Source organism: Streptomyces sp. NBC_01520, assembly GCF_045040375.1.
Taxonomy (GTDB): Bacteria; Actinomycetota; Actinomycetes; order Streptomycetales; family Streptomycetaceae; genus Streptomyces.
This window is the reverse complement of record NZ_CP109404.1, coordinates 3,153,174-3,383,859: the sequence shown is the minus strand read 5'-3', so window position 1 is coordinate 3,383,859 and position 230,686 is coordinate 3,153,174. Positions and strand designations below refer to the sequence as shown.

Here is a 230,686-nt window from a genome sequence, read left to right as displayed (position 1 = left end):
GTAGGTGACGGCCTGGTTGCGCGGCATGCGGGTACGCCGGTCGTGGCGGGCCGGGTCGAGAAGTGTGGTGATGCGCGACCAGGCATCGTAGAAGCGCTTCGCCGACGCACGCGTCGCTTCGATGTCCGTACGGTCGACTGCCGGAAGTCCGAAGTATTTGAGCCACGGTGTGCGTACGCGGAATTGCACGCACTCCCAGGCGTCGTCCACGTTGGTGCTGCGCAGTTCCCGGGCCGCCAGCACCATGCCGACAAGCACTGTTTCCGACGGCAGGCCGCGAGGTCCGGGGCGACGGGCCTCCAGGACCGCGAGTTCGTCCAGGACTCCGCTGGCCCGGACGAGATCGATGACCTGCCGCACCAGGCGGTCGTTCAACAGGGAGGGGTGCGGTGAGGGCGCGGGGCGGTGCTGCCCGCCGCGGCGCTTCATGCCCAGCCCCGCAGCATGCGCACGGCAGCGTCTCGCGAGATTGCCGGTACCCAGGCCATGTAGGGGGCGAGCGCGGCAGTGGTCTTCATTCCTGCTGCGCGGGCCACGAGGTCAGCTGGCACATGGTCGCGCAGCAGGGAAACGATCCAGGTGGCGCGCAGACGCCGAGTGTCCAGAGGCGGGACTTTCGGGTCACCGGGTCTGGTGCGTCTGACCCAGTTGCTGATGGCGTTCTTCGGGTAGGGGACATGGCGGTCGGGTGCGTACAGGTAGTTCTCCCCGGCGGCCCGGGCGAGTGCGGCGAGCGTTTCCTCCCACAGCGAGCGGCACACGATGAGTCGGTCAGTGTCCGGGACGTGCACGACGACGGCGTCGCTGGGCAGGACGTGAATGTCCGTGCCGCGCACGGTGAGGATCTCCTTGGGCTGCAGGCCGCATCCGGCGCCGAGGGCGAGGAGTGCCTTGGCGTTGCTCGAGCCGGTCGGGACCGGCGGCAGGCTGTCGGACCAGGCATCCAGTCGGGTCAGGTCGCTGGTGCTGTAGGGCGTGGCACGGGAGCGATCCCCACTGAGGTGAGGGCGGGGCGCTTCACCGCGCTCGACCCATACGAGGGTCTCCCGCACGCGGGCCAGGATCGAGGCGTAGGTCTGCGTGCTGTTCGGAGCGATGTCGGTGTTCAGCAGCAGCGAGCGGGTGATGGTGCCCTGCTCCAGCCAGACAGCCGGATCGCGTGCCAGCCCGGCGCGCTCGGCCCTGATGGCGAGTGTCGCCATCACTCCCAGCACGGTGGTGAGCCGGTAGGGGACATGGTCGGCGACGGTGGCCACCACCATGCGCACAGCGTCGGCAACCACCTCCCACTCGGGAGGAGCCTCCTTGGGCCGGTACCGAAGAATTGCCTGACTCATCTCGGTCTCCAGGGCTACGCACCACGAATACCGGCTGAACAAATAGCCGCATTGCTCGACATAGTGCACATCAACCTGGAGGAGCGCATCTCGATGCCCGGTGGCACCCAGCGCAGTACGACGCCGAGGGACCTTGCCGAGGACCCGGACGCGTGGCCCCACGCGATCATGACCAGTCACCCTCAAGCCCAGGTCGTCCAGGCGCTCGCGCGCGCCCTCGGGGAGAGGCTGAAGGAGCGAGGGCTGAGCCTGCGGCAGGCCGCCACCCTTACCGGGGTTAACCGGCAGGCGATCGTCAATCTGCTCAACGGGATCAGCTGGCCCGACGTGGTCACCGTGAGCCTGCTGGAGGACGGTCTCGACGTCGCATTGTGGCCGGGGGCTGCGAGCCCTGCCTCGGAGAAATGCGGATGAGTCCGGTGGATAAACCGGCACGAAAGCCTACTTTCCATGCCATCGATGAGCGGAATGGCATACAGAACTAGGCCACGCGCCTCCCAGCGGACGTGCCGTCGACTAGGCTGGGATGCACGTGAACCATGATCAGGGGCACGTATCGGTGCCGCCGGATTGCCCTCCGGCGGCACCACCCCTCTCACACAACTGATCAGAGGCGCATATCTAGGTCAGGCAGCCTCAGCTTTCTGCGCTGTCGGTAGGTCCCGGGCCACGGCGTAGGTGGCGGCGGCGACCTTCTCCACACGCCCCTTGCCGACCAGCCGGTTGAGCGCGGTGCGCACGTCTTCGCTGGGGCGTTTGGAGTTCCCGAGCTTCTCCGTGCGCCCCCTGGCCCGCAGAATGACGATGGCTTCGACCACCTCATCGACATGCATGGCGCGATCGGAGGTGGCGAGAATCGTCATGACGAAGTCCTGCAGGCTGTTGGACTCGTCGTCCTGGAGCTCGTCCAGAGAAGCCGTGGCAGAACTCTGCGGCGGCATGGGCGGCTCTTCCTCTGAGCTCTCCGGCGCGTCCGCCCCGGGCGCAGGAATGCGGTCCTCGACGAACTGGTACATCGTCTCCGCCTGCTCCAAGCCTTGTTCCTCGCCCGCGAGCCGGTCCTGAAGTTCGCTGACGCGGCTGAGGGCCTGGGAGAGCTCGTCGCGCAGTGCCGCACAGTCAGCACGCCGTTCGTCCCGGTCCTGGCGGATCAGAGCCAGTGCGTCAAGGAGCAGGTCGGAGCGCCTACTCGCTCCGTGCGCCATGTGGCCTCCCGTGTCTGACGATGCCTACAGGCACACCCTACGGGTCTGACAAGCAGAGCGTAATGTGGTCTTTCAATCTTGTGGGTAACGAGGGTCCGTTGGCGGGGGCGTGCTCTCGTGCGGCTTGCAGACCAAGACAGCTGAACCTACTTCGTTGCAGCAAGCGCATCATCAGGCTCTGTCCGTATGTGGCCAGTTGGCGTAGAGGGCGCTGCTTGAAGTCATCGATGCGGCATGACCCACCGGGACTGCTGGCGCGGACTGCGTGCTGGCTACGTTGCAGACGCCCGTCGAGGCGCTGCGCGAGCGCTCAGCAATCGCTTTCCGGCAGGAAGAATCACGACGCAGCGAGTTCACCGACGACCTGCTGTACGGACGTGGCGACTTGGGACGTCTGGTGGAGCGGGCAGAGCAGTTCGGGCTGAAGCTTTCCCACACAGTCGCCGTCGCCGAAGGCCCGCCCCCTACATCGAGGGCGAAGTTGTGCCCCGCCTCGTGGAGCGGGCCGTGAACGTGCGCTTCGGCGATCGCAACACCATGCTCACCAGCGAGGAGCCTTCTCCAACCTCACGCTGATGCGTGGTGAAGGGCGAGGACTGCCTTCACCAGGTCGGTGATGCGCTCGGTGCTGCAGTGGAGCTTCTGCAGGAGTCGCCACCCTTTGAAGGTGGCCATGGCCTGCTCGCCGAGGCAGGAGATCTGGGCGTGGGTGCTGTTGTGCCTGCGCGGCCACCGCTTGAGGCGACGGCCTCAGGAGGGCACCCGGATGGAACCGCTGGCGCCCTGATAGGCCTTGCCGGCCCAGCACTTCAGTCCGGCCTCGGCGAGTGCGGCGACGATGTCGTGGGTACGGGCGGCGGTCAGGTCGCGAGTGGAGCCGGGGAGCGCGGGTGAAGCCCACAGCAGCCGTCCACATAGGTCGGTGAGGACTTGGACGTTCATGCCGTGCGCTTGTGCTTGCCGGGAGTGGGACGGGGTCTCAGCGGCGATTCGGTCGAGGATGACGAAGGCCAGCTGACGTGCGGTCCGGATCGCCTAGGCCAGGCTTGGAGCGAGTGTGGCCAGGACCTTTATCGCTTCGCTGACGTAACGGTAGACGGTCCCGATCCCGATCCCGATCCCGATGCCGAACGCGGCGGCTGGCTGAGCGTAGGTGTCGCCGCGGCGCAGGTGAGCCAGGACCACAAGCGCCTGCCTGTTAGGCGTGATGCGGCGCGGGTGCCGATCATGCGGCGATGAGCGGCCAGGCACCGGGAGAGGTGACGAAGGCGCGCGCTGGACAGATCGATCGCCGATGGGTAAACAAGCACGCGGAGCTCCCCCGCGACATGGGTGACCTTGGTCGTGAACCCTGCTAGTGCCGCATCAAGCAACGTTCGCCCCGTTCTGGATACGGTGAGTCCATGAGCGGTGGTGATCAGCCGGACCTGGACGAGATTGAGTCGTGCTTTGCTGCTGTGGTCGAAGGGCGAGTGAGCCGGGACGCGGCAGATCGGTGGGCCGCACGCTGGGTCATCGACGACACCCTTGAATGGGACGAACTGTCCTGGTGGGCGTTGCGGCTCCTTCACGGGATCGATCTGCGGCCGGGGCCCGAGGAGCCGTACCTGCACGATGACGAGCAGGTACGGGGGTGGCTGGAGGAGCTGCGGCTGCGCCGCGCCGGGTAATCCGCCGCGAAGGTCCTTTTGTTGTACGCACGGTGCCGCCAGAGTGTTGTCCTATGGCGGAGCGGGTGCGGGTTCGTGAGATTGATGATGACGAGGGTCGGCGGCTGCTGCGGATCATCCGTCGGGGCACCGGGTCGGTGGTGACCTGGCGGCGGGCCCAGATGGTGCTGCTGTCCGCGCAGGGCATGCCGGTGGCGCGGATCGCCGAGGTGTCGTTCACCAGCGACGACCGCGTCAGAGACGTGATCCACAACTTCAACACGGACGGCTTCGACTCGCTGTATCCGAAGTACAAGGGCGGCCGGCCGAAGACGTTCACGCTGCCGGAACGCCGCGAGGTCAAGAAGATCGCCAAGTCCAAGCCGACCGAGCATGACCTGCCGTTCTCGACCTGGAGCCTGGCCAAGCTGGCCGACTTCCTGGTCGCCGAGGGGGTGGTCGACGACATCAGCCACGAGGGCCTGCGCATCCTGCTCCGCGAGGAAGGCGTCTCCTTTCAACGCCTGAAGACCTGGAAGACCTCCCGCGATCCGGACTACGCGGCCAAGAAGGCCCGCGTCGAGCACCTCTACGCGATCGCCGACGGCGATGTCATACCCGAGGACGGCGAACCCGAAGTCATCTTCTGCATGGATGAGTTCGGACCCCTCAATCTGATGCCGCACCCGGGCCGGCAGTGGGCCGAACGCGGAGGCAAGCACACGGATCCCGACCGTGAGCCCCGCCGACGGCGCCGGGCGACCTACAACCGCTACGGCGGAGTGCGGCATCTGTTCGCCGCCCTGGACCTGGCCAAGGACAAGCTCTACGGCCACATCAAGCCGATCAAGCGGCGGACGCAGTTCCTGGAGTTCTGCCGCTACCTGCGCACGCTCTACCCTCCGACGGTGCGGATCGCGATCGTCAGTGACAACTTCTCCCCGCACCTGACCACGAAGAGATGCCAGCGGGTCGGCACATGGGCGGCAGCGAACAACGTCGAAATGGCCTACACCCCGACCAACAGTTCCTGGCTCAACCGCATCGAGGCCCAGTTCACGGCCCTGCGCTACTTCACGCTCGACGGCACGGACCACGCCGACCACAAAGAACAGGGCAGCATGATCCGCCGCTACATCATCTGGCGAAACCGCCACGCCGACGACCGGCGCCTACGCGCCGTCGTGGACAGGGCAAACGTTGCCTGATCCGGCACTAGGAGCTTCGTCATTCACCTCACGCAGCAGGCCCCAACCTGCCAGCTACGCCCGAAGGTTGGAAACAACCCAGTATCCTGCCCGCCCCACACCAGGCCCATGACCTACGAGCTTCATGATGTACAGGTCTCAATCGACCGACCGTCAATGAGCGTTTCAGAGAGGGGGATCTGTGGTGCGTAAGTGATGGGTTACAGTCTGGCATCTAGGGCCGACGCTCCGTACGGAAGACGCGAAGACCCGCCTGCCCTGTGCTTGTGAGCACAGGGCAGGCGGGTCCGGGTGGGAGTCGGATCAGAGGTGGCAGACCGCGCAAGCCGCCGAGTCGTCATCCTCGTCGAGCGCATCGGAGAGGATCTCCAACAGCGGCCGGTTCGGCTTCACACGCTTGGCTGCGCGCTCAAGGGCAGCCTCGTGCTTGGCCTCGATCTCGTCGCGGCGTTCTATCAGTTCACCCAAGGACTCGCCTTGAGACCAGGTGTACTTGCGACCCTGCATGGCCGTGTCCTGGTGCTTGAGCTTGTCTTCGTAGGCGACGGCCTTCTCGTATAGCTCTGGGTGTCGGTCCTTGAGGCCCACCCACTCGTGCTTCCGCTGGAAGAAGCAGAAGTAGCAGCCGGAGCGGGTACGCCACTCGTAGTAGCCAGGCAGGCCAATGCCGGCCTCTTCGAGGATGCGGTCGACGCCCGCGCGGTCGATCCCGTCTTCACGGAAGGGGAAGACCGCCGTGATGTTTGGCTTGGTGCTGACGTAGCCCAGCCGATTCTCGTCGGCACGGATTGCGACGTATGAGATGGCTTCGTCGTCGCCGATCCACTCTTCGAGCGGCCGGATCTTCAGGTTCTTCGTGCACCAGCGCATCTGAGGGCTGGGCAGCGTCCCCTGGTAGACCTCCAGCCAGTGATCGAAGTCGCGGGAGGAATTGAGCCGCTCAATGGGCTTGCCGAGCGCGCCTTCGAGGCGATTCAGGTACTCGTAGGTCTCGGGCAGCTCGGCCCCGGTGTCGCAGAAGAAGTACTCCATCTCCGGCACCCGGTCGCGCATGTAGATCGCGAGGGATGAGGAGTCCTTACCCCCTGAGATCCCGAGTACGTGGCGCTTCTTGCTGCTCGTGCCGTCGGCGTCTGTCACGGCTGCTCCTTCCTTTCGGATGTGGCGCTGTCCTGCTGAGACAGGCGCTCGGCCAGCGCGGCGAGGAGGATGCGTGCGCCGTCCGGGCCCAGTGCTTCCTCAGCTTGCCTGATGACACTGACAACGAGCTTGTCCGCGGCATTCCGCGACTTCTTGGGTACGTGGATGAGCGTGCGCTCTTCAGCACCCTGGGGGGTGGTGAGTGTCAGGAGGTGAGTGTCGATCTGCCGCGGCTTCGGCTTGGCCCGCTTTGTGGCTGCGGAGCGAACCGTGACAGGGGAATCCTTGGCCTCGGCCTCCTCTAGGTCCTCGACTTCCTCGGCCTCCGTGACACTGTAGAGGTGGCTGACCCGGTCGAGGGCGCGGGCCCTGTCCTGTACGACACGAGGGAAACGATCCATATCGCGGTCGGTCCAGTCCCCGAGGGCCTGATTGACCAGCTGGACCACGACCGTGCCGAGCCAGTCGTCATCGGGGAGCATCTCGTTTGTCACGCGGGACACGAAGCCGTGAAGGCTGACCTCAAGAGAAGCGTCCGCGAAGCCCTGGAGCCGCTCAGCGAGACCTGCACGGAGTTCCGTGATGTTGGCGGCACGAAGCCTGAACTCCCTGGCCAGGGTGTCCACAACGTACCGTTGGAGGCTCTCACTAGCGCCTGTGAGTTCGTTGAGCGCGGAGGTGACCCGCTCGATGAACGACTCGGCCGCTTCCGGGTCCTTCGTGGCTCCAGGAGTGATCTCCTCGAAGCCAAGAGCTTCCGGCAGTTCCTCGAAGACGAGATTGTCCGGGTCGGTGGCCCTGGACAGCACGGCGCGAACTGTGAGGGTGTCCTCACTGAGCCGCTGAGTCTTGCGGGAGTACTGATCCAGGACCAGGATGCGGTCCAGCATCCCGCGGGTGACAGCCAGCAGCGCCGGGTTGCGGTTTGCGCGGCTGCGAGGAATGTCGACATCGAGCGACTTCACCAGGCCATCGAGCACGAGCCTGCGCTGTCCCCGGTCCACAGGGGTCGACTTCACGGTGAAGCGTTCCGGGTAGGGAACGTTGAGGCGCTCCACAATGGCTGCGGTGAGGCGCGGGCAGTAGTTGCCCTCCTCGAACAGCGCTACATCGTTGCCCCGCAGGATGAGTCCCGCGACTACCAGGATCGGGACCACACCGGCCTTCACGCCGTACGGCGCGGCCATGAGGCGCTCGTAGATGTCAACGATGGGGGTCGGCTCGGTGGCCTCGCTCAGGGCCTCCTCGAGGGCTTCCCAGACGGGCATGATGCTGGCGTTCTTTTCAGCGTTGGGGCGAGCCATGCCATGGGTGTGGAGGGTGCCGCCAGAGCTCGCGCCGCCGCTGACCTCGCCGGTGGCGCGGTGTAGACCGAGGTGCTCGACGACGCCGTCGTAAAGGGCGCGTTCCGCGGGGAACTTGTCCTCGGGCCAGCCGAGCCGTGCCAGGCCGGTCTTCTCGATCATCGCCGTGAGGACCTCACGGCGAGTGCGAGCCGCATTGCTGGTGAGCTGGTGGCGGCCCACCATTTCGTTCCTGACCTGCGGGGTCTGGTGGTAGACCACGTTGCACGCCTCGGAGACGAGCCCTGCGTAACTGCGGGCGCTGAGCTCCTGGGCGGGATCCCCGTCGGTGTCCTCGCCGCTGGCCCAGAGGTACCAGCTCGACTCTTCGCTGCCAGGGCGGAACGCCTCCGCGAGCAACGCCGTGATCTTCTGGGAGAACTCCCCGGCTCGTTCGCTGATCTCTCGCCGGGCGACATGGTCGAGTTTCTCGTCGCCCATGAGGTCCTGAAGAGCTACGAGAGTGGTGCCCGCGGCCAGCACTGCCTGCGGGTTCCGGGTGAGCCCGACCACGACGGGAAGGGGAGAGTCCACCCGCGGGCTGTTCTTCAGTTCACCGAGGTGGAAGACCAGCATGCCGTCTGCCGCGTCCTGCACGATCTTCGGGCCGCGCAGCTTCTCGGTCTTGTGGCTGACAGCGGTGACGAAGTGGCGCTGCATGCCGGTGAGCTGGCTGTGGGCGCCGGCAGCGACCGCGTTCGGGAGAACGTTGGTGCCGAGGTGCTTGTTGAAATAGCGGATGACGTCATCAGGCTGGAGCTGTGAGGCGATCTCGTTGACCCGAGCGTCGATATCGACGTCGGTGCCCTGCCAGATCCGGTACTCGTTGCTGTACTCGCGGTGGACGACAAGCCCGTCCTTCACCAGCTTGTCCAGCCGCTTCTTCAGCTGCTCGAAACGGTTGACGTCGGTAGCGTCGATAGGGTCGTTCAGCGCGAACTGAATCATCGCCGGCGTCGCGCGGAGCATGCCGTCCGCGTCGATGAGGTTCAGGACGCCGATGGCCTTGAGGAGCGCCTGGTCTTCTTCCGGGAGGCCGTGAGCCTCTTCGAGTCGGGTGTTGATCTCCAGCCAGCGGCTCGCCTTGGAGGAGGCGAGAATCGTGGTCCGCCCGGCAGAGAAGAAGAAGTCGTACAGCTGCGGAATGCGCAGCGTTGAGGCTCGTTCCGGAGAGCTGGCCGCAAAGGTGTCCAAGCTGCGCCGCACGGTGAACGGTTCGTCGTTGACGAGGAAACCGCTGAGGCTGCGGTCGTTCTGGCCGATCTGAGATGCCATGAGCGGCGCGGCAACTGCAGTGAGCGGGTGCAGCGGGTACAGGTTGGCGAATGACCCTACGGAGACGTCGACCACCGAGTGCAGCGACTGCTGACGCCAGATTCCGTGGGCGGCCTGAGCCTGGGCCTCGATCAACTTGTGGCTCTGCTGCGGCAGGTCGGAGTGGTCCAACTTCCGCTGAAGAAGGTAGACCGCGTCACCGAGGTTCGGGGCGAAGGTGACGTCCTCGAAACGGCCTTGGATCTTGGCCCATTCCTGGGTCTGGACCGAGTTCGACCGAGAGGTGTAGTCGCTAAACGCTAGGTGCTGCAGGGTGAAGATGTAGAGGGGGAGGCCCTTGGCTCCGGCACCCTTCTCCGCGAGGAGCTGGAGCAGGAATACGTCGCTGCCGGCGTTCCTGTTCTCTTCGGCGGACACCAGGTGCTCAAGCGTCTTGCCGAACTCATCGATGATCAGCAGCAGCGGTGCCTTGCCGCACAGTGCGGTGACGGCATCCAGCAGGCTGTCCGTCGTCGGGACGTCCGTCTCAGCGCAGACAGCCATGACGGACGCGATGTCCTTCGGAACACGCTTCTTCCACTTACGTTCTACCGCAGTCTGGAGTGCCCGGTGGACGGTAGCCGCCAGCGGCTCACGACGAGCCGTGGTGACTGCGCCCAGGAAGCCGTCGCCAGGGTGGGTATCCCGGTTCTCGGCGATCTCCTGCGCGAGCGCCGGGTGCGTTGCCGAAACGGCCTCGTGAGCAGCGGCTCTGCGCTTCGTGTCGTGACCGAGCAGAGCGTCGATCAAGTTGGAGAGCGTCGACTTGCCGGACCCATACGGCCCGGTGAAGGACCAGGCGCGGGAGCGTTTGAGGTCGCCCAGAGCGTTTCCCACACGGTCGAGAACGTCGAACGCGCGTACACCGACGTACGGGGAATGCAGGTCCGCGTCGTGTACGTCGCGTTCGAGGTTGGTGGAGCGGAACTCCGTGCCAACGAAGCTGATCCCGGCGGGGATCTGGGCACCAATGTGCTTCGCCCTAGTGCGAGCGGAAGGCTGGGTGGCCGTGGTCACGCGAGCTCCTCGTTCGTGTCAGCCTGCAGGGGGAACAGCTCCTGCGCGGTCTCAGCGTCATCCGTGACCTTCTTCAGTCCCGGCTTCTCCCGCATCCACTCCTCCGGGGTTGGGAAGCCGTCGCGGTCACGTACGCGGCCGTACTGCTCGTCGAGAATGTCCCAGGCGAGAGTCTCGGGGTTGTCCGCAAAACGCAGACTCCGCTGGCCGAGAGATTCGACGATCTCCAGCTGCGGATGCTTCTCGACGAGCGCTTCGATCGACCGCACGAGCTCCGGTTCACGCATTCGGAAGGCGAGCCCGGGTGCTCCAGGCTCGTTGGCGAGCCGGGCCAGCGAGATGGAAGCTGGCCTGCGCGAGAAGCGCGCGGCATAGTCAAGGCAGGCGTACAAGAGGACGCGAGGCGGGAGGCTGGGGCGGATGCCGCTGGTGAAGCGGTAGGTGCGCTCCTTGCCGCGTCCTCCTTGGTACTCCAGCAAGCCGAGCTCGCGGAAGGGGCAGAGGAGCGAGTCCTCGAAGCTGCCCGGGGACAGGGGGTTCGCGTCAGGGTCGGGCGCGTACATCTTGATGAAGCACTCGGCGTCGCGGGTGACGGACTCAGCCGCCGGCCACTGCTCGCGCTCGAAGCTGTTGTGCACCTCGCGCGTAATGAGCGCGGTCATCTCGTCGATCGTGACGCGGGCAAGCGGAGCGAGGTGGAACATCGTGTACCAGCTCGGGACGAGGCAGGGAGCTTCCTTGCTGCCCGAGACGAGCCACCAGTGCAGCAGCCACAGGCTGCCGGTGTCCTCGAGGTAGGGATCGGCCCCGTCCTCGTCCAGAAGCCACCGGGCACGCCAGGTTGGTGCGGCTGCGAGGGAACGTGACTGATTCTCGGCACTGCGGTATTCATGGGTCAGCTTGAAAGCCTGTGACCAGTAACGCATCGAATAGACCATGTTCTTACCCACGCCGAGACGCACAAGAGCATCTGGAGCATGGAAGAGCATCTCGTCCTGCTTGACCTGAAGGTATGCCTTGTGCAGCCAGCCGAAGCGCGGGGGGAAGCTCTCGTGGCGGTTGAATTTGAGTCCGACGACGTCGGAGAGGCGACCTTCTGGCATTACAGTCGAGCCCTTCATTGCAAAATGTGGATAAGAAGATTTGGAAAGTCCGGTCAAGGGCCGACGGTGGCCCTCATGAGCGCTTGGACATGTGTGACGGCCTGCACTGTGGAGGCAACGGCCCGACGGACCTCTTGTTCCGTTGTGGAATAGCCCAGCGAAAAGCGGATCGTGGCATCGGCGTCTTCGCGGCTGAGGCCCATGGCGATAAGAACGTGACTTGGGCTTGGAGCGCCCGCAGCGCAGGCGCTCCCGTCAGAGGCGGCCACATCCGGCATGGAAGAAAGTACCGCGTCGGCAGGAGCGCCGGGGAAAGTGATGCTTGTTACGCCGGGTAGCCGGGGCGCTCCGGCGCCGTTGACGTAGCTACCAGGAAGCCGGGCAAGTAGTTCGCCTTCCAGGAGGTCCCGCAGCTTGGTGCTGCGGGAGGCATCCTCAAGGAGATTTCGGTTGGCGGCCTCGGCGGCAGCCCCCAGGCCGGCGATGCCGGGAACGTTGAGAGTGCCGGCACGCCAGCCACGCTCGTGTCCGCCGCCGAAGGTCAGAGGGCGCTGTGGCAACCGGATACCACGCCGGATGAACAGTGCGCCGACGCCTTGCGGGCCCCCGAATTTGTGTGCGGAGAGCGACATCAGGTCGACGTCGAGTTCCCCCAGGTCGAGGGGGAGCTTGCCGACGTACTGTGTCGCGTCCGTGTGAACCAGGGCTCCAGCCGAGTGGGCGGCCTCGATCATCGGGTTGAGGTCGGTGATCACGCCGGTCTCGTTGTTCGCGAGCATCAGTGAGACTAGGGATACGTCTCGCCCCAGGAAAGAGGCTTTGAGCGCCTCTGTGTCGGGTTGGCCATACCGATCTACAGGCAAGATGGTGAGGGAGTCCGGGGTGCCGCAAGTGAGAGCTCGTGCGGTCTCCAGTACGGCCGGGTGTTCGACGGCGGAGGTGACGATTAGCTGCTGCCCGGCGTAAGCGGCGTGCAAGGCAAGGTTGTTGGCCTCGGTGGCGCCAGAGGTGAAGATGATCTCGCCAGGGGAGCAACCCAGTAGCTCTGCGAGGCTTCGGCGTGCTCGGTCGACCCTGCCTGCGGCACTGCGGCCGTGGTGGTGGACGCTAGAGGCATTGCCTACGGCGCTGAGCGCTTCATGCATCGCTGTGAGTGCTGCCGGGCGCATGGGGGCTGTGGCGTTGTAGTCGAGATACGCCGACTGCGACTCGATCGCATCAAGTTCCATGAAATGCCCCCACTCGTCGTGATTCGCTCCTTATGTCGCTCGTCCTGGTGGGCGTTCTCGACCGGTAGCTCAGGTTCCACCAGGAGCGTTCTGCGATCCTAACGAACCTTCGGGGCTAGTGGGACCGGCACGCCGCAGGTAGTGCAGGCGCTAGCGCTGCGTGAGTACCTCGCATCGAAGAGTGTTCTCTTTTGTTCGTGAGCTTCTGATCAGGGCGGATGTGCGCCCGATGAAGCCTGAACCGGCGATCTTCGGCCCGTTGTCAGTGGTGGCCTCTACTGTGGATCGCACGTCGTGACCCGAGTCACGGCGGCAACAAGGATCGGACAGCACGGCGTGGTGGAGAGTCGGCAAGTGCAAGGTGGGGACGCGAGAGGCGTGGAAGTGCCTCGGTTGAGGCGCGAGGGGGCTGAAGCGGGATGAGTTCACCCGGCATCGCATTCGCGCGCGTCCTAGATGCGGCCTCCCTTGATTACGTACGCGGCCTCCTCGGGGAAGAGGCGTGCACGCTCCTTGACCTCCTGAGCGGGGGGGATGCCGACGAAGCCATGCTTCGGTCTGTAGCGGCGGCTGCTGTACCCCCTGAGCGAATTTTGTCCGATGTCGATAAGCGACAAGAATTTCTGGAAATTTTGCCGGGTGGCAAAACGGATGAGCTTGCAGAAAGGCTGGGGTGGAAGAAGTCTGATCGAGCTGCGACATTCCTGCGGAAGTGTGATTGGACGGCGGAACAGCGGAGAACCCTTTTGGGTTTTCTGGGCTTGATTGTCGAACGAGCGCCGAAGGGCCCTCCTGCAGTGCGGGGTACGGCAGAGGCGGGCTACGCGCTCTTCTCGCATCAGCGTCGCGCGGCGGCACGAGCTAGCGAGCGATTGTACGCGGATGAGCGACGGGTCGTCCTTCACCTACCGACTGGGGTAGGGAAGACCCGGACGGCGATGAACATGATCAGTGATCATTTGCGATCACACGAACCGACACTCGTTGTGTGGCTGGCGCGCGGGAACGAGCTTCTAGAGCAAGCCGCTTCGGAATTCGAGCGAGCGTGGGCAACCCTCGGGAACAGGGATGTGGACGTGGCCCGGATGTGGGGGAACGCGGCAGCCGATCTGACGGGGGTCACCGACGGCATCGTGGTCCTGGGGCTCGACAAGGCAGTCGCGGCAATCAAGAGGGATAGAGACTTCCTCGACCGCTTGGCGCTGAAGACGACCTTGACGGTCTTCGATGAGGCGCATCAAGCCATCGCGCCAACGTACAGCAGGGTGACGGATGCTCTGACGCTTCGCCGGGACTCAAGCCTACTGGGTCTGACCGCGACTCCTGGGCGGACCTGGGCGAACATCGAGGAGGACAAGCGACTGTCGGAGTTCTTTGCTCAACACAAGGTCATGCTGGAGGTCGAAGGGTACGACAACCCGGTCAGCGCCTTGATTGAGGACGGCTACCTTGCCCGCCCAATCTTCCGGACTGTCGCTGCCGACTCTGGCATGAAGCTGAGCAGGAGTGACTGGCACGCGCTAGTGGATGCGTTCGACATCCCTGAAAAGTTGATGGCTCAGCTGTCGACGAGCGCGCAGTGGAACCTGCAAGTGGTGCGCACGGTGCTCGAACTGTCGAAGGAGCACTCGAGGATCTTGCTCTTCGCGGCCTCGGTGGAGCACAGTCGGCTACTGGTGTCCACACTGTCTGCGCTCGGCGTCGATGCGGAGCAAGTGACCGCCGATTCCTCAAAGCAGCACAGGGCGAAGGTAATCGCTCGTTTCAAGGGGAAGTCGAACCGCCCCATGGTGCTATCGAACTTTGGTGTACTGACGACCGGATTTGATGCTCCGGCAGCCAGTGCCGCCGTAATCGCACGGCCTACAACCTCCCTGGTGTTGTATAGCCAGATGGTGGGGAGGGTGATCCGCGGGCCGAAGGCTGGCGGCACCTCGACGTGCGAAGTTGTGACCGTAATTGACCCCGAGCTTCCGGGGTTTGGTGATGTGGCAGATGCGTTTACCAACTGGGAGGACGTGTGGAGCAGCAGATGAGCGATGTCGATAGCTACCCGATTGTCAGCGCGGACATGACGGTCAAGGCGATGCGTGACAGTGGGTACAAGTCCACCGCGCACGCCATCGCCGAGCTCATCGACAACGGCATCGAGGCGCAGGCGGACGTCGTTGAGCTCTTCGCCGTCGAGGCGACGGAGAGGCGCACCGAGCGGTCGCGTTACCCGATCGTCAAGATCGCGGTGATGGATAACGGCACCGGGATGGACCGGGAGACGCTCCGCAAGTCCCTCCGGTTCGGGGTGGGGAGCCGCCAGGATCGTAAGGGCATAGGGCGCTTTGGGGTCGGCCTGCCCAACTCCAGCATGTCCCAGTGCACCCGTGTGGACGTTTGGTCGTGGCAGAACGGCCCCGAAAACGCCCTCCACACGTACCTCGATCTGAACCGGATCGACGGCACTGACGCGCAGGTTCCGGAGCCGGAGTTGAAGGCGGTCCCGCAGGAGTGGCAGAACCTGAGTCAAGGGCTCGGAACGTCCGGAACCTTGGTTCTGTGGACTGATCTCGATCGTGTGCAGTGGATCAGCACTGCCACCACCCTTAAGCACACTGAGTGGATCATCGGCCGTATCTATCGCAGGTACATCGCGGATGGGCGATGCAGGATTCGCCTCGTTCCGGTCCACGGCTGGGAGGAGCTCTCCGGGGCCGCCGACGCTCTTCCTAACGATCCGCTGTACCTGACGCCAAAATCGTCTACCCCTGCACCGTTCGATACGAAGCCGATGTTCAGGCCCATCGGAGCGGGTTCGACGGGGGAGATCGGTGTCGAAGAGTTCATGGTTCGAGGAATGGACGGGAAGATGTATCCGGTCCAGGTCCGCGCGTCAGTCGCCGTAGATGCCGCACGACGCTCGGACGTTGAGGGCGAGCCCTGGCCGAACGACGTTACTCCGACTCTGGATCCCGGCAGGACTCCTTGGGGTAAGCACGCGAAGGGCAATCTCGGGATCTCGCTCATGCGGGCGGATCGCGAACTGGACCTAGATCTCGGCTGGACCAGCATGTACGACCCGATCGAGCGGTTCTGGGGGATCGAGATCGACTTCCCGCCTCAGCTCGATGAGGTCTTCGGTGTGACGAACAATAAGCAGTCAGCCACGAAGTTCACGGCCCTTGCACACTTCGACTGGAAGGAAGAAGCTGAAGGGCTAACTCAGCTGGAGTTTAAGGAGCTGATGAAGGAGGAGGGTGACGGGCGTGCACCGCTGATGGAGATTGTCTCCCACGTACGAGACAAGCTCCTGAAGCTCCTGCGGGATGAGCTGAAGCAGCAGACTCGCGGCACGCGCAAGGCCCGCAGTCGACATGAGCTGGCTGAGCAGCAGGCAGAGCAGGCGGTGAGGCGTCGACGCGAGGAGGCGAGCCCCAGCGAGACGGACTTGCTGGAGACGCAGAAGACGGCTGAGGAGAGCCGGCAGGAGCAGATCGCCGACTTGGTCAAAGAGCATGAGTACACGCCGCGTGACGCAGAGCGCATGGTCGCCGAGACCATGGCTCAGAATCGGCATGTTCGTCTGATCACCAGCCGTTCCCCCGACTCGCCAGCGTTCTTCAACATCAAGTATTACGGTGGTGTGCTCCAAGTCTCGTTGAACATGGATCACCCGGTCTACGACGACCTAGTGGCAGTCCTGGACGACGAGAATCAAGACGCCAGTCCAAGCGAGCTCAAGGAGCGGCTGGACCGCGCGTCGAGTGCCTTCAAACTGCTGCTTTTCTCCTGGGCGCGCTTTGAGGACGAGACAACGCAGCCGCGCACGAAGGACCGCATCAAGGGCTTCCGGCAGGACTGGGGTCGTATGGCCAGGGAGTTCTTCACGGTCGATGAAGAGGACGATGAGTGAGACCGGATCACGTCTGGGGGCAGCTTCACGAGCTGTTGAGCTCGGCGAGCGAACGTGTCGTGCTGGTGGCGCCCTTCATCAAGAAGGAAGTGTTCGCTGCGGCAGTCGCTGCCCTCGGTAATCGAGATGTCGAGCTGCTCTGTGTGACCCGCTGGGCAGTCATGGAGATTGCGGCCGGTGTCTCCGATCCGGAAATCGCGGAGATCGCAGAGCGGGACTCTCGTGTCTCCATCGTGCTCTGCCATGACCTCCACGCGAAGGTGTACGTGGCGGATGATCGCTGCCTCGTGGGGTCGGCCAACCTGACGGGGCGGGCGACCGGGCGGAGGATTCCGAAGAACCTCGAAGTGCTCGTCGAGGTACCCGCCGATCATCCGGAGGTGAGGTTGGTCCTTGACCAGGTTCAGCGGACAGCCGTGCCGGCAGATGCAGAGATGGGGCGGCGCCTTCGAGAGCAGGCGAACCTCCTCGCTAACGATGAGGACCGGCCGGATCTTGTGATCGTCGTGGACGAGGTGGATTCGCCCCCCACACGGTGGCGTCCGGAAACGCGCATGCCGGCTCGCCTCTCCCGGGTCTATCGCGGGCTGAAGTGCGATTTCCCGCATGAGATTCTTGCTGGCGTTGTACGGGACCTGGCTTATCTGGACATCTCGCCAGGCCTGGACGAGACAGCCTTTTCCTCGGCTGTACGGACCCGTCTCTACGAGCTCGCCGAAGTCGCCGCGCTCGCGAGGACGGGGAGCCTCAACCAGGTGGACCTTCAGCGGTCGATCATGGAGGCGGATGGCTGCGAGGAGGAGGTCGCGCAGCGCGCGGCTGAGAACATTGCTGAGTGGCTCAAGTACTTCGACGAGGTCAGGATCGTCCAGACTGGGCCCTGGGAGCTGATGCAGGGGCGGGAGATTCGATGATCTTGAAAGGGTGTTCCTGATGAGGGCGGGCGGGAAGCTTGTGCGGGACCGGATCCCGGAGATCATCCGCAGGAACGGCGAAGAGCCGGTTTCGTACGTCGCGGATGCGTCGGAGTATCGGCAACGGCTGCGTGACAAGCTGAGCGAGGAGACTGACGAGTTCCTTCAGGCAGACGGCGAGGTTGCCAAGGAAGAGCTCGCCGATGTACTTGAAGTAGTTCAAGCGCTTGCGCGCAATCTAGGCATGACTCTGGACGATCTGGAACGCCTTCGCGCGAGCAAGGCCGCCGAGCGTGGTGGTTTCGAGAACCGCATCATCTGGATGAACAAGATGGGCGGTGAGGGTCGCGAGTAGCTGAGCTTGGCTTCTCTACCACGGGGTTGGGGGTGCCTGTGAGGCGGATGAGCCACCGACGGGAAGCGCGGCGACCACGCAAGTAGACGATCTCCACCTCTGGGGGCGAGGCGTGAGATCGCCGCTTCGTGGCGTGCCGCGGCCGAGTCGTGGCGGAGGCGCCGGATGAGTGCGCGGAGCGGATGAAGGGCGCGGTGCGGCTTCAGGATGACGACTATGTCGCAGGCTGACAGGTGACTGTCGGTAGGTGGCGGTGATCGGTTTCGCGTACCTAGGGTGCCACGGGCGGGACCTGGCTTGTGCGCTCGGTGCGGCGGCGGAGGCGGCGCGGACCGAGCAGATCCGCAGTATTTACACCGAGACCAAGGGCGCCTACGGCGTTCGTCGGATTACGCGTGAGCTGTGGGAATCCAGTCTGGTGGTGAACCACAAGCGGTTGGCGAGGCTGATGCGGGCCGCCGGGATCACCGGCCGCCACCTGCGGAAAGGCAAGCGCACCACCGTCCAGTACGCACGGGCGCTGAAGGCCCCGGACCTGGTGGGCCGGGACTTCACCGCGCCGAGGACGGATGTCCGCTGGTTCGGAGACATCACGTACTTGCCGGCCGGGAACGACTGGTTGTGCCTGTCCACGGTCATCGATATGCATTCAAGGCGCGTGGTCGGCTGGTCGATGGCCGAACACATGCGGGGCAAGTTACTTTCACCTGAAGGTGCAGCAGACCCGATGACATGTTAGTCCAAAGTGATCGGTCCGTCTGGAAGCCAGCCGTCAAGGTAGCCGTCGGTGAGGACCTTCACGGTCTCGACCTCGGGCTGGTCCAGCCAGAGGCCGAGGGCGGCTCGGGGAGTCCAGAAGATGTTCCTGCCCAAGATTTCATCAGCTGACCCCGCAGCAACTCGGACGATGTGAAAGCGCTCCTCCCTCCGCAAGGTGGCGCGTTCGGGGGCGGAAGCCCAGCGGTGGCCAGTGACTGTGCCGATTCTCATCGGACGCACGGGGAAGAGGTCGCGACAGAGTCGGGATGCGGTGTCTGTGTAGTTGTCGCCCAGCAGGGCCGGGCGCTGAGGGAGAGTCCACTTCGGGTGACCGGCCTCTGGGGGCAGCAGGGCGATGCGGTGAGTGAGGTCGATCGCGATGACCTTCGCGATGCGGCGCAATCGTGGAGCTGGTAGGCATCCCATGTTCGAAGGCTTCCTTGTGGCTAATCAAATAGCCAATTTGGTGCGGCGTGCGGGTGATGTGTTTGTTGTGGACATGGCGATTCGGGAAGTGGTCATTCGGTTCGCGGGAAAGAGAGTGTGCAGACCTGGCATCGCCGCAGGTCAGGCCTACTCGTGAACGCCCCACCGCACAGTGAGATCCCGTCCGATCGAAAGATCGGGCGGGATCTTCGCGTTTCCCGGCTGCTGCCCGGCCGGCCGTTCGAGGTGTGCTCCGGCCGTCCCCTGATCGTTGCCCAGCACACGGAACGGGGCGGCGAGGCTAGGCTGGTGCCGCTCACCTGGCCTTCGGGTGGCCGCTGTTGGGGCCGCGCGTGGGTGGGAGGAGCGCTTTCTGCCCGTGGTTCCGTCTGGAGGAGTGTCCTGTGACGGCCGGTGTACCCAGCTCCCGCATCGACACCAGCAAGCCCCATCCGGCGCGCGTCTACGACTGGCTCCTGGGAGGCAAGGACAACTACCCGGTCGATCAGGAGGTCGGGGAGAAGCTGCCTGCCGAGGCGCGGGCCAACGCGGCCCGGAACCGGGCCTTCATGCACCGGGCGTCGGCCTGGCTGGCGCGGGAGGGGGTCGACCAGTTCCTGGACATCGGCACCGGGATCCCCACCGCGCCGAATCTCCATCAGATCGTCCAGGCCGTCACGCCCCGCGCCCGGGTCGTCTACGCGGACAACGACCCCGTCGTCCTGCGTCACGCGGAAGCGTTGCTGATCAGCAGCCCCGAGGGTGCGACCGACTACATCCACGCGGATGTACGGCAGCCGGAGGCGATCCTCGGACGTGCCGCGGAGTTCCTGGACCTCGGCCGGCCGGTGGCGCTGTCGCTCATCGCGCTGATGCACTTCCTGCCCGACGACCAGGACCCGTACGGCATCACCCGCCGGCTGGTCGGGGCGCTGCCGTCGGGCAGTTTCCTGGTCTTCTCGCACGGGACGGCGGACCAGCACCCGGAGCTCCGGCAGGAGACCGAGTCCGCGTACAGGAAGGGAGCCATAGCGCTCCGGATGCGTACGCGCGGCGAGGTCGAGCCGTTCTTCGAGGGGCTGGAACTCGTCGCACCCGGGCTGGTGTCGGCGACCGAGTGGCATCAGGACGAGCCCGCGCCCGTGTACGAGCGGAGCGGGTTCTACGTGGGTGTGGCGCGGGTTCCCTAGGCGGGGACCTGCGAGGGCTGCCCCAGCGGCTTGGCCATGCAGATGCTGCTCTCGTACAGCCGGTAGTGGCCGAACTTCGTGCAGGGCGTGTAGCCGCTGGAGGTGTACAGCGCGATCGCCTCGGGCTGCTTGTTGCCGGTCTCCAGGACCATGCGGGTGCGGCCCGCGGCCCGGGCGTCGGCCTCCAGGGCGGCGAGGATGCGGCGTGCCAGGCCCAGGCCGCGGCCCGCGGGTATCACGAACATCCGCTTGATCTCGGCGTCGCCGTCGGAATAGCCCTCGGCGTTCCGGTCCTGGGTGCGCCAGCCGCCGGTGGCCACGGGCTGGTTCCGGTCGTCGTAGGCGAGCAGGTACAGTCCGCGCGGCGGATCGAACATGGCGGGGTCGAGCGGCGTCATGTCGCCCCCCTCGCCGTAGCGCTCGGCGTATACGAGCTGCACCAGGTCGTTGAGTTTGACGGCATCGGGGTGGTCGAAAGGCCGAGGCTGGATATTCATGCGAGTCATGGTACAGCTATGCACTAGCGTGTCTCGGTACTGTACGGGGATGCTGACTGTTACCACAGTAAATGTGAACGGGCTCCGTGCCGCCGCGAAGAAGGGTTTCGTCGAGTGGCTGGGGCAGACCGAGGCCGACGCGGTCTGCCTCCAGGAAGTCCGTGCCGAAGCGCAGCAGCTCCCCGAAGAGCTGCGCGAGCTCGACGGATGGCACACCACGTACGCCCCGGCCGCGGCCAAGGGGCGCGCGGGGGTCGCCGTCTACACACGGCACGCGCCGGAGCGCGTCCAGGTCGGGTTCGGCGGATTCGAGGTTCCGGGGAGTGAGGAATTCGACACCTCCGGCCGCTACGTCGAGGTGGACCTGCCGGGCGTGACGGTCGCCAGCCTGTATCTGCCCTCCGGCGAGGTCGGCACCGAGAAGCAGGAGGAGAAGGAACGCTTCATGGCGGCCTTCCTCCCCTATCTCCAGGGGCTGAAGAAGCGGGCAGCCGCCGAGGGGCGCGAGGTCGTCGTCTGCGGCGACTGGAACATCGCTCACCGGGAGGCCGACATCAAGAACTGGAAGGCCAACAGGAAGAGCTCCGGCTTCCTTCCCGAGGAGCGGGAGTGGCTGACCCGGGTGTTCGACGAGGCGGCTTACGTGGACGTCGTCCGCGCGCAGCACCCGGACGAGGAGGGGCCGTACTCCTGGTGGTCCTACCGTGGGCGGGCCTTCGACAACGACGCGGGCTGGCGCATCGACTACCAGATCGCGACGCCCGGACTGGCCGGCCGGGCCGTGAAGGCGTGGGTGGAGCGCGCTGCCACGCACGGCGAGCGGTGGAGCGACCACGCGCCCGTGACGGTCACGTACGAGCGCTGAGACAGGCGGGGCGGGGTCCTTCCCTGCGCGGTGGGGCGCGGGGCGGGGCCCGTGCCCTGGGCGTGCGTGTCCAGGGCTACGGTGCGGGGCGGGGTGTGTCCTCGGCGCGTAGCTCCCGGTCCATGGCCATGGACAGCTCCGCGTCCACCACCGCGTGGGCCAGCGTGCGCAGTTGGTCCGGATCGGTGTCCGTGGCATGGGCGCGCAGGACACGTACGAAGAGCCCGGCGAGGGCGTCGGCGTGCTCGCGGACCAGGCGGCCGGAGGAGAGCACCGCGGAGAGCGGCACCCCTTCCCGCACCAGCTCCGCCGACACGTCCAGCAGGCGGCGGCTGATGTGCACGATCTCGTCACCGTCGACGGCGAGATAGCCCAGTTCCAGGGCAGCGGCGAGATTCTCCGCCGTGGCCTGGTCCCCGAAGTAGTCGGCGAGCTGCTCGGGGGAGAGCCGGACCGGGGTCTCCTCGGTCGGCTCGCCCAGGCCCAGCACCTCGGCGACATCGCGGCCGCTGTCGAAGGTGGCGGCGAGGTCGGCGATGCCGTTGAGCGTGTGGCCGCGGTCCAGCAGGCCCGTGATGGTGCGCAGCCGCGCCAGATGGTGGTCGTTGTACCAGGCGATGCGGCCCTCGCGGCGCGGTGGCTGGATCAGCCCGCGCTCCCGGTAGAAGCGCAGGGTGCGCACGGTGATGCCGGCCTCCCCGGCCAGCTCCTCCATGCGGTATTCGCGGTGCTCGCGTCCTTCGGCCACACCCGCACCCTATGTTGTACCGTCGGTAACTTTCCTTGCCCCGGCCCCTACCCATCAGTACGGAGCTGCTCTACCCTCCCAACAACGCCAGTGATTGCTGGCAGAGTCGCGTACGTACCGCGGGGAGGCGGCAGCATGGCCCAGCACGAGCACGTACGAGTGGCGGTGATCGGATCCGGATTCGGGGGCCTCGGGGCCGCGGTCCGGTTGCGCCGCGAAGGCATCACCGACTTCCTGATCCTCGAACGGGCCGGATCCGTCGGTGGCACCTGGCGCGACAACAGCTATCCGGGCTGTGCCTGCGACGTACCGTCCCACCTCTACTCCTTCTCGTTCGCGCCCAATCCCGACTGGCCCCGCACCTTCTCCGGGCAGGAGCACATCCGCGCCTACCTGGAACACGTGGCCGACACCTTCGGGCTGCGCCCGCACCTCCGGCTCGGCCATGAGGTCACGCTCATGAGCTGGGACAATGACCGGCTGTACTGGGTGATCGAGTCGGCGAACGGCACCACGATCACGGCCGACGTCGTCGTCTCCGCGACCGGACCCCTCTCCGACCCGAAGCTGCCGGACATACCCGGGCTCGCCGACTTCCCCGGCAAGGTCTTCCACTCGGCGCAGTGGGACCGGGACCACGATCTGACGGGCAAGCGCGTCGCCGTGATCGGGACCGGTGCCTCCGCCATCCAGATCGTGCCGGAGATCCAGCCCCGGGTGGCCGCGCTCACGCTGTTCCAGCGGACACCGCCCTGGGTGATGCCACGCATGGACCGTGCCATCAGCGGCGCCGAGAAGTGGCTGCACCGCGCGTTCCCCTTCACCGGCACCGCACGCCGCGGACTGCTCTGGGGCATCCGGGAGCTGCAGGTCGGGGCCTTCACCAAGCACCCCGACCAGCTCGGCCTCGTCGAGCGGATAGCCAAGGCCAACATGGCCCGGGCGGTCAAGGACCCGCAGCTGCGGGCCAAGCTGACTCCCTCGTACCGCATCGGGTGCAAGCGCATCCTGCTCTCCAACACGTACTACCCGACGCTGGCCCGGCCGAATGTGGACGTCGTCGCCTCCGGCCTGGCGGAGGTGAGGGGCTCGACCCTGGTCGCCTCGGACGGTACGGAGACCGAGGCCGACGTGATCATCCTCGGCACCGGCTTCCACGTCACGGACATGCCGATCGCGAACCGGGTCGTCGGCGCGGAGGGCATCACGCTCGCGGAGTCATGGAAGGACGGCATGCAGGCGCTGCGCGGCGCGACGGCGGCGGGCTTCCCCAACTGGATGACGATCATCGGCCCCAACACGGGGCTCGGCAACTCCTCCATGATCCTGATGATCGAGTCGCAGCTGAACTACATGGCCGACTTCATGCGCCGGCTGAACGTCCTGGGCGGACGCGCGGCACTCGGTGCCCGGCCCTCCGCCGTCGGCGCGTGGAACCGGCGCGTCCAGGAGCGGATGAAGCGGACCGTGTGGAACACCGGCGGCTGCACCAGCTGGTACCTGGACGCCGAGGGCCGCAACACCACGGTCTGGCCGGGGACCACGGGCGAATTCCGGCGGGCCACGCGCACCGTCGACCTCGGGGAGTACGAGGTCGTCCGGGCGCCCGCCGTCAGCACACAGGAGAAGTCCGTCACCGAGGAGATCGCCCGATGAGCCGACTGCCGCACCGCGCGGACACCCCGCCCGTGCCCGTACGTGAACTGACCGCCCTGTCCGCCGACGGTGCGTCCGTCCATGTCGAGCTGCACGGGCCGGACGGCGCCCCCGCCGTGGTCCTGGCGCACGGCTGGACCTGCAACACCCACTTCTGGGCCGCCCAGATACGCGACCTGGCGGTCGACCACCGGGTCGTCGTCTACGACCAGCGGGGACACGGCCTCTCCCCGGCGGCAGCGGGACCGGACGGATACAGCACGCGGGCTCTGGCCGACGACCTCGAAGCGGTGCTGAGGGCCACCCTCGCGCCGGGGCAGAAGGCGGTGCTCGGCGGGCACTCCATGGGCGGGATGACGCTGATGGCCGCGGCCGGCCGGGCAGCCGTGCGCGAGCACGGGGCGGCCGTCCTGCTGTGCAGCACGGGCAGTTCGCGGCTGACCGCCGAATCGCGGGTGCTGCCCATGCGGGCCGGCGCCCTCCGTACACGGCTGACCGGGAAGATCCTCGGCGCTCCGGCACCGCTCGGGCCGGTCAACGGGATATCGAAGGCGATACTCAAGTACGCGACGATGGGACGCGGTTCTTCCCCGGAGCGGGTGGACGCCTGTGCCAGGATCGTGCACGCGTGTCCCCGCAAGGCACGCGTCGCCTGGGGTCATGTGCTCGCGGAGCTGGACCTGGAGGCGCGGCTGCGGGAGCTGCGGCTGCCGACCGCCGTCATCGCGGGCACGGAGGACCGGCTGACGCCGTCCGTGCACGCACGGGCCATCGAGGCGGCGCTGCCCCAGAGCCTCGGACTCACGGAACTGACCGGAATGGGTCACATGACGCCGGTCGAGGCGCCCGAGGTGGTCACCGCGAAACTCCGGGAACTGGTGGCCGCGTACGTCACTGTGGACAGTGCGGCGCAGGCCGTGAGCGAGGAGGAGGAGGTCGCATGAGCGCCAGGCGGAGTCTCGAAGGACAGGTCGTCGTCGTCACGGGCGCGGCACGCGGTGTGGGTGAGCTGCTGGCCCGCAAGCTGTCGGCGCGCGGGGCCAAGCTCGCACTGGTCGGTCTGGAACCCGACGAGCTGAAGAAGGTCTCGGAGCGGCTCCACGCGGAGAGCCACCACTGGCACGCGGACGTCACCGACCACGAGGCCATGGCCCGGGTCGCCCGTGAGGTCAAGGAACGTTTCGGGAAGGTCGACATCGTCGTCGCCAACGCCGGGGTCGCCTCCGGCGGGCCGTTCGTGGACTCCGATCCCGTCGCCTGGCGGCGGGTCATCGAGGTGAACCTGATCGGTGGCGCGGTGACGGGGCGGGCGTTCCTGCCGGTGCTCATGGAGAGCCGCGGATACTTCCTCCAGATAGCGTCGCTGGCCGCGATCACCCCGGCGCCGATGATGAGCGCGTACTGCGCGTCGAAGTCGGGTGTGGAGGCCTTCGCGCACAGCCTGCGCGCGGAGGTCGGCTACCGGGGGGTGAAGGTCGGGGTCGGCTATCTGTCCTGGACCGACACCGACATGGTGCGCGGCGCCGACGAGGACGCCGTCATGCGGGAGTTGCGGCAGCGGCTGCCGTGGCCGACGAACCGTACGTATCCGCTGGGTCCGGCGGTGGACCGGATCGTGGCCGGGATCGAGCGGCGGTCCGCGCATGTGTACGCCCAGTGGTGGCTGCGTGGCATGCAGTCGGTCCGGGGCTGCCTGCCGATGCTGATCGGGGCCGTCGGGCAGCGCGAGATGGAGCGGTTCGGGCCGCGGCTCGAAGGTGTGAGCAAGGGGCTCGTGGGGGCCGGTGGTGCGGCGGACCAGGAGGAGCGGACGCGGCACGAATGATCGAAATGCGGTGAATGTCCGGGTGTGTAAGTCTGAGCGAGGCCCTTACGGGCCGCCCCCCCACGCACCCACACAGGAGTGAACAGCATGGGAATCGCAGACCAGTTCAAGGACAAGGCGCAGGAGCTCGCCGACCAGGCCAAGCAGAAGAAGCCGGGTGACAGGCGAGACGAGGCGCAGGAGCGTTCGTCCAGCGCCTCGGACGAGCGTTCGGAGCGCCGCGGCTCGGAGCGTCCGCAGCGCTCGGAGCAGTCCGGGGTGCGGGAACGGGCGCAGGACGCGGCGAACCGTGCGCGTGAGCGGTTCGATCGCTGACGCGTCCGCGTTGTGAGGGGCGCATCCGGGGGACCGGGTGCGCCCCTTCTTTGCGTGGGTCCGGGTTCCGCCGGGCCTGTCCTCAAGCGCCGGACGGGCTGAGGACTGCCCTCAAACGCCGGGCGGGCCGGGTGGGTTGCGGCTGGGTCGTGAGGAGCGCACCTCCTCAAGCGCCGGGCGGGCCTGAGGGGGTGCGGCTGGGGGTTGGCTTGAGGTGACGGGTGGCTGGGTGGGTGCGGACCGTGCTGCAGGGTGCCCTCAACGCGCCGGGCGGGCTTGTGGAACGACGGTTGGCCAGTTGGATGTGGTCCGAACCTTGAGGGGGCGGGCTGGGCTTGGGACTTCGGGCGATGGTTGGCCGGTTGGGTGTGGCCCGAGCCTCAGGGTGCCCTCAATCGCCGGGCGGGCCGGGGCGTGCCGGGTGGGGGAGGGGCACGCCCCGGGGTTACCTCGGAGGTAGTGGGGGGCGGCGGAGGATCGGGGCTGTGGAGTAGGTGGGGGGTGTGGCCGCCGGGTGGTCCCTCAGGAGGTCCAGGGCCACCCGGACCGCGTCGTCCAGGACCGCGTGGCGGCCCTCCGCCCAGTCCAGGGGGGTGCGCAGCGCCTCGACGTCGGGCTCGACGCCGTGGTTCTCGACGGACCAGCCGTACGTGTCGAACCAGGCCGCGTTCATCGGCACCGTGATCACCGTCCCGTCGCCGAGCCTGTGGCGTCCGGTCATGCCGACCACGCCGCCCCAGGTGCGCTGGCCCACCACCGGCCCCAGTTTCAGCAGCCGGAAGGCGGCCGTGATCATGTCGCCGTCGGAGGACGTGGCCTCGTCCGCCAGGGCGACCACCGGGCCCCGGGGGGCGTTGGAGGCGTAACTGACAGCTTGCGCGTTGCGGGTCAGGTCCCAGCCGAGGATCGTGCGGGTGAGCTTCTCGACGACCAGCTCGCTGATGTGGCCGCCCGCGTTGCCCCGTACGTCCACGATCAGGGCCGGACGCGACACCTCCAGCCGCAGGTCGCGGTTGAACTGGGCCCAGCCCGAGCCGCCCATGTCCGGGATGTGCAGATACCCGCACTTGCCGCCGCTCAGGTCCCGTACGACCTCGCGGCGCTTGGCCACCCAGTCCTGGTAGCGCAGCGGCCTTTCGTCGACCAGGGGGACGATCGCGATGCGGCGGGACCGGCCGCCGCCCTCGCCCCCGGCCGGGCGGAACGTCAGCTCGACCGTCGTGCCGCCCGCCGCCGTCAGCAGCGGGTACGGCCCCGCCACCGGGTCGACCGGCCGGCCGTCGACATGCGTGAGGACCGCGCCCTCCCGGATACCCGTACCGGCGAGCGGCGAACGGGCCTTGGAGTCCGAGGAGTCGCCGGGCAGGATCCGCAGCACCGTCCAGTCGCCGTCCCGGCACACCAGGTTCGCGCCCAGCAGCCCGATCGCCCGCTGGTAGTGCGGCGGTCCCTCGTTGCGGCGGGCGGGCGAGACGTACGCGTGGGAGGTGCCCAGCTCGCCCACCACCTCGCGCAGCAGATCCGCGAACTCGTCGGGTGAGGCGACCCGTTCGACCAGGGGCCGGTACTGGGCGAGCACGCCGTCCCAGTCGATGCCGCACATGTCCGGCTCCCAGAAGTAGGACCGGATGATGCGCCCCGCCTCCCCGTAGGCCTGGCGCCATTCGGCCGCCGGGTCCACGTCGTGCAGGATGCGGCGCAGGTCGAGATAGACCGTCGAGTCGTTGTCACCGGCCTCGTTGGACGGCACGGCGCGCAGTTCGCCGTCGTCCATGACGACCAGCCGGGTCCTGTCCCCGCTGACCGCGAACCAGTCCAGGTGGTCGACCAGCTCGGTCTTCCGGGCCTTGGCGATGTTGAAGTGCTCCAGCGTGGGCCGGCCCGACATGTCCGCCGGGTTCGCGAACGTCTCGCCCAGCGCACCGGAGATCGGCCAGCGCAGCCAGACGAGACCGCCGCCGCTGACGGGCTGCAGCGCCGAGTACTTCGACGCGGAGACGGGGAACGGCGTCACCCGGCTCTCCAGGCCCTCGAACTCCACCGTGACCGTCGGTCCCTCGACGGTGCCTTCGGGGATGTCCACCGGGTCCAGCCCGCCCGCCGCGGGCCGGCCGTCGGGGAGCAGGGCGAACGGTGAAGGGGTGGCCGAGGAGAGCGGGACCAGGTACGGGCGGCAGCCCAGGGGGAAGGAGAGGTCGCCGGTGTGGACGTCGTACACCGGGTCGAAGCCGCGCCAGGACAGGAAGGCGAGATAGCGGCCGTCCCCGGTGAAGACGGGGTTCTCGTCCTCGAAGCGGCCGTTGGTGACATCCACTATCACCGGGGCGCCGGGGCCGGTGATCCTGGCCAGCTTGATCTGCCGCAGCGACCGGCCGATGCCCGGATGCGACCAGGTCAGCCAGGCGCCGTCCGGCGAGAACGCCAGATCGCGGACCGGGCCGTTGAGTGAGCGGATCAGCTCGGTGACCACGTCGTCCGGCTCGGAGGCGGACACGTCGTCCGGCTCGGAGGCGGACGCAGGGGCGGGGGCTGGGGCGGCCGGTGGTGCGGGCGGGGCCTGCGTCGGGTCTGAGGTGTCGGAGGTGTCGGAGGTGTCGGAGGCGTCCGCCGGATCCGGGAGGCCGGCCAGGTCCGGGGCCTGCCCCCGCGTGGTGTCCAGCAGGAGCAGGCGGCCGTCGTTCGACGCGACGGCCAGCCGTTCGCCCTCCGGGTCCGAGGTGATCTCCTGGACCCTGCCCAGCCGGCCGGAGGCCAGCCTGCGCGGCTCGCGGTCGCCGCTGGCCCGGGGGAGGTAGGCGATCTCGATCGCGTCGTCGCCGTCCGCGTCCGTGACGTACGCGACCTGGCCGCTGCTGCCGAGCATCTCCGGCAGCCGGACCCGCACCCCCGGGGTGTCGGTGATCGTGCGGGCGGGCCCGTCGCGGTGCGTGAGCCAGTACAGGCTGCCGCGTACGGAGACGGCGCTCGCCCGGCCCGTCTCGTCCACGGACAGCGAGTCGACATGGCTCGACGCCGGTACCTGGTAGGTGCGCCGGCCCGTGCGCGGTCCGCCGAGCCGTACCTCCAGCTTCCGTGGCACCGCGTCCGGCGACTCCAGGTCGTCGACCAGCCACAGATCGCCCGCGCACTGGTAGACGACCCTGCTGCCGTCGCTGGACGCGTTCCGGGCGTAGAACGCGTCGTGGTCGGTGTGGCGGCGCAGATCGCTGCCGTCCATCAGGCACGAGTACAGGTTGCCGACGCCCTGGTGGTCGGAGAGGAAGGCGATGCGCCGGCCGACGAACATCGGCGCGTTCAGATGCCCGCCGATGTCCGGGAGCAGCCGCTCGCCGTGCAGCCACAGCCGCCCGGTCGCCCCGCCCCGGTAGCGCTTCCACGCCGACGGCTCGTGCGGCGGCGTGCCCGTGAGCAGCAGGGTGCGCCGCTCCCCGTCGATGTCCGCGACAGCGATGTCGGAGACCGGCCCCCAGGGCAGCTTGCCGCCGGGGCTGCCGTCGGTGGGGACGCTGTAGGCCCACGAGAAGTACGAGAACGGCTGGTTGTGCGAGGACACGGCGAGGATCTGGGAGCTGTCGCCGGGGTCGGGGCTCCACCCGCAGACCCTGGTGTCGGTCGAGCCCCAGTACGTGAGTCTGCGGGCGGGGCCCCCGTCCACGGGGGCCAGATGGATCTCTGGATCGAGCGTGCGCCAGGTCGTGTAGGCGATACGGCTGCCGTCGGGCGAGAAGCGCGGATGACTGACCCGGGTCCGGTCGACAGTCACCCGCCAGGCACGGCCGGGCCGCTGCCCCGCCGCGGCGAGAGGAGCGACCCAGAGGTCGTCCTCGGCGGCGAAGCAGAGCAAGTCCTTGTGGAGGTGCGGGAAACGGAGATACGCGACGTCGTCACTCACCCTCCAATGCTTTCCGCGCGAAGGGCCTCCGGCAACTTGTGTCGCACGACACAAGCGAAACAGTTTCGTTTCGCTGAGGGAGGGGGGTGACTTCGAAGTGTACGAAACGGTTTCGTTCGCTTGGTGGATCATCGGCTCGCCCGTCGGGCCGGCCGATCACTGACGTACGATCCAGCAGGCGCAAGGGAACAGGAGGTCGACACATGGCACGCAGCCGGCTCACGCCAGAACGTGAGAACGAGCTGTACGCCGCTGTGCTCGACCTGCTCGGCGAGGTCGGCTACGAAGCCCTGACCATGGACGCCGTTGCCGCCCGCACCCGTTCCAGCAAGGCCACCCTCTACCGCCAGTGGGGGAGCAAGCCCGAGCTGGTCGTCAAGGCACTCCGGAACAACAAGCCGGTCCACCTTGCCGAGATCGACACCGGTTCGCTGCGCGGCGACGTCCGGGCCGTGCTCACGCGTACCGACGACTGCCAGATGGAGAAGAACTCCGCGCTGTCGCGGGGTCTGAGCCATGCCGCCCACGACAACCCCGATCTGTTCCAGGCGCTGCGCGAGCTGCTGATCGAGCCGGAGACGACCGGTCTCGGGGCGTTGCTCCAGCGGGCCGTGGACCGGGGTGAGGTGCGCCCGGACAATCCGGCGCTCCCCTATGTACCGCACATGATGATCGGCGCCCTCGCCGCTCGGGAGCTGGTCGAGGACCGACCGGTCGACCAGGCGTTCCTCATCGACTACGTGGAAGCCGTGGTGTTCCCCGCCCTCGGCGTCTGACGTCCCCGTTTTCGCACCGCCTCTCCCCGACGCACCACCGTCTCCCCGACACTCCAGCGCCGGTTACCTGTGGGGACGGGGGGCCGGAGCGGCAGAGAGCCCCCGTGCACGCGGCACGGGGGCTCTCGTCATGCGCGGGTGGCGGACGCGGCCGGGGCGGGCTCCGCCCTGGCCGCGGTCCGGGTCTCCTCCTGCACGCGGCGCAGGAAACGGATCAGCGGCGCGATGTCGAACTGGAACACGGCCACCCCGTCCGGTGAGTGCAGCTCCACGACCAGCTGGGCCCGGCCGCAGGGCCAGACCCGTATGTCGCCGCGGCTGACGGGGGAGCGCAGTCCCTTCTCCAGAAGGTCACGGCCGAAGGCCCAGTCGGCACCGCCGGGCAGTCCGAGGTGGACGGTCTGCGGTTCGCCGGGGTCGTGGCGCAGCTCCACGGGGATCAGTCGCGGGTCGGGTCCGTCCGTGATGAGCCGGGCTCGGGCGTGTTCTTGGATCACGAGGGACATGGGCCGGCTCCTCCTGTGTGAACTTCTCTCTGCATCCAATGTCGCATATGTTCCCATTTGAGCGCGTTGAGAGAGGGAAGTAGTTGGGTTGGCTACGCTCTTGCGAAGGCTTCGCAACAAGGCACTATCATTGAGCGGTTGCCGACCCCGCCCGCAGAAACGCCCCGAAGCGGAGCCACTCCATGCATGTACCCGACGGATTCATCAACGCACCCGTCTCCGCCGTCGCCGGAGTCGTCGCCGCGGGCGCGGTCGCCGTCTCCCTCCGGGGCGCCCGGCGGGAGCTGGACGAGCGCACGGCGCCGCTCGCAGGTCTCGTCGCCGCGTTCGTCTTCGCCGTGCAGATGCTGAACTTCCCGGTCGCCGCCGGCACCAGCGGCCACCTCCTGGGCGGTGCGTTGGCGGCGATCCTGGTCGGGCCCTGCACGGGGGTGCTCTGCATAGCCGTCGTCCTGCTGATGCAGGGGATCCTCTTCGCCGACGGCGGTCTCACCGCGCTCGGCGTGAACATCTCCGTCATGGGCGTCGTGACCGTCGTCGTCGCGTACACCCTCTTCCGCGGGCTCGTCCGTGTGCTGCCCCGCGGCCGCCGCTCGACGACCGCGGCGGCCTTCGTGGCCGCGCTGGTCTCCGTACCGGCCGCCGCCGTCGCCTTCACCCTGCTCTACGCCGTCGGCGGGACCACCGACGTACCCACCGGCAAGGTCCTCACCGCGATGGTCGGCGTCCACGTCCTGATCGGCATCGGCGAGGCGGCGATCACCGCGCTGACCGTCGGCGCCGTCATCGCGGTGCGCCCCGACCTCGTCCACGGTGCCCGTGGGCTCGCCGCCCCGCTCAAGCTGCGCGTCGACGGCGAGCTCGTCGACGCCCCGGCCGCCGCTCCCGCCCCCGCCGCCCCGCGTTCCACGCGCAAGGTCTGGGCGACCGGGCTGGTCGCCGCACTCGTCCTGGCGGGCTTCGTCTCCTTCTACGCGTCCGCGAACCCCGACGGCCTGGAGAAGGTCGCCGCCGACAAGGGCATCGACGAGAAGGTCGAAGAGCACGGCGCGGCCGACTCCCCGCTCGCCGACTACGGCGTCAAGGACGTCGAGAACGCCCGGATCTCCGGCGGTCTCGCCGGAGTGACCGGTGTCGGCGTCACCGTGGCCGTCGGCAGCGGCGTCTTCTGGGCCGTGCGCAGGCGCCGTACGCCTGAGGAGCCCGTCACCACCGGAACCAGGTCCCACTGACATGGGCGCCGGCCATGCGCACAAGCTCTACCGGCACGGTCACTCCCCGGTCCACGACCTGCCGCCGCACTGCAAGCTCGTCGCGGTCCTCTGCTTCGTCGTGGTCGTCGTCTCCACACCGCGCGAGGCCGTCTGGGCCTTCGCGCTGTACGCGGCCCTGCTCGCCGCAGCCGCCGCCGCCGCCCGGATCCCCGCCGGATTCCTGCTGAAGCGGCTGGTCATCGAGGTGCCGTTCGTGGCGTTCGCGGTGCTCATGCCGTTCGTCGTGCCCGGTGAACAGACCGAGATCCTCGGTGTCTCCGTCAGCGTCCCCGGCCTCTGGGGCGCCTGGAACGTCCTCGCCAAGGGCACCCTCGGCGTGGCAGCCTCGGTCGTCCTGGCCTCCACCACCGAGCTGCGTTCCCTGCTGCTCGGCCTCCAGCGGATCGGGCTCCCGCCGCTCCTCGTGCAGATCGCCTCGTTCATGATCCGCTACGGCGACGTGATCACCGACGAGCTGCGGCGGATGTCGATCGCCCGCCGCTCCCGCGGATTCGAGGCGCGCGGTATACGGCACTGGGGCGTCCTCGCGAAGACGATGGGCGCCCTGTTCATCCGCTCCTACGAGCGCGGCGAACGCGTCCACCTCGCGATGGTCAGCCGCGGCTACACCGGCACCATGCCGGTGATCGACGAGGTGACCGCCTCCCGCACCCAGTGGGCGTACGCGTCCGTGCTCCCCGTGCTCGCCCTCGTCGTATGTCTGCTGGGATGGACCGTATGAGCATGCCCACCGCCCCCGCGCCGTCCCTAGAGGTCAGCGGCCTCGCCTACGCCTATCCGGACGGCCACCAGGCCCTGTTCGGCGTCGACCTGACCGTGGCCCGCGGCGAACGGGTCGCCGTCCTCGGCCCCAACGGGGCGGGCAAGACCACCCTCGTCCTGCACCTCAACGGCATCCTCGACGCGGGCGCCGGCACCGTCCGGGTAGCCGGGCTGCCGGTGGAGAGGCGCCACCTGGCCGAGATCCGGCGCCGGGTCGGCATCGTCTTCCAGGACCCCGACGACCAGCTCTTCATGCCGACCGTCCGCGAGGACGTCGCCTTCGGGCCCGCCGCGGCCGGTCTGCGCGGCCCCGAGCTGGAGGAACGGGTCATGACCGCGCTCAAGCAGGTCGGTATGGAGGCGTACGCGACACGGCCCCCGCACCACCTCTCCTTCGGCCAGCGCCGCCGGGTCGCCGTCGCGACCGTCCTCGCCATGGAGCCGGAGATCCTCGTGCTGGACGAGCCCTCCTCCAACCTGGACCCCGCGTCCCGCCGCGAACTGGCCGACATCCTGCGCTCCCTGGACGTCACCGTGCTGATGGTCACCCACGACCTGCCGTACGCCCTCGAACTCTGCCCGCGCGCCGTCATCCTCAGCGACGGGGTGATCGCCGCCGACGACCGTACCCAGGACCTCCTCTGCAACGGCGAACTGATGCGCGAACACCGGCTGGAGCTGCCCTTCGGCTTCGACCCGCGTTCCGTCGTCGTGCCGCTCACGTGAACAGACCCGACCCGCCCTCCGTCCGACCTGCGGTCCGATGCACCATGGGGGGATGAGCGGGAGCGCGGGAGCAGGCGTGGACGTACGGGGCACGGTGACACCGGGGTTCGAGGCGGTACGGGACGCCTTCGTCCGGAATTTCGAACAGCGGGGCGAGCGGGGGGCGGCCGTGACGGTCTACCGCCACGGCCGCAAGGTCGTCGACCTGTGGGCCGGTACGAGGGATGTCGACGGCACCGAGCCGTGGGCCGTCGACACCGTCCAGATCGTCCGGTCGGCGGGCAAGGGCATCGCCGCCGCCGTACCGCTGCTGCTGCACCAGCGCGGGCAGGTGGACCTGGACGCCCCCGTCGGCACGTACTGGCCGGAGTTCAAGGCGAACGGCAAGGAACGCGTCCTCGTACGCCACCTCCTGGCCCACCGCGCCGGCCTGGCGGCCCTCGACGGGACGCTGACGCCTGAGGAGGCGGTCGACGGGACGTCCGGACCGCGGGCGGTCGCCGCCCAACGACCGCTGTGGGAGCCCGGCACCGACCACGGCTACCACGCCCAGACCTACAGCTGGCTCGTCGCCGAACTGGTCCGCAGGACCACCGGACGCACCATCGGCCGCTGGATCGCCGAGGAGATCGCCCGCCCGCTCGGCCTGGACTTCTGGTTCGGGCTCCCGGCGGACGAGGCGCACCGGATCGGGCGGATCGGGCCCGTCGAACCCCCGGTGACCGAAGGCAACGGCGGCGCCCTGCGCATACGTCCCAAGCGCTCCGTCACCGAGGCCTACCGTGACCCCGCCTCGCTCACCCGCCGCGCGTTCGGCGCGATCGACCCGTTCCCCGACGAGAACGACCCCGCCTACCGGGCGGCCGAACTCCCCGGCTCCAACGGCGTCGCCACCGCGCGCGGCCTCGCCCGCTGTTACGCCGCGATGATCGGCGAGGTCGACGGCCACCGGCTGTTCGCACCCGCCACGCTGACCCTGGCACGCACCGAGGAGTCCGCGGGCCCGGACCGGGTCCTGATCGTCAACACCCGTTTCGGCCTCGGCTACATGCTGCACGGCCCGGCCGCCCCGCTGCTGGCCCCCGGCTCCTTCGGCCACCCGGGCCGCGGCGGATCGCTGGGCTTCGCCGACCCCGAATCGGGCACCGCGCTCGGCTATGTGACGAACGGTCTGCAGAAGGGCGTCACCGCCGACCCCCGTGCCCAGGCATTGGTCAGGGCACTACGTTCGGTCCTGTGACTCCTTCCTCCGCAGCACGCTTCGACGGACACTCCGCACTCCTCACCGGCGCGGGCCAGGGCATCGGCGCAGCCACGGCCCGCAGGCTGGCCGCCGAGGGCGCTGCCGTCCTCGTCACGGACCTGGACGCCGCTCGGGCCCGGAAGACGGCGGCGGAGATACGCGAGAGAGGCGGCACGGCCGAGTCGCTGCCCTGCGACGTGGGCGACCGGGCGGCCGTCGAGGCGGCCGTCGCCCACGCGGTGGCGTCCTTCGGCCGGCTCGACGTCCTGGTCAACAACGCCTACGCCAACCACGAGGACGCGCCCCTCTTCGAGGACGAGGCGGACGAATCCTGGGACCACACCCTCGACATCACCCTCACCGGCCCCTACCGCTGCTCCCGCGCCGCGCTGCCGCACCTGGTGGCCTCCGGCCGGGGCGCGATCGTCAACATCGGCTCGGTCAACGGCGAACAGGACTTCGGCGGGCATGCCTACAGCGCCGCGAAGGCGGGCCTGGCGAGCCTCACCCGCACACTGGCCGGCCACGCGGGCCCGCGCGGTGTCCGGGTCAACCTGATCGCCCCCGGCACGATCCGCACCGACGCCTGGGCGGGCCGTGACGCCGACCTGGCACGGGCGAGCGCCCTGTACCCGCTGGGCCGGCTCGGCGCCCCGGACGACATCGCGTCCGCCGTCGCCTTCCTCGCCTCGCGGGACGCGTCCTGGATCACGGGGACGACGCTGCGGGTGGACGGGGGCCTCCTGGGGGTCAACACGGGCTTCCGCAGAGCGATGTCGGGCGACGAGTAGTCCGGGGGCCACATCGCCGGCGGCGACGAGCGTTCCGTCCGGGCTGTGAGCCACGGCCTGGACGGGCTCGGCCGCGGGCAGTCGATTCTGATTCCCGAGTCCGTACAGGCGAGGAGTCCGACTCCCCGACATCACGGAGGAGCAGATGTCCTCCGGTGGAGGCCGCCGCGAGCACCCTTCCATCCGCACGGAAGCTGACCGAGGGCACCCCGTCGCTGACTCCCCAGGTGCGTTCACTCCCGGTCGCTCAAGGCCGGCACCCCAAGTCCTCTGCCAGAGAGGATATTGGCCAACCAGGCGGAAGTTCCGGGACGCCGCCGGGCCGGTGGCGCCGCGTCCGCCGGGAGACGGCGTACGCGGAAAACCGGTACCTGGGGCGTGGCCCCGCTCAGTACCCTCGCCCGATGATTGATCATGGAGTTTCCGACCGCACCGGCCGACGGGTGGCCCTGCGCGACATCGACGCCGACAACTGGCGCGCGGTCGCGGACGTCGCCCCGCTCGACGACCAGCGTGACCACGTTCCCGCGCTGGCCGCGCGCTACCTGCTTCTGACGACGCGCGAGGACACCTGGCACTCGCTGGCCGTGTGCGCGGGCGACGACGTCATCGGGCACGTCATGTGGGCCCGGGACGAGGACGGTTCGTACTGGATCGGCGGCATGCTGATCGACGGCGCCGAGCAGGGCCGGGGCGTCGGACGCGCCGTCATGCGCACGCTGACCGCGTGGCTGGCGGAGCGGGAGGGCTGCGAGGTGGTCCGGCTGTCGTACGCACCCGGCAACACCGCCGCCGGGCGGCTCTACACCTCCCTCGGCTTCCGCCCGACGGGCGACGCCGAGGACGACGAGGTGGTCGTGGAACTGGCGGCGTCCGCTGTCGTACCGCTGTGACACAGTGAAGTGACGGGACCAGGACATGCGGAGCCGACAAGGACACGGGAGACGCCGATGGGTGACTTCTTCGAGCGGATCGTCGATCTGGACGTGACCGGCGAGGAGGCCGGGCCGCTCGCCCGGCGGATGGTCGACTGGATGGTCGCCGAAGGGCTGATCACGCGCGAGACGACCAAGGACGCCATGTACAGCCTGTCCGTCGACGTCGGGTACGTACCCGGCCCCGACTGGGCACGGGCGGTGGCCGATTCCTCCGATCCTTCGTGGATCCCCGGTCCCGTCGCGGTCGTTGTCGGCCGCGATTACCACATCGGTGGCCAGGGCGAGAGCGAGGCGGACTCCGCGACCTGCCCACGGTGTGCGACGACGACCGTGATCATCGACTACCCGGAGTCGTTCGAAGCGGACCCGGAGGTCTGGCAGCCGTTCCTGGACGGCATCGGGGCCTGGAAGGAGACGGGCACCGGCACGGCGCCCTGCTCCGCCTGCGGAGTCTCCTCCCCGGTCACCGACTGGGAGTTCGGGGCCGGGTTCGACCTCGGCGCGCTCGCCTTCGACTTCTGGGGCTGGCCGCCGCTCGGCACCCGCTTCCTCGCGGACTTCCGCAGGCAGCTGGGGCACCGGACCGAGGAGCAGTCGGGGAAGTTCTGACCGGTCCGGCCGGCTCAGCCGGTGTGCAGCATCAGTCCGATGCCCAGCACCATCAGTCCGGCGGCGGCGATCCTCGGACCGCCGAACCGCTCCTTGAAGAACAGTGCCCCGATCCCCGCGCCGACGATGACGGAGGACTCCCGCACCGCGGCGGCGGCCTCCGCCGCGGTGCGGGTCGCGTCGGGGAAGCGGCGTACCTCGACGTCGAGGCCCAGCTCACGCAGGGCCTCGGCGAACCGGGGGTGGGCGTCGGAGGATGTGGTGACGGGGGTGATGTCGGATGTGCTCATCCCCGCACGCTAGTGAACCGGGCCGTGGCCGCACCAGGTGGCCCGCCCGTGGCGGCGGCCGGCCCGGCCCCGGGGGCGGGTGTTCCGCCCCCGGGTGCGCGGCGGGTTCAGGAACCGGCCCGGAGCACGGACGCCACGACCGGTCCGGCCGCGTCGCCGCCGTGGCCGCCGGACTGGACGACCGCCGCGGCCGCGAGGTCGCCGCTGAAGCCGGTGAACCAGCTGTTGGACGTGCCCTGTCCGTCGACCTCGGCCGAGCCCGTCTTGGCACCCTTGTCGCCGCCGACCGAGGCCATGGCCGTCTTGCCGGTGCCCCAGGAGGCGGTGGCCCGCATCATGTCGTTCAGCTGCCGGGTGACGTTCTGGGACAGCGAGCGCGACGCCACGGCGATCTGACGGTCGCCCAGCTCGCGCGGCACGATGACGGGCTGGCGGAAGGTGCCGGTGCGGGCGGTCGCCGTGATGGACGCGACGTTGAGCGCGTTCATCTGGACCGTGCCCTGTCCGATGTACTGGGCGGCCGCCTCACCGCCGACCTCCTCGGGCACGCTGCCGTCGAAGGAGACGATGCCGGTCTTCCAGACGAGGCCGATCCCGAAGACGTCGCGGGCCTCCTTGGCGAGCGCGGAGTCGTCGTCCACGTCGTCGATCCTCTTGATGAAGGCGGTGTTGCAGGAGCGCGCGAAGCTGGTGGTGAACGTGTCGGTGGCGGGCAGCTCGAAGTACTTGAGGTTGTGGAAGGAACGGCCCTCGTACATCACGTCCTTCGGGCACTCGATCGGGCTGTTCGCCGAGGCGTTCCCCGTCTCGAGCAGCAGCGCGGCCGTCACGATCTTGAGCGTGGAGCCGGGCGCCTGCTTGCCCTCCATCGCCGCGTTGAAGCCGGTCGCAGGGTTGTTGGCCACCGCGCGGATCGCGCCCGTGGACGGCTTCACCGCGACCACCGACGCCCCGCCGTACTGCTTGACGGCGGCCTCCGCCGCAGCCTGGACGCCCGCGTCGAGCGTGGTCTGCAGCCTGCCGGGCCTGCCCTTGACGAGCGTCAGCAGGGTGGTGTCGGGAAGCACCTCGTCCGCGGGCTCGATCCAGGTCTCGATGCCGGGCGATCCGCCCGCCTCGGCGCCGTACCTCTTCCGCAGGGTGTCCAGGATCGGCCCGAGCGACGGGTAGGTCTCCTTGTCGAGGACCTTGCCGTTGCGGTCGACGGCCTCGATCGCCGCCGTCGACGACTCGCCGGTCCGCAGCGTCGCGCCCTCGGTCAGCTCCGGGTGGATCACCGTCGGCTGCCAGTCGACGAGGGCCTTGCCGGTGGTGAGGCCCCGCACCACGGTCAGTTCCGAGGCGTACGACCAGGGCTTGGTCCTCCCCTCGTACGACACCGTCGCCTTGACCGTGTACGGCACCTTCGCGCCGACGGCGGCACCCGGCGTGATCACCGCCTTCGTGACGTGGGCGTCCGCGGCGAAGCCGGCCAGCAGCGGCTGGGCGACGTCTTCGTTGTTGGTGAGCAGCGAGGCGGCCGCCGCGTCGCCGGACGCCCACGCCCTGAGGAAGTCCTTCGACGTCTCAGCTATCTCGGACTCGCTCGGTGGCCCCGTCCTCACCTCCGCGGAAGCGGCCTCCGTACCGCCGTGACCACCGCCCCCGACCACGCTGTACGCGCCGTAGCCGATCCCGCCCGCCACGAGCACGAACACACCGCCGACCACGGCTACCTTCACTCCACTGCGCATGTCTGCAGTCCCCTCCCCAGGAGTCCCCCTTGAACGTGTTCAGGGGGATTTCCTCGGCACTGTACGGGACAGGAGCGGCGGGTGAGGGGTTGTTGTCGGACCGCGACGCGTCGGACGAGAGCGCTCTCCCGAAGGGTCGCGCCGTTCGGGCCCGGCCGTCCGGTCACACCCAGCTGTCCAGCCACATCCGGTCCCGCCAGGAGTTCTCCGGCAGGGACGTGCCCGTGTAGAGGGGCCAGAAGTACACGAAGTTCCAGACGATCAGCAGCACCAGGACACCCGCCGCGATCGCACCCAGGGTCCGTCTCCGCTCGCCCGTCGGATCGCCGGTGCCCGGACCCACCTCCTGCCCGGGCCCCGTCCCGGGCGCCGGGCCCAGCAGGGCGCCGATCATCATCGTCACCGCGAGACAGAGGAACGGTACGAACACGACCGCGTAGAACAGGAAGATCGTCCGCTCCTGGTAGAAGAACCAGGGCACCCAGCCCGCCGCCACACCGCACGCGATCGCGCCCGCCCGCCAGTCGCGGCGGAAGAACCAGCGCCACAACACGTACAGCAGCGCCACGCAGCCCGCCCACCACAGCAGCGGGGTGCCGATCGCCAGCACCTCGCGGGCGCACTTGCCGGTCTCCGACGCGGTGCAGCCCGCCTTCTCCTCGTAGAAGTACGAGACCGGGCGGCCCAGCACGATCCAGCTCCACGGGTTGGACTCGTACGTGTGGCCCGAGGTCAGGCCGACGTGGAACTCGTACACCTGGTGCTCGTAGTGCCACAGGCTGCGCAGCCAGTCCGGCAGCCAGGTCCAGCTGCCGCCCTTGCCCTCGGTCGCCGCCCAGTTGCGGTAGTAGCCCTTGTCCGTGACGATCCAGCCGGTCCATGACACGAGGTACGTGCCGATCGCGACCGGCACCGTCGAGACGAACGCGGGCAGCAGGTCCCGCAGCACGACGGCGCGGTACGGCTGCTGCGCACCGGCGGTGCGTCGCGCGCCCACGTCCCAGAGCACCGCCATCACACCGAACGCGGCCAGGATGTAGAGCCCGTTCCACTTCGTGGCGAAGGCCAGTCCCAGCATCACACCGGCGGCGATCCGCCAGGGGCGCAGGCCGAGGCGGAGGGTCTCGGCGACATGGACGTCCGGGCGCAGCACCCCCTCCTCGTCGACCGGCAGCGCGGCGGCCAGTCTGCGGCGGGACCAGTCACGGTCGAGGAGCAGGCAGCCGAAGGAGGCGAGGACGAAGAACATCAGCACCAGGTCGAGCAGCGCGGTGCGGCTCATCACGAAGTGCAGCCCGTCCACGGCCAGCAGCGTGCCCGCGAGGCAGCCCAGGAACGTGGAGCGGAAGAGCCGGCGGCCGATGCGGCACAGCATCAGCACCGAGACGGTGCCGAGCAGCGCCACCATGAAGCGCCAGCCGAACGGGGTGAAGCCGAAGATCTGCTCGCCGATGCCGATGACCCACTTGCCGACCGGCGGATGCACGACGTAGCCGGGATCCACCGGGATGTCCACGGAGGACGGGTCCTTGAGGATCAGCTTGTCGACGTCCTTGGGCCAGGAACCCTCGTACCCCTGGTTGATCAGGGCCCAGGCGTCCTTGGCGTAGTACGTCTCGTCGAATATCACCGCCTTCGGGCTGCCCAGGTTCCAGAACCGCAGCACCCCGGCCACCAGGGCGACCAGGAGCGGACCGCCCCAGGCCGACCAGCGGACCAGGTGGTTCGCCAGGGTCGGAGGCACGGCGAGCACCTCCCAGAACTGCCGTCCCGGGCGGGTGTACGGGGGCACCAGGCGCTCACGCAGCCCGGTTTCCGGCCGTGGGGAATGGCCGAAGCGGCGCAGCCGCTGCTGCCAGGAAGGCGGCTGGTCGCCGGTGTGATCCCCGGCGTCGTGGCCCTGCTGGGCTTCGGGCGCAGTACTCGTCACCGCGCCATCGTAGGGAACGCATCTGTGCGAGTGGTGCCGCCCGTGCTGGGAGGATGGCCGATGTGACTGGAACGACTGGAACGCTCGTGCTCGCAGGGACCCCCATCGGCGACGTGGCGGACGCCCCGCCACGGCTCGCCGCCGAACTGGAGACGGCCGACGTGGTGGCCGCCGAGGACACCCGGCGGCTGCGCCGGCTCACCCAGGCGCTCGGCATCCACACGACGGGGCGTGTCGTCTCCTACTTCGAGGGCAACGAGTCCGCACGTACGCCGGAACTCGTCGAGGCGCTGGTCAACGGGGCGCGCGTCCTGCTGGTCACCGACGCCGGGATGCCGTCCGTCTCCGACCCCGGCTACCGGCTCGTGGCCGCGGCCGTCGAGAAGGACATCAAGGTCACCGCCGTCCCGGGCCCGTCGGCCGTGCTGACGGCGCTCGCCCTGTCCGGGCTGCCGGTGGACCGGTTCTGCTTCGAGGGCTTCCTGCCGCGCAAGGCGGGCGAGCGGCTCGGGAAACTGCGCGAGGTCGCGGACGAGCGCCGCACGATGGTCTTCTTCGAGGCACCCCACCGGCTGGACGACACCCTGGCCGCGATGGCCGAGGTGTTCGGCACGGACCGCAGGGCCGCCGTGTGCCGGGAGCTGACCAAGACGTACGAGGAGGTCAGGCGCGGCCCGCTCGGCGAGCTGGCCAGCTGGGCGGCCGAGGGCGTGCGCGGCGAGATCACCGTCGTCGTCGAGGGCGCCACGGCTTCCGGGAACGAGGGGCTGGACGCCGACGAGCTGGTGCGCAGGGTGCAGGTCCGCGAGGAGGCGGGGGAGCGGCGCAAGGAGGCCATCGCCGCGGTCGCCGCCGAGGCCGGACTGCCCAAGCGCGAGGTGTTCGATGCGGTGGTCGCGGCAAAGAACGCTGCCAGGACGGGTCCTGCGGAGGGCAAAGGACTAGCCTGACGGTAAAGCGCGAGCCGCGTACCCGGCCCCTTTGGCCATGGATGGGCCAAGAGCGTTCCAACACTCGGCAGGCCTGGTGCGTCGCCGCCTGGAAAGGCGTCCACTGGAAGGTGGAACGCACCACCGGGAGTGCTTGTCCGGAGTGCTTGTCCGGCGGACAAGAGGAGCAGGCATGAGTGAGATCGCAGCAAGCACCGTGCACGAGGCGTACGCGTTCGCCTGTATGCGGTGCGGATACGGCTGGGAACAGGCCTACGAGATAGAACACCACGTGGACGGCGCGGGCCACGCGTTCGTGGTGTACACGGCGGACGGTGAGCGTGTGCCCTCGCCCCTGTCCACCCCGACCTGCGTGAACTGTGACGGGCACGTGGTCCGGATCATGCGGTCCGGCCGGGTCTCCACCGTTCAGCAGCTGCTCCGGCAGAAGCAGGCCGACCGTCACGAGGAGGCCGTGGACGAAGCGGCCGTACCCGCCGCCGTCCTGGCATCGGGAGCCGCCCCCCACCACTGGCAGCTCTCCGACCTGCTGCATCCCTTCCACCGGCGGTGACGGCCACCGCGGACGGGAGCCCCCTTCCCACCCGCGGTGAGGCGGGGCCCGTGCCCTCGTAGAGTCGGGGCATGAGCCGTACCGACGCGCCGCCGCTGCCCGAACCCCTCCGGGTCCCGGTCGCCGATTCGCACACCCATCTGGACATGCAGGACGGAACCGTCGAAGAGGGCCTGGCCCGGGCGGCGGCGGTCAACGTGACCGCCGTCGTCCAGGTGGGCTGCGACGTGGCCGGCTCGCGCTGGGCCGCCGCGACCGCGGCGGCGCACCCCTCCGTCCACGCGTCCGTCGCCCTCCACCCCAACGAGGCGCCGCGCATCGTGCACGGCGACCCGGAGGGCTCGGCGCGGCAGGGGGTCCGCGAGCCGGGCGGGAAGGCGGCGCTGGACGAGGCGCTCGCCGAGATCGACGCGCTGGCCGCCCTCGACCACGTACGCGGTGTCGGGGAGACCGGGCTCGACCACTTCCGTACGGGCCCCGAGGGCATCGCCGCCCAGGAGGAGTCCTTCCGGGCGCACATCGAGATCGCCAAGCGGCACGGCAAGGCGCTGGTCATCCACGACCGCGACGCGCACGCGGACGTGCTGCGCATCCTGGCCGACGCGGGCGCGCCCGAGCGGACGGTCTTCCACTGCTACTCCGGTGACGCCGACATGGCCCGGATCTGCGCGGCGGCCGGGTACTTCATGTCGTTCGCCGGCAACGTCACCTTCAAGAACGCCCAGCCACTGCGCGACGCACTGGCCGTGGCGCCGGCCGAGCTCGTGCTCGTCGAGACGGACGCGCCCTTCCTCACCCCCGCCCCGTACCGCGGACGGCCCAACGCGCCCTACCTCATTCCGGTGACGCTTCGTGCGATGGCCGCAGTGCGGGGGACGGACGAGGACAGCCTGGCCTCCGCCGTCTACGACAACACCGCGCGCGCGTTCGATTTCTGACCCCGGTTACGCCACGCTGGGTAGTCACTCGGCTCGGGAGGGTGACGAGGGCTCGGCTGTCATGCCCGCGCAATGGGGTCGGCAGGCCGGATCTTCTGGAGCGTCGTGGGCCATTCGCAGGGCAGTCACCGGGCAGCGCGCGGCAGCCGACGGGCCGGCGGGGTGCCGGCTCCCCCGGCGCCGCGCTCCCTCCACGAGGAGGCCACGATCGTCGCCGGGGAGTGGCCGGGCGCCCTGCCGGTGCACGACCCGACCGTGCTCGACGTCCCGCCGGTGCCCCGGCAGGCGGCTGTACGGGCCGCCCCGGCCGGGTACCGGGCCACGCCCCGCCGGGCCGGTGCCCGACGGCACCGGGGCGCCCCGGAACGTCTGTGGCGGCTCGTCCCGCAGGCGCTGGTCGTCGCGGTCCTGGCCGGCGGCACCACCGCGTTCCTGGCGCACGACCAGGCCGTCCGGGTCAGTGTCGACGGGACGTCGGCCACCCTGCACACCTTCGCCGACGACGTCGGGGAACTCCTCGACGCCGAGGGTGTCACCGTCGGGAGCCGTGACACCGTCGCCCCGGCCCCCGGTGCCGGCTCGACGACGGCGACGAGGTCGTCGTCCGCCGGGAGGTACGCGGCGGCCGGGCCGTGCGGCAGGACCGGGAGGCGGGGGGCGACCGGGAAGCGGCGGAGCCCTGGGAGGCCCGGGGCGGGGCGGGCGGCGGGTCTCGGACCCCGCGGCGGCCGTAGGCTTAACGGGTGAGCACCACTGAGCCCGACGCCCTCCTGGGCCCCGCAGACATCCGCGAGCTGGCCGCAGCGCTGGGCGTACGCCCCACGAAGCAGCGCGGTCAGAACTTCGTCATCGACGCCAACACGGTCCGCCGGATCGTACGGACCGCCGAGGTGCGGCCCGACGACGTGGTGGTCGAGGTCGGGCCCGGTCTGGGCTCGCTGACCCTGGCCCTGCTGGAGGCGGCCGGCCGGGTCGTCGCCGTCGAGATCGACGACGTGCTCGCGGGCGCCCTGCCGGCCACGGTCGCCGCCCGGCTGCCCGGACGCGCCGACCGCTTCGCCCTGGTCCACTCGGACGCGATGCTGGTCACGGAGCTGCCCGGCCCGGCGCCCACCGCACTGGTCGCCAACCTCCCGTACAACGTCGCCGTGCCGGTCCTGCTCACCATGCTGGAGCGCTTCCCCACCATCGAGCGGACCCTCGTGATGGTGCAGGCCGAGGTCGCCGACCGGCTGGCCGCCAAGCCGGGCAACAAGGTCTACGGGGTGCCGTCGGTCAAGGCCAACTGGTACGCCGACGTCAAGCGCGCCGGGTCCATCGGCCGCACGGTGTTCTGGCCCGCGCCGAACGTCGACTCGGGGCTGGTGTCCCTGGTGCGGCGTACCGAGCCGATCCGGACCACCGCGAGCCGGACCGAGGTCTTCGCCGTCGTCGACGCCGCCTTCGCCCAGCGCCGCAAGACGCTGCGCGCCGCCCTGGCCGGCTGGGCGGGCTCCGCGCCGGCGGCCGAGGCGGCCCTGGTCGCGGCGGGCATCTCGCCGCAGGCGCGCGGCGAGATGCTGACCGTCGAGGAGTTCGCCGCCGTCGCCGAGAACAAGCCGGAGCCCTCCGCATGACCCGCAGCGTCACCGTCCGCGTGCCCGCCAAGGTCAACGCGCAGCTCGCGGTCGGCGCCCCGCGCCCCGACGGCTTCCACGACCTGGCCAACGTCTTCCTCGCCGTCGGGCTGTACGACGAGGTCACCGTCACCCCCGCCGACGAGCTCCGCGTCACCTGCTCCGGCCCGGACGCCGCCCAGGTCCCGCAGGACGCCACCAACCTCGCGGCCCGCGCCGCGATCGCGCTGGCCGGGCGGCACGGCATCGCACCCGACGTGCACATCCACATCTCCAAGGACATCCCCGTCGCGGGCGGCATGGCGGGCGGCAGCGCCGACGGCGCCGCCGCACTGCTGGCCTGCGACACCCTGTGGTCCACCGGCGCCACCCGCGACGAACTGCTCGCCATCTGCGCCGAGCTGGGCAGCGACGTGCCGTTCAGCCTGGTCGGCGGGGCCGCCCTCGGCGTCGGCCGCGGCGAGCAACTGACCACGGCCGACGTCGGCGGCACCTTCCACTGGGTCTTCGCGGTCGCCGACGGCGGACTCTCCACCCCGGCGGTCTACGGCGAGTTCGACCGGCTCACCGCCGGTACGGACGTGCCCGAACCCGCCGCGTCCGCCGCGCTCCTGGCCGCGTTGCGCTCCGGGGACACCACGGCGCTCGCGGGCGCCCTGAGCAACGACCTGCAGCCCGCGGCGCTCTCGCTGCGCCCCGCGCTGGCCGACACCCTCGCGGCGGGCACCGCCGCGGGCGCCCTGGCCGCGCTGGTCTCGGGTTCCGGGCCGACCACGGCGTTCCTGGTGGCCGACGCGGAGTCGGCGCGGAAGGTGGCCGACGCGCTGCTCACCTCGGGGACGTGCCGCACCGCCCGGGTGGCCGTGTCCCCGGCGCCGGGCGCCACGGTCGTCTGACCGCCGGTACTCAGACGGGAATTGAGTACGGTCGCGCTGCCGCCCCCGGGCGTGCGGCGCGACCGTATCCCTATGGGATCAAGTGTTCGTGAACTGGCCGGGGCGATGCCCGTCACCCGGGACCGCTACATCGATCTGCTGCGGGTCGCCTCGCTCGGGACGGTCGTCCTCGGCCACTGGCTGATGGCCGCCGTCACCACCGACGGGGTAGGCAACCTCCTCGCCGTCGTTCCCGGACTGCAACTGCTGACCTGGGTGCTCCAGATCATGCCGGTGTTCTTCTTCGTCGGCGGCTTCTCCCATGCCCTGTCCTACCGTTCACTGCTCCGCAAGCGCCCCGAGGGCTCCACGGACTCCGTGTACTCGGCGTTCCTGCGGGCCCGGCTCCAGCGGCTGCTACGGCCCACCATGGTCTTCGTCCTCGTGTGGGGCGCCGCCGCACTGATCGTCCAACTGCTCGGCGGGGGCGGCGGACTGACCGGTGTCACACTCCGGCTGGTGACCCAGCCGCTCTGGTTCATCGGGATCTACCTGGCGATGGTGGCGTTCACCCCGCCGCTGCTGAAGCTCCACGACCGCTACGGCTGGGGCGCGTTCGCCGCGCTCGCGGGGGCCGCCGCCACGGTGGACGTACTGAGGTTCGCCGCCGGGGTGCCGTACCTCGAATTCCTCAACTTCGCGTTCGTCTGGCTCGCCGTGCACCAGCTCGGCTTCCTGCGCGCCGACGGCCGGATCCGCCGCCCCGCGCTCCTCGCCGGGTCCGGACTGGGCGCGGCCGCCGCACTGGTGGCCCTCGGCCCGTATCCGCTGTCCATGGTCGGCATGCCCGGCGAGAAGATCAGCAACATGGCACCGCCCACCCTCGCACTGCTCTGCCACGGCCTCTGGCTCGTCGGCGCGGTGGAGCTGCTGCGTGCCCCCGGGGCCCGGCTGGTGGCCCGGCCCCGGGTCTGGCGCACGGTCGTGGCCGCCAACGGCGTCGCCATGACCGCGTTCCTCTGGCACCTCACCGCGATGCTCGGCGTGTACGGGGCGATGCTCGCCCTCGACATCCCGCTGCCCGAGCCGGCCACCGGCGCCTGGTGGGCGCAGGTGCCGCTGCGGATCGCGGTGGCCGCCGGGGTCACCGCGGCCCTGGTCGCCGTCTTCCGCACCTTCGAACGGCCGGTCTCCGCCGTCCCCGGCCGGGGCACCCGCTCGGGACCCCTCTCGGCCCTCGGCGTGACGCTCACCCTGCTGGGGGTGCTCGGCCTGTCCATGGTCGGCTACGGGGGGCTGCTGGAAGGTCACACGGCACTGCTGATCGCCGTACGGGTCAGCGCCCCGGCGGCCGTGGCGATGGCACTCGGCGGCTGGCTGCTCGTGGAGCGCGCGGGGCGGTGAGCCCCGCGCTCACGGGACGGCGAGCCCCGCGCGCGGGGCCGCCGGGCACGACCCGTCAGCCGAGCTTCAGGGACTGCTTCGCCAGCTCGTACGCGGGGAGCATCTCCCGGTGCTCCTCGGAGTCCAGCCCGCCCAGGTGCACCACGACCGGACCGTCCGGTGTCGCGACCGCGAAGGCGCTCTCCGTCCTCCGCTCGTCCAGCACCTTCACCGTGTAGGTGACCTCCGCGGCTTCCACCGACCCCGCCTCGGTCGCCTCGTACGACGCCTCGGAGGCCTCCGGATCGCCGGCCACGAAGTCCTCCAGCGCCGCTCGCGGCGCGGTGCCGGAACCCTTGCCCTGCCAGACCCGGAGATAGCCGATGTTGCCGGCCGGCTTGGCGTCGATCTCGCAGACCATCGTGGCCGAGCCCTGCTGCCCCAGTGCCACCGCGAGTTCGGAGCCGGGGTCCACGTCGACGGCCTGCGGCTTCCAGTCCGCCGCCAGGTCGAAGGTCACCGGCAGCTCGCAGGCCGAGCCCGCGCCGCCGAGCGTGCCGCCCTTCGCCACGGCCTCCGCGCTCTTCGCGGTCCCCGCCGCCTTCGAGGGGTCGCCGTCCCCGTTCTTCCCCGGGGCCGCGTCCGTACCGCCGGCGGAGCAGCCCGCCAGCGCCGTGGCCGCCAGGACCACCGGTATCAAGGTCCGCATCGTGACACGCATCATGAAGTCCCCACCCCAGAGATGTTCCGTACCGCTCCGACCTGGGGTTACTCCCCATGATCGATCGCCGCACGCTATCGCACCTCCCGCGGCGACTACTCTGGGACGTCGAGTGGTCCCCACCGCAGGGATCCCCGACGCAGGAGTGAAATGGCCGTCAATCTGGTCAATGTCGAGCAGGTCAGCAAGGTGTACGGCACCCGTGCCCTGCTCGACGGTGTATCCCTCGGGGTGTCCGAGGGCGACCGGATCGGCGTCGTCGGCCGCAACGGCGACGGCAAGACGACGCTCATCCGGATGCTCGCCAAACTGGAGGACGCGGACACCGGCCGGGTCACCCACAACGGCGGGCTGCGCCTGGGCGTCCTCACCCAGCACGACTCGCTCGACCCGAAGGCCACCATCCGGCACGAGGTCATCGGCGATCTCGCCGACCACGAGTGGGCGGGCAGCGCGAAGATCCGTGACGTGCTGACGGGACTGTTCGGCGGGCTCGCCCTGCCGGGCTTCGAGCACGGCCTGGACACCGTCATCGCCCCGCTCTCCGGTGGTGAGCGGCGCCGCATCGCGCTGGCCAAGCTGCTCATCGGCGAACCGGACCTGATCGTCCTCGACGAGCCCACCAACCACCTCGACGTCGAAGGCATCTCCTGGCTCGCCGGGCACCTGCGCACCCGCCGCTCCGCACTCGTCTGCGTCACCCACGACCGGTGGTTCCTCGACCAGGTCTGCACCCGCATGTGGGACGTCCAGCGCGGCTCCGTCCACGAGTACGAGGGCGGCTACAGCGACTACGTGTTCGCCCGGGCCGAGCGGGAGCGGATCGCCGCGACCGAGGAGTCCAAGCGACAGAACCTGATGCGCAAGGAGCTGGCCTGGCTGCGGCGCGGAGCCCCCGCCCGTACGTCCAAGCCGCGCTACCGCATCGAGGCGGCCAACGAGCTGATCGCCGACGTGCCGCCTCCGCGCGACACCAGTGAGCTGATGAAGTTCGCCAACGCGCGGCTCGGCAAGACCGTCTTCGACCTGGAGGACGTGACCGTCCAGGCCGGCCCCAAGACCCTGCTCACCCACCTCACCTGGCAGCTCGGCCCCGGTGACCGCATCGGCCTGGTCGGTGTGAACGGCGCGGGCAAGACCTCGCTGCTGCGGGCGCTCGCCGAGGCCTGCCGTACCCAGGGCGACGTCCAGCCCGCGGCCGGCAAGGTCGTCGTCGGCAAGACGGTCAAGCTGGCCTACCTCTCGCAGGAGGTCGCGGAGCTCAACCCGAACCTGCGCGTGCTCGAAGCCGTCCAGCAGGTACGCGACCGGGTCGACCTCGGCAAGGGCCGCGAGATGACCGCAGGTCAGCTCTGTGAGCAGTTCGGCTTCACCAAGGAGAAGCAGTGGACCCCGGTCGGCGACCTGTCCGGTGGTGAGCGGCGGCGGCTGCAGATCCTGCGGCTCCTGATGGACGAGCCCAACGTCCTCTTCCTCGACGAGCCCACCAACGACCTGGACATCGAGACCCTGACCCAGCTGGAGGACCTCCTCGACAGCTGGCCCGGGTCGATGATCGTGATCTCCCACGACCGGTTCTTCATCGAGCGGACCACCGACAAGGTGATGGCCCTCCTCGGCGACAGGGCACTGCGGATGCTGCCGCGCGGGATCGACGAGTACCTGGAGCGCAGGCAGCGGATGGAGGAGACGGCCACGCCCGCCTCCGCCGCGGCGGCTTCGGCTCCGCGGACGGCACCGGCGGAGGCCGTGTCGCCGCAGGCGGCGCGTGCCGCGAAGAAGGAACTGCAGAAGGTCGAGCGGCAGCTCGACAAGATGTCCACCAGGGAGACGGCCCTGCACGCGCAGATCGCCGACAACGCCACGGACTTCGGCAAGGTGGCCGAGCTCGACGCGGAACTGCGGGAACTGGTCGCGGAGCGGGACGTGTTGGAGATGCGCTGGCTCGAACTGGCCGAGGACGCCTGATCGTCGGCGCATGACGAGCGGTCCGGTGCAGGTGGGGCCGCAGGGCCGGGCGGGGCGGGTGGTAGAAAGTAGGCTGCCCGAATCGCGGTGACCTTGCGGTGGCCGTGCCGCTCGAAGGGGGACGCGCAGATGACCCAGCCACCCGGCCAGCAACCGCCGCAGGGAGGCTTCGGGGCACCGTACGACCCCCCGCAGGGCCCACCGCCCGCAGGCCCGGCCTACGGTTACCCTCCGGCGTCCCCGTCGTACGGCTACCCGCCGGCACAGGGCGCACCGCAGGGGCCGTACACCCCGCAGCCAGGTCCCTACGGGCAGCAGCAGCCCGGACCCTACGCCCAGCAGCCGGGTCCTTACGGGCAGCAGCAGCCGGGACCGTACGCCCAGCAGCCGGGGCCGCAGGGCTATCCGCAGCAGGCGCCGTACGGGGCAGGCTCCCCGCCGCCGGCGCCCGGCGGGTCCGGGTCCGGGGCCGGGCGCGGGCAGTTCAGGGGCAGATCCGGGCTGGTCATCGGTGCCGTCCTCGCCGTGCTGCTCGTCGCCGTGGGCGGCGTCCGGCTCGCCATGAGCGGCGACGGGAGCGATGCGAAGCCCGTCGCCGGAAAGGGCAGCGCGGACCCGAGCGGCTCGGGCTCCGGCAAGGACGACGGCAAGGACGAGAAGATCGCCGGGCCGACCGCCGCCGAGCTCAACGCCGCCCGCAAGCCCGGTGAGGCGAAAGTGCTCTGGCTGCGGGAGAACGGCGTCGACCTGCCGCAGTACGGGGAGGAGGCGTACGGCCCCTGGTTCGCCGGGGACACCGTCGTCAAGGCCATGTACCGCACGGTCTCCGGCTATGCGCAGTCCGACGGCGCGCAGAAGTGGACGCTCGCCCTGCCCACCGACCTCTGCGCGGCGCCCACACTGCCCACCGACGACGGAAAGATCGTCGTCGGCATCGAGGACAACGTCTCGGAGCAGGAGGCGGACTGCTCGGTCCTGCAGATGATCGATCTGCGCACCGGCAAGGCGGGCTGGAAGAAGACGGTCGACCGCACGGACATCCAGGACGGGCTGTCGCATGTCGCGATGTCGGTGAGCGGGGACACGGTGACCTTCGGGCGCACCGGCAACACCGACGCCTTCCGGATCAGTGACGGGACGAAGCTGTTCGGCAAGCGGAAGGACGTCTGCCAGCCGTTCGCCTTCACCAGCGGCCCCCGGACGATCGCCGCCGTCAGCTGCCAGGTCGAGCCGGCCGACCCCGTCCGGCAGCAGGTCCAGGAGGTCGACCCGGTCACCGGCAAGCCGCTCTGGACCTACCGGGCGAAGGACGGCTGGAAGGTCGCGCACGTGTACTCGGCACGGCCGGTGGTCATCTCGCTCAAGAAGGACGAGGAGTGGGCCGTCGTCATCCTGAACGACGACGGCACCTACCGCTCCCAACTGGTCGGCGGCACCGAGGACTACGCGGTGAGGTGCGGCGAGGACTCCGTGGAGAGCGGCAGCAATCTGGACGGCTGCGCCGGGGTCACGGCCGACGCGGACAAGCTGTACCTGGCGACCCTGCCCAAGGTGACCAAGAAGTCCAGCATCAACAAGGTCGTGGCCTTCGACCTGGCGACCGGCCGGTCCGTATGGGACGTGACCGGGCCGGAGGACCACCTCCTCCTGCCGCTGCGCATGGAGGGCGACGACGTACTGGTGCGCGTGGAGCCCTCGTACCGCGAGGCCGGATCGTTCGCCACGCTCGCCCCGTCCGGGGGCGCGCTCAAGACGCTGCTCCAGCATCCGGCGGCGGCCGCCCCGACGGAGGCGACGCTCTTCCAGGCGAAGGCCGCCTATGTCGACGGGCGTTCCTTCATCCTGGCCAGCCGCATCAGCGCGGACGACGACGCGGAGGAGATGGCGGCCACGGCCCTGATGGTCTTCGGCAGGTGAGGGTTCCGTGCGATCCGCCGATTACGGTACAAAAGCGGGTGATACGTCACGAAGTGCCTGCGGCATTTCGCGAAAGACGCCTACGCCGGGGCAAGTTGACGGGGCGTCGGCCGCAGGGCTCCGGGCCGGGCCCCGTGCATGCGTAACGACGGCATCACGGGCCGGTTCTCCCTTGGGAACAGGGGGTGGACCGATCCGGTGTCCGGCGTCGGGCGGGTGGTACAAAGAAGCCCCGCTCGACTGTCGTAACACCGCGGACTCCATGTCCCAATCGCTCCTTTCCGGGGGAATTCAGTCCTACCGGAATCGCGGGGGAGAACGAACAGGACACCGGACCGCACCGCACGAAGGGGGACGTGCTGATGACCCAGCCGCCCAGCCAGCAACCGCCGCAGGGAGGCTTCGGGTCTCCGCAGGAGCCGCCGCAGGGAACTCCTCAGCCGCCGCCCCAGGCCCCGCAGGGCGCACCGCAGCCGCCGCCTCCGGCCCCGCAGGGCGCACCGCAGCCGCCGCCTCCCGGCCCGCCGCAGGCCCAGCCCGGCTACGGCTACCCGCAGGCCCCGGGCGAACAGCCCGGCTACGGCTATCCGCAGGCCCCCGGCCCGTACAGCCAGCAGCCCGGCCCGTACGGCGCCCAGCCCGGCCCCTACGGACAGCCGGCCCAGCCCGGCCCTTACATACAGCCCGGCCCCTACACGCAGCCCGGTGCCTACGGTCAGCCCACGCAGCCCGGCGGTTACGGCTACCCGCAGCAGCAGTACCCCGGCGCGCCCGTCCCCGGTGGCTCCGGCACGGGCGGCCCCTTCAAGGGCAAGCCCGCGGTCGTCATCGGTGCGGCGCTCGCCGCGCTGCTGGTCGTCGGCGGTGGCATCTTCTTCGCCACGAGCGGCGACGACGAGGAGAAGCCCGTCGCCAAGCCCAGCACCGGGCCGGCGGATCCGAGCGCCTCGCCCACCGTCGACGAGGGCGACGGCAACGGCGACGGCCGTGAGGTGGACGACGACCTCAACGCAGGGCGCAAGGCGGGCGAGGCCAAGGTCCTCTGGCTCACGACGAACGACATCGACCTCCCGCGCAACGGTGCGGACGTGCACGGCCCCTGGATCGTCGGGGACACGATCGTCAAGGGCATGTACCGCTCGCTCACGGGCTATTCGGTGGCCGACGGCAAGCAGAAGTGGACCCTCGCGCTGCCCGCCGACCTCTGCGCGGCGCCCGGCAACCCCACGACCGACGGCAAGATCGTCATCGGCGTGGAGAACGGCACCACGGACAAGGCCGACTGCTCCGATCTGCAGATGGTCGACCTCAACACCGGCAAGGCCGGCTGGAAGAAGTCGATCACGAAGAACGGCACCTGGGACCTGATGTCCGACATCGGCCTGGCGATCAGCGGCGACACCGTGACCGTCGGCCGTACCGGCAACTCCAACGCCTACCGGGTCAGCGACGGCAAGGAGCTGTTCGGCAAGCCCGCGGGCACCTGCCAGCCGTTCGCCTTCGCCGGCGGCCCCAAGCTGATCGCCGCGACCAGCTGCCGCACCGACGACGTGAACAACCCCCAGCACCAGGTCCAGGAGATCGACCCGGCCACCGGGAAGCCCAAGTGGACGTACAAGCCCCAGCGCGGCTGGGAGATCGACAAGGTCTACTCGGTGAGCCCCCTCGTCGTCTCGCTGACCCAGCGCGAGGAGAAGAAGTGGACCATCCTCGCCATCAAGGAGAACGGCACGCTCCGTTCCCAGCTGGTGGGTGACAAGGAGGACAAGTTCGCCGTGGACTGCGGCAACGACTTCTCGATCTTCGGCGAGAACCTCGAAGGCTGCACCGGCATCGCCGCGGACGCCAACAGCTTCTACATGGCGACCGAGGACGACACCAGCGGCTCCAGCCGTACCAACAAGGTCGTCGCGTTCGACCTGAACACCGGCAAGCCGAAGTGGAAGTCCAAGGCCCCCGCCGGACGCGTCGTGAAGCCGCTGCGCATGGAGGGCGGCAACGTGCTGCTCTACGTGGAGGCCACGTACGACAAGGGCGGGGCGATCGCGACGCTCGCGCCGACCGGCGGCGCGCCCGCCGTGGTGCTGCAGCACCCTGCCTCCACGACCCGGATCGAGAGCTCCTTCTTCACGTCGAAGATCGCTTACGCGGGCGGCCGTTCCTTCATCGTGAGCGGGCGCGTCAGCGCCTCGAACGACAAGGAAGAGAAGTCGCAGAAGACCATGATGGCCTTCGGCAAGTGACGGATCACGACGGTACCCGCAGCCCCCTCTTCTCAGACTCCTCAGAGGTACGCACGCCATGACTCAGCCGCCCCAGTCGCCCAACGATCCGCCCCAGGGCGGATTCGGAGCCCCGCAGGACCCGCCGCCGGGCGGATTCGGCGCGCCCACCCCGCCGCCCGCCGACCCGTTCGGCAAGCAGCCGTCCGCCGAACCGCCGACCCAGCCCGCGGGTGGCTACGGCAGCCCGCCGCCCCCGCCCGGCGGATTCGGAGCCCCGCAGACGCCTGTGCCCGGCCAGCCGCAGAACCCGTCGTACGGCTACCCGCAGACGCCTGTGCCCGGCCAGCCGCAGAACCCGTCGTACGGCTACCCGCAGGGGCAGCCCGGCTACGGATTCCCGCAGCAGGTGCCGCCCGGCGTGCCCCCGCAGCAGGGGTACGGCTATCCGACCGCTCCGATGCAGCAGCAGTACGGGGCACCGCAGCCGGACAACGGCGGCAAGAAGTTCACCACCCAGATGCAGATCATCGTCGCCGCGGTCGTCGCCGTGGTGCTGATCGTCGGCGGCGGAGTCATCTACGCCTCCAGCGGCGGTGAGGACGAGGGCGGCAAGAAGACCGAGGCGTCCTCGGCCGGCACGACCGGCGAGGGCAAGGGCGGCTCGGGCAGCGGACTGGGCGGCGGCACCGAGGAGGCCCCGGCCGACCCCAAGTCCTCCGTCGGCTTCCAGCTGCCCCACCCGAAGGTCACCGACACCACCACGGTCAGCGGTTCCTGGCTCACCGACAAGGCGTACGTGAAGACCGGCGTCTACGAGATCGTCGGCTACGACATCGCCAAGGGCACCAAGCTCTGGTCGATCCCGCTGGAGGGCCAGCTCTGCGCCGCCTCCCGGCACATGAGCAAGGACTACAAGACCGCGATCGTCTTCGAGGACGGCAAGCCGACCAAGGAGAACAAGTACCCCTCCTGCACCCAGGTCGGCGCGCTCGACCTGGCCACCGGCAAGCTCCTCTGGAACAAGTCGGTCACGTCCGCGTCGAGCGGTGACCAGGCCGTCAGGTTCAACGAGGTGACGCTCAGCGGCACCACGGTCGCCGCGGGCGGAACCAGCGGGGGCGCCGCCTTCAACCTCACCACCGGCGCCGAGCTGTGGAAGCCGAAGGCCGACACGGACAACTGCTACGACAAGGGCTACGGCGGCGGCGAGGCCCTCGCCGCGGTCCGCAAGTGCGGCTCCTACGACGAACCGCAGCTCACCATCCAGGCGCTGGACCCGGCCACGGGCGCCCCGCTGTCCTCGTACGAGATGCCGGCCGGCGTCGAGTACGCGGCCATCGTCTCCACGAAGCCGCTCGTCGTAGCGGCCGACGTCGGCGACACCGCCGGTGACGGCAGCGGCATCTCGGACTTCTTCTCCATCGACGCGGCGACCGGCAAGCTGATCGTCCGGATCTCCGCCGACGCCGACCAGTACGCGGCACGCTGCGGCTCCACCGAGGTCGAGACCTGCGGCTCGGTGACCGTCGGCAACAACCGGATCTACGTACCGACCGAGGAGCACGAGGGCGGCGGGGAGTACGGCGACACCAACGAGATCGTCGCCTTCGACCTGACCACCGGGAAGCTCGTCGGCGGCAAGGCGGACGCGGGCGACCGCTACACGCTGACCCCGCTGCGCATGGACGGCACCAACGTCATCGCGTACAAGGAGCCCCCGTACGACAAGGGCGGCCAGATCGTCTCCATCGACGGCTCCACCTTCAAGGAGACCGTGCTGATGCAGAATCCGGACGACGAGGCGGTCAGGGACGCGGAGACCAGCTTCTCCTTCGACTACGCCGAGTTCATCTACGAGAAGGGCCGGCTGTTCATCTCCGAGACGATGGTCAGCGAGCCCCGCAAGAGCGCGTTCGACGACAAGGAGTACCTCGTCGTCTCCTTCACCACCAGCTGACCCGTCCGCGGGTGTGCGGTGACGGCCCTGCCGGTTGATCAATCGACCGGCAGGGCCGATCGTTTTCTGTCCGTCAAGTAGCCCTGAATGACTCAGGATTCGGCATTCCGGGGGGCTCCTGCCCGGTAGAGGGCGCGCCATCTCGAACAAGCGTGTAACTTGCCGGGGCATAGGCCGGGGGGCCTGTTTCCGGAGTTGCACAGCAGTACATGGGGGGTTGCTCGATGGGCGTGCGGCTCATGGTGGTCGATGACCACCGTCTGCTCGCCGAGGCGCTCGCCTCGGCATTGAAACTGCGCGGCCACCGGGTGCTCGCGGCAGCCGCGCCGACGTCCGGTGCCGCCGAGCTGGTGATCAGCAGGGCGCCGGAGGTCTGCCTGTTCGGCACGGCGGCGCCCGCCGAACCGGGTGCGTTCGACCCGATCGTGCGGATCGGGCGGGAGCGCCCGCAGGTGGCCGTCGTGGTGCTCGGCCCGGTGCCGAGCCCGCGCGGGATCGCCGCGGCCTTCGCCGCGGGGGCGGCCGGATACGTCCGTCACGACGAGCGCATAGAGGGCGTCGAACGCGCCATGGCCAAGGCCCGCGCGGGAGAGGCCGCGGTCGCCCCGCAGCTGCTGCGGGGCGCGTTCACCGAACTGCTGCATCCGGCGGTCCAGCCGGACGACGAGGGGCAGCGGCTGCTGCGGATGCTCACCCCGCGCGAGGTCGAGGTGCTGGTGCGGGTGGCCGAGGGCGAGGACACCCGGCTGATCGCGGCCGGGATGGGCATCGCGCCGAGCACCGCGCGTACGCATGTGCAGCGCGTCCTGATGAAGCTGGGCGTCGGCTCCCGGCTGGAGGCCGCGGCCCTCGCGGCCCGTACGGGACTTCTGGACCGGGCGACGGGAACGCGACAGGGGCCCGACGGCCTCGCGTGAACGGGTGACGGTCCGGCGCCCCGGGTGCGGCGGGCCTGTGTGCCGAGGGTGCCCCGCATGTGAACCGTGGAGCTGCCGGTCGTCGTGGCGCCCGTGCCCGCACCGCCGTCCGCCGGGGTGCCCCTGGCGTGTCGAGGGCCATGCCTTCACGTTCGGAATCCGCACGACAGTCGTGCCTGTCTCTGTTTGATCCTGATCACGCCGGGTCGCCCACGCAGGTGGGACGGCCTCGGCGGCATTGACGTGCGTGTTTGCTTGTGGTTTGTTGTGTGCGGTTATGTTTGACGGGGTTGCATGGAGGAGCCTGGTGAAGAAGACGGTCACGACCCTCGCCGACGGCCGGGAGCTGATCTACTACGACTCCGCGGACGACGTCGTCCGCGATGCCGTCGACCGGCGGCCGCTGGACGCCGTCTCGACGTCCTCGGAGATCCGCCGCGATCCGCTGCTCGGCGACGCGGTCGCCATCGCCTCGCACCGGCAGGGACGCACGTACCACCCGCCCGCCGACGAGTGCCCGCTCTGTCCCTCGCGGGAGGGCAGGCTGAGCGAGATCCCCGACAGCCACTACGACGTCGCCGTCTTCGAGAACCGCTTCCCGTCGCTGGCCGGTGACTCGGGCCGCTGCGAGGTCGTCTGCTTCACCTCCGACCACGACGTGTCCTTCGCCGGACTCACCGAGGACCAGGCCGCCCTGGTCCTGGAGGCCTGGACCGACCGTACGGCCGAGCTCGCCGAACTCCCGCAGGTCGCCCAGGTGTTCTGCTTCGAGAACCGGGGCGCCGAGATCGGTGTCACCCTCGGCCACCCGCACGGGCAGATCTACGGTTACCCCTTCGTCACCCCACGCACCGAGCTGATGATGCGCTCGGCGGCGAACCACCGGGCGGAGACCGGCCGCAACCTCTTCGACGACGTCGTCGCCCGGGAGCTGGCCGACGGCGACCGTGTCGTCCTGGAGGGCGAGCACTGGGTCGCCTTCGTGCCGTACGCGGCGCACTGGCCCTACGAGGTCCACCTCCACCCGCGCCACCGCGTCCCCGACCTGCGGGAGCTCGACGACGCCGCCCGCACGGAGTTCCCACAGATATATCTGGAACTCTTGAGGCGATTCGACCGGATCTTCGGCCCCGGAGAGCCGCCGACCCCGTACATCTCCGCCTGGCACCAGGCGCCGTTCGGGGTCCCCGGGCGGGAGGGGTTCGGGCTGCACCTGGAGCTTTTCACCATCCGGCGCACCTCCGGCAAGCTGAAGTTCCTCGCGGGCTCCGAGTCCGGCATGAGCGTGTTCATCAACGACGTGCCGCCGGAGGCCGCGGCCCAGCGACTGCGAGAGGTAGCGAGCGAGTGAGCAACCCCGGTAAGAAGTACCTGGTGACAGGCGGCGCGGGATACGTCGGCAGTGTCGTCGCCGCGCATCTGCTGGAGGCCGGTCACACCGTGACCGTCCTCGACGACCTGTCGACCGGCTTCCGCGAGGGAGTCCCCGACGGGGCCGAATTCATCGAGGGCCGCATCCAGGACGCCGTCAAGTGGCTGGACTCCTCGTACGACGGGGTGCTGCACTTCGCCGCGTACTCCCAGGTCGGGGAGTCCGTCGTCAACCCCGAGAAGTACTGGGTGAACAACGTCGGCGGCACCACCGCCCTGCTCGCCGCCATGCGCGACGCCGGGGTGCGGACCCTGGTCTTCTCCTCCACCGCCGCCACCTACGGCGAGCCGGTCTCCAGCCCCATCACGGAGTCCGACCCGACCGCCCCCACCAGCCCGTACGGCGCCTCCAAGCTGGCCGTCGACCACATGATCACCGGTGAGGCCACCGCACACGGCCTGGCCGCCGTCTCGCTGCGCTACTTCAACGTCGCGGGGGCCTACGGCAGCTGCGGCGAGCGCCACAGCCCCGAGTCGCACCTGATCCCGCTGGTCCTCCAGGTCGCACTCGGACAGCGTGAGGCGATCTCCGTGTACGGGGACGACTACCCGACCCCGGACGGCACCTGCGTACGCGACTACATCCACGTCGCCGACCTCGCCGACGCCCATCTGCTGGCCCTGGAAGCGGCCACCGCGGGCGAACACCTGATCTGCAACCTCGGCAACGGCAACGGCTTCTCCGTGCGGGAGGTCATCGAGACCGTCCGGCAGGTCACCGGCCACCCCGTACCCGAGATCGCCGCCCCGCGACGGGGAGGCGACCCGGCCGTCCTCGTCGCCTCCGCCGCCACCGCCAGGGAACGGCTCGGCTGGCAGCCGTCCCGTGCCGACCTGGCCGGAATCGTCGCCGACGCCTGGACGTTCGCCCGCCGAGAGGAACCCACCACGCCATGACCGAGAACGCTGAGCTGACCGCCACCTTCACCGAGCTCTACGGGACCGCGCCCGAGGGGATCTGGGCGGCACCCGGACGAGTGAACCTGATCGGTGAGTACACCGACTTCAACGACGGCTTCGTCATGCCGCTCGCCCTCCCGCACACCGCCCGCGCGGCCGTCGCCCGCCGCACGGACGGCGTGCTGCGGCTGCACTCCACCGACGTACCCGGCGGCGTCGTGTCCCTGCGCGTCGACGAGCTGACCCCGCACTCCGGCCACGGCTGGGCGGCCTACCCGGCCGGTGTCGTCTGGGCCCTGCTGGAGGCCGGCCACCCCGTCACCGGCGCGGACATCCAGCTCACCTCCACCGTCCCGGTGGGTGCGGGGCTCTCCTCGTCCGCCGCCCTGGAGGTCGTCACCGGCCTCGCGCTGAACGACCTCTTCGCGCTCGGTCTGAGCGCCCCGGAGCTCGCGGTGCTCGGCCAGCGCGCCGAGAACGCGTTCGTCGGGGTGCCCTGCGGCGTCATGGACCAGATGGCCTCGGCCTGCTGCACCGAGGGACACGCCCTGTACCTCGACACCCGTGACCTCACCCAGCGCCAGGTCCCCTTCGACCTGGCCGCGCAGGGGCTGCAACTGCTGGTCGTCGACACCCGCGTCAAGCACGCCCTCGGTGACGGCGCCTACGCGGAACGCCGCGCGGGCTGCGAGGCGGGGGCCCGGGCCCTGGGCATCGGCACCCTGCGGGACCTTCCGTACGAGGGCCTGGACGCGGCGCTCGGCACCCTGGCGGCGGCGGGCGAGGACGAGTCCGTCGTGCGCTACGTCCGCCATGTGGTGAGTGACAACCACCGGGTGGAGCAGGTCATCGCGCTGCTCGACGCGGGCGAGGTACGCGCGGCGGGCCCGGTGCTCAACGCGGGACACGTCTCGCTCCGCGACGATCTGCGGGTCTCCTGCCCGGAGCTGGACCTGGTGGTCTCCTCGGCGAGCGCGGCCGGGGCACTCGGGGCCAGGATGACCGGCGGCGGCTTCGGCGGTTCGGCGATCGTCCTGGTGGAGGAGGCGGCGGCCGACACGGTCGCCAAGTCCGTGAGCGAGGCGTTCACTTCGGCCGGTTACGCCGCCCCAGGAGTCTTCCCCGCGGTTCCCTCGGCGGGGGCCCGACGGGTGTCAGCCGCTTGACCAGGATGAATTCGGCGACGCCGGGCGGATAGTCCTCGATCTCGCCGACCACCTCGTACCCCTGCTTCCGGTAGAAACCGGGGGCCTGGAAGTCCCAGGTCTCCAGCCGGGATCGGGTGCAGGACCGGTCGTCGTGGGCGAGGCGTTCCGCCTCGGCGAGCAGCCGTGCGCCGAGGCCCAGGCCACGGTGGCGGGCGTCCACCCAGAGCAGGTCCACATGGAGCCAGTAGGCCCAGGTCCGCCCGGACAGCCCGCCGGCGAGGCCTCCCTGCCCGTCCAGGAGCCATACCTCCAGGGGGACTTCGTGCTCGGCGGAGGTGGACCGCAGGGCGCGCAGGCCGGGTGATCCGTTCCAGTTGTCCTCGTGCAGCCGGCGGCCCAGCAGAATTCGACGTTCCTTGTCCACTTCTGTCTCAAGACGGAACATGGAGCACACCCTAAACACCTTCGGCAATCAGTTCCGTGAATTGCCTTCCGCAGTTCACCGCCCGCCGTACGCTGATGCACAGCACCGGTGGGGGCCGGTGCTGATTCAGGGGACGAGACAGTCGGATACGACGCCCGGGACGGGTGGCGGTCGGACACGGCGGCGGCCGTGGACGGCGGTTCACCACAGATGTCGCGGGCGTCGTATCCGCAGTGATCCGTCCTGTCGGGGCAGGCCGATCAGGGGCGCCCCGGGAAAGCACGCAGCATGGGGGGTGTCTGTGGCTCGTATCCGGGTTCTCGTGGTCGACGACCACCGCATCTTTGCCGAGTCCCTCGCGGCGGCCCTCGCGGCCGAGCCGGACATCGACGTGTCGGCGGCGGGCAGCGGTCCCGCCGCCCTGCGGTGTCTGGAGCGCGCGGCGTCCGAGGGGCGCCGCTACGACGTGATGCTGGTCGACGCCGAGCTGGGCATCCTGCCCACGGGCGCCCGCGCGGTGCCCGTCGCCGTACCGGACGGGAAAGGCCAGGTGGACGGCATCTCGCTGGTGGCCGGGGTGCGTTCGGGGCAGCCGTCGATCCGTACGGTGGTGCTCGCCGAGAAGGACGACCCGCGCAGGGCCGCGCTGGCACTGCAGGCGGGGGCGTCGGGATGGGTCGCCAAGGACTGCTCGCTGCAACGGCTGTTGACGGTCGTACGGGGCGTGCTGCGGGACGAGACGCACCTGCCGGCCGCGCTGCTGACCGGTGTCCTGCGGGAGCTGACCGCGGCGCGCAAGCACCGCACCGAGAGCGAGCAGCTCGTGGAGTCGCTGACACCGCGCGAGCGCGAGGTGCTGCGCTGCATGGTGGCGGGTCTGGGCCGCAAGGCGGTGGCGGAGCGGCTGTTCCTGTCCCCGCACACGGTGCGTACACACATGCAGAACGTGCTGGGCAAGCTGGGTGTGCACTCGACGCTGGCCGCGGTGGCGCTGGCCCGGAGGGCCGGGGTGGGTCCGGCCGCGCTAACCGGGGACGTTGTCGAACGGGGCGGTCAACTGGCGTAGCAGTCCGGCCAGTTCGGATCGCTGGTGGTGGGAGAGCTCGCCCAGGATGGCCCGCTCCTGGTCCAGCAGTCCGGCCAGCGACTGGTCGGCCTTGTCGCGGCCCTCCGCGGTCAGCCGTACGAGTACGCCGCGGCGGTCGTTCGGGTCGGGCAGCCGCTCGACGAGGTTCTTCTTGGTCAGCCGGTCGATGCGGTTGGTCATCGTGCCCGAGGTGACCAGGGTCTGGGTGAGGAGCTGGCCGGGGGACAGCTGGTACGGGGCGCCGGCGCGGCGCAGTGACGTCAGGACGTCGAATTCCCAGGGCTCCAGATGATGCTCGGCGAAGGCGATCCTGCGGGCCCGGTCGAGGTGGCGGGCCAGGCGGGAGACGCGGCTCAGCACCTCGAGTGGTTCCACGTCGAGGTCGGGGCGCTCTCGGCGCCATGCAGCGACCAGCCGGTCGACCTCGTCCTCCATGTCGATCAGTGTAGAGGGTCCCTCGACATGAAGTCTCTTGAATTCGAGTGTCTTGACATCAAGATATTTCCGGGATGATCCTGGACCCATGACCGCACCCACCTGGGATCCGCAGCAGTACCTGCGTCACGCGGACCACCGCACCCGGCCCTTCCACGACCTCCTGGCCCGGATCGGCCCGCTTCGCCACGACCGCACCCCCCGCATCGCCGACCTCGGCTGCGGCGCCGGCAACGTCACCACCCTGCTGGCCGCGCGTTGGCCGCAGGCCCGCATCACCGGCTACGACAACTCCCCGGAGATGCTGGAGCGGGCCCGCGCCCACGCCGGACCCCGGCTGGACTTCGCCGAGGCCGACGCCGCGACCTGGACACCCGGTGAGACGTGCGACCTGATCGTCTCCAACGCCCTGCTCCAGTGGGTCCCCGACCACGCGAGCCGCTTCCCCCGCTGGCTGGACGCCCTCACCCCCGGCGGCACCCTCGCCTTCCAGGTCCCCGGCAACTTCGACGCCCCCAGCCACACCCTCATGCGCGAACTGGCCGGCTCCCCGGCCTGGCGCGACCGCCTCGGCGGCCTGCTGCGGCACGGGGACGCGGTGCTCGACCCCGAGCGGTATCTGGAACGCCTGACAGCACCGGGCCGCACCGTGGACGTCTGGGAGACCACCTACCTGCACCTGCTGCCTGGCGAGGACCCCGTCCTGGACTGGGTCAAGGGCACCGGTCTGCGCCCCGTCCTCACCGCCCTGGCAGACGACCCGGAAGCGCGCGACGTCTTCCTGGCCGACTACCGCACCCTGCTGCGCGACGCCTATCCGGCGGGCCCGCACGGCACGGTCTTCCCGTTCCGCCGGATCTTCGCCGTGGCCCGTACCGCAGGATGAGCGCCCCGGCCGGCCGTCACAGCGCGGCCAGGGCCTCCGCGGAGATGTCGATGTCCACGGGGAAGGGAACACCCGTCTTCAGCCGGTCGTGATGGATCCCGGTCAGCGCGTACGCCTTCGTCACCGGATCCAGCTCGTAGACCCGCACGACGGGGTGCTGGTCGGTGCCGGTCATCTCGACCAGCCAGAAGTTCGGAATGCCGGCCGCCGCGTACTTCTGCGGCTTGGTGTCACGGTCCCGGGCCTCGGAGTCGGGCGAGACCACCTCGACGGCGAGGAATACGTCCGCGGCCTGGAAACGGGTCAGCTCCCGTCCGGTGACCGCTTCCGCCCGGATCACGCAGACATCCGGTTCGGGAGCATTGCGCCGGTCGAGGACCACGGTCATCTCGCGGCGTGCTTTCAGCTCCGGCGGCGCGCAGTGACGAAGCCCGCTCATCAGCAGGTCGATCATCGTGCTGTGGAAATCTCGCTGCGGACTCACAAAAACCAGGCTCCCGTCGAGCAGTTCCGTGTGCGGCGGGAGATCGGGCAAGGTGAACAGATCGTCCACCGTGTATCCGTCCTGCGGCGGCACCGGCCAGCGGCTGCTGTGCCCGGCGATCGGCTCGGCGGTCATGATTCCTCCCATGGACGGGATTCCGGTCCTGCACGACCACAGTAAGGGCCGCTTCGACGTCGCGTCATCACAACGGGTGATCACGCGACGGCGGCGGTCAGCTCTTACGATGGCCGATCAGCCGCGGCTTCGACTCCAGGTTCTCCAGCCCGTGCCAGGCCAGATTCACCAGATGCGCCGCGACCTCCGCCTTCTTCGGCTTGCGGACGTCCAGCCACCACTGGCCGGTCAGCGCCACCATGCCGACCAGGGCCTGCGCGTACAGCGGGGCCAGCTTCGGGTCGAAGCCCCGGGCCTTGAACTCCATGCCCAGGATGTCCTCGACCTGCGTCGCGATATCGCTGATCAGCGAGGCGAACGTACCCGTGGACTGCGCGACCGGGGAGTCGCGGACCAGGATCCGGAAGCCGTCCGTGTACGTCTCGATGTAGTCGAGCAGCGCGAACGCCGCCTGCTCCAGCAGCTCCCGCGGGTGACCCGCCGTGAGCGCGCCGGTCACCAGATCCAGCAACTGGCGCATCTCACGGTCGACCACGACGGCGTACAGGCCCTCCTTGCCCCCGAAGTGCTCGTAGACCACCGGCTTGGAGACCCCGGCGCGTGCCGCGATCTCCTCCACCGATGTGCCCTCGAACCCCTTGTCGGCGAAAAGGGTGCGGCCGATGTCGAGCAGCTGTTCGCGGCGCTCCTTGCCGGTCATCCGGACCCGCCGGGTCCGGCGGGTGGGGGCAGGTCTGCTCGTCTCGCCGCTGGTGCTTCCGTCGGTCGCCACGTCGTCAATCATGCCGGGTCGGCAGCCACGGACTTGCGCCGGGAGTCGATACGGGACTCGTCGGGCCAGCGCACGTCGTGCGCCCAGCCCAGTTGCTCGAACCAGCGGATCAGCCGGGCGCTCGAATCGATCTGGCCCCTCATCACCCCGTGCCGTGCGCTCGTCGGTTCCGCGTGGTGCAGGTTGTGCCAGGACTCGCCGCACGACAGGACCGCCAGCCACCACACGTTCCCGGACCGGTCACGGGACTTGAAGGGCCGCTTGCCGACCGCGTGGCAGATCGAGTTGATCGACCAGGTCACATGGTGCAGGAGCGCGACCCGGACCAGCGAACCCCAGAGGAACGCCGTGAACGCCCCCCACCACGACATCGTGACCAGGCCCCCGACCAGCGGCGGGATCGCCAGCGAGATGATCGTGAAGGTGAGGAAGTGACGCGAGATCGCGCGGAGCGCGGGGTCCCTGACCAGGTCGGGCGCGTACTTCTGCTGAGGCGTCTGCTCCTCGTTGAACATCCAGGCGATGTGGGCCCACCACAGGCCCTTCAGCAGCGCCGGCAGGTTCTCGCCGAACCGCCACGGCGAGTGCGGGTCGCCCTCGGCGTCGGAGAACCGGTGGTGCTTGCGGTGGTCGGCCACCCAGCGCACCAGCGGACCCTCCACCGCCATGGAACCCGCGACGGCCAGGGCGATGCGGAGCGGACGCTTCGCCTTGAACGAACCGTGGGTGAAGTAGCGGTGGAAGCCGATCGTCACGCCGTGGCATCCGAGGTAGTACATGCCGACCAGCAGACCCAGATCGAGCCAGCTGACACCACGGCCCCAGGCCAGCGGCACCGCCGCGACCAGGGCCGCGAACGGCACCACGATGAAGAGCAGCAGCGCGATCTGCTCGATCGAACGCTTCTTGTCGCCGCCGAGCGTTCCGGCGGGGGGTGGGGGGTCGCCTGCCGCCGTGGGCAGGCCGTCGTCGATCACATCGGGGCTGGTGGGCATTGGGGAGTCCCCCGTGGGGTGAGGAAATGTGACGGAATGAGCGGGCTACGCATCCGTAACCTACGGCAACGTAAGTATGCCAGCGAAGAGGCCCGCAGTACGAGAGCGCGGCCGTCACAACCCTTGCGGCGCCGGGACCGTGCCGTCGGGGCGAACCGCCCCCAAGGGCAACGAGCACGCCGGTCCCGTGGACACCTATCCTGGGTGGGTCGGACAGCGCGGTCCGCACTCTGCTTTCCCGGGGGTGACGTCAGCACCGCGACAGCCCCGGACCCCCTGTGACAGAAGTGCTCAACCACTGCAAGGAGCCGCACACTGTGAGCAGTGCCGACCAGACCCCTGCCGCCGGAGCCGAACTGCGGGCCGACATCCGCCGCCTCGGTGACCTGCTGGGCGAGACCCTCGTACGCCAGGAGGGCCAGGACCTCCTCGATCTCGTCGAGCGTGTCCGCGCCCTGACCCGTACCGACGGCGAGGCAGCAGCCGAGCTTCTCGGCGACACGGACCTGGAGACCGCCGCGCAGCTCGTGCGCGCCTTCTCCACGTACTTCCACCTCGCCAACGTCACCGAGCAGGTCCACCGCGCCCACGAGATGCGCGACCGCCGGGCCGCCGAGGGCGGTCTCCTCGCCCGGACCGCCGACCGGCTCAAGGACGCGGACCCCGAGCACCTGCGCGAGACCGTCAAGAACCTCAACGTCCGGCCGGTCTTCACCGCGCACCCGACGGAGGCCGCGCGCCGCTCCGTACTGAACAAGCTGCGCCGCATCGCCGCACTCCTGGAGACCCCGGTCATCGAGGCCGACCGTCGCCGCCAGGACATCCGGCTCGCCGAGAACATCGACCTCATCTGGCAGACCGACGAGCTGCGCGTGGTCCGCCCGGAGCCCGCCGACGAGGCCCGCAACGCCATCTACTACCTCGACGAGCTCCACGCCAACGCCGTGGGCGACGTCCTGGAGGACCTGGCCGCCGAGCTGGAGCGCGTCGGCGTCGAACTGCCCGCCGGCACCCGCCCGCTGACCTTCGGCACCTGGATCGGCGGAGACCGCGACGGCAACCCCAATGTGACGCCCGCCGTCACCTGGGAGGTGCTGATCCTCCAGCACGAGCACGGCATCACCGACGCCCTCGAACTCGTCGACCAGCTGCGCGGACTGCTCTCCAACTCCATCCGCTACACCGGAGCCACCGACGAGCTCCTCGCCTCCCTCCAGGCCGACCTGGAGGCGCTCCCCGAGATCAGTCCCCGCTACAAGCGGCTGAACGCCGAGGAGCCCTACCGGCTCAAGGCCACCTGCATCCGGCAGAAGCTCGTCAACACCCGCGAGCGCCTCGCCTCCGGCACCCCGCACCGCCCCGGCTGCGACTACCTCGGCACCGCCGAGCTCATCGCCGACCTGGCCCTCATCCAGACCTCGCTGCGCGAGCACAAGGGCGGCATCGTCGCCGACGGCCGGATGGACCGCACCATCCGCACGCTCTCCGCGTTCGGCCTCCAGCTCGCCACCATGGACGTACGCGAGCACGCCGACGCCCACCACCACGCGCTCGGCCAGCTCTTCGACCGCCTCGGCGAGGAATCCTGGCGCTACGCCGACATGCCGCGCGACTACCGGCAGAAGCTCCTCGCCAAGGAGCTCCGCTCCCGCCGCCCGCTCGCCCCGACCCCGGCCCCGCTGGACGCCGCGGGCGAGAAGACCCTCGGTGTCTTCCACACCATCAAGGAAGCCTTCGAGCGCTTCGGCCCCGAAGTCATCGAGTCCTACATCATCTCGATGTGCCAGGGCGCCGACGACGTGTTCGCCGCGGCCGTCCTCGCCCGCGAGGCCGGACTCGTCGACCTGCACGGAGGCTGGGCCAAGATCGGCATCGTGCCGCTCCTGGAGACCACCGACGAGCTCAAGGCCGCCGACGTCATCCTCGACGAGATGCTCGCCGACCCCTCCTACCGCCGCCTCGTCTCGCTCCGCGGCGACGTCCAGGAGGTCATGCTCGGCTACTCCGACTCATCCAAGTTCGGCGGCATCACCACCTCCCAGTGGGAGATCCACCGCGCCCAGCGCCGGCTCCGCGACGTCGCCCACCGCTACGGCGTCCGGCTGCGGCTCTTCCACGGCCGCGGCGGCACCGTGGGCCGCGGCGGCGGCCCCTCGCACGACGCGATCCTCGCGCAGCCCTGGGGCACGCTGGAGGGCGAGATCAAGGTGACCGAGCAGGGCGAGGTCATCTCCGACAAGTACCTCATCCCGGCACTCGCCCGGGAGAACCTGGAGCTGACCGTCGCGGCCACCCTCCAGGCCTCCGCGCTGCACACCGCGCCGCGTCAGTCCGACGAGGCCCTGGCCCGCTGGGACGCGGCGATGGACACCGTCTCGGACGCCGCCCACGCCGCGTACCGCAAGCTGGTCGAGGACCCCGACCTGCCGACGTACTTCCTCGCCTCCACCCCGGTGGACCAGCTCGCCGACCTGCACCTGGGCTCGCGGCCCTCCCGCCGCCCCGGCTCGGGCGTCTCGCTCGACGGCCTGCGCGCCATCCCCTGGGTCTTCGGCTGGACCCAGTCACGGCAGATCGTGCCCGGCTGGTACGGCGTCGGCTCCGGCCTCAAGGCACTGCGCGAGGCCGGTCTGGACACCGTCCTGGAAGAGATGCACGAACACTGGCACTTCTTCCAGAACTTCCTCTCCAACGTCGAGATGACCCTCGCCAAGACTGATCTGCGCATCGCCCGGCACTACGTCGACACCCTCGTCCCCGACGAGCTCAAGCACGTCTTCGACGACATCGAGGCCGAGCACGCGCTGACCGTCCAGGAAGTCCTCAAGGTCACCGGCAACACCGAACTGCTCGGCACCAGCCCGGTGCTCCAGCAGACCTTCGCCATCCGCGACGCCTACCTGGACCCGATCTCCTACCTCCAGGTGTCGCTGCTGGCCCGCCAGCGCCAGGCGGCCGAGCGGGGCGAGGAGGCCGACCCGCTGCTCGCCCGGGCCCTGCTGCTCACCGTGAACGGTGTCGCCGCGGGCCTGCGCAACACCGGCTGACCGTACGGAACCGAGCGGGTGCGGCCCTGTCAGAGGGCGATGAACGTCGCCGTCAGCAGGGCCGCGCCCGCGATGCCCGTACCCCAGGCGGTCCGCGTCAGCCGCAGACCGCCGCCGATCACCAGGGCGGCCAGCACCAGCGCACCGCCCAGCGGCACCCAGGCATGCAGGAAGCCCGGCGTCCCGGTGCGTACGACGTCACCGGTGCCGGGCTTCACGACGACGGGGAAGCGGTCACCCTTCTTCGCCGCGACGGACCGCGGGACCGTCACGGCGGCCCGGTCCCGTGACTCCGCGTCGGGTGCGAACGACCCCGTGCACACGTCCTCGCCGCACCCCGTGACCGCCATGGTGCCGTGCTCACGGCCCTTGGCCAGGACGATGTGGTGCGCGGTGTTCCACGACGACCACGCCCCAGCGACGAGCAGCAGCAGGACGATGCAGCCCGCGAGGAACGTACGGCCGTGGGCCAGCAGCCGGGGGGAGGTACTCCGCTTCATGGGGGCCGATCTTTGGGCAGAGCCGCGCGTTCGGTCAACCTGTGGCCGAAAATGGCCCAAGAAGCAGCAGGAATGTCAGGAGTTGTACGTCGTCTGGGTCCGATCCAGCCCGTCCGCCAGCAGGCACTCCACCGAGTCCGCCGCCCGGTCGACCAGGTAGGCCAGCTCCTTGCGCTCCGTACCCGAGAAGTCCTTCAGCACGAAGTCGGCGACCTGCATCCGCCCCGGCGGACGGCCGATCCCGAACCGCACCCGGTGGTAGTCCGGACCCATCGCCTTCGTCATCGACTTCAGCCCGTTGTGCCCGTTGTCGCCGCCGCCCAGCTTCAGCCGCAGCATGCCGAAGTCGATGTCCAGCTCGTCATGGACCGCCACGATGTGGTCCGTGGGCACCTTGTAGAAGTCACGCAACGCCGTGACGGGCCCGCCGGACAGATTCATGTACGACATCGGTTTGGCCAGCACCACCCGCCGGCTCGCGGGTCCGGGCGGACCGATCCGGCCCTCCAGCACCTGCGCCTGCGCCTTCTGCGCCCGCTTGAACTTCCCGCCGATCCGCTCGGCCAGGAGGTCGGCGACCATGAATCCGACGTTGTGCCGGTTCGCCGCGTACTCGGGGCCGGGGTTGCCGAGGCCCACGATCAGCCAGGGGTCGGTGACGTCGGACATCTGCGCTCGGTCTCCTCGCGTACGGACCAGTGATGACAGGGAAACGGGGCAGCGGATCCCCGGAAGGGAACCGCCACCCCGTCAGTGAAGCAGGTGGGGCGAGGATCAGGCCTCGGCGGGAGCCTCCTCGGCGGGGGCCTCCTCGACCTGCGCGGCGACGACGGAGAGCACGACGTTCTCCGGCTCCTCGGCCAGCACCGAACCGGTGGGCAGCGGGATGTCCTTGGCCAGGATCGAGTCACCGGCGTCCAGGCCCGCGATGGAGACCGTGACGGACTCGGGGATGTGGGTGGCCTCGGCCTCGACGCGCAGGGTGTTCTGCACGTACTCGAGCAGGTTGCCGCCCGGGGCCAGCTCGCCCTCGACGTGCACCGCGATCTCGACCTCGACCTTCTCGCCGCGCTTCACGGTGAGGAGGTCGACGTGCTCGATGTTGCCCTTGATGGCGTTGCGCTGGACGGCCTTCGGGATGACCAGGGCGTCCTTGCCGTCGATCTCGAGACCGATGAGGACGTTGGCGGTGCGGAGCGCCAGCTGCAGCTGGTGGCCCGGCAGGTTGATGTGGACGGGCTCGGCACCGTGGCCGTAGACGACCGCGGGGACCAGGTTGGCACGACGCGTACGGCGGGCGGCGCCCTTGCCGAACTCGGTACGGACCTCTGCGGCGAGCTTGATCTCGGCCATGATGCACTCCTCGTAAGGTGACGAAACTGCGGTGGTCACCCGGCCCACGACAGGCCTGCTACGAAGAGCGCGTCGATAACGGACCGCCGGTCCCCATGAGAACTCATGAGAACGGCCTCCCTCGCCGAGCAACTCGCTGAGTCTACCCGGCGGGGAGGCCGCACCCAAAGTGGATCACCCGTGGGTGATCATCCGCTGTGTTACGCCTGCTCCTCGAAGAGGCTCGTGACCGAACCGTCCTCGAAGACCTCGCGCACCGCGCGCGCGATCGTCGGCGCGATCGAGAGCACCGTGATCTTGTCGATCTCCAGCTCGCCCGGGGTCGGCAGGGAGTCCGTGAAGACGAACTCGCTGACCTTCGAGTTCTTCAGACGGTCCGCGGCCGGCCCGGACAGCACCCCGTGGGTGGCCGTCACTATGACGTCCTCGGCGCCGTGCGCGAACAGGGCGTCGGCGGCGGCGCAGATCGTGCCGCCCGTGTCGATCATGTCGTCGACCAGGACACAGACCCGGCCCTGGACGTTGCCGACGACCTCGTGGACGCTGACCTGGTTCGGCACGTCCTTGTCGCGGCGCTTGTGGACGATCGCCAGCGGCGCGTCCAGCCGGTCGCACCAGCGGTCGGCCACACGCACGCGGCCGGCGTCCGGGGAGACGATCGTCAGCTTCGAACGGTCGACCTTGGCGCCCACGTAGTCCGCCAGGATCGGCAGCGCGAACAGGTGGTCGACCGGACCGTCGAAGAAGCCCTGGATCTGGTCGGTGTGCAGGTCGACGGTGAGGATGCGGTCCGCACCCGCCGTCTTCATCAGGTCCGCGATCAGACGCGCCGAGATCGGCTCGCGACCTCGGTGCTTCTTGTCCTGGCGGGCGTAGCCGTAGAACGGCACGATCACCGTGATGGACCGGGCGGACGCGCGCTTCAGCGCGTCCAGCATGATGAGCTGCTCCATGATCCACTTGTTGATCGGAGCCGTGTGGCTCTGGATCAGGAAGCAGTCGGCGCCGCGGGCGGACTCCTGGAAACGTACGTAGATCTCACCGTTGGCGAAATCGAAGGCCTTCGTCGGCACGAGGCCGACACCCAGTTGATGTGCGACCTCCTCGGCCAGCTCGGGGTGGGCGCGGCCGGAGAAGAGCATCAGTTTCTTCTCGCCGGTCGTCTTGATCCCGGTCACAGCACAGTCTCCTCAGACGTGTATCTGGCACCGCACGCATGTGTCCCGATGTGCGACGAGCCAGCCGAAATGGGTGAGCATCTATCACGGTACGCCGCCTTCGGCGCACCTGTTTCCGGTCAGCTTTCGGCGTCGGCCTCCCCGGCCGCGGCCTGGGCCGCCTGCGCGGCCGCGCTGCCGGGACGCTTCCGGGCCACCCAGCCCTCGATATTCCGCTGCTGGCCCCGTGCGACGGCCAGCGAACCGGACGGCACATCCTTGGTGATGACCGAACCCGCCGCCGTGTAAACCCCGTCCCCCACCGTGACAGGCGCCACAAACATATTGTCCGCACCGGTCCGGCAGTGGGACCCGATCGTCGAGTGGTGCTTGGCCACACCGTCGTAGTTCACGAAGACGCTCGCCGCACCGATGTTCGTGTGGTCGCCGATCGTCGCGTCACCGACGTAACTCAGGTGCGGCACCTTGGTGCCCTCGCCGATCGTGGTGTTCTTCAGCTCCACGTATGCCCCGGCCTTGGACTTCGCGCCCATCCTCGTGCCCGGCCGCAGATAGGCGAACGGGCCGACCGTCGCACCGGGGCCCACCTCGGCGCCGATCGCGACCGTGTTGTCCACCCGCGCGCCCGGGTGCACGACGGTGTCCGTCAGCCGGGAGTTGGGGCCGACCTCGGCGTCCTCGGCGAGGTGCGTCGTGCCCAGCAGCTGTGTACCCGGGTGCACCACCGCGTCCCGCTCGTACGTCACCGTCGCGTCGATCAGCGTCGACGCCGGGTCCACGACCGTCACGCCGGCCAGCATGGCGCGCTCCAGCAGGCGCTCGTTGAGCAGCCGCCGGGCCTCGGCCAGCTGCAGCCGGTTGTTGATGCCCAGGATCTCCCGGTGGTCGGGCGCGACCGACGCGCCCACCCGGTGGCCCGCCTCGCGCAGGATCGACAGCACGTCGGTGAGGTACTCCTCGCCCTGGCTGTTGTCCGTACGCACCTTGCCGAGCGCGTCGCCGAGCAGCCGGCCGTCGAAGGCGAAGACGCCGGAGTTGATCTCCCGGATCGCCCGCTGCGCGTCGGTGGCGTCCTTGTGCTCGACGATCGCGGTGACCGCGCCGGTGGCCGCGTCGCGGACGATCCGGCCGTAGCCGGTGGAGTCCGGGACCTCGGCGGTCAGCACGGTGACGGCGTTCGCGTCGGCGGAGTGGGTGGCGGCGAGTGCGGACAGGGTCTCGCCGGAGAGCAGCGGGGTGTCGCCGCAGACGACGATCACGGTGCCCGCGACGGTGCCGCCGAGCTCTTCGAGCCCCATGCGTACGGCGTGCCCGGTGCCGTTCTGCTCGGCCTGGTAGGCGGTGCGTACGGGGGTGTCCCCGGCGGTGAGATGTGCGGTGACCTGCTCGCTCGCATGGCCGACGACCACGACGAGGTGCTGGGGGCCGAGCTCACGGGAGGCGGCGACGACATGTCCGACGAGCGAGCGCCCGGAGATCTCGTGCAGGACCTTGGGGGTCTTCGACTTCATGCGGGTGCCCTCGCCCGCTGCGAGGACGACGACGGCTGCCGGGGGGTTGGCGCTCACGGATGTGCCCTTCGGCTTCGGGTGGTGGACATCCGCAGGATACCGGGGGTGTTTCCGCACGAAACGAGCGCGGGCCCCGATTGGTGAGGTCGGGGCCCGCGTACAAAGCTCCCCCACCAGGACTCGAACCCGGACAAATAGCACCAAAAGCTACTGTGCTGCCAATTACACCATGGGGGAACTAAGCGGAAGATTCTTCAGTCCGCTCGATCGGCACCCAACACTATGCCGTACCGAGCGCCCTCCGCGCGACGGTGAAACCGGGTGCCCCGGCCGCACGGCCGCCCGGACAATCCCGTTGGCCTCCACCGGTGTTCTCCCGCACGGATGCCGGAACGCGCTTACCCGGCGTCCGCCCGGACGCGGAACCCGGGGCCCCGTCTCCCTGGCACGCCCGGTCGCCTCCCGCGCTGACGGAGTCTCCGGAAATTGGGATGCGCCCGCCCGTAGTCTGGATGCCATGACCGCAACGGGGGCAGACCGGGAAGCGGCGGGACCGACCACCCGCGGCTACTGGTGGTGGGAGCGGCGGCGCGGTGTCGCCCTGGACGTGGGACTGGCGCTGGTTTCGGCGCTGGAGTGTGCGCTGGAGGGGGTGCAGTTCGCCGGGGACACCGGGCTGCCGGTGCCGGTGGCGGTGATCTTCGGGCTGCTGGCCGGATCGGTGCTGGTGGTGCGCCGGCGCTGGCCGATCGCCGTGGTGCTGGTGTCGATCGCGATGACGCCCGCCGAGATGGGCTTCCTGATGGCCCTCGTCGGCCTGTACACGCTGGCCGCCTCTGACGTGCCGCGCAGGATCACCGTCGTGCTGACGGGGATGACACTCGTCGGCACGTTCATCGTCACCTACGTACGGCTGCGGCAGAGTGTCACCGCCCAGGCCGACTTCGGGCCGGGCGACTGGTACGTACCGCTGATGTCGCTCTTCATGGCACTGGGGCTGACGGCGCCGTCCGTGCTCCTCGGCCTGTACATCGGGGCGCGGCGACGGCTCATGGAGAGCCTGCGGGAGCGGGCCGACTCGCTGGAGCGGGAGCTGTCGCTCCTGGCGGACCGGGCCGAGGAGCGGGCCGAGTGGGCGCGTACGGAGGAGCGGGGCAGGATCGCCCGCGAGATGCACGACGTGGTCGCCCACCGGGTCAGCCTGATGGTGGTGCACGCGGCGGCGCTCCAGGCGGTGGCGCCCAAGGACCCGGCGAAGGCGGTGCGCAACGCGGCGCTGGTCGGCGACATGGGCCGGCAGGCGCTGACGGAGCTGCGGGAGATGCTCGGCGTCCTGCGCAGCGGGGACGCGCTCGTCGCCCCGCCGGCCGGCCGGGTCCCGCTGGCCTCGGTGGGCCGGGCGGCGGCTGCCGCCGCGGCGGCGGCCACGGAGGACGGGCCGCGGCTGCGCGAGGTGGAGGCGCTCGTCGCGCAGTCCCGGGATGCGGGGATGACGGTCGAGCTCTCGGTGGACGGCGAGCTGCGCCCGTACGCCCCGGAGGTCGAGCAGACGGCGTACCGGGTGGTGCAGGAAGCCCTGACGAACGTGCACAAGCACGCGGCGGGTGCGAAGACGTGGGTGCGGCTGGCGCACCGGGGTTCCGAGGTCGCGATGCAGGTGGAGAACGGCCCGACGGACGGGGCCACGGCGGACGCCGGGCTGCCGAGCGGCGGCAACGGCCTGGTGGGCATGCGCGAACGGGTACTGGCCCTGGGCGGCGTCTTCGTATCAGGCCCGACGGACGCAGGCGGCTACCGGGTCTCCGCCGTCCTCCCCACCGCCTAGGCGCGGTCGGCGGGAGGTTGCGGACGCCCGTAGTGGTGCATACGGGGCAACTGTCCGTCCGTAACCCCCCACCGACCCTTCAGGGGGAGGTGAGGCGGTCGGGTTGGGTGCCGGTGATCAGGGTGGCGAGGGCTCGGTCGATGTCTGATCCGAGGTACCAGTCGCCGGTGTGGTCGATGGAGTAGACCCGGCCCTCGCTGTCCATCGCGAGCACCGCCTGGCCGTCGCCTTCCTCGCCCAGGGGTGCCACCTCGGTCTCCAGCGCGCGCCCCAGGTCACCGAGCGTCCGGGCGAGGTGCAGCCCGCTCAGCGGGTCGATGCGCACCGCGGCCGGTGCGATCTGCCGGCCCGGCGCGGACGCGGTGATGCGCAGCCCGCCGAACTCGGCCCACGCCTCGACCGCCGCCGGGAAGACCGCGTGCTGGTGCCCGGCGGGCGAGGCGTGGGAGCGCAGGGCGTCGGCCCACTCCTCGGCCTGCCGGATGTCCCAGCGTCCCGGCTCCCAGCCGGCCTGCCGCAGGGCGGCGTCCACGGCGACGGGGAAGCGGGTGGACGAGACGCGGTCCAGCTGGGCGGGTACGTCGGTTCGGTCGCGCATCTGTGTGCTCAGCCCTTCTCGGCGGTGGTCGCCGCCCCGGCGGTGGTGAGGTCGACGGGGCGTACGCCGAAGTGGGCGAGCATCTCCGTACAGGAGCGGCAGGGGCGCGCGTAGCTGCCGTGCAGCGGGTCGCCGTCCTCGCGGATGTGCCGGGCCGTGAGCCGGGCGTGCTTGAGCGCCCGGCGGGCCTCCCCGTTCGTGAGGGGCTTGCGCTGGGCGCGCTTGGAGCGGCCGCCGTCGGCCGCGGTGAGCTGACGGGAGAGCAGTATCGCCTCGGGGCAGCGCCCCGTGAAGCGCTCGCGCTGATTGCTGGTGAGGGTGTCGAGGAAGTCCTGGACGAGTGGGTGGAGCACCGGCGGCTGGTCCCCCTTGCCGGCGGTGCAGGTCAGCGTTTCGCCGCGTACGGAAAGCGCTGCGGCCACGGCCGGCAGGATGCCGTCGCGGCGGTGGTGGAGTTGTGGCGCGCGGCTGGGTTCGGTGCTGCTCCAGCTGAGTCGCGGATCTCCGGATGTGACTGTTTGTGCAGAGTGCATGGTCTGGACATCCCTCCCGCAATCCCCCGACTTGCGGGGGACAGCCTGCCAAATGTGCAGGGTGGTGGGGAAGCTGGGGCACTGAAACGTGTCTGCGTGTCGCGGCTCGGTGGCCCGATCGTCGCACCACCGTCACGCGGTGGTGACGTTCGGTGAAGGGATGCGGAGGAGGCGGGGGCCCTTGTTGCGCCACCGCATAGGCTGTGCGGAACACCAGACGCAGCAGGGGGCAACCGCCATGACGACAGGTCGGCTCGGTCAGCAAACCGCGCCACCGAACGCGGCCTACGCCGGGCAGGTCGTGCACTTCCCGGACCCGGTCCGGGCGTCCCGCCATCCCAGGGGTGTGCGCGTGGACGAGAACGGCCACCCGGTGCTTTCGCCGTACGCCCGTGCCGCCGCGGAGATCGCTGATCCGCCGCCGGGATTCGGTATCGACGAGCTGCGGCTCACGGACTACGTGTCGGCGAACGCGGCCATGGCGGCGAGCGGGCACGAGCTGTGGGACACGATTCCGGCGGTGGCCACTCCGCACGGCTGGACGTGGCACCACGTGGCGGGCGGCCGGCGGATGGAGCTCGTCCCGGTCGAGGTGAAGGCGCTGCTGCGTCACCACGGCGGCCTGGCGACCACCTCGGTGGACCAGGACCGGCGGGGCACCCGGCCGCTGCAGGAGACCAGGCCCGCCCACTTCCGGCTGCCGAAGGGCGCGGTGGCGGTGAGCGAGCAGCAGGTCCTGGGTGTCGAGGAGGACCTCGGCTACCGGCTCCCCGGCGCGTACCGCTCGTTCCTGAAGGCGGCCGGCGGTTCGGCCCCGGTCGGCGCGGCGCTGGACGCGGAGCTCGGCCTGCTGGTCGACCAGCCGTTCTTCACGGTGCGCGAGGAGGCTGCCGTGAACGACCTGGTGTACGTCAACAAGTGCCTGCGGGACCACTTCACCAAGGACTACCTGGGCGTCGCCTTCGTCCAGGGCGGCATCATCGCCGTGAAGGTGCGGGGTGGTGACGTGGGCTCGGTGTGGTTCTGCGCGTACGACGACGCCAGGGACCAGGACGGCTGGAGCGTGCAGGAGCGCGTGGACCGGCTCCTGCTGCCCTGTGGCACGGACTTCGACGCCTTCCTCCAGCGCCTCGCGGGCAACCCCCCGGAACTGGAGACCGTGGCGAACCTGATGGTGGACGGCGGCTTCGCGCAGGCCGTCCCGGTGGAGGGGTGAGCGCGGTGGTGACCTTCGCGCAGGCACAGGAGCGGGCGGACGAGTGGGTCAACGGTGACGTGCCCGCCTACCAGCACCGTGAGGTGCGGGTCCGCGAATTCGAGCTCGGCTTCGTGGTGTGGGCCGAGGACCGGGCGGAGGGCCCGATCTCGGACGGCGGCCGTCAGCGGCTGGTGATCGCCCGCGACAGCGGTGAGGCCACCCTGTGGCCCGGGCTGCCGGTCGGCGAGGTGATCCGGCGGTACGAGGAGGAGTACGGGGCGCCCGACGTGGCACCGGCGACTCCGGAGCCGCCGCAGCGCATCGATCTGAATCAGACGTCGTTCCTGCTGAGCCCGCCGGAGTGGCTCCAGGAGGCGGCGGACAAGCTGGGCATCCCGGACCGGCGGACGGAGCCGGACACGCCTCCTCCCGCACCCGTCCCGGCTCCCGCCCCTATCCCTTCTCCTTCTCCTGCCGGGCCGGCCGACGCGGGGGCGACCCCGTGGCCGGCCGCGGGCGGGCAGCGTGACTACGAGCCCACCGCGTCCGACGGCGTGCCCGCCGGTGCGACCCCGTGGGCGGGGACGGACACCAACGCGGATTCGGAGGACGGCGCGGTGGGGCTGCCGGCGACGGTGTTCGCGCCGCCGCTCTCCGGTTCGGACGACGACGGGACCCCGCCGCCGGTCGTGTCGGCCGAGGCGCCCACGGCCCTGATGTCGGGAGGCAGCCGGCTGCCCCGGACCGCGGTGGTCCCAGGGCTGAGCCCCCAGGCGGGCCCTCCCGCGCGATCCGCCTCTCCGGGGGCCGACGCGGGCGACATCGCGGACGCGGCGACGAGCAAGGCCGTCGTGCCGCCGCGCGGCGCGCGCGGCACCGGCTCGACGCCTCCGCCGCCGCCGGGCGCGCCCGGTACCCCGGGTGCACGGCCCGGTGCGACCCCGCCGCCGTCGGGACCCGGTACGGCCGGCGGGTACGTCCCGACGCAGCTCGTCTCGCAGCTCGGCCCTCCCGGTGCGCCGGGTGCTCCGCGGCCCCCGGGGCCTCCCGGAGCCCCGGCTGCTCCGCAGCCTCCCGGTCCTCCCGGTCCGCCCGGTGCGACGCCGCCCCCCGGTGGCGGTGTGCACCACGCCGCGACGATGTTCGCCGACGCGAGCATCGGCGGCCCCAACATGCCGCCGCCCCCGGGTCCTCCCGGAGCCCCGGGTGCTCCACAGCCTCCCGGTCCGCCCGGTGCCCTGGGTGCTCCGCAGCCGCCCGCACCTCCCGCTCCGCCCGGCCCACCTGGGGCGACACCGCCCCCGGGTGGCGGGGCGCATAACGCCGAGACCATGTTCGCGGGTCCGGGGCCGGGCGGCCCCGGTGCTCCGCAGCCGCCCGGTCCGCCCGGGCCTCCTCCCGGCGCGCCGGGCCCGCACACCCCGCCGCCCCCGGCCTACGGCTACCCGCAGCAGCCCTCCGGTCAGCCCACGGTCGGTCCGGGCTACCAGGCGGTGCTGCGCTTCCGCGCGCCCGACGGCAGCGAGCAGCAGCTGATCCGGCGCTCGGCGCCGGGGACGCCGCACCCCGAGTGGCAGATGCTGCACGAGCTGCGCGGGATGAACGTGCCGCCGCAGCAGGTCATCGAGCTGCACACGGAGCTGGCGTCCTGCGAGCTGCCCGGTGGTTACTGCGCGCGGATGATCCGGGAGACCTGGCCGCAGGTCAGGATCACGAGCGTCGCCCCGTACGGCACGGATCACGCGAGCCGCCAGCAGGGCATGCAGCATCTGCTGACGCATCAGGGTGAGCTGCACCAGGTCGCCGACGGTCCGGCGCGGCCGGCTCCCGTGCGGGCGCCGCTGCCGCAGATGCCGCCCGCCATGGCCGTACCGCCGGAGGCGCTGGCCGAGGAACTGCTCGGGGCCTTCGGTCCGCAGGGTGTGCTCCGCTTCGACCAGCGGGCGGTGTCCCGTCAGGGTGTGCCCGAGGTCGTGGCGCAGACCTTGGTGTGGGCGGGTCTGCCCGCCGACTTCGGTCCGTTCTTCTGGGCGCAGCCGGGGCATCCCGTGGTGCCGACGCTGGCGGAGCTGGCGGCGCAGCGCCAGCTGCAGCCGGCCTCGGACGCGGGTTCGTACCTGGTGATGGGGTCCGACTTCGGCCGGGCGATCTGTGTGCAGTACGGCACGGCGAACATCGTGGCCGTGCCGGTCGAGGCGGGTCCCGGCGGGCAGCCCGTGCCGCCGCAGTTCGTGAACACGGGACTGCCGGAGTTCGTGCGGTCGATGGCGCTGCTGGGCCGCATGTGGCGGCTGCGGTTCGGGCTGAATCCCGAGCAGGCGGGCCGCTGGACGGTCGATTTCCAGGCGCAGTTGGTGGCCCTTGACCCGGCGGCGCTGGCGTCGCCGGAGAGCTGGTGGTCGGTTCTGCTGGAGCAGATGTGGGACGGCCTGCTCTGACCTGACCCGTTGTGTGCAGGACGCCCGGCCCTCTCGGGGGACCGGGCGTCCTGTGCGTGCGGGGGGCTGTGATGCCTGTCCCTTCCGTCTTGAAAGGGACTGATCGATTCCGACTTCCGGCACCAATTGCCGCATCCTTGACGTATTGCTTGGTGGTCGGGGATTCGGAGAGCGGGAAAGAGGGCTTCAGGGATGAGTGGTGGACCGGTGTCCGCGTACGACTTCGTCGGCGTACGGGGGCGTGGTTACCGTCCGGAGCAGGTGGACCGCACCGTGGCCGTGCTGTCGGCCGAGCGGGACGGGGCCCTGGACCGGCTCTCCCGGCTGACGGCCCTGGCCGAGGAGCTGACGGCCGAGTCGGCGCGGCTCGGTGAGGAGGTCGCCTCCCTCGCGCCGCAGACGTACGTCTCGCTGGGGGAGCGGGTCCAGGAGATCCTCGCCCTCGCGGAGGCCGAGTCGGAGGCGTCCCGCGGGGCGGCTCTGCAAGCGGCGCAGGAGGTGCGGGACGCGGCGGACGCGGTGGGCCGCACCCTCCGTGAGGCGGCGCGGGAGGACGCCGGGGGTGTGCGGTCGGCCGCCGACGCCCGTGCGGAGGAGGTGCTGGCCGCGGCGCGGGGCACGGCCGGGGCTCTCGTCGAGGAGGCGCGTGCGGAGGCCGACGGGACGCGCGGGAGCGCCGAGGCCGAAATGGTGGAGACCCGTCGCCGTACGGCCGGGGTGCTGGCCCATCAGGAGCAGGAGCATGCCGGGCGGGGCAAGGCCGCGGAGGCGGAGCTCGCCGCGGCGGAGGCCGACGCGGCGGCGCGTGAGGCGGAGCTGACGGCGCGGGCCGAGGTACTGCTGGAGCGGGCGCGGCGGGAGCTCTCGGAGACCGAGGAGGCCGCCCGGCACGGTCAGGAGGACGCCGAGGCGCGGGCCGCGGAGCTGCTCTCCGGGGCGCGGGTCGCCGAGGAGCGGGTGGTCCGGGAGACCGAGAGGGTGCTGCGGGAGCACGAGGAGGGCCGCGAGGAGGCACGGGCGCACATGGCGCACGTACGCAGCTCGCTGGCGGCGCTCACGGGGCGTATGTCCCCGGCCGAGGACTGACGGGGGCAGGGCGAGGGCCGAAAGGTGTCGCGTCCGGGAGGGCGGGAGGCTGCCGTCCCGGGTCCCCTGACGGCAGCGCGGCGGTCCGTCAGGGGCGCGGCCAGGGGCGTCGGGAGAGGTCCTCGATGCCGTTGTTGAAGCGCTTGAGGTAGCCGGCGAAGGCGGCGATGTCCTCGTCCGGCCAGTCGTTCATGACCCGGTCCAGGGCGCTGACCACGCGCTCGCGTTCCGCCGTGAGCAGGCGCAGGCCCTCGTCGGTCATCCGGAACTTGCGGGCCATCCCGCCCGCCGGGTCCGCGATGCGCTCGATGAGGCCGGCGTGCATCGCGGCGGCGGTCTGCCGGTTGAGGGTGGACGCGTCGAGGCCGAACGCGTCGCTCAGCTCGCCTATGGACATCGGCCCCTGGACGCGGATGCGGCTCAGGAGGATGTAGGCGCTCCGGTCCAGGAGCGCGGTTCTGTGGCGTCCGCCCTTGTGGGCGAGCTCGTGGCGCCCGAGCAGCATCTGCTCGTACTCGACCTCGTAGGTGGGCCTTGCCATGTCCTCTCGCCTCCTGCTCCGGGGCCGTTCGCGCGGGTTGATTCCGTGGCCCGCCCCATGATCCCACAGGACATGCATGGAACACATAACATGCATGACACACTAGACGTGTACGATGCACATCGCCGCATCCGGTGGCCTATGAGCAGACAAGCGTCAAGGAGTTCCCCCTTTATGGATGCCCCCCAGCCGACAGCCAGGTCAGGCGGTGTGATCGCCACGCTCGCCTTCGCCGGCATCGTGGCGGCGATCATGCAGACCCTGGTCACCCCGCTGATCGCGGAACTGCCGCAGCTCCTCGACACGTCCTCCTCCAACGCCGCCTGGGTGATCACCGCCACCCTGCTGGTCTCGGCCGTCTGTGTGCCGGTCTCCGGACGGCTGGGCGACCTGCTGGGCAAGCGCCGGATGCTGCTCGCGTGCGCCGTACCGCTGATCATCGGTTCGGTGGTGTGCGCGCTCGCGTCCTCCGTCGTACCCATGATCGTCGGACGCGGCCTGCAGGGCATGGGCATGGGCATGGTGCCGCTCGGCATCGCCCTGCTGCGTGACGTGGTGCCGAAGGAGAAGCTGAGCTCCTCCATCGCCCTGGTCAGCGCCTCCATGGGCATCGGCGGTGCCCTCGGCCTGCCGATCGCCTCGGCGGTCGCCCAGTACGCGAACTGGCGGGTGCTCTTCTGGGGCTCCGCCGTGCTGGCCCTCATCATCTTCGTCCTGATCTGGTTCCTGATCCCGGACGTCCCGGCCGGCGCCAAGGGGCAGCGTTTCGACGCACCGGGCGCCATCGGCCTGGCCGTCGGACTGGTCTGCCTGCTCCTCGCCGTGTCCAAGGGCGCCGAGTGGGGCTGGGGTTCCGTGACGACCCTCGGCCTGTTCGTGGCCTCCGTCGTGGTGCTCCTCGCCTGGGGATTCTGGGAGATGCGGACCAGGGACCCGCTGGTCGACCTGCGGACCACGGCCCGCCCCCGCGTGCTCATCACCAACATCGCGTCGCTCTTCGTCGGCTTCGGCATGTACGCCGGCATGCTGATCGCGCCGCAGCTGCTGCAGTTCCCCGAGGCCACCGGCTACGGCCTGGGTCAGTCGATGCTCCAGGCGGGCCTGTGGATGGCCCCCGGCGGCCTCATGATGATGCTGGTCTCCCCGCTCGGCGGGAAGCTCACCGACGCCCGCGGGCCGAAGTTCACGCTGATCTCCGGTGTCGCGGTCATCGCCGCCGCCTACGGGCTGGGCATCCTCCTGATGGGCTCCGCCTGGGGCCTGATGCTGTTCCTCATGGTCAGCAGCAGCGGCGTCGGCCTCGCCTACGGCGCGATGCCCGCTCTCATCATGAGCGCGGTCCCGGCTTCCGAGACGGCCGCCGCGAACGGGTTCAACACCCTCATGCGCGCCCTCGGCACCTCGATCGGTGCCGCGGTCATCGGCGCGGTCCTCTCGCAGATGACCATGGAGGCGGGTGGCTTCACCCTCACCTCCGAGGACGGGTTCCGCACCGGCCTGATGTTCGGCTGCGGTGTCGCCCTGGTCGCCGTGGCGATCGCGGCGTTCATCCCGGCCGTCCGCGGGTCCGCCACCACCACCGGCGAGAAGACCGACGCGCCCGCCTCGCCGGAGGTCGCCGCGGTCAAGAACTGACCCGGCACGCGTTCCCGTACGCAGAACTGCCCGGCTCCGAACCCCACGAGGGTTCCGGAGCCGGGCAGTTCTGCGTACGGACTCGGGCCGACGGCCGCCGGGGCGGCGTCCCGGATGGTGTGTCCGTGCCCCGGGAGCCCGCCTCGGCGGTGCTCGGCGTGCTACTTGATACCGAGGATCTGCTCCAGCGGGTCGATCGCGAAGTAGACGAGGAAGAGCGTCGCGGTGCCCCAGAGCAGCCAGTGGACCTCACGGGCCTTGCCCAGGCACGCCTTGATGATGACGTAGGAGACGAAGCCCGCGCCGATGCCGTTGGTGATGGAGTACGTGAACGGCATGACGGCGATGGTGAGGAACGCCGGGACGGCGAGTTCGTAGCGGTCCCAGTCGATGTGCTTGACCTGGGTCATCATCAGGAACCCGACCGCGACGAGTGCGGGCGAGGCGGCCTGCATGGGCACGATGGTCAGCAGGGGGGCGAAGAAGAGCGCCAGGGCGAACATGCCGCCCGTGATGAGGTTGGCGAAGCCTGTGCGCGCGCCTTCCCCGACACCCGCGGCGGACTCGACGTAGGTGGTGGCCGACGAGGAGGACGCGGCACCACCGGCGACCGCGGCCGCGCCGTCGATCAGCAGGACCCGGCCCAGGCCGGGGACCTGGCCGCGTTCGTCGAGGAGTCCGGCCTCGGCGGTGACGCCGACGACGGTGCCCATCGTGTCGAAGAAGTCCGACAGGATGAGGGTGAAGATGAGCAGGACGACCGTCAGGACGCTGATCTGGCCGAACGAGCCGAGCAGGTCGAACTGGCCGAGCAGCCCGAAGTCGGGTGCGGCGACAGGCTTGTCGGGCATGGCGGGGACGGTCAGACCCCAGGACTTCACGTCGGCCAGCGAGTTGATGACGATGGAGAGGACGGTCATCACGACGATGCTGATGAGGATGGCGCCCTTGACCTTGCGGGCGAGGAGCACGACCGTCATGATCACGCCGAGGCAGAAGATGAACATGGGCCAGCCGGTGAGGGTGCCGGTGCCGAGCTGGACGGGAACGGTCGAGTTCGCGGCGTCCGGGATGCGGGTGACGAACCCGGCGTCGACGAAGCCGATGAAGGCGATGAACAGACCGATGCCGACGCTGATGGCTTGTTTGAGAGCCTGTGGGATGGCGTGCATGATCGCTTCACGCAGGCCCGTCGCGACGAGTGCGCAGATCAGCAGGCCCTCGAGCACGATGAGGCCCATCGCGTCGTCCCAGGCCATGAGGGGGGCGACCTGGTACGCGACGACGGCGTTGATGCCCAGGCCCGCGGCCAGGGCGAGCGGCAGGTTGCCGCCCACGCCCATGATCAGGGTCATCACCGCGGCCACGAGGGCGGTGGCGGTCACCAACTGAACGGTGTCCAGTTGCTCGCCGAACTTGTCCTTCGCGCTGCCGAGGATGATCGGGTTGAGCACGAGGATGTACGCCATGGTGAAGAAGGTGGCGAAACCACCGCGAACTTCCCGGGCGTAGGTCGATCCACGTTCGGTGATGCGGAAGAACCGGTCGATGGCGCCGCCCTCGGATCTGGTCGGCGGTATCTCGGCCGGGCTGGTCTTGCTGGGGTGCATGGGAGGGTCTCCTGGGCCTGCAACGGACAAGGGGAAGGGGAAACCGCTGCTGCCCGGCATGGTGACAGGCAGTTGTGCGAACACACATGCGGCGCCTTGCGAGCGGATCATACGTGCCATGCCCTCACCGGCAAGGCCCTTGCAGGAGGTTGTATTAGATGGCCCGAAATCCCCTGTAGTTTCCTACGAAATCGCCGGTGATCTAATGAGTCAAACCGTGATTCAGGAGACAGCAGGCATGGATTTTCCCGTGATGATGCGCTTACGTCCTGTGCGTGCACCCTCCGCTCCCTTTCAATGCGCGCGCTGCCCGAGCCCTGCGTGAGAAGCTCGGGATGGCCCACGGTCACGTTGCTTACGGAATGAGGGCCTCCTTCGGGACGGCTCATGTCACGCCCGATCACATCGCGGCGTGGGAACGCGGCACCGCTCTGCCCGATGCGAATGAACTCGCAGCGCTGGCAGGGGCGTTGTGGTGTCATCCGCGCGAAATCATGGGGCACCCACGGACGTTGCGCGAGCACCGCACCGCCTGCGGGATACCGGCCGAGGACGTCGCCCGCGGAACGGGTCTGCCCCTGGCCGAATACCTCCGTATGGAGGAGGAGGGCCGGTGGACCGGTGACAAGAGACAGTCCGCGAAACTCGGCACCCTGCTCCGCCTGCCGCCACGCGACTACATCGCCATCACCGGGCTTGAGGACGAGCTGGCCCGCCTGCTCACCGAAGCTGTCAGCACCCGGTGGCAGGCGCATGTTCGAGCCATCGCCAAGCTCATCTCCATCGACCGCAAGCAGCTGAGCGAGCCGCTGGACTCCATGTACCAGGAGTACCAGGCACTCATGGCGGCCACGCTCAGCCGGGCCAGCGGCAGCACCGCGTCGGGCGAGGACGGGCGGCGCTACGTCGAGGAGATCGTCGACCACTTCTGGGCCAGGCTGTCGGAATACTCGTAGCCGGTCCCGGTCCGGGCCGTCCGGGACGGTTCCCGCCGCTCAGTCCCTGGGGGCCGGGGTGCTGTCCTCGTGCTCGGCCAGGAGCGGGAAGCGGCGCGGGGTGACGAACACCAGGACCAGCAGGGCCAGTCCGGCTGCCATGGCCGCACCGGTGAAGACGTGGTCCGTGGCGGTGTCGACGGCACGGCGCAGGTAGTCGGTCACGGCCGCGGTCGGGGCGTCCGGATCCGCCAGGGCGCGTGAGACGCCGTCCAGGTCGCCGGGGAGTCCCTCGACGGGGGCGTCCGCCAGCCGTGAGGCGAGTGCGGAGTTGGCCACCGCCCCGAAGAGCGCGGCACCGACGCTCTGGCCGACCTGACGGCTGAACAGGACGGACGCCGTCGTCGTACCCCGCTCCGACCAGCCGACGGTGGACTGGACCCCGACGATCAGCGGCAGCTGGAAGAGCCCGAGGGCCCCGCCGAGCAGCAGCATGAGCAGGGCGGGCTGCCAGGCGGCCCCGGGGAAGGGGATCAGCGGGAAGGCGGCCAGGGCCAGCAGGGCACCGGTCATGCCCGTGATCGCGGTGCGCCGGAAGCCGATGCGGTTGTAGACCCGGTCGGCGAGTGCCGCGGACAACGGCCAGCTCAGCGTCATGACGGAGAGGACGAAGCCGGCGGCTGTCGGGCTCAGTCCGAGGACCGACTGGGCGTACGTCGGAACGAAGACGGTCGGCGCGACCATCAGCAGACCCATCGCGCCGAGGGCCAGATTGACCGAGGCGATGGTGCGGCGCCGCCAGACCCAGCCGGGGATGACCGGTTCGGCGGCGCGCCGTTCGATCACGACGGTCAGGCAGGCGAGTAGCGCGGTGGCACCCAGCAGTCCGAGGGAGGGGGCGGACAGCCAGGGCCAGGCGACCCCGCCCCGGACGAGAGCCGTCAGCAGGAGGGCGCCGGTGGCGAAGACGGCGAGGGCGCCCGCCCAGTCGATCCGGGGACGGATGGCGGGGCGCGGCCGGGCGGGCTCGTGGAGGTGACGGACCACCAGCCAGAGGGCGACCCCGCCGATCGGCAGGTTGATCAGGAAGATCCAGCGCCAGTCGGCGTACGCGGCGAGCAGCCCGCCGACCGCCGGGCCGGCGACGGCGGAGGTGGCCCAGACTGTCGACAACTTGGCCTGGATCTTCGGACGTTCCTTGAGGGGGTAGAGGTCGGCGGCGATGGTCTGCACGGTCCCCTGGAGCGCGCCGCCGCCCAGGCCCTGGACTACGCGGAAGGCGATGAGCGCGGCCATGTTCCAGGCGGTCGCACAGAGCAGGGAGCCGACCAGGAAGAGGATGACGCCGCCGACGAGGACCGGCTTGCGGCCGAAGGTGTCGGAGAGCTTTCCGTACACCGGCAGCGTGACCGTCACGGCGAGCAGATAGCCGGAGAAGAGCCAGGAGAAGAGGGCGAAGCCGCCGAGGTCGCCGACGATCTGCGGGACGGCGGTCGCGACGATGGTGCTGTCGATGGCGACGAGGCCCGTCCCGAGCATGAGCGCGACGGCCACGGGACGGCGACTGCGGGCGGTGGCGGCCTCTGCGGCCCCTCTGCCCCTTCCCGCCCCCTCGGCCTCTACCGCCCCTTCCGCTTCTCGGGTCCCTCCGGCCCCTGTCCCAGGGCCGGTTGACTCCACCGGGCCGACGGCCTGCGCCGGACCGCCGCCGGTCCCGCCCACGCTGCTCGTCCCGCCCACGCTGCCGGTCCCGCCCACGCTGCCGGTCCCGCCCACGCCGCTCGTGCCGCTCGTGCCGCCGGTCCCGCCCACGCCGCTCGTGCCGCCCACGCTGCTCGTGCCGCCCACGCCGCCGGTACCGCCCACGCCGCTCGTGCCGCCGGTACCGCCCACGGGGTTTCCTTCCCTGTACACGTAATTTCTCGGGGTCACTGTCCCACCGCCGACGACGGGACGACAGCGGGCGGTCGAAGGGTGAGACTCCCGCGCGATCCCCTACCCCGGTCTCCTCCCGGAGGCCGTGACCCCTAGGGGGAGCTCCGTACTTCCGCCCAGGGGCCGTTCCTCCCGCCGGAGGACGTGCCGGGAAGGCCCCGCTCCTTACGGTGTTCCTACGCCGCGCTACACCGCGCATTGCGGCTGACCGCAGAGGGCGGGGTGGGGAAAACCCCACCCGAAGACTGCGCTGGGCACCAGCGCGCCGGACCCCCCTCGCACCCGAGACTCGGAACGTACACAGAGGCGTCCGGGCATCGACCGACATAGGAGAAAAACCGTGACAACGGCTGTAACCATTCCCAGGCACGGGGGCACTGGAGGGCGTACGGCCGTCGCCGCGCGAGCGCGACAGGTCGTCAAGGCATACGGCGTGGGGGAGACCCGGGTCGTCGCGCTCGACCATGTCGATGTGGACATCGAGCGCGGGCAGTTCACCGCGATCATGGGCCCGTCCGGCTCCGGCAAGTCGACGCTCATGCACTGCCTGGCCGGTCTGGACACCGTGACCTCGGGCGAGATCCACCTCGCGGACACCGAGATCACCAAGCTCAAGGACAAGAAGCTCACCCAGCTGCGCCGGGACCGCATCGGCTTCATCTTCCAGGCGTTCAACCTGCTTCCGACGCTCAACGCGCTGGAGAACATCACGCTGCCGATGGACATCGCGGGCCGCAAGCCCGACACGGCCTGGCTGCGGCAGGTCGTCGAGACCGTCGGTCTCGCCGAGCGGCTGAAGCACCGTCCGACGGAGCTCTCCGGCGGCCAGCAGCAGCGTGTCGCGGTGGCCCGCGCCCTGGCCGCCCGGCCGGAGATCATCTTCGGTGACGAGCCGACCGGGAACCTGGACTCGCGGGCGGGCGCCGAGGTGCTGTCCTTCCTGCGCAGGTCGGTCGACGAGCTCGGCCAGACCATCGTCATGGTGACCCACGACCCGGTGGCCGCCTCCTACGCGGACCGGGTGCTGTACCTCGCGGACGGGGTCATCGTCGACGAGATGCGGAACCCGACGGCCGATCAGGTCCTGGACCGGATGAAGGACTTCGACGCGCGCGGGCGGACGTCATGACCGTCTGGAAGACCTCGATGCGCAACTTCCTCGCGCACAAGGGCCGGATGGCTCTCTCCGCCGTGGCCGTCCTGCTGTCGGTGGCGTTCGTGTGCGGCACGCTCGTCCTCACCGACACCATGAACACCACGTTCGACAAGCTCTTCGCCGCGTCGTCGGCCGATGTCACCGTCACGCCCAAGGCTGCCGAGGGCGCGGACGATCTGCCGGAGAACGGCCGGCCCGAAGCGCTGCCCGCCTCCGTCCTCGCCCAGGTCGGGAAGGCCGACGGGGTGAAGGCGGCCGAAGGCGGAGTCATGAGCATGTCCGTCACGGTCGTCGACAGCCACAACAAGAACATGGGCTCCGAGACCGGCGCCCCGACGATCGCCGGCAACTGGACGCGCAACGACCTGCGTTCCATGGAGATCACCTCCGGTCACGCACCGCGCGGCCCGACCGAGGTCATGGTCGACGCCGACACCGCCGAGAAGCACGGCCTTAAGATCGGTGACGAGCTGCGGACCGTCGCCGTCACCGGTGACATCGAGGCGAGGATCAGCGGCATCACCGCCTTCACCGTGACCAACCCGGGTGCGGCCGTCGTCCACTTCGACACGGCCACCGCCCAGCAGAAGCTGCTCGGCAGGCCCGGTGTCTTCACCCACATCTCCGTCCAGGCCGAACCCGGTGTCGACGACAAGCAGCTGAAGAAGAACGTGGCCTCCGCCCTGGGCGCGGGTATGTACAAGCTGCAGACCCAGGACGAGTCCGCCGCCGCCAACAAGGACTCCATGGGTTCCTTCCTGGACGTCATGAAGTACGCGATGCTCGGCTTCGCCGGGATCGCCTTCCTCGTCGGCATCTTCCTGATCGTCAACACCTTCTCGATGCTGGTCGCCCAGCGCACCCGCGAGATCGGCCTGATGCGGGCCATCGGTTCCAGCCGCAAGCAGGTCAACCGGTCCGTGCTGGTGGAAGCGGTACTCCTCGGCATCGTCGGCTCGGTCCTCGGCGTGGGCGCAGGGGTCGGCCTGGCCGTCGGGCTGATGAAGCTCATGGGCGCCATAGGCATGGAACTGTCCACCAAGGACCTCACCATCGCCTGGACCACTCCGGCCATCGGCCTCGCGCTCGGCGTTGTCGTGACCGTCCTCGCCGCCTACATCCCGGCCCGCCGGGCCGGCAAGGTCTCCCCGATGGCCGCCCTGCGTGACGCGGGGACCCCGGCGGACGCGAAGTCCGGCTGGATCAGGGCCGGAATCGGCCTGGTCCTCACCGGTGCGGGTGCGGCGGCCCTGTGGGCGACGACGCAGGCGGACAAGGCGGGCGAGGGCTCGCTCTTCCTCGGCCTGGGCGTGGTCCTCACCCTCATCGGCTTCATCGTGATCGGCCCGCTGCTGGCCGGCGTGGTGGTGCGGGCGCTCAGCGTCGTCGTACTGCGGCTCTTCGGCCCGGTCGGCCGGCTGGCGGAGCGCAACGCACTGCGCAACCCGCGGCGCACGGGAGCGACCGGTGCGGCACTGATGATCGGCCTGGCCCTGGTGGCCTGCCTCTCGGTCGTGGGCTCCTCCATGGTCGCCTCGGCCACCGAGGAGCTGGACAAGTCGGTCGGCACGGACTTCATCGTCCAGTCGAGCACCGGCCAGCTGATCGTGCCGCAGGCGGCACAGGCCATCAAGAAGGTGCCCGCCATCGAGCACGTCACCGACTACAGGTCCGTCGGCGCGAAGCTCACCTCCCCCGACGGGAAGACGGAGGACGAGGGTGTCGTCGCCGCCGACCCGACGTACCAGGAGGACCTGCGGCGCACGACGGTCGCCGGTGACCTCGGCGACGCGTACGGCAAGAACGCGATGTCGGTCGGCGACGACTACGCCGTCCGGCACGGGATCGAGATCGGGGACGAGATCACGGTCGCGTTCAGGGCCGGCGAGACGGCGAAGCTGAAGGTCGCCGCGATCACCTCGGACGAGACGAACGTGGACAAGGGCGCGATGTACACGAACATCACGACCGTCGAGCAGTACCTTCCCGCCGACCGGATGCCCGAGAACATGATCATGTTCGCCAAGGCGAAGGACGGCAAGGAGAAGGAGGCGTACACGGCCCTCAAGAGTGCCCTCGCCGAGTACCCGCAGTACAAGGTGCAGAACCAGGCCGACTTCAAGCAGGACCTGAAGGACCAGATCGGCCAGCTGCTGAACATCGTGTACGGCCTGCTCGCCCTGGCGATCATCGTCGCGGTGCTCGGTGTGGTGAACACCCTGGCCCTGTCGGTGGTCGAGCGGACCCGGGAGATCGGCCTGATGCGGGCGATCGGCCTCTCCCGCCGCCAGCTGCGGCGCATGATCCGGCTGGAGTCCGTGGTCATCGCCCTGTTCGGCGCCCTGCTCGGCCTCGGACTGGGCATGGGCTGGGGCACCTCGGCCCAGAAACTGCTGGCCCTGGAGGGCCTCGGCGTCCTGGAGATCCCGTGGCCGACGATCCTCACGGTGTTCGTCGCCTCGGCCTTCGTCGGACTGTTCGCCGCGCTGGTCCCGGCCTTCCGGGCCGGCCGGATGAACGTCCTGAACGCGATCGCCACCGACGGGTGAATCCGGCGGACGTAGGATGACCCTGATCCGGCCCCGGTGCGTTCCTCCAAACGCCCCGGGGCCGGATTCCTGCGTGTGAGGTGCGTCCGGGACTCCCGTTGCGGGAGCGGCACCCACCCCGGAGTCGTACGCTGGAAACCCCCGGCCCGTCCTACGTGTCGGGCCCTTCGCGTTGCCCACCTCGCCCCACCGGACGGAATGCCTTCATGAGCCTGCACGGTCTGCTGGACGTCGTCGTCACCGACCCGGCGCTCTCCGAAGCGGTGAAGGCCGCCGCCGACGGCCACCGGACCCATGTCGACCTGGTCGGCCCGCCCGCCGCCCGTCCCTTCGCCGTGGCCGCCCTGGCCCGCGAGGCCGGGCGGACCGTGCTCGCCGTCACCGCGACCGGCCGGGAGGCCGAGGACCTGGCGGCCGCGCTGCGGACGCTGCTGCCGCCGGACACCGTCGCGGAGTTCCCGTCCTGGGAGACCCTGCCCCACGAGCGTCTCTCGCCGCGCTCCGACACCGTGGGCCGCCGCCTCGCCGTCCTCCGCCGTCTCGCGCACCCCCGGCAGGACGACCCGGAGACCGGCCCCGTCAGCGTGGTCGTCGCACCGATCCGCTCCGTACTCCAGCCGCAGGTCAAGGGGCTCGGCGACCTGGAGCCGGTGGCGTTGAGCAGCGGGCAGACCGCCGATCTGGGCGAGGTCGTGGACGCGCTCGCCGCCGCCGCGTACGCCCGGGTCGAGCTCGTCGAGAAGCGCGGCGAGTTCGCCGTACGCGGCGGCATCCTGGACGTCTTCCCGCCGACCGAGGAGCACCCCCTCCGGGTGGAGTTCTGGGGCGACGACGTCGAGGAGATCCGATACTTCAAGATCGCCGACCAGCGTTCCCTGGAGGTCGCCGAGCACGGGCTGTGGGCGCCGCCCTGCCGGGAGCTGCTGCTCACCGCGGACGTGCGCGAGAGGGCCGCGGCGCTCGCCGAGGCCCACCCGGAGCTGGGCGAGCTGCTGAACAAGATCGCCGAGGGGATCGCCGTCGAGGGCATGGAGTCCCTCGCGCCGGTCCTGGTCGACGAGATGGAACTGCTGCTCGACGTGCTGCCGAAGGGCTCCATGGCACTGGTCTGCGACCCGGAACGGGTACGGACCCGGGCGGCCGACCTCGTCGCCACCAGCCAGGAGTTCCTCCAGGCGTCGTGGGCGGCCACCGCGGGCGGCGGCGAGGCCCCGATCGATGTCGGCGCGGCCTCCCTGCGGGGCATCGCCGACGTCCGTGACCACGCCCGCGAGCTGGGCATGATGTGGTGGTCCACGTCCCCGTTCGCCGCGGACGACGAGCTGGACGACGACACCCTGAAGCTGGGGATGCGCGCCCCGGAGACGTACCGCGGCGACACCGCCCGGGCGCTCGCCGACACCAAGGGCTGGCTGGCCGACGGCTGGCGCACGGTGTACGTCACCGAGGGGCACGGGACGGCCTCCCGCATCGCCGGGGTCCTCGGCGGCGAGGGCATCGCCGCCCGCATCGACCAGGACCTCGCCGAGATCGCCCCGTCCCTCGTGCACGTCGCGTGCGGCGCCCTCGACCACGGCTTCGTCGACCACGGCCTGCGGCTGGCCGTGCTGACCGAGACGGACCTGACCGGCCAGCGCACCGCGAGCAAGGACCTGGGCCGGATGCCGGCCCGCCGCCGCAAGTCCGTCGACCCGCTGACCCTCCAGTCCGGCGACTACATCGTCCACGAGCAGCACGGTGTCGGCCGCTACATCGAGATGGTGCAGCGCACCGTGCAGGGCGCGACCCGCGAGTACCTCCTCGTCGAGTACGCCCCCGCCAAGCGCGGCCAGCCCGGCGACCGTCTCTACATCCCCACCGACCAGCTGGAGCAGGTCACCAAGTACGTCGGCGGCGAGGCACCCACCCTGCACCGGCTCGGCGGCGCCGACTGGACCAAGACCAAGCAGCGGGCGAAGAAGGCGGTCAAGGAGATCGCCGCCGACCTGATCAAGCTGTACTCCGCGCGGATGGCGGCCCCCGGCCACGCCTTCGCCCCGGACACCCCGTGGCAGCGCGAACTGGAGGACGCCTTCCCGTACGCGGAGACGCCCGACCAGCTGTCCACGATCGCCGAGGTCAAGGAGGACATGGAGAAGTCCGTCCCGATGGACCGGCTGATCTGCGGCGACGTCGGTTACGGCAAGACGGAGATCGCGGTCCGCGCGGCCTTCAAGGCGGTCCAGGACGGCAAGCAGGTCGCCGTCCTCGTCCCGACGACGCTCCTGGTCCAGCAGCACTTCGGCACGTTCACCGAGCGGTACGCCCAGTTCCCCGTCAACGTACGGGCGCTGAGCCGCTTCCAGTCGGACACCGAGTCGAAGGCGACACTGGAGGGGCTGAAGGACGGGTCCGTGGACCTGGTCATCGGCACGCACCGGCTGTTCTCGTCGGAGACGAAGTTCAAGGACCTGGGCCTGGTCATCGTCGACGAGGAGCAGCGCTTCGGCGTCGAGCACAAGGAGCAGCTGAAGAAGCTCCGCGCCAACGTCGACGTGCTCACCATGTCCGCGACGCCCATCCCCCGTACGCTCGAAATGGCCGTCACCGGCATCCGTGAGATGTCGACGATCACGACGCCCCCGGAGGAGCGGCACCCCGTCCTCACCTTCGTCGGGCCGTACGAGGAGAAGCAGATCGGTGCGGCCGTCCGGCGTGAACTCCTGCGTGAGGGTCAGGTGTTCTACATCCACAACCGGGTCGAGTCCATCGACCGGGCCGCGGCACGGCTGCGCGAGATCGTGCCCGAGGCGCGGATCGCCACGGCGCACGGGCAGATGGGCGAGAGCGTGCTGGAGCAGGTCGTCGTCGACTTCTGGGAGAAGAAGTTCGACGTGCTCGTCTCCACGACGATCGTCGAGTCCGGCATCGACATCTCCAACGCCAACACGCTGATCGTGGAGCGCGGCGACAACTTCGGCCTCTCCCAGCTGCACCAGCTGCGCGGCCGGGTCGGCCGTGGCCGGGACCGGGGCTACTCCTACTTCCTGTACCCGCCGGAGAAGCCCCTCACCGAGACCGCGCACGAGCGCCTGGCGACGATCGCCCAGCACACCGAGATGGGTGCGGGCATGTACGTGGCGATGAAGGACCTGGAGATCCGAGGCGCCGGAAACATGCTCGGCGGGGAACAGTCCGGCCACATCGCCGGTGTCGGCTTCGACCTGTACATCCGGATGGTGGGCGAGGCGGTGGCCGACTACCGGGCCGCGGTGGACGGCGGGGTCGAGGAGGAGCCGCCGCTGGAGGTCAGGATCGAGCTCCCCGTCGACGCGCACGTCCCGCACGACTACGCCCCGGGGGAGCGGCTGCGCCTCCAGGCGTACCGGTCCATCGCCTCCGCGAACACGGAGGACGACATCAGGTCCGTCCGCGAGGAGCTCACCGACCGCTACGGCAAGCTGCCCGAGCCGGTGGAGAACCTCCTGCTGGTCGCCGGTCTGCGCATGCTGGCCCGGGCCTGCGGGGTCGGCGAGATCGTGCTGCAGGGCCCGAACATCCGGTTCGCGCCGGTGGAGCTGCGGGAGTCGCAGGAGCTGCGGCTGAAGCGGCTGTACCCGAAGACGGTCATCAAGCCGGCAGCCCACCAGATCCTGGTGCCCCGCCCGACGGCGGGCCGGATCGGCGGCAAGCCGGTGGTGGGCCGCGAACTCCTCTCGTGGACCGGAGAGTTCCTCACGACGATTCTGGGGTCCTGACTCCCGGGGCCGGGACGCCGGACGGGCCGTGCGGGCGGGGCTCGGGCTCCGCCCCCGACCCGGCCCCGGTCAACGGGTTCCGGCCTCCGTGGGGTTGCCGCCGCCGGGCAGCTTCCGGTCCGGGCAGGACTTCAGCACCTTCGTCATCGCGTCCTTCTCGGCCTGGGTCACCCACAGTTCGTACTTCCTCTTGACGGCGACCTGCCCCGCCACATAGGTGCAGCGGTACGCCTTGTTGGGCGGCAGCCAGGTCGCGGTGTCCCCGTCGCCCTTGCGGCGGTTGGCGGAGGAGTCGGCCGCCACGAGGTTGAGCGGATCGTTCGCGAAGGCCCGCCGCTTCTCGTCGCTCCACTTCTGCGCGCCCTTCTGCCAGGCGTCGGACAGGGCGACGAGATGGTCTATGTCGACCTTGCTGCGCCCGCGTACGAAGGTGACGCGGCCTCCCGTGTAGGGGTCGGGGTCGAGGACCCCGCCCAGCACCTTGCACCCGTCGGAGTCCCGGGAGACGTCGTCGAGCTGCGCGGCGAGTATGTCGTCACGGGTCCCGCAGCCGTTGTGGTCGGTGTCGAGCCAGCCGGATCCGAAGGCGTCGCGCTCGTAACCCGTCCTGGGTGCCCGGCCCTTCACCGTCAGGCCGTCGGCGGCCTTCAGCGCCGAACCCGCGGAGACGGGGCCTGGCGCCGTGTCCGTCGGCTCGTCCGTGATCTCGCAGCCGGGCAGGGCGAGCGCACCCGCCAGTGTCAGGACGGCGATCGGAAGCAGGCGGCGGGCGCGGGGCGAGGAGCGGAAGGAGGTCACGACGCATCAGCGTAGGCGGCGGTGCCGTGGGCGAGGCAGGGGGCCCGCACCCTCGGTTCCGGACGGCTGTCCAGGCCGCCTGCCGGAAACCGGCCGGGGGCGCGTCCGGGGGTGTGAATACCGGGCGCATGCGGAAATGGTTGTCGGCGGCCGTGGGCGTGAACGTACTGCTGGGCGTTCCCGGTGTCGTTCCCGCGTGTCTGCTCCGGTACTACGTGTCGAACGGGCCGCTCGCGGACCTGGGACGGACCCGGCGTGAGCCGACGGAGAACGACGGGATGCTGCTGTGGCTCCTGATCGTCGTGCCGGTGAACGTGGTCCTCCTCCTCGTCCGGTGGCCGACCGCCCGGTGCGGCGCAGGACGGGGCTGGATCCGCGGGTGTACTGGCCGGCGGGTGCCCTGACGGCCCTGGTGCCGACGTTCGTCCTCGTGTTCGTGCTGTGAGGACCTGCCGGGACGGCAAATGAGTTGGCGGCCTGCGGCCGGATATCTAGCGTGGGCCGCATGGACCTCATGATCACCACTCTCGCCGCGCGACCCGAGCTCGCCCGGGCGATGGACGAGATGCCCGACACCTGGCCCGAGTTCATACTGGAGGACCTGGTCGGCTGGGCGAACTTCTCCCGGATCACGGTGGAGTTCCCCGAGTACGTGCTCGTCGCCACGGATGCGGACGGTGTCGTCGTCGCACGGGCGTACTCCGTCCCCTTCGCCCTGGAAGTCGCGGGACGGGGACGGCTGCCCGAGGGCGGCTGGGACCAGGTCCTGCTGTGGGCGTTCTCCGACCTGCGGCACGGGCGCAGGCCGGACACGGTGAGCGCGATCGAGATCACCGTCGCCGTGGGGCGGCTCGGGCAGGGGGTCTCCGGCCGGATGCTGGCGGCGATGCGCGAGAACGCGGTGCGGCTGGGCTTCGGTGAGGTGGTCGCCCCGGTCCGGCCGAGCGCCAAGCACACGGACGCGACGGCGCCGATGGAGGAGTACGCCCGGCGGACCAGGCCGGAGGACGGGCTGCCCGTCGACCCGTGGCTGCGGGTTCACGTGCGGGCCGGCGGGGTGATCGAGGCGGTGGCGCCGGCGTCGATGACGGTGAGCGCGTCCCTGGAGCGCTGGCGGGCCTGGACCGGGCTGCCGTTCGACGTCGAGGGCCCGGTGGAGGTGCCCGGTGCCCTGGTGCCCGTGCACTGCTCGACCACGCACGGGTACGCGGCGTACGTCGAGCCCAACGTATGGGTCAGGCACCGGGTATGAGCGGGCGTACGGCCCGTCTCCGTGTACGTGGACGGGCCGTACGGGTCAGCCGGCGGCCGGCTTCTTCACGGTGAGCGGTGCGCCGAACCCGGAGAACTCCACCGTGAGGGCCTTTCCCGTGCCGTCGGTGACACGCATCCTCAGGAGGTGTGAGGGGCCCTTCGTGGCGACGTTCGCCGTCCATCTCTCCTCGCCCGTCCCGCCGGTGAGGGTGAGGCAGGGCGTACCGGCGACCTCCGACGGCCCGCCCTCGCGGGCCGTCGGGCTCGTCGCCGCGATCCGGTCGAGGAGACCGCGCGGGTCGCAGTAGCGCAGGCTCTCGGCCGTACGCCGGTCGTCGGCGCGCGCTGTCACCCAGCGGCCGGTGAGCCTCCCGATGCCGTCCCCGTCGCGCTCGCCGTCGCTGCCGTCGCCGCTGTTCCCGCCGCTCTCTGCCGGCCGGTCCGCCGCGGCGGCGCGGAGCATCGCCTCGTCGGACTTCGTGTAGACCCTGCCGTCGGCCCGGACCAGCTCCATCGTCCCCGCCGCCCCCAGGGAGAACGTGCCGGTGCACGCACCCCTGGCCCCCGCCGCGACGAACGCCTGGACGGGACCGTCCGCCGACTCCGTGGTGACGGCCAGACGCACGGTCGTGGCCGCCCGGGTGGTGGCGACCGCCTTGTCGGTGATCTCCGGAGCGCTCAGACCGGCGAAGGGCGCCCGTGCCTGCGGGGCGCCGGCGAACGCGTCGCAGGCGGCGAGGCCGAAGACCAGTGCGGTGCAGAGAGCGGCTGCTGTGATGCGGGCTGAAGGGCGTCGCACGGTACCGGGACTCCGGGGGTGTCAGGGGCGGGCAGGGGCGGACGGCACCGTCAGAGCTTCAGGTCCCACTGGCTGGCGTCCCAGTCGAAGCCGGGGCTGACCTCGACGGTCAGCTTCTTGGCGTCCGCAGGGGCGTCGAAGGCGAACTGCACCGTGATCTTCTTGCCCGGCAGGACCGTGCCGGTGAAGCCGGTGCCGACCTTGCCGTCGAAGACCTGCTCGGCGTCGACACCGTCCTCACCCGCACGGGCGTCGACGCTGACGAGTGCGGAGTCGAACTTCTCCTTCGTCTTGTTCTCGATGACGACGGAGACCTTGTAGGCGTCATTGCCCTTGGTGTGCCCGGCGGCGTACGCGTCGGGTGTGTACGCGGCGGCGGCGCTGACCGTGACCTCCAGGCCGTCGTCGTACACGGCGGTGTCACGGCCCTCCAGGGTCTCGGCGGCCGGCTCGTCCTCGCTCGCGGGGGCGTCCTTCGCCGCGTCGCCCTTCTTGTCGTCCTCGGTGCTGCCCGGCTTCGCCGACGCCGAACTGCCCTGCGTCTCCTTGGAGATGTCGTTCACCACGTCGTCCACGGCCTTGAAGGTGAGGACCGCGCCGACCACCGACAGGATCAGCGACACCAGACCGAGCACGGCGCCGAACGTGGCCACGCCCTTGTTGCTCGCCTCGCCGCGCTTGGCACGGCCCCGGCCCGCCAGGCCCAGGATCAGGGCGATGACACCGAGGATGCCCGCCAGCCAGAAGAGGAGCGGGATCAGCCCGGAGACGGTCCCGATGATGCCGAGGACGAGGGCGGAGATGCCGAGGCCGTTGCGGGCGGGGCGCAGGCCGGGGACCTGACCGGGGGCGTGGGGCTGCTGGGGCTGCGGCGGCGACGTGAACTGGGACATGGGTGTGCCCTCCGGCGAAGAACGGGGATGTGTGAGCGGTTCCGTGCACCACATGTTGTGGCGACGAGTTAATGAGACCAGAGCCTGTGAATTGAGTCAACACGGTTCATGCGTCCGGAGTCTGACGGTGATGTGAACCGATGTCCGTCCGCCGGGTCGGTATGCTCGCCGACACGACGATCTATCGGGGGGACAGTCAGTGCCGGAGAACTCGACAGAGGTGACCGCCGCAGGGATCGCACGGCTCGCAGGTGTGGGACGCGCGGCCGTCAGTAACTGGCGCCGTCGCCATGCCGACTTCCCCCGGCCGGTCGGCGGCACCGACACCAGCCCGTCCTTCTCGCTGCCCGAGATCGAACGATGGCTGCGCGACCAGGGCAAACTCGCCGAGGTCCCGCTCCGGGAGCGGGTCTGGCAGCAGCTGTCCGGCCACCCGGCCGGCACCGTCACCGCGCTGATCCACGCGGGCTGCGCCCTGCTGCTCGTCCGGGACAGGCCCACCGCCTGGCTGGAGATCACCGCTGTCTCGGACGCGCGGATGGCCGGTGTCCTGCCGGTCGCGCTGGACGAGGTGCTGACCACCCGCTTCGGACCCGAGCGCGTGGTCCACACGCCTTCCGACGCCGACCTGCTGCCCTCCGTGCCACTCCTGCGCGCCGTGGCCGAACTGGCCGCCGAGGCCGGTGCCCGGAAGGCGTTCGAATTCCTCTTCGTCCGTCAGCTCGACGCCAATCCCCGCCAGTACACCCTCACACCGCCCGATCTGGCCGAGCTGATGACGGCCCTGGCCGAGCAGAACGGGGCGGCCGGCCGCCGGGCCGGGAAGCGGCCCGCCCGTGCCGTCCTCGACCCCGCCGCCGGAACGGGCGCCCTTCTGCTGGCGGTCGACGGGTCCGCGACGCTGTACGCACAGGAGGCCGACCCCGACCTCGCCGCGCTCACCGCACTCCGGCTCGCACTCCACTCCGAGAACGCCGCCGGCTCGGACGGGGGCGCGCTCGTCGTCCGCTCCGGCGACACCCTGCGCACCGACGCCTTCCCCCAGGTCACGGTGGACGCCGTGCTCTGCCACCCGCCCTTCAACGAGCGCAACTGGGGTCACGACGAACTCGCCTACGACCCCCGCTGGGAATACGGCTTCCCCGCCCGCACCGAATCCGAACTCGCCTGGGTCCAGCACGCCCTCGCCCACCTCCAGGAGGGCGGCACCGCCGTCCTCCTGATGCCACCGGCCGCCGCCTCCCGCCGCTCGGGCCGCCGGATCCGCGCCGATCTGCTGCGCCGCGGCGCGCTGCGCGCAGTCGTCGCGCTCCCCGCCGGGGCCGCGCCCCCGTACGGCATCCCGCTCCACCTGTGGGTGCTGCGCAAGCCCGGGGCGGGCCACCCCGCCGCACCCGAACTGCTGCTCGTCGACACCGCGGACCCCACGGACCCGGGTACGGGCCCCGCGGCGTCCGGCGGCCGTGACCGCATCGACTGGACCGCCGTCCGGAAGACCGCACTCGACGCCTGGCACGCCTTCGCCGACGAGGACGGGAAGGACCGTACGGACCGTGTCGACCGGCCCGGGACCAGCCGCGCCGTCCCCGTCATCGAACTCCTCGACGACGACGTGGACCTGGCCCCCGCCCGCCACCTGCCGCCCCCGGCCGGCGGCGGCGCGGCCGAGCTCGCCCGCGTACGGGACCGGCTGGACGACACCCTGAAGCTGACTGCCCGCCTCACCCCGCCACCCGCCGCACCCGCCGAATCGTCCCGGCGCACCCTCACCACCGTCGGAGAACTGGCCCGCGCCGGCGCACTGCAACTGCGCACCGGCTCCGGCGGCGGCACGGCACCCGTCCTCACCGAGCACGACGTCCTCGCGGGAACAGCACCCAGCGGTACGCCGTCCGGCGGTGCGCCCACCGCCGGGGCACCGGCCCAGGACGAAGAACCCCTCCTCCTGGAGGAGGGCGACGTCATCGTCCCCGTACTGGGCGGCGGATCCGTCACCCGGGTCGTGGACGAGGCCACGGCGGGTGCCGCGCTCGGCCGCAACCTCCAGCTCCTGCGCCCCGATCCGGCCGCCCTCGACCCCTGGTTCCTCGCCGGGTTCCTGCGCGGCACCGCCAACAACCGGCAGGCCAGCAGCTACGCCTCCACCGCGGCCCGGCTCGACGCCCGGCGCCTCCAGCTGCCCAGACTGCCCCTCGCCGAACAGCGGCAGTACGGTGCGCAGTTCCGGGCACTCGCCGCCTTCGAGGACGCGCTGCGCACGGCGGGCCGGCTCGGCGGACAGCTGGTCCAGGGGATGTACGACGGACTCACGGACGGCAGCGTCGCTCCGAAGTGACGTGAAGCACAACGGTTGTGCGTATCCCGGGACCCGTTGTCGTCGTCGGTGTATACGCTCACAGCAACGTCCCACACCGTCCTTCCCTGGAGCAGCACATGCACGGCTACGGCTATCCGCCGCAGCAGCGACCGAAGCCGCGACCGTCCTCGGCGACGCTGACCGCGCTGCGCGTGCTCTTCGTGGCGCTGACGCTGATGAGCTGCGGGTTCCTGTCCTGGGCCTCCTTGCTGCGGCTGGCCACCGTCACCCGCAAGGGTCTGGACTGGACCCTGATGGTGGTGGTGATCGCACTCAACGCCGGCATGTTCGCCTTCATCATGTCCACGCCGGAGGACCAGGAGGAACTGACGGACGCGCAGGCGCTCGTCTTCCTGGGCTGGCTGATCTGCACGGTGGTAGGCACGATCACCTACTACCTGTACGCGGAGATCCGGCACTACGGCGGCCCGCAGTACGCCTATTCCGGCCCGTCGCCGTACGGGGGCCCCGTGCCGCCGCAGGCTCCCGCGGTCACCCCCGCGACGCCCACCCCCGGCTACGGCTACCCGTCCGTCCCCGCCGCTCCCCCGAGCACGCCCACCCCGACACCTGCGCCCGCCCCGGCACCCCCGGTCCGGCCGACGCCCCCGCCCGGCCCGACGCCGCCGCCCCAGCGCCTCGACCAGGTGCGTGCCGAGCTCGACGAGCTGAGCGACTACCTCCGCAAGGAGGGCGGCAGCCGGTGACCGGCCGAGTCATCGCCGGGCGGTACGAACTGGCCGCGATCCTCGGCCAGGGCGGCATGGGCCAGGTCTGGACGGCGTACGACCAGCGCCTGGACCGCCGCGTCGCGGTGAAGCTCCTGCGCCCGGACCGCGTCGCAGGCCCCTCCGGGAGCGGCGCCGCCGAAGAGCTGCGCCGCCGCTTCGTCCGCGAGTGCAGGGTCACCGCGCAGGTCGACCACCCGGGCCTGGTCACCGTGCACGACGCGGGGAGTGACGACGACGACCTCTACCTCGTCATGCAGTACGTCGAGGGCGCCGACCTCGCCGACCACCTCGCCGAGCACGACCCCTACCCGTGGCCCTGGGCCGTCGCGATCGCCGCCCAGCTCTGCGCCGTGCTCTCCGCCGTCCACGCCGTGCCGATCGTGCACCGCGACCTCAAACCGCGCAACGCGATGGTCAGGCCCGACGGCACCGTCGTCGTGCTCGACCTGGGCGTGGCCTCGGTCCTGGACACCGACACCACCCGGCTGACGCACACCGGCTCACCCATCGGCTCCCCGGCCTACATGGCACCCGAGCAGGCCATGGGCGGCGCCGTCGGCCCGTACACCGACCTGTACGCCCTCGGCGTCCTCCTCCACGAACTGCTCAGCGGGGACGTGCCGTTCGCCGGCTCCACCGCCCTCGGCGTGCTCCACCGCCACCTCTACGAGCCGCCGCTCCCGGTCCGCCACCTCCGGCCGGAAGTCCCCGAGGCACTCGAAGCACTCGTCCTGAGGCTGCTCGCCAAGGACCCCCAGCACCGCCCGGACTCGGCCCAGGAGGTGTACGAGTCGCTGCGCCCGCTGCTGCCCGTCGGCGGCACCCCCGCCGGGCCCCTCGACCCGACCCGCCCCTTCCTCCGGCCGCACGCCCCGTGGCCCGACCGCGCCGCGACCCCGGCCTCCGTGCCGGCCCCGGCGGCTGTCCCCTTCCCCGTGCAGCAGACCCACGCGACGGGCACGCCCGCGCCCCGTCCGGACGTCGCGAAGGCGGTCGACGAGGTGAAACAGCTGCTGAGCGAGGGCCGCATCACCCAGGCCGTCGACATCCTCGGGGGCATCCTCCCGGCCGCCGCCGCCGAGCACGGGGAACACTCCCCGGTCGTCCGGATCCTGCGCAAGCAGTACGCGGCCACGCTGATGGACGACGGGCAGTTCCGCCGCGCCCTGCCCGAGTTGCGCCGGCTCGCCGACGACCGCGCGGCGGAGGCCGGCCCGGCCGACACCCAGACCCTGCAGTTCCGTTACGACGCGGCGCAGTGCCTGGAGCAGCTGGGCGAGGCGGCCGCCGCGCTCGCCGAGTACCGCGCGGTCCTCCCCTACTACGAGAACACGTACGGGACACCGCCCCAGGACCGTGGCCGTGCCTTCGACATCCGGCACCGCATCGGCCACCTGCTGCTCGCCGTCGGCGACCACGCGGCCGGACGCGGACAGCTGCAGGCCCTGCTGTACGACGCGGAGCGGGCGTACGGGCCGCACCACCCGCTCCCCCTGGAGCTGCGCAGGCAGCTCATCCACCAGCAGGACGTACGCGGCGGCTGAAATCGGCCCCGCCGCCGCACCGCATCCCCAACTCCTTCCGAATCGTTGGTCGAATCAGTGGCCCCAACCCTCTCCACTGCCTAACATCGATCACCGCAAGGCTTTGTGCGCTGATGCACAAACTCTCCCCGGGAGGCTCCTTTGCACCGCCGACGTCGCACCGCGCTCGCCGTATCCGTCGCAACGCTCGTCGCGGCACCGCTCCTGACCGCCTGCGGCGGCGACGCCCACCCCGGTGCGGCGGCCGTGGTCGGCGGGGACCGGATCGAGGTCGCCACGGTCCAGGATCAGGCGGCGGACGTCCGCAGCGCGCAGCGGGCCTCGGAGCAGTCCGCACAGCTCGTGAAGAAGTCCGGGCAGCTCAACCGGGCCAAGCTGCACAGCCTGATCTTCGGACGGGTCCTGGACCGCGCCGCGAAGGACGCCGGAGTCGGCGTCAGCCGCAAGGAGGTCCAGCAGGTCCGCAGTGCCGCCGCGGCACAGTCCGGCGGCGACAAGGGCCTGCGGACCGTGATGCTGGAGCAGCGCTGGGTCGCCCCCGGCCAGATCGAGGACGACCTGCGCAAGGAGGTCCAGCTCCCGAAGCTGGCACAGGCGCTCGGCGCCGACCTGCAGACCCCGGCCGGCCAGCAGGCCGTCGGCGAGGCGCTCACCAAGGCCTCGAAGGCGCTGAACATCGACGTCAACCCGCGCTACGGCACCTGGGACGACCAGAAGGTCCAGCTCAGCACCTTCAAGGCCCCGTGGATCACACAGGTCACCACCTTCCCGGCGCAGGAGCCCGAAGCGGGCGCCTGACCGGGGCCGGGCACACCGGGATCCGGTCGCGGTAGGTTCGGGGCGTGAACGCTGAAGCCCCCGGCCGTATCGTCCTGCTCACCGCCAGCCACCGGGTCGCGCCCGGCCTGCTGTCCTGGCCCGCCTGGCAGACGCTGCGCGCCGCCGACCGGGTGGTGTGCGCGGAGCCGGACCACCCGCAACTGCCGTACCTGCGCGAGGCGGACGTCACCGTGGAGCACACCGTGCCCTCGGCGGAGCAGCTCGTGGACGACTGCGCGGGCGGCCGGACCGTCGTGGTCCTGGTGGGCGGCGAGGGCAACCAGCCGCTCACCGACGGACTGGCCAGGCTCGGTGGTTCGGGCCGGGTGCAGATGCCGGACCTTGAACTGCTGCCCGGTTCCTACGACCTGCCGGGCGCCCGGCTGCTGGACCTGGTCCAGGTCATGGACCGCCTCAGGCTGGAATGCCCGTGGACCTCGCAGAAGACGCACGAGGGCCTCGCGAAGTACGCCATCGAGGAGGCGTACGAGCTGGTGGAGGCGATTGAGGACGGCGAACGCGAGGAACTGCGCGAGGAGCTCGGGGACGTCCTGCTCCAGGTCGTCTTCCACGCCCGGATCGCGCAGGAGGACCCGGACGAGCCGTTCTCCGTCGACGACGTCGCGGCCACGATCGTGGAGAAGCTGATCCACCGCCACCCGCACGTGTTCGGCGACGAGACAGCCGAGACCCCGGAGGACGTCCACGCGCACTGGCTCCGTACGAAGGCGATCGAGAAGCAGCGCGATTCGGTCACCGACGGGGTGCCGCTGGGCCAGCCCGGTCTCGCCCTCGCGGCGAAGCTCGGCAGCCGGGCCCGTCACGCCGGACTCGACGTCCCGCTTCCCGCGGGCGACTCCATCGGATACCGGCTGCTCGCCCTGGCCGTACGTGCCGACCAGGACGGCACGGACCCGGAGGCCGCCCTGCGGGCCGCCGCCCGCACCTACCGGGACGCGATCCGGGCGGCGGAGGGCCACCCTCCCGCTGCGGATAACGTCGAGGGGTGAACGACAGCCCCGCCGACACCCCCGCCGGAACCCCCGCGCCCGACTCACCCCCGCCCACGCCGGACACGCCGGGGCCCGACGCGCCCACGCCCGGCGCCCCCGGCACCCCGGCGTCCGGCACCCCCGGGCCGGAACTCTTCACCTGGGAGTTCGCCACCGACCCGTATCCCGCGTACGCCTGGCTCCGCGAGCACAGCCCGGTCCACCGCACCGCGCTGCCCAGCGGCGTCGAGGCCTGGCTCGTGACCAGGTACGCGGACGCCAGGCAGGCCCTCGCCGACACCCGGCTCTCCAAGAACCCGGCACACCACGCCGGGTCGGCGAACGCCAAGGGCAAGACGGGCATCCCGGGGGAGCGCAAGGCGGAGCTGATGACGCATCTGCTGAACATCGACCCGCCGGACCACACCAGGCTGCGCCGGCTCGTGTCCAAGGCGTTCACCCCGCGCCGGGTCGCGGAGTTCGCGCCCCGCGTGCAGGAGCTGACGGACCGCCTCATCGACACCTTCATCGAGGAGGGGAAGGCGGACCTCATCCACGACTTCGCCTTCCCGCTCCCCATCTACGCGATCTGCGACCTGCTGGGGGTGCCCCCGGAGGACCAGGACGACTTCCGGGACTGGGCCGGGATGATGATCCGGCACGGCGGCGGGCCGCGCGGCGGCGTGGCCAGGTCGGTCAAGAAGATGCGCGGCTACCTCGCCGAACTCATCCACCGCAAGAGGGAGAATCCCGGCGACGACCTGATCTCGGGTCTCATCCGGGCGAGCGACCACGGCGAACACCTCACCGAGAACGAGGCCGCCGCGATGGCGTTCATCCTTCTCTTCGCCGGCTTCGAGACCACGGTCAACCTCATCGGCAACGGAACCTACGCCCTGCTGCGCAACCCGGAACAGCGGATGCGGCTGGAGCGCTCACTGGCGGCGGGCGAGACGGGCCTGCTGGCCACGGGCATCGAGGAACTGCTGCGCTACGACGGCCCGGTGGAGCTGGCGACCTGGCGCTACGCCACCGAACCCGTCACGCTGGGCGGACAGCGCATCGCGGCCGGGGACCCCGTCCTCGTGGTGCTGGCCGCCGCCGACCGCGATCCGGAACGGTTCCGCGATGCGGACACACTGGACCTCGCGCGGAGTGACAATCAGCACCTCGGATACGGACACGGCATCCATTACTGCCTGGGGGCACCGCTGGCCCGGCTGGAGGGGCAGGCGGCGTTGGCCACACTGCTGCGCCGGCTCCCCGACCTGCGGCTCGCTGCGGAACCTACCGATTTGCGCTGGCGGGGCGGGCTCATCATGCGCGGACTGCGCACACTTCCCGTGGAGTTCGAACCCGGACATCCGGTCGAATGAAGTGACACTCTGTCAACTCTGTGACTTTCACGTGATCTCCGCTGCATCGACTTGTGACACACGTTCGAGTACGGCTAGGTTCACCGTTCGACTCACCCGTCACACGTCAGTCACACGGAAGGCAATCCCATGGGCTCCGCGAACGGCAGACACCGCCGCCCTCGTCAGGCACCCGCCATCGTCGTCGCCGCAGGCGTGACGGGATCGGCCATCGCCATCCCGCTGCTCGGCGCGACCGGCGCGCACGCCGCCGACGCCTCGACCTGGGACCGGGTCGCCGAGTGCGAGAGCGGTGGCATGTGGAGCGCCGACCTCGGTAACGGCTACTACGGCGGCCTGCAGTTCTCGCAGGACGACTGGTCGGCCTACGGCGGCACGGCGTACGCGACCCGCGCTGACCTCGCGAGCCGTTCGCAGCAGATATTGGTCGCGGAGAAGGTGCTGGACGACAAGGGTCCGCAGGCGTGGCCCAGCTGCGCGGTGATCTCCGGACTCGCGCTGGACGGCACGCTGCCGGGCGTCGACCCGGGCGGTGAGCCGTCCGCCGAACCCACGGAATCGGCCACCCCGTCGGACAGGTCCTCGGCCGGAACGCCGGACGGGACGGACAGCAAGAACAAGAGCGACAAGACGGACAAGGCTGACGAAGAAGGCAAGTCCGACGCATCCGAGCCGTCGTCGCCTTCCGCCGCCCCGTCCGCCGAGTCCTCCGAGGCGTCCACCGGCTCGAAGGGCAGTGGTGAGACGGGCGGGAAGCACCGCGGTACGCCGGCCCCCGAGGCGGGCGCCGGGACGGACCTGGAGGACGGGCGCGAGTCCGGCCGGCATGCCTCGCGCGGTGACTCCGAGGCCCGGGAGGGCGCGGAGGCGGGTGCGGACGGGACGTACACCGTCCGTGAGGGCGACAACCTCTGGGCGATCGCCGACGCGCAGGAGCTGCCCGGCGGATGGCCCGCGCTCTACGCGGCCAACAAGGCCGAGCTGGGCTCCGACCCGGATCTGATCCTGCCCGGCCAGAGTCTCGACCTGGGCCTCCAAGCGGACGCGGAGGATGCCGGGACGGACGCGCCGACCGGCGCCGAGGTCACGGTCGGCAACTGATCAAAAACGGGAAAACACCCCAAAATCAGGGGTAGTTCAGAGGCCTATGTCCACTTATGCGTAAGTGAGACATGGGTCTCTTTGCTTGAACTGGCGCACATGGCCCGTCCGCTCGGCCCGCGTTGCCTCCGACCTGCGGAAACGGCCTCACTCTACGAGGCGATAAACGCTGATTGCCAGTTATGTCCATCTTTGAATGTAGGCGTTGCGTGTGTTTACGGTCTGAACCGCTCGCACCGCGGGCACCTTCGACCGTCACGCCGAATCCTGCCGTCGGCCGAAGGGGACAGACGCGTAAAGCGCCGTAGGCAGGAGCGGGGGACCCAGGTAAGTGCCGGACCCGGCCGTCGGAAGACGGGCGAGGGCCGGCTCGGGGTGAAGTCGCCTTCCAGTACGGGCGACCGGGCAACTCACAGGCCCGAACCCGACAGCTCACCTCGTAGGCGTCGGTGAGGAGAACCATGCTGCTTTCGAGCAAGGGCAAGCACCGTCGCCCGTCCAAGGCCGTCCGTATCGCCACCCTGGCCGGCGTCACCGGCGCGGCCGTGGCCGTTCCGCTGATGGGTGCCACCGGCGCCTCCGCCGCCTCCGTCGCCACGTGGGACGCCGTCGCGCAGTGCGAGTCCGGTGGCAACTGGTCCATCAACACCGGCAACGGCTACTACGGCGGCCTGCAGTTCTCGCAGTCCAGCTGGGCGGCCGCCGGCGGCACCCAGTACGCCTCCCGCGCCGACCTGGCCACCAAGGGCCAGCAGATAGCCACCGCCGAGAAGCTCCTCGACCTGCAGGGCCCGGGTGCCTGGGCCTGCGCCGGTGCCGGCGGCCTGACGAACGACGGCGTGGACCCGGGCGTCGACACCGGCTCCGCGCAGACCGAGGCCGAGCCGAAGGCGGCGGCCCAGCCGGAGCGCAAGGCCGAGCAGCCCACCACCCGCAGTGAGACGCGCACGGCCCCCAAGGCCGGGAAGACCGTCACCACCCCGACCGGCGACAAGGTCAAGAAGGGTGACGGCGAGTACAAGGTGAAGGCCGGCGACACCCTCGGCACGATCGCCGAGGCGAAGGACGTCAAGGGCGGCTGGCAGAAGCTGTTCAAGCTGAACGACGACATCGTCGAGGACGCCGACCTGATCTTCCCGGGTCAGCAGCTCCACCTGAAGTAGCAGCCGGATCCCTCCTCCCGGCGGTGCTCCCCGGCCCGGCGCGCTCACCCCCGTGCGCGCCGGGCCGGGGCGTTTCCGGGGGTGCCCGTGAAGGTGACCGTTCAACTGTTGTAGTTACCGGCCAGTAAATTTCTGGACCTTTGCCCGTAATGCGGGCCCTTGGGTCCTTTTTCGTCCCAGGGGACGGGCGGTCGGCCGACGCGGCGGGCCGGGCCGGTTAGGCTCGTGTCGCAAGGCCACAGTGACCCTGCACAACCAGTGTCATATCCCAGAAGGAGATGCCTCGTGCCGTCCATCGACGTCGTCGTAGCCAGGGAAATCCTCGACTCCCGGGGCAACCCCACGGTCGAGGTCGAGGTTGGCCTCGACGACGGCAGCACGGGACGTGCTGCTGTTCCGTCCGGTGCCTCCACCGGTGCGTTCGAGGCCATCGAGCTTCGCGACGGTGACCCCAACCGCTACCAGGGCAAGGGCGTCGAGAAGGCCGTCCTCGCCGTGATCGAGCAGATCGGCCCGGAGCTCGTCGGTTACGACGCCACCGAGCAGCGCCTCATCGACCAGGCGATGTTCGACCTCGACGCGACCGAGAACAAGGGCTCGCTCGGCGCCAACGCCATCCTCGGTGTCTCGCTGGCCGTGGCCCACGCCGCGTCCGAGGCCTCGGACCTCCCGCTCTTCCGCTACCTCGGCGGCCCGAACGCGCACCTGCTGCCCGTTCCGATGATGAACATCCTGAACGGCGGCTCGCACGCCGACTCCAACGTGGACATCCAGGAGTTCATGATCGCGCCGATCGGCGCCGAGTCCTTCTCCGAGGCCCTGCGCTGGGGTGCGGAGATCTACCACACGCTGAAGAAGGTCCTGAAGACCAAGGGCCTGTCCACCGGTCTCGGCGACGAGGGCGGCTTCGCCCCGAACCTCGAGTCCAACCGCGCCGCCCTGGACCTCATCATCGAGGCCATCAAGGAGGCCGGTTACGTCCCGGGCCGTGACATCGGTCTCGCGCTCGACGTCGCCGCGTCCGAGTTCTACAAGGACGGCGTCTACGAGTTCGAGGGCAAGTCCCGCTCGGCCGCCGAGATGACCGAGTACTACGAGGAGCTCGTCTCCGCGTACCCGCTGGTCTCCATCGAGGACCCGCTGTACGAGGACGACTGGGCCGGCTGGAAGGTCATCACCGACAAGCTCGGCGCCAAGGTGCAGATCGTCGGCGACGACCTCTTCGTCACCAACCCCGAGCGCCTCGCCCGCGGCATCGAGGAGGGCTCGGCCAACGCCCTGCTCGTCAAGGTCAACCAGATCGGTTCGCTGACCGAGACCCTCGACGCCGTCGAGCTCGCCCAGCGCAACGGCTTCAAGTGCATGATGTCCCACCGTTCCGGTGAGACCGAGGACGTCACCATCGCCGACCTCGCCGTCGCCGTGAACTGCGGTCAGATCAAGACCGGCGCCCCGGCCCGCTCGGACCGTGTCGCCAAGTACAACCAGCTGCTGCGCATCGAGGAGATCCTCGACGACGCCGCGGTGTACGCGGGCCGTTCGGCGTTCCCGCGGTTCCGCTTCGAGGGCTGACGGCCCGGCAGCAGGAGCTGAGCCCCTCTTCGGGCACCAGCCTCCGTCCGTCCCCGCACTCGGTCCCGTACCGTGTGCGGGGACGGACGTGCGTAACGGGGAGGCGTGAGAGATGGCCGGGAAGGATCGTGACCGGTTCTCCACCACGACCAGGCTGCGGCTGCTCGGTGAGCAGACGGCGGCCCGCGTCTACCGGTCCCAGAACCGCCGTCAGGCCCGGCGCTCCCGGCTCACCGGCCGGGCCGCGTTCCTGGCGCTGATCGTCTGCTCCCTGGTGGTCGCCCTCGCGTACCCGATGCGGCAGTACATCTCCCAGCGCGACCAGATCGCGGATCAGGAGAGGCTCTCGCGGGAGGCGCACGAGCGGACGGAGGAGCTGCGCGACGAGAAGGCGCGGCTCCAGGACGACGCGTACATCCGGCGGCTCGCCCGTCAGCACCTGCACTACGTCATGCCCGGGGAGACCGGTTACACGGTGATCGACCCGGACGCGGCGGAGGTCCGCCGCGGGGAACCGGGTGCGACCGGCAGGCCCTGGCACTCGAACCTCTGGGACGGCGTCGACAGTGCGGACCGGGAATGACTCCGGCGCCGCCCCCGTACGCGCACCGATACATACAGACCGACCGATGACATTCAAGGCAGGCATGGACACGCCCCCTCCGCAGACCGAATCCACCACGCCCACCGCAGCGGACATCGCCGCGTTCGAGCAGCAGCTCGGCCGGCCGCCGCGCGGACTGCGTGCCATCGCGCACCGCTGCCCCTGCGGCAATCCGGACGTGGTCGAGACGCAGCCCCGCCTGGAGGACGGTACGCCGTTCCCGACGACGTACTACCTGACGTGCCCGCGTGCCGCGTCCGCGATCGGCACGCTGGAGGCCAACGGGGTCATGAAGGAGATGACCGAGCGCCTCACGACGGACCCGGAGCTGGCCGCCGCCTACCGCGCGGCCCACGAGGACTACCTCGCGCGCCGTGACGCCATCGAGGTCCTGGAGGGCTTCCCGAGCGCGGGCGGCATGCCGGACCGGGTGAAGTGCCTGCACGTCCTGGTCGGCCACTCGCTGGCCGCCGGTCCCGGGGTGAACCCGCTGGGGGACGAGGCGATCGCGATGCTGCCCGAGTGGTGGGCGAAGGGGCCCTGCGTCTCGCCGTGCGGCGCCGAAGAGGCCTGACCTCCCGCCGCCGCCCGGTAACCACGAACACAGGAGCATCATGACCCGCGTTGCCGCCATCGACTGCGGTACCAACTCCATCCGTCTGCTCGTCGCCGAAGTGGACCCCGCCACCGGGCACTTCGCCGAGCTGGACCGCCGGATGCGGATCGTCCGGCTCGGCCAGGGCGTCGACCGCACCGGACGGCTGGCCCCCGAGGCGCTGGAGCGCACCTTCGACGCCTGCCGGGAGTACGCGGCCGCGATCAAGGAGCTCGGTGCGGAGAAGGTGCGGTTCGTCGCCACCTCCGCCTCCCGTGACGCCGAGAACAGCGACACGTTCGTCCGGGGCGTCCTGGACATCGTGGGCGTCGAGCCCGAGGTCGTCAGCGGCGACCAGGAGGCGCAGCTCTCCTTCGACGGGGCGACCAAGGAGCTGGTCGGCAGCGACCACCTGGACAAGCCCTACCTGGTCGTGGACATCGGGGGCGGCTCCACCGAGTTCGTCGTCGGCGACGACGAGGTCCGCGCGGCCCGGTCCGTGGACATCGGATGCGTCCGGATGACCGAGCGTCATCTCGTCCGGGACGGGGTCGTCGTGGACCCGCCGACGCCCGGGAGGATCGCCGCGATCCGTGCGGACATCGGCGCCGCGCTGGACCTGGCGGAGGAGACCGTGCCGATCGCCGAAGCGGCCACGCTCGTCGGGCTGGCGGGCACGGTGACCACGGTCGCCGCGATGGCGCTCGGGCTGGAGGAGTACGACTCCGAGGCGATCCACCACTCCCGGGTCTCCCTGGAGCAGGTCCGGGAGATCACCGGGCGGCTGCTCGCCTCGACGCACGAGCAGCGCGCGAGGATCCCGGCGATGCACCCGGGCCGGGTCGATGTGATCACCTCCGGGGCGCTCGTCCTGCTCGCGGTGATGGAACGGACCGGGGCCGCGGAGGTCGTCGTCAGCGAGCACGACATCCTCGACGGGATCGCCTGGTCGGCAGCCTGATCACAGCGCGGTCGAAGTGGTCGTGAGATCACGCTCAAACGCACTCCGGCCTGCACTTTTGAGCCGTTCATGACCGTCGGGGGCCTCCGTGGAGGGGGCTTTCGCGACCACCTGCGACGAACTTCGTGAACTTCTTCACAAGGAATTCGGTCCCGCTGGGTGAAGTTCCGCCCCCGAGGGGCCCCGGGGCCCGCCGGGTGGGCCGTGCGGCGGGGGTGCGGGGGCGTTTCGGGAGCGTGGCTGCGAGGTGTCGCGGACCGGTGGTTCGCCCGCTCCGGCGGCACAAGGGCCAGCTCACAAGCGGTGAACAACGTTCGCCGGTATGCCGTGGTTCCCCTCCGGCGTCATGACCTCGGTCACGCGGGCGGCGAAGTGTAGCAGAGGGGGGCGCATACCTTGTGAAGGGGCTCACGAGCATGCCCCCCGAGGGGGGTGGATACTCGATGGCATGAGCACCACGGAGCGTCCCAGGATCCTCGTTGTAGGCGGTGGGTACGTAGGCCTGTACGCAGCTCGTCGCATTCTGAAGAAGATGCGGTACGGGGAGGCGACCGTCACGGTCGTCGACCCACGCTCGTACATGACGTACCAGCCCTTCCTTCCCGAAGCTGCTGCCGGCAGCATCTCGCCTCGGCATGTCGTCGTCCCGCTGCGACGCGTGCTGCCCAAGGCTGAGGTTCTCACCGGCCGTGTCACGACCATCGATCAGGACCGCAAGGTCGCCACGGTCGCGCCGCTCGTCGGCGAGGCCTACGAGCTGCCCTTCGACTACCTGGTCATCGCGATGGGCGCGGTCTCCCGTACCTTCCCGATCCCCGGCCTCGCCGAGCAGGGCATCGGCATGAAGGGCATCGAGGAGTCCATCGGCCTGCGCAACCACGTCCTCGAGCAGCTGGACAAGGCCGACTCGACGACCGATGAGGACGTCCGCCGCAAGGCGCTGACGTTCGTCTTCGTGGGCGGCGGCTTCGCCGGCGCGGAGACCATCGGCGAGGTCGAGGACATGGCGCGCGACGCGGCCAAGTACTACACCAGCGTGAAGCGCGAGGACATGCGTTTCATCCTGGTCGACGCCGCCGACAAGATCCTTCCCGAGGTCGGCCCGAAGCTGGGCGCGTACGGCAAGGAGCACCTGGAGAGCCGCGGTGTGGAGATCTACCTCTCCACCTCGATGGACTCCTGCGTCGACGGTCACGTCGTGCTGAAGAACGGCCTCGAGGTCGACTCCAGCACGATCGTGTGGACGGCCGGCGTGAAGCCGAACCCGGCCCTGGCCCGCTTCGGTCTGCCGCTCGGCCCGCGTGGTCACGTCGACACGTCCGAGAAGCTCCAGGTGCAGGGCACCGACTACATCTGGGCCGCGGGCGACAACGCCCAGGTCCCGGACCTGGTCGGCCGCAAGGCCGGCAACCCGAACGCCTGGTGCCCGCCGAACGCCCAGCACGCGCTGCGTCAGGCCAAGGTCCTCGGCGACAACGTCATCTCCGGCATGCGGGGCTTCCCGCAGAAGGAGTACAGCCACGCCAACAAGGGTGCGGTCGCCGGGCTGGGGCTGCACAAGGGCGTCGCGATGATCGTCCTGGGCAAGGTGAAGATCAAGCTCAAGGGCCGTCTCGCCTGGTACATGCACCGTGGCTACCACGGCATGGCGATGCCGACCTGGAACCGCAAGATCCGGATCTTCGCCGACTGGACGCTGGCGATGTTCCTCAAGCGCGAGGTCGTCTCGCTCGGCGCCATGGAGACTCCGCGCGAGGAGTTCTACGAGGCCGCCAAGCCGAACCCGGCTCCGGTCGCGGCCAAGTCCGAGGGTGAGAAGGCCAAGGCCTCCTAGCTCCACCCGTACGTCACCGAAGGGGTCGTCCGCCATCCGTGGTGCGGACGGCCTCTTCGGCGTGCTCCGGCACGGAGGGCGGCGCGGGCCATGAAGTGCGTGGGCAGTGCAGGTATTTTGCCGTTCCGTTGCGAGCGAGCGGGATGGCCCGCGGGCCGGGCGGCGTTGACGCAGGTGTACCTCGCCGCGACCCCGAGGTGTCGCGGCCCGGTTTGAGCATGTGTATGCGAATTTGGGCATGTTTGGGAAACACCACCACGGAGGTGTGCGCCATGGCAGACGCCGCATCGCGGCTGACCGCTCTCGCCGAAGAGTTGCTGGGAGAACCCCTACCGGTCCGGATCCGGGCCTGGGACGGCAGCGAATCCGGGCCCCCGGGTGCCCCCGTCCTCGTCCTGCGTCACCGCCGCGCCCTGCGCCGCCTGCTGTGGAAGCCGGGCGAACTGGGCCTGGCCCGCGCCTGGGTGGCCGGTGAGATCGACGTCGACGGCGACCTCTACGACGCCCTGAACCACCTGGCCGCCCTGCTCTGGGAGCGCGGCGCCGACGCGAAGGACTCCGTGCACCCGGTCCGCGACCCGAAGGTACGCGCCTTCGCCCGCGGCCTCGTCCAGCTGGCGGGCCCCTGGCCCCCGCCGCCCCCGCCCGCCGAGGAGGTCCGCCGCCGCTCCGGCGCGCTGCACACCAAGCGCAGCGACAAGGAGGCCATCAGCCATCACTACGACGTGGGCAACGACTTCTACGAACTGGTCCTCGGCCCGTCCATGGTCTACTCCTGCGCCTACTGGCAGGACGGCGGGACCCTGGAGGACGCCCAGCGGGACAAGCTGGACCTCGTCTGCCGCAAGCTCGCCCTCAAGGAGGGGGACCGGCTGCTCGACGTCGGCTGCGGCTGGGGCTCCATGGCCATCCACGCCGCCCGTGAGTACGGCGCCCGCGTCACCGGGGTGACCCTCTCCACCGAACAGGCGGCTTTCGCCCGCAAGCGCATCGCCGAGGAGGGCCTCACCGACCGGATCGAGATCCGGGTCCAGGACTACCGGGACGTCCGTGACGGCCCGTACGACGCCATTTCCTCGATCGGCATGGCCGAGCACGTCGGCTCGGTCCGCTTCCGCGAGTACGCCGACGACCTCTACGCACTCCTCAGGCCCGGCGGCCGACTGCTCAACCACCAGATCGCCCGCCGTCCCGAGAAGGACGAGTCGGCCTACCGCATCGACGAGTTCATCGACGCGTACGTCTTCCCCGACGGCGAACTCGCCCCGGTGGGCCGCACCGTCGCCACCCTGGAGGAGGCCGGCTTCGAGGCCCGCGACGTCGAGGCGATCCGGGAGCACTACGCCCTGACCCTGCGTCGGTGGGTGGCCAATCTGGAGAAGCACTGGACGCAGGCGGTCCGGGCCACCTCGCCCGGACGCGCCAGGGTCTGGCGGCTCTACATGGCCGCGTCGGCGCTCTCCTTCGAGCACAACAGGATCGGGGTCAACCAGATCATGGCGGTACGTCCGCGGGAGGGCGGCCCCGCCGGGCTGCCGCTGCGCTCCCGGGCGTGGACGGAATCGGGCTGACCCACGCGAAGGGTCCGGTGTCCGCGTCGCGGACACCGGACCCTTCGGCAACTGCCGCCGCTATTCGGTCTTGATGGCTGTCAGCATGTTCAGCTTCGCGCCGCTGCGGGCCGGCCAGAGCGCGGCCAGCACACCCACGAGCCCCGCGAGCACCAGGAAGAGTGCGAGCCGGTCCCACGGGATGACCAGGGCGTACTGCGGGATCGAGGAGGCGAGGCTCTGGCCGATCGCCCAGCCCAGGAACATCCCCAGGCCGATGCCGACCACCGCTCCGAAGAGCGAGATGACCACGGCCTCCAGACGGATCATGCGCTTCACCTTCGCCCGGTCCAGCCCGATCGCCCGCAGCATGCCGATCTCCTGCTGGCGCTCGAAGACCGACATGGCCAGGGTGTTGACGACCCCGAGCACGGCGATGATCAGAGCCATCGCGAGCAGTCCGTACATGAGGTTCATGGCCAGGTTGACCGTGCCGCCGAACATGTCGCGGATGCCCTGGCGGTCCATGACGCTCACCGCGGGGTTGTCACCCAGCGCGTCCACCACGGCCTGCTCGTTGGCCGCAGTCTGGCCGCCTTCCATGGTCAGCCAGACCTCGTTGATGTTCGCGAGACCCACGTGCGGGTCGACGACGTCGGTCGCGATCAGGACCGGCTGGACGAACTCGTTGCCCTCGTAGAGCGCGCCGACCTTCAGGGTCTCCTTCTTCTCGTCCTCGAACGTCACCGGCAGACTGTCGCCGGTCTTCCAGCCGTTCGACTTCGCGGTCTTCACGTCGACGGCGATCTCGCCGTCGGCCAGCGAGCCCAGCGAGCCGGAGACCGTCTTCAGCGCGAAGACCTTCTCGATGTCGCCCGGGGTGACTCCGGAGGCCGAGAGGTCCGCGTCCCCGACCTGGAGCCAGGCGTACTGCTGGGGCGAGACAGCCGCGACGCCGTAGGCCTTCTCCAGGGCCGTGAGCGCCGACGCGTCGAGCGGTTCACCGCTCGCCATGGTCACCATGTAGTCGGCCTTGATGTGGTCGGTCGTCATCCGGTCGACCGACTGGCCGAGGGTGACACCGAGCACCGAGATGCCCGTGACCAGGGTGAGCCCGATCGCCAGTGCGGAGGCGGTCGCCCCGGTGCGGCGCGGGTTGCGTACGGCGTTCTGCGCGGCCAGCTTGCCGGATACGCCGAACAGCTTGGCCAGCAGCGGGCGGACGAGTGCGATCACGGGGCGCGACAGCAGGGGGATGAGCACGATGACGCCGATCAGTGCCAGGAAGGCACCGGCCGCGATGAGCGTCCTGTTGCCCGAACCGGCCACCGCTCCCGCGATGATCGCCCCGGACCCGAGCAGGGTGATGACCCCGCCGATCGAATTGCGCACCACCAGGGACCTGGTCGTGGCCACCGCGTGGACACTGCTCATGGCCGCCACCGGCGGAATCTTCGCGGCCCGTCGGGCAGGCAGCCAGGCGGCCAGCACGGTGACCAGCACACCGACGCCGAACGCGGCGGCGACCGCGGTCGGGGTGATGATCATCGGGCCTGCCGGGATCTTCCCGCCGAACATGCCGACCGCGGAGCGCAGGCCGACGGCCAGGCCGAGTCCGAGCACGAAGCCGATCAACGAGGCGATGGCACCGACCACACCCGCTTCGAGCAGCACGGCCCGCTTGACCTGGCGGCGTGAGGCGCCGACGGCACGCATCAGGGCCAGTTCCCTGGTCCGCTGGGCGACGAGCATCGTGAACGTGTTGGCGATCAGGAAGATGCCCACGAAGAGGGCGATGCCGGCGAAGCTGAGCAGCAGCTGGTTGATGTTCTTCAGGCCGGCCTCGGTCTGCTCGGCCTCCTCGTCCGCGAGTACGGCACCGGTCTGTGCCTCGGCGTTCTCCGGCAACAGGGGCTTCACGGCGTCCAGCAGCTGTCGGTCGGAGGTGCCGGCCGCGGCGGTCACTGTGACGTCCTTGAACTCGCCGGGCCGCAGGTAGAGCTGCTGGGCGACCTCGGTGTCGAAGAGGACCAGGCTGCCGCCCGCGTTCACCGCGCCGTCCTCGGTGGTGAAGACACCGGAGAGGGTGTACTCCTTCACCGGTCCGTTCGTGGCGACCCGCACCGGGTCGCCCACGCGGTACCTGCCCTTGCTCGCGGTCTCCTTGTCGAGGGCGACCTGGCCGGCCTCGGCCGGTCCGGCACCGTCGGTGAACGTGTACTGCTCGTCCTTGCCGTTCGTGCCGGGGGAGAAGCTGGCACCGGTGTTGGACCAGCCGTTACCGATGAGCTTGCCGTCCGGGTCGGCCACACCGGCGAAGCCGGAGACCCGCCCGGTCGCCTCCGCCACGCCGTCCAGGCCCTGGATCTTCTTCAGGGTGGCGGCGTCGACGGCGGCCGTCTCGTCGTCCCCGCGCTCGGCGTAGGTGGTGACGGCGACGGCGATCTTGTCGTAGCTCTTGGCGGACTGGTTGCGGAAGGCGTTGCCGAGGGTGTCGGTGAAGACCAGGGTGCCGGAGACGAAGGCGACGCCGAGCATCACGGCGAGTACGGTCATCAGCAGTCTGGCCTTGTGCGCAAGGATGTTGCGCACGGCGGTACGGAACATGTCGTCAATTCCTGGGGAGTTCGGAGGGCGGGAGGAGGGCGGCAGCCGGTGTGTCAGCTGGTGCGGCCCTTCGCCTCGAACGCCTTCATCCGGTCGAGGACCCCGTCCGCGGTGGGGTGCATCATCTGGTCGACGACCGCGCCGTCGGCGAGGAAGATCACGCGGTCCGCATAGGAGGCGGCCATCGGGTCGTGGGTCACCATCACCACGGTCTGGCCGAGCTCACGCACCGAGTTGCGCAGGAAGCCGAGGACCTCCGTGCCGGAGCGGGAGTCGAGGTTCCCGGTCGGCTCGTCGCCGAAGATGATCTCCGGCTGGGACGCCAGGGCGCGGGCCACCGCGACGCGCTGCTGCTGGCCACCGGAGAGCTCCGTCGGGCGGTGCTTCAGCCGGTCCGAGAGGCCCACCATGCCGATGACCTTCTGCAGCCACGCGGCGTCCGGCTTACGGCCGGCGATGTCCATCGGCAGGGTGATGTTCTCCAGCGCCGTCAGGGTCGGCAGCAGGTTGAAGGCCTGGAAGATGAAGCCGATCTTGTCCCGGCGCAGCTGTGTGAGCTGCTTGTCCTTCAGCGTCCCGAGCTCCGTGTCACCGATGCGCACGGAACCGCTGCTGAAGCTGTCGAGGCCGGCCACGCAGTGCATCAGGGTGGACTTCCCGGAGCCCGACGGCCCCATGATCGCGGTGAACTCGCCCTGGGGGAAGTCCACGGTCACCCGGTCCAGGGCGACGACCTGGGTCTCACCCTGGCCGTAGACCTTCGACAGCTCCGTGGCGCGGGCGGCGACCGCGGTGGTGCGGTGAACGGTGGTGGTCACAGGGGGACTCCTGGTTCGGAAGGCGGTGCGGACGGTTCGGGCTCCGTTCGGGAACCTCCCCATCGTCTCGGCCGTTTCCCACGGAGGCGTCAGCCCCCGTGACCGTTCCGGGGCACTCTTGAGTCGCACCGGCCGGGCAGCCGCGTACTCCTCGGGTATGACACCGACCCTGAGGGTGTCCTTCCTCAGCGGGGCGGCGCGGTGGATCCGCGGGGGACCAGACGGGCCGCGGCGTCCTCGAATCCCGGGGCCGAGCCGTCGGCCACCATCGCCAGCAGGGTGCGGGCCGCGTGGGTTCCGTACGCCGGGATGTCGCGGCTCAGCGCGGTCAGCGGCGGGCGGACGACCCGGGACAGCTGGGAGTCGTCCCAGGCCACGAGCGACAGGTCGGCGGGCACGTCCAGGCCCATCTCCTGGGCGACCGAGAGCCCGGCGACGGCCATGATGTCGTTGTCGTAGATGACGGCGGTGGGCCGTGCCGCCGAGCTGATCAGCCGTCGCGTCGCGTGCGCGCCCTCGTCCCCGGAGTAGTCCGTGTGCACCACCACGGGTTCGTCCAGGCCCAGTTCCGCGCTGATCTCACGCTGGGCTCGGTCCCGCAGCCGCGTGTGCGTCAGCTCGGGCAGCCCGGCGACCCGGGCCACGGAACGGTGTCCGAGCGCGGCCAGATACGTCAGGGTGTCCCGCAGGGCCGCGGAGTCGTCCGACCACACCGGGGTGAGGGTGCCGGCCGCCGAGGGGTGGCCGATCACCACGGCCGGCATCTCCAGCTCGGCGACGCCCTCGATGCGCGGGTCCGGGGAGCGCACATCGGCGACGAAGACCCCGTCCACCCGGCCCTCGCCCCACCACCGGCGGTAGATCTCCAGCTCCTGCGCGGGGTCGGTGACGACCTGGAGGAGCAGAGCACAGCCGCGCGCGGACAGCTCGGTCTCGATGCCGCTGATCAGCTCCATGAAGAACGGCTCCACCCCGAGCATCCGGGCCGGCCGGGACAGCGCGAGGCCCACGGTGTCGGCGCGGGCGCGGGTCAGGGCGCGGGCCGCGCTGTTGGGCCGCCAGCCGATCTCCTGGGCGATGGCCTTGATGGAGGCACGGGTCGCGGGGGAGACGCCGGGCCGGTCGTTCAGCGCGTACGACACCGCGACCTTGGAGACCCCGGCCCGGCGCGCGATGTCGGCGATCGTGGGGCGGTGCTTGGACATACGACCTCGCTTAACCGGTTCGCTGTAAGGGCGCATCCTAGCCGCAGGTCGCTGACCTCCGTCTTCCCCGGTGCGGTCCAGAGCTCTCCATAAGGGCCCGGAAAAACTCGAATGGGAGCGCTCCCGCTCTCTTGACACCACTTCGGAGCCCTCATACCTTCACGGCACTTACCCGGTTCAGTGACTCCGCTCGGCAGGGACGGCGCGGGGGAAAAGGAGGGGCTATGGGTACGCGTACCCGGCTGCGGGTCATCACCGCACTCGCCGTGTTCACGCTCGCGGCGACCGGATGCACGGGAGGCGGCTCGGGGGCGGGCGGCACCGGCGGCCCGGTCGGCAAGGGCGGCTCGCTGCCGCGCAACGAGACGCTCTACACGACCGGCACCCAGTGGGGGCCTCCGGCCAACTACAACCCGCTGCGCAACTGGGACCACGCGACCGGCACCAAGGGCCTGGTCTACGAGACGCTGTTCCACTTCGACCCCAACGAGGGCAAGTTGACGCCCTGGCTCGCGGAGTCGGGCAGCTGGACCGGTGACAAGACGTACGACGTGAAGCTGCGCCCGGGCATCACCTGGGCCGACGGCAAGCCGCTGACCGCCAAGGACGTGGCGTACTCCTACGGCCTCGGCAAGATCGAGGCCTCCGCCTTCCACTCGCTGTGGAGCTGGCTCTCCGACGCGAAGGCGGTGGACGCGACGACCGTCCGCTTCACCTTCAAGGAGGCCCGCTACCAGGAGTGGGACTTCACCCTCTACGGCCAGCCGATCGTCCCCGAGCACGTCTGGAGCTCGCGCACCGACGAGGACGTCCTCAACGGCGTCAACGACAAGCCGGTCGGCACGGGCGCGTACAAGCTCAAGAGCAAGTCCCAGGACCGCGTCGTGTGGGAGCGGCGCGAGGACTGGTGGGGCACGAAGGCGCTGAGCATGACGCCCGCACCCCGCTACATCGTCGACGTCTCCAACCCGAGCAACGAAGTGGTCATCGGCCAGCTGGGCCAGGGCCAGCTCGACCTGAGCAACAACTTCCTGCCCGGCGCCTCCTCGCTGATCAAGAGCAAGAAGGTCGTGTCGTACTACGACAAGGCGCCGTACATGCTCTCGGCCAACACCGCCTGGCTGGTGCCCAACACCACCAAGAAGCCGATGGACGACGCCGCCTTCCGCAGGGCACTCGCCGCGTCCGTCGACACCGGGAAGATCGTCAAGGGGGTGTACGGAGACCTGGTCAAGCCCGCCAGCCCGACCGGTCTCCTGCCGCAGTGGGAGCAGTTCGAGGACAAGGCCCTCATCGCCGAGAAGGGCTTCACGCACGACGTCGCCGCGGCGAAGAAGGAACTCGCCGACGCCGGCTACAAGGACAGGAACGGTGACGGCCTCGTCGAGAACAAGGACGGCTCCGCCCTCAGCCTGAAGCTGGCCGTGCCCTCCGGGTGGACCGACTGGATGGAGGCTGCCAAGGTCATCGCCGCCGGCGCCAAGGAGGCGGGCATCAAGGTCAGCACCGAGTTCCCCGACCAGAACGCGCTCGGCGAGCAGCGCGGCAAGGGCGACTTCGACCTCGTCATCAACAACGAGCGTCAGCTGTCCAACACCCCCTGGACGTACTACGACTACATCTTCCAGATGCCCGTCCAGAAGCAGCAGAACACGGTGAACTTCGGGCGGTACGAGAACGCGGAGGCCTGGAAACTGGTGCAGGAGCTCGGCGGGGTCAGGACCGACGACGTCGCGGGCATGAAGGCCGCCATCTCCGAGATCCAGGACATCCAGCTCACCGAGATGCCCATCATCCCGCTCTGGTACAACGGCCTCTGGTCGCAGTCCACCGGCGGAACCTGGAAGAACTGGCCGTCGGACGCCGCCGGAGCCCCCAAGACCGCACCGGCCCTGTGGCGCAACTGGCTGGAGATGGGCGGCTTCGAGACGCTCACCCAGCTGAAGCCCGCCAAGTGACACGGCAGTTCTGACTCGATGACCGCCCCGCCGTGCGCACGCCCACCTGACAGGTGAGCGCACGGCGGGGCTCTCCACCAGGGGAGCACCCTTGCGCCGCTACTTCGCACGCAAACTTCTTGTCTACGCACTGACCTTCGTCGTCGCCGTCACCGTCAACTGGATGATCCCGCGCTTCATGCCCGGTGACCCGGTGGCGGCCATGGTGGCCCGCGCCCGGGTCTCGCAGCCCGAGGCCGCCGAGGCGATGCGCACGTACTACAACAACCTGTTCGGCTTCGACGAGCCGCTGTGGCAGCAGTACCTGCACTTCTGGGGAGCCCTGCTCCAGGGCGACTTCGGCATCTCGATCTGGGTCTTCCCCACGCCCGTCGGCGACGTCCTGCTCGACGCGCTCCCGTACACCCTCGCCCTGATGATCCCGTCGGTGCTGCTCAGCTGGTTCGTCGGCAACTGGATCGGCGCGCTCTCCGCCCGCCGTAAGGTCCTCGACAACACCGTGCTGCCGGCCGGCTATCTGCTGACCGCGATGCCGTACATGTGGATCGCCGTCATCCTCGCCTGGGCGCTCGGCGCGAAGGCCGGCTGGTTCCCCCTGTCGGGCGGCTACAGCCTGGACATCCAGCCCGGCTGGAACGCCGACTTCGTCCTGGACGCGCTGCACCACTGGGTGCTGCCGTTCCTCTCGCTCTTCCTGGTCGCGCTCGGCGGCTGGGCCATCGGCATGCGCAACATGATCATCTACGAGCTGGAGTCCGACTACTCCTCCTATCTGGCGGCCCTCGGCGCACCGCAGCGCCTCATCCGCCGCTACGCCTTCCGCAACGCGGTGCTGCCCCAGGTCACCGGCCTCGCCCTCCAACTGGGCGTGCTGGTCGCCGGAGCACTCGTCACCGAGATCGTCTTCGCCTATCCGGGACTCGGCTCACTGATCCTCGCGGCGATCCAGAACCAGGACTTCTTCCTGCTCCAGGGGGCGTTCCTGTTCATCGTCATCGGCGTACTCATAGCCAACTTCCTCATCGACGTCGTGTACGTCGTCGTCGACCCCCGCACCCGTACGGGCATGGCAGGAGGCACCTCATGAGCACGCTGCCCGAACCGGTACCCGAGACCGCCGTGACGGCGGAGCCGCCCGCGGCCAGGCCCGGCAGCGAGTGGCTGCACTACGCGGTGCGCAACCCGAAGCTGATCATCGGCGCCGTCCTCGTCGCGGTCCTGCTCGCCGTGGGCCTCGTCGGCCCGATGCTGCTCGACAACGGCAACCCCAACGAGTACGTCGGACCGCAGGCCTCCGCACCCGACGGCACGTACTGGATGGGCACCACCACCTTCGGCCAGGACGTGTACGCGCAGTTCGTGCACGGGCTCCGCTCCACCTTCCTGGTGGGGGTCGTCGGCGGTGCGATCGCCGCCGTCATCGCCATGCTGGTCGGCTTCCTCGCCGGCTACCGGGGCGGCCTCACCGACGAGATCCTGAACATGCTCACCAACGTCGTCCTGGTCATCCCTGCCCTCGCCGTCCTCCTGATCATCAACGCGTACATGGGGGTGCGCAGCGTCGCCGTACAGGGCCTGTTCATCGGGCTCACCTCGTGGCCCTGGGCGGCGCGGGCGATCCGGGCGCAGACGTTCTCGCTGCGCACCCGGGAGTTCGTGGACCTCGCCCGGCTCAGCGGGAGCGGCACCTGGCGGATCGTCTTCCGCGAGATCGCGCCCAACATGAGCTCGTACCTCTTCATGACGTTCATCCTGCTCTTCGGCGGGTCCGTCCTCATCGCCTCCTCGCTGGACTTCATCGGACTCGGCCCGACCGAGGGCGTCTCGCTCGGCCTGATGCTGCAGAGCGCCCAGCAGTGGAGCGCGCTCCAACTCGGCATGTGGTGGTGGTTCATTCCGCCGGGCGCCGGGATCACCGCGATCGTCGGCGCGCTCTACGTCGCCAACGTCGGCCTCGACGAGGTCTTCAACCCGAAGCTGAGGGAGTCGTGAGCACATGACCCTGACCGTCAACGACCTGCGGGTCCACTACCGCACGCTGCGTGGCGAGGTCCGGGCCCTGGACGGTGTCAGCTTCGACCTGGCGGACGGCGAGATCCTGGGCCTGGCGGGCGAGTCGGGCTGCGGCAAGACCACCCTCGGCAAGTCCCTGATCCGGCTCGACGGCCGGATGCGGCACGCGGGCGGCACCGTCACCCTGGACGGCGACGAACTGCCGCTGTCCGACGACCGGGCGATGAACGCCTACCGCTTCCACAAGATCTCGCTCGTCCCGCAGTACTCGATGAGCGCGCTGAACCCGACCCGCCGCATCGGCCGCATGATCCGTGAGCTCCTCGCCTCGCGCGGTGTCGACGTCGACACCGGCGAACTGCACCGCCGGCTGGCGCTCGTGGGCCTGGAGCCCGATGTGCTGGACCGCTATCCGATCGAGCTGTCCGGCGGCATGAAACAACGCGCCGTCATGGTGATCTCCACACTGCTCGACCCGTCCGTCCTGATCGCCGACGAGGTCACCTCCGCCCTGGACGTCTCCAACCAGCAGGCCGTCGTCGGCGCCCTCACCGGGCTCCGCGACAAGGGCCTGGTCACCAGCATGATCTTCGTGACCCACGACCTCGGACTGACCTCGCACATCGCCGACTCGATCATGGTGATGTACGCGGGCAAGCTCGCCGAGAAGGCCCCCACGAAGGTGCTGACGACCGCACCCCGCCACCCGTACACCAAGATGCTGATCGGCTCGCTGCCCCAGCTCGGCGCCCGGTACAAGGACAAGCCGCTCAGCGGCATCGAGGGATCCCCGCCCTCCCTGCTGAACCCGCCGCCCGGCTGCCGATTCCGCGACCGATGCCCCCTCGCCGACGCCCGGTGCGCCGAGGAACCGCCCGTCGTCGAGATCGCCCCCCGCCACTCCGTCGCATGCTGGAAGGCGGCCTGATGCTGACCCTCGACCGTGTCACCAAGACCTTCCGGGCCGGCGCCTTCGGCGGCGGGTCCGTCACCGCCGTCGACCGGGTGTCCTTCGAAGCGGCACCCGGCGAGCTCGTCTCGCTCATCGGCGAGAGCGGCAGCGGCAAGTCCACCATCGGCCGCATGGTCCTCGGCCTGACCGAGGTCAGCGGCGGCAGCCTCACCCTGGACGGCGAACAGGTCAAGCCGGGCAAGGACTTCTACCGCCGGGTCCAGGGCGTCTTCCAGGACCCCTTCAGCTGCTACAACCCGGTCTTCAAGGCCGACCGCGTCTTCGAACTCGTCCGCCGCTCCTACCACCCGGGCCTCTCGGACAAGGAGTGGGCCGACCGGGTCGAGAGCGCCGTACGCGACGTACGCCTGGACCCGGGACAGGTCCTCGGCCGCTACCCGCACCAGCTCAGCGGCGGCCAGCTGCAGCGCCTCCTCATCGCCCGCGCTCTCCTGCTGGACCTGCGCTTCCTGGTCGCCGACGAGATCACCAGCATGCTCGACGCCTCCACCCGCATCGACGTGCTCAACCTCCTCGCCGGACTCAAGGAACGCGGCCTGGGCGTCCTTTACATCACCCACGACCTCTCGCTCGGCACCTACCTCGCCGAGAAGACCGTGGTGCTCCGCAACGGCCGTGTCGTCGAACGCGGCGACACCCAGAAGGTCTTCGGCAACCCCCTGCACCCCTACACCCGCACGCTGCTGGCCGCCGTGCCCCGTCTCAACGAGCCCTGGACGGCCGCCGTCCCCGTGGAGACCTGCGCCTACCACGAGGGCCCGGCGTCCGGTGACGACCTGTACGAGACCGAACCGGGCCACTTCGTCGCCTGCGCCGGGCTCCCCGACTGCGGAAGGACCCTCACGTGACCCTGCGCCACCTGCCCCTGCACGAAGGCTGGACGCTTCATGCCGACGGCCCCGTGCCCGTGGGGCTCCCCGCAGGAGGCGTTCCGGCGGCCGTCCCCGGCTGCGTCCACACCGACCTGCTGGCCGCCGGACTGATCGACGACCCCTATCTGGACGACAACGAGACCCGGCTGGGCTGGATCGGCCGCACCGACTGGACGTACCGCACCACCTTCGACTGGTCCGCCGACGAGCACACGTTCACCGATCTGTGCTTCGACGGCCTCGACACCGTCGCCACCGTTGTGGTCAACGGTGCCGAGGTCGGCAGCACCGCCAACCAGCACCGCGGCTACCGCTTCCCCGTCCGGCCGCTGCTGCGCGAGGGCGCCAACACGCTCGACGTACGCTTCACCGCCCCGTACACGTACGCCGAGGCTCTGCGCGACAAGCTCGGCGACCGGCCGGGCGCGTACACGGAGCCGTACGCCTTCATCCGCAAGATGGCCTGCAACTTCGGCTGGGACTGGGGGCCGACCCTGGTCACCTCCGGCATCTGGCGCCCGGTCGCGCTGGAGTCCTGGACGGGCCCGCGCATCGCCGGCGTGAAGGTGCTCGCCGACCTGGACGGCGACGGGGTGCCGCGCCTCGCGCTCACCCTCGACGTCGACCGGGCCGGGGACGGGCCGCTGGACGCGTCGGTGGAGGTGGCCGACGAACGGGCCGTGCTCACCGTCGCGCCGGGGGAGCACCGCGTGTCCGTGACCCTGCCCGTTCCCGGCGCCGCGCGCTGGTGGCCGCACAGCCACGGCGAGCAGCCGCTGTACGACGTCACCGTCCGCCTCGGCGACCATGCCTGGACCGGCAGGACCGGCTTCCGGGGCGTGACCCTGGAGCGCGAGGCGTTCCGCCTCTCCGTCAACGACGAGCCCGTCTTCGTACGCGGGGTGAACTGGATCCCCGACGACTGTTTCCCCGCCCGCGTCACCCGGCAGCGGATCTCCGACCGCTTCGACCAGGCGATCGCCGCGGGCGTCAACCTCGTCCGGGTCTGGGGAGGCGGCCTCTACGAGAGCGACGACTTCTACGAACTGGCCGACGAGAAGGGGCTGCTGGTCTGGCAGGACTTCCCGTTCGCCTGCGCCGCCTACCCCGAGGAGCAGCCGCTGTACGACGAGGTGGCCGCCGAGGTCCGCGAGAACCTCGTACGGCTCGCCCCGCACCCCTCCCTGGTCCTGTGGTGCGGCAACAACGAGAACCTGGAGGGCCACGCCGACTGGGGCTGGCAGGACGAGCTCCAGGGCCGGACCTGGGGTCACGGCTACTACCACGAGCTGCTGCCCGCCCTGTGCGCCGAGACCGACCCCACGCGCCCCTACTGGCCGGGCTCGCCCTACTCCGGCTCCCCGGAGCTCCCCCCGAACGACCCGGCCCTGGGCACGGTCCACCTCTGGGAGGTCTGGAACCGCGTCGACTACCGGCACTACGCCGACACCGCCCACCGCTTCGTCGCCGAATTCGGCTTCCAGGGCCCGCCGGCGTACGCCACCCTGCGACGGGCCGTCAGCGGCCCGCTCGGCCTGGGCGCCCCGCTGATCGCCCATCACCAGAAGGCCCAGGACGGCGACGCCAAGCTGCTGCGCGGCCTGGGGGAGCACCTCCCGCAGCCGTCCGACTTCGACGACTGGCACTGGCTCACCCAGCTGAACCAGGCCCGGGCCGTCGCCTTCGGCATCCGCCACTTCCGCTCGCACACGCCGTACTGCATGGGCTCGATCGTGTGGCAGCTCAACGACTGCTGGCCCGTGGTGTCCTGGGCGGCCGTCGACGGCGACGGCCGCCGCAAGCCGCTCTGGTACGCGCTGCGGAAGGTGTACGCGGACCGCCTGATGGCCGTACGGGACGGCGCCCTGTATCTGGTCAACGACTCGGCCCTCCCCTGGGACGGAACCCTGCGGCTGACCCGGCGCGGCCTGGACGGGGCGCTGCTGGCCGAGGAGGAGACCGAGGTGTCCACAGCCGCACGGGGTGTCGGCCGTGTGCCCCTGCCGCCGTCCGTCGCCCGTCCGGGGGACGGCACCCGTGAGGTGCTGGTGGCCGAACTGGGCGAGCTGCGGGCGGTGGAGTTCTACGAGGAGGACACCCGCCTCGCGCTGCCACCGGCGCGGTACGACGCAGTGGTCACACAGGGTGACGAGGCGGGGGTCGGCTACCGGGTCACGGTGACCGCCCGGACGCTGCTGCGGGACCTCGCGCTCTTCCCGGACCGGCTCGATCAGGGGGCCGAGGTCGACGACATGCTCGTCACCCTGCTGCCCGGTGAGAGCGCCGTTTTCCACGTCACGGGGGCGGTGCTGAAGGACCCCGGGGCGCTGGGAACCCGGCCCGTCCTGCGGTGCGTCAACGACACCGTCGGACACTGAGGTGGCGCAACCCTGGCGAATGGTGGCGTGGCCATGGCGAAAGCGCCCTGTAGGTGCGGCGAGTTTCCGTCATTCCCGTTTGCCGGGTTCGTACCCATAGGCGCGTCCGGGCATGTACTGATGCGGTGCGCGGTGTCTGACGGACCCTCAAATGGTCAATAAAATAAGACAACATCGTGAAGGTGTTCCGCTGATCGGGGGACGCCCCCGGATAGGGTCTTGTGCCACGCGGAGCCGCGCGCCCACGCCCGGGTGGTGGAATGCAGACACGGCGAGCTTAAACCTCGCTGCCTCCTCGGGGGCGTGCCGGTTCGAGTCCGGCTCCGGGCACCACCGCAGCGTCGGTGGGCACCGGATGTCCGCACAGTACTTCAGCAGTCAACTTCTCTCAAAGATCCTCCTCTGGCACTAGCGTGATTGTTTTGCCTACCCATTACTCTTGTGACAAGGCCACGCTGGGTGGCCAAGGAGGAGTGAAATGAGGAGCAGCAACCCGGTCTTCTCGCGACGGGGGTTCAGCCGCGACAACGGCTACGCGGGCTTCAACGCGGCGCCGCAGGCCGGGGCCCCCGCAGCGGGTGCCAACCCGTACGCACAGGGCACCGCCGCCAACCCGTACGCCACGAACCCCTACGCCCAGCAGGACCCCCGGTACGGCGCCCCGCAGGCGCCTGCACGCTCGGGCGCGATGACGATCGACGACGTCGTCACGCGCACGGCGATGACGCTGGGCACCGTGGTGCTCACCGCCGCGCTCTCCTGGGCCCTGCTGCCGGTCGACGAGGCCAATCTCGGCAAGTCCTACGGCATCGCGATCGGCGCCGCCCTGGTCGCGTTCGTCTTCGCGATGATCCAGTCGTTCAAGCGCAAGGCCTCGCCGGCGATCATCCTCGCGTACGCGGCCTTCGAGGGTGTCTTCCTCGGAGTGATCTCCAGCGCGGTCAGCACCTACATCGGCCCCGGCACGGTGATGCAGGCGGTGATGGGCACCATGTGTGTCTTCGCCGGTGTCCTCATCGCGTACAAGATGCGCTGGATCCGCGTCACACGCCGTTTCTACGGCTTCGTGATGGCCGCGGCCATGGGCTTCGTGCTCCTGATGATGGTCAACCTGCTGTTCTCCGTGTTCGGTGGCGGTGACGGCCTGGGCTTCCGCAGCGGCGGCCTCGGCATCCTCTTCGGTGTCATCGGCATCATCCTCGGTGCGTGCTTCCTCGCCCTGGACTTCAAGCAGGTCGAGGACGGCATCAACTACGGCGCACCGCGCGAGGAGTCCTGGCTGGCGGCCTTCGGCCTCACCCTGACCCTGGTGTGGATCTACCTGGAGATGCTGCGCCTGCTCTCCATCCTCAACGGGGACGACTGACCCGTAGGGACCCGATGACGGACCGGCCCGCAGGCACCGCGCCTGCGGGCCGTTCCGTTTCCGCCCCCGGGCGCAGGCTCGTTGGCAACCGTCCCGCGGGGGCGCGTAGGGTCGCGGCGTGCTCGATACGACCCCCCTCATCACGGCTGTGGACCGATTCGCCGACCGGCTCCGCAGCGCCCCGCAGAGCCGGCTGCAGCGCGGCGCCGCCGCCGAGGCGCTGGCCATGGCCAGGGAGCTCGCGGTGCGGGCCCAGCGTGCCGAGGCGCCGGACCGGGAGCCCCGCCTGATGCCGGACGCCGGGATATTCGCCGTGGGCGACCAGTTGGCCGTCGCGGGCCGCGACCTGGCTGTGGCGCTGGAAACGGCCTCGTCCCAGGAGTTGGACGAGGCCGTGCGCTGTGTCGAGGGGGCGGCGGCGCGGGCCTTCGGCCCGTGAGCCGCCGGGAGCGGTTCCTCAGAAGGAGGCGATGACGCGGTCGGCGAGGATGTAGACGTTCTCCTCGCCGCACGAGAAGGTCAGCGCGTAGGCGCCGGAGACCCCGGATCCTCCCAGCAGGACCGGCTGCTCACCGGCCCGCAGTGACGCGGCGAGCCGCTCGGCGGTCTCGCGGTGGCCCGGGGTCATGCAGAGCGTGGTGCCGTCGGCGAAGACGTACACGTCGAGCGTGCCGAGCGGGCCGGGGCGGACGTCGGTGAGCTCCGTACCGGTGTCGGCGAGCCGCTCCAGGCGTTTCACGGTACGCTCATGATCGGTGACAACCGGTGTCTGCACGGGGACGAAGTCCGGGTGCGAGGGGTGGCGGCGACGGGCCGCGGCCAGCTCCGGGGAGTCGTCGGCGAACTCCGCGAATTCGGAGACCTCCGGCAGGTCGGTCAGCTCCATCAGTTCGTCCATCGCCTCGGTGGCTTCGAGGTCCATGGCCTCAAGGCCGGCGAAGTCGGCCTGGCGGGGCATGAAGAACGGGACGTCCTCGCCGAGACCGGCGATCCCGCCAAGCAGGGACGGGGCGTCGGCGGCGTCACGCGCCTCCTGGGCGGCCCAGAAGGCACGGGCCTCGGCCAGCTCGCGCTCGCGCTCCTCGGCCAGCGCCTCGGCGACCGCCACGCGTATCTCCTCGGCGGACGTGGCGGTGCTCCGGTTCTGCTGTTCGGGCACGGAGGCGCTGAGGCTCCGCCCCTCCGCCAGCTCCGTCCGCAGGGCCGTGACCTGCTTACGCAGCCCGTGAGCAGCGTGCAGAGCGGCGGTGCCGACGGCCGTGGCAGCGGCGGTGGTCAGCAACAGGGCAAATGACATGGCGCTCACTGACATACTCCCGGTTTCAATCGACACCCCCGACTTCCTACCTCAGCTTGTCCTGTACTCGTGCCTGCTGTCAGTGCATTACGTCACGAATTGGACAGGTCTTTGGGCCTGATGTTTAGCCCTGCGACGGGTGTGACCTGGGGAAACGACTCTCCCCCGGGACGCAGATCACATCCTGGGGGAGATTCGGTCACGTTCGGGGCTCGGCCGGGTTCGAACGAGCCCTCGCGAGGGAGGGGGGAACCGGCCCGAGGCCGCCCCGGGAGCCCCGGGGGCCCCTGGGGTGAAAGGTCCTAGCTGAGGCGCTCGATGACCATGGCCATGCCCTGGCCGCCGCCCACGCACATGGTCTCCAGGCCGAACTGCTTGTCGTGGAACTGCAGGCTGTTGATCAGCGTGCCGGTGATCCGGGCGCCGGTCATACCGAAGGGGTGGCCGACGGCGATGGCGCCGCCGTTGACGTTGACCTTGTCCAGCGGCAGGCCCAGGTCCCGGTAGGACGGGATGACCTGGGCGGCGAACGCCTCGTTGATCTCGGCGAGGTCGATGTCGTCGACGGTCAGCCCGGCGCGCTTGAGCGCCTGCTTGCTGGCCTCGACCGGTCCGTACCCCATGATCTCGGGGGACAGGCCGGAGACGCCGGTCGAGACGATCCGGGCCAGCGGGGTCAGGCCGAGCTCGCGCGCCTTGGTGTCGGACATGATCACGAGCGCGGCGGCGCCGTCGTTGAGCGGGCAGCAGTTGGCCGCGGTGACGAGTCCGTCGGGGCGGAACACCGGCTTCAGGCCCTCCACGCCCTCCAGGGTGACGCCCGCGCGCGGGCCGTCGTCCTTGGAGACCACGGTGCCGTCCGGGGTCGTCACGGGCGTGATCTCGCGCTCCCAGAAGCCGTTCTTGAGGGCTTCCTCGGCGAGGTTCTGCGACCGCACGCCGAATTCGTCCATGTCCCGGCGGGTGACGCCCTTGAGCCGGGCCAGGTTCTCGGCGGTCTGCCCCATCGAGATGTACGCGTCCGGGACGAGGCCCTCCTCGCGCGGGTCGGTCCAGCTCGCCCCCGACTCCTCGGCGCGGGCCGCGGTGCGGGCCTCGGCCTCGGCGAAGAGCGGGTTGCGCGTGTCCGGCAGGCTGTCGGAGTTGCCCTTGGTGAAGCGGGACACCATCTCGACGCCGGCGGAGATGAAGACGTCGCCCTCGCCCGCCTTGATGGCGTGCAGCGCCATGCGGCTGGTCTGCAGCGAGGAGGAGCAGTAGCGCGTGACCGTACAGCCGGGGAGGTGGTCCATCCCCATCTGTACGGCGATGACGCGGCCCAGGTTGTTGCCCTGCTCACCGCCGGGCAGGCCGCAGCCCAGCATCAGGTCGTCGATGTCCCTCGGGTCCAGCTCGGGGACCTTGGCCAGCGCGGTCTGGATGATGGTCGCGGTCAGGTCGTCCGCGCGCAGGTCCTTGAGGGACCCCTTGAAGGCCCGGCCGATCGGCGAACGGGCGGCAGAGACGATCACGGCTTCGGGCATCACGCGGCTCCATGAGGGCTGGAAGGCTGGAAGGCTGGGCTGACTTGGAAGTTACCCGGACGTATAGCTGAGGTCACCCAACAAGTGATGTGATGCGGACCTCTTTTCTAAGCAACCGCTCAGTCGCCCCGATTGTTCCCGTCCCGGGGCACCGTGCCCCTGGACGGGAAGGCGTGGCCCACCGCTCAGGCGGGCCGCCAGGTCGCCCCGGAGCCCGAGCCGGGCGGCAGCGGGGGGATGTCCTCCTGCCGCGTCGGCTCGGTGTGCGCCGGAAGCCTCCGCCGCCGCCGGTGCTTGAGCAGGGCCCAGGGCGCCCGCGCCCCCGTGACCTCCGTACCGGCCTCCCGTGCGGCCTGGGAGGCGGCCTTGGCGACCGGCAGCATGTCCTCGCGGCGCGACCCGTCCAGACGGTCGGACTCCGGCCACAGGCCCAGTGCCGCGCAGAGCGTCGGCAGCATCGCCATCGCCGCGGTCGCGTACCCCTCCGCCGACGGGTGGTAGTTGTCCGGACCGAACAGCTCGCGCGGATTCGCCTCGAACTCCGGGCCCAGCAGATCGCCCAGCGACACCGTCCGGCCGCCCTGTTCCACCGCGCCGATCGTCTGCGCCGCCGCCAGTTGCCGGCTCACCCGGCGGGCCAGCCATCGCAGCGGCTGGTAGACCGGCTCGATCGTGCCCAGGTCCGGGCACGTCCCCACGACGACCTCCGCGCCCGCCGTACGCAGCCTCCGTACGGCTGTGCTCAGACAGCGCACCGACCGGGTCGCGGGCATCCGGTGCGTCACGTCGTTCGCCCCGATCATGATCGCGCAGACGTCCGGCGGCCCCGACGGATCCGCCAGCACCTGGGACACCTGCCGCTCCAGGTCGTCCGAACGTGCTCCCGGCAACGCCACGTTCCGCAGATCCACCGGCCGTTCGGCAACCGCCGCCAACCCTGACGCCAGCAGGGCCCCCGGTGTCTGACCGGCCCTGCGCACCCCCTGGCCCGCCGCCGTCGAGTCGCCCAGCATCACGAACCGCAACGGGTCCGAAGGGCCGGCGAAGGCCACCCCGTACCGCCCGTCCGCGCTCGGCGGGACCGGTGCCGTACCCCCGCCCACCTGCCGTTTCGCCAGCTGTACCTCGGCCAGTACCAGACCCACCGTCGCCGCACCGATCAGCCCGACGCTCCCGCCGCCGTAGGCCGCGCCCGCCGCGATCCGCCGTGCCACCCTCGCTCTCGACACAGTCCGGTCCACCTCCTCCTTGCCGTACAGCCGTACACAGCACTACCTGCCCCGCGGGGGGTGTTGTCCAATCGCTTCGTCCGATCCCGTGCTCGTACGCATACTCTTGCCTGACCATCTCGGAGACCCCGGAGTACACGGTGCAATTCCACGATTCGATGATCAGTCTTGTCGGCAACACCCCGCTGGTGAGGCTGCGCAATGTGTCGGCAGGCATTCAGGCGACGGTCCTGGCCAAGGTCGAGTACTTCAACCCAGGAGGGTCGGTCAAGGACCGCATCGCGCTGCGCATGATCGAGGCGGCGGAGCAGAGCGGAGAGCTCCTGCCCGGCGGCACGATCGTCGAGCCCACCAGTGGCAACACGGGTGTCGGCCTGGCCATCGTCGCCCAGCAGAAGGGCTACAAGTGCATCTTCGTCTGCCCGGACAAGGTGTCCGCGGACAAGATCAACGTCATGCGGGCGTACGGCGCGGAGGTCGTCGTCTGCCCGACGGCAGTCGACCCCGAGCACCCGGACTCGTACTACAACGTCTCCGACCGGCTGGTCCGTGAGACGCCCGGAGCCTGGAAGCCCGACCAGTACTCCAACCCGAACAACCCGCGCTCGCACTACGAGACCACCGGTCCCGAGCTCTGGGACCAGACGGAGGGGCGGATCACGCACTTCGTCGCGGGTGTCGGCACCGGCGGGACGATCACCGGCACGGGCCGCTATCTCAAGGAGATCAGCGAGAACCGGGTCCAGGTCATCGGCGCCGACCCGGAGGGTTCCGTGTACTCCGGCGGTTCCGGACGCCCGTACCTGGTCGAGGGGGTCGGCGAGGACTTCTGGCCGAGCGCCTACGACCGCACGGTCACGGACGAGATCGTGGCCGTCTCGGACAAGGACTCCTTCCGGATGACCCGCCGCCTCGCCAAGGAGGAGGGCCTGCTCGTCGGCGGCTCGTGCGGCATGGCGGTCGTCGCGGCGCTGGAGGTGGCGGCGCGTCTCGGGCCCGAGGACGTGGTCGTCGTCCTGCTGCCGGACAGCGGTCGCGGCTACATGAGCAAGATCTTCAACGACGAGTGGATGGCGGACTACGGCTTCCTGGAGGCCACCGGCACGTCCGCGCAGGTCGGCGCCGTCCTCGACTTCAAGGAGGGCCCGCTCCCCTCGCTCGTCCACATGCACCCGGAGGAGACGGTCGGCGAGGCCATCGAGGTGCTCCGCGAGTACGGCGTCTCCCAGATGCCGATCGTGAAGCCGGGCGCCGGCCACCCGGACGTGATGGCCGCCGAGGTCATCGGCTCCGTCGTCGAGCGTCAGCTCCTGGACGCCCTCTTCACCCAGCGGGCCTCGCTCTCCGACCCGCTGGAGAAGCACATGTCGTCCCCGCTGCCGCAGGTCGGCTCCGGCGAACCCGTCGAGGACCTGATGGCCGCGCTCAGCGGTGCGGACGGTGCCGACGCGGCGATCGTTCTCGTCGAGGGCAAGCCGAAGGGCGTCGTGAGCAGGCAGGACCTGCTGGCCTTCCTCGCCAAGGACGCGACCCCCAAGCCGTAGGGGCCGGTTTACGGGCTTCGCGAAAACGGTACGAGCGCGACACGTATGCGCAGCACCCGCTTAACACGGCTCGTGCAGAGTAATGGGTGTCGGCAGGGAAACCCGCCGGCACCCGATACGGCGACACGGACTACGGAGCGGCTCCCGGACCTCCACCGTCGCCCGGACGCGACACCCGGCCCTGACCCGGGGGACCGCGTCCTTCGCGGGGACCGCCGTCGTCCCGCCCCCCGGGCAACCGGGGGTGCGGCGGTCCCCGCGACATACTCCTGCGCGTTCCGGCCGCCTCGCGCCCCCTGCCCTTCGGCTCGGCGCCCTCAGTCGTCCCAGTCGGACGCGCTCCGCTTCCTGCGCCACGGCCACGTACGGGCGGCATGCACCGCGTTCACCCCGAAGATCCCGAGCCAGGCCACGACGAGTCCGTCGATGCCCGCGTTCGCGACGCCGATCGCGGACAGCGGGACGGCCAGGACCAGCGAGACGACCCCGAAGCCGAAGCGTTCCCCGAAGGTCCCGGTGACCGGGGCGGGCGCCGTGCCGCCCCGGGCGACCACCATCTGCTGCTCGGCGAAATGCCGTCGCACCCGCCGGTCGAGCGTGCCGTCGAGCCGTTGCTCGACCTTCTCCAGGAACGAGTCGACGAGCGCGGACTCGTACTCCGGGCCCAGCTCGCCGCGGGCCTGCAGGGTGGCATCGAGCTCTCGCCTGAGCTCCGGGTCACGGGCTTCCATGCGTCCTACGGTACGAATCAGGAGGGCCGCCGTCAGTGGGGGTAACCCCCCTGTTTCGGCCCGTCGCCCACCCGGGCGGGCGGCCTCGCCCCGGCGTAGCGTGGACCGGGGGAGACGGGAGGCCGCGTCATGGCCACGACGTTCTACGCCCGCACCATTCCCCGTACGTCCGAGGCGCGGGCCCGCGAGGTCAACGAGGCCGAGCTCCGCGCCGTGCTGACCCTGTGCCGTGAGCTGTCCGACGAGGACTGGCGCCGTCCCACGGCGTGCGACGGCTGGACGGTCCGGGACATCCTCGCCCACACCGTCGGCCAGTACGAGGAACTGCCCCGCCCCTGGGTCGCGCTCCGGCGTATCCGGCGTGCCGGGCGGAACCATCCGCACCTGGGGCCGCTCGACGGCCACAACGAGAGCCAGATCGAGGACCGGAGCGCCGTCCCGGGCCAGGAACTGATCGGGGCGCTCGCCCACTTCGCACCCCAGGGGCTGCGCGCACTGCGCCGCATGCCCGCCGCCGCCCGCCGGAAGGTCCGACTCAGCCTGCTCTACCCGGAGGCGAAGGCGCTGCCGGACAACTCGATGGACTACCTGAACAGCGTCCTCGTGGTCCGCGACACCTGGATGCACCGGGTGGACATCAGCGACGCGACCGGGGCCGAGCTGGTCCTCGACGCGCACGACAGGGAGATCGTCGACCAGGTGGTGCTGGACCTGTCCCTCGCCTGGACGGCCCCCGCGGTGGAGATCGACCTCGACGGCCCGGCGGGCGGGCGTCATCTCCTGGGCATCGGCACCCCCGCCGCCACGCTCCGCGCCGACGCCGTCGTCTTCGCCCGGCACGTGTCGGGGCGGCCGCCGCGCGGTCACCTGGAACTGGTCGGCGATCCCGAGGAGCGGGCGGCGCTGACGGCGGCGCGCGTGCTGTTCTGACCCGCGCCGGTCCTCCTGGGCGCGTGGGACCGTGGCCGGCCCGCGGGCACCGGCGCGGAGGAACCGGCAACTCGCCTGCTCAAGCTCAGCGTTGACGGTTCACGCTTGACTTCATGAGGAGGCCGGTGGCCGACGAGTTGATCCTCCGACGAGTTCCCGCAGCCGGAGAGGATCAACAACTCCCAGCCGCACACGGCCCGGATGTGGAACTACCGGCTGGGCGGCAAGGACGACTACCCGGTCGACCACGGAAGCGCTGAGCGCACACCGGCGGGTGTCCGCCGGGGCCGGGGTGACGGATCCGGGCGAGCAGGCTGTATATGGACATGCAGGCCGCTTGCTGGCTGAATGGATCCGTCGGCGCGGGTCCGGCACCGGCGGACGTCCGAAGGGGACAGCATGAGTGGGAGCAGCCCGGCTGCACGGTTGCAGCGGCTTTTCGAGGGGCAGCGGCTCACACCCACCCAGCGGCGGATCGCGCACTCCATGGTGCGGCGGGCCGCCGACGCCCCGTTCCTGTCGAGTGTGGAGCTGGCCGAGCTGGCCGGGGTCAGCCAGCCGTCCGTCACCCGGTTCGCCGTGGCGCTCGGGTTCGACGGCTATCCGGCCCTGCGGAAGCACCTCCGGGAGGTCGCCCCGGCCGACGCGACGGGCGGCGTCGGCGTCGGCGAGATCTTCAACGAGTACCAGCAGGCCGTGCGGGCCGAGATCGAGAACCTGCGGCACCTGGCCGAACTCCTCGCCGACCCGCAGCCGGTGGAGAGGGCGGGACGGCTGCTGGCCGGGTCGAAGCCGCTGCTCGTGCTCGGTCTGCGGGCGGCGTCCTCGCAGGCCCGGGGGTTCGGGTACTTCGCCGCCAAGGTCCACCCGGACGTACGGGTGCTCGACGAGGGCGGCAGCATGCTGCGCGACCGGATCGACGCCGCCACGCGGGCGGGGGCGAGCGCGCTGATGTGCTTCGCGCTGCCCCGGCATCCGCGGGAGGTCGTGGACGCGCTCGCGTACGCCCGGGAGCGGGGGCTGACGGTGGTGACCGTGGCCGACTCGGCGTTCGCCCCGGTCGCCGAGCACAGCGATCTGCTGATCCCGGCGGCCGTCGGGACCGGGCTCGCCTTCGACACCGCCTGCGCGCCGATGCTGCTGGGGCGGGTGCTGCTGGAAGCGATGTGCGACGGACTGCCCGAGGCACAGGCCCGGCTGGAGGATTTCGACGCCCGCGCCGCGGCCCGGGGGCTGTTCGTCGAATAGGCGGACCACTTCGGCGGATTTCTCAGACGCCGCTCATCTGTGCCTACTAATCTCCGCGCCCAGAAGGTTCACGGGCAGGTGCGGAGAGGGGTACGGACGTGAGGCGCGGAGCGCAGTCGTTGGCGAGGGTGGCCGTGATCGTACGGGCCGGGGCCGCGCCGTTGTGGTGGCCGGGGCTGCTGGCCACGGCCGTCGGCGCGTTCGTGCCGGGGCTGACCGGGCGCCGGATCGGCCTGCTCGCCGGGGCCGTGCTGTTCCTGGTGACGGCCGCCGCGGTGGCGTTCACCCGGACGGGGCGGTACGCGAAGCTGGCCGAGGGGGCCACGCGGGCGGGGCGCGGAGACTTCCTCCAGGACCGTGACGTGACCGTACGGAACTGGCGGCGCGGGCACCGGTGGTGGCTGCTCGGGGCGTTCGTGGCGGCGGTGGGCAGCGCCTTCGTGCTACCGGGGGCCGGTGGGCTCGTCCTCGCCGGTGCAGGGGCGGGGCTCTGGGTGAAGGCCGTACGGATCGGGCAGCGGGAACGGCGGGACGACACCCTGTACTGGGTCCGCACCGACTGGGCGGGGCGCGGACGCCCTGCGGGCAAGCAGGTGAAGGGCTACCGGACGACCGGGCCTGTGGCGGGGGACGCCGCGCCCGGTGGGGCACGGCGCCGCCGCGGGTGAGACGGAGGGTCAGACCTCCAGCCCGGCCTCGATCTTCTTCAGCTGGTGGCGGGCCATCGCGAGGTTGGCCCGGCCGGCGTCCAGCACGAGGTAGAGGAACAGACCGTTGTTGCCACGCGTCTTCAGCAGCCGGAGCAAGTGGTACTGGGCGCCCAGCGTGATCAGGATGTCCTCGATCTCGTCCTTGATCCCCAGGTGCTCCATGGTGCGGAGCTTCGCGCGTACGACATCGGTGTTGCCCGCTGCGGCGACCTCCAGGTTGAAGTCCTTGCCACCGCCGAGGGTGCCCAGGGCCATGCCGCTGGTGTAGTCGACGAGTGCGACACCGAGGGTGCCCTCGATCGACGTCATCGCGTCCTTCAGTGACGTTTCGGTGTTGGCCATGAGTGCTCGTTTCCTTTCCCTGGCCGGCCGGGTGGCCGGTCCGTTTCCGGTTGATGCCTTCGTCATGTGTGGTCCGGTGCGCCGCGGCGGGGCAGGTCACCGGACTGCGGGGGGCGTGGGGGAGGTGCCGTGCGGTCGGCGCGGTCCAGCGAGGCGTCGACCACCTCGCCGATACGGGCACCGGCCCGGCGGCCCTCCAGATGGAGCCGGCCCACGTTGATCCGGTCCTCGGCCAGCAGGGTGAGGACGGCGGAGGAGCCCGCCGCGTACGTGGCGACATAGCCGTCCGCGCCACGGATCAGGAGCTCGCGGAAGCCGCCGCGACCGGTGGCGTCGGTCATCCGGACCGATACGCCGAGTGCGGCGGCGGTCAGAGCGGCGACGCCCTCGGCCTCGACGCCCGGGGTGTCCTGGGCCACCACCAGGCCGTCGGTGCTGGCGGCCAGCGCACCGGTCAGGAGCGGAACCCGGGCCCGTAACCGCTGGAGCTCGTCGAGGACTTCCTTCATCTCCGCCTCGGGCACCATCAGCTGTCTCCTCCCGGCACGCTGTCTGAGCGCGCGTATCACAGGGCCTCCAATGCGTCTCTGAGCCGGCGCAGCAGGGCGACGTCGGGGTCGGCCGTGACGTCGGGCAGCTCGATCCGGCCGGGTGCGGAGGCGGACCCGGCCGCGGTCGGGCGGACCGGTTCGACCAGTCCGGCGGCCGCGAGCCGGCGCAGGTCGACCAGGATGTGGAAGGCCGAGCGGCCCAGCTCCTGGGCGATGTCCGTCGCCGTGCGCACGCCGTTCACCAGGTCCAGGACGCGGCGCTGGCGCGGGGGGACCGGGGCGTCGACCGGGTGCGTCGTGGGGGTGAGCGGGGCGCTGTCGGTGAGCGCGTCGGGCCAGATCCGGTCCAGCAGCTCCCGGCGCCGGAGCGTCTCGCGCTGCACGGAGTCCACGGGTACGGGACGGACGGGACCGATCCAGTGCGACACCCCGTAACGGAAGCGGGCAGGGGTGTGCGTCGGGGCCAGGGCGAAGAAGGCCGCGTCGTACAGGGCACCCAGGTGGCACAGCTCCAGGGCGCCGCCCGGGACGCGACCGCTGTCCACGAGGTAGCGACCCACCCGCTGCCCGGCACCCGCCTGGGCGACCGCGTCCCACCAGCCCTCGCTGCGCAGCGCGCCGCCCGTGGTGAGCAGGACGTCGATGCCGGGGGTGGCGGGGCTCTCGGCGTGGACGACCTGGCCGTCCGCGAGGTAGAGGGTGCCGCGGTCGCGCATCAGTGCGCCGGTGGCGCGCTCCGCCGCGAGCCGCTGCAGCATGGGGGAGAGCACGGCCTGTTCGGAAATACCGGGCGGGGCGCCGACGGCCGGTCTCATGCCAGGACCAGCCGCTCGGCGATCTCGCCGATCCGTATGCGGGCGAGGGCGAGATTGCCTTCCGTGCGGTCCAGCCAGAGGTGGAGGAACACGCTGCTGTCGAAGGCCGTTTCGACGAAGCGGAGGATGTGGTAGCCGGCTGCGGTCGTGACGATGACGTCTTCCACCGCGGGGCCGGGAGGAGCCTTCGGGTCCTGGTCCGGCCGGGCCGGCGGGCGTAACGCGGACGGGTCCCGTCCGGCGGCGTGGGCCGGTTGCGCGAAGACCGGCTGCTCCGCCGCCATCCTCGCCACCTCGGCCGTCTCGGCGGCCGTCGCCTCGTGGTCGCCGTTGGGCGACTCACCGATCGTGCCGAGGGCGAGACCGCTCGTCCAGTCGACCACCGCGGCGCCCCGGGCGCCGGGCAGCCTCATGACTTCGAACAGGCACTCGTCGATTCCGGGCAACGCGGACTCCCCTCCCGACGTGGTGTACGGCTGTAATGAAGAGGCTACGCAACGTGCATGCACCTGGTGGTAGTTCTGGCATTTTCCAGCGGTACATGCGCAGCACCGTGTAAAGGGCGGCCGATGGCCGGTCGGCAGCTGCCTGGCCCGCGCCCTGTTGACTAGAAGTATTCATGGCATCAGGATGTGAATGGATAAGGAAAAGTTGTCGCAACGGTCGCAGCAGCGGTCGCGAGGAGGCATTCCCCATGTCAGGACCCCGCCCCGTACGGGCACCGCGCGGTACGGAACTGAGCGCCCTGGGATGGCAGCAGGAAGCCGCCCTCCGCATGCTGCAGAACAACCTCGACCCCGAGGTCGCCGAGCACCCCGACAAGCTCGTCGTCTACGGCGGCACGGGCAAGGCGGCCCGCGACTGGCGGTCCTTCGACGCCATGGTCCGCACGCTGCGGACCCTGAAGCAGGACGAGACGATGCTCGTCCAGTCCGGGCGGCCCGTCGGCGTCATGCAGACCCACGAGTGGGCGCCGCGCGTCCTCATCGCCAACTCCAACCTGGTCGGCGACTGGGCCAACTGGGAGGAGTTCCGTCGGCTGGAGGCCCTCGGGCTCACCATGTACGGCCAGATGACCGCCGGTTCCTGGATCTACATCGGAACGCAGGGCATCCTCCAGGGCACGTACGAGACGTTCGCCGCCGTGGCCGCGAAGAGGTTCGGCGGCACGCTGGCGGGCACGATCACGCTGACGGCCGGGCTCGGCGGCATGGGCGGCGCCCAGCCGCTGGCCGTGACCATGAACGACGGCGTGGCCCTCTGTATCGACTGCGACCCGCGCGCCATCGAGCGCCGGATCGAGCACGGCTTCCTGGACGTCCGGGCCGACTCGTTGCAGCACGCGCTGCAGCTGGCCGTCGAGGCGCGCGACGCGCGGCGCCCGCTCTCCGTCGGACTGCTGGGCAACGCGGCGGAGCTGCTGCCCCGCATGCTCGCCGAGGGCGCCCCCGTGGACATCGTCACCGACCAGACCAGCGCGCACGACCCGCTCGCCTACCTGCCGGTCGGCGTGGAATTCGACGACATGGCCACGTACGCGGCCGAGAAGCCGGCCGACTTCACCCGGCGCGCCCGTGAGTCGATGGCCGCGCACGTCGAGGCGATGGTCGGCTTCATGGACGCGGGGGCCGAGGTCTTCGACTACGGCAACTCGATCCGGGGCGAGGCCCAGCTCGCCGGGTACAGCCGGGCGTTCGACTTCCCGGGCTTCGTGCCCGCGTACATCCGGCCGCTCTTCTGCGAGGGCAAGGGGCCGTTCCGGTGGGCGGCGCTGTCGGGCGAGGCGTCCGACATCCACAGGACGGACAAGGCGATGCTCGAACTCTTCCCGGAGAACGAGTCGTTGCACCGCTGGATCCGGATGGCCGGCGAGCGCGTCCAGTTCCAGGGGCTGCCCGCCCGGATCTGCTGGCTGGGATACGGCGAGCGTGACAAGGCCGGGGAGCGGTTCAACGACATGGTCGCGAGCGGGGAGCTGGCCGCGCCACTGGCCATCGGACGCGACCACCTGGACTGCGGTTCGGTCGCCTCGCCGTACCGCGAGACCGAGGCCATGCTCGACGGATCCGACGCGATCGCGGACTGGCCGCTGCTGAACGCCATGGTCAACGTGGCCTCGGGGGCGTCCTGGGTGTCCCTGCACCACGGGGGCGGCGTGGGGATGGGGCGCTCCATCCACGCGGGTCAGGTCACCGTCGCCGACGGCACGAAGCTGGCGGGGGAGAAGATCCGCCGGGTGCTCACGAACGACCCGGGCATGGGGGTCATCCGGCACGTCGACGCCGGGTACGGCATCGCGGAGTCCGTCGCCTCCGACCAGGGCGTGCGGGTTCCCATGGCGGAGGGCGAACGGTGACGCCCCCGACGGACGGGCCCGGTCCTGGTTCCGCAGCAGTCGCCGACGTACGCCCGCCCTCCTTCCAGGAGATGTGGCGGGACCTCGCACCCCTCGGGCGGCACGCGGGCAGCGGCGGCTACCGGAGGTACGCCTGGACCGGGGCCGACACCGAGTGCCGGGAGTGGTTCCGGGGGCAGGCCGAGGCGCGCGGGCTGGTCCACGAGGTCGACCGGAACGGGAACCAGTGGGCCTGGCTCGGTGATCCGCTCGCCGGCGACGCCGTCGTCACCGGGTCGCACCTCGACTCCGTGCCGGACGGGGGCGCCTTCGACGGGCCCCTCGGCGTGGTGTCCTCCTTCGCGGCCCTTGACGAACTCCGGCGCAGGGGAGCGGAGTTCACCAGGCCCTTCGCCGTCACCAACTTCGGTGACGAGGAAGGAGCCCGCTTCGGGCTCGCCTGTGTCGGGTCCCGGCTGGCCGCCGGACAGCTGACCGCCGAGAAGGCGCGTCTGCTGCGTGACGCCGACGGAATCACCCTGCCGCGGGCCATGGAGGCCGCCGGACACGACCCCGAGACCATCGGACCCGACCCCGAACGGCTCGCCCGTATCGGCGCGTTCGTCGAGCTCCACGTCGAGCAGGGGCGCGCCCTCGACCTGAGCGGGGACCCGGTCGGGGTCGCCTCCGCCATCTGGCCGCACGGCCGCTGGAGGTTCGACTTCCGGGGCGAGGCCAACCACGCAGGCACCACGCGGCTCGCCGACCGGCGCGACCCGATGCTCACGTACGCCGAGACCGTCCTGGCGGCCCGGCGGGAGGCACGGCTCGCCGGTGGCCTCGCGACCTTCGGCAAGGTCGCCGTCGAACCGAACGGTGTCAACGCGATCCCCTCCCTCGTGCGCGGCTGGCTCGACGCGCGGGCCGCCGACCAGGCCACCCTCGACGCCGTCGTCGACGGCGTCGAGCGGGCCGCCCGCGAGTACACCGAGCGCGCCGGGACCGGTCTCGACGTCGTACGGGAGTCGTTCACGCCCGTCGTGGAGTTCCAGCACGCCCTGCGCGACGAGATCTGCCGGGTGCTGAGCAAGCACGGTCCGGACGACACGGGACGCACCGTGCCCGTGCTCGGCACCGGAGCCGGCCACGATGCAGGTATTTTGTCCGCTTCCGCGCCGACCGCCATGCTGTTCGTACGGAACCCCACCGGGATCTCGCACTCGCCGGCCGAACACGCCGCCGAGGACGACTGCGTGGCCGGGGTGATCGCACTCGCCGACGTACTGGAAGGTCTCGCGTGCAGCTGACGGCGCAACCCACGGGCACACCGGTCACCGCCACCTACTGGATGTCGCACGCCTGGCTCGGCACGCACGTCGAGCCGGGCGTCACCCTGGACGTGGCCGGGGGACGCGTCGCCGGTGTCCGTACGGGCATCGACGCACCCCCTCCCGGTGCCGTCGCCCTGCGCGGACTGACCCTCCCCGGGCTGGCCAACACCCACTCGCACGCCTTCCACCGGGCCCTGCGCTCCACCGTCCAGGTGGGTTCGGGCACCTTCTGGACCTGGCGCGAGCTGATGTACCGGACGGCCTCCCGGCTCACCCCCGACACCTACTTCGACCTGGCCCGTGCCACGTACGCCGAAATGGCCCTGGCCGGCATCACCTCCGTCGGCGAATTCCACTATCTGCACCACGCGCCCGGCGGCACGCCCTACGACAACCCGAACGCGATGGGCGAGGCACTCGTCGCGGCGGCGGGTGAGGCGGGCATCCACATCACCCTGCTGGACACCGCCTATCTCGCCGCCGGATTCGGCGAGAAGCCCAACCGGCACCAGCTCCGCTTCTCCGACACCACCGCCGACGCCTGGGCCGAGCGCGCCTCCCTCCTCAAAGGCGCCGACCACGCGCTGATCGGCGCCGCCATCCACTCCGTACGCGCCGTCCCGGCCGGTCAGCTGACCACCGTCGTGCGGTGGGCCGAGGAGCGGGGGGCGCCGCTCCACGTCCACCTCTCCGAGCAGACCGCCGAGAACGACGCCTGCCTCGCCGCCCACGGCCGCACCCCCACCCGGCTCCTCGCCGACCACGGCGTCCTCGGCCCGCGCACCACCGGCATCCACAACACGCATCTCACCGCCGAGGACATCGCGCTGCTGGGGAACTCCGCCACCGGCACCTGCATGTGCCCCACCACCGAACGCGATCTCGCCGACGGCATCGGCCCCGCGGCGGCCCTCCAGCGGGCCGGATCCCCGCTCTCGCTCGGCAGCGACAGCCACGCCGTGATCGACCTCTTCGAAGAGGCCAGGGCGATGGAGCTCAACGAGCGGCTGCGCACCCATGTGCGCGGCCACTGGACCGCGGCAGCCCTGCTCCGGGCCGCTTCCGCCGACGGCCACGCCGCCCTCGGCCGCCCCGACGCGGGCACGCTCGAACCGGGTGCGCCCGCCGACCTCACCACCATCGCACTGGACTCCGTCAGGACCGCGGGACCGGCGACCCGGCTGGCAGCCGAAACAGCCGTATTCGCCGCCTCCGCGGCGGATGTGCGGCACACCGTCGTGGCGGGCCGGCACATCGTCCGCGACGGCCGTCACACACTGGTCGAGGACGTGCCGAGAGCACTCGCCGAGGCCATCGCCGCACTGCACGGCTGACCCCCGACGACATCGACGAAAGCTGCCCCCGGATGACGACCACCGCCATCACCGACATCGCCTGTCTGGTCACGAACGACCCCTCCCTCGGAAACGGGACCCCCCTGGGCCTGATCCGGGACGCGGCCGTCGTCATCGACGGCGACCGCATCGTCTGGACCGGTGAATCAAGCAAAGCACCCGCCACCGACAACGCCTTCGACGCGGGCGGCCGGGCCATGATCCCCGGCTTCGTGGACTCCCACTCCCACCTGGTGTTCGCGGGCGACCGCACCCAGGAGTTCAACGCCCGCATGACCGGGCGCCCCTACTCCGCGGGCGGCATCCGCACGACGGTCGCCGCCACCCGGGCGGCCTCCGACGACGCGCTGTCCGCCAACGTCGCCCGCTACCTCGCCGAGGCCCTCCGGCAGGGCACCACCACCTGTGAGACGAAGTCCGGATACGGCCTCACCGTCGAGGACGAGGCCCGATCCCTGCGCATCGCCGCCCGCCACACCGACGAGGTCACCTACCTCGGTGCCCACATCGTGTCGCCCGACTACGCCGACGACCCCGCCGGTTACGTGGACCTGGTCACCGGACCGATGCTGGACGCCTGCGCCCCGCACGCCCGCTGGATCGACGTGTTCTGCGAGAAGGGCGCCTTCGACGGGGACCAGGCCCGCGCCATCCTCACCGCCGGCCTGGCCAAGGGCCTCCACCCCCGCGTCCACGCCAACCAGCTCGGCCACGGCCCCGGGGTCCAGCTCGCCGTCGAGCTCGACGCCGCGTCCGCCGACCACTGCACCCATCTCACCGACGCCGACCTCGACGCACTCGGGCAGGGCGACACCGTCGCCACGCTGCTCCCCGGCGCCGAGTTCTCCACCCGCGCGCTCTGGCCCGACGCCCGCCGCCTCCTCGACGCGGGCGCCACGGTCGCGCTGTCCACGGACTGCAACCCGGGCTCCTCGTTCACCTCCTCCATGCCGTTCTGCATCGCCCTCGCCGTACGGGACATGGGGATGACCCCCGACGAAGCGGTCTGGTCCGCCACCGCCGGCGGCGCCGCCGCACTGCGCCGCACCGACATCGGCCGCATCGCACCGGGCGCGCGCGCCGACCTCCTGCTCCTCGACGCACCGAGCCATGTCCACCTCGCCTACCGGCCGGGGGTCCCGCTGGCCTACGCCGTGTGGCAGCGCGGCGAACGGGTCGCGTGACACCCAGGTGACGAAGGGTCCCGAAAGCGGAGGACGGGACCCGGGTATCACCGCCGGTCACCATATGTCGTGGCTGTCCACCGCGGAGTGACCGTGCCCGGACCGTTCTCGGCAGCGTGGCTCAGGGGGTGGGCCGGGGGGTCCGGTGAGCAGTCGGCGCACCCGTGTGGTCAGGACCGGAGATCTGGGCGCGGGGGACATCGAGACCTGGCGGGAGCTCCGGGCGAAGTCCGGCGCTCCGGCCCATCCGTTCATGGAACCGGAATTCACCCTGGCCGTCGGCCGGGTATCGCCGTCTCCGGCGCGGGACCGCGACCGCTCTCCCCATGAGCCATGTGTTCCCCCCCAGAACCATGTCCAATGTGGCCCCATTCCGTGGCACTTCGTCAACAATGCGGAAGGACCCGTCCGTTGCCGGGACAGGTCCTTCCGCAACGACGTGCCGGGATGCCCGGGACGCCGGATCACTCCTCCACGGTCAGGCCCTTCCTGAGCTTGACCAGCGTCCGGGAGAGCAGTCGTGACACATGCATCTGCGACATGCCGAGCTCGTCGCCGATCTCCGACTGCGTCATGTTGGCGACGAACCGCAGGGAGAGGATCGTGCGGTCGCGCGTCGGCAGCGAGGCGATCATCGGCTTCAGGGACTCGACGTACTCGATGCCTTCGAGCCCGTGGTCCTCGTAGCCCATGCGGTCCGCGAGCGCGCCCTCGCTGTCGTCGTCCTCGGGCTTGGCGTCCAGCGAGCTAGCGGTGTACGCGTTGCTCGCGGCCATGCCTTCGACGACCTCGTCGGCGGCGATGCCGAGTCGTTCGGCCAGCTCGGCCACGGTGGGTGCGCGGTCCAGCTGCTGGGCCAGCTCGTCGCCCGCCCTGGCGAGGTCGAGCCGCAGCTCCTGGAGACGGCGCGGGACGCGCACGGACCAGCTGGTGTCGCGGAAGAAGCGCTTGATCTCGCCGATGATGGTCGGCATCGCGAACGTCGGGAACTCGACGCCCCGGCTGAGCTCGAAGCGGTCGATCGCCTTGATCAGCCCGATCGTGCCGACCTGGACGATGTCCTCCATGGGCTCACTGCGTGAGCGGAACCGGGAGGCGGCGAACTTGACCAGTGCCAGGTTGAGTTCGACGAGGGTGTTGCGTACGTACGCGTACTCGTGGGTGCCCTCCTCAAGGGCTTCGAGCCGCGCGAACAGGGTCTTCGACAGCGCCCTGGCGTCCAGTGCGCCGACTTCGGCGTAGGGCGGGATCTCGGGGAGTCCCTCCAGGCCCTCGCTCGGAAGGTCTTCGGTGTTCTCGCCGCGCGGGCCGGGTACGGCGCCGGTGGCGGGGGAGTCGGAATCGGTCGGTCCCTGAGGACATGCCGACGTCGCGAGGCGGGTACGCGATACGTCGAGCCGGGGTGACATGGTTCTCCTCCATCGTTCTCGGCATATGGCTGCCGATGCCCATACGTTCCTGCGGTGAAGCGGCGCCTCCGAAGCCGATCGAATGTCCGGGTGGTGATGTCCCTTCTACCCATACCCGGTTCACGCCACGAGTGACAAGCTCCAAATGGGCTTGTATGTCCGCTTTGTTGAGTTCTCTGACTACCGTGTGGCGAGGGAAACGCGTAATGTTTTACGCACGTCGGCGGAAGCCACGAAGACGGCCGCGCAGACAGTGCGCGGACAGTGACGGACGGCGAAGAGGAATCGGGCATGGACCGCGGGACGGTCGGCAGTGCGAACCGGGGTCGGCTACAGGTCGAGGCCCGGACCGAGGGGCTCAGCGAGGTCGTGACGCCTGTGGGCGAGCTCGATCACCACACCGCCGATCTGCTGCGGGAGCCGCTGGAGAGTGCGGTCGAGCAAGGGCGTGCGCGTCTGGTGGTCGACTGCTCGCGGCTGGAGTTCTGCGATTCCACCGGGCTCAACGTGCTGCTCGGTGCCCGTCTGAAGGCCGAGGCGGCCGGGGGAGGGGTTCATCTGGCCGGAATGCTGCCCGTGGTGGCCCGTGTCTTCGAGATCACGGGGGCGGAAGCGGTCTTCACCGTCCATGCCTCGCTCGAAGAGGCCCTGCGCACCTGACAGCGCTTCCTCTGTGCGTGTCCGGTCACCGGACGCCCCGCGTATCGCTCGCGTCACGCTTGTGGCGTAGCCGAAGTGGGTGTTGTCACGATCCGGCAGGGCAGGAGACACCCCGGCGGGGTCATGGATCGCGCACACTCTGTATCTGACCAGTATCTGTTCGATGGCAACACGGTGAATCGGTGAGGTGAAGCGCTGATGAGCACCACCCGGCAGCATCCGCCGGGCGGCCTCGGCCGCGAGCCGGACGGTACGGGCCCCGCCCCTGCCGTACCTGCGGACCGGCAGTGGCGCACGCTCTCGCTGCGGCAGGCCAGCGGCATCGTGCCGACGGCCCGTGATTTCGCCCGGCAGGCCCTGCACGACTGGGGCTGGCTCCCGGCGACCGGCGCGGACCGGCGGGCCGCCGCCGAGGACGTCCTGCTGGTCGTCTCCGAGCTCGTGACGAACGCCTGCCTGCACGCGGACGGTCCCGAGGAGCTCCGTATCGCCTGCTCACCCAAGGTGCTGCGGGTCGAGGTCGTCGACCGCGGAGCGGGTCAGCCCGCCCCGCGCAACCCGCACCGCGCGGGCCGGCCCGGTGGGCACGGCATGTTCATCGTGCAGCGGCTCTGTCTGGACTGGGGCGTCGCGCGTACGCCGGACGAGCCGGGCAAGACCGTCTGGGCGGAGCTCGCCGCGCCCGCGTAGCCCCGCCGCCACCCGCATTGCCCGAAGAGCGCGCCGTTCCCCGGCGCGCTCTTCTGCCGTATCTGCCAGGAAGCGGCTCCCGCACGCGCCCGGAAGCCGACCTCCGTACCCGCCAGGAAGCGGCTCCCGCACCCCAGCCGGAAACGCCGGCCTCGGCAGCCGGGAACGCTGCGGCAGCCGGAAACGCCGCGAGGGCCGCCGCACCTGGTCGGTGCGACGGCCCCCGCGTACGGGCGGGCGTCCGTGTCAGCGGACGTCGCCCATGAGCGTCTTGACCTTGCCGCGGTACATGAAGATCGCGACACCGGCGGCCACCGCGAGGGTGGCCTGGAGCGCCACCACCCCGGTGCCGTTGAGCTCGACGCCCGCGATGGACAGCAGCCCCGTGGTGCAGTCGCCGGCGGTGACCGCCAGGAACCAGACACCCATCATCTGGCTGGCGTACTTGGCCGGAGCCATCTTCGTGGTGACCGAGAGGCCGACCGGGGAGAGTGTCAGCTCGGCGACGGTCTGCACGAAGTAGATCGCGACCAGCCACATCGCGGCGGCCTTGTGACCGTCGCCCGCGATCGTCAGCGGCAGCAGGAACAGGAAGAACGACGCACCGACCAGCACCAGACCGGAGCTGAACTTCACGATCGTGCTGGGCTCCTTGCCCCGCCGGTTCAGCGCCATCCAGAAGGCGGCGAAGACCGGGGCCAGCGCCATGATCAGGACCGGGTTGACCGACTGGTACCAGGAGACCGGGAAGTCCCAGCCGAGGACCGAGTTCTCGGCCGAGGAGTCGGCGAAGATCGCCAGGGTCGAACCACCCTGGTCGTAGATCATCCAGAAGATGGCGGCGGCCACGAAGAACCAGATGTAGCCGGACATCTTCTTCTGCTCGGTGTCGCTGAGCTCCTTGTCGCGCTTGATGCGCGTCAGGACCAGCACCGGGATGACGAGGCCCGCGATCGTGATCGGGACCAGCAGCCAGTTCAGCGTGTAGACGCCGGTGACGACCGTACCGATGTAGAAGACGGCCGCGACACCCATCCAGATCATGGCCTTGCGCAGGGTCGAGGCACGCTCGTCGGCGCTCAGCGGCTTCGGGACGATCAGGCTGCGCTCGTTCAGGTGGCGCGTGCCGAGCAGGAACTGGGCGACACCCAGCCCCATGCCGAGGGCGGCGAGGGCGAAGCCCAGGTGCCAGTCGACGTTCTCGCCGATCGTGCCGATGACGAGGGGCGCGGCGAAGGCACCCAGGTTGATGCCCATGTAGAAGATCGTGAAGCCACCGTCGCGGCGCGGGTCGTCCGGGCCGTCGTACAGGTGGCCGACCATCGTCGAGATGTTGGACTTCAGCAGACCGGAGCCGATCGCCACCAGGCCGAGACCGGCGAAGAACGTGCCCTCGGAGGGCAGTGCCAGCACCAGGTGGCCGAGCATGATCGTGCCGCCGGCGATCGCGACGGTCTTGCGCGGGCCCCATACCCGGTCGCCGAACCAGCCGCCGGGCATGGCGAGCAGGTACACCAGCGACAGGTAGACCGAATAGATCGCCGTGGCCGTGCCCGGGTTCATGTCGAGCCCGTTGGGAGCGATCAGGTAGAGCGGGAGAAGTGCGCGCATGCCGTAATAGCTGAAGCGCTCCCACATCTCGGTCATGAAGAGAGTGGCCAGGCCGCGGGGGTGGCCGAAGAAGGTCTTCTCCGAACCAGCGGTACTGGCCGAGTCCTTCGTCAGGCTGGACGCCATGATCGATCCTTGCTGGTCGGGACGCGTCACCGCAGGGGTGGTACGCGCCCGGTGGGGGGTAGCCGGCACCGGCACGGCTGCGCCCCACCCCCGACGCCTCGGGGAGTTCGATCCGGTCACCGGCTCCGTGGGGGAGCGGGGGCGGACTCGGGGACCGACCGCACCGGGATCCACGCCCGGTGCGTGTCCTCACGCTCCGGGCCCGGCCCATAGGTCATTCACTGGTCACGGCCGGTGGGAACCCGGCCCGCACACAAAAGAGACCCTTGGCGCTAAAAGATGCCCAAAGGTCCTTCAGTGGTGCAACAGGCGTCGAGCAACCATACGACACGACACACGGGGATATGAAAGGACTTGAGAGATGGATCACAGGTGATAAGGGGTCCACGGTCTCATGTTCCAAGGTGGATGACCGATTCATGACCCTGTCCCGCAGGGCTTGTCGAGCGCCTCACCCCGGGCGCTCCACGCGGACTACCATCACTGCATGACCCGTGTACTGCTCGCCGAGGACGACGCATCCATCTCGGAGCCACTGGCCCGCGCCCTGCGTCGTGAGGGTTACGAGGTCGAGGTCCGCGAGGACGGTCCGACCGCACTCGACGCCGGACTCCAGGGAGGCATCGACCTGGTCGTGCTCGACCTGGGACTGCCCGGGATGGACGGCCTCGAAGTCGCCCGGCGACTGCGCGCCGACGGGCACGCCGTACCGATCCTCGTCCTGACCGCCCGCGCCGACGAGGTCGACACGGTGGTCGGCCTGGACGCCGGCGCCGACGACTACGTCACCAAGCCCTTCCGTCTCGCCGAGCTCCTCGCCCGGGTCCGCGCCCTGCTGCGGCGCGGCGCGGCCGAGCCCGCCCCGCAGCCCGCCACCCACGGCGTACGGATCGACGTCGAGTCGCACCGTGCCTGGATGGGCGAGGAGGAACTCCAGCTCACCGCGAAGGAGTTCGACCTGCTCAGGGTCCTCGTCCGGGACGCCGGCCGGGTCGTCACCCGCGACCAGCTGATGCGCGAGGTCTGGGACACCACATGGTGGTCCTCCACGAAGACCCTCGACATGCACATCTCCTGGCTCCGCAAGAAGCTCGGCGACGACGCGGCCAATCCCCGTTACATCGCCACCGTGCGGGGCGTCGGCTTCCGGTTCGAGAAGAGCTGACGTACAGAAACAGTCATGCGCCGCCGACTGATCAATTCCACTCTCGCCGTGGTGCTCGTGGTGATCGCCGTCTTCGGCGTCTCCCTCGTCATCGTCGAGACCCGCACCATCAGCAACAGCGCCCAGGAGAGTGTCGACTCCGAGGCGCTGCGGCTGATCAGCGTCGTCGAGAGCCGCCTGCTCGGCGCGGAGCGGATCACTCCCGCCGTCCTCTCCGAACAGGTCGGCCCCGACCGGTACGCACGCGTCGAGATTCCGGGGCGGGCCCCCATCGAGGTCGGCGAACGCCCCACGGGCAGCATCATCAGCAGTTCGGAGACGGGAGAGCAGGGCGAGAAGGTCACCGTCGAGGAGTCCCGCTCCGCCGTCACCCGCGAGGTCGGCCGGACCCTGCTGATCATCGGGGCGGTGGCGCTCCTCGCGATCGTCTCCGCCGTACTCCTCGCCGTACGCCAGGCCAACCGGCTGACCTCGCCGCTCACCGACCTCGCCGAGACCGCCGAACGCCTCGGCTCCGGCGACCCGCGCCCCCGGCGCAAGCGGTACGGGGTCACCGAACTGGACAGGGTCGCCGATGTCCTGGACGCCTCCGCCGAGCGGATCGCCCGGATGCTGACCGCCGAACGACGCCTCGCCGCGGACGCCTCGCACCAGCTCCGCACCCCGCTGACCGCGCTCTCGATGCGGATCGAGGAGATCTACTCCACCGACGACCCGGACACGGTGAAGGAGGAGGCGAGCATCGCGCTCACCCAGGTCGAGCGGCTCACCGACGTGGTGGAGCGGCTGCTGACCAACGCCCGTGACGCGCGCACCGGCTCCGCCGTCGTCTTCGACCTCGACGAGGTCGTCAAGCAGCAGCTGGAGGAGTGGCGCCCGGCCTACCGCAGCGCCGGCCGCGCCGTCGTCTGCTCCGGGAAGCACGAACTGCAGGCCGTCGGCACCCCCGGCGCGGTCGCCCAGGTGCTCGCCGCGCTGATCGAGAACTCACTGATGCACGGCGGCGGCACCGTCGCGCTGCGCACCCGCGTCACCGGCAACCAGGTCGTCGTCGAGGTGACCGACGAGGGACCCGGAGTGCCCGCCGACCTCGGGGCCCGGATCTTCGAGCGGACCATCAGCGGCCGCAACTCCACGGGCATCGGCCTCGCCGTCGCCCGGGATCTCGCGGAGGCCGACGGTGGCCGGCTCGAACTGCTCCAGCAGCAGCCCCCGGTCTTCGCCCTCTTCCTCAGCAGGATTCCCCCCAACCGCAAGGAACCGGAACGCCCGGTCCGATGAACACCCGGCAGCCGGTGTGGTGCGTCAGTGGCCCACGGGGCCGGGGACTACCTCGTCGGCGGGTCGTCGCTGCTCCAGAAATCGTTCCGCGTTCAGCACGGCCTCCTTGGCGGGCAGCGCCTTGAAGACCCAGCTGCGGTACGACCAGAAGCGGAACAGCGTGGCGATCCCGATCCCCAGGATCTTGAAGACATTGCTCTGGACCGGGCTGTTCCACCCGAAGCCGTACGTCGCCACGTACAGCACGCCCGTCTCGATCAGCGCCCCGACGGCGCTGAACAGCAGGAACAGCGTCAGTTCACGCGTCCGACCGCTCTTGTCGCGGTCACGGTAGGTCCAGTAGCGGAAGCCGACGTAGTTGAAGAGGATGGCGACGACCGTCCCCATCAGCCCGGCCCGCACCACCGGAATGTCCGTCGTCCGCCAGATCAGGTTGGAGACGGCGATGTTCACGACCAGGCCGAATGCGCCGACCGCGCCGAACTTGGCGACCTCCCGGGCCAGCAGATCAAGCCGGGCCCGCAGTGCGCCCCGTTCGCTCATGGTGATCGCTCGTCCCGTCCGTCCGGTTCCGTCAACCCGGCCATGCTAACCAGCCCTCCCGTGTGATGCCTGTGGGCAGACTGGGCGGCGTGACGTCCACCCCTTCATGGGAGGGAGGTAGGAGAGGGTGAGGGGAGCTTCCGCGCGCCCGATACCCTGGAGGCGTGACGTTCCCTGTAGTCGGCATGGTCGGCGGCGGTCAGCTCGCCCGTATGACCCACGAGGCGGGTATCCCCCTCGGCCTCAAGTTCAAGCTCCTCAGTGACACCCCTCAGGACTCGGCCGCCCAGGTCGTCGGCGAAGTCGTCATCGGCGACTACCGCGACCTGGAGACGCTGCGCGCCTTCGCACGCGGCTGCGACGTGATCACCTTCGATCACGAGCACGTGCCGACCGAGCACCTGCGGGCCCTGGAGGCGGACGGCATCCCCGTCCGCCCCGGTCCTGACGCCCTGGTGCACGCCCAGGACAAGGGGGTGATGCGCGCGAAGCTCATGGAGATCGGCGCCCCCTGCCCCCGCCACCGCATCGTGACGGACGCGGCCGACGTCGCCGCCTTCGCCGAGGAGGGGGACGGCTTCCCCGTCATCCTCAAGACGGTCCGCGGCGGCTACGACGGCAAGGGCGTGTGGGTGGTCCGCTCCGCGGCCGACGCCGCGGAGCCCTTCCGCGCCGGCGTCCCCGTGCTCGCCGAGGAGAAGGTCGACTTCGTACGGGAGCTGGCGGCCGACATCGTCCGCTCGCCGCACGGCCAGGCCGTCGCCTACCCGGTCGTCGAGTCCATCCAGGTCGACGGCGTCTGCGACACCGTCATCGCCCCGGCCCCCGGCCTGGACGAACGGCTGGCCGGCGAGGCCCAGCAGCTCGCCCTGCGGATCGCCGCCGAACTCGGTGTGGTCGGTCATCTCGCGGTCGAGCTGTTCGAGATCCGTCACGCCGACGGGACCCCCGGGATCCTGGTGAACGAGCTGGCGATGCGCCCGCACAACTCCGGGCACTGGACCCAGGACGGCGCGATCACCTCGCAGTTCGCCAACCACGTGCGGGCCGTCCTCGACCTCCCGCTCGGCGACCCGCGCCCGCGCGCCACCTGGACGGTCATGTGCAACGTCCTGGGCGGCGACTACCCGGACATGTACCAGGCGTACCTGCACTGCATGGCCCGCGACCCGCAGCTCAAGATCCACATGTACGGCAAGGACGTGAAGCCCGGCCGCAAGGTCGGCCACGTCAACACCTACGGCGACGACCTGGCGGACGTGCGGGAGCGCGCCCGGCACGCGGCCGACTACCTGCGAGGAACAATCACCGAATGACTTCTTCCGGTACCGCCCCCGTCATCGGCATCGTCATGGGCTCGGACTCCGACTGGCCCGTCATGGAAGCCGCCGCGAAGGCACTCGACGAGTTCGAGATCCGCTACGAGGTCGACGTCGTCTCCGCCCACCGCATGCCGCGCGAGATGATCGCGTACGGCGAGCAGGCGGCGGACCGCGGCCTCAAGGCGATCATCGCGGGCGCCGGGGGAGCGGCCCACCTGCCCGGCATGCTCGCCTCCGTGACCCCGCTCCCCGTCATCGGCGTGCCCGTACCGCTGAAGTACCTGGACGGCATGGACAGCCTGCTCTCCATCGTCCAGATGCCGGCCGGGGTCCCCGTCGCCACCGTCTCCGTAGGCGGCGCGCGCAACGCGGGCCTGCTGGCCGCACGGATCCTCGCCGTGTCCGACCCCGCCCTCCAGGAGCGGATGCAGGAGTTCCTGCAGGAGCTGAACGACCAGGCCACCGAGAAGGGCAAACGACTGCGCGCCAAGGTCGAGGGCGCGGACTCCTTCGGCTTCGGGAAGTAGGCGCCCCATGGACCACCTGGACCGCGCCCGGCTGCTCCTCGCCGACCACCCCGTCGTCGACGGCCACAACGACCTCCCCTGGGCCCTGCGCGAGCAGGTCGGCTACGACCTGGAAGCCCGCGACATCGCCACCGACCAGACCGGCGTGCTGCACACCGACATCCCGCGTCTGCGGGCCGGCGGCGTCGGTGCGCAGTTCTGGTCCGTCTACGTCTCCACCCGGCTGACCGGCGACGACGCGGTCAGCGCCACGCTGGAGCAGATCGACGTGGTCGGCGAGCTCCTGGCGCGCCACCCGGTGGACCTGCGGCGCGCGCTGACCGCCGACGACATGGAGAAGGCCCGCGCCGAAGGACGCATCGCGTCCCTGATGGGTGCCGAGGGCGGTCACTCCATCAACAACTCGCTGGGCACCCTGCGCGCGCTGCACACCCTCGGCGTCCGCTACATGACGCTGACGCACAACGACAACACCGACTGGGCGGACTCGGCGACCGACACCGCGCGGGCCGGCGGCCTGTCGGAGTTCGGCCGCCAGGTCGTGCGGGAGATGAACCGCATCGGCATGCTGGTCGATCTCTCCCACGTGGCGGCCAGCACGATGCGTGACGCCCTCGCCACCTCCGTCGCGCCGGTGATCTTCTCGCACTCCTCCGCCCGCGCGGTCTGCGACCACCCGCGCAACATCCCCGACGACGTGCTGCGCATGCTCGCCGCCAACGGTGGTGTGGCGATGGCGACCTTCGTACCGAAGTTCGTCCTCCCGGCGGCCGTCGAGTGGACGCTGGCCGCCGACCGCAACATGCGCGAGCACGGCCTGCACCACCTCGACACCACCCCGGCCGCGATGCGCATCCACGCGGACTTCGAGGCCGCCAACCCGCGCCCCCTGGCCACGGTGGCGACGATCGCCGACCACCTCGACCACATGCGCGAGATCGCCGGAATCGACCACATCGGCATCGGCGGCGACTACGACGGCACGGCGTTCCTCCCCGAGGGCCTGGAGGACGTCTCCGGCTACCCGCGCCTGATCGCCGAGCTGCTCACCCGAGGCTGGTCGGAGACCGACCTCGCCAAGCTGACCTGGCGGAACGCGGTACGGGTCCTGCGCGACGCGGAAGCGGTGTCCCGCGACCTCAGCGCGCAGTACGGCCCCTCGCACGCGACGATCGACGACCTGGACGGCCCGGCGGCGTAGCCGCACAGAACCGCCGGGCGGGGCGAACCATCCCGCCCGGCGGCAGGGCCGAATCAAGCCCGTCCGGCGATCGAGGACAAAACGACCACCGGGCGGAACCGGTCATCCCGCCCCCGCCCCGCCGGGCGCTACGCCTTCGGCCGGCCCATGGCCCGGTACGTCCACCCCGCGTCGCGCCACGCCGCCGGGTCCAGCGCGTTGCGGCCGTCCAGGATGATCCGCCGCCCCACGACCTCGCCCAGGGCCGCCGCGTCCAGCTCACGGAATTCGCGCCACTCCGTCAGGTGCAGCACCACGTCCGCCCCGCGCACCGCGTCCAGCGCCGTGTCCGCGTAACCGAGCGTCGGGAAGAGCCGCCGGGCGTTGTCCATGCCCTTCGGGTCGAAGACCGTCACCTGGCCGCCCTGCAGATGGATCTGCCCCGCCACGTTCAGCGCAGGCGAATCCCGTACGTCGTCCGAGTCCGGCTTGAACGTCGCGCCCAGCACCGCCACCCGCTGCCCGAGGAACGAGTCCCCGCCCACCGCTTCGCGGGCGAGCTCCACCATGTGCCCGCGACGGCGCATGTTGATGGAGTCCACCTCGCGCAGGAACGTCAGCGCCTGGTCCGCGCCCAGCTCACCGGCGCGCGCCATGAAGGCCCGGATGTCCTTGGGCAGGCAGCCCCCGCCGAAGCCGATCCCGGCCCGCAGGAACTTCTTGCCGATCCGCTCGTCGTGACCGATCGCCTCGGCCAGCTTCACGACGTCACCGTCGGCGGCCTCGCAGACCTCCGCCATCGCGTTGATGAACGAGATCTTGGTCGCCAGGAACGAGTTCGCCGAGGTCTTCACCAGCTCGGCCGTCGGGAAGTCCGTCACCACGAACGGCGACCCCTCGCCGACAGGTCCCGCGTACACCTCGCGCAGCAGCTTCTCGGCCCGCTCGCTCTCCACCCCGACGACGATCCGGTCCGGGTGCAGCGTGTCGTTGACGGCGAAGCCCTCGCGCAGGAACTCCGGGTTCCAGGCCAGCTCGGCGTCCGTGCCGGCAGGTGCGAGCTCGGCCAGCCGTGCCGCGAGCCGCGCGGCGGAACCCACCGGCACGGTGGACTTGCCGACGACCAGGGCGGGCCGCGTCAGCTGCGGGGCCAGCGACTCGAAGGCACTGTCCACGTAGCTCATGTCACAGGCGTACTCACCGTGCTTCTGGGGCGTGTTCACGCAGACGAAGTGCACGTCGCCGAAGGCGCCGATCTCCTCCCACGACGTGGTGAAGCGCAGCCGCCCGCTGGAGCCTTCGATACCCGCGACGTGCTTCTGCAGGATCTCCTCCAGCCCCGGCTCGTACATCGGCACCCGGCCCGCCGAGAGCATCTCGATCTTCTCGGGCACGACATCGAGCCCGAGGACTTCGAAGCCCAGCTCCGCCATGGCCGCGGCATGGGTGGCGCCGAGGTAGCCGGTGCCGATCACAGTGATCCTGAGGGCCATGGGTGCTCCTGAACGATGCGGACAGACGTGCGGAGCCGAGCATATCCGGGCCTGTGGAACCCCTGTTTTGCGGCTGTCGGCAAGCTCACGTACCCGGCCGGTATGCCGGGCCGGACCCCGGCCACTAAAATTGGGTTACTTAACAGTAGTTAGCATCCTTGGGGAGTGAACGTCTTGGCGGGTTCGACCGACTTCGACCTCTACCGTCCGGCCGAGGAGCACGACATGCTCCGCGAGACGATCCGTTCGCTCGCCGAGGCCAAGATCGGTCCGTTCGCCGCGGAGGTGGACGAGGAGGGCCGCTTCCCGCAGGAGGCCCTGGACGCCCTGGTGGCCTCGGACCTGCACGCGGTCCACGTCCCGGAGGAGTACGGCGGCGCGGGTGCCGACGCGCTCGCCACGGTCATCGTGATCGAGGAGGTGGCCCGTGTCTGCGCGTCCTCCTCGCTGATCCCCGCCGTGAACAAGCTGGGCTCGCTCCCGGTGATCCTCTCCGGCTCCGAGGAGCTGAAGAGGAAGTACCTGGGCCCGCTCGCCAAGGGCGACGCGATGTTCTCGTACGCCCTGTCCGAACCGGACGCGGGTTCGGACGCGGCGGGCATGAAGACCAAGGCCGTCCGTGACGGGGACTTCTGGGTCCTCAACGGCGTGAAGCGCTGGATCACCAACGCTGGCGTCTCCGAGTACTACACGGTCATGGCCGTCACCGACCCGACGAAGCGCTCCAAGGGCATCTCGGCGTTCGTCGTCGAGAAGTCCGACGAGGGCGTCTCCTTCGGCGCCCCGGAGAAGAAGCTCGGCATCAAGGGCTCCCCGACGCGCGAGGTCTACCTCGACAACGTCCGTATCCCCGCCGACCGCATGATCGGCGAGGAGGGCACCGGCTTCGCCACCGCGATGAAGACCCTGGACCACACCCGCATCACGATCGCGGCCCAGGCCCTCGGCATCGCCCAGGGCGCCCTGGACTACGCCAAGGGCTACGTCCAGGAGCGCAAGCAGTTCGGCAAGCCGATCGGTGACTTCCAGGGCATCCAGTTCATGCTCGCCGACATGGCGATGAAGCTGGAGGCGGCCCGCCAGCTCACCTACGCGGCGGCGGCCAAGTCCCAGCGCCTCGACAGCGACCTGACCTTCTTCGGCGCGGCGGCCAAGTGCTTCGCCTCCGACGTCGCCATGGAGGTCACGACGGACGCCGTCCAGCTCCTCGGCGGCTACGGCTACACCCGGGACTACCCGGTGGAGCGCATGATGCGCGACGCCAAGATCACCCAGATCTACGAGGGCACGAACCAGGTCCAGCGGATCGTCATGGCCCGCAACCTGCCGTAACGGCGTACCCGCAGCTCGTGTCACGGCCCCCGGCGCACCTGCCGGGGGCCGTGCCCGTGGGCCCGGCGGCGAGCCGACTGGCGTGCGCGGCACCGCGGTCGAGGACGTCCGCGGAGGGCCACCGGACACCGCTGATAGGGTCCGCGGAGGCTAAACCGCAACATGATGGAGTTGGTTCGTGAAGCTGCTCCCGCTGTTCCTCCGACGGCCGATAGAGGCGGTGTACGAGCGCCGGCTGGCCGCCACCCTGGTGGGGCTGCCCCGCCCGCAACACGTCGGGATCATGCTCGACGGCAACCGGCGCTGGGCCCGCCAGGCGGGCCACAAGGACCTCCGGGAGGGGTACCGGGCGGGCGGCGCCAAGGCGACCGAGTTCCTGGACTGGTGCACGGCCGCGGGAATCGAGCGCGTGACCCTGTTCATGCTCTCCGACGACAACCTCGGGCGCCCCGCCGACGAACTCGGCCCGCTGATCGAGATCATCAAGGAGACCGTCCAGGACATCACGGCCGCGGGCCGTCCCTGGGAGGTCCAGGTGATCGGTTCGCTGGACCTGCTGCCCGGAGCCACCGCCGAGGTCCTCAAGCAGGCCACCGCCACGACGGCCGGGCGTGGCGGGCTCAAGGTGGACATCGCGGTCGGCTACGGCGGCCGGCGCGAGATCGTCGACGCGGTCAAGAGCGCGTTCGCCGCGCACATCGCGGCGGGCGGCGACCCCGCCGAACTGGCCGAGCGGTTCGACATCGACGACATCTCCCGGCACCTGTACTCGCCGACGGCCGACCACACCGACTTCATCATCCGGACCTCCGGCGAGCAGCGGCTGTCGGGCTTCCTGCTCTGGCAGTCCGCGTACGCCGAGATGCACTGGGTGGACTGCTACTGGCCGGCGTTCCGCCGTGTGGACTTCCTGCGCGCGATCCGCTCGTACGCCGGCCGGCAACGCCGCTTCGGGAAGTAGCGGCCGGCACCCTGAGGTGCTCCGGGGAAACGAAAGGTCCGGACGGCAGACAGCCGTCCGGACCTTCCTGGGAGCCCGCGCGGTCAGCTGCCCTTGACCGTGACCTTCTCGTCGTTCTTCAGCTGCTCCACGAGCTGCTTGACCTTGGCCTTGTCCCAGACGAGGTTGCCGTTCACGCTCTGGCCGGAGAGCGGGATGTTCATCGACGTGCCCTCGCCGCCCGTGACGCCCTTCATCGCGAAGAACATCTGGCCCAGCGACCAGAGTGACATGTCCTTGTCGACGACCAGGGTGTCCAGGCCCGCGCCCATCGTCGGGTACAGCTTGAACGGGTTGAGGATCGTGGACGGCGTCGCCGTCTGGGAGGCCAGCGCCGCGAGGAACTTCTGCTGGTTCTTCGTACGGTCCAGGTCGCTCCCGGCGAACGCGTACCGGGTACGGACGAAGGCGAGGGACTGTTCGCCGTCCAGGGTCTGCTTGCCGGCCTGGAAGTCGGCGCCGGACTTCTTGTCCTTGAAGGCCTTGGGGATGTCCAGCTCGACGCCGCCGATCGCGTCCACGATCTTGGCGAAGCCGCCGAAGCCGATCTCGACATAGTGGTCGATCCGCAGCCCGGTGTTGAACTCGACCGTGCGGACCAGCAGCTCCGGGCCGTCCTCCGCGTACGCGGCGTTCAGCTTCGTCGTGCGGCCCGTCCCCGCGAACTTCTTGCCGGACTCGGAGCCGACGAACGAGGGGATCTCGACGTTCGAGTCGCGGGGCAGGGAGATCAGCGTCGGGCCGTTGGAGCCGTCGTGCAGGATCATCATCGAGTCGGTCCGCTTGCCCTCGGCGGAACCGGTGTGCAGCTTCTTCTTGTCCTCGGCCGTCATGCCCTCGCGGCTGTCGGAGCCGACGATCAGGTAGTTCGTGCCGTCGCCCTCGGAGGGACGCTCGATGACCTTGGAGAGGTCGACCTCGCGCTTGAGCTTGCCGTCGGCCCAGAAGTACGTGCCGATGGAGACGGCGAGCAGCACGACCACGAGGGTCAGCGCGCCGACCTTGATCCGTCGGCCCCAGTCGGGCGCGGGACGGCCCTGTACGTAACCGCCGTCGCCGCCACCGCGGCCGTTGCCCCCGCCGTGGCCGCCCTGGCTGCCGCTGTTGCCCCCGCCGCCGTAGACCTGGCCCGTGTTGTAGCCGCTGTCGTAGCCGGGGGACTCGTCGTAGCCCTGCCCCTGCTGCGGCGGGATCCGGGGCGGGGACTGCGGAGGCGCGGGGTGCCGCCTGACGTGCGGCATGGCGCGGGCACTCTCGGGCCGGGAGCTGCCACTGCCCTGCCCGTAGCGCTCACCGGGTCCGCCGTTCCGCCCATCGGGCCAATCGCTCATGTGGAACAGTGTGCCGTCCCGGGCCATGACTCTTACAGGGTGTACCGGAATTCGGACCGGGGCTGTTGCGAAGCTGATGCAATGCAACCGGGTGCAAGCCCCCGCATAAGGTGGAGGGCATGACAGATCAGGCCCAGTTGCCGGAAGGCGAGATTCCGGCCAAGCCGACCTCGGCCTCCCGGACCACCCTCAGCCACATCATGACCGGCAGCGACACCAACCTCCTGGGTACGGTGCACGGCGGCGTGATCATGAAACTGGTCGACGACGCGGCGGGTGCCGTCGCCGGCCGGCATTCCGGTGGTCCGGCCGTGACGGCCTCGATGGACGAGATGGTCTTCCTGGAGCCGGTGCGCGTCGGTGACCTCGTGCACGTCCGCGCCCAGGTGAACTGGACCGGCCGCTCATCGATGGAGGTCGGCGTCCGCGTCATGGCCGAGCGGTGGAACGAGTCGACGCCCGCCCAGCAGGTCGGCAGCGCGTACCTGGTGTTCGCGGCGGTCGACGAGGACGGCAAGCCGCGCCGGGTGCCGGACGTGGTCCCGGAGACGGAGCGCGACAAGCGCCGCTACCAGGAAGCCCAGATCCGCCGCACCCACCGCCTGGCCCGCCGCCGGGCGATCAAGGACCTCCGCGAACAACGCGCAGCCGAGGGCATCGACGACTGACCCGCCGGTCGTTGCCGGTCGTTGTGAGGCGACGGACCGGCGGATCGGTACGAAACGGACCGTCCGCCGTCCCTGCGCTCACAACGACCCGCTGAACCCGTTACGGGCAGACCACCTGGTCGCCTGTCACCGTGCCGAACTCGCCCCGCTGTGGGTCCTCGGCCTTGACGCGCCGCACCTTCGTGAAGTCCGAGCCCGCCGTCACCTTCATCGTCCCGCCCTGCCCCTTCACGGCCTTCAGCTCGCAGCCGGGCAGCGCGGTGGCCAGGGACTTCGCCGAGCGGTCCCATCGCGGGTCGTAGGTGACCAGCGTCCGCTCCCGGTCGCCCGGGCCGCCGTTCAGTGGGGCGCGGGTGGTGTTGAAGCCGGTGCCGCGCAGCGCCGCGTCCACGGTCTGGCCGAGCCCGTCCTTCGGCGTCCCGTTGTAGACCTGCACCCGGATCTGCTCCGGGGCGACGCCCACGACCGTCGCCCTGGGCTGCTTCGGCAGCTGCGGGGCGAGCGGCTCGTCCTCGCGCAGGGCCCGGAACAGCTTCTTCGACCTCTTCGTGTCCCACTTCACCGTGGAACCGATGCCCTTGACCTGGAAGCCACCGTCCTCGATCGGTACGGAGGCGAATTCGGACGAGGCCGGGGTGAAGCCGCGCATGGCCTTGCCGAGCTCCAGCATCTGCTCCGTACCGAACCCCTTGTCGGCGCGCACGGAGTCCAGCATCGACGAGGTGACCTGCTGGAACTTCATCGGGTTCATCAGCACACCGCTGCTGGTCGTCTGCTTGATGAGGGCAGCCATGAACTTCTGCTGGCGCTGCATCCGGCCCAGGTCTGCCGCCCCGTCGATGTGCCGGGAGCGCACGTACTGCAGGGCCTGGCCGCCGTCCAGCCTGTGGGTGCCCGGTGTGAGGTTCAGGCCCGTGTACGAGTCCTTGAGCGGCTTCGCGGTGCAGATCTCCACCCCGCCCAGCGTGTCGACCGTCTTCATGAAGCTGGTGAAGTCGACCTCCAGATAGTGGTCGATCTTGATGCCGGTCATCTGCTCGACGGTCCGCACGGTCAGATGCGGGCCGCCCTCGGCGTAGGCGGCGTTGAGCTTCACCGGGTGGGGGGAGTGCTCCTTGCCCGTCGTCCGGTCGGTGTGCGCCGGGATCTCGGCGTAGCTGTCACGCGGCAGGCTGACGACGCTCGCCCGCTGTTTGTCGGCCGAGAGGTGGACCAGCATGAGGGTGTCGGTGCAGTGGCAGGGTGCGCCGCCCAGCCGGTACTTCTTCCTCTCCGCCTTGGTGATCCTGTCGCGGCCGTCGGTGCCGACGAGCAGGAGATTCATGCCGTGGCCGCCCTGGGGACGGTTCTTCATGTCCTTGAACGGGTCGACCCGGTCGATCCCCGTCTCCAGGCTGCTCACCACCGCGTGGCCGATCCCACCGGCGCCGAGCACAAGCACGGAGAGCCCGGTGGCCACCCGCATGCCCCACCGGGGTGGCGTCTTCCGGCCGCCGGACCGGCCTCTGCCGCTGCCTGCGGCCCCGGACCGGCGTGGGGATCTGCGCTGTGGGGGAGCGGTGCGGGGGTGCGGTGGACGGGGCGATCGGTGCGGCGTGGGCACGAGGGACACCTCCGCGGTGCGAGTAGGACTTTCGCACGGTAGGCCCATACGATCTGCGGACCGGGAGGAGACCTGGCGGCGCGCGCCCGTGTCCCCCATTCGCGGTAACGTGGCGGCCGAATCCGCCGCCTCCTGGGGTGCGAAAACCCCCGGAACCCCTGGCACCCCCGAGGACCCCCTGAGGACCACATGTCTGCCGCGCAGTACCCCGCCGTCTCCGTGATCATGCCGGTGCTCAATGAGGAACGTCATCTCAGGAACTCGGTCCGGCACATCCTGGAGCAGGAGTACGCCGGTGAGATGGAGGTGGTGATCGCCCTCGGTCCGTCGACTGACCGTACGGACGAGATCGCCGCTGAGCTGGTACGGGAGGACTCCAGGGTCCACACGGTCCCCAATCCGACCGGCCGTACGCCCGCCGCGCTGAACGCCGCGATCAAGGCCTCGCATCACCCGATCGTGGTACGGGTCGACGGCCACGGAATGCTCTCCCCGAACTACATTGCGACCGCGGTCCGCCTCATGGAGGAGACCGGCGCGCAGAACGTCGGCGGCATCATGCACGCCGAGGGCGAGAACGCCTGGGAGGACGCCGTCGCCGCCGCGATGACGTCGAAGATCGGCGTCGGCAACGCCGCCTTCCACACCGGCGGCCAGGCGGGCCCGGCCGAGACCGTGTATCTGGGCGTCTTCCGCCGCGAGGCACTGGAGCGGGCGGACGGCTACAACGTGGAGTTCATCCGCGCCCAGGACTGGGAGCTGAACTTCCGCATCCGCGAGTCCGGCGGCCTGGTCTGGTTCTCGCCGGAGCTGAAGGTGCAGTACCGCCCCCGCCCCAGCATCCGCGCGCTCGCCAAGCAGTACAAGGAGTACGGGCGCTGGCGCCACGTCGTGGCCCGTTACCACGCCGGCTCGATCAACCTGCGCTACCTGGCCCCGCCGGCCGCCGTCTGCGCGATCGCGGCGGGCGTCGTCGTCGGCGCGGCCGTCACCCCGTGGGCATTCGTCGTGCCGGCCGGGTACGTCGCGGCCATCGTGGCCGGGTCGCTGCCCGCGGGCAAGGGCCTGCCGCTCAAGGCCCGCGCGCAGATCCCGGTGGCGCTGGCCACCATGCACATGTCGTGGGGCTACGGCTTCCTGACCAGCCCCCGCTCGCTGGCGAAGAGGGTCATCGCGAGCCGCCGCCCCGCGGTCCGGGAACAGACGGTCTGACCGTCACAGGGGAAGTACGTGAGAAGGGGCCCCGCCGTTTCCGGCGGGGCCCCTTCTTCCGTGCCGGGCGTCAGAAGGTGAAGTTCGGATTGACCTTCATGCACGCCTTCTCGTCCGCACCGTTGAGCGCGCCTGCCGACTCCGGTGTCTTCTCCTCGACGGCCTTGGCCGGGTACGCCCCGTCCTCGCGCCAGTCCGCACCCACGGCCAGCACGATGCCCGACACCGAGGTCGACTTCCGCACCTGGGACACCGGGACACCGAGCGCCTTGGCGACCGCCTGCGCGTCGCCCTCCATATCCGCGCTCGGGTAGAGGATGCCGGTCCGGTCGGCCGCCTCGACGTTCTGGGAGTCGACCGACGTCTTGGCGAACCCCGCGTCCGTCAGCAGGTTCTTGACCGTCGTCGCGCGGCCCTGAGCCGGACCGAGACCGTCCGTGCCGGTCGCGTTACGCACACTGACCGGGATCTCGGCGGCCGGCGCGGCGACGTCCTTCGTGACGGTTGTCTTGCGCTTGGAGGCCTTGCCGTCCAGCGGGATGTCCTCACGGATCATCCGGAAGACCTGCTCGGCCTCGTCGGGCTTGGGGAACACCCGGCCGCTGAGATTGCCCGTCCCGTAGACGTTGGGCATCGTCGTCATGGTGATGCGGTCGGTCGGGGCCTTCTTCAGCTCCTCCGCCAGGTCGTACAGCTTCTTGACCGTGTCCAGGCCCTTGTCGACCGTCAGCGCGCTGGTGGCCGCCTCGGCGAGATTCATCAGCTTTCCGGGATCGGTGAGCTTGGTGCCCTTGCGGAGCTCGCGCACCATCGAGTTCAGGTACTGGTGCTGGGCCTTCGCGCGGCCGAGGTCGGTGTTGTCCTCGAAGCCGTAGCGGGTGCGGAGCCACTGGAGGGCCTGCTCGCCCTTGACGGCGGTGGTGCCCTCCTTCAGCTTCAGCCCGGAGCCCTTGCCGTCACCGGTGTGCGAGTAGACGTTGGCGTCCACGCAGACCGGAACGCCTCCGACCGCGTCGGCCATGGAGACCACGCCCGCGAAGTCGATCATCATGAAGTGGTCGATGGTGATGCCGGTGAGCTCGTACCAGGCGGCCACCGTGCACCCCGGTCCGCCGCGGCCGAGGCTCTCGTTCGTCTGCACGGGCACCGTGCTGGCCGGGTACACCTTGTCGGTGTCCGGGTCGGTGCACTTCGGCATCTTCAGCATGGTGTCGCGCGGCATGCTCACGACCGAGATGTTGCTGCGGTCCGCGGAGAGGTGCAGCAGCATCTGCACATCGGCGAGCGGCGTGCCCCCGAAGTTCTCCTTCGAACCGCCGAGCTTCTGGTTGGCCTCGGAGTCACGGGCGTCGGAGCCGATGATCAGGATGTTCAGCGGGGTCTGACCGGCGGAGTTGGCCTTGTGATCGGCCATCGGCTTGTCGCCGAGGGTCAGATCCTCTTTCCTGATGTTGTCGTTGAGGTGCTTGTAGTAGAGGTAACCGGCGCCGCCGGTGCCGAGTATCAGCAGGGCGAGTACGGACGCGACCCAGCGCAGTACCCGCCGCTTGCCCCCTTTGGCGGCGCGCCGGCTGCGGCGGTTCGGACCGCCGTGACGATGTCCGCCCTCCGGCGGTTCGGACCGCTCGCGCGGTCCGTGGCCGTTCCGCGCGGACCGGCCGCCCGAGGCGTCGCGTCCGCCGTCGTGGACGCCGTCGTCCAGGCCTTCGTGCCGGACGCGCGACCGCGTCCCCTCCCCACGCATGCTGCTCCGTCCCACCGGGACCCCCCTGCTGCTCAGAAACTCGCTGGAGCGCGACGACCCGTAGTCACTTCGCGCATTCCGCCTTGTCGGCGCTTGCCTTCGGGATGTCCGGCGCCGTTGCCGGACCGGTGATGGGCACACCGGCACCATCGAAATCGGCTCCCAGGGTCAGCACCATCGCCTGAAGGCCTTCGGCGTCGGTGGTCCCCTGCTTCAGCGCCGTGGCGGGCAGCCCCATCATGTCCGCGAGCGCGCGGGCCTGATCCGCCTGGTTCGGCGCGTACGCCAAGGTGGTTCTGTCGATCTTCGCCGGGGCGTTCGCCTTGTTCGTGGACTTCGGCACGCCCTGCTCGGTCTGCAGCCAGGTGACGGTCGCGCCCGCGGCTCCGGCGATGTCCCCGCCGTTGAGCACGTCGACGCGTACGTCCTCCGGGGCCGCCCTGTCGCCCTTGAGTGCCGCCGCCTGCTTGCTCTTGGCGGCCTTCTCCTGCTTCTTCACCTCGGTCAGCGAGGTGTCGGCGCGCATCGTCGCGAAGAGCTGCTTCGACTTCACCGGGTCCACGACCACGGTGATGGGCTTCGGCTCGGCCGGGTTGTCGACCACGGGCATCGTGACGAAGCTGATGTTCTTCGTGTCGATCCTGCCGAGCTCCTGGGCGAGCGAGGTCAGCTTCTTGATCGACCCGATGCCCGAGTCGACGGTGAGCGCCTTCGTCGCCGCGTCCGCCAGCTTGAAGAGTTTGGTCGGGTCGGTCAGCGTGTCGTCGGACTTCATCTGCCGGATCATCGAGCCGATGAACTGCTGCTGCACCTTGATCCGGTCCAGGTCGCTCTGGTTCCCGAAGCTGTGCCGGGTGCGGACGAACGCCAGCGCGTCCTCGCCCTGGATCGTGGACTCGCCCGCGGGCAGTTCGAGGTGCGAGTCGGGGTCGTTCACCGGTTTGGCCAGGCAGACCTTCACTCCGCCGACGGCGGTGGAGAGGGTCTTGACCGCGTTGAAGTCGACCATCATGAAGTGGTCGACCGACAGGCCGGTGATCTCCTTGACCGTACGCATCGTGCAGCCGGGGTCGCGTCCCTCCTGACCGAGGCTGACGTTGAAGCGGACGTTCTGCGAGCCGGGTATGACCTTGTCCGAACCGTCCGGCTGCTTCGTGGTGCAGTCGGGGATCTCCGTCATCAGGTCCCTGGGGATGCTCATCGCCGTGGCGTTGGTGCGGTCCTCGGAGACGTGGAAGAGGATGTTCGTGTCGGCGTGGCCGGCGCTGCCCTTGTCGCCGTAGCCCTCGTTGCCCTCGCCGGTGCGCTTGTCCGTACCGATGATCAGGATGTTCAGCGGGCCGTCGGCGGCGACGCTCTTGCTGCCCGCGTCACCGACGTCGATGGTGTCCAGGTTGCCGTTGAACTTCTGGTAGAGCGCGTAGGCCCCCGCCGACCCGGCTACGATCACGAAGGCCATGACCCCGCCGGTCCACAGCAGGGCCTTCTTCCGCCGCTGCTTCGGGGACCTGCGCTTGCGGCGGGCGGCGGCCGGGTGCTCCTGGGCGTTCTGGGCCGGACGGCCCCCGCGCTGCCCCGGCACCTCGCGGCGGGGGCCACCGGTGCCGGGCTCCGCGCGATTGCCCGTACCCCGGCGTCCCGACCCTTCACGGGGGGCGCCGGAACGGGATTCGCGTCCGCTGCCTGAGTTATGGCGGTTTGCCGTACGGGAGGCCCCGGACGACTCTCTTCCGGAGTTGTTCAGTCGCAATTCGTAATTGCCGGTCTGCGGATTGAGTACCCACTGGTCTGCGGGGTCGATTTCGTCCGCCCGCCCACGGCTATGCGCGTCCACGGTTGCCTGAATCCTCCGTCGGTGCCACGCGAGGCGCCTCCCCCGGCACGGCGCTCGGTCCTTCGCTCCAGCAGTGCGCGGCCCGAGGTCCGCGCGCACCGGATCGCGTCACACTATCCGGCCGAATCGGCCATGGGTGGCGGGCGTGACATATTCCACGCTCCTTACAACCGGGCATTCTGTATATTCCGCTCCGATTGGCGCCGGTCACCCGGGAATTGCTTTACGAATCGCACAGGTCGTCCGCCGCATTCGATCCCGAATAGGTCGGAGCCGGGGTGGGGCTCTCGCTCGTACCGTCGGGCTCCTGACCGGAAGAATCCTTGTCGGAGCTGTGATCCGCCTGTGAATGCTCGCCATTGATTTCGTCGGCGGGGGCCACGGCGACGGGTTCGTCCTTACGCAGACGCTCGAACAACTGGTCCGCGTCCGGCTGGACCAGCTCGTCCCGGTTCGGGTTCGCGCGGTAGGGCTGCCGGGGCACGGTCAGGAACTGGACCTGCTCCGTCGGTACGTTCCGCATCCCGCGCACCAGGTCGTACAGATCCCTGAGGGAGTCCAGGCCCGGGTCCGTGGTGAGCGACTTGGTCGCCGCGTCCAGCACCGGGTAGAGCCGCGTCGGGTTCAGCAGGACGCCGTTGCTCTGCATCTTGTTGACGAGGGCACCCAGGAACTTCTGCTGGCGGTCCATGCGCTCGGTGTCGCTGCCGTCGCCGATCGACTTGCGGGCCCGTACGTAGCCCAGGGCCTGCTCGCCGTCGAGCTTCTGGCGGCCCGCGGGGAGCTTGAGATGGGCGTCGGTGTCGTCGACCGGCTCCTTGAGGCAGACCTCGACGCCGTCCACGGCGTCGACCATGTCCTTGAAACCGTTGAAGTCGATGACCATGTGGTGGTCGACGCGAATGCCCGTCATCTTCTCCACGGTGCGGATCGTGCAGGCCGTGCCGCCGAGCTCGAAGGCCCAGTTGAACTGGGCGAACTGCTTCCTCGTGGCCTTCCCGCCCGCCGTGTGGCAGCTGGGGATCTCGGCCATCAGGTCACGCGGGATCGACACCGCGGTCGCGCTCTTACGGTCGGCCGCGAGGTGCAGCAGGATCGTGGTGTCCGAGCGCTGGCTGCCGCCGTCGTCACGGCCGTACTTGCTGTTGTCGCCGGACCGGGTGTCGGAACCGATGAGCAGGATGTTCTGCGCGTCCTGGGCGATCGGGGTCGGACGCTCCTGCTCGTACGCCTTGAGTTCGGCCGCCGCACCGGTGTCCGTCGTGATGTTGCCGTCGAGCTTCTTGTACAGCCACCAGCCGACCCCCGCGGCGACCAGCACCAGGAACGAGGCGGCGAGGGCGGTCCAGCGGAGCCAGTGGCGCTTGCGTCCGGGGACGCCGGCCCCGGGCCGGTCGGCCCAGGTGTCGAATCCGCCGCCGTCCTGCCCGTCCTGCCCGTCCTTGCCGTCCCCGCCCTCGTCGTGGCTCTCGCCCTCGCCGCCGTCGCCCGCGGCCCCGGTGGCGGGGGAGTCGTCCTGTGGAGCGGGATCGGACTCCTCCGGCGGGGTGGCCCCGGAATCGTCCCGCGACCCGTCCGTCGGTCCGTCCCCTGCCGAGTGGTCGGGGCGGTCCGGGGGGCCGGCGCTGTCGCTCACGTCTGCGTCCATCCTTCGTTTTCGGCGGCGCGATGGGCCGCCGGTCGCAGGAGTAGACGGCTGAACCTCACGCTTGGTTGTGCATTCAGGCAGAGTGGTCCGTACCGCCCGATCATGTACCGCCGCGGAGGCTCAGTCCCGGGGGCTCGGCCCGCCGTGGGCCGGACGGGTGGACCTCAGGGCGCTTGTCATACCGCGGTGTTGGTGACCCGTTCGCTCTCGACGCGCTTGGCCAGCCCGTCCGCGTCCAGCCGGTCCAGGTGGCGGCACAGCACCACGGACCCGCCGGCGGCCAGCGGAGCGAAGAGCCCGGCGGAGAGCCCGTCCCAGGTGTCGTACGTACGTCCCGTCAGCAGCCTCGACCTCGGGGTGAGGCCAAGCGCCGCCGCGTCCTCACGGGCCCGCGCGACCAGCCGGTCCGACGTCAGCTCGACCCCGCCCACGGCGAGCGCCGGGGCCGACGGGTCCACCGGCGCGTACGGTGCGAAGCGGTCGCCCTGTCCAGGCACCTCCACCGAGTAGTCCGCGAACCCCTCGGGCGGCTGCGGGAAACGGCCGCCCAGCGGGCGCAGCGCCAGGGCCGTCCGCTCACCGCGGCAGGCACGTGCCCGGTCCAGGGAGTCCGGCCCGGTCACCACCAGATCGGCGGCCGCGGGGTCGCCCTGCACATCGGCGACGACACCGACCGAGGAGCAGGCCAGCAGCCAGACCGCGGACTGCCAGTGCGCGGGCAGCAGCAGGGCGAGCCGGTCGCCCGGCTCCGCGGCCAGGTCGCCCTGCAGCAGATTGGCCGTCTTGGCCACCCAATTGGCGAAGGTGGCCACCGACAGTTCGACGCGCTCTCCGGTTGCGTCGTCGTAGAAGGTGACGAGTGGACGGGCCGGGTCCGCGGCGAGCGCGGATCGCAGCAGGTCGGCGGGGGTGCGATCACTGACGTTCATCCGCGCAAGGGTACGCGCCGGGCGCGGACGCGGCGGGGCGCGAACGGTGTCGGGTACACCGGTCGGCAGACGGGGCGTCAAGTGGGAGCAACGTTCCTCCAGTAGCCGGAAATGCCGGAATCCGCCCAGGATTTCCTGTATGCATGCACTTCTTGCAACCTCCATCGGCGTCACCTGCGCGGCGGCACTCACCCTCCCGCTCGCCGCGCCCGCACCCGCCGCCCCCGCACCTGCCCCGGTCGCCCACGCGCCCGCGGCCCCCGCTGCCGAACCGTCGGGTTCCACGCAGTCCCTGCCCCTGCGGCCGCTCACCGACGCGGCCCCCCGGGCCACCGAGTCCCTTTCCCCTGCCGCACAGGGCCTGCGGCAGCGCGACGCGCACCGCTTCTCACTCGTCGGCGTGGTCTGGGACGATGCCGACGCCGAACTGCACGGCACCGTCCAGGTCCGGGCCCGCGCGACCGGCACCGCACGCTGGTCCGGCTGGCAGGACCTCGAGACGCACAACACCGACCACGCCGCGGACACCGGCAGCGCCGAACGCACGTCGGGCAGGGTCCGCGGCTCCACGGCCCCGCTCTGGGTCGGCGACTCGGACGGTGTCGAAGTGCGCGTACGGTCCGAGGACTCCGCACCGCGGAGCCGCGCCGGAGGCAGCGCGCCCCTGCCCGAGGGACTGCGGGTGGAGCTCGTCGACCCGGGTGACGATCCGCAGCAGCCGCCGACCACGATCACCCCGGCCACCGGCACCCCCGCCACGGGCACTCCCACCGCGGTCACCCCCGTGACCTCCCCCCAGCCGGGCGCACTCCCCGAGGCCGTGGGGCTCGGCCTGGCCGCCGCCGAGAGCTCCGCGGTCAACGCCGACCTCGCGCCGCTCGGAGCCACCGAGATCCCCGCCCTGAGCAAGGCCGAGTCGGAGGAGCAGGCGGTCGTCGCGGCGGGCGCCAAGCCGTTCGTCGGCCCGCGCCCCCGCATCGTCACGCGCAAGGGCTGGGGTGCCGACGAGAGCATCCGGGAGCGCGCCTTCGCGTACACCACGACCGTCAAGGCGGCCTTCATCCACCACAGCGCCACCGGGAACAACTACACCTGCTCCCAGGCACCCTCGGTCCTCCGCAGCATCTACCGCTACCACGTCAAGAGCAGCGGCTGGCGCGACTTCGGCTACAACTTCGCCGTCGACAAGTGCGGAAACATCTACGAAGGACGCGCGGGCGGCGTGACGAAGGCGGTCCTCGGGGCCCACACGCTCGGGTTCAACACCAAAAGCATGGGCATCGCCGTACTCGGCACCTACACCTCGAAGAACCCGCCGGCCGCCGCGGTGACCGCGATCGCCAAGCTCACGGCCTGGAAGCTCGGCCTGTTCGGCCGCAACCCGAAGGGAAAGGTCACGCTCGTCTCGGGCGGCAGCGGAAAGTACAAGAAGGGCGCCAGTGTGAAGCTCAACGTCATCTCCGGCCATCGCGACGGGTTCGCAACCGAATGCCCCGGAAGCCGTCTCTACAAGAAGCTGGGCACCGCCCGGACCAGCTCGGCCCAGTTGCAGGGCCGCTGACCGGAGGGCCTGCCAAGGACTGCATACACTGGCCAGCCGATACGAGGCCCGGCCCCATCAGGAAGCAGAGACGGCGCTGTGACAGAGGCAAGAGAAGCGATTCTGCTGGTCGGTGGCAAGGGCACCCGGCTGCGGCCACTCACGGTGCACACCCCGAAGCCGATGGTTCCGGCGGCGGGCGTCCCGTTCCTCACGCACCAGCTGGCGCGTGCCCGGGCGGCCGGGGTGGAGCACATCGTGCTCGCGACGTCCTACCTGGCGGAGGTCTTCGAGCCGTACTTCGGTGACGGTTCGTCACTCGGCCTCTCCATCGAGTACGTCACCGAAAGCGAGCCGCTCGGTACCGGCGGAGCCATCCGCAACGTGGCGTCGCGACTGACCTCGGGCCCGGACGAGCCCGTCCTCATCTTCAACGGGGACATCCTCACCGGGCTCGACATCCGGGCCCTGGTCGCGTCGCACGCCACGTCGGGGGCGGACGTCTCCCTGCACCTCACCAGGGTGGAGGACCCGCGCGCCTTCGGCCTCGTACCGACGGACGCCACGGGCAGGGTGACGGCCTTCCTGGAGAAGCCGCAGACACCCGAGGAGATAGTCACCGACCAGATCAACGCGGGGGCGTACATCTTCCGCCGCTCGGTCATCGACACCATCCCGGCCGGCCGGCCCGTCTCCGTGGAACGCGAGACGTTCCCCGGCCTCCTCGCCTCCGGTGCCCATCTCCAGGGCATGGTCGACTCCACCTACTGGCTGGACCTCGGCACCCCGCAGGCGTTCGTGCGCGGTTCGGCCGACCTGGTCCTGGGCCGCGCACCGTCCCCGGCCGTCCCGGGCCGCTGCGGCGACCGGCTGGTCATGCCCACCGCGTCCGTGGCCCCCGACGCCAAGCTCACCGGCGGTACGGTCATCGGTGAGGGCGCCCTGATCGGCGAGGGCGCCAGGATCACGGGTTCCACCGTGCTCGCGGGCGCCGTCGTCGAGCCGGGTGCGGTGATCAGCGACTCGCTGGTCGGGGCAGGTGCCCGGATCGGCAGTCGTACGGTCCTCGCGGGCGTGGTGATCGGTGACGGCGCGCAGGTCGGCGCCGACAACGAGCTCCGCGACGGGGTCCGCGTCTGGTGCGGTGCGGTCCTCCCGGACGCCTCGGTCCGCTTCTCGTCCGACCAGTGATCCGGCCGGTGATCCGGCCGGTGAACGGTCCCCTTCGGCCGTACCCTCGATAGGCACCCCCGACGACCGAGGACCTCACCCGTGGCAGGACGCTTCGTACCCCGCACCACCGCCGTGCCGCACCAGCAGCCGGCGGTCCCGGACCCGTCCGCCCCGCCGCTGGAACGGACCTGGACCCCGCCCGGACCGCTCGACCTGCGGCTGGTCCTGAGCCCTCTGCGACGCGGCCCGGCGGACCCCACGTACCGGGCGCTGCCCGACGGTTCGTTCTGGCGGGCCACTCGCACCCCGGCCGGGCCCGGCACCCTGCGCGTCGCGGCGGCCGGGGACGGACGGATCTCCGCGGCGGCCTGGGGCCCCGGCGCGCAGTGGCTCCTGGACGGGCTTCCCGGGCTGCTCGGCGCCGGCGACGACCCGGACGCCTTCCGCCCGCGCCACCGCCTGGTCGCCGCCACCCTCCGGCGCAGGCCGGGGCTGCGCCTGCTGCGCACCGGGCTGGTCATGGAGTCCCTGATCCCGTCGGTCCTGGAACAGAAGGTCACCACCGACGAGGCCTACCGCGCATGGCGGCTGCTGGTCCGCACCTACGGAACCCCGGCGCCCGGCCCGACGGACGGACTGTTCGGCACGTACGGCCTGTACGTCATGCCGGACGCCAGGACCTGGTCGCGGATCCCCTCCTGGGAATGGCACCGGGCGGGCGTGGACGCCAAACGCTCGGCGACGATCCTGCGCGCGGTCCGGGTGGCCCGCCGCATGGAGGAGGCGGCGTCGATGGAACTGCCCGAGGCGACGGCGCGGCTGGAGCTGATTCCCGGCATCGGTCCGTGGACGGCGGCCGAGACGCTGCAGCGCTCGAACGGCGCGGCCGACGCGGTCACGGTCGGCGACCTCCACCTTCCCGGCATCGTCGGGTACGCCCTGGCGGGCGACCGGAGCGCCGGTGACGAGGAGATGCTGGCCCTCCTGGCACCGTACGAGGGCCAGCGTCACCGGGCGACGCGCCTGATCATGCTCTCGGGTCACACACCGCCGCGCCGTGCCCCGCGCATGACGCCCCGCGACATCGCCCGGTTCTAGGCGGCGGGCGGGCCGGAGCCCCCGCGGCGTCACCGCACCGCGATGAACGCCCCCGCGTCCCGTGCGCCCCGCTCCTTCGGCGCCCGCGCCGCGTGTCCCACGGCCACCGCGCCCAGCGGGTCCCAGCTGTCCGGCAGGTCCAGCACCTCACGCACCACGTCCCGGCAGAACATCGTCGAGGACACCCATGCCGAGCCGAGCCGTTCACCGGCGAGTGCCACCAGGAAGTTCTGCACGCCCGCGCCGGCCGCGACCACGAACATCTCGCGCTCGGCGGTGTCCCGTCGCGCGTCCCCGTAGGTGTGCGACCCGTTCATCACCAGGCACGGCACCGCCAGATACGGCGCGTCGCGCAGGACGTCGCCCCGCCGCACCCGCTTGGCGACCGACTCCTCGCTCCGGCCGTCCCGGCGCAGGTCCGAGATCCACGCGTCCCGCATCGCGTCGAGCAGCCGGGTCCGCGCGTCCGCCGACTCCAGCAGGACGAAGCGCCACGGCGTCGTGTGGTGCGGGGCCGGCGCCGTCACGGCGGCAGCCACGGCGCGCCGTACGGCACCCGGGTCCACCGGCTCGTCGGTGAACTCCCGCACCGTCCGCCGCAGGTGGAGCGCTTCCCGTACCGCCTCGGACGTCCCCAGCCGGAACATGTCGTCGGCCGCGGTCCGCACCATCGCCCGCGCGCCGTCCGCGGAGTCCCCGGGGGCCGCCACCACATGGGGCAGACCCCGGACCACCGCGACCGGCAGGCCGGACGCCTTGCCCTTCACCAGGTCACCGGCCGAGGCCAGTTCGTCGGCGGTGGCCACCACGGTCGCGCTGAGCGGGTTGCCGTACGTGTCCGTACCGCCGCGGAGGTCGTCGAGCACCCGGACGCCCGCCGCGCCGATGGCGACATCGGTCAGCCCGTTGCGCCAGGGGCGCCCGAAGGTGTCCGTGACGACGACGCCGACCTCGACCCCGAGGGTGTCCCGCAGCCCTTCCCGGATCGTCCGGGCGGAGGCGTCCGGGTCCTCGGGCAGCAGCAGGACCGTGCCGGCGGGGGTGTTGGAGGCGTCGACACCGGCCGCGGCCATGACGAGTCCCTGCCGGTTCTCCACGATCCTGAGCGTCCCGCGGCGGGCGACCACCCGGACTGTCTCGGCGTCGATGGCCGCTTCCCGGTCGGCGGCCTCCACGATCCGGCCCTCCGCCTTGGAGACGATCTTCGAGGTGACCAGCAGGACATCACCATCCACCAGACCCGGCTCGGTGGCGGCGATCAGCTTCGCGAGGTCGTCCCCGGCCCGCACCTCGGGCATCCCGGGCAGCGCCCACACCCGGTACGAGGGTGCCTCGGCGGCCGGCCCGCTCATGCCCGGACCTCCTCGGCCAGCGCCAGTGCCTGTCGCGCCATCTCGGCGGTCGTGTCCACGTCCGTCATCATCAGCGGGACGGCACGGCAGCGGATCCCCGCGGCCTCCACCTCGGCCACGGTCCCGGCGTCCACGGTGTCGACGAGCCAGCCGTCAAGCAGGCCCGAGCCGTAGTGCCGCGCGACGGCCGAGGCCGTCGACTCGACGCCCACGGCGGCCAGCACCTTGTCGGCCATGCCCCGCACGGGCGCGTCACCCACGATGGGGGAGAGCCCCACGACCGGCACCCCGGCCTCGGCGATCGCCTCGCGGATACCGGGCACCGCGAGGATGGTGCCCACCGACACGACGGGGTTCGACGGGGGGAAGACGATGACGTCGGCCCCGGCGATGGCCTCCAGGACGCCCGGTGCGGGCTTGGCCTGCTCCGCCCCGACCGGCACGATGGCCTGCGCCGCGACGGAGGCCCGCATCTTCACCCAGTACTCCTGGAAGTGGATGGCCCTGCTCTCGCCGTCGACGTCGATCGCCACATGCGTCTCGACGCGGTCGTCGGACATCGGGATGAGCCGGACCCCGGGCTTCCAGCGGGCGCAGAGCGCCTCGGTGACCGCACTCAGCGGATAGCCCGCGCCGAGCATCTGCGTACGGACGATGTGGGTCGCGAAGTCGCGGTCGCCGAGCCCGAACCATTCGGGCCCCACGCCGTACGCCGCGAGCTCCTCCTTGACCTGGAAGCTCTCGTCCGTACGCCCCCAGCCCTGCTCCTCGTTGATGCCACCGCCGAGGGTGTACATCACGGTGTCCAGGTCGGGGCAGACCTTCAGCCCGAACAGATGGATGTCGTCACCGGTGTTGCCGATCACCGTGATGTCCGCTTCGGGGGCGGCCTGTTTGAGGCCACGCAGGAAACGAGCACCACCGATACCGCCGGCCAGAACCACAATGCGCATGCAACCAGTCTGTCAGGCGAAGCCTGTCGGTTGTGGGGCGGTGGTGGGCGACGGGTGGGACTGTCAGGCGAAGCCTGTCGGTTGTGGGGCGGTGGTGGGCTGTCAGGAGGGTACGACGTCCAGGGCGGACGGGGCGCACTGTGCCGCGTGCATAGGCATGTCGGTCAGGCCGGGGTAGTAGATGTGCAGGCTGACGGCCGGTTCGAGGGAGTCGTTGACGACCTCGTGGACGTATCCGGGGGCGAAGACGCGCTGCGCGCCGGTGTCCAGGGTGCGTGTCCCGCGCTCGGTGCGTTCCGTCAACTCGCCGTCCAGCACGGTGAGTACACCGCAGGACAGGCCGTGGTCATGGCGTCCGCTGCCCTGGCCGGGGACCCAGCTGAGCAGCCACACCTCGTAGCCCGGGCCCTCCTGCAGCCGGTGGTACCAGCGGGTGGTGGTGTCGTACCGGACGAGCGGGGCCCAGTGGGCGCGGTCGTCCGTGATGGTGCGGGCGAGTCCGACGAACTCGGCCACGGTGGAGGGATGGGGGCGGGCCGGCTGGAGGAGGTGCTGTACCTCGAGGATGTCGCCGGCGATCTGGAGGTCGCTGTCGCTGTTCATGGGTGCGGTGGTTCCTCGGCATGGGGATGCGCGTGCGGGGGGTGTCGCGGAGAGCCGGAATGCGGTGGAGAAGGCTGGATCAGAGCTGGAGCGCTACGGGCTTCAACAGCTGTGACAGCTGGAACAGCAACAGCGGGCCTGGACAGCCGTACGGAACCCACGCATGGGGGTGGCGTACATCGCTGCGGTCGCTTGCATGCAGTCAAGGAGACCGGCTCGGCCTGCCTCCTGTCAACCCAATGCCCGATTTGGCGGCAATCTTTCACTCCATCCGGTTGTCCACGTTGGAGAAAGGTTTTGGCGGTTACGGGCGAGGCAAAGTGGCGCAACAGCCGTGTCCGTAAACGCGCCGGGAAGTCTGTGACCCGACTGTGATCTTGGTCGCTTCGGTGATCGAATCGAAACATGGGGGCGGCCCCGGCCGTCTCACCCGGTGGGATGCGGCACGTGGCGAGGTCGAAGGTATATGTCAGGTTTTTGGTGATTTGAGCACTTTCCGCATACGCTTGGTTCCGCAGAGTGAATACCGAGGCCAATAGCAGATCTTCGCTTGACTGGCCCAGAGCTACACACTTGTAATTTCACTCGTGTTGTTCGGTGCATCAGTAACGGCCGCATCACGGGGACGCAAGAGACAGACGAGGGGCGCACATGACCGAGCTGTTCCAGCAACTGCTGGTCGAGGACGCGGACGAGGAACTCGGCTGGCAGGAGCGCGCACTGTGCGCCCAGACAGACCCCGAGTCCTTCTTCCCGGAGAAGGGCGGCTCCACCCGCGAGGCGAAGAAGGTCTGCCTCGCCTGTGAAGTCCGTTCCGAATGCCTTGAGTACGCCCTCGCCAACGACGAACGGTTCGGTATCTGGGGCGGCCTCTCCGAGCGTGAGCGGCGCCGTCTCAAGAAGGCCGCCATCTGACCCACCACGTGCCCGGACCCCCGGGAGCGCCGATGGCCCGTGGTCCGGACCCCCTGCACGGGGTCCGGACCACGGGCCATCGGCATGTCCGGATGCCTTCGCCTCCCGCCGTTCAACCGCTCGGCGCGGGGCGCACATCCGTACCGTTAGTGTGGGGCCCCGTCCGAGAGACGCGCCAACGCCCCGCCGGGGCGCGCGTGTACACCGATGCAGCCCCCGGGGGGACGCCCCCTCCGGACCCGGCCGGAGGGCCCGTACCTCGATGTCCGTGCACAGCCACTCGGCGGCGCCGAACGCGGCCGCCGCCGCCCCTGAGTTCCCCCGGCACGTCGTCACCGCCGTGCTCGTCTCCCACGACGGCGCACGCTGGCTGCCCGATGTGCTCGCCGGTCTGCTCGGGCAGGAACGCCCCGTACAGAACGTCGTCGCCGCCGACACGGGCAGCGCCGACGACTCCGCGCGCCTGGTCACCGAGGCGCTCGGCGGCGAGCGCGTGCTGCACCTCGCGCGCCGTACGAACTTCGGCAGCGCCGTCGACGAGGCGATCCGCACAGCCGGCGTCCTCGGCCCCGACGACCTGCCGTACCTGAAGCGCCCGAGCGGCTGGGACCCGGCCACCCGGACCTGGCGTGACGACGCGTACGACCTGCCGGAACTCCCGCACGGCGAACCCGTCCAGTGGCTCTGGCTGCTGCACGACGACAGCGCACCCGAGCCGGACGCGCTCGCCGAGATGCTGCGCGTCGTCGACAACGACAAGCACGCCGCGATCGTGGGACCGAAACTGCGCGGCTGGTACGACCGCAAGCAGCTACTCGAGGTCGGCGTCTCCATCGCGAACAGCGGACGCCGCTGGACCGGTCTCGACCGGCGCGAACAGGACCAGGGCCAGCACGACCAGGTCCGTACGGTGCTCTCCGTCTCCTCCGCGGGCATGCTCATCCGCCGCGACATCTGGGAGGAGCTCGGCGGCTTCGACCGCAGACTCCCGCTGATGCGTGACGACGTCGACCTCTGCTGGCGCGCCCACATGGCCGGCCACCGGGTCCTCGTCGCGCCCGACGCGGTCCTGCGGCATGCCGAGGCCTCCGCCAGGGAACGCCGTCCCATCGACTGCGCAGGACGCTCAGTCTCCAGCCCGCACCGCGTCGACAAGGCGGGCGCCGTCTACACGATGCTCGTCAACGCCCGCGGCAAGCAGCTGCCCTGGGCCCTGGTCCGTCTCGTCCTCGGCACCCTGCTCCGCACCCTCGCCTATCTCGTCGGCAAGGTCCCCGGGCAGGCGCTCGACGAGGTCGCCGGGCTCCTCGGCACCCTGCTGCGCCCGGGCAGGATCATCGCCGGGCGCCGCGCACGGGGCAAGGGAGCCGTGGACGCCGCCGAGCTGCGCTCCCTCTTCCCGCCGCCGGGCGCCACCGTCCGCGCGACCGTCGAACAGATCGCGGGCAACTTCGGCAACCGCACCGACTCCGACTCCGGCGGCTCCCGCCATGGAGTCGTCGAGTCCGGACCCGGCGGTGACGACGCCGACTTCCTGGAGATCGAACAGTTCGCACGGCTCAAGCGGATCGGCCGCAAGCCCGGCCCGGTCCTCTTCGCGCTCCTGCTCCTCGTCTCCCTGGTCGCCTGCCGCAGCCTCCTCGGCGGCGGCGCACTCGCGGGCGGCGCGCTGCTGCCCGCGCCCGCCGACGTCTCCGACCTCTGGGGACGCTACGCGGACGGCTGGCATCCGGTCGGTACCGGTGGCACCCAGACCGCGCCGCCCTACCTCGGCGTGATCGCCGCGCTGTCGGCGCTGTTCCTCGGCTCCACGGGCCTGGCCCTCACCGTGCTGCTGGTCTGCTCGGTCCCGCTCGCCGGGCTCACCGCCTACTTCGCCTCCCGGCCCCTCATCGAGTCGCGGCTCCTGCGGGCCTGGGCGAGCGTCGCGTACGCCTTCCTGCCCGCCGCGACCGGAGCGCTGGCCACCGGCCGCCTCGGCACCGCCGTGCTGGCCGTCCTGCTCCCGCCGATCGCCCGCGCGGCCGTCGCCGCGCACGGGATGCGCGGTGGCAGCGACGGCGCGCGCGGCACCTGGCGCGCGACCTGGGCGTACACCCTGCTGCTCACCTTCACGACGGCGTTCACCCCGATCGTCTGGCCGCTCGCCGTGGTCCTCGGCATCGGAGTGCTGGTGCTGCGCCGGGGCGACATCGTCGCGTACGGACTGCGCTTCCTGGCCACCGTGGGCACCCCGATGCTGGTCCTCGCACCCTGGTCGCTGTCCCTGCTGACCAACCCGTCCGGCTTCCTGAAGGAGGCCGGCCTGGACACCGGTACGGGTACGGCGACCGCGCTCGACCTGCTCGGCATCAGCCCCGGCGGTCCCAAGGCGGCGGGTGGCGTCCTGCTGCTGGGCATCGTGCTGGCGGCGCTGGCAGCACTGCTGCGCGGGGAGCGGCAGTTCGCGATCCGTGCGGCCTGGGCCGCCGCGCTCGTCGGCCTGTTCTTCGCGGGTCTCTCCAACGGCTCCACCTGGGCGGGCCCCGCCACCCTCGTCTACGGCATCGCGCTGATCGGCGCCGCCGTGCTCGGCGCCGACGGCGCCCGGGTGCGGGTCACCGCGCTCAGCTTCGGCTGGCGCCAGCCGGTCGCCGCACTGATCGCCCTGGCCGCCGCTGCCGCGCCCGCGCTGGCCGCCGCCGGCTGGATGATCGGCGGCGCGGCCGGACCGCTGGAGCGCCGCGACGCGGTGCAGGTACCCGCCTTCGTCGCGGAGGAGAGCGTCACCCGGGACCAGCCGCGCACCCTGGTACTCGGCGGTTCCTCACCGGCCGCCGTCTCGTACAGCCTGGTCCGCGGCTCGGGTGCCCGCCTCGGCGACGCCGAGCTCACCGAGGCGGGCGGCAGCAACGCCCACCTCGACAAGGTCGTCGGCAACCTGGTCGCCGGCTCCGGCGCCGACCAGGGAAGCCAGCTGAGCGGTTTCGCGATCCGCTACGTCCTCGTACGGGACGGGGCACCGCGGCAGATGAGCAGGGTGCTCGACTCGACGCCCGGTCTCAGCCGGCTCAGCCAGCTGGACGGCAGCGCCCTGTGGCGCGTCGACCGGCAGGTCTCGCGCCTCATGATCGTGCCGTCCGGCGAGAGCGCCGAGCCCGTGCCCGTCGGCTCGCTGCCCGTCGAGGCGCACACGAAGATCCCGGAGGGCGGATCGGGCCGGGTGCTGCGGATCGCCGACGGCGCGGACCCGCGCTGGCAGGCCACGCTGAACGGCAAGGCGCTGACGCCGAAGACCGTGGACGGCTGGGCGCAGGGCTTCACGCTCCCCGCCGAGGGCGGCACGCTGGACCTCACGTACGACACCCCGGTCACGCACACCGCGTGGATCTGGACGCAGATGGCCCTCGGAGTCGTCCTGGTGGTCATGGCCCTGCCGGGCCGCCGCCGGGAGATCGACGACGACCTGCCCGAGGAGCCCGAGACGGTTCCGGCCGAGCCGGTGGCCGGCGAGGGACGCCGTGCGCGCAGGCTGCGCGCGGCGGCCCAGGCGGAGGCGGTGACGGCGGGGGAGGACGGCCAGGAGGCCGGGTACGCGCCCCCCTCCGGTGGCCAGGACGGCACTCCTCCCACCCCGGACGTCCCCGAACCGGCGGCTGTGCCGGGCGGGTACATCCCGGCCCAGCAGGACAGCGAACCGTACGCGGCGGCCCCGGACGACCAGGAAGGCACCGGCACCTACGCGGCGGTCCCGCAGCAGAACTACGGGGAGTGGGACGCGCAGCAGTACCAGGGCGCCGGCTACGGGCAGTACCAGGGCGGCCAGGACGCCGGGCAGTACCAGGACGGCCAGGACGCCGGGCAATACCAGGACGGCCAGTACCACCAGGCCGACCCGTACCAGCACGACCCCTACCAGCAGCAGGGCGCCTACGACCCGTACGGCTACCCCCAGCAGCAGCCCTACGCCCCCGGGACGGGCGAAGCCGCCCCGTACGACGGGCACGAAGAGAACACAGCCCCGGGCCAGGGCCCGTGGCCGACCGGCAACGCATCGCGAGGCGAGTCCGAGTGAAGTCCACCCCCCTGTCCCTCATCGCGGGCGCAGTCGCCCTCGCCGCCGTCACCGGATTCGCCGCGCTCACCGCGCCCGGCGACGGGGAGGCACCGGAGGCGAAGGCCGCGGCCCGGCTCCCCGTCGAGCGCACCAGCCTGCTCTGCCCGGCGCCCAGCAGCTCCGACCTGGCGGACACGACGTACACGTCCTTCACCCCGGCGGGGGAGAGCGGCGGTGACGCCGGTACCGCCGAGCTGAAGCCGTCCGTGCCGCTCCCGTCGGACGAGGACGACGCGGCGGCCGACAAGGACAAGGACGACGAGAAGGAGGAGGAGAAGAAGCCGGCGGCCGACAAGCCCGTCATCACGCTCAAGGACGCCGGGAAGCCGGCCACGGCCGACACCTCCAAGTCCGACGCCCCGGCACTCATCGGTACCGCCACCGGCCGGCTGGCCCCGGGCTGGACGGCCCAGCAGACCACCACGACCGCGGCGGGCGAGGCCCGCGGCCTCCTCGGTGTCAGCTGCACGGCCCCGGACACGGACTTCTGGTTCCCGGGCGCCGGCACGGCGGCGACGCGGCAGGACTACGTCCATCTCACCAACCCCGACGACACGGCGGCGGTCGCGGACATCGAGCTGTTCGGTCCCGAGGGTGCCCTCGCGTCGGACACCGGCGAGGGGATCACGGTGCCGGCCAGGTCGAGCGTCGCGCTGCTGATCTCGACCCTGACCACCGAGGCAGTCGACGACGTGACCGTCCACGTCACCACCCGGACGGGACGCGTCGGGGCGGTCGTCCGGGTCGCCGAGAACGACGCGGGCAGCGACTGGCTGACCGTGTCCGCCGACCCGGCGCAGACCCTGGTCCTGCCCGGCATCCCGGCCGACGCCACGTCCGTACAGCTGGTGGCCTTCGCACCCGGTGAGGACGACGCCGACGTGAAGGTCCAGCTCATGGGGAAGAACGCGACGTTCTCACCGGCCGGCAACGACACCCTGCACATCAAGTCGCAGATGACCGCGAGCGTCGACCTCAAGAACGTCACCCGCGGGGAGCCCGGCTCGATCCGGCTGTCCCCGGTCGAGGGCGAGGGCACGCCGGTCGTCGCCGCGCTGCGCGTGGTGCGCGGCAAGGGCGACAAGCAGGAGATCGCGTACATCCCCGCGACCGCGCCGGTGGGCGACCGGGCGAGCGTGGCCGACAACCGGGCGAAGGGCTCGGTCCTCTCCCTGACCGCGCCGGGCAGCACGGCCAAGGTCGAGGTGACCGCGTCCGCGGGCAGCGAGGGCGGTGAGAAGACCGTCAAGACGTACACCGTCAAGGGCGGTACGACGCTGGAGGTCACCCCCGAGGTCCCGTCCGGGCTCAAGGGCGGTTACGCGCTGACGGTGAAGACGCAGTCGGGCGGCCCCGTCCACGCGGCCCGCACACTCACGGTCACCGAGGGCGGCATCGAGATGTTCACCGTCCAGACGCTGCCCGACGACGGCGGCACGGTCGAGGTGCCCGTGGCGGAGCAGGACCTCTCCGTCCTGGACGACTGAGGCCCGCCGCGCCGTGGGCGGCCGGGCCGTCCGGTCCGCCCGCGGCGTGCGCCGCTCAGTCCTGGCCGTAGCGCGGGTCGACCGACTCGGGTGACAGGCCCAGCAGTTCCGCGACCTGCTCCACCACGACCTCGTGCACCAGCAGGGCGCGCTCGTCGCGGCTCTTGGTGCGGATCTCGACGGGGCGCCGGTAGACGACGATCTGCGCGGGCTGTCCCTTCACGGCGGACACCGCACTGCCCAGCGGCACGGTCTCCTCCGGGGACCTCGGCACGTCGAGGACCAGGAAGTCGACCTCCGCCAGCTGCGGCCAGCGCCGTTCCAGTCGCTCCACCGAGTCCTGGACCAGATCGCGGAAGTTCTCCGCCCTGCTGACCGACAGCGGCACCTGGGGCGGGGCGACCGGCCCGCGCATGCCGCGGCCGTGGCGGTCGCGACGGCGGGGCTGCGGCTCGGACGGGTGGGGCGGCGGTACGGGACTGTCCATCACCGACGCAGCGTAACGCTCCTCCGGCCGCCCCGATCACGGCTCCTCCGCAGGTCGGCCTGATGTCCGCACGTGAACATTCCGGCCATGGACGAGTCCGGTTCAGGCCCCGCTCCGACCGTTGATGCTCCGTCGGACGACTGTGTGTGGTCCCCCGGGAGACCGGTACGGAGGCCCGACCAAGGAGCGCGGCACGGCTGCCGCGCAGGTCAGGACAACTGCGGGAGAACCCCTTCGGCCAGGGGCCACGGGGCGACACGAGGGGGTGACCTGAGGGAGGGTCGTCGCAGCCCGCTCAAGAGTGCGGTACCGTCCAACATCGTGAGCCCTGTACGTCGCTGTTCGCGAACCGCGTGCGGCCGTCCCGCCGTCGCGACACTGACGTACGTCTATGCCGACTCGACCGCGGTCCTCGGCCCGCTCGCCACCTATGCCGAGCCCCACTGCTACGACCTCTGCGCCGAGCACGGTGAGCGCCTCACCGCGCCACGAGGCTGGGAGGTCGTCCGGCTCTCCGACCCCTCGGCTCCCACACGTCCCAGCGGTGACGACCTCGAAGCGCTCGCCAACGCCGTGCGCGAAGCGGCCCGGCCGCACGACCGGGGACCCGGCACCCCTGGCCGGGGACCGCGCGCCGCGGACCCGGTGGAGGTCGCACGCCGCGTCCACCTGCGGGTGCTGCGCTCCCCGGACTCCTGACCGGCGCCTCCCTGACCGCTGCCCTCCTGACCGGCGCCCCCTGGGGTGAACGCTCCACCGACGGGCGGTGTGCGCACGCCCGGTAGTTTGGGCGGTCCGCAGAGATCCCAGGAGGACCGGCCGTGGTTGCTGACCTGTCGCAGCTCGTAAAGGCGTACGACGTGCGTGGAGTCGTGCCCGACCAGTGGGACGAGCCGCTCGCCGAACTGTTCGGCGCCGCCTTCGTCCAGGTCACCGACGCGGACGCGATCGTCGTCGGCCACGACATGCGGCCCTCCTCGCCCGGCCTGTCCAGGGCCTTCGCCCGGGGTGCGACGGCCCGCGGTGCCGACGTGACGCTGATCGGGCTCTGCTCGACGGACCAGCTGTACTACGCCTCCGGGGCGCTGGACCTGCCCGGGGCGATGTTCACGGCGTCGCACAACCCGGCCCGGTACAACGGCATCAAGATGTGCCGCGCCGGAGCGGCGCCCGTCGGCCAGGACACCGGACTCTCCGAGATCCGCACCCTGGCCGAGCAGTGGTCCGAGCACGGCGCACCGGCCACGACCGCCACCACACCCGGCACGGTCAGCGAACGGGACACCCTCACCGACTACGCCGCGCACCTGCTGGGCCTCGTCGACCTCTCCGGGATCCGCCCCCTCAAGGTCGTCGTGGACGCGGGCAACGGCATGGGCGGCCACACCGTCCCCACCGTCTTCGCCGGCCTCCCGCTCGACCTCGTACCCCTGTACTTCGAGCTGGACGGCACCTTCCCGAACCACGAGGCCAACCCCCTCGACCCGAAGAACATCGTCGATCTCCAGGCCCGCGTCATCGCCGAGGGGGCCGACCTCGGCCTCGCCTTCGACGGCGACGCGGACCGTTGCTTCGTCGTGGACGAGCGGGGCGCGGGCGTGTCACCGTCCGCGATCACGGCCCTGGTCGCCGCCCGCGAGCTCGCCCGCAACGGCGGCAAGGGCACCGTCATCCACAACCTGATCACTTCCTGGTCGGTCCCCGAGGTCGTCCGGGAGAACGGCGGAAGCCCCGTCCGCACCCGGGTCGGCCACTCCTTCATCAAGGCGGAGATGGCCGAGCACGGCGCGATCTTCGGCGGCGAGCACTCCGCGCACTACTACTTCCGGGACTTCTGGAACGCCGACACCGGCATGCTCGCCGCCCTGCACGTCCTGGCGGCGCTCGGCGGGCAGGAGGGCCCGCTCTCCGGACTCGTCGACCGCTACGACCGCTACGCGGGCTCCGGGGAGATCAATTCCACCGTCGCCGACCAGGCGGACCGGCTCGCGGCGATCAGGGCGGCCTACGGGAGCCGCGACGACATCACCCTCGACGAGCTCGACGGACTCACGGCGACCGGCGAGGACTGGTGGTTCAACCTCCGCCCCTCCAACACCGAGCCGTTGCTGCGCCTGAACGTCGAGGCCCGCGACGAGAAGACGATGGAGGCGGTACGGGACGAGGTCCTGGCCGTGGTCCGCGCCTAGGTACTGGTGGCACCCCCTGCGCCTGGGGGTACTGGGGCACCCCTGGCACACACCGCCTGTCCCCACCGCGTACCGCGCGGCCCGTACCCGCCGCGCACCAGGGGGACCGGCACATGCACGGCCGGGCGGGGCCTGCCGGGCCGCGCCCCTGTCGGCCCGGCGGTAGGCTGACGACGCCCCAGCTCCGCGGACCCGAACCGGCCCGCACCGATCCTGACCGCATGCTCGAAGGGACCCACCCCATGCCGCTCGAAGCCGGCCTCCTGGAGATCCTCGCCTGCCCGGCCTGCCACGCAGGGCTCGACGACCGGTCCGCGGCCGAAAGCCCCGAGCTGGTCTGCACCGGCACGGACTGCGGTCTGGCCTACCCGGTACGGGACGGCATCCCGGTGCTGCTCGTCGACGAGGCCCGCCGCCCCGCATGACCTCGGGACGCACGCACCCCGCATCCCGCACCTGATCAGCACGGTGATCGGAGGCCCACCGCCATGCTCGACGAGTCGTTGCTCGACGCCCCGGAAGCCCTGGCCCGAGCCGACCGGCGCGGTCTGCTCCGCGGCGCCGCCGAGGCCGGGGCCCGCGTACGTACCGCCGCCCGGCACGCCGCCGAGGCGGGCATCGGCGGCCTGACCCCCGAGGGCCGGCCCCGTGCCGTGCTGGTCGCGGGGCCCGGTACCGCCGCGTCCGGCGTCGCCGACCTGATCGGCGCCCTCGCGGGCGCCGCCTCGCCCGTCGTCCCGATCCGCCCCACCGGAGTCGCGGCAGCCGCCGGAGCCCTCCGCTGGATGCTGCCCGGATGGGCCGGATCCGTCGACCTGCTGCTCATCGCCACGGCCGACGGGTCGGAGCCCGGCCTGGCCCTGCTCGCCGGGCAGGCCTACCGCCGCGGCTGCACGGTCGTCGCCGTCGCCCCCGTCAGGTCGCCGCTGCGCGAGGCCGTCGACGGCGTCCACGGACTCGTCGTACCGATGGCCGCCGCCCCGCACGGGGAGTACGACGCCGAGACCTCGGCCGCGGGCCCCGGCACGCTCTGGGCGCTGCTCACCCCGCTGCTGGCCCTGCTGGACCGGATGGGCATGGTCGACGCGCCCCCCGAGGCGTTGGCGAAGGTCGCCGACCGGCTCGACCGCACCGCCGAACGCTGCGGTCCGGTCATCGCCACCTACAGCAACCCGGCCAAGACCCTCGCCGCGGAACTCGCCGACAGCCTGCCCCTCGTCTGGACGGAGGGCGACGTGGCCGGTCCGGTCGGACGCCGGTTCGCCGCCGTACTGGCGGAGCTCGCCGGCCGTCCCGCCCTCGTCAAGGAGCTCCCCGAGGCGCTGCCCTCCCACGGGACGCTGCTCGCCGGGGCGTTCGCCGCGGCGGCCGACCCCGACGCCTTCTTCCGCGACCGGGTGGACGAGCCCGAAGCGATGCGGGCCCGCGTCGTCCTGCTCCGCGACCGGCCCACCGGCGGCCTCACCGCGGGGCCGGCCGCCCGCGAACTGGCCCTCAGCCACGACACGGCCATCAGCGAACTCGAACCCGAGGAGGGCAGCGAACTCGAAGCACTCGCCGAGCTCCTCGCGGTCACCGACTTCGCCGCCGTCTACCTCTCCCTGGCCGCCGACAACCGGGCGTGACGACGGGGCTTTCCGCGCCGTTTCCCTCCCCGTTCCCTCAGCCTGTTTCCCTGTCCGGCACACCGCCCCGCGCATCCCACGAGGACGAACTTCCATGGACCGGCTCTCCAACACCGTGCGCCCCTACGCCTGGGGCTCCACCACGGCCATCCCCGAACTGCTCGGCGTCGCCCCCACGGGCGAACCGCAGGCCGAGATGTGGATGGGAGCCCACCCGGGAGCCCCTTCCCGCCTCACCCGCCCCACAGCGCCGGCCACCGGAGGCACCGGGGCCGCCGCGGGGCAGGCCGGTACGGAGGCTGTCGCGGGGCGGGCGGGTACCGAGGCCGCCGCCGAGCGGTCCCTCACCGACGTCATCGCGGCGGACCCCGAACGCGAGCTGGGCCCGGCGGCCGTACGCACCTTCGGCCCCCGCCTTCCCTTCCTGCTCAAGCTCCTCGCGGCAGGCGCCCCGCTCTCCCTCCAGGTCCACCCCGACCTCGCCCAGGCACAGCAGGGGTACACGGACGAGGAGCGCAGGGGCGTCCCGATCGACGCGCCCCGGCGCACGTACAAGGACGCCAACCACAAACCCGAGCTGATCTGCGCCCTCACCCCCTTCGACGGCCTGTGCGGCTTCCGCAGGCCCGCCGAGGCGGCCGACGCGATAGCCGCCCTCGGCGTCGACTCCCTGAAGCCGTACGTGGACCTGCTCCGCGCCCGCCCCGAAGAGGCTGCGCTGCGCGAGGTCCTCACGGCGATCCTCTCCGCCGACCCGGCCGAGACGGCCCACACGGTCGACGAGGCGGCCGAGGCCGCCGAACGTCTCGGCGGCGCCCACGCCCCGTACGCGCGGATCGCCCACCACTACCCCGGCGACCCTGGCGTCATCGCGGCCATGCTGCTGAACTACGTACAACTGCAGCCCGGCGAGGCCATGTTCCTCGGGTCCGGCGTCCCGCACGCCTACCTCGGGGGTCTCGGCGTCGAGATCATGGCCAACTCCGACAACGTGCTGCGCTGCGGGCTGACCCCCAAGCACGTCGACGTACCCGAGCTGCTGCGCATCGTCCGCTTCGAGGCCACCGAGCCCGGCATCCTGCGGCCCGAGGCCTCACCCACCGGCGAAGAGGTGTACGAGACGCCGGTCGACGAATTCCGGCTGTCGCGCTACGTCCTGGCGTCCGGCGGATCACCCGTCGACCTGACGGCGGCCACCCCGCAGATCCTGCTCTGCACGGCCGGTGCTCCCCAGGCCGGGGACATCACCCTCGCACCAGGCGAATCCGTGTTCGTCCCGGCGGACGAATCGGTCGAAGTGACCGGTACGGGCACACTCTTCCGCTCCACCGTGGTGGTCTGACGTACCGTCCGCATCAACGGCTGCAACAATGTCCGGCCGTACCGCGGCGCCGTGCCGCAGCACCGACGAAGGGACACCAGGCACCCATGAGCGCGTCAGGCGGAACCAAGGCGATCGTGGCGGCACTCGCCGCCAACCTCGCCATCGCAGTGGCCAAATTCGTGGCGTTCCTCTTCAGTGGCTCGTCGTCGATGCTCGCGGAGAGCGTCCACTCGCTCGCGGACTCCGGCAACCAGGGCCTGCTGCTGCTCGGCGGCAAGAAGGCCCAGCGCGAGGCGACCCCCCAGCACCCCTTCGGCTACGGACGCGAGCGCTACATCTACGCGTTCCTCGTCTCCATCGTGCTGTTCTCGGTCGGTGGCATGTTCGCGATCTACGAGGGCTACGAGAAGATCAAGCACCCGCACGAGATCGAGGCCTGGTACTGGCCGGTCGGCGTGCTGGTCTTCGCGATCATCGCCGAGAGCTTCTCCTTCCGTACGGCGATCGTGGAGTCCAACCTGACCCGCGGCAAGCTCTCCTGGACGCAGTTCGTCCGCCGCGCCAAGGCCCCCGAGCTGCCCGTCGTCCTGCTTGAGGACCTCGGTGCGCTCGTCGGCCTGATCCTGGCTCTCGCAGGCGTCAGCCTGGCCCTGGGCACCGGCAACGGCGTGTGGGACGGCATCGGCACCCTCTGCATCGGCATCCTGCTTATCGTCATCGCGATCGTCCTCGCCGCGGAGACGAAGTCGCTGCTGCTCGGTGAGGCGGCCGGGGTCGACGACGTCGAGAAGATCAAGGGCGCGGTGGTCGACGGGGACACCGTCACCCGCATCATCCACATGCGTACGCTCCACCTCGGCCCGGAGGAGCTGCTGGTCGCCGCCAAGATCGCGGTCCGGAGCGACGAGTCGGCCGCCGAGGTCGCCGCCGCCATCAACGCGGCGGAGGACCGGATCCGTACGGCCGTCCCGATCGCCCGGGTCATCTACCTGGAGCCCGACATCTACGACGAGGAAGCGGCCGCGGCCGGCACCAACCCGGGCAGAACCCCGGGCGGCGCTTCGGAGTCCCCGGAGTCTGCGGGGTCCGCGGGGTCCGCGGGGTCCGCGGGGTCCGCGGAGTCTGCGGAGTCTGCGGGGTCCGCGGAGGCATCGGGCGCCTAGGGCCCTACGGGGGGCACGGGCGTCAGGGGCGCCTCGTGTTCCGCGGGCCGGCAGCGCGGGCGCCTCGGGTTCCACGGATGCCACGGGCGTCGCGGGTGCCTCGGGTTCCACGGACTCCCTGGATCGAATCTGCGGGCCTTTCACGGCTCCTGGGACGCCTCGGACCCGGCTTCGCCGACCTCTCAGGCCTCGCCCGACCCACCGGCCGGATCCGGCCACCGACCCGCTGAGCTTCGGCCCCGAACGGCCCTGTGAGCGACCCCGATGCCCGGACGGGCTGGGGCCCACTGGGCCGTTCGGTGTAGATTCGTCGCAGTACCAGACGTCGCTGCTGATGGCGGTCGATCGGCTCGCAGGCGCGGGCCGGCCGAGGGAGAGAGGGCCTCCGACGGACTGCACTGCGATGACCCGGGCATTCCTGTGTCCGCGCCGCCGCAGAGCCAGCCAGCCCACCCTCGACCCATCACGAGGAGCAGCCCGTTATGACGACGGCCGCCAATCGCCAGGACTTCAAGGTCGCCGACCTCTCCCTCGCCCCCTTCGGGCGCAAGGAGATCACCCTCGCCGAGCACGAGATGCCCGGCCTGATGTCGATCCGCAAGGAGTACGCCGCCACTCAGCCGCTGGCCGGTGCGCGTGTCACCGGCTCGCTGCACATGACGGTGCAGACCGCGGTGCTCATCGAGACCCTCGTCGCCCTGGGCGCCGAGGTTCGCTGGGCCTCCTGCAACATCTTCTCCACCCAGGACCACGCGGCCGCCGCCATCGCGGTCGGCCCGAACGGCACCCCGGACGCCCCCGCCGGCGTCCCGGTCTTCGCCTGGAAGGGCGAGAGCCTGGAGGAGTACTGGTGGTGCACGGAGCAGGCTCTGACCTGGCCCAACACCCCCACCGGTGGCCCGAACATGATCCTCGACGACGGTGGTGACGCGACCCTCCTCGTCCACAAGGGCGTCGAGTTCGAGAAGGCGGGCGCCGCACCGGACCCGTCGACCGCGGACAGCGAGGAGTACGCGTACATCCTCACCCTGCTGAACCGCACCCTCGGTGAGTCCCCGCAGAAGTGGACGCAGCTCGCGTCCGAGATCCGCGGTGTCACCGAGGAGACCACGACCGGTGTGCACCGGCTGTACGAGATGCACCGCGACGGCACCCTCCTGTTCCCGGCGATCAACGTCAACGACGCTGTCACCAAGTCGAAGTTCGACAACAAGTACGGCTGCCGCCACTCGCTGATCGACGGCATCAACCGCGCCACCGACGTCCTGATCGGCGGCAAGACCGCCGTCGTCTGCGGCTACGGCGACGTGGGCAAGGGTTGTGCGGAGTCCCTCCGCGGCCAGGGTGCCCGAGTGATCATCACCGAGATCGACCCGATCTGCGCGCTGCAGGCGGCGATGGACGGCTACCAGGTCGCCACGCTCGACGACGTCGTGGAGACCGCCGACATCTTCGTCACCACGACGGGCAACAAGGACATCATCATGGCCGGCGACATGGCCCGGATGAAGCACCAGGCCATCGTCGGGAACATCGGCCACTTCGACAACGAGATCGACATGGCCGGCCTGGCGAAGATCGACGGCATCGTCAAGGACGAGGTCAAGCCGCAGGTCCACACCTGGACGTTCACCGACGGCAAGGTCCTGATCGTGCTGTCGGAGGGCCGTCTGCTGAACCTGGGCAACGCCACCGGCCACCCCTCGTTCGTCATGTCCAACTCGTTCGCGGACCAGACCCTGGCCCAGATCGAGCTGTTCACGAAGCCCGAGGCGTACCCGACCGATGTCTACGTGCTGCCCAAGCACCTGGACGAGAAGGTCGCCCGACTCCACCTCGACGCGCTGGGTGTGAGGCTCACGACGCTGCGCCAGGAGCAGGCCGACTACATCGGTGTCCCGGTCGAGGGCCCGTACAAGTCCGACCTCTACCGCTACTGAGCCGCCCGCCGGCCATCCGGCCGGCGCTGACTCAGCAGCAGCACGTACGAGCGCAGGCCCCCGCACCCCCGTGCCGGGGGCCTGCGCTCGTACCGCAACCGCACAGCCCGAGGAACCCGAAGGACCCCATGCCCCGCGGCCGTTATTCGCTCCACGACCTCCACGACCACACCCCCCTCGGCGAAGAACACTTCCACTGCGCCCCAGGCCCCTCCGGCTGGCGCTACGTCTCCCAGACGACGGCCCCCTCCGGCGCGCACCTGGGCTCCGTCGACCTGGCCCTGGACGAGCTCGGCCGCCCCATCCGCCTCGAACTGCACGCCTCGAGCTGGCAGATCCGTGGCGCCGCCCTCGACGGAGTCACCTGGGTACGGACCGATCCGACCGGTGCTCACGCCACCGAGGGCAATGTCCGCGCCCACACCTTCTCCGGCACGTCCCCCGCCTTCCTCGTCGCCACCGCCCGGCTCCTGCGCCTCACCCCCGATTCCCCCGCGACCCGCGTCCGTCTGGTCACCTTCACGGACCCGGTTCTCGCGCCCCGAACCGTCGACCAGTCCTGGGCCCTGGTGAACAGTGAAGCGCACGCCACTGACAACGGCCCCCTGATCGTGGACGAGTACCAGGTCAACGCGCTGGACACCGGGGAACAGCACGCGGTCCACCTGGCCGGGGACGTGGTCCTGGCAGCTCCCGGCATCGAGCTGGAGCACCTGGAATCACCGCCCTCACCCCCGGCGCACTAGGCGGGCGGAGCGAACCCGGTGGCACCCGGCCCCACGGGCCGGCCCGTCGGCGACGTACCGGCCCGGTGAGGATCGGACACCGGCGCGGTCACCGGTGCCGTGGGGGCGACGGCCGACGGCTTCGACGCGACGTCCGTGGCCGGCCGGACCGCCCAGGGCGAGCCTGCGGGCATCCCTCCGGGCACAGTTCCGGACGGTCCGCCCGGCACCACCATCCCTCCGGGGCCAACCGCGCCCGGCCACGTTCCTCCCTGGAGACCCGTGGACGCCGGCGTCTGCACGGCGTGGTTCCGGCCGACGGCAGCGGTCACCCGCCGCACATCCCTCGCCTGCCGCTCGTTCACCACAGCCGCCAGGTACGCGGCGGCGGGCACGCCCTGCGGTACGGGAACTCCCGTACGGGCGGCAAGGTCTCCGGACAGCCGTTCGGCGATCGACCAGCCCACGGCGCCGTCGAGCTGGTGCATCCGGGTCAGGTACTGGCGTATCGCCAGCCAGAGATCGTCCGGCACCGCCGACAGGTCCAGCTGCGCGAATCGTCCCACCAGCCAGGGAGGAGGCAGCGGCACGGCAACGGCACGCCCGGTCGGTACCCGCTCCCGTACGACGAGGGTTCCCGCGAACACGTCACCGAGTCGTCGGCCCCTGGCCGATACCAGGGAAGCGATACAGGCGACGACGCCGAACGTCCCCAGGATCTCGACCACGCCCATCGATCCCCGCACCAGCGCGTGCCGGAACCGGATCGGCCCGCCGTCGTCCCGCACCACGCGAAGTCCACAGGCCAGCTTCCCAAGCGAACGGCCGTGGCTGAGCGTCTCGACGGCGATGGGCCCGCCCACCAGCACAAGAAGGAAGGTGGCGACGGCGATCGCCGCACTCGCCGCCTCGTCGAGGCTCGCGGTCGCCACAGCCAGACCGATCGATATCAGAACAAAAACTGTCAAAACCACCGCAAGATCGATGGCGATCGCCAACGCCCGGCTCGGTAGCCTCGCCGGCTGCAACCCCAGTACGACCGCATCACCGGTCACGAGCTCATTCATCGTCGCCCACCCTTCGCCGCCCTTCCCTGCCCCTCGGGCCCACAGTCTGCCAAGCTGGCCCGCAGCGCGCCGCCGTAGTACGGACCCGTACGCACCCATGCCTGGAGCAGCAGCCGACCATGGATCTCGATGTCTTCGTGACCACCCACCGCACCGAGTGGGACCGCCTGGACCACCTTCTGCACCGAGGGCGGAGTCTGACCGGCGCGGAAGCGGATGAGCTCGTCGCTCTCTACCAGCGAACGGCCACGCACCTGTCCCTGATCCAGTCCAGCGCACCGGATCCTCTGCTGACCGCGCGCCTCACCCAGCTCGTGGCCCGCGCCCGTTCCACCGTGACCGGGACCCGCCGGGCTTCGTGGCGCGATGCCGCACGCTTCCTGACCGCCGGCTTTCCCGCGGCCGTCTACCGATCGAGGCACTGGTGGATACCCACGGCGGTGCTCTCCACGCTGCTTGCGGCAGTCATCGGCTGGTGGATCGGCACGCATCCGGAAGTCCAGGCGGCGATCGCCGCCCCGGAGGACCTGCGCAGCCTGACCCGGCCCGGCGGGGAGTACGAGACCTACTACTCCAGCCACCCGGCCGCGTCGTTCGCCGCCCAGGTCTGGACGAACAACGCCCAAGCCGCAGCGATGTGCCTGGTGCTGGGCGCGTTCCTCTGCCTGCCGGTGATCTGGATCCTTCTCCTCAACGTGTTCAACCTCGGTGTCGGCATCGGCCTGATGTCATCGGCCGGCCGTCTGGACACGTTCCTGGGCCTTGTCCTTCCGCACGGTCTGCTGGAGCTCACCGCCGTCTTCGTCGCAGCAGGCACCGGACTCCGCCTCGGCTGGACGGTCATCGACCCGGGGCCGCGCACCAGGCGCTCCGCCCTGGCCGAGCAAGGGCGAGCAGCTCTCGGCATGGCCATCGGTCTGGCCCTGGTCCTGTTCGTCTCCGGTGTCATTGAGGGCTTCGTGACCCCGTCGGGCCTTCCCACCTGGGCTCGGATCACCATCGGCATCGTGGCTGAGCTGGCCTTTCTCGCCTACGTCTACGTTCTCGGCGGGCGGGCCGCCAAGGCCGGCGACACAGGCGATCTCGATGTCGCGGAGCGCAGTGCGGAACTCCCCTCCGCCGCGTGACGGCCGATGTGCGTCCACGGCCGCTGACCTGCTAGTGTCTCCCTCGCCCACAAAAATTGTTGACACAGTCGGCGTGGGGAGGTATATTTTAACGGTTGCAGCGAACTGGACAGGTTCGGGTGCGAAAGTTAGAGTTTATTTCGCTCTTGCTGGGGACGGGATCCTCGCAGAGCCGATCGATTCTTCTCTTTGAATGAGCAGACACGCCGATTAGCTTCGGTCGAAATGCTTCTGATAAAGTCGAGTCAGCCGAAAGGTAAAGGCCGCTCCGCAGGCCGCTGGATTCAAATTCGGACCGGAAATGGAACGGAAAAGAGTCTGGTAGAGTCGGACTCGCCGGAAAGGGAAACGCGAAAGCGAAGAACTGGAAAGCGAAACCCGCTTCGACCGGGAATCGGACACGAAAGAGTCTGATAGAGTCGGAAACGCAAGAACGAAGGGAAGCGCCCGGAGGGCCCCGGTGAAACGGGACCGAAGGAAGCGTCCGTTCCTTGAGAACTCAACAGCGTGCCAAAAGTCAACGCCAGATATGTTGATACCCCGGCCTGCTTCGGCAGGTTGGTGGTTCCTTTGAAAAGTCCTGCTGGTCCTTCGGGTCTGGTAGGCAACAATAGCGAGGACGCTGTGAACGACCGGTCTTATTCCGATCTGGTCGTTCCGCTCTCGTGTTGTGATCCCGATTACGGGAAAACATTCACGGAGAGTTTGATCCTGGCTCAGGACGAACGCTGGCGGCGTGCTTAACACATGCAAGTCGAACGATGAAGCCTTTCGGGGTGGATTAGTGGCGAACGGGTGAGTAACACGTGGGCAATCTGCCCTTCACTCTGGGACAAGCCCTGGAAACGGGGTCTAATACCGGATAACACTCTGTCCCTCATGGGGTGGAGTTAAAAGCTCCGGCGGTGAAGGATGAGCCCGCGGCCTATCAGCTTGTTGGTGGGGTAATGGCCTACCAAGGCGACGACGGGTAGCCGGCCTGAGAGGGCGACCGGCCACACTGGGACTGAGACACGGCCCAGACTCCTACGGGAGGCAGCAGTGGGGAATATTGCACAATGGGCGAAAGCCTGATGCAGCGACGCCGCGTGAGGGATGACGGCCTTCGGGTTGTAAACCTCTTTCAGCAGGGAAGAAGCGAAAGTGACGGTACCTGCAGAAGAAGCGCCGGCTAACTACGTGCCAGCAGCCGCGGTAATACGTAGGGCGCAAGCGTTGTCCGGAATTATTGGGCGTAAAGAGCTCGTAGGCGGCTTGTCGCGTCGGATGTGAAAGCTCGGGGCTTAACCCCGAGTCTGCATTCGATACGGGCTAGCTAGAGTGTGGTAGGGGAGATCGGAATTCCTGGTGTAGCGGTGAAATGCGCAGATATCAGGAGGAACACCGGTGGCGAAGGCGGATCTCTGGGCCATTACTGACGCTGAGGAGCGAAAGCGTGGGGAGCGAACAGGATTAGATACCCTGGTAGTCCACGCCGTAAACGTTGGGAACTAGGTGTTGGCGACATTCCACGTCGTCGGTGCCGCAGCTAACGCATTAAGTTCCCCGCCTGGGGAGTACGGCCGCAAGGCTAAAACTCAAAGGAATTGACGGGGGCCCGCACAAGCAGCGGAGCATGTGGCTTAATTCGACGCAACGCGAAGAACCTTACCAAGGCTTGACATATACCGGAAAGCATCAGAGATGGTGCCCCCCTTGTGGTCGGTATACAGGTGGTGCATGGCTGTCGTCAGCTCGTGTCGTGAGATGTTGGGTTAAGTCCCGCAACGAGCGCAACCCTTGTTCTGTGTTGCCAGCATGCCCTTCGGGGTGATGGGGACTCACAGGAGACTGCCGGGGTCAACTCGGAGGAAGGTGGGGACGACGTCAAGTCATCATGCCCCTTATGTCTTGGGCTGCACACGTGCTACAATGGCCGGTACAATGAGCTGCGATGCCGCGAGGCGGAGCGAATCTCAAAAAGCCGGTCTCAGTTCGGATTGGGGTCTGCAACTCGACCCCATGAAGTCGGAGTTGCTAGTAATCGCAGATCAGCATTGCTGCGGTGAATACGTTCCCGGGCCTTGTACACACCGCCCGTCACGTCACGAAAGTCGGTAACACCCGAAGCCGGTGGCCCAACCCCTTGTGGGAGGGAGCTGTCGAAGGTGGGACTGGCGATTGGGACGAAGTCGTAACAAGGTAGCCGTACCGGAAGGTGCGGCTGGATCACCTCCTTTCTAAGGAGCATCTAGATTCCGCAAGGAGTCCAGAGACCATTACGTCGGCAAATGTTCGACGGTGGTTGCTCATGGGTGGAACGTTGACTATTCGGCACGACAGGTTGTTTTCGTGAGTACTGCTTCGGCGTGGAAAGTGAAGGGGATCGGTCGGGTCGGGCACGCTGTTGGGTATCTGAAGGTGCGGGCTTTTTTAGTCTGGATCTTCGGTTGCCGGCCCCAGTGCACTCACCTGTAAGGGTGGGGTGATGGGTGGCTGGTCGTTGTTTGAGAACTGCACAGTGGACGCGAGCATCTGTGGCCAAGTTTTTAAGGGCGCACGGTGGATGCCTTGGCACCAGGAACCGATGAAGGACGTGGGAGGCCACGATAGTCCCCGGGGAGCTGTCAACCAAGCTTTGATCCGGGGGTTTCCGAATGGGGAAACCCGGCAGTCGTCATGGGCTGTCACCCGCTGCTGAACACATAGGCAGTGTGGAGGGAACGCGGGGAAGTGAAACATCTCAGTACCCGCAGGAAGAGAAAACAACCGTGATTCCGGGAGTAGTGGCGAGCGAAACTGGATGAGGCCAAACCGTATGTGTGTGATACCCGGCAGGGGTTGCGCATACGGGGTTGTGGGATCTCTCTTTCATAGTCTGCCGGCTGTGAGACGAGTCAGAAACCGTTGGTGTAGGCGAAGGACATGCGAAAGGTCCGGCGTAGAGGGTAAGACCCCCGTAGCTGAAACATCAACGGCTCGTTTGAGAGACACCCAAGTAGCACGGGGCCCGAGAAATCCCGTGTGAATCTGGCGGGACCACCCGCTAAGCCTAAATATTCCCTGGTGACCGATAGCGGATAGTACCGTGAGGGAATGGTGAAAAGTACCGCGGGAGCGGAGTGAAATAGTACCTGAAACCGTGTGCCTACAAGCCGTGGGAGCGTCGCTGTATGTGCTTGCATATGCAGTCGTGACTGCGTGCCTTTTGAAGAATGAGCCTGCGAGTTAGCGGTGTGTAGCGAGGTTAACCCGTGTGGGGAAGCCGTAGCGAAAGCGAGTCCGAATAGGGCGATTGAGTTGCACGCTCTAGACCCGAAGCGGAGTGATCTAGCCATGGGCAGGTTGAAGCGGAGGTAAGACTTCGTGGAGGACCGAACCCACCAGGGTTGAAAACCTGGGGGATGACCTGTGGTTAGGGGTGAAAGGCCAATCAAACTCCGTGATAGCTGGTTCTCCCCGAAATGCATTTAGGTGCAGCGTCGTGTGTTTCTTGCCGGAGGTAGAGCACTGGATAGGCGATGGGCCCTACCGGGTTACTGACCTTAGCCAAACTCCGAATGCCGGTAAGTGAGAGCACGGCAGTGAGACTGTGGGGGATAAGCTCCATGGTCGAGAGGGAAACAGCCCAGAGCATCGACTAAGGCCCCTAAGCGTACGCTAAGTGGGAAAGGATGTGGAGTCGCAGAGACAACCAGGAGGTTGGCTTAGAAGCAGCCACCCTTGAAAGAGTGCGTAATAGCTCACTGGTCAAGTGATTCCGCGCCGACAATGTAGCGGGGCTCAAGCGTACCGCCGAAGTCGTGTCATTCGTACACATATCCCCAACGGGAGTATGGATGGGTAGGGGAGCGTCGTGTGCCGGGTGAAGCAGCCGCGGAAGCGAGTTGTGGACGGTTCACGAGTGAGAATGCAGGCATGAGTAGCGATACACACGTGAGAAACGTGTGCGCCGATTGACTAAGGGTTCCTGGGTCAAGCTGATCTGCCCAGGGTAAGTCGGGACCTAAGGCGAGGCCGACAGGCGTAGTCGATGGACAACCGGTTGATATTCCGGTACCCGCTTTGAAACGCCCAATACTGAATCAGGCGATGCTAAGTCCGTGAAGCCGGCCTGATCTCTTCGGAGTTGAGGGTAGTGGTGGAGCCGATGAACCAGACTTGTATTAGGTAAGCGATGGGGTGACGCAGGAAGGTAGTCCAGCCCGGGCGGTGGTAGTTCCCGGGGTAAGGGTGTAGGCCGTGTGGTAGGTAAATCCGTCACACGTTAAGGCTGAGACCTGATGCCGAGCCGATTGTGGTGAAGTGGATGATCCTATGCTGTCGAGAAAAGCCTCTAGCGAGTTTCATGGCGGCCCGTACCCTAAACCGACTCAGGTAGTCAGGTAGAGAATACCGAGGCGTTCGGGTGAACTATGGTTAAGGAACTCGGCAAAATGCCCCCGTAACTTCGGGAGAAGGGGGGCCATCACTGGTGATTGGATTTACTCCATGAGCTGGGGGTGGCCGCAGAGACCAGCGAGAAGCGACTGTTTACTAAAAACACAGGTCCGTGCGAAGCCGTAAGGCGATGTATACGGACTGACGCCTGCCCGGTGCTGGAACGTTAAGGGGACCGGTTAGTGCACTTTCGGGTGTGCGAAGCTGAGAACTTAAGCGCCAGTAAACGGCGGTGGTAACTATAACCATCCTAAGGTAGCGAAATTCCTTGTCGGGTAAGTTCCGACCTGCACGAATGGCGTAACGACTTCTCGACTGTCTCAACCATAGGCCCGGTGAAATTGCACTACGAGTAAAGATGCTCGTTTCGCGCAGCAGGACGGAAAGACCCCGGGACCTTTACTATAGTTTGATATTGGTGTTCGGTTCGGCTTGTGTAGGATAGGTGGGAGACTTTGAAGCGGCCACGCCAGTGGTTGTGGAGTCGTCGTTGAAATACCACTCTGGTCGTGCTGGATGTCTAACCTGGGTCCGTGATCCGGATCAGGGACAGTGTCTGATGGGTAGTTTAACTGGGGCGGTTGCCTCCTAAAGAGTAACGGAGGCGCCCAAAGGTTCCCTCAGCCTGGTTGGCAATCAGGTGTTGAGTGTAAGTGCACAAGGGAGCTTGACTGTGAGACCGACGGGTCGAGCAGGGACGAAAGTCGGGACTAGTGATCCGGCAGTGGCTTGTGGAAGCGCTGTCGCTCAACGGATAAAAGGTACCCCGGGGATAACAGGCTGATCTTCCCCAAGAGTCCATATCGACGGGATGGTTTGGCACCTCGATGTCGGCTCGTCGCATCCTGGGGCTGGAGTCGGTCCCAAGGGTTGGGCTGTTCGCCCATTAAAGCGGTACGCGAGCTGGGTTTAGAACGTCGTGAGACAGTTCGGTCCCTATCCGCTGTGCGCGTAGGAATATTGAGAAGGGCTGTCCCTAGTACGAGAGGACCGGGACGGACGAACCTCTGGTGTGCCAGTTGTCCTGCCAAGGGCATGGCTGGTTGGCTACGTTCGGAAAGGATAACCGCTGAAAGCATCTAAGCGGGAAGCCTGCTTCGAGATGAGTATTCCCACCACCTTGAGTGGTTAAGGCTCCCAGTAGACGACTGGGTTGATAGGCCAGATGTGGAAGCCCGGTAACGGGTGGAGCTGACTGGTACTAATAGGCCGAGGGCTTGTCCTCAGTTGCTCGCGTCCACTGTGTTAGTTCTGAAATAACGAACGGCTGTGTTTATGTCCGGTGTTGGTTAATTTCATAGTGTTTCGGTGGTCATTGCGTTAGGGAAACGCCCGGTTACATTCCGAACCCGGAAGCTAAGCCTTTCAGCGCCGATGGTACTGCAGGGGGGACCCTGTGGGAGAGTAGGACGCCGCCGAACAATTATTCCGGGAAAGCCCCGTGCCCTTGTGGCACGGGGCTTTTCTGCGTTCACAACCCGTTCCGATCGCCAACTCTGGGGCGGCCGCACTCGGCCCGTTCATTCAGTGGAAGCCGGCTTGACCTCATCAGCCGAATCCACGAGGAATCCGGGAACCGGCAGACCGGTCCGTGCGAACTGCGCGAGCACCCGGTGCTCGCCCTCAATAGCTCCGAGGTGCCGCCAAAGGCCGCCATAGGTCACCGGGCCGGACGGCCTCGTCCTCCATTTCGTGTAGCGCAGCCAGGCACTACTGCGGGTCCTGGTCCAGGGCCACATGCGGGAAGGCCTCCAGCGGCCTTGTCCGCCATGCCGACGCGCGCAGACCTCATCAGGGTCCAGCCCGAACCCCTCCGCCCACGTCCGTCAGACCTGTCACTGATTGGCGAGGGCGTCGATCAACGCGCTGTCGACATCGAACAGAACATATCGCTGGTTGGTTGGTCGGGCAGGTCCGGGCTGATCAGGTGTCATTCATGTGGATCAGCCCGGAACGAGCAGCCGCGACGAACCCGGATCGGAGACAGACCTAGAGCCGGCCGGCCGCCTTCAACGCAAGATATGCGTCAGCCACGGCCGGAGCGAGGTCGTGAGGAGCTGCATCGACGACCACGACATCGTGGCGGCGGAGCTGATCCGCGGTACGGCGACGCTGATCCTTGGTCTGCGTGCCCGCCGCGGCCTCGTACACCGCGTCCGCGGTGCCCCGCGTACGCGTCATCGCCTCGACATGAGGGTCCGCGACCGCGGCCACGAGCACCGTGTGGCGCTGGGTGAGTTGCGGAAGCACAGGGAGCAGCCCCTCCTCGATGGGAGCGGCGTCCAGTCCTGTGAACAGGACGATCAGGGAACGGCGGGGAGCACTCGCCAGCATTGCCGTGCTGAGACCGCGTGCGTCGGTCTCCACGAGCTCGGGTTCCAGCGGGGCCAGGGCTCCGACGATCGTCGACAGGACATCGCCTGCGGCAGCCCTGCCCTGTACCTGGGCCCGGACCCTCCGGTCGTAGGCGAGGAGGTTCACACGGTCGCCCGCACGCGTGGCGAGAGCGGTGAGGAGCAGGGTCGCGTCCATCGCCGCGTCGAGACGCGGCACGTCGCCGACTCGCCCGGCCGACGTACGGCCAGTGTCCAGGACGATGAGGATGTGGCGGTCCCGCTCGGGGCGCCACGTGCGGACGGCGACGGCGGACTGACGAGCGGTGGCGCGCCAGTCGATGGAGCGGGTGTCGTCGCCCGGCACGTAGGCCCGCAGACTGTCGAACTCGGTGCCTTCGCCACGGGTGAGCACGCTGGTGCGGCCGTCGAGTTCGCGGAGCCTGGCCAGCCGCGAGGGCAGATGCTTGCGGCTCGTGAAGGGAGGCAGCACCCGGACCGTCCAGGGCACATGGTGGTTCCCCTGGCGGGCCGCGAGACCCAGCGGTCCGAAGGAACGGACGGTGATGCGCTCGGCCCAGCGGTCACCCCGCCGGGCCGGACGGAGAAATGTGGTGAGGCGGCGGCGTTCGCCGGCAGGCACGGTGAACGCATGCCGGGACGCTGTGCGTTCGGCTTCCGTCGTCCAACTGCTGGGGGGCCAGGCATCACGCAGGTGCGCGCGGAGACGGCGGCGCGAAGGATTGGTCACGGTGAGTTGCACTTCTGCAGAGTCACCGAGTCGAACGGATGTATCACCGGATCGGGTGAACTGCAGCGTACGCACTGGCGCTGCCAGGGCGTAGTCGCACAGAATTGCCAGTGAGAGGGGGACGTTGACCGCGAGCATGCCTGTCCAGCTCGGGGCCAGGATGCCTACGGGGAGTGACCCCAGGGCGGCCAGCAGTGCCGTTCGTCCGGTGAGGGCCATGGTCTGGTCACCGCCTCATCGGGGGACGGGTACGTGGGCGAGGACGGCGGTGATGACGGAGTCGGCGGTGACTCCTTCCATCTCGGCTTCTGGCCGCAGCTGGATACGGTGACGGAGTGTGGGGAGCGCGAGGGCCTTCACATCGTCCGGTGTGACGTAGTCCCGGCCGGTCAGCCAGGCCCACGCACGTGCGGTGGAGAGCAGTGCGGTGGCTCCTCGGGGGGAGGCGCCGAGAGTGAGCGAGGGGGATTCACGCGTGGCACGGCAGATATCGACGACATAGGCGGCGATATCGGGTGAGACCGAGGTCTTGGCGACGGCGGCGCGGGCGGCTTCCAGGTCCGCGGGACCGGCGACGGGGCGTATGCCCGCCGCCTTGAGGTCACGCGGGTTGAACCCATCCGCGTGGCGTGTGAGGACATTGATCTCGTCCTCGCGCGTGGGCAGAGGGACCGTCAGTTTGAGGAGGAAGCGGTCCAACTGGGCTTCGGGCAGAGGGTAGGTGCCCTCGTACTCGACGGGGTTCTGGGTGGCTGCGACCAGGAAGGGATCCGGGAGCGCGCGGGGGGTTCCGTCAACGGTGACCTGGCGTTCCTCCATGGCTTCCAGCAGGGAGGACTGAGTCTTGGGAGGGGTGCGGTTGATCTCGTCCGCGATCAGGAGGTTGGTGAACACCGGGCCGGGCTGGAAGGAGAACTCAGCGGTTCGGGCGTCGTAGACGAGTGAGCCGGTGACGTCGCTCGGCATCAGGTCGGGGGTGAACTGGACGCGCTTGGTGCCCAGTTCGAGTGAGGCTGCAAGGGCGCGGACCAGGAGGGTCTTGGCGACTCCGGGGACGCCTTCTAGCAGGACATGGCCCCGGCAGAGCAGCGCGACGACGAGTCCGGTGACAGCAGGGTCCTGACCGACGACTGCCTTGGCGATCTCGGAACGCAGAGCTTCCAGGGATGCACGGGAGCTGTCGGCAAGCACGGGGGCGGTCGGGGTCCCTGCGGTCGCTGCAGGCACGGCGGGCTCCGGGGTCGGGGCGCTCATGAAGTGCGTACCTCTCTTTCGAGGGCGTCGAGTTGGGCGGTCAGAAGAACGAGTGCGGCGTCATCGGCCGGAGCCGGGCCGAAGAGCAGGGTGGGGAGATCGCCGTCCGGGGCGGTGAGGCGCGCGGAGACAGCGGGGAGGAGGACCTCGGAGGACTGCGCATCGCGGGGGGACACCCCGAGAAGGGGTGCGATGCGGACGCGTGTGGCGGAGCGCAGCGTGGTGGCGGCGCGGTCGCGGGCGTTGGCCTTGCGGTAGAGGCGGGCTCGGCCTTCGGTGGATTCGGAGGCGCGGATGGCCACGGGGAGCCGTTCGGTGACCAGCGGTCCCAGTCGGCGTGCGCGCCAGATGGCGGCGAGGGCAGCGGCGAGCGTGAGTTGGAGGGCGCCCCAGAGCCAGCCGGAGGGAATGAGGTCGATGAACCCGCTCTCTCCCTCGGTGTCTTCCTCGCTGGCGTCGTCGCCGCTCTCCCCGGCCGGGTTGCCTTCGGTGGCCGAGGGATCGGTGAGCGAGGGGAGGTACCAGACGAGATGCGGGCGGGAGCCGAGGAGTTGCAGGGCGAGGGAGGCGTTGCCCTGCTGGTCGAGACGGTCGTTGTACAGGATGTCGGGGGAGCCGAGCAGGATGGTGTCGCCTGTTGCGGGTCCAGGGAGGACCAGGAGGGAGGGGAGCCCGTCATGGGGGTAGCAGGCGGTCGCTCCGCGTACGTCCGTGGAGTAACGGATGCCACCGGTGTCGGCCGTACCCGCGGTGCGCGCGGCGGGAAGCTCGCAGCGCGCGGGGCGTGCGGCCACGGGGACGGACGGTTCGGCGTTCGCGCCCGGGGCCAGCAGGTCCACGGCCGCCGCATCGGGGGCGAGCAGAACGGTGCGGCCGGCGGAGCTGTCGGTGGCCGCGCGGAGGTGCAGCCGCTGGTAGGCGGTGAGGACGTTGGGTCCCGCGACGAGAAGGGTGGTGTCGGGTCCTGTCGCGTCGGCGGCCGCGTCGAGCGTGGTCACGACATCCACGGAGACGCTGCGGTCCTTGAGGAGCTCGGCGACGGCTCGGCTGCCGTACGGGTCGGCGGAGCGGGGGTCGAGGCGGCCGTGCTGTCCGCCGGAGTTGACGGCGGCCATGGTGATACCGGCGATGACGAGGACGAGGACGGCGAGCAGCAGCCCCTGGGCGCGCTGCCAGACCTGGCGCGGGGTGCGCGAGGTCGAAGTGCCGGTGGGAGCGGTCGTGGTCCCGGTCATCCGGAGGCCCCTCGGATCTGGCCTGTCGTCAGCAGGGGTTTGGCGGCATCGAGGTCCAGGTCGAGTGTGCACAGGCTCAGATACGTGGCCTCGTCGGCGGTGCGGCCACCGTATGTGACGTCGTCGAACGTCCGGGCGGCGGTGCGTAGACGGGTGGCGTGCGCGGGCAGGAGCCGGCCGGCTTCGGCGGCTGCCTCGTCCGCGGTGCGTCCGGGACGTGGGTCGAGCACGGCGCGGTCCTCGAGGGAGCGTACGACGGCGCGCATGCGTTCCTGGACGGCTTCGGTCCAGCGGTGGGCGTCGGCATGGGTCTCGGCTGCGGCACGATGCGCGTCGGCGCTGCGGACGGTGGCCCCGAAGAGGGTCTCCGCCGCACGCACGGTGCGCTGCGGGGTGCCGAGCCGCCACCAGAGGGCGGCACCCAGGCCGAGGACGACCAGGGCGAGTACGAGCAGTCCGAGCGGGCCGCCGGGGGCGGACCCGGCGGCGCCGTCGAAGAGGTCGCCGACCCATCCCCAGAAGCGGTCGAGGCCGCGCTGGAGAAGGTTCGGATCGTTTTCGTGGTACTTCGGATCGGACAGTTCGTTCTCTGCCGCTTCACGGGCGGGGACGCGTGAGACGTCCACGGGTATGTCGTCGCCCGCCCGGATGAGTCGTCGTGCTGCTGTGGTGCCCCCCGCCCCCGTCACCGCATCAGCCCCTGGGGGTGTCGTAGCCGGGCACGCCGGCGGCCTTGGCGAGGTCGAGGTCGAGCGCCTCGCGGCGGATGCGCTGGTCGACGTAGAGCAGGGCCATCACTCCCGCGGTGAAGGGGTAGGTGAGTGTCGAGACGATCACTTCGCCGATGCCCATGATGATCAGGAACGGCCAGCCGAAGTCGGTCGAGCTGCTGTTGAGGAACTCGCCGAGGCCGTCGCTGTCGGCCGTGATGGCGATGATGCCGAACGGGATGGCGATGATCAAGGTGACGACGAGGACCAGCAGGTAGGTGAGCGCCAGAATGCCGAACGTCCGCCACCAGTTGCCCTTGACCAGTTTCGCGGACCGGCGGAGCGAGGTGAGTACGGACTGGCGTTCCAGCATCAGAGCCGGTGCGGCGAGCGTGAAGCGGATCATCAGCCACAGGACGACGACGCAGGCGCCGATGAAGCCGAGGAAGACGAGTGCCAGTCCAGGGCCTCCGCCCAGGAGCAGTCCTGGCAGCAGACCCACTGCCATGATCGCCACGCTCATCAGGCTCAGCAGGAGTGTCAGCCCGAGGAGCGGGAGGAGCCGGGGGCGGGCCTCGGCCCACGCTTCGGAGAGCGTCACGGTGCGGCCCAGCACGGAACGGCTGATCACCACGGTGAGGACCGAGGTGGTGAAGAGCGTCGCGATCATCGCGAGGAGCGTGGCCGGGGCGGTGGCGATCAGTTCCGACTGCGCCGAGTCGGTGGCCTGGCGGAGGGCCTCGGTGCCGACGGCGTTCGGATCGACCGATGTCGCGTTCGGAAGGAGGTAGCGCTGCAGGAGGATGACCAGGATCTCGGTGACCACGGAGACGGTGAGGCTGATGCCGAGCACCGGGCGCCAGTGGGCGCGCATCGTGGACACGGCTCCGTCAAGGATCTCGCCGACGCCCAGTGGGCGGAGCGGGATGACTCCGGGCTTCGCCGCCATGGGCGGCCGGCCCCATCCGGGGCCTTGGGGCATGCCGCCCCAGCCCGGGGCGGGCGGGGGCGCGCCGGGGCCGTTCCCCTGAGCGCTCGGCGGGGACCACTGCCCCGGAGGTGGCTGTGCAGGGGACCACTGCCCGGCGGGGCCGTTTCCGTCGACGGGCTGGGAGGGCCTGGGGATGCCTGTCTCCTGCCCGTCGGAGGGGGCAGATCCGGGCGTAGCCCAGCCCGGAGAGTCGTTCATTGTCGCTCCTTCACGGTCCTGTCCGCTCATCGGGGCGGCAGGTTGCCAGCCATCGTGCCACGCGACGCTCCGGTGCGGGCCTGGCGTCGTATCTCCTTCTCGCCTTCATGTGCGGGCGGCTCAGCGGGCAGACTGGGCAGATGGCTGATCAGGACGCACAATCGCCGGTGGGCTTCGAGCCTCCGGCACTCTCCGTACTCCGCTGGGACGAGACACCGGAAGGTCCCGCGGTGGTGCTTCTCGACCAGACGCGGCTGCCTTCGGAAGAGGTCGAGCTGGTGTGCGCCGACGTGCCCGCCCTGGTCCGGGCGATCCGGTCGCTGGCGGTTCGTGGTGCGCCCCTGCTGGGCATCGCCGGGGGGTACGGGGTGGCTCTGGCGGCTGCCCGCGGCGACGACGTGGCGCGGGCAGCGGAGCTGCTGGAGCAGGCGCGGCCCACCGCGGTGAATCTCGGGTACGGGGCGCGGCGTGTGGCGCGGTTCTACGGGGCGGCTGTCGGGAAGGGGGCCGGTCCCGAGGCGGCCTCCAGGGCAGCGCTGGCCGAAGCCCGGAACCTGCACCGGGAGGACGCGGAAGCCAGTGGGCGCATGGCGCAGTACGGTCTGGAGCTCCTTGCGGAGCTGCTGCCCGGGGGTGCGTACCGGCTGCTGACCCACTGCAACACCGGGGCGCTCGTATCCGGTGGTGAGGGCACCGCTTTCGCGGTCGCTCTGGGGGCGCACCGGGAGGGCAGGCTGGGGCGGCTGTGGGTGGACGAGACCCGTCCGCTGCTCCAGGGAGCCCGGCTGACGGCGTACGAAGCGGCACGGCACGGGATGCCGTACAGCTTGCTCACGGACAACGCGGCGGGTTCGCTGTTTGCCGCAGGGGAGGTGGATGCCGTACTCATCGGGGCGGACCGCATAGCCGCGGACGGCTCGGTGGCCAACAAGGTGGGGAGTTATCCGTTGGCGGTGCTCGCGAAGTACCACCATGTTCCGTTCGTCGTCGTGGCACCGACCACGACGATCGACCTGGAGACTGCGGACGGCACATCCATCGTTGTCGAGCAGCGCTCCGCACGAGAAGTGACGGATATCATATCGCCGCAGATCATTTCGGCCGGCGGCGACGGGCCTCGGCCGGCCGCGGTTCCCTCGGGAGCCCAGGCGTACAACCCCGCATTCGACATCACGCCGCCCGAACTGGTCACGGCGATCGTCACGGAGGAGGGCGTCATTTCCCCGGTCACGGGGGTCGGACTGGCAGAGCTGTGCGCCAGGTCATCGCAGATAACGATTAGCTAATGGGATGATGTCGTTTATGAAGGGACGCGTCCTTGTCGTCGACGACGACACCGCACTGGCCGAGATGCTCGGCATTGTGCTGCGTGGAGAAGGTTTCGAGCCGTCGTTCGTAGCGGACGGCGACAAGGCACTGGCTGCATTTCGTGAGGCCAAGCCGGACCTGGTGCTGCTGGATCTCATGCTGCCCGGACGGGACGGCATCGAGGTCTGCAGGCTCATCAGGGCCGAGTCGGGTGTGCCGATCGTCATGCTCACTGCCAAGAGCGACACGGTCGATGTGGTGGTGGGCCTGGAATCCGGGGCCGACGACTACATCGTCAAGCCGTTCAAACCGAAGGAGTTGGTTGCCCGGATCAGGGCACGTTTGCGGAGGTCCGAGGAGCCGGCGCCGGAGCAGCTGGCGATCGGGGACCTGGTCATCGACGTGGCCGGTCACTCGGTGAAGCGGGAGGGGCAGTCCATCGCCCTGACCCCGCTGGAGTTCGACCTGCTGGTCGCTCTTGCCCGCAAGCCGTGGCAGGTCTTCACCCGTGAGGTGTTGCTTGAGCAGGTGTGGGGTTATCGCCACGCCGCCGACACCCGTCTGGTGAACGTGCATGTCCAGCGGCTTCGCTCCAAGGTCGAGAAGGACCCGGAGCGGCCGGAGATCGTCGTCACCGTCCGGGGTGTCGGCTACAAGGCCGGACCGAGCTGACATGACCCTGGGCAGCGCTGCTCCGAAACCCGGGGGGCCGGGAGTCCGTACGGAGCGGGCTGCCGGTCCGGCACGGAGGTCCTCCCGGTTCGGCCGGGTCCCGAAGGGCGGCCGGTTGTTCCATGACCGGACGCCCGGTGGTCCCGTCCTGCGATTGCTGATGCGCTGGTTCAGGCGTCCGCTGCTGCCCGCCGTGCGGTTGTGGCGGCGCAATCTGCAGTTGCGCGTCGTCGCGGGCACGCTGCTCATGTCGATCGCAGTGGTGCTGCTGTTGGGCTTCGTCGTGATCGGGCAGGTCCGCAACGGCCTGCTCGACGCGAAGGGCAAGGCTGCGCAGACGCAGGCGGCCGGCGGTTTCGCGGCTGCCCAGGTGAACGCGAACGCGCCGCTCACCCCGGGTGACCAGGGCGAGGAGGGCGTCGACGGCACGACGGCCAACACGTCCTGGCGCACCGAACTCGTCGACCAGCTCGCCAGTGGCGGCACGAACGCCTTCAACGTGGTGGCGCTCAGCGCCGACTCCGTCGAGCAGGGTGCCACCAGCCGGGCACCACGTGGTTCCGGCCGGGTCGAGGCGTCCAGCATCCCGCAGAGCCTGCGGGATGCGGTGGACAAGGGGCCGGGGGCCTTCCAGACGTACTCCCTGATCCGGTACTCGTACGGGAAGGAATCGGAGCCCGGGCTCGTCGTGGGCAAGCGGCTCTACGACGTCGACCACAATCCGTACGAGCTCTACTATCTCTTCCCGCTCTCCCAGGAGGAGAAGTCGCTGACCCTGGTCACGACGACGCTGGCCACGGCCGGTCTGTTCGTGGTCGTGCTGCTCGGGGCCATCGCCTGGTTCGTGGTACGCCAGGTCGTCACCCCGGTACGCATGGCGGCGGGGATCGCCGAGCGGCTGTCCGCGGGCCGCCTCCAGGAGCGGATGAAGGTCACCGGTGAGGACGACATCGCCCGTCTGGGTGAGGCCTTCAACAAGATGGCCCAGAACCTGCAGCTGAAGATCCAGCAGCTGGAGGAGCTCTCCCGGATGCAGCGCCGCTTCGTCTCGGACGTGAGCCACGAGCTGCGTACCCCGCTGACGACCGTGCGGATGGCCGCCGACGTCATCCACGAGGCGCGCGTCGACTTCGACCCCGTGACCGCGCGCTCCGCCGAGCTTCTGGGCGACCAGCTCGACCGCTTCGAGTCGCTCCTGTCCGACCTGCTGGAGATCAGCAGGTTCGACGCGGGCGCCGCGGCGCTGGAGGCCGAGCCGATAGACCTGCGCACGGTCGTGCGGCGGGTGATCGGCGGCGCGGAGCCGCTGGCGAAGCACAAGGGCAGCCGGATCCGGGTCGTCGGTGACGAACAGCCGGTGATAGCGGAAGCCGATGCGCGCCGTGTCGAACGGGTCCTGCGCAATCTGGTCGTCAACGCCGTCGAGCACGGCGAGGGCCGCGACGTCGTTGTGCGGATGGGCGTCGCCCAGGGTGCGGTTGCGGTGGCGGTCCGGGACTACGGCGTCGGGCTGAAGCCCGGCGAGGCGACCAGGGTCTTCAACCGCTTCTGGCGGGCCGACCCGGCACGGGCCCGCACCACCGGCGGCACCGGACTCGGACTGTCGATCGCCGTCGAGGACGCCCGGCTGCACGGAGGCTGGCTACAGGCGTGGGGTGAACCCGGTGGCGGTTCGCAGTTCCGGCTGACCCTTCCACGTACGGCGGACGAGCCGTTGCGTGGCTCGCCGATACCTCTGGAGCCGGAGGACTCGCGACGCAACCGGGAGAACCGTGAGCGGGCCGAGGCGGTTCCGGCGTCCGCGGACCACCGGCTGATGTCCGTACCGAGCCAGGCAGGGTCCACGGCACGGTCGCAGATGCCCGTGCAGGCGGGCGGACCGGCGGCACCGCGCACGGCTCCGGTGTCCGTCCACCCGGCGGCGCTGCCGGGCAACGGCGCACGGGTGGTGTCGCGTCCGGCCGGGGAGCGGTTCGGTGGGGACACCGGACCGGAGACGCAGGATTCCGAGCAGGGGGACACGACACGTGGACACTGACCGTCGGGGCCGAGGACGGGCGGTGCGGGTGACCGCGCTGCTCGGGTGCGCCGTCGTGGTTCTCGCGGGGTGCGGGGCGATGCCGGTCACCGGGGACGTCAAGGCGGTCGACGCCTCGCAGCCGGGCGATTCCCAGGTTCAGGTGTACGCCGTGCCGCCGAGGGAGGGCGCCGCGCCCCTCGAGGTCGTCGACGGTTTCCTGGAGTCGATGACGAGCGACGACCCCGACTTCGCGACGACCCGGAAGTACCTGACCGTGGAAGCGGCCCGCACCTGGAAGCCGAGCAGGGGCACCACGGTGCTCGCGAAGGCGCCCAACCGCAACGGACCCACGTTCCACGACAAGGAGCGAGGGACGACGGAGACCACGTACACGCTGACGGGCGACCAGGTCGCGACGGTCGACGCCGAGAGTTCCTACCGGCCGCTCGCGCCGACGAATTACTCCCAGTCACTGCATCTGGTGAGGGTCAAGGGGGCGGACGGCAAGCAGGAGTGGCGCATCGACATCGTGCCGGACGGCCTGGTGCTCGGGCAGTCCGACTTCAAGCGCCTCTACCGGTCCGTGAACAAGTACTACTTCGCCGCCGGGCGGCCGGACGGCGAGCCCGCACTGGTCGCGGACCCGGTCTACGTGCGGAACCGCACGGATCCCGTCACCCGGATGGACACGTCGACGCAGACGGTCAGGACGCTCCTGGAGGGGCCGTCGAACTGGTTGAGGCCGGTCGTCGAATCCGGCTTCCCCGCCGGTACGGCCCTCAAGAGCGGTGTGACGTCGTTGCCTCCGGACGACCAGAACGTCCTGAAGGTGCCGCTCAACAAGAAGGCCGACAAGGTCACGCCGGGTGTCTGCCGGATGATGGCGGCCCAGGTGCTCTTCACCCTGCGGGACCTGACCTCGGCCCGGGTGGGACAGGTCGAGCTGATGGGCGGGCAGGGCCCGCTGTGCTCGCTCAGGGCGGACGAGGCCGACGAGTTCGCCGCGGACAGCGGCTCGGACGCCCCGGACAGCCAGTACTTCGTCGACGACAAGGGCCATGTGCAGCGGCTCCCCGGCGTCGGCAAGGACAGCGCCGACCCGGAACCGGTGACCGGCCCGCTCGGTACCGGGGCGGTGGCCATGAGCGCCGTCGGTGTCGCGCGGGACGAACTCCAGGCCGCGGCGGTCTCGGCGAACCAGCAGCACCTCTACGTGTCCTCCCTGGCTTCGGAGGGCGAGCTGGGTGCCCCCGTCGTGACCAGTGGTGCCACGAAGGCCGAGGACCGGCTCTCGGCACCCAGCTGGGACGGCCGGGGCGATCTCTGGGTCGCCGACCGGAATCCTTCCGCCCCCCGGCTGCTGCGCCTGGTGGACGGTGCCGGCGAACCGCAGGAGGTCGCTGTGCCGGACCTGGACGGCGGCCGGATCGAGGCGCTGCGGATGTCGGCCGACGGGGTGCGGATCGCCCTGCGGGTGTCGAAGGACGGGCACACGACGCTGAAGATCGGCAGGGTGGAGCGCCACGGCTCCGGCGAGACCGAGAAGGTCTCCGTGGAGGACCTGCGCCAGGCCGCACCCCAGCTGGCCGACGTGACCGCTGTTTCCTGGTCCGGCCGCAGCCGCCTCGTCGTGGTCGGCAAGGAGGAGGGCGGTGTGCAGCAGGTGCGCTACGTCCAGGCGGACGGGTTCACCTCGTCCTCAGGCGTTCTGCCCGGTGTCAACCAGGTGACGGCGGTCGCTGCGGCGGACGACGAGCAGCTCCCGCTGATGGCGGACACCGAGAGCGACGGGATCGTGAAGCTGTCGCCGGGCGACAACTGGCAGACGGTCCTCAAGGAAGGCTCGTCGCTGGTCTACCCCGGCTGAGCCCGGGCCCGAGGGCAAGGCTCGGCGGGACAGGCCGAGGGACAGCCCCGGCGGTCCGTTCCGGGGCCGTCCGCGGAGGTTGTCCACAGGGGTGGCCCGGTGTCCGAGCCCCGGGCACAGTGGGGCTGTGCGGGGATGGTGGCGGGAGATCAGCGGGCTGGTGCTGCCGGTGGCCTGCGGTGGCTGCGGCAGACCGCGTACAGAGCTGTGCGGGGGGTGTGCCGCCGCGCTGGCCGAAGTGCCGCAGCGCGTCCGGCCCGCACCCGAGCCGGCCGGACTGCCGGTGGTGCACGCGGCGGCCCCGTACGAGAACGCGGTACGCGCGATGCTGCTGGCCCACAAGGAGCGAGGGGCACTCGGGCTCGCCGGTGCCCTCGGAGGGGCGCTGGCGGGCGCTGTACGGGCCGGGGCGGGGCAAGGGGGCCGTGCGGGGCCGCTGCTGCTGGTGCCCGTGCCGTCCGCGCGGCGTGCCACGGCCGCGCGGGGCCATGATCCCGCCCGCAGGATCGCGCTCGCCGCCGCCGCGGAGCTGCGGCGCGGGGGTACGCCGGCCAGGGTGCTCGCGGTGCTGCGGCAACGTCGCGCCGTGGCCGACCAGGCCGGGCTGGGAGCACGGGAGCGACAGGCGAACCTGGCGGGTGCGCTGACGGTGGCGGCCGGTGGCCTGAGGTTGCTCGACGGGGGCGGGGTGGTGCTCGTGGACGATCTGCTGACGACCGGGGCTTCGCTGGCCGAGGCGGCCAGAGCCGTGGGCGCGGCGGGGCGCGCCGGAACCGGTGCCGCAGGGGGCCTCCGGGCCGCGGTAGTCGCAGCATCTCCGACTGCTTTCGAAATAAACCGGAACTGACAGAAAACTTTCATCGTTGCAGGTGGTGAGTGGGTAAAGGGCCCTGATCGGAGGTACGCGCGAGTAGCGGGTGCCGACACGGTGGTGGGCAGGCTATGTTCGGTTGTGAGGAACGGTGAATGCCGGACCTCGACGAATGCACCACCAGGTTTCGGGCAGGTAACTCACCGATGGGCCAGAAGCATGGAAGTCGGTGGGGTGGAGACCCTGCCGGTGGGGGAGGAGGAGGTGGAAGTCACCGAGTCCGCGGCTCCGGCGATCACCGGAGCCTGGTGCAAAAGGGAGATGCTCCGCCGCTGGTGCGGAGCGATCCGGGAACGGAGTTCTGCGTGGACATCGTCGTCAAGGGCCGCAAGACCGAGGTGCCCGAGCGGTTCCGCAAGCACGTGGCCGAGAAGCTGAAGCTGGACAAGATCCAGAAGTTCGACGGCAAGGTGATCAGCCTCGACGTCGAGGTGTCCAAGGAGCTGAATCCCCGTCAGGCCGACCGTGCCGCACGGGTGGAGATCACGCTCCGCTCGCGTGGGCCGGTCATCCGGGCGGAAGCGGCGGCAGGCGACCCGTACGCAGCGCTGGACCTGGCCACGGACAAGCTGGACGCGCGACTGCGCAAGGAACACGACAAGCGCTACAGCCGCCGTGGCAACGGCCGTCTGTCCGCTGCCGAGGTGGTCGAGGTGGTGCCGGGCGCCGCTTCGTTCAACGGGGACGGCGAGCTCGTCCCCGAGGAGACGCCGTCGGCTGTGCCCACCACCAGGATCGGTTCGCTCGAAGTACAGGGCGAGGGACCCCTCGTGGTGCGCGAGAAGACACATGTCGCGGCACCGATGACGCTCGACCAGGCGCTCTACGAGATGGAGCTGGTCGGGCACGACTTCTACCTGTTCGTCGACTCCGAGACCAAGGAGCCCAGTGTCGTCTACCGGCGGCACGCCTACGACTACGGTGTCATCCACCTGAGGACCGACCCGCTGGCCTCCGACGAGGCGGGCGGCGCGGGCGGTGCGCTCGGCGGCTGACATCCAGCCACCAGTCCGAATCGGGTGCCCCTGGAAGCGCTTGTGCGCCCCCAGGGGCACCCGCGCGCGGCCGTAGGATCACCGCTTCGGCGCCCGGGCATGAAATCATGGCGGGCCAAGCCAATCGGTGCTCTGTGAACTGCCGTTGGCGGACGGCCTGAGACCTCAGGCCGCGGCCTTCAGGGGGAGGAACGATGGCGGACACCTTCGGGCCCGTGCGCAGGACGAACACTGCCGACGATGCGGCCGGTACGGACTCCGGTGCGGACGACGACAGTTCCCGCAAGGAGCCCATCCGGGTCCTTGTGGTCGACGACCACGCGCTCTTCCGCAGAGGCCTGGAGATCGTCCTCGCGCAGGAGGAGGACATCCAGGTCGTCGGTGAGGCGGGAGACGGGGCGGAGGCGGTCGACAAGGCCGCGGACCTGCTGCCCGACATCGTGCTGATGGACGTGCGGATGCCCAAGCGCGGCGGCATCGAGGCCTGCACCTCCATCAAGGAGGTGGCACCCAGCGCGAAGATCATCATGCTGACGATCAGCGACGAGGAGGCCGACCTCTACGAGGCGATCAAGGCGGGTGCCACCGGTTACCTCCTCAAGGAGATCTCCACCGACGAGGTGGCCACGGCCATTCGCGCGGTGGCGGACGGCCAGTCCCAGATCAGCCCGTCGATGGCGTCGAAACTGCTCACCGAGTTCAAGTCGATGATCCAGCGCACCGACGAACGCCGGCTCGTTCCCGCGCCGAGGCTCACCGAGCGGGAGCTCGAAGTCCTCAAGCTCGTCGCCACGGGCATGAACAACCGTGATATCGCCAAGGAATTGTTCATTTCCGAGAACACGGTGAAGAACCACGTCCGCAACATCCTGGAGAAGCTGCAGCTGCACTCCCGGATGGAAGCGGTGGTCTACGCGATGCGGGAGAAGATCCTCGAGATCAGATGACGCCTGGGCGGGACCGGACGGACGGGGTGACCCAGGGCGCGCCGCGGTGACCGTTCCGCGACGCGCGGCGCCTACGCGAGGACGCGGGCGATCTCCGCGAGGAGCGGCTCGCGCAGCTCCGGGGCGTCGACGCGCTCCAGCCGGACCTGGGTGCAGCCGACCCAGGACGCCGCTTCCACCAGCGCCTCGGCCATCGGTGTCACGGACTTCCGGTTCTGCAGGGAGACCTGGCGGGCCACCAGCGTGGTGCCTTCCCTGGCCGGGTCCACCCGGCCCTGCAGTCGGCCGCCCGCCAGCAGGGGCATGGCGAAGTAGCCGTGGATCCGCTTGGGCCGGGGCACGTACGCCTCCAGGCGGTGGACGAAGCCGAAGATCCGCTCCGTGCGCGCCCGCTCCCAGATCAGGGAGTCGAACGGTGACAGCAGCGTCGTGCGGTGCCGTCCGCGCGGCTCCGAGGCCAGTGCATCCGGGTCCACCCAGGCCGGCTTGGCCCAGCCCTCCACCGACACCGGAACCAGCCCGGAGTCCGCCACCACGGCGTCGAACTGCTCGCCCTTGAGCCGGTGGTAGTCGGCGATGTCCGCCCGGGTCCCGACCCCCAGTGACCTGCCCGCCAGGGCCACCAGCCGCCGTTGGCACTCCCTGTCGTCCAGGTCGTCGTGGAGCACGGCGTCCGGGATCGCACGCTCTGCCAGGTCGTAGACGCGCTTCCAGCTGCGGCGCTCGGTGCACACCACCTCGCCGTACATCAGGGCCCGCTCGACGGCGACCTTCGACGCCGACCAGTCCCACCACTCGCCGCCGTTCTTCGCGCCGCCGAGCTCCGTCGCCGTCAGCGGACCCTCCGTACGCAGCTGCTTGATCACCGTGTCGTAAGCCCCGTCGGGCAGATCGTGGTTCCACTGCGGACGGGCACGGTAGGCGCGGCGGCGGAACGCGAAGTGCGGCCACTCCTCGACCGGCAGGATGCACGCGGCGTGCGACCAGTACTCGAACGAACGGCCACCCGACCAGTACGCCTCGTCGACCGTGCGGCGGCCCACGGCACCCAGGCGTGCGTACGGAACGAGCTCGTGCGACCTGGCCAGGACCGAGATCGTGTCGAGCTGTACGGCCCCCAGGTGCCGCAGCACCCCGGGCACCCCGCCCCGCCGGTCCGGAACGCCCAGGAAACCCTGTGCGCGCAGGGCGATCCGGCGTGCTTGGTCGGCGGAGATTTCCAGGACGGGCGGCGGCACAGACGTCATGCAGCGAACCCTAGAGGGTGCCACTGACATCGGGGGCGGGAAGATACGGGTGCGTACCGGGCAGGCCCAGATCGGCCGGAATCAGTGCCCCGGTCCAGGTGTCGCGCCGTATCCCCTTGTTGAGCAGGGAGGACCGCTGTTCGCCCTCCATACGGAAGCCGGCACGCAGGGCGACCGCACGGGACGGTGCGTTGCCGATCTCGGCCCGCCACTCCAGGCGGTCCGCGGTGAGGGCGGTGAACGCCCAGCGGGCCGCTTCGCGCACCGCCTCCGTCGTGAAACCGCGGCCGCGGTACTCCTTCGCCGTCCAGAAGCCCACCTCGTACGTCCCGGGCAGGCTGCGTGGGTTCACACCGAGCGCCCCGACGAGCGTCCCGCCCTCCCGGAGCACCACCGCGAAGTTGTACATCGTGTCCTCCTGCCAGCCGGCGGGGGACAGCTTCTCCGTCCAGAGCTCCGCGTCGGCACGGGTGTACGGGGAGGGAATGACAGTCCAGCGCTGAATGTCCGGATCCTGGCAGGCGAGATACGCCTCCTCGGCGTCCTGCGGCCAGAAAGGGCGCAGGAGCAGGCGTTCGGTGGTGAGGGTGATCGGCTCCATGCAGGGATTCTGGTGATCCGGTGCGCGGGATGCGAGCACTTTTGGGGCTTCCCGGCACCTTCCGTACCCTCCGGCCGTTGTCCTGGAAGGGTGCGGCGAGGGCAACGCGGCAGCAGCCCTCCCGGCGCGGCGGGGTCCTCGCTTACGATGGCCGTTGCGGTGGGGCCCACCTGCCGTGCCCGCGCCAGAGTCCATAACACGACCCAGTGCCAGGCCCGACCGGCAAGGAGACCAGCCTCAGTGTCCGTCTTCAACAAGCTCATGCGTGCAGGCGAAGGCAAGATCCTGCGCAAACTGCACCGCATCGCGGACCAGGTCAGCTCCATCGAAGAGGACTTCGTCAACCTCTCCGACGCCGAGCTGCGGGCGCTCACCGACGAGTACAAGGAACGGTACGCGGACGGCGAGAGCCTGGACGACCTGCTTCCCGAAGCATTCGCGACCGTCCGTGAGGCCGCCAAGCGCGTCCTCGGACAGCGCCACTACGACGTTCAGATGATGGGCGGCGCCGCCCTCCACCTCGGCTACGTCGCCGAGATGAAGACCGGCGAGGGCAAGACCCTCGTCGGCACCCTGCCGGCGTACCTCAATGCGCTCTCCGGCAAGGGCGTGCACCTGATCACGGTGAACGACTACCTGGCCGAGCGTGACTCCGAGATGATGGGCCGGGTGCACAAGTTCCTCGGTCTCGAGGTCGGCTGCATCCTCGCCAACATGACGCCGGCGCAGCGCCGTGAGATGTACGCGTGCGACATCACGTACGGCACGAACAACGAGTTCGGGTTCGACTACCTCCGCGACAACATGGCGTGGTCGCAGGACGAGCTCGTCCAGCGCGGCCACAACTTCGCCATCGTCGACGAGGTCGACTCGATCCTCGTCGACGAGGCCCGTACGCCGCTGATCATCTCCGGTCCGGCGGACCAGGCCACCAAGTGGTACGCCGACTTCGCCAAGCTGGTCACGCGTCTCACCAGGGGTGAGGCGGGCAACCCGCTGAAGGGTATCGAGGAGACCGGCGACTACGAGGTCGACGAGAAGAAGCGGACCGTGGCCATCCACGAGCCCGGTGTCTCGAAGGTCGAGGACTGGCTCGGGATCGACAACCTCTACGAGTCGGTGAACACGCCACTCGTCGGTTACCTCAACAACGCGATCAAGGCCAAGGAACTCTTCAAGAAGGACAAGGACTACGTCGTCATCGACGGCGAAGTCATGATCGTCGACGAGCACACCGGCCGTATCCTCGCCGGCCGCCGTTACAACGAGGGCATGCACCAGGCCATCGAGGCGAAGGAAGGGGTGGACATCAAGGACGAGAACCAGACGCTCGCCACGATCACCCTGCAGAACTTCTTCCGCCTGTACGACAAGCTCTCCGGCATGACCGGTACGGCGATGACCGAGGCCGCGGAGTTCCACCAGATCTACAAGCTGGGTGTCGTCCCGATCCCGACGAACCGGCCGATGGTCCGCGCCGACCAGTCCGACCTGATCTACCGCACCGAGGTCGCGAAGTTCGCCGCGGTCGTCGACGACATCGCGGAGAAGCACGAGAAGGGGCAGCCGATCCTGGTCGGCACCACCTCGGTCGAGAAGTCCGAGTACCTCTCGCAGCAACTGTCCAAGCGCGGCGTCCAGCACGAGGTCCTCAACGCCAAGCAGCACGACCGTGAGGCGACGATCGTCGCCCAGGCCGGCCGCAAGGGCGCGGTCACGGTCGCCACGAACATGGCCGGACGAGGCACGGACATCAAGCTCGGCGGCAACCCTGACGACCTCGCCGAGGCGGAGCTGCGCCAGCGCGGCCTGGACCCGGTGGAGCACGTCGAGGAGTGGGCGGCAGCCCTGCCCGCCGCGCTGGAGAAGGCCGAGCAGGCCGTCAAGGCGGAGTTCGAAGAGGTCAAGGAGCTCGGCGGGCTCTACGTGCTGGGCACGGAGCGGCACGAGTCGCGGCGCATCGACAACCAGCTGCGTGGTCGTTCCGGCCGACAGGGTGACCCGGGCGAGTCCCGGTTCTACCTGTCGCTGGGCGACGACCTGATGCGGCTGTTCAAGGCGCAGATGGTCGAGCGCGTCATGTCGATGGCGAACGTTCCCGACGACGTACCGATCGAGAACAAGATGGTGACCCGGGCGATCGCGTCCGCGCAGTCGCAGGTGGAGCAGCAGAACTTCGAGACGCGTAAGAACGTCCTGAAGTACGACGAGGTGCTCAACCGGCAGCGCGAGGTCATCTACGGCGAGCGCCGCCGTGTCCTGGAGGGCGAGGACCTGCAGGACCAGATCCGGCACTTCACGGACGACACGATCGACGACTACATCCGCCAGGAGACGGCGGAGGGCTTCGCCGAGGAGTGGGACCTGGACCGGCTGTGGGGCGCGTTCAAGCAGCTCTACCCGGTGAAGGTCACGGTCGAGGAGCTCGAGGAGGCCGCGGGAGATCTGGCCGGGGTCACCGCCGACTTCATCGCCGAGTCGATCAAGGACGACATCCACGAGCAGTACGAGGAGCGCGAGAATTCGCTCGGCTCGGACATCATGCGCGAGCTGGAGCGGCGTGTGGTGCTGTCCGTCCTGGACCGCAAGTGGCGTGAGCACCTCTACGAGATGGACTACCTCCAGGAGGGCATCGGCCTCCGTGCCATGGCGCAGAAGGACCCGCTGGTCGAGTACCAGCGTGAGGGCTTCGACATGTTCAACGCCATGATGGAGGGCATCAAGGAGGAGTCCGTCGGCTACCTGTTCAACCTGGAGGTCCAGGTCGAGCAGCAGGTCGAGGAGGTTCCGGTGAAGGACTCCGAGGAGCGGGCCTCGCTCTCGAAGCAGGACGCCCCCGTCGCTGCGGCCACCGGGCGTCCGGAGATCCGGGCCAAGGGCCTGGACGCGCCGCAGCGTCCGGACCGGCTGCACTTCTCCGCTCCCACGGTGGACGGGGAGGGCGGCATCGTCGAGGGCGACTTCGCCAACGGTGAGGGTGACGCCGGGCGCTCCGAGGGCGACGGTATGACGCGTGCGGAGCGCCGCAAGGCGCAGAAGAGCGGTGGCGGCGGGCGTCGCCGCAAGAAGTGACGCGAGTCGCGACGCCGACGGCCCGGGCCGGAACACCGCACGGTGTTCCGGCCCGGGCCGTGTCCATGCGGCCCGCGGGGGTCCGGCGGGTGCCTGGCGGGGGCCCAGGGAGTCTTCTGCGGCCCTCTGAGGCCCTCCGGGCGCCTACGAGGTGCCTTTGTGTGTCGTCAGGCGGTCGAGGCGACTGACGGGGCCTGCTGCGCCTCCGGCGGCCTGCGGGTGCCGCCGGAGGCGCAGCAGGGCCGCCACGCGTGCCCCCTGCTGTGACCCTCCGGAGCAGCAGGAGCCTTCAGCCTGGAGTGGACGCGGCTGGGCCTTGGGCGGAGGGCTGCGGGTGCCGTGCCAGGTTGCCGTGTCGCGCCATGCACCGCTGTGACCCTCCGGAGCCGCAGCAACCTCCCCCGCGAGGAGAGGCCGCTGCTGCACCCCGGGCGGCCTGCGGTGCCCTGCCGGGTTTGCTGTGACGCGGCTGCTCCTCCGGTGTGGCCGCGTCCGCCGCCAGGAGAGGCCGCCGCTGTGCCCCGGGCAGCCTGCGAGCGCATGCGGGCTGATGCCGTGGCTTGTCGGGCTGCCGTGCCTGGCCTGCCTCTCCGGAGGGAAGCGGCAGCCCTCTGTTCGGGGAAGCGAGAGGCCGCTGCTGCCCCGGCCGGCCGGGCCTCCCCCTGGAGGGGCGCAGCGGCGTCGTCCCCCGGCCCGGAGAGGCGAGAGGCCGCCGCCGCACCCCCTGCGGGTGCCCTCCCGGGCCCGCCGTGTCGCCGCTGCGCCCCTCTGGAGCACGGCAGGGTCCCTTCGGCCGGACTGGCCGCTGCCGGCCTCCGGGCGGCCTGTGGTGGCCTGCCAGGGCCGTGTCGGGGTCTGCCCCTCCGGAGGGGCAGACCCCTACAGGCCGCCGCGATGTCCCGGATGGTCTGGCGGCCTGCCGTGCCCCATCAGCGCGCGGCAGCGTGACGAGCCCCGGGCGGGGCGCCTCCGGGGCGGTGGGGCCGCTATCTCACGGCTGGGAGGCGTTCGCCGCCCAGGTCCACCGCGGCGCAGCGCCAGCGGAGGTCGGGGCCCTGTTCCAGGCGGAAGGCCATCGCCCTGACCTGCTCACCCGTCGCGATGCTGGCGAAGGCCTCGACCACCCCGGTAGCCGGCTGGGTGCCGTGGCAGGCGCGTACGACCGGGCGCCTGCAGCCCGCTCCGAGCGGGGCGTCCGGGGCGAGCTCGGCCAGCTGGTCGTAGGCCTCGCCGATGGTGTGGCCGAGCATCCAGTGCACCGGGCGCTGGCCGCTGAGGACCGCGAGCAGGCGTTCCGCGAACCACTGGTGCGGGCGCAGCGGCCGTCGGGGCCGTTGCGGCGTCCGCTGCGGCGGTACGGTGCCCGGCCTGCTCCGGTCGCGTCGTCCGGCCGGCCTCGTCCTGTCCGTGCTCATGTTCATAGCCCCCGTGGCTGCTGTGCGGAGCCCGGGCGAGTACCGGGCGGTAACTTCTTGCTGAGGATCTTCTACGGGGACGGCCGGTGGCCCCGCAAGCGGCGGACGGGCCCGGGCGGGCGCCGCAAGAGTTCACCTATCCGGGTGGCGGGCCATGTGCCGTAAGGGGACCGGCGGGGGTGACGGGCGTCGCGCGGTGGACGGCTGGGGGTGACTCGTGAGCCCCGATGGGGGACGTCCCACGTATCCTGATGACGTCATCGACTACGAAAGCGGTCAGCCATGCGTGTGTACGTCCCCCTGACCCTCTCCGGTCTTGCCGCGGCGCACCGGGCGGGCGAACTGGGCCCCGGGCCGCTGACCGCCTACGCGGTGACACCCGGACTGCGCGAGTGGTACGTCTCCGACGACATCGAGGAGCTGGAGTACGCGGCCCTCAACCGGTCCGCCTCCGCCTCGCTGCGGATGATCGCCGGGAAGCCGGACGAGCCCCGGCGCCGGGTCGTCGTCGCCCTCGACGTACCGGACGGGGCCGCCGTCGCCGATCCGGACCACGTCCTGGACGCCTCGTCGCTCGGTGAGGTGCGGATCGCGGACGCCGTGCCGCTGTCGAAGGCCGCCGCCGTGCACGTCGACGCCGACGACGCCGAGAAGGATGTCACCGCTGCTGCCGCGGCGCTGGGGGCGGCTGATCTCGGGGACGACGACGCGCAGTTCACCGTGGACGGCGCGGAGGACCACGAGCTCCTGTGGTTCGGGGTCCAGGAGATCCCCGGTCTGATCGGCTGAGTCCGGTCGGCCGAGCCGGGCCGGGTGTCGTACCCGGCGAGTATTTTCTACGTATGGCGACACCGGGGAAGCACCGCACTCATCTGGTCTGGGACTGGAACGGCACACTGCTCGACGACATCCACGCGGTCGTCGGGGCGACGAACGCCGCGTTCGCGGAGGTCGATCTGGCGCCGATCAGCATGGAGCAGTACCGCGAGATGTACTGCGTCCCGATCCCCAAGTTCTACGAGCGCCTCCTCGGCAGGCTGCCCACCGAAGCCGAGTGGGAGCGGATGGACGGCATCTTCCACCGTCACTACACCGAGCAGCGGGCCGCCTGCGGACTGACGCAGGGCGTCGAGGAGTTGCTGGCGCAGTGGGGACTGGCGGGCCACAGCCAGTCGCTGCTCAGCATGTACGGACACGAGCACCTGGTTCCCGTGGTGCGCGGCTACGGCATCGAGCGTCATTTCGTACGGGTGGACGGGCGCACCGGCCCGAGCGGTGGCAGCAAGGCCCAGCACATGGAGCGGCACTTCCGCGCGCTGGAGGGGGTGGAGGGGATAGCCCCGGAACGCGCCGTGGTCATCGGGGATGCCGTGGACGACGCCGTCGCCGCCGCGCATGTCGGGGCGCGCGCGGTGCTCTACACCGGCGGTTCGCACAGCCGCGGCAGCCTGGAGGCGGCAGGGGTGCCCGTGGTCGACACCCTGGCGGAGGCCGTCGCCCTGGCTGAGCGGCTGACCGGCTGACCGGCCGACCGGACCCGGCGGACACACGTGCGGGCGGACAGGCGGGCGGCGGGCCGGTGCCGGACAAGGGCGCAGGTCCGGTCCGGCAGGGCGACGCCGACCGGAGGCGCCGGGCCGGAGCGAGTGGCCGGTACGTGTCGAAGCGGTCGGCCCGTACGCGCCGAAGCGGTCGCGCGCGATGTCCAAAGTGTCAAAGATCAGGGTCTTCTTTTGTACATATGCGGCTCATGACGGTTGTGGGTGCGAGAGGGATAGCCTGGTCCCGTGATCAGCGCGATACGCCTCGGGGGCAGCGAAGCCCCCGGCCTGCGCCCGGAGTGCCACAGCACCCGGGCGATCCGCGATCTCCACCTCCCGGGCCGTCCGCCGAAAATGGCCAATATGGTCCCGGGTATCTCCCATGGCGGCATAGCGTCGACCGAGACCGGAAACCCCGCGTCGTGGCGGTGCGTCGTCTTTTACACCTACGTCACGCAACGGCGCGCGACAGGAGCCAGAGGACATGCAGACCAAGCTGGACGAAGCCAAGGCCGAGCTGCTCGCACGGGCGGCCCGGGTAGCTGACAACAGTCCGGGCGGTGGTGTCGGTGGCCCGGGAGGTACCCCCCGGGTGCGCCTCGCCGAAGCCGGTGCCGAAGCCGGTGACGAGGCCGGCACCGGGGCCGACCAGGGCGCGCGTTCCGGCCGGGACACGCTGCTCGCCTACCTCCAGCGCTACTACCTGCACACCGCTCCGGAGGACGTCACCGACCGGGACCCGGTCGACATCTTCGGCGCGGCTTCCTCCCACTACCGGCTCGCCGAGAACCGCCCGCAGGGCACCGCGAACGTCCGGGTGCACACCCCGACCGTCGAGGAGAACGGCTGGACGAGCAGCCACTCCGTCGTCGAGGTCGTCACCGACGACATGCCGTTCCTCGTCGACTCGGTGACCAACGAGCTGTCCCGGCAGGGCCGTGGCATCCACCTCGTGATCCACCCGCAGGTCATCGTCCGCCGCGACGTCACCGGCAAGCTGATCGAGGTCCTCGCCGACACGGGCAGGGTCAACGGGCCGAAGCGCGGCAAGGGCCGCAAGGAGGTCCGGGCCGAGCTGCCGCACGACGCCCTGGTCGAGTCGTGGATCCACGTCGAGATCGACCGGGAGACCGACCGCGCGGACCTGAAGCAGATCACCGCCGATCTGCTCCGCGTCCTGTCCGACGTACGGGAGACCGTCGAGGACTGGGACAAGATGCGCGACGCCGCCCTGCGGATCGCCGACGACCTGCCCGCCGAGCCCCTCGACGACCTCGGCGACGACGAGGTCGAGGAGGCCCGTGAGCTGCTGCGCTGGCTCGCCGCCGACCACTTCACCTTCCTCGGCTACCGCGAGTACGAGCTCCGGGAGACCGACGCGCTGACGGCCGTCCCCGGCACCGGTCTCGGCATCCTGCGCTCCGACCCGCAGCACAGCGAGGACGAGGCCCACCCGGTGAGCCCCTCCTTCGACCGGCTGCCCGCCGACGCCCGCGCCAAGGCGCGTGAGCACAAGCTGCTCGTCCTGACGAAGGCGAACAGCCGGGCGACGGTGCACCGCCCCAGCTACCTCGACTACGTCGGGGTGAAGAAGTTCGACGCCGACGGCAACGTCATCGGTGAGCGGCGCTTCCTCGGCCTGTTCTCCTCCGCCGCGTACACCGAGTCCGTACGCCGGGTGCCCGTCGTGCGCCGCAAGGTCGCCGAGGTCCTGGAGGGCGCGGGCTTCACGCCCCACAGCCACGACGGCCGCGACCTGCTGCAGATCCTGGAGACGTACCCGCGCGACGAGCTCTTCCAGACGCCCGTCGACCAGCTGCGCTCCATCGTCACCTCCGTGCTGTACCTCCAGGAGCGCCGCCGGCTGCGGCTGTATCTGCGCCAGGACGAGTACGGGCGCTACTACTCCGCCCTCGTCTACCTGCCGCGTGACCGCTACACCACCGGTGTGCGGCTCCGGCTGATCGACATCCTCAAGGAGGAACTGGGCGGCACCAGCGTCGACTTCACCGCCTGGAACACGGAGTCGATCCTCTCCCGGCTGCACTTCGTCGTCCGGGTCCCGCAGGGCACCGAGCTGCCGCACCTCACCGACGCGGACGCGGACCGCATCGAGGCCCGTCTGGTCGAGGCCGCCCGGTCCTGGTCCGACGGCTTCCAGGAGGCGCTCAACGCGGAGCTGGGCGAGGAGCGCGCCGCCGAGCTGATGCGCCGCTACGGGCACTCCTTCCCGGAGGGCTACAAGGCCGACCACTCGCCGCGCGCCGCCGTGGCCGACCTGGTCCACCTGGAAGCGCTCAAGAGCGAGAAGAAGGACTTCGCCCTCAGCCTGTACGAGCCTGTCGGGGCGGGCCCCGGCGAGCGCCGCTTCAAGATCTACCGGACCGGTGAGCAGGTCTCCCTCTCCGCCGTCCTGCCCGCCCTCCAGCGGCTCGGCGTCGAGGTCGTCGACGAACGTCCGTACGAGCTGCGCTGCGCCGACCGTACGCACGCCTGGATCTACGACTTCGGGCTGCGCATGCCGAAGGCCGCGGGCAACGGCGACCACCTCGCCGACGGTGCCCGTGAGCGGTTCCAGGAGGCGTTCGCCGCCGTCTGGACCGGCCAGGCGGAGAACGACGGCTTCAACGCCCTGGTGCTGGGCGCCGGTCTCGACTGGCGCCAGGCGGTGGTGCTGCGCGCCTACGCGAAGTACCTGCGCCAGGCGGGTTCGACCTTCAGCCAGGACTACATGGAGGACACCCTCCGCAACAACGTCCACACCACCCGGCTGCTGATCTCCCTCTTCGAGGCCCGGATGTCGCCGAGCCGGCAGAAGGCCGGCACGGAGCTGACCGACGGGCTGCTGGAGGAGCTGGACGGGGCCCTGGACCAGGTCGCCTCGCTCGACGAGGACAGGATCCTGCGGTCCTTCCTCACCGTCATCAAGGCCACGCTGCGGACCAACTTCTTCCAGTTGGCCGACGACGGCGAGCCGCACGGCTACGTGTCGATGAAGTTCGACCCGCAGGCCATCCCGGATCTCCCCGCGCCCCGCCCGGCGTTCGAGATCTGGGTGTACTCGCCGCGTGTCGAGGGTGTCCACCTGCGCTTCGGCAAGGTCGCCCGTGGCGGTCTGCGCTGGTCGGACCGGCGGGAGGACTTCCGTACGGAGATTCTCGGCCTGGTCAAGGCGCAGATGGTCAAGAACACCGTGATCGTGCCGGTCGGCGCCAAGGGCGGCTTCGTCGCCAAGCAGCTCCCGGATCCGGCCGTCGACCGTGACGCCTGGATGGCGGAGGGCATCGCCTCCTACCGGACGTTCATCTCGGCGCTGCTCGACATCACCGACAACATGGTGATGGGCGAGGTCGTGGCGCCCGCCGACGTTGTGCGTCACGACGAGGACGACACCTACCTCGTCGTCGCCGCCGACAAGGGCACCGCGAAGTTCTCCGACATCGCCAACGACGTCGCCGTCGCGTACGGCTTCTGGCTGGGGGACGCCTTCGCCTCCGGCGGTTCCGCCGGTTACGACCACAAGGGCATGGGCATCACCGCCCGCGGTGCCTGGGAGTCCGTCAAGCGGCACTTCCGCGAGCTGGGCCACGACACGCAGACCGAGGACTTCACCGTCGTCGGCGTCGGCGACATGTCCGGTGACGTGTTCGGGAACGGCATGCTGCTCTCCGAGCACATCCGGCTCGTCGCGGCCTTCGACCACCGGCACATCATCATCGACCCGACCCCGGACGCCGCCACCTCGTACGCGGAGCGGCGCCGGCTGTTCGACCTGCCGCGCAGTTCCTGGGCCGACTACGACAAGAACCTGCTCTCGGCGGGCGGCGGGATCCACCCGCGTACCGCCAAGTCGATCCCGATCAACGCGCACATCCGCGAGGCGCTCGGCATCGATTCCAAGGTCACCAAGATGACGCCCGCCGAGCTGATGCAGAACATCCTCAAGGCGTCGGTCGACCTCGTGTGGAACGGGGGCATCGGCACGTACATCAAGTCGTCCGCCGAGTCGAACGCCGATGTCGGGGACAAGGCCAACGACTCGATCCGGGTCAACGGCGAGGACCTGCGGGCCAGGGTCGTAGGCGAGGGCGGCAACCTCGGGGCCACCCAGCTCGGCCGCATCGAGTTCGCCCGGTCCGGCGGCCGGATCAACACCGATGCGATCGACAACAGCGCCGGTGTGGACACCTCCGACCACGAGGTGAACATCAAGATCCTGCTCAACGGACTCGTCCGGGACGGTGACATGACCGTCAAGC

General features: G+C 70.1%; 186 protein-coding genes, 2 tRNA genes, 3 rRNA genes, 4 pseudogenes and 1 riboswitch (2 of these 196 only partly in view). Of the genes and pseudogenes, 124 read left to right on the top strand and 71 right to left on the bottom strand.

Annotated elements, in window-relative coordinates; all coding sequences use genetic code 11:
* Positions 1–429, bottom strand: partial view of a hypothetical protein gene (locus OG524_RS15220; RefSeq protein ID WP_405810658.1) — the beginning only. It extends 1,335 nt beyond the left edge of the window; 429 of the gene's 1,764 nt are visible here — the first part of the coding sequence; it begins with the start codon at positions 427–429; its stop codon lies beyond the left edge, outside the window.
* Positions 426–1,337, bottom strand: coding sequence for a hypothetical protein (locus tag OG524_RS15215; protein ID WP_405810656.1), 912 nt, complete (start codon positions 1,335–1,337; stop codon positions 426–428). The genes OG524_RS15220 and OG524_RS15215 overlap by 4 nt, the downstream gene beginning before the upstream one ends.
* A gap of 51 nt (positions 1,338–1,388) precedes the next feature.
* Between OG524_RS15215 and OG524_RS15210 the strand changes: the two genes are divergently transcribed.
* The gene (locus tag OG524_RS15210; protein ID WP_405810654.1) at positions 1,389–1,751 is read left to right on the top strand and encodes a helix-turn-helix domain-containing protein; all 363 of its coding nucleotides are present in this window, start codon (positions 1,389–1,391) and stop codon (positions 1,749–1,751) included.
* Between the two features lie 212 nt (positions 1,752–1,963).
* On the opposite strand, the gene OG524_RS15205 is transcribed toward OG524_RS15210, so the two are convergent.
* Together OG524_RS15205 and OG524_RS15200 are read right to left on the bottom strand one after the other, a co-directional pair.
* Complete coding sequence (locus OG524_RS15205) at positions 1,964–2,542, bottom strand: hypothetical protein (RefSeq protein ID WP_405810652.1); 579 nt, start codon at positions 2,540–2,542, stop codon at positions 1,964–1,966.
* Positions 2,543–3,109: 567 nt separating this feature from the next.
* Positions 3,110–3,852: pseudogene (locus tag OG524_RS15200) on the bottom strand (transposase family protein).
* Between the two features lie 93 nt (positions 3,853–3,945).
* Between OG524_RS15200 and OG524_RS15195 the strand changes: the two are divergent.
* Together OG524_RS15195 and OG524_RS15190 are read left to right on the top strand one after the other, a co-directional pair.
* Positions 3,946–4,212 carry a hypothetical protein gene (locus tag OG524_RS15195; RefSeq protein ID WP_405810650.1) on the top strand — a complete coding sequence of 89 codons (267 nt, stop codon included), beginning with the start codon at positions 3,946–3,948 and terminating at the stop codon, positions 4,210–4,212.
* 53 nt (positions 4,213–4,265) lie between these two features.
* Complete coding sequence (locus OG524_RS15190; protein WP_405810648.1) at positions 4,266–5,399, top strand: IS630 family transposase; 1,134 nt, start codon at positions 4,266–4,268, stop codon at positions 5,397–5,399.
* 303 nt (positions 5,400–5,702) lie between these two features.
* Here OG524_RS15190 and OG524_RS15185 read toward each other — a convergent pair whose 3' ends face one another.
* The 4 genes from OG524_RS15185 to OG524_RS15170 are packed head-to-tail and all read right to left on the bottom strand — an operon-like array spanning position 5,703 to position 12,545.
* Positions 5,703–6,539 (bottom strand): phosphoadenosine phosphosulfate reductase family protein, encoded by an 837-nt coding sequence (locus OG524_RS15185; RefSeq protein ID WP_031082430.1) that lies wholly within the window; start codon positions 6,537–6,539, stop codon positions 5,703–5,705.
* On the bottom strand, positions 6,536–10,213 hold the full coding sequence (locus tag OG524_RS15180) for an ATP-binding protein (protein WP_405810646.1): 3,678 nt from the start codon (positions 10,211–10,213) through the stop codon (positions 6,536–6,538). The genes OG524_RS15185 and OG524_RS15180 overlap by 4 nt, the downstream gene beginning before the upstream one ends.
* The gene (locus OG524_RS15175; protein WP_405810644.1) at positions 10,210–11,373 is read right to left on the bottom strand and encodes a DUF4007 family protein; all 1,164 of its coding nucleotides are present in this window, start codon (positions 11,371–11,373) and stop codon (positions 10,210–10,212) included. The genes OG524_RS15180 and OG524_RS15175 overlap by 4 nt, the downstream gene beginning before the upstream one ends.
* Entirely contained in the window at positions 11,370–12,545 is a 1,176-nt protein-coding gene (locus tag OG524_RS15170; RefSeq protein ID WP_405810642.1) for a cysteine desulfurase family protein, read from the bottom strand. Before OG524_RS15170 ends, OG524_RS15175 begins: the two co-directional genes overlap by 4 nt.
* 419 nt (positions 12,546–12,964) lie before the next feature.
* Here OG524_RS15170 and OG524_RS15165 point away from each other — a divergent pair, with 419 nt between their 5' ends.
* The 5 genes from OG524_RS15165 to OG524_RS15145 all read left to right on the top strand — a co-directional run bounded on the left by OG524_RS15165 (position 12,965) and on the right by OG524_RS15145 (position 18,457).
* Positions 12,965–14,581, top strand: coding sequence for a DEAD/DEAH box helicase (locus OG524_RS15165; protein ID WP_405810640.1), 1,617 nt, complete (start codon positions 12,965–12,967; stop codon positions 14,579–14,581).
* Entirely contained in the window at positions 14,578–16,449 is a 1,872-nt protein-coding gene (locus OG524_RS15160; RefSeq protein ID WP_405810638.1) for an ATP-binding protein, read from the top strand. The genes OG524_RS15165 and OG524_RS15160 overlap by 4 nt, the downstream gene beginning before the upstream one ends.
* The gene (locus tag OG524_RS15155; protein ID WP_405810636.1) at positions 16,446–17,363 is read left to right on the top strand and encodes a phospholipase D family protein; all 918 of its coding nucleotides are present in this window, start codon (positions 16,446–16,448) and stop codon (positions 17,361–17,363) included. The genes OG524_RS15160 and OG524_RS15155 overlap by 4 nt, the downstream gene beginning before the upstream one ends.
* Positions 17,364–17,382: 19 nt before the next feature.
* A complete protein-coding gene (locus OG524_RS15150; protein WP_405812461.1) occupies positions 17,383–17,718 on the top strand; it encodes a hypothetical protein in 336 nt (111 codons plus the stop codon).
* Positions 17,719–17,965: 247 nt separating this feature from the next.
* On the top strand, positions 17,966–18,457 hold the full coding sequence (locus OG524_RS15145; protein ID WP_405810634.1) for an IS3 family transposase: 492 nt from the start codon (positions 17,966–17,968) through the stop codon (positions 18,455–18,457).
* On the opposite strand, the gene OG524_RS15140 is transcribed toward OG524_RS15145, so the two are convergent.
* A complete protein-coding gene (locus tag OG524_RS15140; RefSeq protein ID WP_405810632.1) occupies positions 18,454–18,591 on the bottom strand; it encodes a hypothetical protein in 138 nt (45 codons plus the stop codon). The genes OG524_RS15145 and OG524_RS15140 overlap by 4 nt on opposite strands.
* A 716-nt stretch (positions 18,592–19,307) precedes the next feature.
* On the opposite strand from OG524_RS15140, the gene OG524_RS15135 reads away from it, so the two are divergent.
* A complete protein-coding gene (locus OG524_RS15135; RefSeq protein ID WP_405390282.1) occupies positions 19,308–20,093 on the top strand; it encodes an SAM-dependent methyltransferase in 786 nt (261 codons plus the stop codon).
* On the opposite strand, the gene OG524_RS15130 is transcribed toward OG524_RS15135, so the two are convergent.
* Positions 20,090–20,590 (bottom strand): GNAT family N-acetyltransferase, encoded by a 501-nt coding sequence (locus OG524_RS15130; RefSeq protein ID WP_405810630.1) that lies wholly within the window; start codon positions 20,588–20,590, stop codon positions 20,090–20,092. The two genes, OG524_RS15135 and OG524_RS15130, sit on opposite strands and share 4 nt — an antisense overlap.
* A gap of 49 nt (positions 20,591–20,639) precedes the next feature.
* Between OG524_RS15130 and OG524_RS15125 the strand changes: the two genes are divergently transcribed.
* The gene (locus OG524_RS15125) at positions 20,640–21,455 is read left to right on the top strand and encodes an exodeoxyribonuclease III (RefSeq protein ID WP_405810628.1); all 816 of its coding nucleotides are present in this window, start codon (positions 20,640–20,642) and stop codon (positions 21,453–21,455) included.
* A gap of 76 nt (positions 21,456–21,531) precedes the next feature.
* On the opposite strand, the gene OG524_RS15120 is transcribed toward OG524_RS15125, so the two are convergent.
* On the bottom strand, positions 21,532–22,170 hold the full coding sequence (locus OG524_RS15120; RefSeq protein WP_405812460.1) for a MerR family transcriptional regulator: 639 nt from the start codon (positions 22,168–22,170) through the stop codon (positions 21,532–21,534).
* 168 nt (positions 22,171–22,338) lie between these two features.
* Between OG524_RS15120 and OG524_RS15115 the strand changes: the two genes are divergently transcribed.
* The 4 genes from OG524_RS15115 to OG524_RS15100 all read left to right on the top strand — a co-directional run bounded on the left by OG524_RS15115 (position 22,339) and on the right by OG524_RS15100 (position 25,999).
* Entirely contained in the window at positions 22,339–23,859 is a 1,521-nt protein-coding gene (locus OG524_RS15115) for a flavin-containing monooxygenase (protein ID WP_405390286.1), read from the top strand.
* A complete protein-coding gene (locus tag OG524_RS15110; RefSeq protein WP_405810626.1) occupies positions 23,856–24,803 on the top strand; it encodes an alpha/beta fold hydrolase in 948 nt (315 codons plus the stop codon). The genes OG524_RS15115 and OG524_RS15110 overlap by 4 nt, the downstream gene beginning before the upstream one ends.
* Entirely contained in the window at positions 24,800–25,684 is an 885-nt protein-coding gene (locus tag OG524_RS15105) for an SDR family oxidoreductase (RefSeq protein WP_405810624.1), read from the top strand. The genes OG524_RS15110 and OG524_RS15105 overlap by 4 nt, the downstream gene beginning before the upstream one ends.
* 87 nt (positions 25,685–25,771) lie before the next feature.
* Positions 25,772–25,999, top strand: coding sequence for a hypothetical protein (locus tag OG524_RS15100; protein WP_405390289.1), 228 nt, complete (start codon positions 25,772–25,774; stop codon positions 25,997–25,999).
* Positions 26,000–26,444: 445 nt separating this feature from the next.
* On the opposite strand, the gene OG524_RS15095 is transcribed toward OG524_RS15100, so the two are convergent.
* Positions 26,445–29,891: a S41 family peptidase gene (locus tag OG524_RS15095; protein WP_405390290.1), complete on the bottom strand. Its 3,447-nt coding sequence runs from the start codon at positions 29,889–29,891 to the stop codon at positions 26,445–26,447.
* Positions 29,892–30,094: 203 nt separating this feature from the next.
* Here OG524_RS15095 and OG524_RS15090 point away from each other — a divergent pair, with 203 nt between their 5' ends.
* Entirely contained in the window at positions 30,095–30,667 is a 573-nt protein-coding gene (locus OG524_RS15090) for a TetR/AcrR family transcriptional regulator (protein ID WP_405810622.1), read from the top strand.
* A 128-nt stretch (positions 30,668–30,795) separates the two neighbouring features.
* Here the strand turns inward: OG524_RS15090 and OG524_RS15085 are convergent, their stop codons facing one another.
* Positions 30,796–31,173, bottom strand: coding sequence for an SsgA family sporulation/cell division regulator (locus tag OG524_RS15085; RefSeq protein WP_405390292.1), 378 nt, complete (start codon positions 31,171–31,173; stop codon positions 30,796–30,798).
* A 182-nt stretch (positions 31,174–31,355) separates the two neighbouring features.
* On the opposite strand from OG524_RS15085, the gene OG524_RS15080 reads away from it, so the two are divergent.
* From OG524_RS15080 to OG524_RS15050, 7 genes are all read left to right on the top strand, one after another.
* Entirely contained in the window at positions 31,356–32,405 is a 1,050-nt protein-coding gene (locus OG524_RS15080; RefSeq protein WP_405810619.1) for an energy-coupling factor ABC transporter permease, read from the top strand.
* A 1-nt stretch (position 32,406) separates the two neighbouring features.
* Positions 32,407–33,168: a cobalt ECF transporter T component CbiQ gene (gene cbiQ / locus OG524_RS15075; protein WP_405810617.1), complete on the top strand. Its 762-nt coding sequence runs from the start codon at positions 32,407–32,409 to the stop codon at positions 33,166–33,168.
* Positions 33,165–33,935 (top strand): energy-coupling factor ABC transporter ATP-binding protein, encoded by a 771-nt coding sequence (locus OG524_RS15070; RefSeq protein WP_405390295.1) that lies wholly within the window; start codon positions 33,165–33,167, stop codon positions 33,933–33,935. Before cbiQ ends, OG524_RS15070 begins: the two co-directional genes overlap by 4 nt.
* 76 nt (positions 33,936–34,011) lie before the next feature.
* Positions 34,012–35,175, top strand: a complete 1,164-nt coding sequence (locus OG524_RS15065; RefSeq protein ID WP_405393191.1) for a serine hydrolase domain-containing protein — start codon at positions 34,012–34,014, stop codon at positions 35,173–35,175.
* Entirely contained in the window at positions 35,172–35,969 is a 798-nt protein-coding gene (locus OG524_RS15060; RefSeq protein ID WP_405390296.1) for an SDR family NAD(P)-dependent oxidoreductase, read from the top strand. The genes OG524_RS15065 and OG524_RS15060 overlap by 4 nt, the downstream gene beginning before the upstream one ends.
* 404 nt (positions 35,970–36,373) lie before the next feature.
* Entirely contained in the window at positions 36,374–36,862 is a 489-nt protein-coding gene (locus tag OG524_RS15055) for a GNAT family N-acetyltransferase (RefSeq protein ID WP_405810614.1), read from the top strand.
* A gap of 57 nt (positions 36,863–36,919) precedes the next feature.
* Positions 36,920–37,516 carry a hypothetical protein gene (locus OG524_RS15050; protein WP_405390298.1) on the top strand — a complete coding sequence of 199 codons (597 nt, stop codon included), beginning with the start codon at positions 36,920–36,922 and terminating at the stop codon, positions 37,514–37,516.
* A gap of 14 nt (positions 37,517–37,530) precedes the next feature.
* On the opposite strand, the pseudogene OG524_RS15045 reads toward OG524_RS15050, so the two are convergent.
* From OG524_RS15045 to OG524_RS15030, 4 genes and pseudogenes are all read right to left on the bottom strand, one after another.
* Positions 37,531–37,668, bottom strand: a pseudogene (locus OG524_RS15045) (EamA family transporter); the annotation flags it as partial.
* Positions 37,660–37,806, bottom strand: a pseudogene (locus OG524_RS15040) (YbaK/EbsC family protein); the annotation flags it as partial. The pseudogenes OG524_RS15040 and OG524_RS15045, both read right to left, overlap by 9 nt.
* A 107-nt stretch (positions 37,807–37,913) precedes the next feature.
* Positions 37,914–39,539: a penicillin-binding transpeptidase domain-containing protein gene (locus OG524_RS15035; protein ID WP_405390299.1), complete on the bottom strand. Its 1,626-nt coding sequence runs from the start codon at positions 39,537–39,539 to the stop codon at positions 37,914–37,916.
* 163 nt (positions 39,540–39,702) lie between these two features.
* The gene (locus OG524_RS15030; RefSeq protein ID WP_405390300.1) at positions 39,703–41,469 is read right to left on the bottom strand and encodes a dolichyl-phosphate-mannose--protein mannosyltransferase; all 1,767 of its coding nucleotides are present in this window, start codon (positions 41,467–41,469) and stop codon (positions 39,703–39,705) included.
* Between the two features lie 53 nt (positions 41,470–41,522).
* Between OG524_RS15030 and rsmI the strand changes: the two genes are divergently transcribed.
* The 7 genes from rsmI to OG524_RS14995 all read left to right on the top strand — a co-directional run bounded on the left by rsmI (position 41,523) and on the right by OG524_RS14995 (position 47,805).
* Positions 41,523–42,419, top strand: a complete 897-nt coding sequence (rsmI, locus tag OG524_RS15025; protein ID WP_405390301.1) for a 16S rRNA (cytidine(1402)-2'-O)-methyltransferase — start codon at positions 41,523–41,525, stop codon at positions 42,417–42,419.
* A gap of 172 nt (positions 42,420–42,591) precedes the next feature.
* A complete protein-coding gene (locus tag OG524_RS15020; protein ID WP_405810611.1) occupies positions 42,592–42,972 on the top strand; it encodes a hypothetical protein in 381 nt (126 codons plus the stop codon).
* A gap of 71 nt (positions 42,973–43,043) precedes the next feature.
* Positions 43,044–43,910 carry a TatD family hydrolase gene (locus OG524_RS15015; protein WP_405810610.1) on the top strand — a complete coding sequence of 289 codons (867 nt, stop codon included), beginning with the start codon at positions 43,044–43,046 and terminating at the stop codon, positions 43,908–43,910.
* A 72-nt stretch (positions 43,911–43,982) separates the two neighbouring features.
* Complete coding sequence (locus OG524_RS15010) at positions 43,983–44,657, top strand: ubiquitin-like domain-containing protein (protein WP_405810608.1); 675 nt, start codon at positions 43,983–43,985, stop codon at positions 44,655–44,657.
* A complete protein-coding gene (rsmA, locus tag OG524_RS15005) occupies positions 44,654–45,526 on the top strand; it encodes a 16S rRNA (adenine(1518)-N(6)/adenine(1519)-N(6))-dimethyltransferase RsmA (RefSeq protein WP_405390306.1) in 873 nt (290 codons plus the stop codon). The genes OG524_RS15010 and rsmA overlap by 4 nt, the downstream gene beginning before the upstream one ends.
* A complete protein-coding gene (locus OG524_RS15000) occupies positions 45,523–46,422 on the top strand; it encodes a 4-(cytidine 5'-diphospho)-2-C-methyl-D-erythritol kinase (RefSeq protein WP_405390307.1) in 900 nt (299 codons plus the stop codon). The genes rsmA and OG524_RS15000 overlap by 4 nt, the downstream gene beginning before the upstream one ends.
* 72 nt (positions 46,423–46,494) lie before the next feature.
* Positions 46,495–47,805, top strand: coding sequence for an acyltransferase (locus OG524_RS14995; RefSeq protein ID WP_405810605.1), 1,311 nt, complete (start codon positions 46,495–46,497; stop codon positions 47,803–47,805).
* Between the two features lie 55 nt (positions 47,806–47,860).
* Here the strand turns inward: OG524_RS14995 and OG524_RS14990 are convergent, their stop codons facing one another.
* Positions 47,861–48,508, bottom strand: coding sequence for a lipoprotein (locus OG524_RS14990; protein WP_405390309.1), 648 nt, complete (start codon positions 48,506–48,508; stop codon positions 47,861–47,863).
* A 147-nt stretch (positions 48,509–48,655) separates the two neighbouring features.
* On the opposite strand from OG524_RS14990, the gene OG524_RS14985 reads away from it, so the two are divergent.
* The 8 genes from OG524_RS14985 to galK all read left to right on the top strand — a co-directional run bounded on the left by OG524_RS14985 (position 48,656) and on the right by galK (position 60,986).
* Positions 48,656–50,473 carry an ABC-F family ATP-binding cassette domain-containing protein gene (locus OG524_RS14985; RefSeq protein WP_405390310.1) on the top strand — a complete coding sequence of 606 codons (1,818 nt, stop codon included), beginning with the start codon at positions 48,656–48,658 and terminating at the stop codon, positions 50,471–50,473.
* Positions 50,474–50,602: 129 nt separating this feature from the next.
* The gene (locus tag OG524_RS14980) at positions 50,603–52,390 is read left to right on the top strand and encodes a PQQ-binding-like beta-propeller repeat protein (protein WP_405810603.1); all 1,788 of its coding nucleotides are present in this window, start codon (positions 50,603–50,605) and stop codon (positions 52,388–52,390) included.
* Between the two features lie 362 nt (positions 52,391–52,752).
* Complete coding sequence (locus tag OG524_RS14975; RefSeq protein WP_405810601.1) at positions 52,753–54,633, top strand: PQQ-binding-like beta-propeller repeat protein; 1,881 nt, start codon at positions 52,753–52,755, stop codon at positions 54,631–54,633.
* Between the two features lie 58 nt (positions 54,634–54,691).
* Positions 54,692–56,572, top strand: a complete 1,881-nt coding sequence (locus tag OG524_RS14970; protein ID WP_405390313.1) for a PQQ-binding-like beta-propeller repeat protein — start codon at positions 54,692–54,694, stop codon at positions 56,570–56,572.
* 224 nt (positions 56,573–56,796) lie between these two features.
* Complete coding sequence (locus OG524_RS14965; RefSeq protein ID WP_405810599.1) at positions 56,797–57,489, top strand: LuxR C-terminal-related transcriptional regulator; 693 nt, start codon at positions 56,797–56,799, stop codon at positions 57,487–57,489.
* 307 nt (positions 57,490–57,796) lie between these two features.
* Positions 57,797–58,840 (top strand): galactose-1-phosphate uridylyltransferase, encoded by a 1,044-nt coding sequence (galT, locus tag OG524_RS14960; RefSeq protein WP_405810597.1) that lies wholly within the window; start codon positions 57,797–57,799, stop codon positions 58,838–58,840.
* A complete protein-coding gene (gene galE / locus OG524_RS14955; protein WP_405810595.1) occupies positions 58,837–59,817 on the top strand; it encodes a UDP-glucose 4-epimerase GalE in 981 nt (326 codons plus the stop codon). Before galT ends, galE begins: the two co-directional genes overlap by 4 nt.
* Positions 59,814–60,986: a galactokinase gene (gene galK, locus OG524_RS14950; RefSeq protein ID WP_405810593.1), complete on the top strand. Its 1,173-nt coding sequence runs from the start codon at positions 59,814–59,816 to the stop codon at positions 60,984–60,986. The genes galE and galK overlap by 4 nt, the downstream gene beginning before the upstream one ends.
* Here galK and OG524_RS14945 read toward each other — a convergent pair.
* Entirely contained in the window at positions 60,907–61,413 is a 507-nt protein-coding gene (locus tag OG524_RS14945; RefSeq protein ID WP_405390318.1) for a GNAT family N-acetyltransferase, read from the bottom strand. The two genes, galK and OG524_RS14945, sit on opposite strands and share 80 nt — an antisense overlap.
* 280 nt (positions 61,414–61,693) lie before the next feature.
* On the opposite strand from OG524_RS14945, the gene OG524_RS14940 reads away from it, so the two are divergent.
* Complete coding sequence (locus OG524_RS14940) at positions 61,694–62,458, top strand: LuxR C-terminal-related transcriptional regulator (RefSeq protein ID WP_405390319.1); 765 nt, start codon at positions 61,694–61,696, stop codon at positions 62,456–62,458.
* Here the strand turns inward: OG524_RS14940 and OG524_RS14935 are convergent.
* Complete coding sequence (locus OG524_RS14935; protein ID WP_405390320.1) at positions 62,417–62,914, bottom strand: MarR family winged helix-turn-helix transcriptional regulator; 498 nt, start codon at positions 62,912–62,914, stop codon at positions 62,417–62,419. The genes OG524_RS14940 and OG524_RS14935 overlap by 42 nt on opposite strands.
* A gap of 88 nt (positions 62,915–63,002) precedes the next feature.
* Here OG524_RS14935 and OG524_RS14930 point away from each other — a divergent pair, with 88 nt between their 5' ends.
* Positions 63,003–63,800, top strand: a complete 798-nt coding sequence (locus tag OG524_RS14930; protein ID WP_405810590.1) for a trans-aconitate 2-methyltransferase — start codon at positions 63,003–63,005, stop codon at positions 63,798–63,800.
* Between the two features lie 16 nt (positions 63,801–63,816).
* On the opposite strand, the gene OG524_RS14925 is transcribed toward OG524_RS14930, so the two are convergent.
* From OG524_RS14925 to OG524_RS14915, 3 genes are all read right to left on the bottom strand, one after another.
* The gene (locus OG524_RS14925; RefSeq protein ID WP_405810588.1) at positions 63,817–64,419 is read right to left on the bottom strand and encodes a Uma2 family endonuclease; all 603 of its coding nucleotides are present in this window, start codon (positions 64,417–64,419) and stop codon (positions 63,817–63,819) included.
* 97 nt (positions 64,420–64,516) lie between these two features.
* Positions 64,517–65,203, bottom strand: coding sequence for a TetR family transcriptional regulator (locus tag OG524_RS14920; protein WP_405390323.1), 687 nt, complete (start codon positions 65,201–65,203; stop codon positions 64,517–64,519).
* Positions 65,200–66,186: an acyl-CoA desaturase gene (locus OG524_RS14915; protein ID WP_405390324.1), complete on the bottom strand. Its 987-nt coding sequence runs from the start codon at positions 66,184–66,186 to the stop codon at positions 65,200–65,202. Before OG524_RS14915 ends, OG524_RS14920 begins: the two co-directional genes overlap by 4 nt.
* Positions 66,187–66,503: 317 nt before the next feature.
* Here OG524_RS14915 and ppc point away from each other — a divergent pair, with 317 nt between their 5' ends.
* Positions 66,504–69,233 carry a phosphoenolpyruvate carboxylase gene (gene ppc / locus OG524_RS14910; RefSeq protein WP_405390325.1) on the top strand — a complete coding sequence of 910 codons (2,730 nt, stop codon included), beginning with the start codon at positions 66,504–66,506 and terminating at the stop codon, positions 69,231–69,233.
* A gap of 29 nt (positions 69,234–69,262) precedes the next feature.
* Here the strand turns inward: ppc and OG524_RS14905 are convergent, their stop codons facing one another.
* The 6 genes from OG524_RS14905 to OG524_RS14880 all read right to left on the bottom strand — a co-directional run bounded on the left by OG524_RS14905 (position 69,263) and on the right by OG524_RS14880 (position 74,012).
* On the bottom strand, positions 69,263–69,733 hold the full coding sequence (locus OG524_RS14905) for a hypothetical protein (RefSeq protein WP_405390326.1): 471 nt from the start codon (positions 69,731–69,733) through the stop codon (positions 69,263–69,265).
* A 75-nt stretch (positions 69,734–69,808) separates the two neighbouring features.
* Positions 69,809–70,402: an aminoacyl-tRNA hydrolase gene (gene pth / locus OG524_RS14900; protein ID WP_405390327.1), complete on the bottom strand. Its 594-nt coding sequence runs from the start codon at positions 70,400–70,402 to the stop codon at positions 69,809–69,811.
* A gap of 105 nt (positions 70,403–70,507) precedes the next feature.
* Positions 70,508–71,086 (bottom strand): 50S ribosomal protein L25/general stress protein Ctc, encoded by a 579-nt coding sequence (locus OG524_RS14895; RefSeq protein ID WP_405390328.1) that lies wholly within the window; start codon positions 71,084–71,086, stop codon positions 70,508–70,510.
* A 200-nt stretch (positions 71,087–71,286) separates the two neighbouring features.
* Positions 71,287–72,264, bottom strand: coding sequence for a ribose-phosphate diphosphokinase (locus tag OG524_RS14890; protein ID WP_405390329.1), 978 nt, complete (start codon positions 72,262–72,264; stop codon positions 71,287–71,289).
* 119 nt (positions 72,265–72,383) lie between these two features.
* Positions 72,384–73,832, bottom strand: coding sequence for a bifunctional UDP-N-acetylglucosamine diphosphorylase/glucosamine-1-phosphate N-acetyltransferase GlmU (gene glmU, locus OG524_RS14885; RefSeq protein WP_405390330.1), 1,449 nt, complete (start codon positions 73,830–73,832; stop codon positions 72,384–72,386).
* A 108-nt stretch (positions 73,833–73,940) separates the two neighbouring features.
* Positions 73,941–74,012, bottom strand: a tRNA-Gln gene (locus tag OG524_RS14880).
* Positions 74,013–74,292: 280 nt separating this feature from the next.
* Between OG524_RS14880 and OG524_RS14875 the strand changes: the two genes are divergently transcribed.
* Positions 74,293–75,600: a sensor histidine kinase gene (locus OG524_RS14875; protein WP_405390331.1), complete on the top strand. Its 1,308-nt coding sequence runs from the start codon at positions 74,293–74,295 to the stop codon at positions 75,598–75,600.
* 79 nt (positions 75,601–75,679) lie between these two features.
* On the opposite strand, the gene OG524_RS14870 is transcribed toward OG524_RS14875, so the two are convergent.
* Complete coding sequence (locus OG524_RS14870) at positions 75,680–76,198, bottom strand: SUKH-3 domain-containing protein (RefSeq protein WP_405810583.1); 519 nt, start codon at positions 76,196–76,198, stop codon at positions 75,680–75,682.
* A gap of 8 nt (positions 76,199–76,206) precedes the next feature.
* Positions 76,207–76,731 (bottom strand): YwqJ-related putative deaminase, encoded by a 525-nt coding sequence (locus tag OG524_RS14865; RefSeq protein ID WP_405390333.1) that lies wholly within the window; start codon positions 76,729–76,731, stop codon positions 76,207–76,209.
* 238 nt (positions 76,732–76,969) lie between these two features.
* Here OG524_RS14865 and OG524_RS14860 point away from each other — a divergent pair, with 238 nt between their 5' ends.
* The 3 genes from OG524_RS14860 (at position 76,970) to OG524_RS14850 (ending at position 81,453) form a co-directional block, all read left to right on the top strand.
* Positions 76,970–77,947, top strand: coding sequence for an SMI1/KNR4 family protein (locus OG524_RS14860; RefSeq protein ID WP_405390334.1), 978 nt, complete (start codon positions 76,970–76,972; stop codon positions 77,945–77,947).
* Positions 77,944–80,367 carry an SUKH-4 family immunity protein gene (locus OG524_RS14855; protein ID WP_405810580.1) on the top strand — a complete coding sequence of 808 codons (2,424 nt, stop codon included), beginning with the start codon at positions 77,944–77,946 and terminating at the stop codon, positions 80,365–80,367. Before OG524_RS14860 ends, OG524_RS14855 begins: the two co-directional genes overlap by 4 nt.
* Positions 80,368–80,559: 192 nt before the next feature.
* Positions 80,560–81,453, top strand: coding sequence for a cellulose-binding protein (locus OG524_RS14850; protein WP_405390336.1), 894 nt, complete (start codon positions 80,560–80,562; stop codon positions 81,451–81,453).
* 88 nt (positions 81,454–81,541) lie between these two features.
* Here the strand turns inward: OG524_RS14850 and OG524_RS14845 are convergent, their stop codons facing one another.
* Positions 81,542–81,994 carry a MarR family winged helix-turn-helix transcriptional regulator gene (locus OG524_RS14845; protein ID WP_405390337.1) on the bottom strand — a complete coding sequence of 151 codons (453 nt, stop codon included), beginning with the start codon at positions 81,992–81,994 and terminating at the stop codon, positions 81,542–81,544.
* Positions 81,995–82,168: 174 nt separating this feature from the next.
* On the opposite strand from OG524_RS14845, the gene OG524_RS14840 reads away from it, so the two are divergent.
* Entirely contained in the window at positions 82,169–83,629 is a 1,461-nt protein-coding gene (locus OG524_RS14840) for an MFS transporter (RefSeq protein ID WP_405390338.1), read from the top strand.
* Between the two features lie 161 nt (positions 83,630–83,790).
* Here the strand turns inward: OG524_RS14840 and OG524_RS14835 are convergent, their stop codons facing one another.
* A complete protein-coding gene (locus OG524_RS14835; protein ID WP_405390339.1) occupies positions 83,791–85,239 on the bottom strand; it encodes an NCS2 family permease in 1,449 nt (482 codons plus the stop codon).
* 335 nt (positions 85,240–85,574) lie between these two features.
* On the opposite strand from OG524_RS14835, the gene OG524_RS14830 reads away from it, so the two are divergent.
* Entirely contained in the window at positions 85,575–86,195 is a 621-nt protein-coding gene (locus OG524_RS14830; RefSeq protein ID WP_405390340.1) for a helix-turn-helix domain-containing protein, read from the top strand.
* Positions 86,196–86,234: 39 nt separating this feature from the next.
* On the opposite strand, the gene OG524_RS14825 is transcribed toward OG524_RS14830, so the two are convergent.
* Positions 86,235–87,854, bottom strand: coding sequence for an MFS transporter (locus OG524_RS14825; protein ID WP_405812459.1), 1,620 nt, complete (start codon positions 87,852–87,854; stop codon positions 86,235–86,237).
* A 595-nt stretch (positions 87,855–88,449) separates the two neighbouring features.
* On the opposite strand from OG524_RS14825, the gene OG524_RS14820 reads away from it, so the two are divergent.
* The 3 genes from OG524_RS14820 to mfd all read left to right on the top strand — a co-directional run bounded on the left by OG524_RS14820 (position 88,450) and on the right by mfd (position 95,551).
* A complete protein-coding gene (locus OG524_RS14820) occupies positions 88,450–89,238 on the top strand; it encodes an ABC transporter ATP-binding protein (RefSeq protein ID WP_405390341.1) in 789 nt (262 codons plus the stop codon).
* On the top strand, positions 89,235–91,814 hold the full coding sequence (locus OG524_RS14815) for an ABC transporter permease (protein WP_405810576.1): 2,580 nt from the start codon (positions 89,235–89,237) through the stop codon (positions 91,812–91,814). Before OG524_RS14820 ends, OG524_RS14815 begins: the two co-directional genes overlap by 4 nt.
* Before the next feature lie 206 nt (positions 91,815–92,020).
* Positions 92,021–95,551, top strand: a complete 3,531-nt coding sequence (gene mfd / locus OG524_RS14810; protein ID WP_405810575.1) for a transcription-repair coupling factor — start codon at positions 92,021–92,023, stop codon at positions 95,549–95,551.
* A gap of 69 nt (positions 95,552–95,620) precedes the next feature.
* Here mfd and OG524_RS14805 read toward each other — a convergent pair whose 3' ends face one another.
* Positions 95,621–96,349, bottom strand: coding sequence for an HNH endonuclease family protein (locus OG524_RS14805; RefSeq protein ID WP_405390344.1), 729 nt, complete (start codon positions 96,347–96,349; stop codon positions 95,621–95,623).
* Between the two features lie 128 nt (positions 96,350–96,477).
* Between OG524_RS14805 and OG524_RS14800 the strand changes: the two genes are divergently transcribed.
* Together OG524_RS14800 and OG524_RS14795 are read left to right on the top strand one after the other, a co-directional pair.
* Positions 96,478–96,753 (top strand): hypothetical protein, encoded by a 276-nt coding sequence (locus OG524_RS14800; protein WP_405810573.1) that lies wholly within the window; start codon positions 96,478–96,480, stop codon positions 96,751–96,753.
* Between the two features lie 101 nt (positions 96,754–96,854).
* On the top strand, positions 96,855–97,601 hold the full coding sequence (locus OG524_RS14795; protein ID WP_405810571.1) for an N-acetyltransferase: 747 nt from the start codon (positions 96,855–96,857) through the stop codon (positions 97,599–97,601).
* Positions 97,602–97,646: 45 nt separating this feature from the next.
* On the opposite strand, the gene OG524_RS14790 is transcribed toward OG524_RS14795, so the two are convergent.
* Positions 97,647–98,402 (bottom strand): hypothetical protein, encoded by a 756-nt coding sequence (locus tag OG524_RS14790; RefSeq protein WP_405390347.1) that lies wholly within the window; start codon positions 98,400–98,402, stop codon positions 97,647–97,649.
* Between the two features lie 50 nt (positions 98,403–98,452).
* Positions 98,453–99,295 carry a DUF4190 domain-containing protein gene (locus OG524_RS14785; protein ID WP_405390348.1) on the bottom strand — a complete coding sequence of 281 codons (843 nt, stop codon included), beginning with the start codon at positions 99,293–99,295 and terminating at the stop codon, positions 98,453–98,455.
* A 199-nt stretch (positions 99,296–99,494) separates the two neighbouring features.
* Here OG524_RS14785 and OG524_RS14780 point away from each other — a divergent pair, with 199 nt between their 5' ends.
* The 14 genes from OG524_RS14780 to OG524_RS14715 all read left to right on the top strand — a co-directional run bounded on the left by OG524_RS14780 (position 99,495) and on the right by OG524_RS14715 (position 116,514).
* Positions 99,495–101,630 carry an N-6 DNA methylase gene (locus OG524_RS14780; protein ID WP_405390349.1) on the top strand — a complete coding sequence of 712 codons (2,136 nt, stop codon included), beginning with the start codon at positions 99,495–99,497 and terminating at the stop codon, positions 101,628–101,630.
* A gap of 98 nt (positions 101,631–101,728) precedes the next feature.
* Entirely contained in the window at positions 101,729–102,358 is a 630-nt protein-coding gene (locus OG524_RS14775) for a hypothetical protein (RefSeq protein ID WP_405390350.1), read from the top strand.
* The gene (locus tag OG524_RS14770) at positions 102,355–103,926 is read left to right on the top strand and encodes a protein kinase domain-containing protein (RefSeq protein ID WP_405390351.1); all 1,572 of its coding nucleotides are present in this window, start codon (positions 102,355–102,357) and stop codon (positions 103,924–103,926) included. Before OG524_RS14775 ends, OG524_RS14770 begins: the two co-directional genes overlap by 4 nt.
* 141 nt (positions 103,927–104,067) lie before the next feature.
* Positions 104,068–104,724 (top strand): SurA N-terminal domain-containing protein, encoded by a 657-nt coding sequence (locus tag OG524_RS14765; protein WP_405390352.1) that lies wholly within the window; start codon positions 104,068–104,070, stop codon positions 104,722–104,724.
* A 44-nt stretch (positions 104,725–104,768) separates the two neighbouring features.
* Positions 104,769–105,755, top strand: a complete 987-nt coding sequence (locus OG524_RS14760; protein WP_405390353.1) for a nucleoside triphosphate pyrophosphohydrolase — start codon at positions 104,769–104,771, stop codon at positions 105,753–105,755.
* Positions 105,752–107,113: a cytochrome P450 gene (locus OG524_RS14755; RefSeq protein ID WP_405810567.1), complete on the top strand. Its 1,362-nt coding sequence runs from the start codon at positions 105,752–105,754 to the stop codon at positions 107,111–107,113. Before OG524_RS14760 ends, OG524_RS14755 begins: the two co-directional genes overlap by 4 nt.
* 129 nt (positions 107,114–107,242) lie before the next feature.
* A complete protein-coding gene (locus OG524_RS14750; RefSeq protein WP_405810565.1) occupies positions 107,243–108,214 on the top strand; it encodes a transglycosylase family protein in 972 nt (323 codons plus the stop codon).
* Positions 108,215–108,504: 290 nt separating this feature from the next.
* A riboswitch (cyclic di-AMP (ydaO/yuaA leader) is annotated at positions 108,505–108,675 on the top strand.
* On the top strand, positions 108,676–109,377 hold the full coding sequence (locus OG524_RS14745) for a transglycosylase family protein (protein ID WP_405810563.1): 702 nt from the start codon (positions 108,676–108,678) through the stop codon (positions 109,375–109,377). It abuts the riboswitch before it with no gap.
* Positions 109,378–109,662: 285 nt separating this feature from the next.
* Entirely contained in the window at positions 109,663–110,949 is a 1,287-nt protein-coding gene (gene eno, locus OG524_RS14740) for a phosphopyruvate hydratase (RefSeq protein ID WP_405390358.1), read from the top strand.
* 112 nt (positions 110,950–111,061) lie between these two features.
* The gene (locus tag OG524_RS14735) at positions 111,062–111,532 is read left to right on the top strand and encodes a septum formation initiator family protein (protein ID WP_384496328.1); all 471 of its coding nucleotides are present in this window, start codon (positions 111,062–111,064) and stop codon (positions 111,530–111,532) included.
* 64 nt (positions 111,533–111,596) lie between these two features.
* A complete protein-coding gene (locus OG524_RS14730; protein ID WP_405393193.1) occupies positions 111,597–112,127 on the top strand; it encodes a DUF501 domain-containing protein in 531 nt (176 codons plus the stop codon).
* A 40-nt stretch (positions 112,128–112,167) separates the two neighbouring features.
* Complete coding sequence (locus OG524_RS14725) at positions 112,168–113,109, top strand: exopolyphosphatase (RefSeq protein WP_405390359.1); 942 nt, start codon at positions 112,168–112,170, stop codon at positions 113,107–113,109.
* A 448-nt stretch (positions 113,110–113,557) separates the two neighbouring features.
* Positions 113,558–114,943 carry an NAD(P)/FAD-dependent oxidoreductase gene (locus OG524_RS14720; RefSeq protein ID WP_405390360.1) on the top strand — a complete coding sequence of 462 codons (1,386 nt, stop codon included), beginning with the start codon at positions 113,558–113,560 and terminating at the stop codon, positions 114,941–114,943.
* 272 nt (positions 114,944–115,215) lie between these two features.
* On the top strand, positions 115,216–116,514 hold the full coding sequence (locus tag OG524_RS14715) for a class I SAM-dependent methyltransferase (RefSeq protein ID WP_405390361.1): 1,299 nt from the start codon (positions 115,216–115,218) through the stop codon (positions 116,512–116,514).
* A 60-nt stretch (positions 116,515–116,574) separates the two neighbouring features.
* Here the strand turns inward: OG524_RS14715 and OG524_RS14710 are convergent, their stop codons facing one another.
* The 3 genes from OG524_RS14710 to OG524_RS14700 form a co-directional block, all read right to left on the bottom strand.
* On the bottom strand, positions 116,575–119,100 hold the full coding sequence (locus OG524_RS14710; protein WP_405810560.1) for an ABC transporter permease: 2,526 nt from the start codon (positions 119,098–119,100) through the stop codon (positions 116,575–116,577).
* Between the two features lie 53 nt (positions 119,101–119,153).
* Entirely contained in the window at positions 119,154–119,918 is a 765-nt protein-coding gene (locus OG524_RS14705) for an ABC transporter ATP-binding protein (protein ID WP_405390364.1), read from the bottom strand.
* Positions 119,919–120,103: 185 nt separating this feature from the next.
* Entirely contained in the window at positions 120,104–121,123 is a 1,020-nt protein-coding gene (locus tag OG524_RS14700) for a LacI family DNA-binding transcriptional regulator (protein WP_405810558.1), read from the bottom strand.
* A gap of 224 nt (positions 121,124–121,347) precedes the next feature.
* On the opposite strand from OG524_RS14700, the gene OG524_RS14695 reads away from it, so the two are divergent.
* The 9 genes from OG524_RS14695 to OG524_RS14655 all read left to right on the top strand — a co-directional run bounded on the left by OG524_RS14695 (position 121,348) and on the right by OG524_RS14655 (position 131,122).
* Entirely contained in the window at positions 121,348–123,081 is a 1,734-nt protein-coding gene (locus OG524_RS14695) for an ABC transporter substrate-binding protein (protein WP_405810557.1), read from the top strand.
* Positions 123,082–123,172: 91 nt separating this feature from the next.
* Positions 123,173–124,168, top strand: a complete 996-nt coding sequence (locus OG524_RS14690) for an ABC transporter permease (protein ID WP_405390367.1) — start codon at positions 123,173–123,175, stop codon at positions 124,166–124,168.
* Complete coding sequence (locus OG524_RS14685) at positions 124,165–125,073, top strand: ABC transporter permease (protein WP_405390368.1); 909 nt, start codon at positions 124,165–124,167, stop codon at positions 125,071–125,073. Before OG524_RS14690 ends, OG524_RS14685 begins: the two co-directional genes overlap by 4 nt.
* A gap of 4 nt (positions 125,074–125,077) precedes the next feature.
* Positions 125,078–126,022, top strand: a complete 945-nt coding sequence (locus OG524_RS14680) for an ABC transporter ATP-binding protein (RefSeq protein ID WP_405810555.1) — start codon at positions 125,078–125,080, stop codon at positions 126,020–126,022.
* Entirely contained in the window at positions 126,004–126,915 is a 912-nt protein-coding gene (locus tag OG524_RS14675; RefSeq protein WP_405810553.1) for an ATP-binding cassette domain-containing protein, read from the top strand. Before OG524_RS14680 ends, OG524_RS14675 begins: the two co-directional genes overlap by 19 nt.
* Complete coding sequence (locus OG524_RS14670; RefSeq protein WP_405390371.1) at positions 126,912–129,317, top strand: glycoside hydrolase family 2 protein; 2,406 nt, start codon at positions 126,912–126,914, stop codon at positions 129,315–129,317. Before OG524_RS14675 ends, OG524_RS14670 begins: the two co-directional genes overlap by 4 nt.
* 246 nt (positions 129,318–129,563) lie before the next feature.
* A tRNA-Leu gene (locus OG524_RS14665) sits at positions 129,564–129,650 on the top strand.
* 145 nt (positions 129,651–129,795) lie between these two features.
* Entirely contained in the window at positions 129,796–130,683 is an 888-nt protein-coding gene (locus OG524_RS14660; RefSeq protein WP_405810550.1) for a Bax inhibitor-1/YccA family protein, read from the top strand.
* 118 nt (positions 130,684–130,801) lie between these two features.
* The gene (locus OG524_RS14655) at positions 130,802–131,122 is read left to right on the top strand and encodes a hypothetical protein (protein WP_405390373.1); all 321 of its coding nucleotides are present in this window, start codon (positions 130,802–130,804) and stop codon (positions 131,120–131,122) included.
* Between the two features lie 18 nt (positions 131,123–131,140).
* Here OG524_RS14655 and OG524_RS14650 read toward each other — a convergent pair whose 3' ends face one another.
* From OG524_RS14650 to OG524_RS14640, 3 genes are all read right to left on the bottom strand, one after another.
* Positions 131,141–131,995 (bottom strand): hypothetical protein, encoded by an 855-nt coding sequence (locus tag OG524_RS14650; RefSeq protein ID WP_405810548.1) that lies wholly within the window; start codon positions 131,993–131,995, stop codon positions 131,141–131,143.
* A gap of 287 nt (positions 131,996–132,282) precedes the next feature.
* Complete coding sequence (locus OG524_RS14645; protein WP_405390375.1) at positions 132,283–133,503, bottom strand: acetyl-CoA C-acetyltransferase; 1,221 nt, start codon at positions 133,501–133,503, stop codon at positions 132,283–132,285.
* Positions 133,504–133,688: 185 nt separating this feature from the next.
* Positions 133,689–134,717 (bottom strand): SGNH/GDSL hydrolase family protein, encoded by a 1,029-nt coding sequence (locus tag OG524_RS14640; RefSeq protein WP_405393194.1) that lies wholly within the window; start codon positions 134,715–134,717, stop codon positions 133,689–133,691.
* Positions 134,718–134,872: 155 nt separating this feature from the next.
* Here OG524_RS14640 and OG524_RS14635 point away from each other — a divergent pair, with 155 nt between their 5' ends.
* A complete protein-coding gene (locus OG524_RS14635) occupies positions 134,873–136,276 on the top strand; it encodes a cystathionine beta-synthase (protein ID WP_405390376.1) in 1,404 nt (467 codons plus the stop codon).
* A gap of 317 nt (positions 136,277–136,593) precedes the next feature.
* Here OG524_RS14635 and OG524_RS14630 read toward each other — a convergent pair whose 3' ends face one another.
* Positions 136,594–137,007, bottom strand: coding sequence for a hypothetical protein (locus tag OG524_RS14630; RefSeq protein ID WP_405390377.1), 414 nt, complete (start codon positions 137,005–137,007; stop codon positions 136,594–136,596).
* Positions 137,008–137,136: 129 nt separating this feature from the next.
* Between OG524_RS14630 and OG524_RS14625 the strand changes: the two genes are divergently transcribed.
* From OG524_RS14625 to OG524_RS14610, 4 genes are all read left to right on the top strand, one after another.
* Positions 137,137–137,937 carry a maleylpyruvate isomerase family mycothiol-dependent enzyme gene (locus OG524_RS14625; RefSeq protein WP_405810545.1) on the top strand — a complete coding sequence of 267 codons (801 nt, stop codon included), beginning with the start codon at positions 137,137–137,139 and terminating at the stop codon, positions 137,935–137,937.
* Between the two features lie 201 nt (positions 137,938–138,138).
* Positions 138,139–138,285, top strand: coding sequence for a hypothetical protein (locus OG524_RS14620; protein WP_405390379.1), 147 nt, complete (start codon positions 138,139–138,141; stop codon positions 138,283–138,285).
* A gap of 51 nt (positions 138,286–138,336) precedes the next feature.
* Positions 138,337–139,185 (top strand): MurR/RpiR family transcriptional regulator, encoded by an 849-nt coding sequence (locus OG524_RS14615; protein WP_405810543.1) that lies wholly within the window; start codon positions 138,337–138,339, stop codon positions 139,183–139,185.
* A 98-nt stretch (positions 139,186–139,283) separates the two neighbouring features.
* Entirely contained in the window at positions 139,284–139,853 is a 570-nt protein-coding gene (locus OG524_RS14610) for a hypothetical protein (protein ID WP_405390381.1), read from the top strand.
* A gap of 9 nt (positions 139,854–139,862) precedes the next feature.
* Here the strand turns inward: OG524_RS14610 and OG524_RS14605 are convergent, their stop codons facing one another.
* The 4 genes from OG524_RS14605 to OG524_RS14590 all read right to left on the bottom strand — a co-directional run bounded on the left by OG524_RS14605 (position 139,863) and on the right by OG524_RS14590 (position 142,049).
* Positions 139,863–140,237 (bottom strand): hypothetical protein, encoded by a 375-nt coding sequence (locus OG524_RS14605; protein WP_405390382.1) that lies wholly within the window; start codon positions 140,235–140,237, stop codon positions 139,863–139,865.
* 62 nt (positions 140,238–140,299) lie between these two features.
* Complete coding sequence (locus OG524_RS14600) at positions 140,300–140,764, bottom strand: roadblock/LC7 domain-containing protein (protein WP_405390383.1); 465 nt, start codon at positions 140,762–140,764, stop codon at positions 140,300–140,302.
* 38 nt (positions 140,765–140,802) lie between these two features.
* Positions 140,803–141,603 (bottom strand): transcriptional regulator, encoded by an 801-nt coding sequence (locus tag OG524_RS14595; protein ID WP_405390384.1) that lies wholly within the window; start codon positions 141,601–141,603, stop codon positions 140,803–140,805.
* Positions 141,600–142,049 (bottom strand): hypothetical protein, encoded by a 450-nt coding sequence (locus OG524_RS14590; RefSeq protein ID WP_405390385.1) that lies wholly within the window; start codon positions 142,047–142,049, stop codon positions 141,600–141,602. Before OG524_RS14590 ends, OG524_RS14595 begins: the two co-directional genes overlap by 4 nt.
* Positions 142,050–142,297: 248 nt before the next feature.
* Between OG524_RS14590 and hutU the strand changes: the two genes are divergently transcribed.
* The 5 genes and pseudogenes from hutU to OG524_RS14565 all read left to right on the top strand — a co-directional run.
* On the top strand, positions 142,298–143,959 hold the full coding sequence (hutU, locus tag OG524_RS14585; protein WP_405390386.1) for a urocanate hydratase: 1,662 nt from the start codon (positions 142,298–142,300) through the stop codon (positions 143,957–143,959).
* A gap of 71 nt (positions 143,960–144,030) precedes the next feature.
* Positions 144,031–145,245, top strand: a complete 1,215-nt coding sequence (locus OG524_RS14580) for an allantoate amidohydrolase (RefSeq protein WP_405393195.1) — start codon at positions 144,031–144,033, stop codon at positions 145,243–145,245.
* On the top strand, positions 145,236–146,603 hold the full coding sequence (locus tag OG524_RS14575) for a formimidoylglutamate deiminase (protein ID WP_405390387.1): 1,368 nt from the start codon (positions 145,236–145,238) through the stop codon (positions 146,601–146,603). Before OG524_RS14580 ends, OG524_RS14575 begins: the two co-directional genes overlap by 10 nt.
* A 32-nt stretch (positions 146,604–146,635) precedes the next feature.
* Positions 146,636–147,808, top strand: coding sequence for an imidazolonepropionase (gene hutI, locus OG524_RS14570; protein ID WP_405810540.1), 1,173 nt, complete (start codon positions 146,636–146,638; stop codon positions 147,806–147,808).
* Between the two features lie 145 nt (positions 147,809–147,953).
* Positions 147,954–148,103, top strand: a pseudogene (locus tag OG524_RS14565) (cellulose biosynthesis protein CelD); the annotation flags it as partial.
* 169 nt (positions 148,104–148,272) lie between these two features.
* Here OG524_RS14565 and OG524_RS14560 read toward each other — a convergent pair.
* A complete protein-coding gene (locus OG524_RS14560) occupies positions 148,273–149,217 on the bottom strand; it encodes an RNA polymerase sigma factor SigF (RefSeq protein WP_405390389.1) in 945 nt (314 codons plus the stop codon).
* Between the two features lie 291 nt (positions 149,218–149,508).
* On the opposite strand from OG524_RS14560, the gene OG524_RS14555 reads away from it, so the two are divergent.
* Together OG524_RS14555 and OG524_RS14550 are read left to right on the top strand one after the other, a co-directional pair.
* A complete protein-coding gene (locus tag OG524_RS14555; protein ID WP_405390390.1) occupies positions 149,509–149,877 on the top strand; it encodes an STAS domain-containing protein in 369 nt (122 codons plus the stop codon).
* A 198-nt stretch (positions 149,878–150,075) separates the two neighbouring features.
* Complete coding sequence (locus tag OG524_RS14550) at positions 150,076–150,567, top strand: ATP-binding protein (protein ID WP_405390391.1); 492 nt, start codon at positions 150,076–150,078, stop codon at positions 150,565–150,567.
* A gap of 246 nt (positions 150,568–150,813) precedes the next feature.
* On the opposite strand, the gene OG524_RS14545 is transcribed toward OG524_RS14550, so the two are convergent.
* Positions 150,814–152,304 (bottom strand): oligopeptide:H+ symporter, encoded by a 1,491-nt coding sequence (locus tag OG524_RS14545; protein ID WP_405390393.1) that lies wholly within the window; start codon positions 152,302–152,304, stop codon positions 150,814–150,816.
* Between the two features lie 487 nt (positions 152,305–152,791).
* On the opposite strand from OG524_RS14545, the gene OG524_RS14540 reads away from it, so the two are divergent.
* Together OG524_RS14540 and OG524_RS14535 are read left to right on the top strand one after the other, a co-directional pair.
* Positions 152,792–153,469, top strand: coding sequence for a response regulator transcription factor (locus tag OG524_RS14540; RefSeq protein ID WP_405390394.1), 678 nt, complete (start codon positions 152,792–152,794; stop codon positions 153,467–153,469).
* A 15-nt stretch (positions 153,470–153,484) separates the two neighbouring features.
* Positions 153,485–154,750 carry an ATP-binding protein gene (locus tag OG524_RS14535; RefSeq protein WP_405390395.1) on the top strand — a complete coding sequence of 422 codons (1,266 nt, stop codon included), beginning with the start codon at positions 153,485–153,487 and terminating at the stop codon, positions 154,748–154,750.
* Positions 154,751–154,774: 24 nt separating this feature from the next.
* Here OG524_RS14535 and OG524_RS14530 read toward each other — a convergent pair whose 3' ends face one another.
* Positions 154,775–155,293, bottom strand: coding sequence for a GtrA family protein (locus tag OG524_RS14530; protein ID WP_405390396.1), 519 nt, complete (start codon positions 155,291–155,293; stop codon positions 154,775–154,777).
* A 185-nt stretch (positions 155,294–155,478) separates the two neighbouring features.
* On the opposite strand from OG524_RS14530, the gene OG524_RS14525 reads away from it, so the two are divergent.
* Genes OG524_RS14525 through OG524_RS14515 form a run of 3 tightly spaced genes read left to right on the top strand, consistent with a single transcriptional unit; the run spans position 155,479 to position 158,343 of the window.
* A complete protein-coding gene (locus tag OG524_RS14525; protein ID WP_405812458.1) occupies positions 155,479–156,609 on the top strand; it encodes a 5-(carboxyamino)imidazole ribonucleotide synthase in 1,131 nt (376 codons plus the stop codon).
* The gene (purE, locus tag OG524_RS14520) at positions 156,606–157,142 is read left to right on the top strand and encodes a 5-(carboxyamino)imidazole ribonucleotide mutase (protein ID WP_405390397.1); all 537 of its coding nucleotides are present in this window, start codon (positions 156,606–156,608) and stop codon (positions 157,140–157,142) included. The genes OG524_RS14525 and purE overlap by 4 nt, the downstream gene beginning before the upstream one ends.
* Positions 157,143–157,149: 7 nt before the next feature.
* The gene (locus tag OG524_RS14515) at positions 157,150–158,343 is read left to right on the top strand and encodes a dipeptidase (protein WP_405390398.1); all 1,194 of its coding nucleotides are present in this window, start codon (positions 157,150–157,152) and stop codon (positions 158,341–158,343) included.
* Positions 158,344–158,471: 128 nt separating this feature from the next.
* Here the strand turns inward: OG524_RS14515 and OG524_RS14510 are convergent, their stop codons facing one another.
* A complete protein-coding gene (locus OG524_RS14510; RefSeq protein WP_405390399.1) occupies positions 158,472–159,815 on the bottom strand; it encodes a UDP-glucose dehydrogenase family protein in 1,344 nt (447 codons plus the stop codon).
* A gap of 174 nt (positions 159,816–159,989) precedes the next feature.
* Here OG524_RS14510 and OG524_RS14505 point away from each other — a divergent pair, with 174 nt between their 5' ends.
* Complete coding sequence (locus OG524_RS14505) at positions 159,990–161,147, top strand: acyl-CoA dehydrogenase (RefSeq protein ID WP_405393197.1); 1,158 nt, start codon at positions 159,990–159,992, stop codon at positions 161,145–161,147.
* A gap of 178 nt (positions 161,148–161,325) precedes the next feature.
* Entirely contained in the window at positions 161,326–162,108 is a 783-nt protein-coding gene (locus OG524_RS14500) for an isoprenyl transferase (protein WP_405390400.1), read from the top strand.
* A gap of 83 nt (positions 162,109–162,191) precedes the next feature.
* Here OG524_RS14500 and OG524_RS14495 read toward each other — a convergent pair whose 3' ends face one another.
* The gene (locus tag OG524_RS14495) at positions 162,192–163,478 is read right to left on the bottom strand and encodes an LCP family protein (protein ID WP_405390401.1); all 1,287 of its coding nucleotides are present in this window, start codon (positions 163,476–163,478) and stop codon (positions 162,192–162,194) included.
* Between the two features lie 119 nt (positions 163,479–163,597).
* On the opposite strand from OG524_RS14495, the gene OG524_RS14490 reads away from it, so the two are divergent.
* A complete protein-coding gene (locus OG524_RS14490; protein ID WP_405390402.1) occupies positions 163,598–164,146 on the top strand; it encodes an acyl-CoA thioesterase in 549 nt (182 codons plus the stop codon).
* A 100-nt stretch (positions 164,147–164,246) separates the two neighbouring features.
* On the opposite strand, the gene OG524_RS14485 is transcribed toward OG524_RS14490, so the two are convergent.
* Positions 164,247–165,611, bottom strand: a complete 1,365-nt coding sequence (locus OG524_RS14485; protein ID WP_405810534.1) for an LCP family protein — start codon at positions 165,609–165,611, stop codon at positions 164,247–164,249.
* A 327-nt stretch (positions 165,612–165,938) separates the two neighbouring features.
* On the opposite strand from OG524_RS14485, the gene OG524_RS14480 reads away from it, so the two are divergent.
* A complete protein-coding gene (locus OG524_RS14480; protein WP_405390404.1) occupies positions 165,939–166,961 on the top strand; it encodes a glycosyltransferase family 2 protein in 1,023 nt (340 codons plus the stop codon).
* A 70-nt stretch (positions 166,962–167,031) separates the two neighbouring features.
* Here OG524_RS14480 and OG524_RS14475 read toward each other — a convergent pair whose 3' ends face one another.
* The 4 genes from OG524_RS14475 to OG524_RS14460 form a co-directional block, all read right to left on the bottom strand.
* On the bottom strand, positions 167,032–168,705 hold the full coding sequence (locus tag OG524_RS14475; RefSeq protein WP_405390405.1) for an LCP family protein: 1,674 nt from the start codon (positions 168,703–168,705) through the stop codon (positions 167,032–167,034).
* A gap of 64 nt (positions 168,706–168,769) precedes the next feature.
* Positions 168,770–170,539 carry an LCP family protein gene (locus OG524_RS14470; RefSeq protein WP_405390406.1) on the bottom strand — a complete coding sequence of 590 codons (1,770 nt, stop codon included), beginning with the start codon at positions 170,537–170,539 and terminating at the stop codon, positions 168,770–168,772.
* A 223-nt stretch (positions 170,540–170,762) separates the two neighbouring features.
* On the bottom strand, positions 170,763–172,187 hold the full coding sequence (locus tag OG524_RS14465) for an LCP family protein (protein ID WP_405810531.1): 1,425 nt from the start codon (positions 172,185–172,187) through the stop codon (positions 170,763–170,765).
* Positions 172,188–172,363: 176 nt separating this feature from the next.
* Positions 172,364–173,116 (bottom strand): TIGR03089 family protein, encoded by a 753-nt coding sequence (locus OG524_RS14460; protein WP_405810529.1) that lies wholly within the window; start codon positions 173,114–173,116, stop codon positions 172,364–172,366.
* A 139-nt stretch (positions 173,117–173,255) separates the two neighbouring features.
* Here OG524_RS14460 and OG524_RS14455 point away from each other — a divergent pair, with 139 nt between their 5' ends.
* The 3 genes from OG524_RS14455 (at position 173,256) to OG524_RS14445 (ending at position 176,927) form a co-directional block, all read left to right on the top strand.
* The gene (locus OG524_RS14455) at positions 173,256–174,677 is read left to right on the top strand and encodes a peptidoglycan recognition protein (RefSeq protein WP_405390410.1); all 1,422 of its coding nucleotides are present in this window, start codon (positions 173,256–173,258) and stop codon (positions 174,675–174,677) included.
* A gap of 78 nt (positions 174,678–174,755) precedes the next feature.
* Positions 174,756–175,847, top strand: coding sequence for a sugar phosphate nucleotidyltransferase (locus OG524_RS14450; protein WP_405390411.1), 1,092 nt, complete (start codon positions 174,756–174,758; stop codon positions 175,845–175,847).
* Positions 175,848–175,928: 81 nt separating this feature from the next.
* Positions 175,929–176,927: a DNA-3-methyladenine glycosylase family protein gene (locus OG524_RS14445; protein ID WP_405810527.1), complete on the top strand. Its 999-nt coding sequence runs from the start codon at positions 175,929–175,931 to the stop codon at positions 176,925–176,927.
* A gap of 29 nt (positions 176,928–176,956) precedes the next feature.
* Here the strand turns inward: OG524_RS14445 and OG524_RS14440 are convergent, their stop codons facing one another.
* The 3 genes from OG524_RS14440 to OG524_RS14430 all read right to left on the bottom strand — a co-directional run bounded on the left by OG524_RS14440 (position 176,957) and on the right by OG524_RS14430 (position 179,835).
* Complete coding sequence (locus tag OG524_RS14440; protein WP_405390413.1) at positions 176,957–178,279, bottom strand: coenzyme F420-0:L-glutamate ligase; 1,323 nt, start codon at positions 178,277–178,279, stop codon at positions 176,957–176,959.
* The gene (cofD, locus tag OG524_RS14435; protein ID WP_405390414.1) at positions 178,276–179,232 is read right to left on the bottom strand and encodes a 2-phospho-L-lactate transferase; all 957 of its coding nucleotides are present in this window, start codon (positions 179,230–179,232) and stop codon (positions 178,276–178,278) included. The genes OG524_RS14440 and cofD overlap by 4 nt, the downstream gene beginning before the upstream one ends.
* A 102-nt stretch (positions 179,233–179,334) precedes the next feature.
* On the bottom strand, positions 179,335–179,835 hold the full coding sequence (locus tag OG524_RS14430; RefSeq protein WP_405390415.1) for a cysteine dioxygenase: 501 nt from the start codon (positions 179,833–179,835) through the stop codon (positions 179,335–179,337).
* 651 nt (positions 179,836–180,486) lie between these two features.
* Here OG524_RS14430 and OG524_RS14425 point away from each other — a divergent pair.
* From OG524_RS14425 to OG524_RS14415, 3 genes are all read left to right on the top strand, one after another.
* Positions 180,487–180,750 carry a WhiB family transcriptional regulator gene (locus tag OG524_RS14425; protein WP_014046372.1) on the top strand — a complete coding sequence of 88 codons (264 nt, stop codon included), beginning with the start codon at positions 180,487–180,489 and terminating at the stop codon, positions 180,748–180,750.
* Positions 180,751–181,012: 262 nt separating this feature from the next.
* Positions 181,013–184,804 (top strand): glycosyltransferase, encoded by a 3,792-nt coding sequence (locus tag OG524_RS14420; RefSeq protein WP_405390416.1) that lies wholly within the window; start codon positions 181,013–181,015, stop codon positions 184,802–184,804.
* A complete protein-coding gene (locus OG524_RS14415; protein WP_405810523.1) occupies positions 184,801–186,333 on the top strand; it encodes a DUF5719 family protein in 1,533 nt (510 codons plus the stop codon). Before OG524_RS14420 ends, OG524_RS14415 begins: the two co-directional genes overlap by 4 nt.
* A 55-nt stretch (positions 186,334–186,388) precedes the next feature.
* On the opposite strand, the gene OG524_RS14410 is transcribed toward OG524_RS14415, so the two are convergent.
* Positions 186,389–186,820, bottom strand: a complete 432-nt coding sequence (locus OG524_RS14410; protein WP_405393198.1) for a metallopeptidase family protein — start codon at positions 186,818–186,820, stop codon at positions 186,389–186,391.
* Positions 186,821–187,141: 321 nt separating this feature from the next.
* Here OG524_RS14410 and OG524_RS14405 point away from each other — a divergent pair, with 321 nt between their 5' ends.
* The 8 genes from OG524_RS14405 (at position 187,142) to OG524_RS14370 (ending at position 195,807) form a co-directional block, all read left to right on the top strand.
* Complete coding sequence (locus tag OG524_RS14405; protein WP_405390418.1) at positions 187,142–187,519, top strand: DUF3499 domain-containing protein; 378 nt, start codon at positions 187,142–187,144, stop codon at positions 187,517–187,519.
* A gap of 122 nt (positions 187,520–187,641) precedes the next feature.
* On the top strand, positions 187,642–189,009 hold the full coding sequence (locus OG524_RS14400; protein ID WP_405390419.1) for a phosphomannomutase/phosphoglucomutase: 1,368 nt from the start codon (positions 187,642–187,644) through the stop codon (positions 189,007–189,009).
* Positions 189,010–189,251: 242 nt separating this feature from the next.
* Positions 189,252–189,434 carry a Trm112 family protein gene (locus tag OG524_RS14395; protein WP_015577430.1) on the top strand — a complete coding sequence of 61 codons (183 nt, stop codon included), beginning with the start codon at positions 189,252–189,254 and terminating at the stop codon, positions 189,432–189,434.
* 63 nt (positions 189,435–189,497) lie between these two features.
* Positions 189,498–190,634 (top strand): SIS domain-containing protein, encoded by a 1,137-nt coding sequence (locus OG524_RS14390; RefSeq protein ID WP_405810520.1) that lies wholly within the window; start codon positions 189,498–189,500, stop codon positions 190,632–190,634.
* A gap of 94 nt (positions 190,635–190,728) precedes the next feature.
* A complete protein-coding gene (gene manA / locus OG524_RS14385; RefSeq protein WP_405390421.1) occupies positions 190,729–191,976 on the top strand; it encodes a mannose-6-phosphate isomerase, class I in 1,248 nt (415 codons plus the stop codon).
* A gap of 86 nt (positions 191,977–192,062) precedes the next feature.
* Positions 192,063–193,121: a cation diffusion facilitator family transporter gene (locus OG524_RS14380; protein WP_405810518.1), complete on the top strand. Its 1,059-nt coding sequence runs from the start codon at positions 192,063–192,065 to the stop codon at positions 193,119–193,121.
* 482 nt (positions 193,122–193,603) lie between these two features.
* The gene (ahcY, locus tag OG524_RS14375) at positions 193,604–195,061 is read left to right on the top strand and encodes an adenosylhomocysteinase (protein WP_405390423.1); all 1,458 of its coding nucleotides are present in this window, start codon (positions 193,604–193,606) and stop codon (positions 195,059–195,061) included.
* Between the two features lie 128 nt (positions 195,062–195,189).
* Positions 195,190–195,807 (top strand): hypothetical protein, encoded by a 618-nt coding sequence (locus OG524_RS14370; protein WP_405390424.1) that lies wholly within the window; start codon positions 195,190–195,192, stop codon positions 195,805–195,807.
* On the opposite strand, the gene OG524_RS14365 is transcribed toward OG524_RS14370, so the two are convergent.
* A complete protein-coding gene (locus OG524_RS14365; protein WP_405390425.1) occupies positions 195,804–196,853 on the bottom strand; it encodes an RDD family protein in 1,050 nt (349 codons plus the stop codon). The two genes, OG524_RS14370 and OG524_RS14365, sit on opposite strands and share 4 nt — an antisense overlap.
* Before the next feature lie 119 nt (positions 196,854–196,972).
* On the opposite strand from OG524_RS14365, the gene OG524_RS14360 reads away from it, so the two are divergent.
* The 4 genes from OG524_RS14360 (at position 196,973) to rrf (ending at position 203,820) form a co-directional block, all read left to right on the top strand.
* Positions 196,973–197,980 (top strand): stage II sporulation protein M, encoded by a 1,008-nt coding sequence (locus OG524_RS14360; RefSeq protein WP_405810515.1) that lies wholly within the window; start codon positions 196,973–196,975, stop codon positions 197,978–197,980.
* 693 nt (positions 197,981–198,673) lie between these two features.
* Positions 198,674–200,199 (top strand): 16S ribosomal RNA (locus OG524_RS14355).
* Positions 200,200–200,498: 299 nt separating this feature from the next.
* Positions 200,499–203,624, top strand: a 23S ribosomal RNA gene (locus OG524_RS14350).
* 79 nt (positions 203,625–203,703) lie between these two features.
* A 5S ribosomal RNA gene (gene rrf / locus OG524_RS14345) occupies positions 203,704–203,820 on the top strand.
* Together the 16S, 23S and 5S rRNA genes form the textbook arrangement of a ribosomal RNA operon.
* Before the next feature lie 568 nt (positions 203,821–204,388).
* Here the strand turns inward: rrf and OG524_RS14340 are convergent.
* From OG524_RS14340 to OG524_RS14320, 5 genes are read right to left on the bottom strand one after another with little or no spacing between them, the layout of a single operon-like run.
* On the bottom strand, positions 204,389–205,702 hold the full coding sequence (locus OG524_RS14340; protein ID WP_405810513.1) for a DUF58 domain-containing protein: 1,314 nt from the start codon (positions 205,700–205,702) through the stop codon (positions 204,389–204,391).
* A 15-nt stretch (positions 205,703–205,717) separates the two neighbouring features.
* The gene (locus tag OG524_RS14335) at positions 205,718–206,737 is read right to left on the bottom strand and encodes an AAA family ATPase (RefSeq protein WP_405390428.1); all 1,020 of its coding nucleotides are present in this window, start codon (positions 206,735–206,737) and stop codon (positions 205,718–205,720) included.
* Positions 206,734–207,972 carry a DUF4350 domain-containing protein gene (locus OG524_RS14330; RefSeq protein WP_405390429.1) on the bottom strand — a complete coding sequence of 413 codons (1,239 nt, stop codon included), beginning with the start codon at positions 207,970–207,972 and terminating at the stop codon, positions 206,734–206,736. The genes OG524_RS14335 and OG524_RS14330 overlap by 4 nt, the downstream gene beginning before the upstream one ends.
* Positions 207,969–208,661 carry a DUF4129 domain-containing protein gene (locus OG524_RS14325; protein ID WP_405390430.1) on the bottom strand — a complete coding sequence of 231 codons (693 nt, stop codon included), beginning with the start codon at positions 208,659–208,661 and terminating at the stop codon, positions 207,969–207,971. Before OG524_RS14325 ends, OG524_RS14330 begins: the two co-directional genes overlap by 4 nt.
* A 4-nt stretch (positions 208,662–208,665) precedes the next feature.
* A complete protein-coding gene (locus OG524_RS14320) occupies positions 208,666–209,871 on the bottom strand; it encodes a glycerophosphoryl diester phosphodiesterase membrane domain-containing protein (protein ID WP_405390431.1) in 1,206 nt (401 codons plus the stop codon).
* A gap of 140 nt (positions 209,872–210,011) precedes the next feature.
* Between OG524_RS14320 and mtnA the strand changes: the two genes are divergently transcribed.
* The 7 genes from mtnA (at position 210,012) to OG524_RS14285 (ending at position 218,551) form a co-directional block, all read left to right on the top strand.
* Positions 210,012–211,157 carry an S-methyl-5-thioribose-1-phosphate isomerase gene (gene mtnA, locus OG524_RS14315; RefSeq protein WP_405390432.1) on the top strand — a complete coding sequence of 382 codons (1,146 nt, stop codon included), beginning with the start codon at positions 210,012–210,014 and terminating at the stop codon, positions 211,155–211,157.
* Between the two features lie 4 nt (positions 211,158–211,161).
* A complete protein-coding gene (mtrA, locus tag OG524_RS14310; RefSeq protein ID WP_187281934.1) occupies positions 211,162–211,851 on the top strand; it encodes a two-component system response regulator MtrA in 690 nt (229 codons plus the stop codon).
* A 1-nt stretch (position 211,852) separates the two neighbouring features.
* Entirely contained in the window at positions 211,853–213,889 is a 2,037-nt protein-coding gene (gene mtrB / locus OG524_RS14305) for an MtrAB system histidine kinase MtrB (protein WP_405390433.1), read from the top strand.
* Between the two features lie 22 nt (positions 213,890–213,911).
* A complete protein-coding gene (locus OG524_RS14300; RefSeq protein ID WP_405393199.1) occupies positions 213,912–215,738 on the top strand; it encodes an LpqB family beta-propeller domain-containing protein in 1,827 nt (608 codons plus the stop codon).
* 127 nt (positions 215,739–215,865) lie between these two features.
* Positions 215,866–216,585, top strand: coding sequence for a ComF family protein (locus tag OG524_RS14295; RefSeq protein ID WP_405390434.1), 720 nt, complete (start codon positions 215,866–215,868; stop codon positions 216,583–216,585).
* Between the two features lie 329 nt (positions 216,586–216,914).
* Positions 216,915–217,604, top strand: coding sequence for a ribosome hibernation-promoting factor, HPF/YfiA family (gene hpf, locus OG524_RS14290; protein WP_405390435.1), 690 nt, complete (start codon positions 216,915–216,917; stop codon positions 217,602–217,604).
* 194 nt (positions 217,605–217,798) lie between these two features.
* Positions 217,799–218,551, top strand: coding sequence for a response regulator (locus OG524_RS14285; RefSeq protein ID WP_384501973.1), 753 nt, complete (start codon positions 217,799–217,801; stop codon positions 218,549–218,551).
* A 71-nt stretch (positions 218,552–218,622) separates the two neighbouring features.
* Here OG524_RS14285 and OG524_RS14280 read toward each other — a convergent pair whose 3' ends face one another.
* Both OG524_RS14280 and OG524_RS14275 read right to left on the bottom strand, forming a co-directional pair.
* Entirely contained in the window at positions 218,623–219,798 is a 1,176-nt protein-coding gene (locus OG524_RS14280; protein ID WP_405810508.1) for a winged helix-turn-helix domain-containing protein, read from the bottom strand.
* 10 nt (positions 219,799–219,808) lie between these two features.
* The gene (locus OG524_RS14275; protein WP_405390437.1) at positions 219,809–220,399 is read right to left on the bottom strand and encodes a GNAT family N-acetyltransferase; all 591 of its coding nucleotides are present in this window, start codon (positions 220,397–220,399) and stop codon (positions 219,809–219,811) included.
* Positions 220,400–220,639: 240 nt separating this feature from the next.
* Between OG524_RS14275 and secA the strand changes: the two genes are divergently transcribed.
* The gene (secA, locus tag OG524_RS14270; RefSeq protein ID WP_405390438.1) at positions 220,640–223,471 is read left to right on the top strand and encodes a preprotein translocase subunit SecA; all 2,832 of its coding nucleotides are present in this window, start codon (positions 220,640–220,642) and stop codon (positions 223,469–223,471) included.
* Between the two features lie 986 nt (positions 223,472–224,457).
* Here secA and OG524_RS14265 read toward each other — a convergent pair.
* Complete coding sequence (locus OG524_RS14265; protein WP_405390439.1) at positions 224,458–224,886, bottom strand: Rv3235 family protein; 429 nt, start codon at positions 224,884–224,886, stop codon at positions 224,458–224,460.
* A 282-nt stretch (positions 224,887–225,168) separates the two neighbouring features.
* Between OG524_RS14265 and OG524_RS14260 the strand changes: the two genes are divergently transcribed.
* The 3 genes from OG524_RS14260 to OG524_RS14250 form a co-directional block, all read left to right on the top strand.
* Positions 225,169–225,675 (top strand): DUF6912 family protein, encoded by a 507-nt coding sequence (locus OG524_RS14260; protein ID WP_405390440.1) that lies wholly within the window; start codon positions 225,169–225,171, stop codon positions 225,673–225,675.
* Between the two features lie 53 nt (positions 225,676–225,728).
* Positions 225,729–226,409 carry an HAD family hydrolase gene (locus tag OG524_RS14255; RefSeq protein WP_405810504.1) on the top strand — a complete coding sequence of 227 codons (681 nt, stop codon included), beginning with the start codon at positions 225,729–225,731 and terminating at the stop codon, positions 226,407–226,409.
* Positions 226,410–226,911: 502 nt separating this feature from the next.
* Positions 226,912–230,686, top strand: partial view of an NAD-glutamate dehydrogenase gene (locus OG524_RS14250; protein ID WP_405390442.1) — the 5' portion only. Its footprint extends 1,259 nt past the window's final position; the window shows 3,775 of its 5,034 coding nt (coding positions 1–3,775); it begins with the start codon at positions 226,912–226,914; its stop codon lies off the right edge, out of view.

Excerpts from the sequence above, each read along its gene's own strand:
- OG524_RS14785 (WP_405390348.1), bottom strand. The coding sequence starts at position 99,295 with ATGTCCCAGTTCACGTCGCCGCCGCAGCCCCAGCAGCCCCACGCCCCC.
- OG524_RS14545 (WP_405390393.1), bottom strand. The coding sequence starts at position 152,304 with ATGGCGTCCAGCCTGACGAAGGACTCGGCCAGTACCGCTGGTTCGGAG.
- OG524_RS15070 (WP_405390295.1), top strand. The coding sequence starts at position 33,165 with ATGAGCATGCCCACCGCCCCCGCGCCGTCCCTAGAGGTCAGCGGCCTC.
- OG524_RS14365 (WP_405390425.1), bottom strand. The coding sequence starts at position 196,853 with ATGAATGAGCTCGTGACCGGTGATGCGGTCGTACTGGGGTTGCAGCCG.
- OG524_RS14645 (WP_405390375.1), bottom strand. The coding sequence starts at position 133,503 with ATGCCCGAAGCCGTGATCGTCTCTGCCGCCCGTTCGCCGATCGGCCGG.
- OG524_RS14730 (WP_405393193.1), top strand. The coding sequence starts at position 111,597 with ATGGACACGCCCCCTCCGCAGACCGAATCCACCACGCCCACCGCAGCG.
- OG524_RS14905 (WP_405390326.1), bottom strand. The coding sequence starts at position 69,733 with ATGAAGCGGAGTACCTCCCCCCGGCTGCTGGCCCACGGCCGTACGTTC.
- OG524_RS14600 (WP_405390383.1), bottom strand. The coding sequence starts at position 140,764 with ATGGTGCCCGAGGCGGAGATGAAGGAAGTCCTCGACGAGCTCCAGCGG.
- OG524_RS14410 (WP_405393198.1), bottom strand. The coding sequence starts at position 186,820 with ATGGACAGTCCCGTACCGCCGCCCCACCCGTCCGAGCCGCAGCCCCGC.
- OG524_RS15120 (WP_405812460.1), bottom strand. The coding sequence starts at position 22,170 with ATGGAGGAGCTGGCCGGGGAGGCCGGCATCACCGTGCGCACCCTGCGC.
- OG524_RS14800 (WP_405810573.1), top strand. The coding sequence starts at position 96,478 with ATGCGGAAATGGTTGTCGGCGGCCGTGGGCGTGAACGTACTGCTGGGC.
- OG524_RS14475 (WP_405390405.1), bottom strand. The coding sequence starts at position 168,705 with ATGCGTGGGGAGGGGACGCGGTCGCGCGTCCGGCACGAAGGCCTGGAC.
- OG524_RS14370 (WP_405390424.1), top strand. The coding sequence starts at position 195,190 with ATGCCCCGCGGCCGTTATTCGCTCCACGACCTCCACGACCACACCCCC.
- OG524_RS14320 (WP_405390431.1), bottom strand. The coding sequence starts at position 209,871 with ATGAACGACTCTCCGGGCTGGGCTACGCCCGGATCTGCCCCCTCCGAC.
- OG524_RS15160 (WP_405810638.1), top strand. The coding sequence starts at position 14,578 with ATGAGCGATGTCGATAGCTACCCGATTGTCAGCGCGGACATGACGGTC.
- OG524_RS15110 (WP_405810626.1), top strand. The coding sequence starts at position 23,856 with ATGAGCCGACTGCCGCACCGCGCGGACACCCCGCCCGTGCCCGTACGT.
- OG524_RS14840 (WP_405390338.1), top strand. The coding sequence starts at position 82,169 with ATGGATGCCCCCCAGCCGACAGCCAGGTCAGGCGGTGTGATCGCCACG.
- OG524_RS14285 (WP_384501973.1), top strand. The coding sequence starts at position 217,799 with ATGGCGGACACCTTCGGGCCCGTGCGCAGGACGAACACTGCCGACGAT.
- OG524_RS15125 (WP_405810628.1), top strand. The coding sequence starts at position 20,640 with ATGCTGACTGTTACCACAGTAAATGTGAACGGGCTCCGTGCCGCCGCG.
- galK (WP_405810593.1), top strand. The coding sequence starts at position 59,814 with ATGACCGAGAACGCTGAGCTGACCGCCACCTTCACCGAGCTCTACGGG.
- OG524_RS14430 (WP_405390415.1), bottom strand. The coding sequence starts at position 179,835 with ATGAACAGCGACAGCGACCTCCAGATCGCCGGCGACATCCTCGAGGTA.
- OG524_RS15100 (WP_405390289.1), top strand. The coding sequence starts at position 25,772 with ATGGGAATCGCAGACCAGTTCAAGGACAAGGCGCAGGAGCTCGCCGAC.
- OG524_RS14265 (WP_405390439.1), bottom strand. The coding sequence starts at position 224,886 with ATGAGCACGGACAGGACGAGGCCGGCCGGACGACGCGACCGGAGCAGG.
- OG524_RS14480 (WP_405390404.1), top strand. The coding sequence starts at position 165,939 with ATGTCTGCCGCGCAGTACCCCGCCGTCTCCGTGATCATGCCGGTGCTC.
- mfd (WP_405810575.1), top strand. The coding sequence starts at position 92,021 with ATGAGCCTGCACGGTCTGCTGGACGTCGTCGTCACCGACCCGGCGCTC.
- OG524_RS14490 (WP_405390402.1), top strand. The coding sequence starts at position 163,598 with ATGACAGATCAGGCCCAGTTGCCGGAAGGCGAGATTCCGGCCAAGCCG.
- OG524_RS14620 (WP_405390379.1), top strand. The coding sequence starts at position 138,139 with ATGTGGAACTACCGGCTGGGCGGCAAGGACGACTACCCGGTCGACCAC.
- OG524_RS15130 (WP_405810630.1), bottom strand. The coding sequence starts at position 20,590 with ATGAATATCCAGCCTCGGCCTTTCGACCACCCCGATGCCGTCAAACTC.
- OG524_RS15150 (WP_405812461.1), top strand. The coding sequence starts at position 17,383 with ATGAGGGCGGGCGGGAAGCTTGTGCGGGACCGGATCCCGGAGATCATC.
- OG524_RS15035 (WP_405390299.1), bottom strand. The coding sequence starts at position 39,539 with ATGCGCAGTGGAGTGAAGGTAGCCGTGGTCGGCGGTGTGTTCGTGCTC.
- OG524_RS14615 (WP_405810543.1), top strand. The coding sequence starts at position 138,337 with ATGAGTGGGAGCAGCCCGGCTGCACGGTTGCAGCGGCTTTTCGAGGGG.
- OG524_RS14485 (WP_405810534.1), bottom strand. The coding sequence starts at position 165,611 with ATGCGGGTGGCCACCGGGCTCTCCGTGCTTGTGCTCGGCGCCGGTGGG.
- OG524_RS14425 (WP_014046372.1), top strand. The coding sequence starts at position 180,487 with ATGACCGAGCTGTTCCAGCAACTGCTGGTCGAGGACGCGGACGAGGAA.
- pth (WP_405390327.1), bottom strand. The coding sequence starts at position 70,402 with ATGTCCGACGTCACCGACCCCTGGCTGATCGTGGGCCTCGGCAACCCC.
- OG524_RS14330 (WP_405390429.1), bottom strand. The coding sequence starts at position 207,972 with ATGACCGGGACCACGACCGCTCCCACCGGCACTTCGACCTCGCGCACC.
- OG524_RS15085 (WP_405390292.1), bottom strand. The coding sequence starts at position 31,173 with ATGTCCCTCGTGATCCAAGAACACGCCCGAGCCCGGCTCATCACGGAC.
- OG524_RS15195 (WP_405810650.1), top strand. The coding sequence starts at position 3,946 with ATGAGCGGTGGTGATCAGCCGGACCTGGACGAGATTGAGTCGTGCTTT.
- OG524_RS14745 (WP_405810563.1), top strand. The coding sequence starts at position 108,676 with ATGCTGCTTTCGAGCAAGGGCAAGCACCGTCGCCCGTCCAAGGCCGTC.
- OG524_RS14680 (WP_405810555.1), top strand. The coding sequence starts at position 125,078 with ATGACCCTGACCGTCAACGACCTGCGGGTCCACTACCGCACGCTGCGT.
- hutU (WP_405390386.1), top strand. The coding sequence starts at position 142,298 with ATGTCAGGACCCCGCCCCGTACGGGCACCGCGCGGTACGGAACTGAGC.
- OG524_RS14525 (WP_405812458.1), top strand. The coding sequence starts at position 155,479 with ATGGTCGGCGGCGGTCAGCTCGCCCGTATGACCCACGAGGCGGGTATC.
- OG524_RS14280 (WP_405810508.1), bottom strand. The coding sequence starts at position 219,798 with ATGACGTCTGTGCCGCCGCCCGTCCTGGAAATCTCCGCCGACCAAGCA.
- OG524_RS14625 (WP_405810545.1), top strand. The coding sequence starts at position 137,137 with ATGGCCACGACGTTCTACGCCCGCACCATTCCCCGTACGTCCGAGGCG.
- OG524_RS14990 (WP_405390309.1), bottom strand. The coding sequence starts at position 48,508 with ATGATGCGTGTCACGATGCGGACCTTGATACCGGTGGTCCTGGCGGCC.
- OG524_RS14605 (WP_405390382.1), bottom strand. The coding sequence starts at position 140,237 with ATGGCCAACACCGAAACGTCACTGAAGGACGCGATGACGTCGATCGAG.
- OG524_RS14985 (WP_405390310.1), top strand. The coding sequence starts at position 48,656 with ATGGCCGTCAATCTGGTCAATGTCGAGCAGGTCAGCAAGGTGTACGGC.
- OG524_RS14725 (WP_405390359.1), top strand. The coding sequence starts at position 112,168 with ATGACCCGCGTTGCCGCCATCGACTGCGGTACCAACTCCATCCGTCTG.
- OG524_RS14335 (WP_405390428.1), bottom strand. The coding sequence starts at position 206,737 with ATGAGCGCCCCGACCCCGGAGCCCGCCGTGCCTGCAGCGACCGCAGGG.
- OG524_RS14720 (WP_405390360.1), top strand. The coding sequence starts at position 113,558 with ATGAGCACCACGGAGCGTCCCAGGATCCTCGTTGTAGGCGGTGGGTAC.
- OG524_RS14995 (WP_405810605.1), top strand. The coding sequence starts at position 46,495 with ATGGGATCAAGTGTTCGTGAACTGGCCGGGGCGATGCCCGTCACCCGG.
- OG524_RS14360 (WP_405810515.1), top strand. The coding sequence starts at position 196,973 with ATGGATCTCGATGTCTTCGTGACCACCCACCGCACCGAGTGGGACCGC.
- OG524_RS14700 (WP_405810558.1), bottom strand. The coding sequence starts at position 121,123 with ATGTCCAAGCACCGCCCCACGATCGCCGACATCGCGCGCCGGGCCGGG.
- OG524_RS14455 (WP_405390410.1), top strand. The coding sequence starts at position 173,256 with ATGCATGCACTTCTTGCAACCTCCATCGGCGTCACCTGCGCGGCGGCA.
- OG524_RS14560 (WP_405390389.1), bottom strand. The coding sequence starts at position 149,217 with ATGTCACCCCGGCTCGACGTATCGCGTACCCGCCTCGCGACGTCGGCA.
- OG524_RS14465 (WP_405810531.1), bottom strand. The coding sequence starts at position 172,187 with ATGGACGCAGACGTGAGCGACAGCGCCGGCCCCCCGGACCGCCCCGAC.
- OG524_RS14715 (WP_405390361.1), top strand. The coding sequence starts at position 115,216 with ATGGCAGACGCCGCATCGCGGCTGACCGCTCTCGCCGAAGAGTTGCTG.
- OG524_RS14440 (WP_405390413.1), bottom strand. The coding sequence starts at position 178,279 with ATGAGCGGGCCGGCCGCCGAGGCACCCTCGTACCGGGTGTGGGCGCTG.
- OG524_RS14870 (WP_405810583.1), bottom strand. The coding sequence starts at position 76,198 with ATGCGCGACCGAACCGACGTACCCGCCCAGCTGGACCGCGTCTCGTCC.
- OG524_RS14975 (WP_405810601.1), top strand. The coding sequence starts at position 52,753 with ATGACCCAGCCGCCCAGCCAGCAACCGCCGCAGGGAGGCTTCGGGTCT.
- OG524_RS15050 (WP_405390298.1), top strand. The coding sequence starts at position 36,920 with ATGGGTGACTTCTTCGAGCGGATCGTCGATCTGGACGTGACCGGCGAG.
- OG524_RS14850 (WP_405390336.1), top strand. The coding sequence starts at position 80,560 with ATGAGTGGTGGACCGGTGTCCGCGTACGACTTCGTCGGCGTACGGGGG.
- OG524_RS14980 (WP_405810603.1), top strand. The coding sequence starts at position 50,603 with ATGACCCAGCCACCCGGCCAGCAACCGCCGCAGGGAGGCTTCGGGGCA.
- OG524_RS14845 (WP_405390337.1), bottom strand. The coding sequence starts at position 81,994 with ATGGCAAGGCCCACCTACGAGGTCGAGTACGAGCAGATGCTGCTCGGG.
- OG524_RS14540 (WP_405390394.1), top strand. The coding sequence starts at position 152,792 with ATGACCCGTGTACTGCTCGCCGAGGACGACGCATCCATCTCGGAGCCA.
- OG524_RS14255 (WP_405810504.1), top strand. The coding sequence starts at position 225,729 with ATGGCGACACCGGGGAAGCACCGCACTCATCTGGTCTGGGACTGGAAC.
- OG524_RS14685 (WP_405390368.1), top strand. The coding sequence starts at position 124,165 with ATGAGCACGCTGCCCGAACCGGTACCCGAGACCGCCGTGACGGCGGAG.
- mtrB (WP_405390433.1), top strand. The coding sequence starts at position 211,853 with ATGACCCTGGGCAGCGCTGCTCCGAAACCCGGGGGGCCGGGAGTCCGT.
- OG524_RS14935 (WP_405390320.1), bottom strand. The coding sequence starts at position 62,914 with ATGGAGGACGAGGTCGACCGGCTGGTCGCTGCATGGCGCCGAGAGCGC.
- OG524_RS14515 (WP_405390398.1), top strand. The coding sequence starts at position 157,150 with ATGGACCACCTGGACCGCGCCCGGCTGCTCCTCGCCGACCACCCCGTC.
- hutI (WP_405810540.1), top strand. The coding sequence starts at position 146,636 with ATGACGACCACCGCCATCACCGACATCGCCTGTCTGGTCACGAACGAC.
- cbiQ (WP_405810617.1), top strand. The coding sequence starts at position 32,407 with ATGGGCGCCGGCCATGCGCACAAGCTCTACCGGCACGGTCACTCCCCG.
- OG524_RS14930 (WP_405810590.1), top strand. The coding sequence starts at position 63,003 with ATGACCGCACCCACCTGGGATCCGCAGCAGTACCTGCGTCACGCGGAC.
- OG524_RS15080 (WP_405810619.1), top strand. The coding sequence starts at position 31,356 with ATGCATGTACCCGACGGATTCATCAACGCACCCGTCTCCGCCGTCGCC.
- purE (WP_405390397.1), top strand. The coding sequence starts at position 156,606 with ATGACTTCTTCCGGTACCGCCCCCGTCATCGGCATCGTCATGGGCTCG.
- OG524_RS15170 (WP_405810642.1), bottom strand. The coding sequence starts at position 12,545 with ATGGAACTTGATGCGATCGAGTCGCAGTCGGCGTATCTCGACTACAAC.
- OG524_RS14695 (WP_405810557.1), top strand. The coding sequence starts at position 121,348 with ATGGGTACGCGTACCCGGCTGCGGGTCATCACCGCACTCGCCGTGTTC.
- OG524_RS14530 (WP_405390396.1), bottom strand. The coding sequence starts at position 155,293 with ATGAGCGAACGGGGCGCACTGCGGGCCCGGCTTGATCTGCTGGCCCGG.
- OG524_RS14970 (WP_405390313.1), top strand. The coding sequence starts at position 54,692 with ATGACTCAGCCGCCCCAGTCGCCCAACGATCCGCCCCAGGGCGGATTC.
- cofD (WP_405390414.1), bottom strand. The coding sequence starts at position 179,232 with ATGCGCATTGTGGTTCTGGCCGGCGGTATCGGTGGTGCTCGTTTCCTG.
- OG524_RS15000 (WP_405390307.1), top strand. The coding sequence starts at position 45,523 with ATGACCCGCAGCGTCACCGTCCGCGTGCCCGCCAAGGTCAACGCGCAG.
- OG524_RS14775 (WP_405390350.1), top strand. The coding sequence starts at position 101,729 with ATGCACGGCTACGGCTATCCGCCGCAGCAGCGACCGAAGCCGCGACCG.
- OG524_RS15165 (WP_405810640.1), top strand. The coding sequence starts at position 12,965 with ATGAGTTCACCCGGCATCGCATTCGCGCGCGTCCTAGATGCGGCCTCC.
- mtnA (WP_405390432.1), top strand. The coding sequence starts at position 210,012 with ATGGCTGATCAGGACGCACAATCGCCGGTGGGCTTCGAGCCTCCGGCA.
- OG524_RS14735 (WP_384496328.1), top strand. The coding sequence starts at position 111,062 with ATGGCCGGGAAGGATCGTGACCGGTTCTCCACCACGACCAGGCTGCGG.
- OG524_RS14390 (WP_405810520.1), top strand. The coding sequence starts at position 189,498 with ATGCTCGACGAGTCGTTGCTCGACGCCCCGGAAGCCCTGGCCCGAGCC.
- OG524_RS14895 (WP_405390328.1), bottom strand. The coding sequence starts at position 71,086 with ATGGCCGAGATCAAGCTCGCCGCAGAGGTCCGTACCGAGTTCGGCAAG.
- OG524_RS14815 (WP_405810576.1), top strand. The coding sequence starts at position 89,235 with ATGACCGTCTGGAAGACCTCGATGCGCAACTTCCTCGCGCACAAGGGC.
- OG524_RS14750 (WP_405810565.1), top strand. The coding sequence starts at position 107,243 with ATGGGCTCCGCGAACGGCAGACACCGCCGCCCTCGTCAGGCACCCGCC.
- OG524_RS14965 (WP_405810599.1), top strand. The coding sequence starts at position 56,797 with ATGGGCGTGCGGCTCATGGTGGTCGATGACCACCGTCTGCTCGCCGAG.
- OG524_RS14945 (WP_405390318.1), bottom strand. The coding sequence starts at position 61,413 with ATGTTCCGTCTTGAGACAGAAGTGGACAAGGAACGTCGAATTCTGCTG.
- OG524_RS14710 (WP_405810560.1), bottom strand. The coding sequence starts at position 119,100 with ATGTTCCGTACCGCCGTGCGCAACATCCTTGCGCACAAGGCCAGACTG.
- OG524_RS14650 (WP_405810548.1), bottom strand. The coding sequence starts at position 131,995 with ATGTCAGTGAGCGCCATGTCATTTGCCCTGTTGCTGACCACCGCCGCT.
- OG524_RS15010 (WP_405810608.1), top strand. The coding sequence starts at position 43,983 with ATGGGGTCGGCAGGCCGGATCTTCTGGAGCGTCGTGGGCCATTCGCAG.
- OG524_RS15090 (WP_405810622.1), top strand. The coding sequence starts at position 30,095 with ATGGCACGCAGCCGGCTCACGCCAGAACGTGAGAACGAGCTGTACGCC.
- OG524_RS14395 (WP_015577430.1), top strand. The coding sequence starts at position 189,252 with ATGCCGCTCGAAGCCGGCCTCCTGGAGATCCTCGCCTGCCCGGCCTGC.
- OG524_RS15105 (WP_405810624.1), top strand. The coding sequence starts at position 24,800 with ATGAGCGCCAGGCGGAGTCTCGAAGGACAGGTCGTCGTCGTCACGGGC.
- OG524_RS14835 (WP_405390339.1), bottom strand. The coding sequence starts at position 85,239 with ATGCACCCCAGCAAGACCAGCCCGGCCGAGATACCGCCGACCAGATCC.
- OG524_RS14675 (WP_405810553.1), top strand. The coding sequence starts at position 126,004 with ATGCTGGAAGGCGGCCTGATGCTGACCCTCGACCGTGTCACCAAGACC.
- OG524_RS14460 (WP_405810529.1), bottom strand. The coding sequence starts at position 173,116 with ATGAACGTCAGTGATCGCACCCCCGCCGACCTGCTGCGATCCGCGCTC.
- OG524_RS14630 (WP_405390377.1), bottom strand. The coding sequence starts at position 137,007 with ATGGAAGCCCGTGACCCGGAGCTCAGGCGAGAGCTCGATGCCACCCTG.
- OG524_RS14915 (WP_405390324.1), bottom strand. The coding sequence starts at position 66,186 with ATGCCCACCAGCCCCGATGTGATCGACGACGGCCTGCCCACGGCGGCA.
- OG524_RS14795 (WP_405810571.1), top strand. The coding sequence starts at position 96,855 with ATGGACCTCATGATCACCACTCTCGCCGCGCGACCCGAGCTCGCCCGG.
- OG524_RS14420 (WP_405390416.1), top strand. The coding sequence starts at position 181,013 with ATGTCCGTGCACAGCCACTCGGCGGCGCCGAACGCGGCCGCCGCCGCC.
- OG524_RS14260 (WP_405390440.1), top strand. The coding sequence starts at position 225,169 with ATGCGTGTGTACGTCCCCCTGACCCTCTCCGGTCTTGCCGCGGCGCAC.
- OG524_RS14340 (WP_405810513.1), bottom strand. The coding sequence starts at position 205,702 with ATGGCCCTCACCGGACGAACGGCACTGCTGGCCGCCCTGGGGTCACTC.
- manA (WP_405390421.1), top strand. The coding sequence starts at position 190,729 with ATGGACCGGCTCTCCAACACCGTGCGCCCCTACGCCTGGGGCTCCACC.
- OG524_RS14535 (WP_405390395.1), top strand. The coding sequence starts at position 153,485 with ATGCGCCGCCGACTGATCAATTCCACTCTCGCCGTGGTGCTCGTGGTG.
- OG524_RS15015 (WP_405810610.1), top strand. The coding sequence starts at position 43,044 with ATGAGCCGTACCGACGCGCCGCCGCTGCCCGAACCCCTCCGGGTCCCG.
- OG524_RS15215 (WP_405810656.1), bottom strand. The coding sequence starts at position 1,337 with ATGAGTCAGGCAATTCTTCGGTACCGGCCCAAGGAGGCTCCTCCCGAG.
- OG524_RS14550 (WP_405390391.1), top strand. The coding sequence starts at position 150,076 with ATGAGCACCACCCGGCAGCATCCGCCGGGCGGCCTCGGCCGCGAGCCG.
- rsmI (WP_405390301.1), top strand. The coding sequence starts at position 41,523 with ATGGCCGATGTGACTGGAACGACTGGAACGCTCGTGCTCGCAGGGACC.
- OG524_RS15205 (WP_405810652.1), bottom strand. The coding sequence starts at position 2,542 with ATGGCGCACGGAGCGAGTAGGCGCTCCGACCTGCTCCTTGACGCACTG.
- OG524_RS14860 (WP_405390334.1), top strand. The coding sequence starts at position 76,970 with ATGACGACAGGTCGGCTCGGTCAGCAAACCGCGCCACCGAACGCGGCC.
- OG524_RS15190 (WP_405810648.1), top strand. The coding sequence starts at position 4,266 with ATGGCGGAGCGGGTGCGGGTTCGTGAGATTGATGATGACGAGGGTCGG.
- OG524_RS14660 (WP_405810550.1), top strand. The coding sequence starts at position 129,796 with ATGAGGAGCAGCAACCCGGTCTTCTCGCGACGGGGGTTCAGCCGCGAC.
- OG524_RS14595 (WP_405390384.1), bottom strand. The coding sequence starts at position 141,603 with ATGAGACCGGCCGTCGGCGCCCCGCCCGGTATTTCCGAACAGGCCGTG.
- OG524_RS15020 (WP_405810611.1), top strand. The coding sequence starts at position 42,592 with ATGAGTGAGATCGCAGCAAGCACCGTGCACGAGGCGTACGCGTTCGCC.
- OG524_RS14920 (WP_405390323.1), bottom strand. The coding sequence starts at position 65,203 with ATGATTGACGACGTGGCGACCGACGGAAGCACCAGCGGCGAGACGAGC.
- OG524_RS14495 (WP_405390401.1), bottom strand. The coding sequence starts at position 163,478 with ATGAGCGATTGGCCCGATGGGCGGAACGGCGGACCCGGTGAGCGCTAC.
- OG524_RS15055 (WP_405810614.1), top strand. The coding sequence starts at position 36,374 with ATGATTGATCATGGAGTTTCCGACCGCACCGGCCGACGGGTGGCCCTG.
- ahcY (WP_405390423.1), top strand. The coding sequence starts at position 193,604 with ATGACGACGGCCGCCAATCGCCAGGACTTCAAGGTCGCCGACCTCTCC.
- OG524_RS14555 (WP_405390390.1), top strand. The coding sequence starts at position 149,509 with ATGGACCGCGGGACGGTCGGCAGTGCGAACCGGGGTCGGCTACAGGTC.
- OG524_RS14925 (WP_405810588.1), bottom strand. The coding sequence starts at position 64,419 with ATGACCGCCGAGCCGATCGCCGGGCACAGCAGCCGCTGGCCGGTGCCG.
- OG524_RS14875 (WP_405390331.1), top strand. The coding sequence starts at position 74,293 with ATGACCGCAACGGGGGCAGACCGGGAAGCGGCGGGACCGACCACCCGC.
- OG524_RS14580 (WP_405393195.1), top strand. The coding sequence starts at position 144,031 with ATGTGGCGGGACCTCGCACCCCTCGGGCGGCACGCGGGCAGCGGCGGC.
- OG524_RS14510 (WP_405390399.1), bottom strand. The coding sequence starts at position 159,815 with ATGGCCCTCAGGATCACTGTGATCGGCACCGGCTACCTCGGCGCCACC.
- OG524_RS14275 (WP_405390437.1), bottom strand. The coding sequence starts at position 220,399 with ATGGAGCCGATCACCCTCACCACCGAACGCCTGCTCCTGCGCCCTTTC.
- mtrA (WP_187281934.1), top strand. The coding sequence starts at position 211,162 with ATGATGTCGTTTATGAAGGGACGCGTCCTTGTCGTCGACGACGACACC.
- OG524_RS14830 (WP_405390340.1), top strand. The coding sequence starts at position 85,575 with ATGGCCCACGGTCACGTTGCTTACGGAATGAGGGCCTCCTTCGGGACG.
- OG524_RS14380 (WP_405810518.1), top strand. The coding sequence starts at position 192,063 with ATGAGCGCGTCAGGCGGAACCAAGGCGATCGTGGCGGCACTCGCCGCC.
- OG524_RS15115 (WP_405390286.1), top strand. The coding sequence starts at position 22,339 with ATGGCCCAGCACGAGCACGTACGAGTGGCGGTGATCGGATCCGGATTC.
- OG524_RS14865 (WP_405390333.1), bottom strand. The coding sequence starts at position 76,731 with ATGCACTCTGCACAAACAGTCACATCCGGAGATCCGCGACTCAGCTGG.